The organism is Conyzicola nivalis (assembly GCF_040548875.1).
In the GTDB taxonomy this organism is placed as follows: Bacteria; Actinomycetota; Actinomycetes; order Actinomycetales; family Microbacteriaceae; genus Conyzicola; species Conyzicola nivalis_A.
This window is the reverse complement of the sequence record NZ_JBEPSJ010000004.1, coordinates 112,085-341,900: the sequence shown is the minus strand read 5'-3', so window position 1 is coordinate 341,900 and position 229,816 is coordinate 112,085. Positions and strand designations below refer to the sequence as shown.

Genomic DNA, 229,816 nt, shown 5'->3' with positions numbered 1-229,816 from the left:
CGTCACCGCGCTGGGCGACGCCCGCTTCTGGGAGTCCCTCGGCCGCGTCACCCTGTTCCTGGTCGTGCAGGTTCCGATCATGCTGGTGCTCGCGCTCGCGGCATCCCTCGCCCTCGACAGCGCCCGCCTGTACATCTCCTCGTTCTTCCGCATCGCGATCTTCCTGCCGTACGCGGTGCCCGCGGTCGTCGCCACGCTCATGTGGGGCTTCATCTACGGCACCCAGTTCGGACTCGTCGGCAGCCTCAACGACTTTCTCGGAACGGCGTTCGCGCCGCTGTCGAGCACGTGGGTGCTGGCCAGCGTCGGCAACATCGTCACGTGGGAGTTCGTCGGCTACAACATGCTTCTGTTCTACGCCGCGCTGCGTGTCATCCCGAACGACCTCTACGAGGCGGCGGAGCTCGACGGCGCGGGCACGTTCCGAATCATCCGCAGCATCAAGCTCCCGGCGCTGCGTCCGGCCATCGTCATCGGAACGATCTTTTCGATCATCGGCAGCTTCCAGCTCTTCAACGAGCCGAACATCCTGCAGTCGCTCGCGCCCAACGCGATCAGCACCTACTTCACGCCGAACATGTACGCCTACAACCTGTCGTTCTCGGGGCAGCAGTACAACTACTCGGCCACCATCGCGATCATCGTCGGACTGCTCACGGCGGCCATCGCCTACGTCGTGCAGATCTCCGGTTCCAGAAAAGAGTCATAGACAATGGCCATCACGACGACGGATGCCTCGGGCATCGGTACCACGCCGGCGCCAGCCAAGGCTCCCAAGGCATCCCGGTATGCGCGCAGGAACAAGCATCTCGGCATGGAGAAGAAGAAGTCGCCGCTGCTCACGGTGATCATGTCGATCGGCGTCATCTACAGCCTGCTTCCGCTGTTCTGGCTGTTCGTGAGCTCGACCAAGACGCAGAGCGAGCTGCTCAGCTCGTTCGGGCTCTGGTTCAGCGGCCCGTTCGCGTTCTTCGACAACATCCAGCAGACGCTCACCTACGACGACGGCGTCTTCGTGCGGTGGTTCCTCAACACGCTGCTCTACGTCGTCGTCGGCGCCGGCGGCGCGACGTTCCTCGCCACCCTCGGCGGCTACGGTCTGGCCAAGTTCAACTTCCCGGGCAAGAAGGCGGTCTTCGCGGTCGTCATCGGCGCGGTCGCCATCCCGGGCACCGCACTGGCCGTTCCGACGTTCCTCATGTTCAGCCAGCTCGGGCTCACCAACACCGCGTGGGCGGTCATCCTCCCGTCGCTGATCAGCCCGTTCGGCCTCTACCTGATCTGGACCTACGCGCTCGACGCCGTGCCGACCGAGGTGCTCGAGGCGGCCCGCATGGACGGCGCTGGCGAGTTCCGCACCTTCTTCACGATCTCCCTGCGTCTGCTCGCACCGGGCCTGGTCACCGTGCTGCTGTTCACCGTCGTCGCGACGTGGAACAACTACTTCCTGCCCCTCATCATGCTGAGCGAGCCGACCTGGTACCCGCTCACCGTCGGGCTCAACCAGTGGAACGACCAGGCCTCCACGGTCGGCGGCGACCCCATCTACAACCTCGTCATCACCGGTTCGCTGCTCACGATCATCCCGATCATCGTCGCGTTCCTCTTCCTCCAGCGCTTCTGGCAGTCCGGCCTCTCCGCCGGCAGCGTCAAGGCGTAGGAGCCCCCGGCTCGCGCTGCCGGGGGAGAACGGCAGCGTGCGAGAACCACCCATCTCCACGGGCAGATCCCCTGCCCACCGTTTACAAGGAAGTGAAAGGCAGACTATGAAGTCGCAACACAGCAAGATGCGCCGCACGGCGGCCATCGTGGCAACCGGGCTCACCGTGAGCCTCGCTCTCGCCGCGTGCGCGCCCGCCGCCGGAGGCGGAGCCGAGACCGGCAACGCCGCCGACATCGAGGCCGCCCTCAAAGAGAAGTCGACCATCACCGTGTGGGCCTGGGCCCCCGCCGTGGAGGAGATCGCGGAGTCCTTCGAGAAGGAGCACCCCAACGTCACCGTCAAGGTCGTCAACGCCGGCACGGGCAACGACCAGTACATCAAGCTGCAGAACGCGATCAAGGCCGGCTCGGGCGCTCCCGACGTCGCGCAGATCGAGTACTACGCCCTCCCGCAGTTCGGTCTCTCCGACGCCCTCGTCGACCTGACCGACTTCGGCTTCGACGAGCTCGAGGACAAGTACACCGCGAGCACCTGGGGCTCGGTCAACCTCGACGGTGGAATCTACGCCCTCCCGCAGGACTCGGGCCCCATGGCCCTGTTCTACAACAAGACCGTGTTCGACAAGTGGGGCATCGCCGTGCCGACGACGTGGGACGAGTACATCGCCGCCGCTAAGACGCTGCACGCCGCAGACCCGAACGCGTACATCACCAACGACACCGGTGATGCCGGTTTCACCACGAGCATGATCTGGCAGGCCGGCGGCCAGCCGTACACGACCACCAACTCGACCGAGGTCGCGCTCGACCTGCAGGACGAGGGCTCGAAGAAGTTCGCCGACACCTGGAGCCAGCTCACCGAGAACGACCTCGTCGCGCCCGTCTCCTCGTGGAGCGACGAGTGGTACCGCGGCCTCGGCGACGGCACCATCGCGACCCTCGCGATCGGCGCCTGGATGCCCGGCAACCTGACCTCCGGCGTGCCGGACGCCGCAGGTGACTGGCGCGTCGCCAAGATGCCCACCTTCGAGGCCGGCGTACCCGCCAACGCCGAGAACGGCGGCGGCGGAGACGCCATCCTCAAGCAGAGCAAGAACAAGCTCGTCGCGGCAGGGTTCCTGCAGTACATGAACGAGGGCGAGGGCACCCAGATCTCGCTCGAGGCCGGCGGCTTCCCGTCGACCGTCGCCGACCTCGAGTCCGACGAGTTCCTGAACGCCGAAGACCCGTACTTCGGCGGCCAGAAGGTCAACGAGGTGCTCGCAGAGTCGATCAAGGACGTCGTCCCGGGCTGGAGCTACCTTCCGTTCCAGGTCTACTCGAACAGCATCTTCAACGACACGGTCGGACAGTCGTACGCCGACAAGTCGAACCTGAACGACGGCCTCAAGGCATGGCAGGACGCCACCGCCGACTACGGCAACGAGCAGGGTTTCACCGTCACCACCAAGTAGCACCCGCACATAGCAACGCAGGCGGGCGGCACCGTGCGAACGGTGCCGCCCGCCTTCCATTTCGACCCGAGGAGCATCCCCGTGGCCAAGGCCCACCTGCGCGTCCACGCCGACGAGAACGTCGCCGTCGTCTCCGACCGCCTGTTCGGCTCGTTCGTCGAGCACATGGGACGCGCGGTGTACACCGGCATCTTCGAACCGGGCCACCCCACGGCAGACTCCCGCGGATTCCGCGGCGACGTGCTGGAGCTGGTGCGCGAGCTCGGGGCCACCGTCATCCGCTATCCCGGCGGCAACTTCGTCTCCGGCTTCCGCTGGGAGGACAGCGTCGGCCCCGACCGCCCTGTGCGGCTCGACGTGGCGTGGCACAGCGTCGAGACCAACGTCGTCGGGCTGCACGAGTTCGCCGACTGGGCAGACACCGCAGGCGTCGAGATCATGCAGGCGGTGAACCTCGGCACCCGCGGCATCGAGGACGCAGCTGCGCTGCTCGAGTACTCGAACCACCCGACGGGAACCGCGCTCTCCGACGAGCGTCGCGCCAACGGCCGCGAGAAGCCCTTCGGCATCACCCTGTGGTGCCTCGGCAACGAGATGGACGGCCCCTGGCAGATCGGACACAAGACCGCCGTCGAGTACGGGCGCCTCGCCGCCGAGACCGGCCGGGTCATGAAGTGGATCGACCCGTCGATCGAACTCGTCGCCGCCGGAAGCTCGAACGCCGACATGCCCACGTTCGGCAGCTGGGAGCGCACCGTGCTCGAGCTCTCCGCCGACGTGATCGACCACGTCTCGCTGCACGCCTACTACGAGGAGACCGGCGGCGACGCCGCGAGCTTCCTCGCCTCCGGCGTCGGCCTCGACCGCTACATCTCCGCCGTCGCCGCGATCATCGACGAGACGCTCGACGCCCAGGGTCTCGACAAGACGATCGGCATCAGCGTCGACGAATGGAACGTCTGGTACCAGTCGCGCTTCAACGACGTCGACAAGCCCCCGCTCTTCGAGGGTGAGTGGAACGAGCATCCGCGCATCATCGAAGACGAGTACTCGGTCACAGACGCCGTCGTCGTCGGCTCGCTGCTGATGTCGTTGCTGCGCAACGCCGACAGGGTGTCGATGGCCAACCTCGCGCAGCTCGTGAATGTCATCGCGCCGATCCGCTCCGAACCGGGCGGGCCCGCCTGGCGTCAGACCACGTTCCACCCCTTCGCGCTCACGGCCGCCGCCGCCCGAGGCACCGTGCTGCGCAGCACCGTCGAGTCGCGCGCGATCGACACCCCGCTCTACGGCCCGGTCGACGAGCTCGACGCCGTGGTGGTGCTGAACGACGCCGAGCTCGTGCTGCTGCTCGTCAACCGCTCGCTCGACGAACAGCTGGAGCTCGACGTCGACCTGGCCGGCTGCGGCGCGCTGAAAGTCGTGAGCGCGGTGAGCGTGCACGCGCCCGCCGGCGGATCGCGGTTCAGTACGAACACCGAGTCGCACCCCGACGCCGTAGTGCCCGTCGCACTCGAGGCGGTCGGGCTCGCGGGCGACACCCTCGCGCTCGCCCTGCCCCCGCTCTCCTGGTCGATCGTGCGGCTCGCCGTCGCCCCCGAACCCGCACCGGCACCGGCACCAGCACCAGCCGAGACCACCACCACCATCGACTCCGAAGGAGCGGCCGCGTGAGCGCCAGCACCACCCCACGTTCGTTCAGCATCGGCGAGCAGGACTTCCTGCTCGACGGCGAGCCCTTCCGCATCATCTCCGGCGCGCTGCACTACTTCCGCGTGCACCCCGACCAGTGGGCCGACCGCATCCATAAGGCGCGGCTCATGGGCCTCAACACCATCGAGACCTACGTGCCGTGGAACGAGCACTCCCCGCAGCGCGGCACCTTTGACACCGCGGGTGCCCTCGACCTCGCCCGCTTCCTCGACCTCGTCGCCGCGGAGGGACTGCTCGCCATCGTGCGCCCCGGCCCGTACATCTGCGCCGAATGGGACAACGGAGGACTGCCCGCGTGGCTGTTCAGCGACCCCGCGGTGGGCGTGCGGCGTAACGAGCCGCTGTACATGGCCGCCATCGCCGAGTACTTCGACGCGCTGCTGCCCATCGTCGCCGAGCGTCAGATCGACCGCGGCGGTCCCGTCGTGCTCGTGCAGATCGAGAACGAGTACGGCGCATACGGCGACGACAAGGACTACCTGCGCGCCCTCGTCGACCTCAACCGCGCGGGCGGCATCACCGTGCCGCTCACCACCATCGACCAGCCGACACACCAGATGCTCTCCGACGGCGGACTTCCCGAACTGCACAAGACCGGCTCGTTCGGCTCGCGGGCGACCGCGCGCCTCGCGACCCTGCGCGAGCACCAGCCCACCGGGCCGCTCATGTGCGCGGAGTTCTGGAACGGCTGGTTCGACCACTGGGGCGCACACCACCACACCACGGGCACGGCCGAGGCCGCGGCCGAGCTCGACGAACTGCTCGCCAGCGGGGCATCCGTCAATCTCTACATGCTGCTCGGCGGAACCAACTTCGGCTTCACCAACGGCGCCAACGACAAGGGCGTCTACCAGCCCACCACGACGTCGTACGACTACGACGCCCCGCTCACCGAGTCGGGCGAGCCCGGCCCCAAGTTCTGGGCATTCCGCGACGTGATCGCGAAGTACGCGCCCGTGCCCGACGAGGTGCCGGTCGCGAGTGCTCCCGCGCCGGTGTTCGAGGTGGTGCTCGACCGTTCGGTCCCGCTATCTCAGGCAATCCGCTCCTCCGCTCCCTCGCTCGGCACGTGGGGAGAGTACGACCACCTGCCGACACTCGACGAGCTCGGCCACTTCCGTGGATTCGCGCTCTACGAGACCACGGTCGAGACCGGCGGCGTGCTGTCGTTCGGCGAGGTGCGCGACCGCGCGCAGGTATTCCTCGACGGCGAACCGGTCGGCGTCCTGAGCCGCGACCGCCACGACACGGCGCTGGTCGTGCCGGGCGGGGGAGTGCTGCAGCTCCTGGTCGAAGACCAGGGACGCGTGAACTACGGCCCCCGCATCGGCGAGGACAAGGGCCTCGTCGGGCCGGCGCTTCTCGACGGCGCGGAGATCGCCGGCTGGAGGGTGCTCCCGCTCGACGTGGGCTCCCTGCCCGCTGCTGCGAGGCGCGACGTCGAGCCCGGAGAGGCGTCCGTGGTCTCCGTGGCCGGCCCGGCCTTCGCCGGCGGCAGCTTCGACATCGAGACGCCCGCCGACCTCTACCTGAGCACCGCGGGCTGGGGCAAGGGAAACGCCTTCGTGAACGGCTTCAACCTGGGCCGCTACTGGAGCAACGGGCCCGCCTCGACGCTCTACGTGCCCGGCCCCGCCCTCGTCGCCGGACGCAACGAGATCGTCGTGTTCGAGACCCTCGCCATCGCCCGGCCGGTCGCCCGTTTCGTCGCGGCCCCCGAGCTCGGACACACCGAATTCTGACGGATGCGCCCGGCCGCCACGGCTGCCGGGCGCACCGCGCGGCGAGCGGGTTCGTGCGCAATCCACAGCCGCCGACGACTGTCGGTCGTGGCGGCTACTCTTGACGGGTGGTCACCGCCCTATATCGCCGTTATCGGCCAGAGACTTTCGCTGAACTGATCGGCCAGTCGCAGGTGACCGATCCGCTGCGCACCGCACTGCGCACCGACCGGGTCAACCACGCCTACCTGTTCAGCGGGCCCAGGGGCTGCGGCAAGACGACGTCAGCCCGCATCCTCGCCCGCTGCCTGAACTGCGCGGAGGGCCCCACAGACACGCCCTGCGGCGTGTGCGCCTCATGCGTCGAGCTGTCGCGTGACGGCGGAGGGTCGCTCGACGTCGTCGAGATCGACGCCGCGAGCCACGGCGGCGTCGACGACGCCCGCGACCTGCGCGAGCGCGCGATCTTCGCTCCCGCCCGCGACCGCTACAAGATCTTCATCCTCGACGAGGCGCACATGGTCACCGCCACGGGCTTCAACGCGTTGCTCAAGATCGTCGAAGAGCCGCCGGAGCACGTCAAGTTCATCTTCGCGACGACCGAGCCCGAGAAGGTCATCGGCACGATCCGTTCGCGCACACACCACTACCCGTTCCGGCTCGTGCCGCCCGCCCAGATGCTCGAGTACGTGCAGCAGCTCTGCGACAGTGAGAAGGTCACCGTCGAGCCCGGCGTGCTGTCGCTCGTCGTTCGCGCCGGCGGCGGATCGGTGCGCGACACCCTCTCGCTGCTCGACCAGCTGATCGCCGGCTCCGAGGGCACGGTCGTCGAGTACGAGCGCGCCGTCGCACTGCTCGGCTACACGCACGGCACGCTGCTCAACGAGGCGGTCGAGGCGATCGGCCAGCGCGACAACGCGGCCGTGTTCGGCGCCGTCGACCGTGTCATCCAGACCGGCCAAGACCCGCGCCGCTTCGTCGAAGACCTGCTCGAACGCCTGCGCGACCTGATCATCGTGGCCGCGACCGCCGACCACGCCGCCGCCGTGCTGCGCGGCATCCCCGCCGACGAGCTCACCCGCATGGCGCAGCAGGCTGCGAGCTTCGGCCAGGCCGAGCTGTCGCGAACCGCCGACATCGTCAACGCCGCACTCACGGAGATGACCGGAGCGACCTCGCCGCGGCTGCACCTCGAGCTCATGGTCGCGCGCATCCTCGTGCCCGCGAGCGACGAGACCGAGCGCGGAGCACTCGCCCGCGTCGAGCGCCTCGAGCGCCGTGTCGGCGTCGAGAGCCCCGGCTCCTCCGCCGGTCAGCGCCCGATCGAGCAGCGCCCGATCGAGCAGCGCCCGATCGAGCAGCGCCCCGTCACCTCGCGGCCCCCGGCAGCCGCGCCGCCGCGCACCGCCGCTCCTGCCGCGGCCGTACCCGCCCCCGCAGCACCGGCGGCTCCCGCAGCATCGGCCCGCCCCGCTGCCGCGTCTCCGCCCGCCCCCGCGTCGGCTGCTCCCCCGACTCCTGCGCAGCCCGCCGCCGCGACCTCGTCCTGGCCGGCCGTCGCCGTGCCGGGTGCTCCGCTCGCCGCAGACACGCCGGCCGCGACATCCGCCCCCGTCCCGTCCACGTCGGCTCCAGCCGCGCCGGCTCCCGAGGCGGCCGCCGGAACGTCCGAGGCTGCCGCTTCTGAGCGAGCGGATGCGCCCGCAGCCGACGCCCCCTCCGCCGACCGCGCGACCGAGCCAGACCGGGCCGCATCGGCACCGGCCGAGCCGGAGATACCCGTCGACGAGGCCGTCGCGGCGCTCGAATCCGCGCCCTCCGTGTCGGCGAACGCCCCCGTGCAGCCGGCCGCTGATTCCGCTTCGGCGGGCTCGCCGAGCGACAGCGCCGCTTCGACAGGCTCAGCGACCGCGACAGCGACCGCGACCGCAGCTGCCGCAGCTGGCTCGGCGAGCGACAGCGCCGCTTCGACGGGCTCGGCGACCGAAGCCGCGCCGCTCAGCGTCGTCACGCTGCAGCAGATGAAGGACGCCTGGCCCGAGGTGCTCGAGATCGTGCAGAAGGCGAACATGAACGCCTGGACCGTCGTATTCAACGCGCAGGTGCGTGCGCTCGACGGCGACATCCTCGCGCTGGTCTTCTCCAACCAGACCGACCAGGCCAAGTTCAAGGAGCTCACCCCGTCCGGCGACGGCGTCAGCGCTATCCTGCGCAGCGCCATCATCGACGTGCTCGGCCTCCGGGTGAAGTTCATCGCCCAGGTGAGCATCGCCCCCGACTCCGCGTCGCAGCGTCCCGCGGCGCGTGCCTCGGCAGGGAGCCCCGCCGCCCCGGCGCGCCCGACGCAGGCGCCGCCGCCCGCCGACGACGAGGCGCCCGAACCGACCGAGCCCGACGTCGAGCCCGGAGGCTGGGCCGTCGCCGCGATCCCGCCGAGCGCACCGACAGAAGACGAGTTGCAGGCGCAGCGCGCCGCGGCCAGGAAGCCCGCCGCGAAGGTGGTGCCCGTGCCCACAGCCGAAGACTCACGGTACGGCGAGTCCGTCGTGCGCGAGATCCTCGGGGCGAGCTTCATCGAAGAGCAGCCCGTCGCCCCCCGCGTAGTACCGAAGGACCTCTAACCCGTGTACGAAGGCATCGTCCAAGAACTGATCGACGAGCTCGGCCGACTGCCCGGCATCGGTCCGAAGTCGGCGCAGCGCATCGCGTTCCACATCCTGCAGACCGAGAGCTTCGATGTGAGCCGCCTCGCCGAGGTGCTCATCGAGGTGCGCGACAAGGTGCGCTTCTGCACCATCTGCGGCAACGTCACCGAGTCGGAGACCTGCGGGATCTGCCGCGACCCGCGCCGCTCGCCGTCCACGATCTGCGTCGTCGAAGAGGCGAAAGACGTCGTCGCGGTCGAACGCACCCGCGAGTTCAAGGGCCTGTACCACGTGCTCGGCGGCGCGATCAGCCCCATCGACGGCATCGGCCCCGACGACCTGCGCATCCGCCAGCTGCTCCAGCGCCTCAGCGACGGCGTCGTGACCGAGGTCATCATCGCCACCGACCCCAACCTCGAGGGCGAGGCGACGGCGACGTACCTCACCCGGCTGCTGGTGCAGCCGAACCTGCGGGTGACGCGCCTGGCGTCCGGCCTGCCGGTCGGCGGCGACCTCGAGTACGCCGACGAGGTCACCCTCGGCCGTGCGTTCGAGGGCCGCAGGCTCGTCGAGAACTGACCGCCGTAGCTGAGGGGCAACGTTTCGACGTTGAGGGCGGGATTGAGCAGCAGAACTTTGCCCCGCCGTTCGACGGCGACGGCTCGCAGGGCTGAGGGGCAACGTTTCGACGTTGTGGGCGGGGTTGAGCAGCAGAACTTTGCCCCGCCGTTCGACGGCGACGGCTCGCAGGGCTGAGGGGCAACGTTTCGACTTTGTGGGCGGGGTTGAGCAGCAGAACTTTGCCCCGCCGTTCGACGGCGACGGCTCCCAGGGCCGAGGGGCAACGTTTCGACGTTGAGGGCGGGGTTGAGCAGCAGATCCTTGCCCCTCTGCGAGCAGAGAGCCGACTGCCGTAACACACGGTGAACGCCCGCTAGAATCGCTCACTGGGCCAGAATCCGCCCCGTCCCACAAAAGCAGGAGAACCACGTGAGCCTGATCGTACAGAAGTACGGTGGATCCTCCGTTGCCGACGCCGAGGGCCTCAAGCGAGTTGCCAAGCGCATCGTCGAGACCCGCAAGGCCGGCCACGAGGTCGTCGTCGTTGTGAGCGCCATGGGCGACACCACAGACGAGCTGCTCGACCTGGCCGAACAGGTCGTGCCCGTGCCGTCCGGCCGCGAGCTCGACATGCTTCTCACCGCGGGCGAGCGCATCTCGATGGCGCTGCTCGCGATGGCGATCAAGAGCCTCGGCATCGAGGCCCGCTCCTACACGGGCAGCCAGGCCGGAATGATCACCGACGCGCAGCACGGCTCCGCGCGCATCGTCGACGTCACCCCGAAGCGCGTGCGCGACGCGCTCGACTCCGGCTACGTCGCCATCGTCGCCGGCTTCCAGGGCTTCAACCGGGGAACGGGCGACATCACGACCCTCGGTCGCGGCGGATCGGACACGACCGCCGTCGCCCTCGCCGCGGCGCTCGACGCCGACGTCTGCGAGATCTACACCGACGTCGACGGCATCTTCACCGCCGATCCCCGAGTGGTACCTGCGGCGAAGAAGATCGACCGCATCTCCAGCGAGGAGATGCTCGAGCTCGCGGCATCCGGAGCAAAAGTTCTATATATCCGGGCCGTCGAGTACGCCCGGCGTCACGGGGTGACACTGCACGTGCGCTCGTCGTTCAACAACAACGAGGGCACGCTGGTCACCAACCCGAAGGATGGAGAGATCGTGGAAGAGCCAATCATCACCGGCGTCGCAGCCGACCTGAGCGAAGCGAAGATCACGGTGGTGGGCGTTCCCGACATCCCCGGCAAGGCCGCGCAGATCTTCACGATCGTCGCCAAGACCAACGCCAACATCGACATGATCGTGCAGAACGTGTCGACCGCGAGCACCGGCCGCACCGACATCTCGTTCACCCTGCCCAAGTCCGACGCCGCGACGGTCATCACCGCGCTCACCGCCGAGCAGGAGGAGGTCGGCTTCGACTCCCTCCAGCACGACGACCAGATCGGCAAGCTCGCCGTGGTCGGCGCCGGCATGCGCACCAACGCCGGCGTCACCGCGAAGCTGTTCACCGCGCTGTTCGACGCTGGCATCAACATCGAGATGATCTCCACCAGCGAGATCCGCATCTCGGTGGTCACGCGTGCCGACACCGTGAACGAGGCGATGCGCGTCGTGCACAGGGCGTTCGGGCTCGACGGCGAGATCGAGGCCGTCGTGCACGGGGGAACCGGGCGCTAGACCCGCCGCCAGAACAGCTCAGGCGCCGCCGACCAACAGCAGCGTCGCCACCGAGATGCCGTTGAACACCACGTGGGCGACGATCGCGGCGCCGAGCCGCCCGGTCAGGTAGACGATCATGGCGTTCACGACACCGAGGGTGAGCGTGCCGAGCGCGAGGGTCGTCAGCAGCGTGGCATCCGTCGACTGATACAGGTGCAGGCCCATGAAGACGAGGGCGCTCACCACGATCGACACGAGCACCGCGGCGCGCTGCACCGATTCGGCGGCCGGCTGGCTGCGGCCGCCGCTGCGGAGCACCGCATTGCGCACCGCCTGCATGACGAGGCCACGCAGGTAGAGCTCCTCCACGATCGGGGCGACCACCGCGACGACGATGACGCCGTTGATCACCAGCCAGACGGTGTCTGTGCTGAGCACCAGGTTGCTCTGCTGCTCGGGAAGGCCGAACAGCGCGATCGCGATCACGCCCCACACCACGCTCAGGATCTTGGCCAGCAGGCCGACGCCGAGGCCGATCGCGAGGTCCACCGGACGCAGCCGCAGCCAGAAGTCCTTCGCGAGACTGCCGGCGCCGAGGCGGTGCGACGCGAACACGGCGACGCCCGCCAGCACCCCGTACCCCAGCAGCGACAGCACGAACTGCGCGAGGTCGGAGCCCTCGACGACGCCGGTCACGACGAGCACTCCGGCCCCCACGATCACCGCCACGAACAGCAGCAGCCCGACCGCGGCTTCGCGCAGCCCCCAGCGCACGGCGGCGGGAGGCGTGTAGCGGTCGGCGTCCGCGGCGGTCTCGGTCAGCGGAGGGGCCGGCGGTTCGAACGTCATACTGTTCACCGTACGCCCCCTCCGTATCGGGTTACCCGTAGAATCGAGGCACATTCTCTGCCCCGAAACGGGCCCCGATTTACGAGCGGATCACAATGAGCGACAGCAGCGGAGTACGAATCGGCGTCGTCGGCGCCACGGGACAGGTCGGCGCCGTCGTGCGTCGTCTCCTCGAAGACCGTGACTTCCCGGTCGCCGAGATCCGCTACTTCGCCTCCGCCCGCAGCGCCGGAACGACCCTCCCGTTCCGCGGCGAGGACATCGTCGTCGAAGACGCGTCGACCGCCGACCCGAGCGGCCTCGACATCGCCATCTTCTCCGCCGGCGCGACCACGTCGAAGGCGCAGGCACCCCGCTTCGCCGCCGCCGGCGTGCTCGTGATCGACAACTCGAGCGGTTTCCGCATGGACCCCGACGTGCCGCTCGTAGTGAGCGAGGTCAACCCGGAGGCCATCGCCGACGCCCGCAAGGGCATCGTCGCGAACCCCAACTGCACCACGATGGCGGCCATGCCCGTGCTCAAGGTGCTGCATGACGAGGCCGGCCTCGAGCGCCTCATCGTCTCCACCTACCAGGCCGTCTCCGGCGCCGGCCTCGTCGGCGGCGAGGAGCTCTACGCCCAGACCAAGGCCGCCATCGAGCAGGACCCCCGCTCGCTCGTGCACGACGGCTCGTCGATCGACTTCGGCGTCGCGAACACCTTCCCCAAGACCATCGCGTTCGACGTGATCCCGCAGGCGGGCAACTTCGTCGACGACGGGCTCTTCGAGACCGACGAGGAGAAGAAGCTGCGCAACGAGAGCCGCAAGATCCTCGGCCTCCCCGACCTCCTCGTCAGCGGCATCTGCGTACGCGTGCCCGTGTTCAGCGGCCACTCGCTCGCCATCAACGCCGAGTTCGCGTCGCCGCTGTCGGTCGAGCGCGCCAAGGAACTGCTGGCGGATGCCCCGGGCGTCGAGCTCACCGACGTCCCGACGCCGCTCGAGGCCGCAGGGCAGGACCCGTCGTATGTCGGCCGGATCCGCCAGGACGAGGGCGTGCCGAACGGCCGCGGGCTCGCCATGTTCATCAGCAACGACAACCTGCGCAAGGGCGCCGCCCTCAACGCGGTGCAGATCGCCGAGCTGGTGGCCGCGAAGCTCGTCTCCGCGTAGCATCCGGAGGGCCGTCGGCTCAAGACCTCGCCGCCCGCGGGGGTCCCGCTCGTAGGTTGGTCGCCATGACGATCCAGCCGCAGTCCCTCATCACCATCGGCGTGCTCCTGCTCGCGCTGGTCACCGTCGAGTCCGGCGGCCTGTTCCTGAAGAAGGTCGCGCAGGGCGACGTGCCGACCAACGACCTGCAGAAGAGCTTCTTCCGCGCGGGGCACGCCCACGCGGCGGTGCTCATCGTGCTCAGCGTCGCGATCCTGAGCGTGATCGACAACGCCGGACTCACCGGCTTCTGGGAGTTCGTGGCCCGCGACGGCGTGCCGATCGCCGCGATCCTGATGCCGGCCGGATTCTTCCTCTCGGTCATCGGCCGCGATCCGCAGAGACCGAACCGGTTCGTCGCGCTGCTCTGGGCCGGGGTCGTCAGTCTCACCGCCGGGCTGCTCGTCGCGGGTGTGGGGCTGCTGTCGGCGGGGATCGCCGCGTTGTGACGGCGATACGACCAAACTCGAACCGGCAGGGTGTCGAATAGAGACCATGAGCACACGGATCAAGCTGGTCGTCGCCGCCGTGCTGTGTGCCCTCGTGGCGATCGGCGTGGTCGTGGCCGCCACGGCGCCGCGGGAGACCGGGGGAGTGAGCACGGGCACCGGCACCAGGGTGGCGTTCTACGGCGACTCGTACACGCTGGGCACCGGGGCGACGAGCCCCGAGAAGCGGTGGTCGACCATAGTCAGCGAACGACGCAACTGGAACGAGTTCAACCCGAGCGTCAACGGGCTGGGCTTCGTCACGAACCGGTCGGAGTTCGGCGAGGGCGACCTGGTGAGCCTCATCATCGAGGAGAAGCCCGAGATCGTGTTCGTGACCATGGGCCTCAACGACAATTTCTCCTTCGACTACGAGGCCGCCGACATCCGCAGCCAGATCCCCGACGACCTCGACCGGCTGAAGGCCGGACTGCCCGACGCCCGTTTCATCGTCGTCGAGCCGTTCTGGTACACGGACGACCGGCCGGAGTCGGTCGACATCATCATCCGCTGGGTCGAGGACGCCGCCGACGACATCGACGCCGACTACATCGCCGGCGCGTCCCGCTGGATCGAGGGCCACCCAGAGTGGATGGCCGACGACGGCATCCACCCGAACGACGCGGGCTACGCCGCCATGGCCGAGCGGATGGACGACGAACTCGCCCGCCTCGGGCTGTAGCGGCGCACGACCCGTAAGCTGATCTGGTGAGTTCCTCAGACGCCCCCATCGACGTCGCCCTCATCGGCGGCGGAATCATGAGTGCCACCCTCGGCACGATGCTCAAGCAGCTAGAACCCGACTGGACCATCCAGGTCTTCGAGAAGCTCGGCAGTGCTGCCGAGGAGAGCTCGAACCCGTGGAACAACGCCGGCACCGGCCACGCCGCCCTCTGCGAGCTCAACTACACGCCGCAGCTGCCCGACGGCTCGATCAGCATCGCCGGCGCGGTCAAGGTCAACGAGCAGTTCCAGGTCTCGCGCCAGTTCTGGTCGCACCTCGTCGAAAACGGGAGCCTGCCCGAGCCGGCCAGCTTCATCAACCCGACGCCGCACATGAGCTTCGTGTGGGGCGAGAGCAATGTGGAGTTCCTGCGCAAGCGGTACGCGGCCCTGAAGGACCACCCGCTGTTCCAGGGCCTCGAGTACAGCGAAGACGCCAGCGTCATCCGCGGCTGGGCGCCGCTGCTCATCCCCGGCCGCGCCAAGTCGCAGCCGATCGCCGCCACGCACATCAAGGCGGGCACCGACGTGAACTTCGGCTCGCTCACCCAGAGCCTGCTGACCTACCTCGAAGACAACGGCGCCGAGATCACCAACAACGCCAAGGTCACGGGGCTCAAGCGCCAGAAAGACGGCCTCTGGCGCATCACCTACCGCCGCGAGGTCGGTTTCACGCCGTTCGTCGTGCGGGCGCGCTTCGTGTTCGTCGGAGCGGGCGGCGGCGCGCTCAGCCTGCTGCAGAAGAGCGGCATTCCCGAGATCCGCGGCTACGGCGGCTTCCCCGTCAGCGGAGAGTTCCTGCGCTCCGACAACCAGGAGCTGGTCGCGCGCCACCAGGCCAAGGTCTACGGCATGGCCGCGGTCGGCGCCCCGCCGATGTCCGTCCCCCACCTCGACACCCGCGTGATCGACGGCAACACCAGCCTGATGTTCGGCCCGTACGCCGGCTTCAGCCCCAAGTTCCTCAAGAACGGCTCGCTGTTCGACCTGTTCGCCTCGATCCGACCCCACAACCTGGTGCCGATGATCGCCGCGGGCGCAAGCAACCTGAGCCTCGTGCGCTACCTCCTCGGGCAGCTGCTCGCGAAGAAGTCCACGAAGTTCGCCGAGCTGCAGCAGTTCTTTCCGCACGGAGAACAGAAGGACTGGTACCGCATCACCGCCGGCCAGCGCGTGCAGATCATCAAGAAAGACCCGAAGAAGGGCGGCGTGCTGCAGTTCGGCACCGAGGTCGTTGCCGCGGAAGACGGCAGCATCGCGGGTCTCCTCGGGGCGTCACCCGGAGCATCCACCGCCGCCCCGATCATGCTGGGTCTCATCGAGAAGTGCTTCCCCGAGCACATCGACAACTGGCGTCCGCGTCTGGAGGCGATGGTCCCGAGCTTCGGAACCCAGCTCTCCGACGACCCGAAGCTGGCCGACGAGATCATGACGGCGACGGCGAGCACGCTGCGGATTCCGCGTTAGTCCAGCGTTTTCGATTCGCTTTACGAAGCGAATGGATGGCTCGACGCCCGAGACCGCCCGAAGTGGGGGCCGACGCGCGCTCGCTCTTCGGTTAGCGTCGTGGATACCACCGTCGAGTTGAGGGGGAGCTGAGATGTCTCTCGGACTACCCGGGCATCTCGCACCGCACAGCGAGAGTCGCGCGTTCGCGCGAGCTTCCCACGTGATCGCGCTTGTCTGCCTCGTGGGTGCGGCACTCCTCGTCGCCACCGTGCAGCAGTCGCGCCCCGGCGCCATCCTCTGGCCGGCCCTCGTCGCCCTGGTGCCCATCTTCATCGTGCTCTGGATGGTGGAGCGTTACCGCAGCTGGTTCTTCAGCATCACCTACGTCATCGTCGGCGCAGCGAGCCTGTACTGGTTCGTGCTCGCCGGAACGTCGCAGTTCGTCGGCGAGGCGGCAACCGACTCCTTCGTCTTCACCCTGCCGAAGGTCGCGCTCATCTTCGTGGGCGGCGCCGGCCTCGGCGTGTGGCGGATGATCGGCTGGTCGTCGGCGGGTCTCGTCGCCGGCGAGATCGCGACGCTCCTGGCCGCGCTGCAGACGGGCGCCCAGATCGCGCCCGACCTGACCGCGTTCGCCGTGTACGCGATCTCGGCGATTCTGCTCTCTCTCCTCGGCCTCAGCCGCAACCGGCTCAAGCGGGCGCAGCCGAGCCTGCAGCGCGCCGCCCGCGACGAGCACCTCTCCGACATCCGACACCGCATCGAGGTGCGGGCCGCGGCGATGCTGCACGACACGATCCTCAATCATCTGGCCGCGGTCGCCAACGCCCCCGACGGCGAGCTGGGCGACGAGCTGCGGTCACGCATCGAACGCGACCTGCAGATTCTCGTCGGCGAGGAATGGCTCGTCGACGCCGACGACAGCGAGACGGCTGAGGGCCGGGCGGGCTGGTACGCCAGTCGGCTGTTCCGGGCCCTGGACGAGGCTCGCGAACTCGGGCTCGAGGTCGTGCTCAGCGGCGACCGCACCGCGGTGACGCGCCTCGACCCCGCACGCCAGGTCGCGGTGGCCCTCGCCGTGAAGCAGTGCCTCGTCAACGTGCTGAAGCACGCCGACACCAACGTCGCCGAAGTGGTCATCTACGGTTCGGGCGACGAGGTCTCGATCATGATCATCGACGGCGGCAAGGGATTCTCGGAGCGGGAGACGAGCGTCGACAGGCTCGGGTTGCGGCAGTCGGTGCGCAAGAGGATCGAATCCGTGGATGGCTCGGTGCAGGTCTGGTCGACCCCCGGCACCGGCACGTCCATCCTCATCAGACTTCCCGCCAAGGGTCCGGCCGTCCGGGAGCGAGCGCTGTGACCGGCCGCGAACGCACCGTGCAGCAGCTCGACCCGCTCGCCGCGCTCATGAGCCGCCCGACGGGCTACCTCGCGGCCGTCGCCGTGCCCGGCTACGCGGCGTTTATGAGCTGGCAGAACCGCGGGCAGATCGAGAACACGCTGCTGGCGGTCGTCGCGGTGCTGTTGGTGCTGGCTGCCGGCATCGCGCTCTGCGTCGACACGAGCCCGTTGCGCGCCCCGGTGTCGTCGCGCACGCTCGTCGTGGTGGTGAGCGTGTCGATGGGCGCTCTGCTGCTGTCGTCGCTGTCGATGTGGTCGACGGATGCTTACATTCGCGACGACTGGGGTACGGCCGTGATCGGCATGTACATCGTCGCCCTCGCGCCGTACCGGCCCGCGAAGGAGCTGGCGACTGCGGGTGTTCTGGGCGCCATCTTCGCCGCCCTGATCGCGGTCGTGCAGGCCGAGTCGTTCGTGACCGCCGTGCCTCCCGTCGCCTTCGTCGTGGTCGCCGTCACACCGGTGCTGGCGATGTCGCTCGCGGCGGCGGCGTTCACCGACGTACTCGTGCGCAGTCTCGACCGTTGGCGGGTGCGCGCCAGACGCGCGTTCACGGCGATGACCGACGGCAGCGGCGAGTCGATCGCCCGCTCCGTTCAACAGGACAGCGTGACGGTGCTCAACCAGGAAGTCGTGCCATACTTCTCGACACTGCTCGACGGTGCCACGGTCACCGCGATCTCCCGACAGCGTGCGCGCGAGATCGCCGAGACCGTTCGCTCGGCGATGGTCGCCGATGTCGACCGAACGTGGCTGGAGACGGTCGTCGCGCAGGCCTCGCGGCGTTACCAGCACGGCTCAGAGGCCGTGAGTGGCGTCGTACGCGACGAAGGCCGGCTCGCCGAGCAGATGTCTACCGACGAGCGCACAGCGGTGCGAGCGTTGATCGTGGCGCTGCACGCCCACGAGTCGTTCGACGCGCGAACGGCGAGCATCGACATCGACAGCAGAGGCGCATACTGCGACGTCGTGATGCGCGCGCGGATGGACGCGACCGACGGCACGCTCCGCGGCGATCTGGCCCCGTTCATCGCCGTAGCCCGAGTGATGTTCAGCGACCTGCAACTTGAGCACGAGCATCCGTACCTGACACTAAGGTTTTCATATGAGCAGCGTTGACGGCAGGCAGACGGGCGGGACGATGCCCGGCAACACGCCAGACCCCACGCGCGTGCGGCTCGCGATCCTCGACGACCACGAGGTGCTGCTCGACAGCCTGAGCAGCTGGATCTACGCCAACGCGCCCGACTTCGACCTCGTGCTCAGCGCGAGCTCCTGGCTGGAGCTCGTGCACAGCGACAACTTCCCGACCGACCTGGTGTTCCTCGACTTCCAGCTCAAGGAGCCCGTGTCGATCGAGGCCCGGGTGCGAACCTGCCGGGCCGCGGGGGCGAAGGTCATCGTGCTCACGAGCCTCGACAGCCGCGAGTCCCGCGACCGCGCGCTCGCCGCGGGTGCCGCCGGTTTCCTCTCCAAGACCCTGCCGATGCGCGAGGTCATGGACGCCGCGCGCGCCATCATGGGCGTGCGCCCGAACACGGTCGTCCAGCGTGACTGGCGCCCGCTCCCCGTCGGCGCGACCAGCCAGTCCCGGCCCAAGCTCAGTGCCGGCGAGATCGAGGCGTTCCGCCTCTACGTCTCCGGATTCAGCACCGTCGAGGTGGCGGGCAAGATGAACGTGCAGTACGAGACCGCGAAGACCTACCTTCGCCGCGTCCGCGAGAAGTACGCCAAGGCGAACCGTCCGGCGAGCAAGAAGGCGGAGCTCATCCGACGCGCCGCAGAAGATGGATACCTGCTGTAAATGTCGAAACTCTACTTCCGCTACGGCGCGATGAACAGCGGCAAGAGCACCGCCCTCCTCCAGGCCGCCTTCAACTACGAGGAGCGCGACCAGCAGGTGCTGCTCGCGAAGCCCCGCATCGACACCAAGGGCGACAACGCGATCGTCTCCCGGCTCGGCGTCAGCCGCCAGGTCGACTTCACCATCGGGCCCGACGAAGACATCTACGTCGCATTCTCGACCGAGCGGGCGCGCGTGCTGAAGTCCACCGGCAAAGACGTGAGCTGCCTGCTCGTCGACGAGGCGCAGTTCCTCTCCGAGTCGCAGGTCGACGACCTGCTGCGCATCGCGATCCTCGAGGGCATCCCGGTGCTCGCCTACGGCATCCGCACCGACTTCCAGACGGTCGCCTTTCCCGGCAGCCGCCGTCTGCTCGAGATCGCGCACTCGCTCGAAGAGCTCAAGACGATCTGCCGCTGCGGACGCAAGGCCGTCTTCAACGCGCGCACGGTCGACGGGCGGTTCACCTTCGACGGCGACCAGGTCGCGATCGATCACGTGCAGGATGTCTCGTACCAGTCGCTGTGCGGCAAGTGCTACCTCGAGGAGAGCGACGGCGTGCTCAACAACGGCCGCCGCGACCGCATCGACGTGAGCTACGGCGCAGAGCCCGACCCCGACTTCGCGTAGGGCCTGCGCGCCGCGCCGTCAGCGGTCTCTGCGGTGCGGTCCGTGGTCCGAAAACGAAGGACATCTCGCCGCCATTCGGTCGTTCGGTGCCGATCGGACGGCCCAGCGCGAGGATCTCCTGAGTTTCCAGACGGGCAGCCGGGCGGGCGATGCGGGCGGATGGCTCGGGGACGGGCCGGCGGCGGGGCCGTTAACCACAGAACGCCCTCCCCGTGAAGGGAGGGCGTTCTGTGTTGTGTCGGGGTAGCGGGATTCGAACCCACGACCTCTTCGTCCCGAACGAAGCGCGCTACCAAGCTGCGCCACACCCCGATCTTTCCCGTTGCGAGCAACGGGAACTAATCAAGAATAGCTGAAATCTCCGGCGGTTAATGTCACGAGTACCGCTTCGGGCGGGCAGGCGAAGCGAACAGGCGCGTAGATCGAGGTTCCGATGCCCGCTGACACGTTCAAATACGCGGCACGACGGGCGTGGTGCCAGACGCTGAGCCCTTGCGCCTGGTCGCGAGGAATATCGCAATTGGTCACCAGGGCGGGCAGTCCGGGCACCCGGACCTGTCCGCCGTGCGTGTGCCCGGCGAAGATCACGTCGGCGCCGTTGGTCACGAACGAGTTGAGCACGCGCTGGTACGGGGCGTGGGTCACCCCGATCGTGATCGGGTCCTGGCCGGTGCGTCCGGGCGGCCACTCGACGTTCTCCTGCATCGTCTCGATGGCGCCGGGGAGCGAGCCGAGCTTGTCCCAGCCGCGGTGGGCGTCGTTGACCCCGAAGAACTCGATGTTCGAACCCTTGATCGTCATGGCGCGAGCCGTGTTGTTCAGGCTCAGCCAGCCGAGGTCGTTCTGAAAGAAGCTCTCGAGGCGTGGAGTGTCGAGCGCCGTGGACTTGTGATCCCGTTTGCTCGGACCGGTGAAGTAGCGCAGCGGGTTCTTGTAGCTCGGGCCCACGTAGTCGTTCGAACCGTTCACGTAGACGCCCGCTGCCGAGGCGAACGGCGCAAGCGCGTATTCGAGCGCCTCCTGCGCTTCGACGTGGCCGAGGTTGTCGCCCGTGTTGACCACGAGGTCGGGCTCCAGGTCGGCGAGCGAACGGACCCACTCGATCTTGGCGCGCTGCCAGGGGGCGAGATGCAGGTCGGCGAGGTGGAGCACGGTCAGCGGGCGAGCTCCCGGCTCGAGGATCGGCAGGGTCTCGAAGCGCACGCCGAAGCGATTGCGCTCGACGAGGCTGCCCCACGCGAAGGCGCCCGCACCGAAGGCGGCCGCCGCGCCGAGCGCGGTGGCCGCCGTCTTCACGGCTGTGCCTGCCATCAACAGGAGATGCGGCCGACGCCGAGCGTCACGCCGTCGGACAGGCGGGCCACGGTACCGGGAGCGGGGTTGCTGGAGAGCACCCGCTTGTCGTTGACCACATCGGTGGGCGCGAGTTGCACACACTTCTCCTGCACCGAGGCGAATCCGGCCGTGGCCAGGGTCGACTTCGCAGTATCGACGTTCGGTCCTCCCGTGACCACGTCAGGCATCGTGGTGAGCGCGCCGTTGCTGGAGTAGACGGTGATCGTCTGGCCCCGCGCCATCACAGTGCCAGCCGGGGGATCGGTGCTCGCCACCGACCCGGCTGGCGACGCCGCGTCGACCGGGCCTCCGTCGACGAAGACGAGCTTGAGGCCCGTGATGATCGACTGGGCCGTGGCCATCGGATTGCCGACCACGTCGGGGGCGTTGATGCCCGCGCCGTTGAGCAGCCTGTCGGCCGGCTTGTCGAACGCGGCACCGCCGTAGAGCGCGTTCGCCTGGGCGTTGATCGGCTTCGACAGGTTGTGCCTGTTGTTGATGCCGCCCGGGTAGTTCGAGATCTTGTAGTTTCCCTGCACGTTGCCGAACCACAGCGCAGTGGTGACCGCGGTGCTCGAGCTGACGAGCCAGGTCTGGTTCGAGGAGTCGGTGGTGCCGGTCTTGCCCATCATCGGCGTGTTGTCGTTCGGCTTGCCGCGGTACCCCTTCATCGCGCCCTGCAGCGCGAACGCCGCGGTGGCCGCGACCTCGGGGTCAATCGCCTGAGCGCACTCCTGCGTCTGGCCGGGCAGCGCCTGTCCTTCGAAGTTGGTGACGCCGTCGACGGCGATCGGCTTGCAGTAGACGCCGTGGTTCGCGACGCCGGCGTAGGCCGCGGCCATCGTGAGCGGCGCGATGGAGTCGGTTCCGAGAATCGCCGACGGGTTCGACTTCAGCTTGTTCTCGAAGTCGTTCGGCGTCGACGGGTCGTCCACCGTCATGGCCGGGTGCACACCCAGCGACTGGGCGATCTTCTTCGTCTCGCACTGGTCGAGCTCGAGACCCATCGACGCGTACGCGCCGTTGATGGATGCCGCGGTGGCCGCCATGACCGTGCGGCTGCCCTTCTCGCCCGAGGAGTTCTTGAACGGCCAGTTGCCGCCGAACGGCCCGTCGTTGTTGCCGTCGGCGCCGCCGGTGCAGGTGTTGGTGAAGGCCGACTGTTGCAACGTGCGCGCGTTGCCGTCGACGACCTCGTTGAGCCCGCGGCCGCTGTTCAACCAGTTGAGCAGGGTGAACAGCTTGTACGTCGATCCGACCTGGAAGCCGTTCGATCCGCCACGGTTGAAGTCGGTGTTGTAGTTCACCGAGGTCAGGGTGGGGTCCGCCTGGGCGGCCTCGGTGTTGTTGAAGGTCTTGTTCTGGGCCATCGAGAGGATGCGCCCGGTGCCCACCTGCACGGAGGTCGCCGCGGCACCCAGCTGCAGGCGGGTCTCTCCTGCCGGAGCCCCGGCGGCGAGCGTGTCCTGCGCTACCCGCTGCAGGCGCAGGTCGAGCGACGTGTAGATCTTGTAGCCGCCGATCTTCCAATTGGCGTTGCGTTCTGCGGGAGTGGCGCCGAGCGATTCGAGCTCGGGGATCAGCTTCGTCACGTAGTCACAGAAGTACGTCGCGTAGGGGTAGGCGGCGATGCATCCGTTCGTATACGGCGTGAGCACGACGGTAGTCGGGTCGACCGGTACCGCGAGGGCCTCGTCGAGCTGCGCCTGCGTGATGGTGCCCTCGACGAGCATGTTCCTGAGGATGACGTCGCGGCGCGACTTGTTGTTCTCGTAGTTTTCGGGGCTGTCGAGACCGCGCGCGCCAGGCTCCTGGACGATGGCGATGAGGCTCGCGGCCTGCGCCAGCGTCACCTCGGCGGCGGATACGCCGAAGTAGCGCTTCGCGGCCGACTGGATGCCGTAGTTGTTGCCGCCGAAGCCGGCGATGTTCAGGTAGGCGAGGAGGATCTCGTCTTTCGTGTAACGCTTCTCGAGGCCGATGGCGAGCTTCATCTCCTTGATCTTGCGATCGAAGCTGCCCTCCTGCGCCTTCTTGATGCCGGCCTTCTGGTCTGCCTCGTCCGGGCGCTGCAGCGCCTCTTGGATGTAGATGTTCTTGACGAGCTGCATCGACAGGGTCGACGCACCGCTCGTGTCGCCGCCGGCGACGTTGCCGACCGCGGCGCGGATGACACCCTGGAGGTCGACACCGCCGTGCTCGTAGAAACGGCGGTCTTCACCGGCGATCGTAGCGTCCTTGACGAACTGGGAGACTGCGTCCCACTTCACCTCTTCGCGGTTCTGGCTGTAGACCTGCGCGATGGGGGTGTAGAGCGGCGTGCCGTCGGGGTTGACACCGTCGGTGACGAAGATCTCGTTGCGCTGCGGCTGGTTGCCGATTTCGATGAACTCGGGGAGGCTGTCGAAGATCCCGATGCCGTTGGAGGCGGTGACGCCGGTGACGGCGAGAGCGGGGGTGACCATGACGGTCACGAGGATTCCGGCTATGACGCTAAAGCCGAACATTCCAAAGACGCCGCTGAGCACGCCTTTAGGTCGGGAGTTTTGGGCAGACATACAATGCATGCTACGCGACCCATCTTCCCAACTACCTGAGCGAGAGCCTAAAAATGACGACGTGGGAGTACCTCACAACACCCCTGATGATTCACAACACCGCCGCGATCCTGAATAACTGGGGATCCCAAGGCTGGGAACTGGTGCAGGTCGTGACCGGTCCGGAGGGCGGCCTGGTGGCCTACCTCAAGCGCGAGGTCGGGGAGGAAGGCGCATGAGCACCATCGACGAACGTCTCGCAGAGCTCGGCATCACCCTGCCCGCAGTGGCGGCGCCGGTGGCCGCATACATCCCCGCCCTGGTTTCCGGAAACCTCGTCTTCACCTCGGGCCAGCTGCCGATGGTGGAGGGCGTGCTGCCCGCCACGGGCAAGCTCGGCGCCGCGGTCTCCGCCGAGGAGGGCAAAGAGCTCGCCCGCCAGTGCGCCCTCAACGCCCTCGCCGCGGTGGAGAGCGTGATCGGCTCTCTCGACCGGGTGACCCGCATCGTCAAGCTCGTCGGGTTCGTGGCATCCGACCCCTCGTTCACCGGCCAGCCCGGCGTCATCAACGGCGCCTCCGACGTGCTCGGCGAGATCTTCGGCGACGCCGGCGTGCACGCGCGCAGCGCGGTGGGCGTCTCGGTGCTGCCGCTCGACTCGCCCGTGGAGCTGGAGCTCATCGTCGAGTTCGCCTGAGCGGACCCCGGTCGCTGAGCCCGCATCCCGGTCGCTGAGCCCGTCGAAGCGTCTGCCCGAGGGCGGCGCTTCGACAGGCTCGGCGACCGATCTATCTAACGGATCTTGTCGGTGATGATCTGCATCACGCTGGTGTCGGCGAGGGTGGTGGTGTCGCCGACGGCGCGCCCCTCCGCGACATCCTGAAGCAGTCGGCGCATGATCTTGCCCGACCTCGTCTTCGGCAGCTCGGCCACGATGAAGACCTGCTTCGGCCGGGCGATCGCGCCGATGCGGTCGGCGACGTGCGTGCGCAACAGGGCGCTGGCCTCGTCGGCCGTCTGCGCGTCCGCCTGGTTGCTCTTCAGGATCACGAACGCGACGACGGCCTGCCCGGTCGTATCGTCGGCGGCCCCGACCACCGCGGCCTCGGCCACGATCGCGTGCGACACGAGGGCCGACTCGATCTCGGTCGTCGACAGGCGGTGCCCTGAGACGTTCATCACGTCGTCGACGCGGCCGAGCAGCGTGATGTCGCCGTCGGCGTCGACGTGGGCCCCGTCGCCGGCGAAGTACTTCCACACGCCGTCCTTCGAGAACTTCGACCAGTAGGTCTCGATGAAACGGTCGGGATCGCCCCAGATGCCGCGCAGCATCGACGGCCACGGCTCCGAGACCACGAGCAGCCCGCCCCGGGGCGGGTCGACGCGGGTGCCGTCGTCGCCGAGGATGTCGATCACGATGCCCGGGATCGGGGTCTGCGCCGACCCGGGCTTGGCCTCGGTGATGCCGGGCAGAGCGGAGATCATGATCGCGCCCGTCTCCGTCTGCCACCAGGTGTCGACGATGGGCGTCTCGCCGCCCCCGATGACCTCGCGGTACCAGATCCACGCCTCGGGGTTGATCGGTTCGCCGACCGAGCCGAGCACACGCAGGCTCGACAGGTCGAACGTGTTCGGCACCTGCCGGCCGACCTTCATAAACGAGCGGATGGCCGTCGGAGCGGTGTAGAAGATGCTGACGCCGTACTTCTCGACGATCTCCCACCAGCGCCCGGGGTGCGGGGTGTCGGGCGTGCCCTCGTAGAGCACCTGCGTCGCGCCGTTCGCGAGCGGGCCGTAGACCACGTAGGAATGCCCGGTCACCCAGCCGACGTCGGCGGTGCACCAGTACACGTCGGTCTCGGGGTGCAGGTCGAAGACGCTCTTGTGCGTGAACGCGGTCTGCGTGAGGTAGCCGCCGCTGGTGTGCAGGATGCCCTTCGGCTTGCCGGTTGTGCCGCTCGTGTAGAGGATGAACAGCGGGTTCTCGGCCTCGAAACCCTCTGCCTCGTGTTCGGGCTCGGCCGCGGCGATGGCGTCGTGCCACCAGTGGTCGCGGCCCTCGGTCCACTGCACGTCGTTCTCTCCGCGGCGCACCACGAGTACGTCTGTGACGCTCGTCGGCTCTTCGCCCTCGGCGGGAGCGATGGCGGCGTCGACCGCGTCCTTGAGCGGGAAGACCTTGCCCTTGCGCCACCCGCCATCGGCGGTGATCACCAGGCGGGCGTTGGCGTCCGCGACCCTGGCCCGGATGCTGTCGGAGCTGAAGCCGCCGAAGATCACCGAGTGGACGGCGCCGATGCGCGCGACCGCGAGCATCGCGATGACCGCCTCGGGCACGAGGGGCATGTAGATCGCCACGCGGTCGCCCTGCCCGATGCCGAGCCCGAGGAGCACGTTCGCGGCGCGCTTCACCTCGGCGGTCAGCTCGGCGTAGGTGTACGAGCGGCTGTCGCCGGGCTCGCCCTCCCAGTGCAGTGCGACGCGCTCGCCGTTGCCCGCGAGAACGTGACGGTCGAGGCAGTTGTAAGCGACGTTGATGCGGCCGTCGGCGAACCACTTGGCGAACGGCGGGTTCGACCAGTCGAGCGTCTCGGTGAACGGCTCGTGCCAGTGGAGCTCGCGCGCCCTGTCGGCCCAGAATCCGAGACGGTCGGCCTTGGCCTTCTCGTAGATGTCTGCCGCGGTGACGGAGTTCTCTGCGAAGGCTGCGGTGGGTGGGAACCGGCGGGTCTCGGAGAGGAGCGTATCGATCGAATTATTGGACATCGTTATCCTGTCATTCAGCGGGAGCGAGTGCTGCAACGATCCTAGACCGCTCGCTGAGAGTGGCCTGTCAACCCTCCCGAATGGCCCTTGCGTGGGGGGCGTGCGACGGTACACTGATTCTCATCGAGCGGACGCCTTAGCGAATGCTCGATGATGGCAGCGCACTCGATTTCCCCCAATCGGCGCTGCTGTGGCGGCGCCCGTTCCCCCCAATGGGCGCCGCCCCTCTTTAACCTCCTGTCCTCCCCATGCGGAGTCGCCGGACGGTTATGCAGAATTGCGGATACCTCGGGCCGATGATCTCGGGCGGCTCCTAACCTGCTCGCATGCCCGCAGAGCCTTTCGTCGCCCGCCGGCCGGGCGCGCCACCACCGCCCGATGCGCGGCTCGGAGCCGACGGCGGTTTTCCCGAGGAGTTCGGGCCGCTCGCCCCGTTCATCGCCGACGCCAGTGTCACCGACGTGTTCGTCAACGGCGGCGCCTCCGTCTTCGTCGACCGCGGGGCTGGTGCGGTGCGCGAGGCCGTCGATCTCGACGACGGCGCGGTGCGCGAGCTGGCGGTGCGGCTCATGGCGCTCGGTGGGCGGCACATCGACGAGACCACACCGTGCGTAGACGCGCGCCTGCACGACGGCATCCGCGTGCACGCCGTGCTGCCGCCCGTGTCGCCGCGAGGAACCCTGTTGTCGATTCGCCTCCCGCGCATCCGCCGCATCTCTATCGATGACCTCGAGGCGCAGGGTTTCTTCGCCGTCGACGACGTCGAGTCCGTGCGCGCGCTTGTGGTTCGCCGCGAGAACCTGCTCGTGACCGGCGCGGGCGGCAGCGGCAAGACGACCCTGCTGTCGGCGCTGCTCTCGGCCGCACCGCCCGCCGAACGGATCGTCGCGATAGAAGACGTCGCCGAGCTGCGCGTCGACCACCCGCATTTCGTGTCGCTCGAGGCTCGGCAGGCGAACCTCGAGGGCGCGGGAGAGATCAGCCTGGAACGCCTCGTGCGCGAGGCACTGCGGATGCGCCCCGACCGGCTCGTGCTGGGGGAGTGCCGCGGAGCCGAGGTGCGCGAGCTACTCGCCGCGCTCAACACCGGGCACGACGGCGGAGCGGGCACCCTGCACGCCAACTCGATCGCCGACGTGCCCGCCCGGCTCGAGGCTCTCGGCGCGCTCGCCGGACTATCGGCGACGGCCATCGCCCGGCAGACGGTGAGCGCGATCGGCACGGTGCTGCACGTCGAGCGGCGCGGCGAGGGCCGGGTGCTGGCGCAGACCGGCGGGTTCGCGCTCGACAAGCGCGGGCGCCTGACGGTGACGGCGTGAACCGGGCGCGGGATGCGCCGCGGCTCGCGGGGGTGGCCTCGACCGTGCAGCGTCTCGCGGTGCTGCTCGGTGCGGGCGTGCCGCCGACCTCGGCCTGGCGGTACCTGGCGCAGTCGCCCACCGTCGCGGGGGTCGACGCGGCGATCCGCGGCGGCATGCCCGTCGCCGAGGCGATCGTGGCGCAGCTGCCGGAGGTCGCCGACGACGAGCGTCCGGCCTGGCGGGGGCTCGCGGCCGCATGGTGGGTGGCGGCCGACGTCGGAGCCCCGCTCGCACCCTCGCTGCGCGAATTCGCGGTCTCGCTCAGGTCGCTGTCGGAGGCGCAGCGCGAGATCGCGGTCGCGTTGTCGGCGCCCGTCGCCACGGCGCGACTCGTGATGGCGTTGCCCGCCGTCGGTCTGCTGTTCGGCTTCTCGCTCGGTTTCGACACTCTCGGCGTGCTGTTCACGACCGTGCCCGGGCTGGCCTGCCTCGCGATCGGCGTCACGCTGATGCTCGCCGCCCTCGCCTGGAACCGGCGTCTCGTGGCTGCCGCACAGCCGAGAGACCTCACGCCGGGGCTGCGCTTCGAGCTGACGGCGATCGCTGTGACAGGCGGCGGCGCGCTCGACCGGGCCGTGGCGTCGGTGTCGGAAGCGCTGCGCCGCTGCGGGCTCGACGCCGTGGGCGACGAGGCGGGAGTGGAGGCGGTGCTCGACCTGTCGCGGAGGGCGGGAGTGCCTGCCGCCGAGCTGCTGCGCAGCGAGGCGGAGGAGGGGCGGCGGTCGGCGAGGGCCGAGGCCGCCGCGCACGCCTCGGTGCTGGCGGTGCGGCTGATGCTGCCGCTCGGCCTGTGCGTGCTGCCGGCGTTTATGGTGCTCGGCGTCGCGCCCCTGCTCATCGCGGTGGTCACGTCGACAGTCTCGGGCATGTGACTCCTCCCGTGCACAGGGCCCGTCGCGGATGAGGACTGCACAGATGGGACCGGCGGCCGATTCGGCCGGGCGGTGATGCCGAGACTGGATGTGCTCGTCGCCGACCTCAACAGAGACAGGGAGCAGACATGAATAGAAAGAAGCAGTGGCTGGCGCGGCTCGCCGCCGACGACGGTTCGGCCACCGCCGAGTACGCGATCGCGACCATGGCGGCGGTGGGGTTCGCCGGCTTACTGGTCGTGATCCTGCGGGGCGACGAGGTGCGCGGCATCCTGATGGGGATCATCCGCAGTGCGCTGTCGATCGGGTAGCCGCGCCGCCCGTGGCTATGGCGTGCGCGACGGGCGACGCACGGGCCCCGAGCGATGGGCGCGCGGCTCGAGCGAGCGCGGCAGCGTCACCGCCGAGTTCGCCGCGGTGATCCCCGCGGTGGTGCTGATGCTCGCCTGCTGCCTCGCCGGGGTGCAGATCGCCGGACAGCAGGTGCGTCTACAGGATGCAGCGGCCGGCGTCGCCCGATCGGTCGCCCGCGGCGGCTCGACCAGCGCCGCGGGGCAGGTGCCGGGCGTCGGCATCGCGATCACCCACCGCGGCGACCTCGTCTGCGCCCGACTCAGCGCGCGATCGCGGTCGCCGGCGGGCACGCTGCTCGGACTCACACTGAGCGCGTCGAGCTGCGCGCTCGGCGACGGCCGATGAGCCGGGAGACGGGCGGGGCGGCGACCGGCGCGACGAGACGCGCCGTGGAGCGGCGGCGGGCGGTGAGCCGCGGGCGAGGTCCACGGTGGCGGGGCGACGGCGGCGCGGGGGCGGTCCTCGGGGTCGCACTCGTGGCCGTCGTCGTGTGCGTGACCGCGATGGCCCTGCCCCTCTACGCCGTCCTCGTCGCCAGGCAGGCTCTCGCAGGAGCGGCCGACGCGGCGGCGCTCGCCGCCGCCGACGTGCGGGTGGGCATCCTGCCCGGCGAACCCTGCGCGGTCGCGGGCGCGGTCGCCGTGGCGAATGGGGCCGACCTCTCGGGCTGCGTGATCGACGGGCTCGTCGTGACGGTGGCTGTGAGCGGCACCGTCGCCGGGTTCGCCGTGGGCGTATCGGCGACCGCCGGTCCGCCCGGCACCGCGGCGTTGTCAGGAGTTGAATAGGTGACAATCGGCTTCACCTGTGTATCGTGTCGCTGATGGGGCTGTTCGAGCCCCGCGAAACATCCCCTTATATAAGGAGTCACGTGCCTGGCACGAAGAAGCTCGTTGTCGTCGAGTCGCCCGCCAAGGCGAAGACCATTGCCCAGTACCTGGGAGACGGATACATCGTCCAGGCCTCGGTCGGTCACATCCGCGACCTCATCGAGCCGAAAAACCTGCCGCCCGAGCTCAAGAAGGGCTCCCTCGGCAAGTTCTCCGTCGACGTCGACAACGGGTTCGAGCCGTACTACGTGGTGTCCGACGCCAAGAAGAAGACCGTCGCCGACCTCAAGAAGGCACTCGCCAGCGCCGACGAGCTCTACCTCGCAACTGATGAGGACCGCGAAGGAGAGGCCATCGCCTGGCACCTGCTGCAGGTGCTCAAGCCCAAGGTCCCCGTCAAGCGCATGGTGTTCCACGAGATCACCAAAGAGGCCATCGAGCGCGCCAAGGAGAACACCCGCGACCTCGACACCGCGCTCGTCGACGCGCAGGAGACCCGTCGCATCCTCGACCGCCTCTACGGCTACGAGATCTCCCCCGTCCTGTGGCGTAAGGTCGGCCCCGGCCTCTCGGCCGGCCGCGTGCAGTCCGCCGCCACCCGCCTCGTCGTCGACCGCGAGCGTGAACGCCTCGCGTTCACCGCGGCCAGCTACTGGGACCTCATCGCTCAGTTCACCCCGAAGACCTCCACGCAGGACTTCGAGTCGCGCCTCGTGCGCGTCGACGGCGCCCGCATCGCCGTGGGCCGCGACTTCGACGACAAGGGCGTGCTCAAGTCGGGCGCGGTCGCACTCGACGAGTCGAAGGCCCAGTCGCTCGCGTCGCAGTTGCGCGATCCCGCTGTCTCGCTGGTCGTGTCATCCGTCGAGTCAAAGCCGTACACGCGCCGTCCCGCCGCCCCGTTCACCACCTCGACCCTGCAGCAGGAGGCCGGCCGCAAGCTGCGCTTCTCCGCACGCCAGACCATGAGCGTCGCGCAGGGACTGTACGAGAACGGCTACATCACCTACATGCGAACCGACTCGGCGACGCTGTCGGGTCAGGCCATCAACGCCGCACGCACCCAGGCGGCTGCCCTCTACGGGGTCGAGACCATCCCCGACAAGCCGCGCGTCTACGCCGGCAAGAACAAGAGCGCGCAGGAGGCCCACGAGGCGATCCGTCCGTCCGGCGAGACCTTCCGCACCCCCGCCGAGCTCTCGAGCGTGCTGCGCGGCAACGACTTCAAGCTCTACGACCTGATCTGGAAGCGCACCGTCGCCTCGCAGATGGCCGACGCCAAGGGCTCCACCGCCACCGTCACCATCAAGGCCGGCCCCACCGCCGACGACTCGATCGCCGAGTTCGCCGCGAGTGGAACCGTCATCACCTTCCGCGGGTTCCTCCACGCCTACGAGGAGAGCCGCGACGAGGAGCGCAACGAGACCGCCGAGCCGGCCGAGGCCAAGCTGCCCCAGCTGACCGAGGGCCAGGTGCTCTCACTGGTCGACATCGAGGCCAAGGGCCACGAGACATCCGCACCCCCTCGCTACACCGAGGCGAGCCTCGTGAAGGCGCTCGAAGAGCTCGGCATCGGCCGCCCGTCGACCTACGCCGCCATCATCTCCACCATCATCGACCGAGGCTACGTCACCCCCCGCGGTCAGGCCCTCGTTCCGAACTGGATCGCCTTCTCGGTCGTGCGCCTCCTCGAGGAGTACTTCTCCGACCTCGTCGAATACGACTTCACCGCCGGTATGGAGAGCGACCTCGACCTCATCGCCGGGGGAGAGGCCGACCGTGTCGAGTGGCTCACCGGCTTCTACTTCGGCAACGCCAAGCACCGCGGGCTGCGCACCGTCATCGACAACCTCGGCGAGATCGACGCCCGCGAGATCAACTCGATCAAGATCGCCGACGACGTCACCCTTCGCATCGGCAAGTACGGTCCGTACCTCGAGGCGCCAGGCGTCGACCCCGAGACGCCGCGCCGCGTCAACATCCCCGCCGAGCTGGCACCCGACGAGCTCACCGCCGCGAAGGCGCGCGAGCTCATCGAGGCGCCCGTCGTCGGCGACCGAATCATCGGCGTGAATCCCGAGAACGGCAAGAACGTCGTCGCGAAAGACGGCAGGTTCGGACCGTACGTGACCGAGGTCGACCCGGTCGACGAGGCCGCGGAGGCCGCTGCGAAGGCAGAGGCGGATGCCGCGGCTGCCGCCCTCGCGGCCACCGAGGTCGTCGATCCCGCCACCGGCGAGGTCGTCGCGGCGAAGCCCAAGCGCAAGCCGGCCGTCAAGAAGTCGGTAGCGGCCAAGGCCCGCACCGCATCCATCTTCAAGTCCATGGACCTCGCGACCGTCGACCTCGACACCGCGCTGCGTCTGCTCGACCTGCCCCGCGTCGTCGGCCTCGACCCCGAGACCGGTGCCGAGATCACCGCGCAGAACGGCAAGTTCGGCCCGTACCTGAAGAAGGGCACCGACACCCGGTCGCTCACCAGCGAAGACCAGATCTTCGACGTCGACCTCGCCGGCGCAATCGAGCTGTACGCGCAGCCCAAGTACGGCGGACGCGCGGCGTCCAGCGCGCTCAAGGACTTCGAGCAGCCCGACCCGGTGAGCGAGAAGCCGATCCGCATCAAGGACGGCCGTTTCGGCGCCTACGTGACCGACGGCACCACCAACGCGACGATCCCGCGCGGCGAGACTGTCGAAGACGTCGACTACGACCGCGCCGTACAGCTGCTCGCCGACAAGCGCGCCAAGGGCCCTGTAGTCAAGAAGAAGCCGGCAGCCAAGAAGCCGGCCGCGAAGAAGCCCGCCGCGAAGAAGACGGTGGCGAAGAAGCCCGCGGCTGCGAAGTCGACGACCGCCAAGGCCACAGCGGCGAAGGCGACGGCGGTCAAGGCGCCGCTGACACCGGAGGCCGCGGCGAAGGCCGAGGCGACTAAGGCCAAGGCGGCGGCGACACGCGCCGCGACCGCGGCGGCGAAGAAGGCGGCAGCCGAGGCTACGGCGCAGTAGTGGCCGGCCTCTTCATCACGTTCGAGGGCGGCGACGGCTCGGGCAAGTCCACACAGTCGCGCCTGCTCACCGACTGGCTCACCGGCGTCGGGCACACGGTGCTGCACGCCCGTGAGCCGGGCGGCACCGAACTCGGACTCGAACTGCGCGAGATCATCCTGCACCGCCGCGGCTACATCGCGCCGCGCGCCGAGGCGCTGCTCTACGCCGCCGACCGCGCGCACAACATCGCGACGACGGTGCGTCCCGCGATCGAGCGTGGCGAGATCGTCATCCAGGACCGCTACCTCGACTCGTCGGTTGCCTACCAGGGCGCCGGGCGCGTGCTCGACGGCACCGAGATCCGCGACATCTCCCTCTGGGCCGCCGAGGGCCTGCTGCCCGACCTCACCGTGCTGCTCGACCTGCCGCCGGAGGCGGGCCGCGAGCGCATCACCGCGACGGGGAGCACGACCTACGACCGCCTCGAGGAGGAGAAGAACGAGTTTCACCAGCGCGTGCGCGACTCCTTCCTCGCTCTCGCCGCGGCCGAGCCCGAGCGTTTCATCGTGATCGACGCCACCCTGCCGATCGAAACCATCGCGGCGTCCATCCAGACCCGCGTTGAACGTCTTCTGGCCTAGGCTGACCGCATGTCTGTGTGGGACGACCTGACCGGCCAGCCGGAGGCCATCGCGATCTTCAGTGCCGCCGCCGAGGCATCCGCCGCCGGAGGCAGCGACGACTCGTCGATGACGCACTCGTGGCTCATCACCGGCCCGCCCGGATCCGGCCGCAGCAACCTCGCCTACGCGTTCGCGGCCGCGCTGCTCAGCACCGGAGACCCAGAGGCAGACGAGTCGGTGCGCCGCCAGGTCGACGCCCGCTCGCACCCCGACCTCGGGTCGCTCAGCACCGACCGGGTCATCATCACCGTCGACGAGGTGCGCAAGCTCGTCGCCACCAGCAACTACTCGCCCTCCGTCGGCCGCTTCCGTGTGATGGTCATCGAAGACGCCGACCGCATGGCCGAGCGCACCTCCAACGTGCTGCTGAAGGCGCTCGAGGAGCCGCCGCCGCGCACGGTGTGGATCCTCTGCGCGCCCAGCGAGGCCGACCTGCTGCCCACCATCCGGTCGCGGGTGCGCTCGGTGCGTCTGCGTGTGCCGAGCGTCGAGAACGTCGCCGACCTGATCGCCCGTCGCGACGGCGTCGACCTGCCCACCGCCACCCGCGCGGCCCGCGAGGCGCAGAGCCACATCGGCATGGCCCACCGTCTTGCGACGAACGAGGAGGCACGCGCCAGACGCGCCGAGACCCTGGAGATCGCCCTCGGCGTCCACTCCGTCTCCGGCGCCATGCTCGCCGCGACCCGCCTGCTCTCCCTCGCCGGCGCCGACGCGAGCGCCCTCACGGCCGAACGCGACGCCGAGGAGCGCGAGGGCGCACTGCGTTCGCTCGGCATCGAGCCGGGCGGCACGATCCCGCCCGCCCTACGCGCCCAGCTCAAGAACCTCGAAGAAGACCAGAAGCGGCGCGAGAAGCGCAGTCTGCGCGACGGCATCGACCGCATCATGGTCGACCTGCTGTCGCTCTACCGCGACATCCTCCTTCTGCAGCTCGGCGTCGAGACCGAACCGATCAACCTCAGCATCTACAACAAGCTCGTGACCGCGAGCGAGCAATCGACAGCACAGGAGACCCTCGCAACCATGGATGCGATCGCCACCGCCCGCCGCAGAATCGAGAGCAACGTGACGCCGGCGCTCGCTCTCGAGGCCATGCTCGTCTCCGCTCGCCGAACCGCCTGATGGCCGTGCGCAGAATCGCCGCCGTCGCCTCGGTGCTCGTCGCCGCCCTCGCCCTCTCCGCGTGCGCAGCTCCGCCCGAGCGCACCACGTCGACGCCCGCTCCCAGCGACGTGTCGGCCGACCTCGAGCCGTACTACACGCAGACGCTCACCTGGACGAGCTGCGAAGACGGGATGCAGTGCGCGACGGCCACCGCCCCGCTCGACTGGACCGACCCCGCCCGCGACTCGATCGACCTGGCCCTGGTGCGCCACCCGGCGACGGCGGGCGCCCCGCTCGGCTCCGTGCTCGTCAACCCCGGCGGGCCGGGCGGCTCCGGCTACGACTTCGTCGCCGACAGTGTCGACTTCGCCGTCTCCGAGCGCCTGCAGGAGAAGTTCGACATCGTCGGGTTCGACCCGCGCGGCGTCAACCGCTCGAGCGCCGTCTCCTGCCACGACGACCCCGCCGAGCTCGACGCGTTCATCTACGATATCACCCCCGGCGTGGTCGGCAGCGACGAGTGGATCGCCGCGGCTCAGGCCACGAACACCGCGTACGGCGCGCAGTGCCTCACGCACACCGGCGAGCTGCTCGGCTACGTCGACACGGTCAGCGCCGCACGCGACCTCGACCTGCTGCGCGCGGTGCTCGGCGACGAGAAGCTCAACTACCTCGGCTTCTCCTACGGCACCCTTCTCGGGGCGACTTTCGCCGAGCTCTACCCCGAGAACACCGGCCGGCTCGTGCTCGACGGCGCGCTCGACCCCACGTCGACGAGCTTCGACGTCTCCCTCACCCAGGCCGAGGGTTTCGAGAGCGCGCTGCGCGCCTTCCTCGCCGATTGCGCCACGGTCGACGACTGTCCGTTCGACGGCACCGCCGACGAGTCGATGGCCAAGATCCGCGCGCTGCTCGACCGGCTCGACGTCAGCCCCATCCGGGCCGCCGACGGCCGCCAGCTGGGCAGCAACTCGATGACGAGCGCCATCGTGCTGCCGCTGTACCGCGAAGACGACTGGCCGTACCTGCGTCAGCTGTTCACCGCTGTGATGCAGGGCGACGCCACGGTGGCCTTCGCGCTCGCAGACAGCTACAACGGCCGCAACGCGGACGGCACGTACATCGACAACTCGCTCGAGGCGAGGCTCGCGATCAACTGCCTCGACTACGCGTCGCAGGGCGACGTCGCGGTGATGCGCGCACAGGCCGAGCAGCTGGCGACTCTCGCGCCGGTGCTCGGAAAGCAGCTCTCGTACGGCGACGTCGGATGCCTCGGCTGGCCGGTCGAGGCCGCGACCGAGCGCCCGGTCATCGACGCAGCGGGCTCGGCCGACATCCTCGTCGTCGGCACGACCAACGACCCGGCGACGCCGTACTCCTGGGCGGTGAGCCTCGCCGAGCAGCTCGAGAACGGCCGGCTCGTCACCTACGAGGGCGAGGGGCACACGGCGTACAACAAGTCGAACTTCTGCGTCGACGACACGATCGACGACTATTTCATCGACGGCACGGTGCCGGCGAGCGACCCCATCTGCTGACGTCGGACCCGCAAAATTGCGCGTTGTGAAAGAATAAGGCCCATGATCACGGATGTCCCGGAGCTCGGCCTGCGCGAGCGCAAGCGGCTCGCCACCCGACGCGCCATCCAGTTCGCGGTTCTCGAACTCGTCGCGGAGCGCGGCCTCGAGAACGTGACCGTCGACGAGATCAGCCGCGTCGCCGACATCTCGCCCCGCACGTTCTTCAACTACTTCACGTCGAAGGAAGACGCCCTCATCGGCGACCCGCCCACTCTTCCCGACGACGCGCGCGTCGACGAGTTCGTGGCCGCAGGCCCGCACAGCGACATCCTCTCCGGCCTCGGCGACATGCTGGCGACCTCGGGCGAGAGCGTGCCCGACGACCTCGACCTGCTGAAGCTGCGCCGCAGTCTGATGAAGCAGCATCCGCAGCTCTTCGCCCTTCGCATGGCGACGATGCGCACCTTCGAGGACCAGCTCGACGTCGTCGTGTCCAGGCGCCTGGCCGCCGACGAGCCCGCCCTGCTCGACGACCCCGCCGAGCTGGCGCAACGCTCGCGTCTCATCACCTTCGTCGCGTTCGGCGTGATGCGGCACGCCTGGTCGTGCTGGGCCGACTCGGGCGGCGGCCCGACGGAACTCGGCGCTCGGCTGCGCACGTCGTTCGAACAGCTGAACCGTCTGCTCGTGTCGGAAACGGCGAAATAATCGGCTAGGCTTTCATGCTGTGCCTAGCGAAACCTAGACACCCGCCGCCTTAGCTCAGTTGGTAGAGCATCTCACTCGTAATGAGAAGGTCGTCAGTTCGATTCTGACAGGCGGCTCCACTGCCCCCGATTCACCGCTCTGACGGTCGCCTGGGATCGTTCGCCGACAGTCTTCCGCACGTGTGATTCGAGAACGTCGAATCCCGCCCTGTCCAGTTCGGTGCTGAGCGCGTCGACGGACCACCGGTATGCCGGTGCGACCGCGTGAGCGAACTCCTCGACCGCGTCGCCCTCGAAGAACCCGACGAGCAGCGTGCCTCCCGGTCGGAGCACGCGGCTGAACTCGCGCAAGGGACCCTGGATCGTGCCGGGCTCGTAGTGGATGAGCGAATACCACGACAGGACCCCGCCGACCGAAGCGGTAGCGGCGTCGACGGAGTCGATGCTCCCGACGGCAAACGCCACGGCGGGAAACGTCATTGCGGCGTGATCGATGAACTCGGGTACCTGATCGATGCCTCGGGCGCTCGAGCCCTGTTCGGCCAGGAAGTTCGTCCAATGACCCGGGCCGCAGCCCGCATCGATGAGAACGCCTTCGACGCCGCCCGCCCAGGCGGACACTATCTGCAGATCCGACGGATGAACCGAGCGCATCGAGCCCAGCAGTTCTATGTACTCCGACGCCCGGCCGGAGTACGCGGCGCTACTCGCTTCGTTGGCCATCCGTCGAGTCTAGGCAGACGCGGGTCACGCCCGGTCGTGCAGCGTGACGCGGTACCCGTCGGGATCGGCGAAGGTGAACGTACGGCCGAACGGCCCGTCGACCGGCGCCGAGGTGATCGTCACCCCGTCCGCCACCATGGCGTCGTGCACGGCCTGCGACTCTGGGGCGTGCAGCCACACGCCGATCCCCAGTCCGAGCTGCCCCGCCGCGTCCAGGTCGACGCCGTCCGCGGCGGTGCGCACCGCGAACGCGGCCGGCGCTGTATCGAACACGACCGCGTGCGGCGGGCCGGCCTGGCGAGCGAAGTCCAGGTACTTCTCGTAGAACGCGGCGGATGCGGCCACGTTGCGAACCTGCAGTGAGATGAAGCCGGGGCCGGATGCCTGTGCCATGATGTTGCTCCTCTATCGGATGTCAGTTAGCTGACAATCAATGTATGTCAGAATATTGACATGAGTCAAGTCGCATCGGGCATCGATCTGGAAACGTCCCTCGGATACATCCTGAAGGAGGCGTCCAGCGCATTGCGCACCTCGATGGAGGAGGTGCTGCGCCCGCTCGGGATGAGCATCACCCATTACTCCTGCCTGGAACTTCTGGCGCAGCGACCGGGGCTGTCGAACTCCGAGCTGGCTCGCGGCGCGTTCGTCACGCGGCAGTCGATGAACGTGCTGCTTCAGTCGCTCGAACGCGACGGCCTCGTCATGCGTCCCCAGCAGCCGACGGTCGGAAGAGTGCTGCCGACCGAGCTCACGGCCGATGGGAGGCGTCAGCTGGCGGTCGCCAGTGCCGCGGTGCGGGGAGTCGAAGACCGGATGAAGTCGGGGCTGAGCGATCAGGAGCGGTCGAGCCTGGGGGCCATGCTGGCGTGCTGCGTCTCGTCGCTGCGCGATCCCGAGCGGTAGGCGGGGGTGTCGCCCAGGGCACTGATGCCCGCGATGGCCAGGAACGCGACTCCCTGGAGCAGGGCGACCAGGATGATCGCGACGGTGGATACGACCAGCAGCACGATTCGCAGGGGAGCGGTGAGGACCCTCCGCGTGACGTGGGCGGGGGTGCGCCGGTCTTCGACGGTGGTGTCGGCCACGGACTGCGTGGCGAGGCGTGCGTGGGCAGGAATGGTGCTCGTCGTCATGGGGAGTCTCCTCGTCGGCCGGGTGCGGCGCCGTGTAGAACCATCCTTCGCGAACGACGTCGGCGACGCGTCACCCGGCGGGACCGTTCCGTGTAGTCCCACGGCACTAGGCGTCGTGTTTTTCGGGGTGCGGCGCAAGGAGTAACGCGACATTCGTCGGATGTCGCACACCTGCGGTAACGTGCAGTTCAGGTCCCACTCGGGTGGAGATCTGCCGAGAGGACCCCATTCAGTGACTTCAGCTTCGGGCTGGTCGATAGACGACGAGCAGCGACGTCTCGACGAGTGCGTGCAGGAGCCGATCCGCGCGCCAGGCACGATCCAACCGCACGGTGCGCTGCTCGCGGTGCGGCCGCACACCCTCGAGATCGTCTTCGTCTCGGAGAACTGCGCCGAGATCCTCGGAACCAGCGCCCGCAGTCTTCTCGGCCGACCGCTCGGCGACTTCACCGGACAGACGTGGGCCGCCGACAACCTCGGCGAAATGCCCGTCGGCAATCCGATCCCGTTCGAGCGAGACCTCCGACGCTTCGAGACGATCGTGCACCGCGACGGCCCGCTGCACATCGTCGAGTTCGAGCCGCTCGACTCACGAGCGGGCAGAGCGGAGGCCCCCGACCGGTCGGCGGTCGCCGTCTACGGGGCGATGCACCGTCTCGCCCGCGTGCGCAGCCAGCGCGCCCTCTGGGCCGACGCCGCCAGAGAACTGCGCGACCTCACCGGCTTCGAGCGGGTCACCATCTACTCGTTCCACCCCGACGGCCACGGCGAGATCGTGGCCGAGGAGCTCGTCGACGGCATGGAGCCCTACCTCGGACTGCATTTCCCCGCATCCGACATTCCCGAGCAGGCGCGTCAGCTCTATCTGACGAAGCTGTCCAGGCAGATCGCCGACAACTCCGGCGCGACCTCGGCACTCGTGACGCTGCCGGGCGGCGACGCCCAGTCCCTCGACCTCAGCTCCGCCGAGCTGCGCAGCGTCTCTCCCCACCACCTGGAGTTCATGCGCAACATGGGGCAGGCGTCGACCCTGTCGCTGTCCCTCGTGCGCGACGGCGAGCTGATCGGCATGATCACGCTGGCCCATCGAACGCCGCACCGTGTCACCTACCTGCTGCGCCAGGGGCTCGAGGTGCTCGCCAACCAGATCGCGCTGCAGCTGAACTCGATGGACGAGATCGACCGGCTCCGGGCGAAGGTGGAGGTGCGCCGCATCCGCGCAGCCCTCATCGACCAGCCCGGCGTGCGCGCGTCCACCGACGCCGCCGAGCTCGCGGCGGCGCTCTTCAGCGGCGACCTCACCGTGCTGAACCTCGTGCCCGCCGACGGCGCGGTGCTCAGCCTCGCAGGCACCAGGACGACGGTGGGCACGGTGCCGTCTGACGAGGCGATCATCGACCTCGACGACTGGGCTCTCGGGCGCGGCATCGACAAGAGCTACGCGTCGGAGAGCCTCTCGGTCGACGACCCCGACCTCGCGGCGCGGCTGACGGGCGTGGCCGGCATCCTGCTCGTGCCGCTCCCGGGCAGCGGAGACTTCATCGCCTGGTTCCGAGCCGAGATCACCGACAGCGTCAGCTGGCTGGGCGACCAGGGCAGGGATAACCGGGTCACGCCGCTCTCGCCGCGTACGTCGTTCGCGTCGTGGACGCAGAGCGTCACGGGCAGATGCGCCCCGTGGAACGGCCTCGAGCACGAGGCCGAGGAACTGAGCCGCGACCTCGCCGGGGTGATGGTGCGTCACGCGGAGGCGAGGCTGGCCGCCCTAGCGATGCGCGACGCGCTCACCGGCCTCCCCAACCGGCGGCTGCTGATGAACCGGCTCAACCGCGCGCTCTCCGGTCAGGCCCGCGACGGCGAGACCACGCTGCTTTTCATCGACCTCGACTCCTTCAAGCAGATCAACGACGTCTACGGCCACGAAGCGGGCGACCGGGTGCTTCGGCATACGTCGCAGCGCATCCTCGACCGCACACGGGCCAGCGACACTGTCGCCCGTCTCGGCGGCGACGAGTTCGTCGTGCTGTGCGAGGGCACGAACAGGGCCGAGGCGGCGGCGATGGCGCGTCGGGTGATCGACGCCATCCGGCAGCCGATCATGATCGACGGCACGCCGCTCATCGTCACTGCGTCGGTGGGCATCGCCGACGCCGACCCGGCGACCACCGCCGAAGACCTGCTGCGCGGCGCCGACGTGGCGATGTACCGGGCCAAGAAATCCGGGCGCGACCGCGCCTCGCGCTGACCGCCTTCTACGTCACCTCAGCCGGGGAAGCAAGGCCGCGACGGGTCTCGGTTTCGAGCGCACAGTGGAAGGGGTCGGCACCTCGTCGACACCCCAACTGATGGAGGATCGAATGTACTTCCACGTTCAGAACCTGATTCACGAGATCGAGCAGGACGAACCGGACCCCGCCGCCGCGAACGCGTTGCAAGAGGGGCTGGGCGGACAGTTCGGCGAGATGCGCACGATGATGCAGTACCTCTTCCAGAGCATGAACTTCCGCGGGCCGGCTGCGAAGCCGTACCGCGACCTCATCCAGGGCATCGGAACGGAGGAGATCAGCCACGTCGAGCTCATCGGCACGACCATCTCCCGGCTGCTCGACGGGTCGCCGCGCTACAACGGCAAGCCCACCGACCCGCTCGACACCCCGGGTGCCGGCGGTGCCACCCCGCTGAACATCGCGCTGGACCACGGCAACATCCACCACTATCTGGTCGGAGCGCAGGGCGCCCTTCCGGTGGACGCGGTCGGCAATCCCTGGCTCGGCAGCTACGTCTACAACTCGGGCAACCTGGTGCTCGACCTGCTCTACAACCTCATGCTCGAGTCGACGGGCCGCCTGCAGAAGTGCCGCATCTACGAGATGACGGACAACAAGACCGCGCGGTCCACGATCTCCTACCTGATCGTGCGCGACCAGGCCCACGAGAACGCCTACGCGAAGGCCCTCGAGTCCCTCGGCGTCGACTGGAACAAGCTCCTGCCGATCCCGAAGACCAATGCGGAGAAGTTCCCCGAGGTGAAGAAGCTCGTCGACCTCGGACTGCAGAGCAAGCAATACACCTTCGACCTCACCGGCCTGTCGGAGGCGGGAAAGATCTTCCAGGGCCTGTCGCCGTCGAAGGACGGAACGAATCTGGATGCCTCGGAGCAGGCGCCCGCGGGAGTCCCGATCGTCATCGCCGAGGAGAGGTTCGAGGAGTTCGCCCCCGGCCTCGACCCCGAGCTGCTCACGCTCATCCAGGCCACGGCCGACATGGAGCTCGCCGAGGTCGAGGCCATGTTCGGGCCGGTCGCCAAGTAACGCGCACGTCGAATCCCGACGGCCGGGGCCCCACGGGGCCCCGGCCGTCGCCGTTGCGGCAAACAAAATCGTGACGGGCGTCAAGATTTTGATATGTTGAGTCCATGAGCGCCGACGACAACACCCGCGAGCTTGAATCCGACATCGTCACGGACTTCTCGAAGAGGATGAGCTACGGCTCCTATCTGGCGCTCGACGAGCTCCTGGCATTGCAACGCCCGGTGAGCGAGCCCGAGCACCACGACGAGATGCTGTTCATCATCCAGCACCAGACGAGCGAGCTGTGGATCAAGCTGCTGCTGCACGAGCTGCGCTCCGCGCGCGACCTGCTGCGCGCCGACGACATCGGCACCGCACTCAAGCGCATCGCACGGGTCAAGCACATCCAGGAGACGATGACCCAGCAGTGGTCGGTTCTCGCCACCCTCACCCCGACCGAGTACTCGCAGTTCCGCGACTTCCTCGCCAACTCCTCCGGGTTCCAGTCGCACCAGTACCGCGCGGTCGAGTTCATCCTCGGCAACAAGAACGAGAAGATGCTCTCGGTGTTCGCGAGCGACCCGGCGGCGCAGGCCGACCTGCGCGCCCTGCTCGACGAGCCGACCCTGTACGACGAGTTCCTGCGGTACCTCGCCCGGGCCGGCTACGCCATCCCCACGGCGGTCCTCGAGCGCGACGTCACGAAGGCGTGGACCTTCACGCCCGAGCTGGTGCCCGTGTTCACCGGCATCTACGAGTCGAACGACGACAATTGGCGCGTCTACGAGGCCTGCGAGGAGCTCGTAGACCTCGAAGACAACTTCCAGTTCTGGCGCTTCCGGCACCTGCGCACCGTGCAGCGCACCATCGGCATGAAGACGGGGACCGGGGGATCGTCGGGCGTCGACTTCCTGCAGCGCGCGCTCGGCCTCACCTTCTTCCCCGAGCTGTTCGCCGTCAGGACGGAGATCGGGGCGTGAGCGCCGCCGTGCTCGTGACGGCCGACGAGGCGTGGGTCGACGGATGGACCGGACCCGCGACCTTCGCGCTGACGCCGCACGGCCTCGAGCTGCGGCGGGAGGCATCCGCCAGCGACCGTGCGAAAGCCGCCGCCCACGTTCCCGGCGTGCTGCTGCCCGGATTCACCGACCACCACGTGCACCTCGGCCTCGTCGACCCCGCCCCGCTCGCGGGCAACGGGATTGCACGCGTCGTCGACCTCGGGTTCACCACGGCCGAGGCGGCCGCCGCACGTGAGAACGGTGCCGACGGCCGCGGCGTCGAGGTCGAGTTCGCCGGCGCCATGCTGACCGCGCTCGGCGGCTACCCGATCGACAGGCCGTGGGCGCCGCCCGGGTGGAGCCGTGAGGTCGCGAACGAGGCGGATGCCGCGTCGGCGATAAGCGAGATGCGCACGGCAGGCGCCTCCCGGATCAAGATCGCCCTGAACAGCGTCGCCGGCCCGGTCTGGTCCGACGGTCTGCTCGGTGGCGTCGTGCGGCTCGCCCACGCGGCGGGTCTGAGGGTCGTCGCGCACGCGGAGGGTCAGGGGCAGGTCGCACGCGCCGTGCGTGCGGGAGCAGACGCGCTCGCGCACGCGCCCTTCACCGAACGCCTCGACGACGACGACCTCCGGTCCATGTCCGAGACCTGCGCCTGGATCAGCACCCTCGACATCCACGGCTGGGGAGAGCGCACCGCCGCCTTCGAGATCGCCCTCGACAACGTCGCACGCTTCTCCGCTCTCGGCGGCCGTGTGCTGTACGGCACAGACATGGGCAACGGCCCGCTGCCTGTCGGCATCAACCGGCGCGAGCTCGACGCCCTGTCCGACGCCGGCCTCGCACCGGGTGCCGTGATCTCGGCGCTCACCCACACGCCCCTCGCCCGGGAGACCCGCGTCTCGTGGATCCCCGGCGCCATCCCCACCGATCGGGCCGACCTGGCCCGATGGCTCGGCACGGCCTCCGTCGTCGCCGTCGACCGACTCGAGGAGACCTTCGCATGACCACCGCCATCCCTTCGGCAGCAGAGCTCGACGACCGCGACCCGCTGCGCGCGTACACCGACCGGTTCGTGGCAGGGAGCGAGGTCGCCGCCTACCTCGACGGCAACTCCCTCGGCCGTCCGCTCACCGTGACCGGCGAACGGTTCGCGTCGTTCCTCGCCCACGACTGGGGCAACCGCCTTATCCGGTCGTGGGACGAGCAGTGGATGGACCTGCCGCTGCGGCTCGGCGACCGCATCGGTTTCAGCACGCTCGGCGCCGCCGCGGGCCAGACCGTCGTGGCCGACTCCACCACGGTCATGCTCTACAAGCTGATGCGCGCGGGCATCGACGCGAACCCGGGCCGCACCGAGATCGTGCTCGACGACGACAACTTTCCGACCGACCGCTACATCGCCCAGGGCATCGCCGCCGAACGCGGCCTCACCATCCGCTGGATCTCGCCCGACACCGCCCGCGGCGTCACCGAGGCGCAGGTGCGCGAGGCGACCGGTCCGAACACGGCCCTCGTGGTGCTCAGCCACGTGTCGTACCGTTCCGGCTACCTCGCCGACATGGAGGGCATCACGCGGGCCGTGCACGAGGCAGGCGCCCTCGTGCTGTGGGACCTCTGCCACTCCGCCGGCGTCATCCCCACCCGGCTCGACGCCTGGGGCGTCGACATCGCCGTGGGCTGCACCTACAAGTACCTCAACGGCGGACCCGGCTCCCCGGCGTTCGGCTACGTGGCCGAGCGGCTGCAGGCCCGGCTCACGCAGCCGATCTGGGGATGGATGGGCGCGGGTGACGTCTTCGCGATGGGCGGCGAATTCGCCCCTGCTGTAGGCATGCGCCGCTACATCAGCGGCACGCCGCCCGTCGTCGGCATGCTCGCCATGCAGGACATGCTCGACCTCATCGACGAGGCCGGCATCGACGCGATCCGCCGCAAGTCCTTCGAGCTCACCGACTACGCCTTCGCCCTCGTCGACGAGTACCTCGCACCGCTGGGCGTCGTCACCGCCACGCCCCGCGAGCACCAGTTCAGGGGCAGCCACGTCACGATCAGCCACCCGAGTTTCAAGGCCGTCACCGCGCGGCTGTGGAAGGATGACGTCATCCCCGACTTCCGCAACCCCGACGGCATCCGCCTCGGCTTGTCGCCGCTGAGCACGACGTTCGCCGAGGTCCGCGCGGCCGTCGAGGCGATCGCCGGCGCCCTACCGCACTCGCGGTGAGCGCCATCCCCGTCGTGCTCGACGACATGGACCCCCGGCCGGGGAGCGCCACGTCGCTGTTGCGCACGATCGTCGGACTCTACTTCCGCCGGGTAGACGGCTGGATGTCGACCGCCCGGCTCATCGCGCTGATGCAGGCGCTCGACGTGCCGGAGCCGGCTACCCGCACCGCGCTGGCACGCATGAAGAAGAAGGGCCTCCTCGTCTCCCGCGCCGTCGACGGCGCCACCGGCTACGCGCTGGGAGAGGGTGCTGCCGAGATGCTGCAGAAGGGCGACCGGCGCATCTTCTCCCCGCGCAACATGGGGGCGGATGACCCGTGGTGTCTGATCTCGTTCTCGGTGCCCGAGCATCAGCGACCGCTGCGCCATCAGCTGCGCCGTCGCCTGCACTGGATCGGTGCCGGAATCGTGACCCCGGCCCTGTGGATCTGTCCCGGCTTCCTCTCCGACGAGGTCGAGGACATCGTCGACGAGGTGGGCGCCCGCGGCTACGTCACCCTGTTCACGGCAGGACGGCCGAGAGTCGCGGGCGACCTGCGTACCGCCGTGGCCGGATGGTGGGATCTGGCCGCGCTCGAGGAGCTGCACCGCGGGTTCATCGCGGAGGCGTCGGCCTCGGTGGCGGACGACACGGTGGCCGACGACGCGGTCGCGCCGGGGGTGGCTTTCGCCCGGTACATCCGCGGGGTCGACAGCTGGCGCAGCATCCCGTATCTCGACCCGGGCCTGCCGCTCGACCTCCTCCCGGCCGACTGGCCGGGAGCCCGGAGCGCGGGCATCTTCGCCGCCATCTCCGGCCGGTACGCCGACGCCGGCTGGCAGTTCGTGCGGACGGCCGCGTAGCGCACGCACGCCGCCGCCCACCGTCCCGGACGAGACGATGGGCGGCGGCGGCATGCGGCCGGTCGGCGGGTCAGTTCCTCACCCGCACCGCCCCGGCCAGTTCGACGTCGACGGCGGAACGTCCGACGTAGACGGCGACCTGACCCGTGGGCACGACCCACTCGTTCGCCTCGGCGTCCCAGTACGAGAAGTCACGCCGGTCGAGCGTGATCCTCACCTGCTGGCGGTCGCCGGCGCCCAGGTCGACCTTCGCGAAGCCCGCGAGCTTCAGCGGCGGTGAACCGACGTTGCCGGGTAGCGGGCCCAGGTAGACCTGCACGACCTCGGTGCCGTCGCGGTCGCCGGTGTTGGACAGCCGCACCCGTACGTCGACGGTGTCGTCGCCCCCGGTCACGCGGATGTTGTTGCCCACCCGCAGCCTGTCCATCGAGAAGTCGGTGTACGACAGGCCGTGGCCGAACGCGAACAGCGGATCGACGTTGCCGGCGAGGTAGCCGCGGTAGCCGACGTTGACTCCCTCGGTGAACTCCACGTCGATGTCGTCGAGCCACGGGTTCAGCACGCCGGGAGGCAACTGGTCCTCGCTCTGCGGGTACGACACCGGGAGGTGTCCGGACGGGTCCTCGTCGCCGAACAGGATCGAGGCGAGGGCGTTGCCCTCCTCCTGGCCGCCGTAGTAGCTCTGCAGCACCGACGGCACCTGGTCGAGCCAGGGCATCGTCACCGCCCCTCCGCTGGCGAGCACCACGATGGTGTTCGGGTTGGCCGCCCTGACCTCGCGGATCAGCTGATCGGCGTTCTGCGGCAGCTTCAGGGAGACACGGTCACGCTCCTCGCCCTCGTACGTGCGCACGTACACGACGGCGACGTCGGAGCTCTCGGCGGCCTGCGCCGCCTCGCGCACCGACGGGGGGACCGAGTCTTCCGGCGTAGACCACTCCAGCAGGAACGTGCCGGGCTGGAGGGGGACCAGCGGATGATTCTGCGAGTACTCGACCCGGAGGCTGTACTCCTGTCCCGCTTGGAGCTCCAGTGGCGCAGAGCGCACATCCTGGCGTCCGTCCTGTCCGACCATCTCTACGACCAGCTGGTCGTCGAGCCAGACGCGCGCGTCGCCCCAGCCGGTGCCTCCGAGCGTGTAGCTGCCAGTGCTCGGCGCGACAAGCGAGCCGGTGTAGCGCACCGACTGGTCGCCGGTGCCCGCCGGACTCAGGCCGGCGAGGATCGGAGTCGGCGGCGTCTGGAACGCGATCAGGTTCGCGAACGCGGGGGAGGCGGTGAATCCGGTGTCGTAGAGCACCTGCCCCTCGTTGCGGGTGAGCCCGACGGCTCCGCTCCAGTCGGCGTTCGGGAAGTACCGGGCGGTCAGGCCGTCACCGATCCCACGCTCGGGCCGCAGCACCGACGACGGGATCGCCGTCATGTCGGCCGGCTCGATCATCGTCGCGCCGTGAACCGGGTCGTTGCCCTGCTCGTAACGCACCTCCGCGCCGATCTCACGGCCTCTGGCCCGCATGGCGTCGAGCAGCGAGACCTCGTAGGTCGGCAGCACGTATGCCGAACCGCCGAGCGCGCCGGGGATGGTCGCGTCGGCGCCGATGACGGCGATCGAGTCCACCTCCTCCGCGTTGAGCGGCAGGGCCTGGTCGTCGTTCTTGAGGAGGGTGATCGCGTCCTCTTCGACCTCGCGAGCTATTGCACCGTTTTCGGCGACGGGGATCGCCGTGGGTGTGTAGTCGTTGTCGAAGATGCCGAACGTGAACATCGTGCGCAGGATCCTCAGCACCGACCGGTCGACCAGGTCTTCGGAGACCCGGCCCTCCTGCACCGCGGCCAGCAGCGCGTCGCCGTAGAAGATGTCGAGTCCGGTCTCCATGTCGAGGCCCGCCTCGATCGAGCCCTCGGTGGAGTGACTGGCGCCGAAGTCGGTCAGCACGAAGCCTTCGAAGCCCAGCTGCTGGCGCAATATCTCGTCGAGCAGGAGCGGACTCTCGCACGCGTAGACCCCGTTGACCTTGTTGAAGGCGCACATCACGGAGCCGAGATCGGCGTCGCGGATCGCGGCCTCGTACGCGGCGGTGTGCACCTCGCGCAGGGTGCGCTCATCGGTGATCACGTTCTGACCGGTTCCGCGGAACGTCTCCTGGGTGTACGCGGCGTAGTGCTTCAGGTTGGCGATCACGCCGCGCTCCTGAACCGACTGTACGAAGGGCACGACCATGGCCGAGTTGAGCTCCGGGTCTTCGCTGGCCGACTCGGCCTGGCGGCCCCAGAACGGATTGCGGGTAGGGTCGGAGTTGGGGCCGAGCAGCAGCTCGTGTCCGGTCTGTCGTGCTTCGTCTCCCACCACCCCCGCGTAGTCGCGGGCCCGCTGCGGGTCCCAGGTCGCGGCGAGCGCCAGGTTCGCGGGCATGGCCGTCGCGGTGTCTGCCGTCTCCGGCAACAACCACCCGCGTGCCGCGATACCCGCAGTCGCGTCGGCCATGCTCAGCTCGGGAATCCCCAGCCGTTCGATCGGGGCGTTGTAGAAAGCGGCCGGGGCTTCGCCCTGGTCGCCGGTCATCAGCTCGACCTTCTCCTCGAGCGTCATCGCCTGCAACAGCAGGGCCGCGCGTTGGTCTCCGTTCAGGGAGGTGTCCATCCACGGATCGTCGACTACGACGGCGGCCGCGGAGGTGGTCGGCAGAGCGGTGATGATGAGAGCGGCGGCTGCCGCTCCGACGACGACGCGGGCGCCCATGGCCCGCGAGCGTGAGTACTGGATTGGAGATTTCATGAGCCCTCCACATTGAGGACGGAACCCGCGACCGCTCGCACCCACCTGGGCCGATGAATCGGCGCGGTTTGGATACCTCCCTGTCGTACTCTCCCTCCGCAGAGGTGTCAATGCAATCTGCGAAAGTGCTTCACGCTCTTCTTCTCGCGCGCGACCGGGTGTGGCAGAATCGGCTCACCGGGGAGGCCGACGGTCGAGGAGCGTGGTGCCCGTGGTTGCGAATCGAGCCGGCCGTGTCGGGCTCGCGGCGCTCGCCGTCGTGCTGATCGGCGTCGTCATGGCCGTCGCGCTCGTCGTCGCGGGGCGTCCCTCGGAGACGCCTGAGCCCGAGTCATCCGCCCCGCCCGACTTCGGACCCAACGTGACCATTCTCGACCCGTCGATGGACGGCGAGACGATCCGGCGACGCGTCGACGAGATCTTCGCGGCGCAGCAGACGAACCAGTTCGGCGAGCGGCGCGACGCCGTGCTGTTCGCTCCGGGCGAGTACGACGTGACGGTCGACGTGGGCTTCAACACCTCGGTGCTCGGTCTGGGGCTGGCGCCCGACGATGTGACGATCAACGGCCAGGTGCGCGTCGACGCCGAGTGGTTCGACGGCAACGCGACCCAGAACTTCTGGCGGTCGGTCGAGAACCTGGCCATCGTCCCTGCCGACGGCGTCAACCGGTGGGCGGTGGCCCAGGCCGCTCCCATGCGCCGCGTGCACGTGCGCGGCGGGCTCGACCTGTACCCGAGCGGTTCCGGCTGGGCGAGCGGCGGCTATATCGCCGACTCGAGGATCGACGGCCGGGTGGCATCCGGCTCCCAGCAGCAGTGGTTCTCGCGCGACAGCGAGTTCGGAAGCTGGGACGGGTCGTCGTGGAACATGGTCTTCTCCGGCGTGCGCGGCGCGCCGCCGCAGACCTTCCCGAACCCGCCGTTCACCGTGCTCGACGCCACTCCCGTGTCGCGTGAGAAGCCGTTCCTCTACGTCGACGACGACGGCGCGTACCGGGTGTTCCTGCCCGACCCGAGGTGGGACTCGGCCGGCGCGAGCTGGACGGGCGGCGAGACAGCCGGCCGGTCGCTCTCGATCGATCGCTTCTTCGTCGCCAGGCCCGGCGACGGCGCCGAACGCATCAACGCAGCGCTCGACGAGGGGAAGCACCTGTTCCTCACCCCGGGGGTGTACCGCCTCGACGAGACGATCCGCGTCGACCGGGCCGACACGGTCGTCCTCGGGATCGGCCTTCCCACGCTCGTTCCCGAGAACGGCGTCGATGCGATGGCGGTTGCCGACGTCGGGGGCGTGCGCCTCGCCGGCTTCCTCATCGACGCCGGCACCGAGAACAGCGACGTGCTGCTCACGATCGGCGACGAGCGGTCGAACGCCGCGCACGAGGCCAACCCGACCAGCGTGCACGACGTCTTCTTCCGCATCGGCGGCGCCCACGCCGGTCGGGCGACCACCAGCCTCGTGGTCAACAGCGCCGACGTCATCGTCGACCACATCTGGGCCTGGCGGGCCGACCACGGCGACGGGGTCGGCTGGCAGACCAACACCGCCGACACCGGCGTCGTCGTCGACGGCGCGAACGTCGTGGCCACCGGGCTGTTCGTCGAGCACTACCAGAAGCACCAGGTGGTGTGGAACGGCGAGAACGGCAGAACGGTCTTCTTCCAGAACGAGATGCCGTACGACCCTCCCGACCAGCAGGCGTGGCGAGACGGCGACTCCGACGGCTATGCGGCCTACAAGGTCGGCGACGACGTCGCCGCACACGAGCTGTGGGGCGCCGGCAGCTACTGCTTTTTCAGTGCCAACCCGTCGGTGAGAGCGTCGCGTGCATTCGAGGCTCCTGATGCCCCGGGCGTGAGGCTGCACGGACTCGTGACGGTCTCGCTCGGCGGCAACGGCACCATCGGCAACGTCGTGAATTCGACGGGCGCGACGGTCGGCCCCGAGTGGACCGGCCCGAGCACGGTGGCAAACTACCCCTGATCGGCGGCACAGTATTCGCCAGTGACATTTGCCGCGCACGGGTTTACTCTGCCTGAAGAGGTCAGAACACCCCGCACGCGGGGATGGGAGCACCGATTCTCACCCCACTTCCGGCTTCTGCCGGGCGACCACGAGGAGGTGCAGTCGGTGCGTCACATCCAGAGCTTCCTGCAGTCCATCGACAATCCCCTCGACGGAATCGTGCCCGACTTCAGCGTGTTCGGCGTCGAGTTCACCGAGCTGTGGCAGAAGCTCATCGCGGCGATCTGGGGCATCTGCATCGTCATCGGCGTCGTCGTGCTGCTGCTCGGGATCACCCGCATGGGCAGCGCGTCCAACGCGCAGAACCCGAACGAGTACAGGATCGCCCGTCTGCGGGTCACCTGGGCGGCGCTCTCGCTCGGGATGATCGCGGCGATCAGCGTCATCGTCGGTGCGATCCTGGCCCTGTTCGGATAGGCGGCCGCAGTGAGTGCCGCTCCGCAGAAGTCGCGACTCCGCAGCCGCTGGGCGATCGGGGCGCTGATCGTGGTGGTGGTCGCGGCGGTCGTCGTGATCGCGGTCCGGGTGTACTCGTCTGACTCGGGCCCGGGCGCCACGGGCGGCGCCGACCCGACCGCGCCGCAATCGCCGGCGCCGGTCGAGTCCGGCGCCGCGGCGGTCACCGGATGCCTCGGGGGAGAGCAACGCGACGCGGCGATGGTGCGCGCCGCCCAGGACTCCGCCGACCAGAGCGAGATGGGCGCCGTCGAGGTCGCGGCGGCGTTCGTGCGCTGGATCAACCAGTACCCCTACCCCGCCGACGCGGAGCAGGTTCAGCAGTCGGCGCTCTCGGCCGAGGCCCCCACCCGCGACCTCGTCGCGTTCTTCGACACCGAACCCGACCTCTCCGGCGGCCTCGTGCCCCAGGAGGAGCCGTACTGGCTGTCGACCGTCTCGGGCGTCTACTTCGTCGAGTCGGCCGCCCCCGAGGCGGTCACCGCGTCGATCGGCACGGCCCTCGTGAGAGACGGCGAGCTGAGCCCGTCGCTCAAGGGCTCGATCACGGTCACCGTCTCATGGGAAGACGGGCGGTGGACGTTCGTGCGGTCGGAGGGGACCCGCACCACAGAAGACCTGTTCGCGATCGGCACGCCGTTCAGCGGGGGATGCTGATGCCCAGGTTCGAGACTGACCCCGACGTCGAGCCGGAGTTCGACGAGCCCGTCGACGAGCCAGGGTTCGGCGACGAGAGCGACGGCATCGGCAGCATCGTCGGCGGGCTCGGCGACGTGGTGAACAGCCCGCCCGGCGGGGTCTCGTACATGTCCGACCCGTGGGGGAACACCTTCGAGATGCTGCAGGATGCCGCGGCGGGACTGAGCGGCGACGTGCTGCCGGCGCTGACCGCGGCGACGCTCCCCGACCTCAGCGCCGACTGGTTCATCAGCGCATACCGCGTCTCGTTCGCCACGGCGATCTTCGTCGCCGTCGCGCTGCTCTTCCCCCAGTTCATCCGAACGGCCCGCGGCCGCCAGTCGGGGCGGGAGCTGGTCGACTCGCTCGGACTGTACTTCGGCACGTTCCTGCTCGGCGCGACGTTCGGACCCGCCGCGGGGATCATGCTCGTGACCTTCTTCCAGTCGCTCTCCGACGTCTTCGTGACCTGGGGCGTGCAAGACTCCGTCGATGCGGTGATCGACCAGTTCCAGTCGATGATCACCGACGCCGATCCCGACCAGATCGCCGGCGGCATGCCGATCGCGGTGCTCGTCATGCTGGGCATGCTCGTCGGGCTGTTCCTCGTGCTGCTGATGCTCGTCATGCAGTTCGTCACCCTGTACTTCACCGGCGTGCTGATACCGCTCGGGCTGGTCTGGATCATCGACCCCACCCGGCGGTCGTTCGGGCTGCGCCTCGTCGGGCTGTGGGTGGGGCTCCTCGCCGCCCAGCCCCTGCTGTTCTTCCTGCTCGGGTTCGGGTTCAGCATGATGGCCAACGCCACAGCGGCGTTCGGCGCCGACCAGGCGCTGCGCACCCTGGTCGAACTGCTGGTCGCCGTCATCGCCCTGTTCGTCGCCGCGCTCTCGCCGCTGCTGCTGCTGAGACTCGCGCCGTCGATCCCGATCCTCATCGGCGGCACGGTCGGACCGTCGGCGATGGGGAGCGTGATCGGGGCGGGCAACGTCTCGGATGCCACCGACCGCCTCGGCCAACGCGCCGCGTCGCCGGACGGCGTGTCCAGGGCCTTGGTGTTCGACTCGCAGCGCGACTACGACTCGTCGGTCATCGGCGAGCAGCCGAGGGCGGTGGCCGCGCTGTCCGACGCTGCGGCCTCCCGCTCGGCCACGGCCACCGCGGTCGCCGAGCGGGAGAGTGCGGGGCGGGCACGGGGCAAGAGGCCGTCGGTGCCGGTGATCACGAACGCCAAGCACTCCACCTCGAAGTCCGCCGGCAGGGCGGGCGGCGCCGTCGACGACGACACCACCATCGGCAGGGGTGGTGACTCGTGACCGACACCAGCAGGGCCGTCGTGCGCTACCTCGGCGGGGAGACCGGGCACCGTTCGTTCTTCGGCGGCACCCACTCCAGATCGCGGGTCGCGATGCTCGCCCTCTTCATCGCCGCGGGGATCGTGCTGACGCCGCTCATCGGGTGGCCGGGGCTGGCGGTCGGCGCCGTCGGCTGTGGGATCACCCTGCTCGTCACCGCGAGGACTCACCGCGGGTCGGTCGTGGAGCGGCGCCGAAAGAGCCAGCGCTGGAGAAGCCGCCAGCGCGACGGAACCCATGAGTTCGCCCCGTACTCCGACGAGGAGTGGGAACGCGCACTGCAGGAGGTGAAGGACGCGCGGTCAGGGAAGAGACGCGGTCGGAAGTCGGCGAAGACCGCGGCACGCCGGAGACTCGTCGCCCTGCGGGCACACCCCGACGGCGCCGACGGGATGGGCTGGCTGCAGCACGCCAGAGAAGAGCCGGGCATCGCCTGGCACGCCCCCGCAGGCGAAGACGACTACCTCTCCGTCACCTTCTCGGTCACCGGACAGCTGCGCGGAATCGAGTCCACGGCGGTCATGACCCGAGCCGCCGAGGGGTGGGGACACTTCCTCGCCGGGCGCGCGCCGCACTCGTCGCTCGTCGGAAACGTGCAGACGCTCACTCGCGTGCTGCCCGCAGACAGTGCCATGCAGCAGTTCTGGGTGCTGAACAGCCTCGACGACGACGTCCCGGCCGACGCCGTGGCCTCCTACGAGGAGGTGCTCCGGCTCACCGGTGAAGACGCCATGGTGCAGCGGCACTTCGTCACCGTCAGCTGGCCGATCACGCCGTCGTTCACCGACGCCGCGGCCAGGTTCGGGCAGGGCCGCGACGGCTGGCGGGCGCTGATGAAGCAGGAGATCGATGCGACCGTGCGGGGGCTGACGGATGCGCGGCTCGGACACGTCGACGCCCTGACCGCGCGGCAGACGGCCGCCGTCATCCTGCACCAGCAGGACCCGTCGCGCCCCATCGACTACGTGTCCGACGTCGACCCGGCCGTGCTGGGTGTCGCATCGCACGACGAGTTCTCGGCCCACGTCGTGCACGGCGCCGAGCAGGTCGACGGCGAGCCCGTGCGGTGGTGGCACCGCACGGCCGCGATCACGGCCGACGCGCTCGTCACCGCGCCGCGCACCCAGCTGTGGGTGCTCGACCTGCTCATCGGCAACGACCTGCAGTTCATCCGTTCGGTCTCGTTCCACATCGGCCTCGTGCCTGCGGCGGAGGCGAAGGTCGCGGCGCGGCAGGACGTCGTGCGTGACGCGGCCGAGACCCTCGCCCGACGCGAGGCCGGCAAGATCAGCGCCGACGACACCGAGGCCGCCATGTCCGCGGCGAACCGGCGGCGCTTCGACCTCGTCTCCGGCTCGCACCACCACGGCGCGACATGGGTCGGCTACGTGACGATCTCGGTCACGAGCCGCGACGCCCTCGCGCGTGCCTCGCGCCAGCTCGAAGACACCTGCTCGACCTCGCTCGGCATAGAACGGCTCGACTGGCTCGACTCCTACCAAGCAGCCGCCTCGGGGACGACGTGGCCTATCGGGCGCGGAATCGCCCGAGGCAGTCGCTCGCTCTCGAGCCGGATGTACTCCCGCCTCGCCGGAAAGTCGCAGAAGGAGGCGATCTCGTGACCGGCAATCAGACACCGTCGCGCATCTGGTCGCTGCCCGGGCTGCGCGGCATCGCACCGCCCGCCACGGTCCCGCCCGCCGAGTCGCCTCCAGACGACGTCGAGATCTCGCCCTGGCCGACGAAGGGCACACGACTGCGCACCCGGTCGCGGGCGGCGAGGGCAGGGTTCTACGCACCCTCGCTCATCGGAGCGCCGACGACCACCCGGCAGGCCGAGATCCTCAACACCGCGATCATCGGCCCGCCGACCGGCACCCGCGGGGTGGTGTCGGGTCGCGACATCCTCTCCCGTACCCCCATCGCCCACGACCCGGTGACGGCCTACAACTCGATCCCGCGCGAGGTGTCGAGCCCGAACGTGATCATCATGGGCGACGTCGGTGCGGGCAAGAGCACGCACACCAAGGCCAACCAGGTGCTCCGACCGCTGCTGCTGAAGAACCGGCGCTGCGTCGTGTTCGACAAGAAAGACCAGGGCGGCGAGGGCGAGTACTCCGGCGTCGCCAGGCACTACGGGTACGAGCCGATCCGGTTCACCGCCGACAGCAGCGGCACCAAGCTCAACCTCCTCGACCCCGTCATCATGCGCGGCACCGGCATCAAGGGGCAGGGGCGGCTGCTGAACATCGTCACCCGTCTCGCCCGCGGCGACCACGCCCTCAACGAGTGGGAGGAGGAGGCGCTGCGGGCGGCCCTGCGCCGCACCGTCGACGGCACAACCGGGAGGGCGCCCGTGCTCGCCGACGTGCTGCCGAACCTCGGCCGCATCGCCGACGACCGCGACTACATCGCACTGTCGTCGGCGGCGCGCGACGAGCTCCACCGCGCCGGGCTGTCGGTGCGCTGGACCCTCAACGGTCTGCTCGACGAGTACGGGGGACTGCTCGACGGCGAGACCTCGAGCACCGTCGACCTGCGCGGCAAGCTCACCGCCTTCGACATCTCCCAGCTGCGCGACGACGGCCCCGCCGTGCCGGTCGTGATGGCGATCGGCAACATGTGGATGCTCGGGCGCCTGCGCGACGAGCGCGGGTACGCCACCACGGTCGTCTATGAGGAGGGATGGCACATGGTGGGCGGCCCGTCGGCGCAGCTGATCAAGGCCAACCAGAAGCTGTCGCGCGGGCTGGGCATCTCGAACGTCTTCGTGATGCACAAGGGAAGCGACATCCCCCGGGACTCCGCCGGCATGGCGGTCATCCAGGAGGCCCAGACGGTGTGCATCTACCGGCAGTCCCGGCCAGAAGACGCTCTCTGGTGCCAGCGCACCTTCGGCCTCGCGCCCGAGACGGCGCAGACGATCGAACGGCTGCAGGACGGCCACTACATCTTCAAGTACGGCTCGCACCCCGAGACCCACGTGCAGCACATCCTCTCGTCGTGGGAGGCGGAAGTGAGCAACACCGACGAGGGCCTAGCCGCGTCGGAGAGCGAACGCGGCTGACCGTGTCCGCGCGTAGGGCGATCGTGGCGAGCGGCGTGGCGCTGCTGACCGTCGTCGCCGTTGTGGCCGCCATGGTCGTGCTGTCGTCGGGAACCGGGACGGTCACGTCGTCGCGCGGCACCGGATGCGGCACCGGGACCGTCGACCCTGCGATCGTCGCCCGGGCCGACTTCGCGGTGGGCGCGTTCGAGGGCGAGCAGCTCGTCAACGCGGCGGAGGTCATGAACGCCGCCACCGACGCCGGGCTGCCGCAGCGGGCGCAGGTGATCGGCGTGATGACGGCCATCGGAGAGTCGTCGCTGCGCAACCTCACCTACGGCGACGACATCTACGGCGTCACCAACCCCGACGGCTCGCTGACCTCGTCGGTCGGGTTGTTCCAGCAGCAGTCGTGGTGGGGGAGTCGCTCGACCCGCCTCGACCCGTACCAGTCGGCCCTGCTGTTCTTCCAGCGCCTCGGCGAGGTTCCGGGCTGGGAGTCGCTGCCGCCCACCGCCGCCGCCCACGCGGTGCAGCGCAATGCCGACCCCGACCACTACACCCGCTTCTTCGAACCGGCCGCGCGCATTGTGCAGACGCTCACCGTCGCGGCCGGCGGCAGCGACTGCCCGATCTCGGTCGACGACCGTGTGCTGGCGCAGGAGCTCGTCGTGCACGCCGACGACGGCAGCCTCCGCGGCCTCGTGCCCGACCACGTCAGGCAGATCAGGTGGATCGCCAACGGCGACCGGGTGCCCGGCTGCGGGATCGACACCCGCATCCTGCAGATCATGGTCATCGCCGTGCGCTACTTCGACGAGGTGGGGGTGAGCAGCATCAACCGCAACTGCACCGCCGAACTGCTCGGGGCCGGCGCCGAGTCGTGGCACTACAAGGACGGCGGCGGGCGAGCCGTCGACTTCTTCAGCCTCGACGGCGTCGCGCTCACCGGCGCCGACGCCCGGTCGCTCAGGCTCATCGGCCTGCTCGACCCGAGCATGCCCGAGGGCAGCCGGGTCGGACAGGCGCAGTGCCGCAGCGCCGCGGGCATCACCCTGGCTCTGTCGCGGTGGACCGACATCGCCGACGGCTGCGACCACCTGCACATCGACGTCGGCGAGGCCGTCGACGACCTCCTGGTGAACTGAGCGGCTCAACCCTGACGCGCCTTCATGCGCGGGTTCCGCTTGTTGATGACGAAGGTGCGGCCGCGACGACGCACGATCTGCGAGCCGGGCACCGTCGTGAGCCTTGAGTGAGTTGCGGACCTTTATGGCCCGGCGGGCGTCGTCTTGTAGGCTGCGCGAATGAACCTCGCCGGGCATCCGTTCTCCACCATCGACTGGAGCGGCCTCGAAACGACGGTGCACGCGGGTGAGAGCGGGGAGGCTCTCTGGCGCAGGGTAGAGATCGGCGACGTGCGCTTGCGCATGGTCGAGTACACACCCGGATATCTCGCCGACCACTGGTGCACCCGCGGGCACGTGCTGCTGGTGCTCGACGGCGAGCTGCGCACCGAGCTCGGCGACGGCCGGGTCAGCGTGCTCACGGCGGGGCAGAGCTACCAGATCGGCACCGACATGGAGCCGCACCGCTCGAGCACCTCGACCGGCGCGCGACTGTTCGTCGTTGACTGAGATCAGCGTGCGGCCCGACGTCTCGGCGGCGATGGCGGAGTTCGGGTGCTCCTCGCCGCTTGTCGAGCCCGACAACGCCGAGTACGGTGCTGTCCTTAGTCGATCGGACGCCGGACCGGTGCGCCTGCGGGTAGCCAAGGTGACCCCCACGAAGGTCGGGCTGTTCGTGACGGTGTGGGAGCGCGCCGACGACGGCTCGACCCGCCCGTTCCCGAGCGACGACGGAGTCGACCTACTCGTCGTCGTCGTGCGCGAGGGAGAGAGCGTCGGCCGGTTCGCGTTCCCGAAGACCGCCCTCGTCGAGCACGGCATCGTCTCGGTCGACGGGGTCGGAGGCAAGCGCGGCTTCCGCGTCTATCCGCCGTGGTCGCAGACCGCGAACCCGCAGGCGAGGCGTACACAGGGGTGGCAGGTGGGGTTCTTCGCGACGCGCTAGACCTCGACGCGCGATTCCCGGCGGCGGCCTCGACGAAGTATCCGTGGGGGACGACACTGGAACCATGACCTCATGGAGCGAGCGCGAACTCGACAGTGTCGGCGCGGCCGAAGAGCTGCAGATCTCGTCCCGCCGCCGCGACGGAACGCTTCGCCCGTACGTCACGATCTGGGTCGTGCGGGTGGCGGACGACCTCTACGTGCGTTCCGCCTACGGCGCCTCCAACCCGTGGTTCGTGCGGGCGTCGGCGAGCGGCACCGGGCGGATCAGGGCGGGCGGCGTCGAGAGGGACGTCGAGTTCGCGGATGCCGCGGATGACACGCACTCCGCGATCGACGCCGCGTACCACGCGAAGTACGACCGCTACGGGGCCCGCATCGTGAACACCGTCGTCGGCCCGAACGCGGTCGACACCACGATCCGCCTGGTGCCGCAGGACTAGCGCTGCCGCCGGCTCCGAGTGGGGACTAGCCGGGGGCGCGCACGTGCGCGAACGCGGCGTCGATACGCCCCGCCGTCTCGAGCAGCGCGGGCAGGATCTCGCCGGTGAGCCGTTCGAGGGTCGCGCTCGACGTGGTGCTGGAGACGTTGATCGCGGCCACCACGGCGCCGTCGGCGCTGTGCAGGGGCGCGGCAACCGACCGGATGCCCCGCTCGAGCTCCTGGTCGACGAGAGCCCAGCCCTGCTCGCGCACGAGCGCGAGAGCCTCCCGGAGGTCGTCCGGCCACTCGGTATCCGGCTGCGCGGCGAGAAGCACCCGCCCCATCGACGTGACGCGGGCCGGAAACCGGGTGCCGATGGTGATGCCGACCGTCATGATGCGCCGCATCGGAACCCGCGCGACGTAGACGATCGCGTCGCCGTCGAGCACCGACGCAGAGGTCGACTCCTCGACCACCCGCGACAGCGCCTCGAGGTGCGGCTGCGCCACCTCGGGCAGCGACAGCGCGGAGAGGTAGCTGAATCCGAGCTCGAGAACGTGCGGGGTGAGTGCGAAGTGCTTGCCGTCGCCCGCCACGTAGCCCAGCTCGACGAGGGTGAGCAGAAAGCGGCGTGCCGTGGCGCGGGTGAGCTCGGCGCGGGCGGCGAGCTCGCTGAGCGTCATCCGCGGGTGGTCGGCGTCGAACGCGCGGATGACGGAGAGGCCGCGTGCGAGCGACTGCACGTACTGTCCGCTCGGCTCTGTGCTCATGTACCGAGGCTAGCGTTCGAGCACGACCGCCAGGCCCTGCCCCACGCCGATGCAGATCGCGGCGACCCCCACCCCGCCGCCGCGGCGCTTGAGCTCGTGGGCGAGGTGGCCGATGATGCGTCCGCCGGATGCGCCGAGCGGGTGGCCGATCGCGATCGCGCCGCCGTGCACGTTGACCTTCGCCGGGTCGAGGTCGGGCCAGAGACGCAGGCAGGCGAGAGACTGCGCGGCGAACGCCTCGTTCAGCTCGACGATGTCGACGTCGGCCCAGGTCTTGCCGGCGCGGGCGAGCGCCCGGTTCGCCGCCTCGACCGGGGCGATGCCGAAGACGTCGGGATCGTTGCCGTAGGAGCCGCGGCCGGTGATGCGGGCGAGCGGCTCGGCGTCGACCGCGTTCTCCGCGCCGATCAGCATCATCGACGCGCCGTCGTTGATCGGCGACGAGTTGCCCGCGGTGACCGTGCCGTCGTGGCGGAAGGCCGGTTTCAGGGTCGAGAGCGACTGCACCGAGGCATCCGGCCTTATGCCCTCGTCGCGCACGAGGTCGGTGCCGGGCACGGGGATCACCTCGGTGTACAGTCCGGCGTCCCACGCAACGGCAGCGTTGCGGTGGCTGAGTGCCGAGAACGCGTCCTGCTCCTCGCGTGAGATATCGAAGCGGTCGGCGAGCAGTTCGGCGGTCTCGCCGTTCGACACCGTCCACTCCGCGGGCAGCGCCGGGTTGGTCATCCGCCAGCCGATGGTCGTCGTGTGCATCGTCTCCGACCCGCTCGCGTACGGACGTTCCGGCTTCAGCATCACCCACGGGGCTCGGCTCATCGACTCCACGCCGCCCGCAACCACGAGCCGTGCGTCGCCCGCCTCGATCGCGCGGCTGGCCTGGATCGCGCTCTCGACGCTCGATCCGCAGAGGCGGTTGACGGTGACGCCGGGCACGGATGTCGGCAGGCCGGCGAGGAGGACGGCCATCCGGGCGACGTCGCGGTTGTCCTCGCCCGCCTGGTTGGCGTCGCCGAGGATCACGTCGTCGATGAGCGCCGGGTCGAGGTCGGGGTGCCGGTCGAGCAGGGAGCGCAGGGAATGCGCTGCCAGGTCGTCGGGCCGCACGCCGGCGAGGGACCTGCCGTGGCGCCCGAACGGCGTGCGCACGGCGTCGAAGACGAAACTCGCGGTCATGCTGACTCCCTCACTGATCCCATTGAATGGAAACCGCCCGTTGTGCGCGATGTGAACGACTGTTCTAATGGTGATCGTAACACGAGGGGATATGGCATGGACAAGACAGTGCAGTGGGCCGCCGCCGCGGTCGCCGACATACCCGACGGCGCCACGCTCGCGGTGGGCGGATTCGGCCTCGTCGGGGTTCCGATCACGCTCATCCGCGCCATCCTCGACCAGGGCGCGTCGCGGCTGGAGGTGGTCTCGAACAACTGCGGCGTCGACGGCTGGGGCCTCGGCGTGCTGCTGTCGGAGGGCCGCATCCGACGCATCATCGCCTCGTATATCGGCGAGAACAAGGAGTTCGCGCGCCAGTACCTGGGCGGCGAGGTCGAGGTCGAGCTCACCCCGCAGGGCACACTCGCCGAGCGGCTGCGTGCGGGCGGCGTGGGGATCCCCGCCTTCTACACGCCGACCGGGATGGGCACGGTCGTCTCCGAGGGCGGGATGCCGTGGCGGTATGCGCCAGACGGCTCCGTGGCGATAGCGTCGCCCCCCAAACAGACTCAGGTGCTGCACTCGCTCGGCGAGCCGCGCGAGTACGTGCTGGAGCAGGCGATCCGCGCCGACTTCGGCCTGGTGCGCGCGGCGAAGGCCGACCGGCACGGCAACCTCGTATTCGAGAAGTCGGCGCGCAACTTCAACCCGCTCGCCGCGATGGCCGGCCGCATCACGATCGCCGAGGTCGACGAGATCGTCGAGCCGGGCCAGATCGACCCCGACGAGGTGCACCTCGCCGGCATCTACGTCGACCGCGTCGTGCAGTTGACACCCGAGCAGGCGGGCGAGCTGCCGATCGAGAAGACCACCGTGCGCACCCGTGGGGAGAACAACTGATGGCGCTGACGAGAGACGGGCTCGCGGCACGCGCTGCCCTCGAGCTGCGCGACAACACCTACGTCAATCTCGGCATCGGGCTGCCGACCCTGATCCCCAACCACCTGCCCCACGGTCTCACCGTCTTGCTGCACTCCGAGAACGGGATCCTCGGCGTCGGCCCGTACCCGTGGGAGGGAGAGGCCGACCCCAGGCTCATCAACGCGGGCAAGGAGACCGTGACGGTGCTTCCCGGCGCGTCGTACTTCGACTCGGCTGCGAGCTTCGGAATGATCCGCGGGGGCCGGGTCGCGACCGCGGTGCTCGGCGCCATGCAGGTCTCGGCCGCCGGCGACATCGCGAACTGGGCCGTGCCTGGAAAACTGGTCAAGGGCATGGGCGGCGCGATGGACCTCGTCTCCGGCGCCGAACGGGTGATCGTCGTGATGGAGCACGTCGCCAGAGACGGCTCGCCCAAACTGGTCCCCGAGTGCACCCTGCCGCTCACCGGTCGGGCGTGCGTCGACCGCATCATCACCGACCTCGCCGTCATCGACGTCACCCCCGACGGGCTCGTGCTGGTCGAGCTCGCACCCGGGGTCTCGGTCGACGAGGTCGTCGCCGCGACCGAGGCGCCGCTCGACGTGGCGCTCGGCTAACGCTCGCCGAGCAGCTCGTTCACGATCGAGAACGCGTGGTTGGCCGACGGCACTCCCGCGTAGACCGCGCTCTGCAGAACCACCTCCACGATCTCGTCGCGGGTGAGCCCGTTGGTGATCGCGGCGCGCACGTGCATCGCGAACTCCTCCCAGTGCCGCAGCGCGATGAGAGAGCTCAGCACGGCGATGCTGCGGTCGCGCCGCGCGAGGCCGGGGCGAGACCAGACCTCGCCCCAGGCGTAGCGGGTGATGAGGTTCTGGAATTCGGCGGTGACCTCGGTCGTCGCGGCGACCGCCCGGTCGACGTGCGCGTCGCCGAGCACCTCGCGGCGCACCTTCATGCCGGCGACGAACCGTTCGTCGTCGGTCATCGCGCCGCCTCGAAGAACCGCAGGAGAGCGGATGCCACGGCCTCTGGCTGATCGGCGGGCGCGAGATGCGCGGCCTCCGCGACCATGACGGCGCGTCCGTCGCGAACGCCCGAGGCGATCTCCTCGGCGTCCTCGCGACCGACCACGGGGTCGTGCTCGCCCCAGAGCGCGAGCACCGGGGCCGCGACGTTCGCCAGCAGGGGCCGCACGTTGTAGCTCGCGAGGGCCTCCGTGCACAGTGCGTAGCTCTCGTCGTCGGTGTCGGCCAGATCGTGCAACAGCCGGCCGGACACGACGGGGATGCGCCCTATCGAGCCGGGGGCGAACCAGCGGCCGGCCGCGTCGCCCACGAGTGCCGCGGTGCCGCGGGTGCGCACCAGCACCGCGCGGTCGAGCCACGCCTCGCGGGCGCCGATCTGAGCCCCCGAGCAGACGATCGCGGCCGACGCGACCCTGTCGGACGCGGCGAGCATGGCCTCGAGCCCGACGGCACCGCCGAGGGAGACCCCCGCGTAGTGGAAGGCCGTCTCGTCGAGGGCGCTGACCGCGTCGAGAACGGCGAGAGCGATCTCGCCCACCGTGAACGGGGCGCTCGCCGCGGGCGACGTGCCGTGCCCGGGGAGGTCGAACGAGCAGACGCGGAACGACTCCCGCAGGCGCGGACTCACCGTGTCCCAGAGCATCGTCGACGTGCCCAGCGACGAGCCCAGGACCAGCAGCGGGGAGCCGGGCGGTCCGGTCGGGCGGGTGATGGCGACGGAGGGGATGGTCATCTGCTTCTCCTGCTCAGTATCGCGTCGATGAGTTCGTTCGAGGCTCCGGTGTAGCCGGCGGGGTCGCCCGCCGTGCCCGACAGGGCGACTCGCTCGGCGAGGATGCCGTCGCCCGTGATGGCGAGGTTGGCGCGGGCCTTGTCGGCGTCGACGGTGAGGCCCGCCGTGAGCTCGGCGGCGAGGCCGGAGGCGCCGAGCGCGAGACGCAGCAGCTCGCGCAGCGTCGGCCACTCGGCGTGCCAGGCGCCGTCGGGGCGCTCGTCGACGGCGGATGCCGCGCAGGCGTGCAGCGTCGAGAGCAGGCCTGGTGCGCGCAGCGCCGTAGACCGGATGAGCACGCTGAGCACCGGATTGCGTTTCTGCGGCATGGCCGATGATCCGCCCCTGCCCGGTACCTCGGGCTCGGCGAGCTCGCCGATCTCGGTGCGGCTCATCGTGGCGACGTCGGCGGCGATGGTGCCGAGTGCGTCTGTGACCTCGGTCAGCGCGCCACCCAGCCGGGTCACCGGGGCGCGCGACGTGTGCCAGGAGTGGGAGCCGTCGAGGTCCAGCTCGGCGGCGAACAGGGCGGGCAGGCGCACGGCCGTCGCGGGGTCGGAAAGTTCGACGAGCGCGGCGAGCGTGCCCGACGCGCCGCCGAGCTGCGCGGGCAGGCGCACGGCGGCGAGGACGTCGCGGGCGTCCTGCACCGCGGCGAACCAGGTGGCGAAGCGCAGGCCCCAGGTGGTGGGAGTGCTGTGCTGGGTGAGCGTGCGGGCCGCGGCCGGCGTGCCGCGGTGCCGGTCGGCCAGCCCGGCGAGGGAGTCGGCGGTGGCGTCGAGCGAGGCGATCACAGCCGCGCGGGCCCGGTGCGCGGTGAGCATCAACGCCGTGTCGAGCACGTCCTGGCTGGTGGTGCCGCGGTGCACCCAGACCGCGACGTCGGCGGGCAGGCCGGCCCGCAGCCGGGAGAGGAGCGGGATCACCGGGTTGCCGCCGAGGTCCGACCGCCCGGCGATGTCGGCGGCGTCGAACACGGCCGACCCGGCCGCGGTGCGCGCAGCGCTCGTCGAGCCCGCCGGTGCTATCCCGGCGTCCTCGAGCACGCGCAGGTAGGCGAGCTCGACCTCGACGATGGCGCGCAGCACCGCAGAGTCGCCGACGACCCCGTCACGCCCGACGGTGGCCGGCGAGAGCAGGCCGACGTCGAAGGCGGCAGGGTCGGAGGGATCAGCGGAAGGCAAGGAAGACCGTCTCTCCGTCGCCCTGCATGTGGATGTCGCGGCGCAGTCCCGTCGGGGTGCGCTCCGCGACGAGGGTCGCTCGGCTCTCCTCGTCGAGGGCGGCGAGGAACGGGTCATCCGCCCGCTCTGGCAGGTAGAAGCGCGTGTGCAGCCTGTCCATGAGGCCGCGTGCGAAGAGGGCGACGGCGAAGAAGCCGCCGCCCGGCTCCACGGTGAAGAACTCGTACCCGCCGTCGTCTGTCGTGTGCACGCGGCCCCAGCCGGTGAACGTCTCGCCGTCACGGTGGAACGAGCCCTCGGCGGCGGGGACGGCGCCGCTCGCGTCGGTCTGCCAGATCTCGAGGAACGCGTCGGGGACCGGTTCGCCCGCGCCGTCGTACACGGTGCCGTAGAGACGCACCGAGCCGGGGCTGCCCTGGGGCACCAGATGCTCGCCGCCGGGAAACTCGACGCCGTAGCGGAAGAAGGGCCCGACCGTCTGGCCCGGTGTCGGCCGGGGGATGGCGCTCATGCCTCGCTCCCGTCCGGCTCGAACCAGGTGGCCCGCGCCCCCGTCAGCACGATGTCCCAACGGTAGCCCAGCGACCACTCCGACACCGAGGATTCGTGGTCGTAGCGGGAGACCAGCCGGTCACGGGCCGCCTGGTCGGGGATCGACTGGTAGATCGGGTCGAGCGGGAACAGCGGGTCGTTCGGGAAGTACATCTGCGTCACGAGACGCTGGGTGAAGGCCGTGCCGAAGACCGAGAAGTGGATGTGCGCGGGGCGCCACGCGTTCACGTGGTTCTTCCACGGGTAGGCACCCGGCTTCACCGTGGTGAACGAATATCCTCCGTCGTCGTCGGTGATGCAGCGGCCGGCCCCGGTGAAATTCGGGTCGAGCGGCGCCGGATGCTGGTCGCGCTGGTGGATGTAGCGGCCCGACGAGTTGGCCTGCCAGATCTCCACGAGCTGGTGCCGCACGGGGCGTCCCTCGCCGTCGAGTACCCGGCCGCTCACCGTCATCCGCTCGCCGAGGGGCTCGCCGGAGTGCTGGACGGTCAGGTCGGATTCGACCGCGGCGACGTCGCGCTGGCCGAACGCGGGGCTCACCAGCTCGATCGTCTCGGGGTCGACGAGCCTCGGGTTCTTCGTCGGATGCCGCAGGATGCTCGAGCGGTAGGGGGCGAAGTCGAGAAGGGGAGAGTCGAGGCGCGCGGCACCGGCCGCGACACGCGAGTCGTAGTACGCGTGCCGCTCGGCGATCTCTGCGCTGATGTCCGCCTGCGTCAATGGAGTCACGCGCCTAGGTTCCCAGCCCCTCAGGCGTAGGTCTAGCCGGGAATCCCACTCAGTGGAACAGCCGCCACCTGCGCGGTCAGCGGCGGCCGAGCATGCGCCGCAGCCGTGCGGCGAGGCGGGCGGTCCACTCGTCGGTGAACTCGTTCGAGAGCCGGAACGCCTCGGCGCCGGGCTGGGCGCCGTCGGCTATCGCCCGCACGGCGTCCTCGGCGCGCTTCCGGCGCGCGTCAGCACTCTCCTCGGGGCCGGGGCCCTCCTCGGGGCCTGGGCTCTCCTCGGGGCCTGGCGCGTCCGTCACGCTGGCAGGCGCCTACTCGGCGGGGGTGATACGCAGCATCACCCGGGGCTTGCGTCCCTTGTTGACGAGAGTCTCGATGATGGTCACGAGGTGGTACTCGAACCGGTACTTCCCGCGGATGATCCCGGTCACCCGCTCCTTGGTGGCGTCGTCGGCGTGGATGCGGGCGAAGCCGGCCGTGGTGGTCGCGCCGTCTGCCACCTTGCCCATGCGGTTGCTCGGCGCGAGCTCGACCCGGCCGCTGTTGCGCAGCCGCTTGACCTTACCGGTGTCCTGCGGCGTGGTGACGACGAGCGCGTCGCCGTCGCGGGCTATCCACACCGGCGTCGACACCCGCTCGCCCGACTTGCGGAACGTGGTGAGCGAGACGAATGACTCGTCGCCGAGGGCTGCGAAGGGGGAATCGGTCATGGAGCCAATCTACGTGGCTACGCCGCCGACCAGCCGCCGTCGGACGGGAGGACCACGCCGTTGACGTTGACACCGTCGTCGCTGAGCAGGAACGTGATGGATGCCGCGAGCGCGTCGCTCTCGACGGCGTCGGGCATCACGGCCATGCCGGAGCGGACCCGCTCGGCCCCGAGCGCCGAGGCGAAGGTCGCCTCGATGTTGGTGATCGTGGGGCCGGGGGCGACGGCGTTGACCCGGATGCCGCTCGGTCCGTACATGTACGCGGTGCTCTTGGTGAGCCCGGCCACGGCGTGCTTCGACGCCGTGTACGCCACTCCGGCTGCCGAGCCGCGGAGCGCGGCCTCCGAGGCGGTGTTCACGATCGAGCCCGCGCCCTGGGCGAGCATGGCGGGGATCACGGCCCGCATGAGCTTCATGGTGCCGTCGACGTTGATCGAGAACACCCGCTTCCAGACGGCGTCGGTGACCTCGCCGACCGGCGTCATGTCGTCCATGATGCCGGCGATGTTCGCGAGGCCGTCGATGCGGTCGCCCGCGGCGGCGACGATCGCGGCGACCGCGGCGTCGTCGGTGATGTCGGCGCGCACGGCGACGATGTCGGCGTCGGCGAACTCGGCGGCGAGCTCGTCGAGGCGCTCCTGCGAGATGTCGACGGCGATTACGCGTCCGCCCTCGCGGGCCACCCGCGACGCGGTGGCGCGGCCGATGCCCGAGCCGGCGCCGGTGACGATGACGGTCTTGCCGGAGAAGCGTCCGGAATCGATGCGTTCCACCCACTCGGGGCGTTCCGCCGCGGCATCCGCCGGGCTCTCCGGCACCGTCTCGGCGGGGATGTTGCCGCCGGCCGTCTCGGGAACGTCGCCCGCTTCCGCCCGAGCGACGAGCGTGTCGATCGTCTCCTGGCTGAACTGGCCCTTGCTGAGCTTCACGAGGCGCTTGATCGCGAGGCGACGAACGGGGCGCAGCGCGTCGGTGCTCTGTCCGGCCTGGGCGAGCAGGTCGCGGATGATCGGCCCGCCGACGGGGTGGTCGATCCAGGTGCCGACAGAGGAGTCGCCGGAGAGGGCGGTGGGTGAAGATGCCATGGGTGCAGTCTCTCGTCTCGGGAATACCGGACAACATTGTCCGGTATGTAACCCTACACCCGCCCGCACGGGTGTGCCTAGGCTTGTCCCATGGCGGGAAAGAAGGAACCCAGCGACTCCCGGTTGAACGTGGCGCGGTACCAGGTCGACCGGCTCGCGGCCGAGAGCGGCGACACAGAGGCGGATAACGCCGGCCAGCCGAGCATGGAGCAGCACGCACAGTACGTCGAGATCCAGATCCAGCAGGCCATGCGCCGCGGCGACTTCGACGACCTCCCCGGCGCGGGCAAGCCGCTGCGCAACCTCGACCAGGTGCACGACCCCGACTGGTGGATCAGGCAGAAGATCGAGAACGAGCGCATCACCGGGCTCGCGCCGCCGGCACTGACCCTGCGCACCGAGAGCGAGGGGCTCGAGGCGCGCATCGACGCCATGTACTCCGAGACGGCGGTGCGCGCGCTGCTCGGCGAGTTCAACACCCGGGTGATAGAGGCACGGAGACAGCTGAAGGGCGGGCCTCCCGTGGTGACGCCCACGCGGGACGTCGAGGCGGAGATCGGCGGATGGCGCGCGCGACGCACCGCCCGGCAACGCGCCGCGGCCGAGGCCGAGGAACGCGAGCGGGCCGAGCTCGCGGCGATGACGCGGCGCGAACGCCGACGGGCCATGCGCGGCCGCTGAACCCGGGACGGGTCAGAAGACGCGCACCGCCACCTCGGCCGGCGCGTCGAGCAGTTCCTCGATCTCGGCGTCGAGCTTCACCAGCGTGAGAGAGGCGCCCGCCATGTCGAGCGACGTGCAGTACTCGCCGACGTAGCTCCGGCTCACCGAGATGCCCTGCGCGGCCAGCTTCTCGTGGGCGATGCCGTACAGCAGGTAGAGCTCGCTGATCGGGGTGCCGCCGAGCCCGTTGATCATCAGCGCGACGTGTTCGCCCCGCTCGAAGGGCAGGTCGGGCACGACGGCCCCGAGAAACTCGTCGACGATCTCGTTCGCGGGCATCCACTTCGCCCGTCGGCGTCCCGGCTCGCCGTGGATGCCCACGCCGATCTCGATCTCGTCGTCGGCCAGCTCGAACAGCGGAGAGCCCTTCGCCGGCGGCGTGCACGCGGTGAGGGCGATGCCCAGCGTTCTCGTCACCGAGTTGACCTTCTCGCCGATGCGCACGAGCTCGTCGAGATCCGCTCCCGACTCGGCGGCGGCGCCGACCGCCTTCATCACGAAGAAGTTGCCCGCCACGCCTCGGCGGCCGACCGTCCAGGTGGAGTCCTTCACCGCGACGTCGTCGTCGATGAAGAGGGTGCGAACGTTCACCCCGTCGGCCTCGCTCATCTCCTGCGCCATCTCGAAGGCCATGCGGTCGCCGGTGTAGTTGTTGACGAGAAGCAGCACCCCCTTGGGGGAGGCCAGCAGCTTCGTCGTCTCGTAGACGTAGTCCGTCGGCGGCGCTGCGAACACGTCGCCCGGGCAGGCGGCGTCGAGCATGCCCCTGCCGACCACCATCACGTGGGCGGGTTCGTGACCGGAGCCCGAGCCCTGGATGATCGTGACCTTGTCGTCGCGGGGCGCGTCCGCCCTGTGGATGAGGTTGTACTCGGGCACGTAGCGCAGGGTGTCGGGGTTGGCCAGCGCGATGCCCTTGAGCATCTCGGGTACGAACTGCTGCGGGTCGTTGACGAACTTCTTCATTTCGTGTCTCCACATCGTTGTGCTTGCGGGTGGTGCGGCTAGTGGTCGTTTGCGGTCTGGTCGTTCCAGGTCTGGGCGAGGCGTTCCGCGAACACGGCGACGGCCACCGCCCCCGCGTCGGGCGAACCGATGCTGCGCTCGCCGGTGTAGCTCGCGCGCCCGCGCATGGCCTGCATCGAGGAGGTGGCGTCGGCCGCCGTCCGCGCGGCGACGGCCATCCTGTCCACCGCGGTGGCCGCGTCGTCTCCCGCCAGGAGCGACTGCTCCAGCGCGTCGACGGCCGGCACCAGGGCGTCGATCAAGGTCTTGTCGCCGACGTCGGAGTTGCCGCGCTTCTTGATTCCGTCGATTCCGGCCCGCAGAGCGGTGATCACCTCGTCGACCGTGGGTTCAGGCTTGCCGCGCAACCCGCCCCCCGCGCGCATGAACGCGGTTCCCCAGATCGGCCCGGAGGTTCCTCCGATGCGGCTCGAGATCGTCGTCGCCACCTTCACGGTGAACACCCCCGCGTCGTCACGGTCGAATTCGTCCCAGTGTGCGAGTACCTGCTCGAAGCCGCGGGCCAGCGAGTAGCCGAAGTCGCCGTCGCCGACCACGGAGTCGAGGTCGCCGAAATACTTCTCGTTCTCGACGGCGGTCTGGGCGACCGTGCGGATGACGAACTCGGCGGTGTCGAGGGCGGTGCTCATCGGGTCTCCTCCGGTCGTGGGGTGTCGAGCAGGGCGAGCAGATCGGACGCGGTGACGACGCCCGCGGGGCGCACCCCGGCCGCGGACGCGAGCACGTCGGCCTGCTCGCCGTCGGGGTCGCCGAGCGACGAGACGACGAGCGAGGCGCCGGTGAAGTCCTCCTCTGCCGTGTACGCGCTCACCGTGACCACGGTGCGGATGCCCGCGCCGAGCGCCGCGAGAAGCCCGTTGCGGCTGTCTTCGATCACGATCGCCTCGTCGGCGGTCGCTCCGAGCTCATGGAGCGCCAAGAGGTAGATGTCGGGCGCCGGCTTCTTCGCCGGCACGACGTCGCCGGCGAAGACGGCGAACCGCGACGCGGCGTCCCCTCCGACCGCGTGCTCGAGCACGGCCCGCACCGAGGGCTCCGCCGAGGTCGATGCGACCGCGAGAGTGAAGCCGAGGTCGGCGGCCTCGGCGCTGATGCGCGCGATGCCCGGCCGGGCCGGAAGCCGGCCGGAGGCAACCAGCTCCGTGTAGATCTCGGTCTTGCGGCGGTGCCACGCCGTGACCGTGTCGCGCTGCGCGCCCGGCTCGGTCGGCAGCCTGGCCGCTGCGACGAACTCGGGGGTCAGCAGGCTCGCCATGCGCTCCTTGCCGCCGCCGATGAGGACTTTCTGCGCGTAGTCGTCGTCGCTCCACCGCACCGGCAGCCCGAACTCGGCGAACGTCTGGTTGAAGGCGACCAGGTGCCCGAACCGCTCGGTGTCGGCCAGCACGCCGTCGCAGTCGAAGATCAGCGTCGGCACGTCACCACGCCCTGCCGGCGCTGCCGAACTTCGTGGCGAGCTCGACGGTGAGACCGCGCACGTCGGCCGCGACACTGCGGAACAGCGTCGGCGGGTCCCACTTGTCGCTCTCCTCGGCGACCCGTAGGTTCTCGAGCATCGACCTCATGAACAGGATCTTGAGCGCGGTCGAGATGTTCACCTTCGCGCACCCGCGGGCGATCAGGTCGGTGAACTGCTCGTCGGTCATGCCGCTGCCGCCGTGCAGGGCGATCGGAACGGGCTGTGCTTCGACGATGTCGCTCACGCGCTGGAAGTCGAGAATCGGCTCGTGCTTGTACACACCGTGGGCGTTGCCGATGGCCGGAGCGAAGACGTCCACGCCGGTTCGCCGGATGAAGTCGAGCGACACCTCGAGCGACTGGCGCCTGCCCTCGATGTCGGAGCCGTGGTCGTCTTCGACTCCGGTGATCGCCTCGATCTCGCCCTCGACGTGGGCGCCGTAGCCTCGGGCCTCGGCGACGACCTCGATGGTCTGCCGCAGGTTCTCCTCGACCGGCAGCTCGGACGCGTCGAAGAGCACCGAGTTCCAGCCGAGCGCGAGGCACTGTGAGATCACGGCCCGTTCGGGACAGTGGTCGAGGTGCAGTGTCACCGGCACCTCTATGCCTCGCGTCATGCTCTCCCACATCGCGTAGAGCACTCCGGCGCCGATCGACTTGACCGTCTTCACCGACGTCTGCACGATCACCGGGCTTCGCGCCTCGACCGCGCCGGACAGCACGTTCTCGAGAGTCAGGTCGTTGACGATGTTGATCGCGGGCACGCCGTACCTCTCGGCGAACGCCCGATCGACGATCTCCTTGAGTGTGACTACAGCCATCGCGACCTCCTCGCCGTAGGTCGAACCTACGACTGCTCGACGGCTCGCGCGTATGGGTGGTTTCCCTACCCCCAGACCCGCGTCCTCGCGAGCGACGCCAGCTCGGTGCGGTTGGCGGCCCCCGTCTTGCGCAGGACCCCTGCCACGTGCTTCTCCACCGTCTTCGGCGAGATGGCCAGAGCGGCGGCGATGTGCTTGTTCGGCCAGCCCTTCTCCACCAGCGCGCGCACCTGACGTTCCCGGGCGGTCAGCGCACCGTCTCGGGCGACGCGCGCCGGGCCGGGGGCGGGCTGCCGCGGGATGCGAACCCCGTCGCCATCGTCGATCAGCACCGAGTTGGCGATCGCGATCGCGACCGCGGCATGGATGGCGAACAGCTCGAGCAAGTGCACGTCGTCATCGGTGAACTGCCGGTCCGCATCGTCGCCGAACACCATGAACGCGCCGATCAGCGACGACCCCAGCCGGATCGGCACACCGAGAACCGCGCGCGAGAACCGGATGTCGTCAGATAGGAGGTGGCCCCCGGGCACCGATGAGTCGCGACAGAACGTCACGGCGCCGCCGGCCCTCGCTACCGCGCCGGTCACGCCCTCGTCGAGAGAGAAGATCTCGCCCGATCGGCAGCCGACGTCGAGGTCGACCTCCTTGCGGTAGGCGCGTGCGTTCTCGTCGATTGTGCAGATTGAACCGCTCGAGCAATGCAGCAGCTGCGCGGCGTTGATGAGGATGCGTTCGAGCAGCGGTTCGAGGGCGAACTTGCCGGCAAGATCGCCCGCCAGATCTGCGAGCTCATGCACCGGGATTGTCATCAGCGGTCCTCTTGACGGGTCGACCGTGCCGCCTCGGCACGGCCCTCGACCCATCATCTGCCCAAACCGCGCGCACTGCGAGGGGTGGTGCTGATCGCCGAGAAGGCTATAGGGCGTGCCGACCGACCAGAACTCACCCGACCAGAACTCACCCGCCCAGAACTCACCCGACCAGAACTCACCCGCCTCGGCAGTAGACCTAGAAGGGCATCTCCTGGTCGGGGTCGTCGGGGGTGTTCCAGCTGTTCGCGGCCGTTGTCTCGGTGGTCGTCGTCTCACCGGCCGTGGTTTCGGTTGCCATTGCTTGGACGAAGGCGGGTGAGAGTCGGCGGTGTGGTGCGACTTTTCTGATCCGGCCGCAGGGTGAGACCCACATCTTGTCGCCGTCGGGGAGTTTGACCATGGTCCACCGGGTGTTGTGGACGGTGCGGTGGTCTGATTCGCAGAGGAGGGCGGAGTTGGCGAGGGAGGTGTCGTGGGTGTCGGCCCATTCTGAGGGGTGGTGTCCGTGGGACTCGCCGGCGGTGGCGTGGCACCAGGGTGCGGTGCAGTTCCCGTCGACGAGTTCCACGGCCCGGCGGAGGGACTTCGGCAGGTACCGGTACTTGTCGTCGAAGGCGATCACGGTGCCGGTGATCGGGTCGGTGAGCAGCCGGTAGAAGCCGGGGGCGTCGGCGACGAGCCTGCGGGCGGTGGCCGGGTCGATCGGGATGCTGCCGTCGAGGGTCGCCGGGGCGGTGTCTTGGCCGAGGAGGGTCAGGACGGGGATCTCGATGTGGACCTGGGCGGTGATGCCGTGCCCGAGCCGCCGGCCCGAGCCGGCGCCGCCGCTGTTGTCCCCACCGCTGTCGGTGCTGGTGCCGGTGCCGGTGCCGTCGCCGCTGGGGAGGGCGTCGTCGGTGACGGCGCAGAGGTCGCCCTCGAGGAGGATCGCGGTGGTCACGTCCGCCCGTCGCTGCGCCAGGGTGCGGGGGTCGCCCGCGAAGGTGGGCAGGGCGATGGCGGTGACCCGGTTGTAGATCGCGGCGACCACCTCGGTGGAGTCGCGGATGGTGAGGAACCCGATACCGTCCTCCCCGGGCTCGAGGGTCACCGTGCGGAACGAGGCCGCCCTCTCGTGGCGTTCCTCCATCGACTCCGAGTGCAGCCGCTCCCTGGCCTGCAGCACCTTGGCGCGGAAGGCGGAGAGGATCAGCGTCCGCGCCCACGGCAGCACCTCCTGTTCGAACGCTCCCCGGGCCTGCTCGGGGAGGGACCAGGCGGTGGAGGCGATCAGCCTCGCGTGCTCGTAGCGGACCGTGCCGGTGTGCAGGGCCTCCAAGGTGGCGGGCAGGTCGGCGACCAGGGTGCGGCTCTCCTGGATCAGGTGCCGGGCGGCGTTCTTCGACAGGGTGAATGCCGCCGCGACCTCGGTCGCCAGCTCGACCGCGGCCCGGTTCCGGATCGACCAGCCCGCCTCCTGCCCGGCGTTCGCCCGCAGCCCGGGCGGCCGGGACAGGTCGTCGGCCTCCTCCTCGGCGGCGACCATCACCGAGATGCGCCGCAGCTCCTCGATACCCACCGCACGACGCGCCGCCGACACCGCGAGCTGCCGGTCCGCGACCTCGGCGTCGTCGAGGAACCTCCCCAACAGCAGCTGCCGCCGCACGTGCGGAGACAGGGTGCGCGGATCGGGCATCGACTCCCACTCCGGCGGCGGCTCGAACAATGGCGACCCGAAGGACGACGATGCGAAGGATGACGGTGCGGAGAAGGACCCGGGAGCCAGGTCGTCGGGCGGCGGCTCGAACGTCGGATCGTCCTGCAGCACCGGCGCCGGCACCGGCCCCGGGTCATCCGCGATATCGGTGATTGTCATACCCACATTTTCCCACGTTCGAACACGTGTTCGAGTGAATGGGGCCGAAACTGGGGAGAAAATGCCGTGCCTGTGGACAACCGCGAATCAGCGGTCCCAGCTACCGCCGCTCGATCGCCGTCACGATCGAGGGGAGGACCCGGCGCATATACGGCGCCCACAGCAGCAGCACGATCGCGTCGACGACGAGGCCGCGACCGGGGCGAGGGTGGAACGCGTACGACCAGCGGATGCGTGTGGTCGCGCCCTCGGAGGCGAAGGTCCACTCCGCACGGGCACCCGAGACGAGCCAGCCGAAGAGTCTGCGGAAGTCGTGCAGGTCGTACACGAACGACACCCCGGGATCGCTGACCGCGATGGTCTCGACGACGCTCCCGCCGTCGGAGAGCTCGAGGGTGCGCGTGAATCCGGCAGCGTCCCAGGTCGGCGGCTGGCCGTGCACACGCACCACCGCAGGCAGGACGCCGAACTCCGGGTAGAACTGCGTGGGAGAGGTCTGCAGGCCGATGTTCCAGCTGCGCATCGCGCTGGCCCTGGCGACGGCTTCGACGGTGGCGGTCGATGATCGTGTCATGCGGATGATTCGGAGCCGCGGCGACTTCGGTTGTGCCCTATATCGGTCGCCGCCGGGGGTTTCCCCGACGGCGCTTAAGTACTTGAATGGAGCTGTTTCGTTCGTGCTGCACCGCCGCAGAGAAAGAATCACTCAATGGGTGCCAACAACAAGCTGTTCTGGATCCTCGCCGGCTACTTCGCCCTGCTCGCCGTCGTCTACACCGTCTGGTCGGTGTTCTTCAACGCGCAGGACTTCGCGACCACGGCGAACAACACCGGGGGAGGGATCGAGTGGGCGGGCACCGTCGCGCTCACCCTGTCGGCCATCGCCGCGGCGCTCATCGCGTTCTACGTCGGACGGACGCACAGGGCCCAGGGCGGCGAGCTGCCGGAGGACCGTCCCGATGCGAACGTCGACGACGGCGACGCCGAACAGGGCTTCTTCAGCCCGTGGAGCTGGTGGCCCGTGATGCTCGCCGGAGCCCTCGCGGTCGTGTTCCTCGGCCTCGCGCTCGGCCCGTGGCTCGCGTTCTACGGGGTGCCGCTCGTGCTGATCGCCCTCACCGGCTGGGTCTACGAGTACTACCGGGGGCTGTTCGCGCACTGAGCCGCGCCGCCCGTCGATTCAGGCGCGGTGCCGAGCCGGCTGCGAGCGGGTGCGCCCGTCGTGCAGTTCGAGCACGCGGTCGGCTCGCGCCGCCAGGTCGGGGTCGTGGGTGGCGACGACGACAGCGATCCCGTCGGCGGCGAGCCCGGCCAGCAGGTCCATCACGACGCTCGCGTTGCCGCTGTCGAGCTGGGCGGTCGGCTCGTCGGCGATGAGCAGGCGCGGGCGCACGGCCAGCGCGCGGGCGATGCCGACGCGCTGCTGCTGCCCGCCGGAGAGCTCGTCCGGCAGCTGGGCGGCGTGGTCGGTGAGACCGACGAGCGCGAGCACCTCGGCGACGCGGGCGTCGCGGGCCGTGGCATCCACGTTCTTCATCCGCAGCGGCAGTTCGACGTTCTGGGCCGCGGTGAGCACCGGGATGAGACCGAACGACTGGAAGACGAACGCGAGGTCGTCGCGGCGCAGCTCGACGGACTGTTCCTGGGTCAGGCCGCTGTAGAGTCTCCCGTCGACCCAGACCTCGCCGCTGGTGGGGGAGTCGAGGCCGCCGAGCAGTCGCAGCAGCGTCGACTTCCCGGCACCGGAGGCGCCGCGCACCACGAGCAGTTCGCCCGGGTACACCTCGAGGTCGATTCCCTCGCACGCCACGACCTCGCCTGCGCGGGTGCTGAAGACGCGGCCGAGGCCGTCGGCCCGCAGGATCGGATCGGCGATGATCGGGATCGCCGCCGTGTGCAGCGCGTTCATGCTGACTCCTCTTCCGCCGCGGCGTCGTGCCCCGGCCGCACACTCACGTGGTCGCTCTCGAGCGTGAGCCGCACCCGGTCGCGCAGTTCGAGGCTCGCCGCGAACGCGGCGGGCAGCTGCATGCGGCCGACCCGGTCGAGCACCGCGAACTCCTCGGCCACGTGATACTCGTCGCCGGCCTCGTCGGTGCGCGTGCTGCGCACGACCTCGGTCGAGGTGCGCCCGTCGCGGATCTGCACCGTGCGGCGCACCTGCGTCGCCACGGTGGGATCGTGGGTCACGATCAGGGTCGTCACACCGCGCTCCTCGTTCACTCGGCGCATGGCGCCGAGCACCTCCTCGCTGGTGGCCTCGTCGAGCTCGCCGGTCGGCTCGTCGGCGAGCAGCACGGTGGGGTCGTTGGCCACCGCGACGGCGATGGCGACGCGCTGCTGCTGTCCGCCCGACATCTCCTGCGGCGTGCGGTCGCGCACGTCGCCGACGCCGAGCAGGTCGAGCAGCTCGTCGACGCGCTTCACCCGCGCCTCGCCCTTGGGTCCCCGCGCTATCGCCAGCACGGCGGCGATGTTCTCCGCGGCGGTGAGATAGGGGAGCAGGTTGCGGCCGGTCTGCTGCCAGACGAACCCCACGCTCGTGCGCTGGAAGGTCACTCGCTCCGCCTTGGTCATGGCGAGCATGTCGTGCCCGGCGACGATCGCTCGTCCGGCAGACGGCCGGTCGAGCCCGGACAGCACGCCCAGCAGGGTCGACTTGCCCGAACCGGATGCGCCGACGACGGCGACCATGTCTCCGGCCTCGACGCGCAGCGTGAGACCTTGCAGCGCCTGCACCTCCACGTCTTTCGTGCGGAAGATGCGCACCAGGTCGACGCAGTCGATGTCGGGGGCGGCGGGGAGCGTCATGAGGTCCATCCTTCGTCGGTGGGGCTCGTCGAACGGTTGCGGGGCACCGCGTGCCAGGCGGCGAGCGTCCCCACTGCGGTGAGGATCACGGCGAATCCGCCCACGATCACGAGCAGCCAGAGGGGGTCGGCGACCACTGCGGGCTGCACCGCGTTGCCGGTGAACGGCCGCAGGTCGACGGTGGTGAGCAGCACCAGCGACAGGACGGCGCCGAGAACGAGGCCGACGACGAGCCCGACGAGGGAGAGCGGGGCGAGCTCCCACGCGACGGCCGAGCGGCCCTGTCGCCCGCTCAGCCCCAGCGGGGCGAGCAGCGCGAGCGAACGCCGCCTCTGGCGACCGTCGATGACCGTCGTCAGTACGAGCGCGGTGAGGCTGAGCACGACCGAGCCGGCGATGGCGAGCAGCGCGGCCCCGCGGATGCCGCCGACGGCCGGGTTGGCGATGATCGTCTGCGCGACGTCGGCCGGAGTGGTGAGGCTGGCCCCGCCGCCGGCGATGCTCTGGATGTCGGCCCGCACCCTCTCGACGGACGCCCCCGGCTCGAGACGCACGAGCACCTGGGTCGCCGTCGTCGGGGTCGCGTAGTGCAGCGCCTCGGCGTGGACGCGGTCGGCGAGGACCCAGCTCGGCGCCTCCCTGATGATGGGCGCGTACACCCCGGGAGAGATCAGGCGCACGTCGTACTTGTCGAGCATCGAGCTCGACTTGCCGCGCGTGGACTCCGCGACGGAGGTCGACACCAGCAGGGGCACGACGCCGCCGTCGGCCGTGAGCAGCTCGTCGGTCAGCGGGATGGCGTATGCCCGATCGCGCTGAACCCGGGCGAGGTCGGCGCTGTCGACCAACGCGAGCGTGACGGTCACGCGGCTCTGGTCTTCGGGGTACAGGTAGTGGAAGTTCTCCGTCGAGATCGCTGCGGCCGAGTCGACACCGGGCACGCCGCGGATCTCGTCGACCGTCGCGACATCCAACCGCACGTCGGCCACCCCGATGTCGGCGCCGACCTCGACGCGCGACGCCGTCTCCAGCCCGCTGGAGAGCGTGGTGGTCAGCACGCCGGAGAAGACGGCGACCGAGACCCCGATCAGCACAGCGAGGATCGGCACGAGTCCGGCCGACCCGGCGCGCAGAGCCCGCGCGATGCCGAGAAGCGGGGCCACCGCGCGCGAGCGAGATGTGGCCGCGAGCGCTCTACCGAGAGCGAGCGGGTAGAGCCTCAGGGCGACGACGCAGCCGAGAAGCGAGAGCAGCAGCGGCGTCGCGGCGGCGAGCAGGTCGACCCCGACCGACTCGCCGGAGCCGACCCCGCGCTGGGTGATGGTGACGAGCGCCGCGATGGCCGCTATCGCCACGAGCGCCTCGACCGCGATGCGCAGTCGGCCCACCGGCAGGCGCGAGGGACCGCTTCTGCGGCTGGCGGTGCCGAGCAGCGTGACGATAAGCGCGGGCGCGACGGCCACCGCCGCGACGGCGGCGATCCCGCCGACGCCGAGCCGCCCGCCCGGAAGCAGCAGGCCGATGGCGACTCCGACGGCGGTCGCGGCGACGCCGATCACGAGCGTGGGCAGTGCGAGCAGCACGCGCAGCTGCGCTGCGGACGAGCCGCGGGCAGCCAGCAGGTCGAGGCTCTGCCGCAGCCGCGATACGGCGAGGCGCGCGATGAGGATCTCGATGGCCACCGCGAGGCCGAGCGGACCGGCCAGGATGGTGGCGAGGATCGCCTGAGAGCTCGCGTTGCGCACCGCGACCTCGTCGAGGAGCTCGGGCAGCTTCGTGCGGAACGGCATTCTCGTCTGGTTGCCGATGTCCTGGGCGACCGTGGTGAACTCGCGCGCCTGCCTGGCGATCGCCTCCGTCGTCGACGCCGTTATCGCGTCCGGCCGCACCGAGTACCAGAGGGAGCTGCGCGGATTCAGCACCGACACGTCGGCGGCGGGGGCACCGGCCGCGTTCGCGAAGACCAGCGCCTCGGTGTACTCCGCCTCCTCGGGAACCGACGCGATCAGCCCGTACGAGGTGTGCTCCCAGTAGGGGGCGCTCGCGTCATTCGGCTCGAAGATGCCCGTGAGCGTGATGACCTGTTCCAGCCGGTCGGGCAGCTCGAGGGTGCGCGTCTCTCCGACCTTCCACCAGAGCCGGTCGGCGATCGCCTGTGTGGTGATCACGTCGATCGGGGCGTCGAACGGGATCTCGTCGGGGACGGTGCGCGGGGCGTCGCCCTCGACGACGGTGACGCGGGAGAGGAAGCGCGGGTCGTAGCCCATGCGTATCCCGGCGGCCGGCTTGGCGTAGGGCTTCGAGCGCGACGGCTCCGTCACGACGTTGTAGTCGGCGGCTTCCGTCGCGTCGCGGAGTGGCCCGGGTATCGTCGCGCGCAGCCCGGCGAGTCCGTCGTCGACGTTGCCCCAGACCTCGGCGGAGCCCTCGTCCATTTCGTCGACCGATGTGCCGGGGCCGTAGTCGAATACGACGAAGTCGTCGGCGCGGAGGTCGCGCACGGTGGCCGTCGCCTGCCGGACGTCGTACCGCACCCCCTCGGTCAGAAACCCGTCGACGGAACGGGGGATCGTGGTGGCGAGGACCGCCATGCCGAGGGTGACGACGGCGAGCATGACCGCCACGGGCGCGAACGCTCGCAGCGCCCTGCGTCCCAGCCGGCCGGTGCCCAGCCCGCGGCTCACGACGCCCGCTCCTCGTCGACGGCGCGCGCCGCATCCCGGCGCACGAGCCGGAGCACGACGGAGCACACCGCGGCGATCACGAGGGCGAGCACGGAGCAGAAGATCAGCCACGGCACCACGTCGAAGGCCGGCCAGATGCGCACGTACGCCGCAGCGGCGGGGACGACCGCGGCCAGGAACGGCCCCACGGTGGCGGCCGTGGCCAGCGCACCGCCGACCGCACCCACCGCGAACGCGAACACGAGCACGACCGCCTGCTCTGCCCCGCGTGTGCGTGACTGGTCTCGCGACGAGAATCCGAGCGCCCTCAGCACCGAGATCTCGCCTCGGCGACCGCGCATGTCGTCGACGAGGAAAGCCGCCAACGCCACGATCGCGAGCAGCGCGGCGGTGATCGCGGCGAGCCAGAACGCTGTGAGGGCGGGGGCGAGCACCGGCTGCTGCGACGTGGAGGCCTCGGTAGAGACGAGAGAGGTGTCCGTCGCCGTGCGGGACACGGCCGCGGCCACCCGCTGCGGGTGGGCCGTCGCGAGCGAGACGGCGTTCGCCACGACGGGTGCGGCTCCGTCACGCAGCGTGGCGAGGTTCAGGGCACGGAGGTCGGTGGCGATCCCGAGCCGTGAGGCCACGCCCGGCATCGCGTCGACGATCGCGGTGACCTCGGATTCGACGGATGCCCCCGAGACGTCGAGCTCGACGGTGAGCGGGTCGCCCACCACGGCGCCGACGCGCTCGGCGTAGGCCGAGGTCACCACGACCGGGAGGGGCACGGAGTCGTCGACCTCGCCGAAGAAGCCGCGGCTCGTGACCCTGACCTGCGCGTTGATCGTCACGGGCTCCTGCGACTCGAGGGTGACGGTGAGTCTCGCCACCGACGGGGCTGCGGGGCCGGTGCGCTGCGACTCCACGGCGAGCACCCGCCAGGGGCCGCCGCCGTCGGGTGCCGTCGCCGTCAGGGCATCCTCGGTGTCGCCGGCGGCGAGCGGCACGCGTACCAGTGCGCCCTGCGGGTCAGCGGCCCAGACGGCGATCGCGAATGTCGCCACGCGCTCCCTGCCGTCTCCCGCGAGTTCCAGCGTGGCCGCGATCGGTGCCCCCGGCTCGATGTCGAACCCCGGGGCATCCGGAGTCGTCGTCTCGAGCGCCGCGGCGAACGACTGCGCCTGCGGCCCGAGCACACGCACGGCCGAACCGGGGTGCAGGGCGACGAACGGGACGGTGTCGGCCCCCACGGTGACCGTGGACAGCACGAGGGCGGATGCCGCGTCGACGTCGTCGAGGTCGGCGAGCGTCGCCGACGTCACAGCCCCGCCCTGCTCGTCGGGAAACGACACGGCGACGGCGCCGCCGGTTCCGGTGAACTGCGCTGCGCGCTGCGTCGCGGCCCAGGTGGTGGCGATGCCGGTGGCGAAGACGGCGCTCGCGACGGCGATGGCGATGGCCAGCACGGGCACGACGTAGCGCACGACCCGGCCGGCGACCTGTCGGGCGGCGAGCACCGCGACGAAGCTGCCGCGCCGGGAACGCGAGCGGGCGAGAGCGGGGGCGAGGGGGAGCACCAGGGCAGTGCCGATCACCGAGACCGCCACGAGGGTGAGCGCCGGGCTCGTCGCGGCGACGAGGTCGGTGCCCGATCCGCCGCCGCGCGAGTACAGCTGCCAGGTGGCGAGCGCCGCGATCACCGCGATGACGCCGCCGGCGATGAAGAATCCCGCGGGGGAGCGCGCGGCGGAGTCGGCCTCACGGCCTGCGCGGACGTCGGAGAGGGAGACGGCCACGAGGCATCCGAGGCTCGCGACCGCGACCGCGCCGGACACCGCCGCGACCTCGGCCACGCTGCGTCCGCCCAACAGGGCGACGGCGGCGACGGCGCCGAGTGCCGCGCCGGGGACCACGGCGAGCAGTCCCTCGCCGGCCGACGACGCGACGAGCTGGCCGAGGGAGAGCCCGCGCGCCCGGGCGAGGTCGGTGTGGCGGCGCCGCGAGGCAGCGAGCACCGTGCACAGCTGGAGCACCGCGACGATCCCGAGCACTCCGACGATGCAGATCGCCGAGGTCGCGATGGCCGCCGCGCCGCGGCTCGCGGAGGAGATCGCGGCGAGGGTCGACGGCAGCGAGCCCTCGATGTCGGACGAGATGCTCACGATGCCGTCGGCGGCCTTGATCGCGTCGGGGAGCTGCTGGAAGCCGGCGGCGACCGCGTCGCGGGTGTCGTCGTCGAGGGCGGACGGCTCCGCCGTGACGGTCCACGACGCGAAGACCTGCGTGGGCAGTCGGGCCAGGTCCTCGGTCTGCACCACGACCAGGCCGAGGTCGGCCCCCGCCCGCCCCGACCCGGCGAGCGATTCGGCGAACCAGTGCGCGTCTGCCGGGTCGTCGGCGCGCCAGGTGGCCGCGACGGTCAACGGCACCTGCTGCGCGGCGTCTCCGACGGTGAAGGAGTCTCCGACGGAGAGACCGAGGGCCGCCGCCGCGTCTTCCTGCACGGCCGCTCCCTCTGCCGGCCAGTCGCCCGCGGCGACGCTGGCGAAGTCGAGCAGGTCGGGCTCGACGCCGAGCACGACCGAGACGCCCGGCGCGCCGACGAGGTCTACCCCGAGCGCGCGCTGGCCGTCGTGCACTGCGACGCTGCCGGCGGGGAAGAGCCGTGAGACGAGCGCGTGGGCCGCATCCGACTGGGCAGCCGCGTCGTCGGCGAGGTGGGTCGTGAACCGCACCGCCGAATCGCGGGCGGCGGCGTTCTCGAGCGTTTCGCGGGCGCCGACCGCGGCACCGTGCTGCACCGACCCGAGGGTGAGCCCGAGCGACAGCGTCGAGACGAACACGACCGCGCCGAGAGCGGCGAGAGCGGAAGCGGAGTAGCGGGCGCGCAGCAGAAGGAGCCCTCCCGCGGTGTACACGCCCATGTGGTCCGATACTACGTGAGCGAAGATCGATGACTATGCGTGGTTATACGTAGATCTTCTCGCCCCGCTCGAGCATCTCGATGAAGGTTGCGATGCGCTTCGCCCGCGTCTCGTCGCGCTTGGCATTCTGCAGCCTCAGGTAGATCGCGAAGCGGTTCTGGCTGTTGAGGGTCGCGTAGAAGGCCGAGGCCGCCGGGTTCTTCTCCAGTGCCGCCAAGAAGTCCGGATGCGGCTGAGCGGTCGCCGGCCCGTCGTACGCCCGGTCCCATCTGCCGTCGTTCCGGGCCCGCTCGACCTCGGCCATGCCCCGCGGCGCCATCCGCCCCTCGGCGATCATGGCCTCCACCGCCCGCACGTTGCGCGTCGACCAGGTGCTCTGCGGCCGCCGCGGTGTGAAACGCTGCAGGTAGCTGTCATCGTCGATGCGCCTGGCCTGCCCGTCGATCCAGCCGAACTCGAGGGCCACATCGAGGGCCTCCTCGCGGGTGACCGAGGTCAGGCCCGAGCCTTTCTTCGCGATGACGAGCCAGACCCCGGCGGAGTCCTGGTTCAGCTCCATCCACTCGCGGAACGCGTCGTATCCGTCGAAGTGCACACCCTCGGGCTCGCTCGGCATGGATCAACCGTACGGCCGACATGGAATGATTGGCGAGACTCTTTTCGCTCAGAACATCGGGGAACGACATGACCGGACCAATTCGCTGGGGCATTCTCGGCACAGGCTGGATCGCCGAGCAGTTCGTGACCGACATCCTGGCCAACGGCATCACCGTGACCGCGGTCGGCTCGCGCAGCCAGGGATCGGCCGACGCCTTCGCCGAGAGATTCGGCATTCCCACCGCACACGGCAGCTACGAGGCGCTCGCCGCCGACCCCGAGGTCGACGTCGTCTACGTCGCCACCCCGCACCCCATGCACGCCGACAACGCGACGCTGGTGCTGAACGCCGGCAAGCACGCCCTCGTCGAGAAGCCCTTCACTCTCAACGCCGCCGAGGCGCAGCGGGTCGTCGACCTCGCGTCGGCCAAGAACCTGGTCGTGCTCGAGGCGATGTGGACCCGCTGGCTGCCGCACATGGTGCGCCTGCGCGAGATCCTCGCCGCCGGAACCATCGGCGACGTGCGCACCGTCATCGCCGACCACAACCAGAAACTGCCGAGCGACCCCAAGCACCGCATCAACGCTCCAGAGCTGGGCGGAGGGGCACTGCTCGACCTGGGCATCTACCCCGTCTCCTTCGCCTGGGACGTGCTCGGCGAACCGCAGTCGACGGTCGCGATCTCCAGCCCGACCGCGACCGGCGTCGACCGCCAGACCGCGATCCTCTTCGGCTACGCCGACGGCCAGCAGGCAGTGCTGCACACGGCGCTCGACACCGCGGGGCCCAACACGGCCTCCGTCATCGGCACCGACGGGTGGATCGCCCTGCGCGACACCTTCTACGCGCCCACGAACTTCACCGTGTTCGACAGCGCAGGCACGGTCGTCGAGGAGTACGTCGACTCGGTCGAGCAGCGTGGCATGCAGTTCCAGGCCTGGGAGACCGAACGGCTCATCGCCGCCGGCACGCCGGCGGGCGAGATCCTCTCGCCGAGCGAGACCGTCGGCATCATGGGCTCCCTCGACGAGGTGCGCCGGCAGATCGGCCTCGTCTACCCGGGCGAATAGCCCCTCTCTTCTTGTACCGATCGAAAGGATCACCGTGTCAGACCGCGCAGTAGTCAAGGGCCACCTCATCCGCCGCACCATCCAGCTCGCCGTTCCGCGTGAGCGCGTCTGGGCGGCGCTGACCGAGCCGGAGCTGCTCATCCAGTGGTTCGGCGAGGGCTTCGAGGTGACGTCGTTCGAGGTCGGCGGCACCGGCCGCATCATCTACGAGGACTTCGGCGACTTCCCGTTCGAGATCACGGAGATCGCTCCGCAGCAGACTCTGGCCTTCCGCTGGTCGGGCATCCCGGCCGACGAGCTCGACGAGTACTCCACCGTTGTCACGTTCACCCTCGCCGGCGACGAGTCGTCGAGCGAGCTCACCGTCGTGGAGTCGGGCTTCGAGTCGATCCCCGGAGGCACACGCTATCGCCGAGACCGGCTCGAGCAGAACCGCGAGGGCTGGGACGTCGAGCTCGACGAGCTCGCCGCCCTGCTGCAGTCGTAGCGGCCGTCAGGGGCTCGGGATCGCCGCGACCGCGTCGATCTCGACGAGCGCTCCCGGCCGCGCCGGCGCCACCGCGACCACGGTGACCGCGGTGCGGCGGCCGCCCCAGACCGAAGCCGTGGCCGCGTAGCCCTCGCTCGGATCGACCGACGGGTCGAGGTAGATGGTCAGCTTGGCCACGTGGTCGGCGTCGGTGCCGGCCTCGGCGAGCACGGCGAGCAGATTGCGTAGCGCCTGCTCGGTCTGCGCGCCGAGCCCGTCGAGCAGCGTGCCGTCGGCGTCGGCGCCGTTCTGCCCGCCGACGAACAGGGTCGGGCCGGACGGGACGATCATGCCCTGCGTGAAGGCCGGATTGCTGAAGAGCTGCGGCGGGTCTACCGGGGTGAGTGATTTCGTCATGGGCGACATCCCTTCTGATCAGCCCCGAGTATCCCGCCGAGCCCGCACACGGCGCCACCCCCTCCCGAAGAGGCAGCGCGTCATACTCGACGCATGGTCGTTGTCTTCGAGGGTCTGGTGCATTCCGCCTACGCGCAGCTCCACGTCACCACGGGAACGCTCGAGCCGGCGCTGCCCGACGAGGCCTTCGTCGGGCAGGCGAACGGCCTGTGCGGCTGCGCCGTCGAGGGCGCCATCTTTCTCGTGACCGGCACGCACACTGGTTCGATCCCGGTTCGTGTCGTCGTCTACGAGGCCGCACCGCCCGTCGGCGAGTGGGAGGAGATCGTCGAGGCCGCCTTCGCCCCGCACGCCCCTCGCGCGGCGCTGATGGGATGGGCGTCGGATCCGTCGGCGTACTCCGATCTTCCTGAAGCGACCTACAGGGTGCGGTGGAGCGCCAGCGGTATGGATGCGGGCCGACGGCAGGATGTCGCCGACGAGGCGTCGCCGGCTCCCGACCGATACGAGCTCGCCTTCTGGCCTGCGCCGGCCGCGCCGGACGCGATCGTGCGCCGCACCGGGCAGGCAGCTGCGTACTGGCACGACCTCGGGTTCTTCCGCGGATAGCCCGCTACGCCTCGTAGAGCTCGAGCGGCAGGCCGTCGGGGTCGAAGAAGAACGCCATCTTCTTTCCCGTGTTCGGGTCGAAGCGCAGCTCCTCGTGACGCACGCCCTCGGCGTCGAGCTCGGCGAGGGTGCCCTCGACGTCGTCGACCTCGAACGCGAGGTGGCGCAGCCCGGTAGCCTCCGGCCAGCCCGGGCGCACCGCCGGGGTGGGGAAGGAGAAGAGCTCGACGATGTAGCCGCCGTCGAGGGCGAGCTTTCCCATCCACGACTCGCGTTCCTCCCGGTAGAACTCCTCGAGGAATTCGAACCCGAGCACCCGGGTGTAGAAGTCCTTCGACCGCTCGTAGTCGGTGGCGATGATGGCGATGTGGTGCACGCGGCGCAGCTTCATGCCCCCAGCATTCCACGACGGCCCCGGCGGGCGTGGCGGCGATCGCCTTTATCATTGGTGGGTGAGTGAGCTCGAAGTACCCACCCCGACCCCCCGCACTGGCCTGTCCGGCGTGATCGGCAAGCACCCGACCGCCTGGCTGGTCTCGGCGCTCGCTGTCGTCTTCCTCCTCCTCGGAACCGGCGCCGTCTTCGCCGGAGCGGCCGTCGGCAGCGCGAGCGCCGATCCCTCCGTCGCCACCGCCGAGACCCCGGGTGCCGAGGCGCCCGCCGCGGCCGACGCGGGCCGCTCCGTTCCTCCGGCGCTCCCCGCAGCCACCCGCCTGCGCACCTGCACCGTCTCCGGCCCGGCGAGCGACCCGCGGCTGATGTCGCTCAAGGGCTACGTCATGAACGCGGCGACCGGCGAGGTGCTGTTCTCGCGCGAGGGCGACGTGCCCAACCGCACCGGCTCCGTGCTGAAGGTGCTCACGGCGGCCGCCGCCGTCTCGGCCCTCGGCCCCGACTACCGCCTGACCACGAAGGTCGTCGACGGCACGACCCCCGGCACCATCGTGCTGGTCGGCGGCGGAGACCCCACCCTCAGCGCCGGCGGCGGCAGCGTCTACACGAATGCGCCGAGCATCGCCGACCTCGCGTCGCGCGCCCGGGCCGCGCACGACCAGGCGCATCCGGGCGTCTCCATCACCAACGTCGTTCTCGACGCCAGCTATTGGAACCCCGCCGACAAATGGGACCCGATCTGGAAGCGCAGCGAGCAGACGATCGGCTACCACTCCGAGGTCACGGCGCTGATGGTCGACGGCGACCGGGCAGACCCGAGCAAAATCACGAGCCCCCGCAGCACAGACCCCGTCGGGCGTGCGGGAGCCGCGTTCGTCGCCGCCCTCGGCATCCCCGGCGTGACCGTCTCGACGGGAACCGCCGCTTCGGGAACCGTGCTCGCCGAGGTGCAGTCGCAGCCGGTGAGCTCGCTCATCAACTTCATGCTGCTCACGAGCGACAACACGCTCGCCGAGAACCTCGCCCGCGTCGTCTCGGTGAAGACCGGCCACGGCGGATCGGCCGCCTCGCTGCAGCAGGCGATCCCGGCCGCGCTCAGCGGCTACGGGGTGCCGGTCGACAAGCTCGTCATCAAAGACGGCTCCGGTCTCAGCGAGGCCAACGGCGTTCCGCCCGAGTACGTGGCGAAGCTGATGGTGAAGATCGCCGCGGGTGGCCAGAACCTCAGTGCCGTCTACAACGCGCTGCCCGTCGCGGGCAAATCGGGCAGCCTGTCGGCACGGTTCACCGGCCCCAACGCGGCCGCGCGCGGCAACGTCATCGCCAAGACCGGATGGATCGACACCGCCTACACTCTCGGCGGCGTCGTGAAGGCCGCGGACGGCACAACCCTCACCTTCGCCTTCTACGCGATCGGCGACGGCATCAAGGACAGCGCACGGGCGGCCCTCGACACGCTCACCACGGGCGTGTTCAATTGCGGTGACAACCTCTCCAATATCTAACTCGGCCCGATCCAGAAGACAGGTGGCGCGATGAGCAGGGCGCTCTTCATCATCGATGTGCAGAACGACTTCACCGAGGGGGGAGCCCTCGGTGTCGCCGGCGGAAACGCGGTGGCGGCGGGCATCACGGCGTTGCTCGCCGAGCATCCCGACCGCTACGCGCACGTCTTCGCCTCGCGCGACTGGCACGACGCGTCAGGCGACAACGGCGGGCACTTCTCCGACACCCCCGACTACGTCGACACGTGGCCGTCGCACTGCGTCGCAGGCACCCCCGGTGCGGAGTACAACCCGGCCCTCGACACCAGCGCGGTCGACGTGCACGTGCGCAAGGGGCAGGGCGTGCCCGCCTACTCGATCTTCGAGGGCACGACGACCGACGACTCGGACGTCGCCGACGTGCTCGAGCGGTTGGGCGTGACCCAGATCGACATCGCCGGCATCGCCACCGACTACTGCGTCAGGGCGAGCGCGCTCGACGCTATCGCCACGGGCCGCGACGTGCGCGTGCTCGCCGACCTCGTCGCCGGGGTCGCCGCAGACTCGAGCGCAGCAGCGCTCGTCGAACTCGAGGCCGCCGGCGCCGAGATCGTGACAGGAGCCGACGAATGACATTCTCAGAGGCCGACCTTCTCGCGCGGGTTCCCGACAAGCTGTTCATCGGCGGCGCATGGGTGCCGTCGACGTCGGGCCGCAGCATCGACGTCTACGACCCGTCGACGGGGCTCGTGATCAAGACGATCGCGGACGCCTCGGTCGAAGACGGGATCAGGGCAGTGGATGCCGCGGCCGAGGTCCAGGCGTCGTGGGGTTCGACGGCCCCTCGTGTGCGAGGGGAGATCCTGCGCGGCGCGTTCGACCTGCTGCAGGAGCGCGCCGACGAGTTCGCGCTGCTGATGACCCTCGAGATGGGCAAGCCGCTCGCCGAGGCGCGCGGCGAGGTGACCTACGGCGGCGAGTTCCTGCGCTGGTTCGGCGAGGAGGCCGTGCGCATCTCGGGACGCTACGGCGTCAACCCCGAGGGCAGCGGACGCATGATCGTCACCCACCTGCCGGTCGGGCCGTCGTTCCTCATCACCCCGTGGAACTTCCCCCTCGCCATGGCCACGCGCAAGATCGCGCCGGCCATAGCCGCCGGCTGCACGGCGATCGTCAAGCCGGCCGAGCTGACGCCGCTGACCACCCTGTACTTCGCTCGCCTGCTCGAGGAGGCCGGGCTGCCCGCCGGCGTGTTGAACGTCATCACCACCTCCACCTCGGGCGAGGTCTCCGCGCCGATCATCGCCGACAAGCGCCTGCGCAAGCTGAGCTTCACCGGCTCCACCCCGGTCGGCCGCACCCTGCTCAAGCAGGCGTCGGAGAACGTGCTGCGCACCTCGATGGAGCTCGGCGGCAACGCCCCGTTCGTGGTCTTCGACGACGCCGACCTCGACAAGGCCGTCGACGGTGCGATGCTCGCGAAGTTCCGCAACATCGGCCAGGCCTGCACGGCCGCCAACCGGTTCATCGTGCACGAGTCGGTCGCAGACGAGTTCGCGGCCCGCATCACCGCCCGGGTGAACGAGCTGACCATCGGCCGCGGCACCGACGACGGCGTCGCGATCGGCCCGCTCATCAACGACGGCGCGGTCGACAAGGCGGACGCCCTCGTGCAGGACGCCATCGCCCGCGGCGCTACGCTGCTCACCGGAGGATCGCGCGTTGACGGCGGGGGCAGCTTCTACCAGCCGACGGTGCTGAGCGGCATCGTCCCCGGCAGCGACATCCTGCGCGAAGAGATCTTCGGACCCGTCGTGACGATCGTGTCGTTCACCGACGAGGCGGAGGCCGTGGCTCTCGCCAACGACACCGAGTACGGACTCGTCAGCTACGTCTTCACCCGCGATCTGGCCAGGGGACAACGACTGATCGAGAGCCTCGCGACCGGCATGATGGGCCTCAATGTCGGGGTCGTCTCGAACGCCGCCGCACCGTTCGGCGGCGTCAAGCAGTCCGGTATCGGGCGCGAGGGCGGCTCGGAGGGCATCCACGAGTACCTCGAGACCAAGTACGTGCTCACCCCCGACCCGTTCGGCGGCCGCTGAGCGTGCGCCTATGACGAATGAAGCGTTCGGCACCATCGACGACCTGCCCGAGTCGGCGGCGGTCTCCAGCCGGCGCCCGCGAATCATGCTCCTCGTGGTCGCCCTGCTCGTCGCGGCGGTGCTCGCGGTCGTCGTGGTCGTCTTCGCGCTCGGCACGGTGGCTCACGTGCTCGATGTGGGAAGCGCCTCGACGATCGCCGACCTGGACACCGTCGAGCAGAACACCGGCATCGACCTGCCCGACGGCACGACGGTGCTCGCCTCCAGCGAGGGAGACGACGCGTTCAGCGCCGAGCTGCTGCTGCCGGCCGACCGGCTGCCCGACTTCCCTCTCGCCGGCTACGGCCCGGTCGACGCGGCGAGCGACGAACTCGCGCCCGCACTCGAGGGTGAGAACGTCGTCGAGTACCTCGGCGCGGGCAACGACACCCTCGTCGCGAGTGCCGCGATCGTGGAGCGCGACGGAGAAGCCGTGCTGTTCGTCGACGTACGCGCGGCGACCGAGTAATGCCCGTCGTCGAGATCACCGACATCGCAGACCCGCGGCTCGTCGACTTCGCGCACCGCACCGACGTCGCGTTGAAGAACGGCAGCCGCACCGAGAACGGCCTGTACATCGCGGAGTCGGCCCTGGTGCTCGAACGGGCGATCCGTGCCGAGCACCGACCTCGCTCCGTGCTCGCCCTCGGCGGAACCGTCGACGAGGCCGTCGCGCTCGTGGGCGACGACGTCGTGGTGTACTCCGGGCCCGGCGAGCTGCTCGCCGAGCTCACCGGCTACATCCTCCACCGCGGCCTGATCGCGTCGATGCACAGGCCGCCGCTGCCGCGTGCGCAGTCGCTGCTCCAGAACGCCCGCCGCGTCGTGATCCTCGAGAACGTCGTCGACCCGACCAACGTCGGCGCGATCTTCCGATCGGTCGCGGCGATCGGCGCCGACGCCGTGCTGGTCACCCCGCGCTGCTCCGACCCGTTCTACCGCCGCGCCATCCGCGTCTCGATGGGCACCGTGCTGCAGGTGCCGTGGACACGGGTCGGCGACTGGGCGTCGACGCGTGAGCTGCTCACGGCGAACGGGTTCCACGTCGCGGCGCTGGCCCTCACCGACGACGCGGTCTCGCTGCGCGACTTCGCGGCGACCGCTCCGGAGCGCGTCGCGCTCGTGCTCGGCACCGAGGGGGAGGGGCTCACCCCCGAGGCGATCGCCGCCGCCGACACCGTGGTGCAGATCCCCATGGCGCACGGCATCGACAGCCTCAACGTGGCCGCGACGGCCGCCGTGGCGATGTACGCCCTCGCCTGACGGTTCCTGAGCCTGTCGAGGGGGCGCTTCGACAAGCTCAGCGACCGCTGGTCACACCAGCAGCTGGTGCTTTGCGAGCTCCTTGTAGAGCGGGGTCGAGAGCACGAGCTCGGAGTGCGTGCCCACCCCGACGACGCGACCGTGCTCGAGCACCACGATCTGGTCGGAGTCGACCACGGTCGACAGCCGGTGCGCGATCACGATGAGCGTGCGGTTCTCGGCGACGGCGTCGATGGCCTCGCGCAGCATCTGCTCGTTCAGGCCGTCGAGCGACGAGGTCGACTCGTCGAGCAGCAGGATCGGCGGCGCCGCGAGCAGCGTTCGCGCGATCGCGAGGCGCTGGCGTTCCCCACCGGAGAGCATCACGCCGTCTTCGCCCACAGCGGCATCCAGCCCCAGGTCGTTGCGTTCGAGCACCTCGGTCAGGTTCACCGACCGCAGCACCTCGACGCACTGCTCGTCGGTCGCGTCGGGGGCGCCCAGCAGCAGGTTCTCGCGGATCGTGCCGGCGAGCACCGGGGCGTCCTGTTCGACGTAGCCGATCTGCGACCGCAGGTTCTCGCGGTCGAGGGCGCGCACGTCGATGCCGCCGAGGCGGACGACGCCCGCCGTCGGGTCGTAGAAGCGCTCGATCAGCGCGAGGATCGTGCTCTTGCCCGCGCCCGACGGGCCGACCAGGGCGGTGCGCTTGCCGCGCTCGGCCGTGAACGAGACGCCGCGCAGCACCGTGAGGTCCTGGGTCGGCTCGACCGGGAGCGCGACCGGCGACGACTCGACGACCTCGGCGACGGCCTTCGCGATCTCGTCCTTTCTGGCGCCCTCCGGGTAGGAGAACTCCACGTTCTCGAACGTGATGGCCGCGTCGGTCGAGATGTCGACGGCCGCGGCATCCGCGATCTCCGAGTCGTTCTCCCGCTCGCTGGGCAGTGCGATGATCTCCTGGATGCGGCCGAGCGCGCCGAGCGCCTGGTTCACCGAGGTGAGGGCGCCGAAAGCCGAGCCGAGCGGGCCGATCATCATGAACAGGAAGAGGATGAACGCGACGAGGCTGGAGATCTCGATCGCGCCGCTCGCCACGCGGAAGCCGCCGACGCCGAGCACGACGAGCAGCGACACCTGCAGGGCGATGCCGGCGACGGGGACGACGAGGGCCGAGATCTTCGCGACCTTGACGCCCATGTCCCACGCGCCCTGCGCCTCCTTCTCGATCTTGACGATCTCGCGCTCGGTGGCGTTCGACGCGCGCACGGTGCGGATGGCGCTGATGGCACGCTCCACCGCGGCTGCGAGGTCGCCGACCTTCTCCTGCTGCTTGCGGCTGACGATGCGGATGCGTCCGGAGAGCAGCACCACGGTGATGACGGACACGGCGATGACGAGCACGGTGAGTCCGAGCAGCACCGGGTCGATGACGAGCATAGCGATGAGGGCGCCGACGAAGAGCACGGCCCCGCCGATGGCGTCGACGAGCCCCTGCGTGATCACCGCGTACAGCAGCGTGGTGTCGGAACCGACTCGGGAGACCAGGTCTCCGGTGCGGCGGGTGTCGAACTCGCTGATCGGCAGGCGCAGGATGCGGCGCACGAGCTGCGTGCGGGCGGAGAGCACGACGCTCGTGCCGGTGCGCTGCAGCAGGTAGTGCTGGAACCCGCTGAGCAGGGCTGCGAGCACGACGAGCGCGACGAGCACCCACACGAGGTTGCCGAGCGTCTCGCCCGCCTGCACGCGTTCGACGACCTGCTGCACCAGCAACGGCTGGGCGAGAGAGGCGCCCGCGGCCAGGAGGCTGAGGGCTACGACGAATCCGAGCACCCTCTTGTGCTCGAGCAGGTACGGCAGGAGCTGGCTGAACTTGGCGCGGGGGCCGTCGTCCTTCTTGCCGTCGCGGCCGCGGCGGGGCGGGCGGGATGAGGTAGTAGTGCTCATGGGTGCTTTCTCTTCGGCGGCGCTACGAGCGCCCGTACTTCTTGTGGACGGCCTGGCGGGAGACCCCGAGGGCGAAGGCGATGAGCTGCCAGCTGGCCCCGGCGTTGTGTGCGCGTCGAGCCGTCACTGCTTCGATGCGGTCGAGTTCCTTGCGGAGTTTCGCGATCGCCTTGAGGGCCTCGATCGGGTCATCCGAGCCCGCGCTCGTCGCGAGGGTGTGGATGGTGACGTGGTCCATGGTCGTCAACCGTAGTTGACGCGCGCGACAGTGTCAACTTGAGTTGACAGGGGGTCATCGGCCGAACGTCGTGGTGACGCCCGGCGAGTAGAGCACGGAGTCGGGCGCCCGGCCCGCGAGCGCCGGAAACCCCGCTCTGGCCAGCAGTTCGTCGTCGAGCGACTCGAGCGACGCCTCGAACAGCGGCCAGGGCTCGTGGCGGTTGCGCAGGCGCACGGTGCGACCGCGCACGCGGGAGAAGAGGGCCCAGCGGGCGGTGAGGAAGTCGGCCGTCGCGTCGTCGACGACGGGGGCGGATGCCGCACGTGCGACGATCCGGGTGGAGGCGTGCGCGCCGGTGTGGTGGCGTCCGCGGAACTCGAGGCGGTCGCCGTCGCGCTCGAGCGTCGTGCGCGACCAGACGTAGGGCAGCGCGAACAGGACTCGCGCGGTGAGAACGGCGGCGAGCCTGGACGCGTCGAGCGACACGAACACGACGCCGCGCCTGCCCTCGCCGTCGACCGCGTACAGGCGCACGTTGATCTCGACGAAGTCGCCGAAGTACGGCACCGGCGGGCTGCCGAACACGGTCGCCCGGTCGAGCACGAACGGGATCAGCCCCACCCACGACGAGCCGTCGTGCACGTCGGGCGTAAGACCGGAGGGCAGCAGCGGTGCGACCTCGGCGGCATCCACTCGCCAGTGCAGGAAGACGAGATCCGACCAGCGCTGGCTCGCGACGGAGCGGGTGGCGAGCGGCGGCGCGACACTCGTGATCGGTTCGGGATCGAGGGGCATGCCGCCACCCTATGTCGCCCGCCGCCAATAAACTCGGTGTCGTGCCAGCGCCTGTCATCACCGCCACCGCCTTGACCAAGAAGTACAAGGACTTCGCCGCCGTCGACGGCATCTCGTTCGAGGTGGCGCCCGGAGAGTCGTTCGGGCTGCTCGGACCGAACGGCGCGGGCAAGTCGACGACCATGCGCATGGTCGGGGCGGTCTCCACCCGCACCGGCGGCGACCTGCGCATCCTCGGGCTCGACCCCGACGAGCACGGCCCCGAGATCCGGTCGCAGCTCGGCGTGGTGCCCCAGGCCGACAACCTCGACCAGGAGCTGCGCGTGCGCGACAACCTGATCGTCTACGGGCGCTACTTCGGCATCCCGCGCGCCGTCGTCGCCAAGCGGGCAGACGAGCTGCTCGAGTTCGCGCAGCTCGCCGACCGCGCCAAGGCCAAGGTCGACGACCTCTCCGGCGGTATGAAACGCCGGCTGACGATCGCGCGGGCGCTCGTGAACGACCCGAGGATACTGCTGCTCGACGAACCGACCACCGGCCTCGACCCCCAGGCACGCCACGTCCTCTGGGACCGCCTCTTCCGTCTCAAGGAGCAGGGCACGACCCTGCTGCTGACGACGCACTACATGGACGAGGCCGAGCAGCTCTGCGACCGGCTCGTCGTGGTCGACAAGGGCGCGATCATGGCGGAGGGCTCGCCGGCCGAGCTGATCCGCGCCCACTCCAGCCGGGAGGTGCTCGAGGTGCGCTTCGGCTCCGACCGCAACGCGATGGTCGCCGAGCAGATCGCGGGGGTCGGCGACCGTATCGAGGTGCTACCCGACCGCATCCTGGTCTACAGCGCCGACGGCGAGGCCGAGCTCGCCCACCTGCTCCGCGAGGGGCACGCGCCGATCACGAGTCTGGTGCGGCGCTCCAGCCTCGAAGACGTCTTTCTGCGGCTCACGGGCAGGACGCTGATCGAATGAGCGCACAGACGGTGTCGTCGAACCGCTCCGCCATGGCGGGCGGCGCCAGGGCGCGGCGGCTGGGGTCGTGGTACGTCGCCGAGCACCGGCTGCTCGACATGCGCGCCTACGCGCAGACGATCGTGGCGACGAGCATCGGCAACCCGCTCGTCTACCTGTTCGCCCTCGGCGTCGGGCTCGCGAGCCTCGTCGACGCGAACCTCGGCGACGGCGGGGGAGGCCAGGTGAGCTACCTGGTGTTCGTGGCCCCGGCGCTGCTCGCCGCCGCGGCGGTCACCGTGGCGACGGAGGAGTTCACCTACCCGATCCTCGCGGCCTTCAAGTGGAACCCGATCTTCTCGGCGATGCGCTCGGCGCCCGTCTCGTCGGCGCAGATCGCGAACGGAACGATCATCGCCGTCGCGCTGCGCATCATCGTCACCTGCGCGATCTACTTCGCGGTCATGGTGGCGTTCGGCGCCGTGCCGTCACCCCTCGGAGTGTTCGGCATCCTCACCGCGTCGGCGACCGGCGTCGCGGTCGGCGTCGTCATCATGGCGTACACGTCGACCGTCGAAGAAGACAAAGGGCAGATGGCGATCATCATGCGCTTCATCATCACGCCGATGTTCCTGTTCTCTGGCACGTTCTTCCCGCTCTCGCAGCTTCCCGTGTACCTGCAGTGGATCGGCTGGATCTCGCCGCTCTGGCATGGAACGGAGCTCGGCCGGGTTCTCGCCTACGGCCTCGCCGAGCCGATCTGGCTCACGGTCGCCCACGTCGCGTACATCGGCATCATGCTGCTGGGCGGATGGCGCGCGGCACAGGTGATCATCACGCGGAGGCTCGACAAGTGACCGCCGCGCCCACCTCGCCCGTCGTCGTGCCAGCCGCCCGCGGCTCGCGATTTCTCGGCTCGCTCTACGCCGGCAACTCGCGGGCGGTCATCGGCCGCGGCCTGCTCGCGACGAAGAGCAGCAACTACTGGGTCGTGCTCAGCGGGTTCTTCGAGCCGATCTTCTACCTGCTCTCGATGGGCATCGGCCTCGGCGCGCTCGTCGGCACGGTCGCGACGTCGACCGGGCAGGAGGTGCCGTACGCGGCCTACATCGCGCCGGCCCTGCTCGCGGTCTCGGCGATGAACGGCGCCGTCTACGACTCCACGTGGAACGTCTTCTTCAAGATGAACTACTCGAAGCTGTACGAGGGCATGCTGAGCACGTCGCTCGGCCCGCTCGACGTGGCGTTCGGCGAGATCCTGCTGGCGCTGTTGCGCGGCGCGCTCTACGCCGCGGGGTTCATGGTGGTGATGCAGGCGCTCGGGCTCAACCTCGCCTGGACCGCGCTGCTGGCCCTGCCGGCCGTGCTGCTCATCGCCTTCGGCTTCGCGAGCCTCGGCATGGCGGTCACCTCGTACATGAAGACATTCCAGCAGATGGACTGGGTCAACTTCGTGCTGCTGCCGATGTTCCTGTTCTCGGCGACGTTCTACCCGCTCTCCGTCTATCCGGAACCGATCCAGTGGGTCGTGCAGGCGCTTCCGCTGTGGCACGGCGTCGAGCTGGTGCGCGGGCTCACCACGGGCGCGCTGAGCGTGGCCATGCTCGGACACGTGCTCTACTACGTCGTGATGATCGCGGTCGGGCTCGTCTTCACGACCAAGCGGCTGCGCGCGCTCTTCCTCGACTGACGTTCGCGCCGGGTCAGTGCTTCCGGTCAGTCCTGCGGGTCTATGAGCGCGCCGTCGGCCAGTCTGACGGTGTGGTCGGCCATGGCCTGCAGCGAGGGGTCGTGGGTGGAGACGATCGCCGTCATGCCCTCCGCGCGCACCACGGTCTGCAGCAGTGCCATGATCTCCGCGCCGCTCTCGGCGTCGAGCTGGCCCGTCGGCTCGTCGGCGATGAGCAGCCGCGGCGAGTTCGCCAGCGCCCGCGCGATCGCGACGCGCTGCTGCTGGCCGCCCGAGAGCTCGCCCGGCCGTTGCGGGGCCTGGGCGCCGAGCCCGACGAGGTCGAGCAGGTGCGCGACCCGCTCGGTGCGCGCCTTCGAGGGCAGCCCGCGCAGGCGGAGGGGCAGGCCGACGTTCTCGGCGGCCGAGAGCATCGGCAGCAGCCCGAAGGTCTGGAACACGAACGCCAGCTGGTCTCGGCGAAGGGCGGTGCGGGCGCGCTCGTCGAGCGCCGTCACCTCGATGTCGTCGACGACGACCGTCCCGCTCGTCGGCTCGTCGAGGCCGCCGACGCAGTTGAGCAGTGTCGTCTTGCCCGACCCCGACCGGCCCACGAGCGCGGCGATCGTGCCGCGCGGAATGCTGAACGACACGTCGCGCAACGCGTGCACGTCGCCGCCGGCCGAGCTGTAGGTGCGGCTGAGGTCGCGCACCACGACCATCGGGCTCGCCGTCGTATCGATGCTCATTTCGGCTCCACTTCGCGGGCACGGTGGGGCTCTCGCGCACGGTCGGGCCACACGCCCACGTGGTCGCTCTCCAGATCGAGCCGCACGCGGCTGCGCAGACCCAGCGCGGCGCGGTACTCGGCGGGCAGCTGCAGCCTGCCCGCACGGTCGAGCATCGCATACTCCTCGGCGATCACCGCCGAGTCACCCCACATGTCGATCTCGGTGCGCCGCACCACCTCCGACGAGGTCCTCCCGTCGCGGATCGCCACGGTGCGCTGCACCTGCCCCGAGACATCCGCGTCATGGGTCACGATCACCACGGTCGTGCCGAAGCTCTCGTTCGCCGTGCGCAGCGCCGCGAAGACATCGGCGCCCGTGGCGGTGTCGAGCTCACCCGTCGGCTCGTCGGCGAACAGCACCTGCGGACGATTGGCGAGCGACACCGCGATCGCCACGCGCTGCTGTTCGCCTCCCGACAGCTCTCCCGGGCGACGGGCGGCCTTAGCCCCCATGCCCATCGCGTCGAGCAGTTCGGCCGTGCGCCGGGTGCGTGCCCGCGAGCGCACGCCGGCGAACGACATCGGCAGAGCCACATTCTCGGCGGCGGAGAGGTAGGGGAGGAGGTTGCGCGACGTCTGCTGCCAGATGAAACCGACGACGGATCGGCGGTAAGCGAGACGGTCGGCCGCCGACATCCGCAAGAGGTCCCAGTCGCCGACGCGGGCGCGCCCCGCGGTGGGCACGTCGAGCCCGGACAGCACGTTCAGCAGCGTCGACTTGCCGGAACCGGATGCCCCGACGATGGCGATCATCTCGCCCCGGTCGACGAGCAGGTCGAGGCCCTGCAGCGCCTGGACCTCGATCTGCTCGACCTGGTAGATGCGCACCACGTTGTCGCACACGATGAGCGCGTCGGCCCCGAACTCCGAGGCCGATCGCGGTTTCGCGTCTGTCTGCAGCGTCATGTCGTCTCTCCCACTCTCAATACGTCTCCGGGCCGGTCGCGGCGGTGCGCCACGACGTCGACCACGATCGCGGCCGCGCACAGCGCGAGACCGCCCGCCACAACGAGAACCACTGTCACGGCATCCACACTCAGCGCCGGCTCGGCGAGTCCGCCCGCGAGGATGCGCAGGCCGATGGCCGGCGCCACCGTGAACAGGATCGCCGCGCTGGCGACCGCTCCGCCCACGAGGGCGGCGACCACGAGCGGCGCGAGCTCGGCGACGGCGAGTAGCCAGCCGAAGCCGCGCCGCACACCGAGCGTGCGCAACAACGACAGGGAGCGCGACCGCGACCGCGAGCCGGAGGCCACCGTCGTGACGAGCGCGATCGCCGCGAGCAGTGCCACGGCCGCGGCGGAGAGCTGCGTCATCCGGTCGACTCCCTGCACCAGCGGTTGGTCGCGTCGCTCCTCGAGCCAGGCGGTGCGTGAGACCGCCTCCGTCGTGCCGGAGGCCGAATCGGCCGCGGCGGCCGCCCCCTCGCCCATCACGAGGAGCGTGCTGGCGGGCAGTTGCTCGTCCAGCCGTTCGCTGAGCGTGTCGAGCTCGGCGTAGACGAAGGGGGCGTCGAGGTAGCCGTCCGGGCCGCCGTCGAAGGTGCCGACTACCCGGGCCGTGAGGCGGTCCTGGTCGACGACGACGACCAGCCGGTCGGTGTCGACGCGAGTGGCCAGCCGCGCGTCGATCAGCACGGGGAGCGAGTCGTCGGTCGTCGGCGCCGCGGCCAGGGCGTCGAGCGCCGAGCCGTCGGGCACCGTGCCCGCGGGGAGCAGGTCGGCGACCGAGGCGAAGTCGGCATCGACAGCCACCATGGTCGCCAGGGCCGACGCCGCGCCGCTGTCGACACCCACCGAGGTGAGCACGAGCTGGGTGCTGGCCGCGGTGACGCCCGGTTCGCTGCGTGCCTGCCCGGCCGTCGACGCGTCGAAGACGCCCTCCGCCCGCGCGTCGGCGCCGATGCGCTGCCAGGACGCGTCGACCTGCCCCTCGCGCACCGTCTGAACCATGAGCGACCCGGTCAGCAGCAGGCCGACCGACAGCGTGAGCGCGAGCAGGGGCAGCACGGCGACCGACCGCATGGCGTGGGCGGCACCGAGCACCCCGACGGCTCCGCGCGAGCGCACGGCGATCGCGGCGGCGACGCGCACCGCGAGCGGCTGCAGCCGCAGCACCACGATGGTCAGCGCGACGGCGAGCAGCAACGGGGACGCGGCCAGCAGCGGATCGGTCCCCTCGGTGCGGGCCTCCACGAGACCGCGGGAGCGCACCGACGCGAGTGAGGCCACCGCCAGCACGACGACGGTGACTTCGAGCACGACGCGACGCACGCGCGCACGCCCGGCGATCAGCTGCCGGTCGCGGCGGTTGGCGGGCTGGCGGCGTCCGCTCCACGCCTCCCTGGCGACGAGCGCCGCGCGCACGGCCGGGGCGAGAACCGCGATCGCGCAGACCACGGCGAGCGGCGACGGGTCGACGAAAGGCCCGGGCGCCACCAGGGCCGCGACCGCCACGCCGGCGCCCACCCCGAAGACGGCGAGCGCGAGCGACTCGGCCAGCCCGCGCACGGCGACCGACCCCAGCGACGAGCCGCGGGCGCGTTCGAGGGCGAGGTCGGCGGAGCGGCGCCCGACGATCAGCCCGCTGACGAGCAGCATCACCGCGGCGAGGGCCCCGAACAGGCTCGCGATCATGAGCGACATCTGCGCGACGGACGCCGCCGCCCTGTCGCCGTAGCTGCGCATCGCATCGGGGAAGTCGGTGCGCACGTTGACGGTCGCGCCGACGCCCGCGGCCAGGAACCCCGCATTAGCCTCGAGCGCGTCGGTCTCGTCGATGACCGTGGTCACCAGCGCGAAGGTGAACCGCTCCGGATGGAGGGGCAGACGCACCGACGCGTGGATCGGGTCGAACGACAGCGGCTGCACGAGCGCCAGACCCTCGGCGGTGGTGAGCAGGGTCAGCTGCGCCACCGTGCCGCGGGTGCGGGAGTCCTGCAGATCGGGAGCCCACATCGTGGGCAGGTCGCACCACTGCGGGGCGCACCTCGTTCCGGAGTCGGGCTGAGCGGATGCCACGATCCCGACGACGCGCGCGCTGACAGCGTCGTCCGACCCGTCGGTCGACACGCTCGGTGCCGGCACATCGAGCACCGTCCCCGTCGTCAGCGACGCGGCCTCCGCCGCCTCACGGGAGACGACCACCTCGATCTCGGATGCGTCCGCCGACTCCGCGGGCAGGCGCCCCTCGACGATGGTGAGGCCGTCGCTCTGGTCGGGGCCCAGCAGGCCGAACTGCGCCTCGACCCGGGCCGCGTCGGGGTCGGCCACCGCGCGGGTCAGGCGGATGCCGGGGCTGAGAACCGAGACGGAGGGGGCGCCGGACACTCCCGCCAGCCCGTCGGGCAGGTTCTCCGGCAGCAGCCGGGCGATGTCGGCGATCTTCGGCAGGGACGTGTAGTCGGCCGAGACGTCGGGGTCGCCTACCTGCGCGCGCACGACCAGGTCGGCGTCGGCGCCGACCTCCGCGACGGCGGCACGCGCCCCGCGGTCGACGGTGTCGAGCACGAGGCGCGGCACGGCGACCGCGATGAGGGCGGCGAGGCAGAGCAGGGCGAGCCAGCCGACGAGGAGGGGAGCGTCGCGACGTGCCCGGCGACGGACGAGCAGCCCGGTCGACGCGGCCAGCGAGCGGAGCCTCGTTCCCCACCGCGCACGCGCCGACGACGGACGCCTGCGACGGTCGACGCGCTCGCCGCTCACGGCTGGGCCCCCTCGCGCAGCAGGTGCGCCGGCTCGGTGAACCGCTGCGCGCGTGCCACGAGCGCGACGACGGCGACCAGCACCGCGACGACCTCGACGAGCAGCAGCGAGATCGCGACGGCAGGCACCTCGACCAGTACCGACGGCACGGTGGGCGCCCCGGTGGGCGACACGGCGACGAGGGGGCCGACGAGCCAGGAGAGCAGCACCCCGATCGAGATGCCGAACACCGCTCCGAGTACGCACATCAGCAGCGATTCGGAGGCGATGAGCCCAACGAGACGTCGACGCGAGTAGCCGATCGCCCGCAACTGGGCGAGCTCGAGGCGGCGCGAACGGAGCCCAGCGGCGCTGTGCACGCCGAATCCCACGGCGGCGAGGATGGTGCTCGCGGCGATGGCCACCCAGAGCGCCGCCTGCGTCGCGACGCGCAGCGGAGCCTCCTGCAGCCGCTCGCCGAGCAGCTCGGCGCTCACCGCGACCGCATCGTCGGGCAGTCCGGCCAGATAGGCGCTGGCGGCGCCGGGCGCGACGTCGACCCACCACTCGTCGACGAGGGGACCCGCCGCCCCCGCTTCGACGAGCGAGCGGGTGAGCAGTGTGTCGTCGACGACGGCGAACTCGGGTGCGGCGCCGCCGAGCGCCGGCGCCGGGCCGGCGAGGTCTCCCATGACGGCGGCACCCGGTATGCGGGGTGCGACGGCGACCACGCGGATGGCGGTCGGCACGCCCCCCGTGCGCACGTCGAGCACGCTGCCCTCCGTCGCGCCGAGGCGGTCGGCGAGCGCCTGGTCGACGACGGCGGGCACGGCGACGTTCGGCTGCCAGCCGACCAGCGCGTACCCGATCGCGTTGCTGCTGAGGTCGACCGGCACGGCGACGTCGATGCGCAGCTGCCAGCCCTCCGGCACGCCGGTCGTCTCGGGCGGCCGCGAGGGCCGCGCCTCCGACGACCCGTACCACTCGTCGTCGGCGGAGGGCACGAGAGCGACCGACCCCGGGTCGTCCGTCGTCTCCTCATCCTGATCGGCGGGGACCAGGGCGGCGAGGTCTGCCATGAGCACGTCGGCGAACTCCTCTTCGCGGGCTACCGGCGCGTCGTCGGGGCTGGTGTCGACGAGCGTCGCCTGGAACCCCGCGAAGCGCAGCCCGTCGGTGCGTGCGGCGGCAGCGAGCTCCCCGCGCACCTCGTGCGGCTGGCCGTCGGCGTCGACCCGGCCTAGCGGGATCAGCCGCAGGTGCCCGTCGTCGCCCTCGACGACGGCGGTCATGTCGGCGGCCACGGCGACGAGCGGCGCCGCGGGGTCTCCGATGCGCACGGTGGCGGCGAAGCCGATGGCGCCGTCGGGCATGTCGATGGTCGTCGCGGGATACGGCCGGCTCGAGAGGCGGTCGTCGATCACGTCGCCGCCGAGCGCGCCGAGCCGGCCGTGGGTTATGAGCTCGCGGGAGGCCGGCGTGAGTGCGAGGAGGGAGGCGAGGCTCCCGCCGGCGTCTCCGGGCGAGCCGTCCCTGACGCCGACCAGCATCGGGCGCCGCATCGTCGGCTGTGCCACGTCGCCGTCGGCGCTCGGGGCGACCGAGTCCGTCACGGCCCCGCCCGCCACGACGCGCACGGGCGGCCCGACCGCGAAGGCGGCCTGGTCTGCCTGCGACTGCTTCCACGTCGCGAGAAAGCTCAGGCTGAACGTGCCCACGGCGAGAGTCAGGCTCAGCAGCAGCACGGCGGCCGTCGCACGCTGCGACCTCCGCCCGATCTCCCACGCCGCGAGCGCGACCGTCGCGCCGCGCGCGCCCGATCCCAGACGCTCGAGGATGCGGGATGCCGCGGGGATGAGCCGCACACAGACCAGGGCCGCGGCCACGAGCACGATCGCGGGTCCGGCCACGAGAACCGGGTCGACCGCGAGCGAGCCCGAGTCCTGCACGGGTGTGCGGTACGACTGCAGCTGCCAGTAGGCGAGCGCGGCCAGCGCGACGACCGCGACGTCGATTCCCGAGCGGGCGATCCCCGAGGCGAGGCGCTGGCGCCCCGCGGCCTGGCCGCCCTCGGCGAACGACACGTCGCCGCGCGCCAGCGGCGCCAGCAGCACGAGCACGAAGACGACGGCGATTCCCCCGGCGACGAGCCAGGCGGCGGGCGGGATGCCCGCGTCGGACGGCATGCCCGCGGCCACCATCGGGCCCTGGGCGGCGAGCAGCCTGTAGGCGAGCGAGGCGAGCGGGGGAGTGACGGCGGCGGTCACCGCCGCGATGACGACCGCCTCGACGGAGGCGAGGGCGAGGATGTCGCGGCGCGATGCCCCGCGCGCCCGCATCAGCTGGCGCTCGCCGGACCGCGCGTCGCTGAACAGCCGCGCGAGCTGCGCCATCGCGGCGACCGCGAGCACGCCGAGCAGCAGGCTGATCACCACCACCGTCGACCGGGTCACGATGAGCCCGGATGCGACCGCGCTGACAGCGCTCGCCGCGTCGGTCTCGACGAACACGCTGCCGGCCACGTCGTTGGCGCGGTACAGGATGTCGATGTCGGCGGTCGCCAGATCGTCGAGCAGCGGCTGCAGCTGGTCCACGGTCGCGTTCGAGAAGTCGGGCACGAAGTTCAGGTGGGCGAGGGCCACCGGGATGCCGGCCGCCGCGAGTGCCCCGTCGTCGACGACGAGCGGCCCGAAGACGACCGTCGGCTTGTAGAAGCTCGTGAACGGGTTGGGGAACACCGGGTCGTAGCCCGACGCGGCGAGACGGTCGAGCGCCCAGAACTCGTCGACGGGGTCGTTCGGCTCGTACACGCCGGTGACGACGGCCGCGACATCCGCCTCGTTCGACGCGACGACGAGGGTGTCGCCGACTCCGATCGCGAGCGCCGCCGCGGCGGCCGACGGGATGGCGACCGGCACGGGCCCGTCTGCGGGGGGCGCCGCCGGCCAGTCGCCCGCGGTGAGCGTCGCGGCCTGGGTGAACCCGTCGAATTCGCCGAAGTAGGCGAGGGTGGGAGTCGTCGGCTCGACCGGGGTGGCCGCGATCGTGCCGACGGGCAGGTACTGCGACACGGCGCCGCCCACCGACGTGGTCGTCGCTGCCGGTCCGAACACGTCGTCGACCGCCGCGGTCACGGCCGCCCGGGTGTCGGCCAGCCCGATCGCCGGGTCGAGCAGCCGCACGTCGAGATCAGTCTGATCGGTCGGGATCGCGGCCAGGGCGCCGCGCACCCCGCTCTGCTCGGTGGCGGCCACGAGCAGGCTCAGCGTGGTGACGAGGACGCTCGCGAGCACGGCGACCGCGACGACGCCGAGCAGCAGCTGCCACTGCGCACGGGTGCGGCGCACGGTCGTGCGGAGGAGCCACGAGACACCGCCTCGGGGGCGCGCGCGGCGAGCGCCCGGCCGCCTGCCCCCCGGCGCGATTCGCCCTGCTTGATCTCTCACGTCGGTCGGTGCTCCGTCATCGTTGACCCGGCCTCAGGAATGCGGCACGAGCATACGATACAGCCATCGCCGCCCGCCGCGTCCCCCGACCGAAAACGAAGGACTTACGGGGCGGATGCCGGTGCGAAACACGTTTCGCGCGGGGTACGGGCGCGATGTCCTTCGTTTTCAGAACCGCTGATAACGCAGAGACCGCAGCGCTCCGCGGCAAGCCGCGACGCGGGTCAGGCCCGCAGGTCGCGCAGGATCACCGCGGTCGCCAGGGCCGCCTCGGCCGCCTCGGCACCCTTGTCCTCCTTCGAGTCGGCGAGGCCGGCGCGGTCGAGACCCTGCTGCTCGTCGTCGAGGGTGAGCAGTCCGAAGCCCACGGGCTTTCCCGCGAGAAGGCTCGCCTGCGTGAGGCCCGTGGTCGCGGCATCCGACACGTATTCGAAGTGCGGGGTGCCGCCACGGATGATGACGCCCAGCGCCACGACCGCGTCGGCTCCCGCGTCGAGCGCGGCGCGGGTCACGACGGGCAGCTCGAAGCTGCCCGGCACGCGGACCACGGTGACGGATGCGCCGGAGGCGTCGAGCACACGACGTGCCCCCGCGAGGAGTCCGTCGGCGATCTGCGTGTGCCACTGGCCGGCGACGATCGTGACCTTGAGGCCGGTTCCGTCGGTGATGATCTCGGGGGATCCTGCGCCGCTCATATGGTTGCACCTTTCTTGCCCGCGAGGATCGCCTCGTCGAGGATTGCGTTACTGGGGAGGATGTGGCCCATGCGGTCGCGCTTGGCCTCGAGGTAGCCCTCGTTGAAGGTGCCAACGCCCACGACGAGCGGAACCTGCTCGGTGACGGTGATGCCGTGCTCGGCGAGCTGGCGCAGCTTCTCGGGGTTGTTGGTGATCGCGCGCACCCGTGAGATGCCGAGGTCGGCGAGGATCGCGGCGGCCGCTCCGTAGTCGCGTCCGTCGATCGGGAAGCCGAGCGCGAGGTTGGCGTCGAGGGTGTCGAGCCCGTCTTCCTGCAGGCGGTAGGCCTTGAGCTTGTTGATGAGGCCGATGCCGCGGCCCTCGTGGCCGCGCATGTAGATGACGATGCCGCCCTCGGCCTGGATGGCCTCGAGCGCCGCGTCGAGCTGCGGACCGCACTCGCACTTGAGCGATCCGAACGCCTCGCCGGTGAGGCACTCGGAGTGCACCCGCAGCAGCGTTCCGTCCGTCGGTTCGCCGGCGATGACGGCGAGGTGGTCGTAGCCGGTCATGCGGTCGCGGTACGCGCGGAAGCGGAAGGAGCCGTGCGTGGTCGGCACGGTGGTCTCGACCTCGAACAGCACGCGGGAGGTCTCGGGGATGTCGACGGCGAGCGGCACGTCGGCGTCGTGGTGCGTCGCGTTGAGGTAGTCGACGAGCGCCTCGATGGTGATCACCGGCACGCCCTCGCGCTCGCCCAGCTCGATCAGCTCGGGGAGGCGCATCATCTCGCCGTCCTCGGCGACGATCTCCGAGATCGCCCCGACGGGGATCAGCCCGGCGAGCTTGAGCAGGTCGACCGTTGCCTCGGTGTGGCCGTCGCGCTCGCGCACCCCGCCCTCCACCGCGCGCAGCGGCATGATGTGGCCGGGGCGGTGCAGGCTCGTCGGCACCGACTCGACGTCGGCGAGCACCCGCAGGGTGTGCGCGCGGTCGGAGGCGCTAATTCCGGTGCTGATGCGGTTGGCGGCGTCGACCGAGACCGTGTAGTTCGTTCCGCGCGGGTCCTGATTGTCGGGAACCATCACCGGCAGCTCGAGCCGGTCGGCGATCTCGTTGGTCATCGGCGCGCAGATGAACCCCGACGAGTTGCGCACGAGCCAGGCGAGCCATTCCTGGCTGGCGAACTGGGCGGCGAGCACGACGTCGCCCTCGTTCTCGCGGCTCTCGTTGTCGACGACGATGACGGGCCTCCCGGCGCGCAGCGCGTCGAGTGCGGTGGCGATGTCGGCGAGGCTCATAGCGAGCTCCTGTCGGTAGTCGGAATGGCCGAGACCGCGAGCATGCGCTCGACGTGACGGGCCAGGATGTCGGTCTCGATGTTGACGCGATCGCCCACTACGCGGGCGCCGAGGGTCGTCGCGCTGAGCGTCTCGGGGATTAGAGACACCTCGAACCAGTCGTCGCCGACGGCGCTCACCGTGAGCGAGACTCCGTCGACCGCGATCGATCCCTTGCGGGCGACGAGGCTCGCGACGTCGGGGCTGAGGCTGAACCGCACCACGCGCCAGGCGCTGCCGTCGTCGATGGCGAGAACGGTCGCGGTGCCGTCGATGTGGCCTTGCACGATGTGGCCGCCGAGCCGGTCGCCCACCATGGCCGCCAGCTCGAGGTTGACGGCGTCGCCCACCGCGACCCCGCCGAGCGTGCTCATCGCGATGGTCTCTGCCATGACGTCTGCGGTGAACCAGTCCGGTCCCTGGTCGACGACGGTGAGGCACACGCCGCTGACGCTGATTGAGTCGCCGTGTGCCGCGTCGGCGGCGGCGAGAGGCGCGCGCACGGTGATGCGCGCCGCGTCGACGCCCGCCTCCCACGCGGTGACCGAGCCGAGCTCGTGGATGATTCCGGTGAACATCTAAAACCTCTCGCTGGTTGAGCTTGCTTGCCCTGAGCTTGTCGAAGGGGCCTGTCCTGAGCCTGTCGAATGGGCGGACGCGCGGGCGGTGACCAGGAGGTCGTCGCCGAGGCGTTCGATGGAAGTGATCCGAAGACGGCGCTGCTCGCCGATGGTGGCGACGCCGATGTCGCCGACGGAGGTGCGCGGGCCGCCGATCAGGGTGGGGGCCAGGTAGACGAGGTACTCGTCGACGAGGCCGGTCTCGATGAACGCGCTCGCGAGCTGCGGGCCGCCTTCGACGAAGACACGGCGGATGCCACGGCCGTACAACCCCGCGAGCACCTGTTCGAGGTCGCGGGAGTGCGTCTCGATCAGTCCGGCCGGATGGTCGCGCAGTTTCGCCCCCTGCGGCACGGGCCGCGTGCCGATCACGACGGGCACCGGCTGGTGCGCCAGCAGCTCGCCCGCGTCGCCGCGCGCCGTGAGGGAGGGATCGTCTGCGAGCACCGTGCCGGTTCCCACGACTACCGCGTCGCTCTGTGCGCGCTGCTCGTGCACGCGCTGGCGTGCGGCGGTGCCGGTGATCCACTGGCTGGTGCCGTCTGCCGCGGCCGCCCGGCCGTCGAGGCTCGACGCCCACTTCACGCTGACCCACGGGGTGCGACGGCGGGCGGCGACGAGCCACGGCTCGATCGACGCGGCGACCTCGTCGGCGAGCACGCCGGCGACGACCTCGACGTCCGCCGCGCGCAGGCGGTCTGCGCCGCCGGCCGAGTTCTCGCCGGGGTCGGAGACCGCGTAGACGACGCGGGAGACGCCGGCGTCGATCAGCGCGGTGGAGCAGGGGCCGGTGCGGCCCGTGTGGTTGCACGGCTCGAGCGTGACGACGGCGGTCAGGCCCGTGGCATCCGTCACCCGCGAGAGGGCGTCGACCTCGGCGTGCGGAGTGCCCGCGCCGCGGTGCCAGCCCTCGGCCACGACGGTGCCGTCGGAGTCGACCAGCACGCACCCGACCTGCGGGTTGCCGCCGTAGAGGGGACCGTGCGCCGAGAGTGACAGCGCGTGGCGCATGGCGCGTTCGAGCGGCGCGTCCTGCTGTGGTGCCGACTGTGTCATCCGGTGTCCCTAGATTCTTCTTCGAGAAGACGGACTCCGGGCTTTTCAGGTCGCGAATGACCCACATCGTGGCTGCCCACGATGCTCGTGCTTCCTCCTATCCGGACTGAGAGATCTCGCGATCTCATTACCGTCGGTCCCGGAATTCCACCGGGTCAGCCACGGCCGGGCTCTCGCCTGACCGCAGGTCGCGGACTATCACCGCCGGTTCGGACTTTCACCGACCCCGGAGCACGTTACTGCTTACGAGTGTATCCAACTTGGGATCGGCGCTGACTATTCCCGTGACCCTCTGAGTCGCTGGGCGGTGTCCTCGGTGAGCAGGGTTCGGGCGGCGAGCTCGTCGAGCACGAGGTCGGTGATCATGCCTGCGGCGAGTGCGCCCCGCAGCGCGGTGATCTTGGATGCGCCGGAGACGACGCAGATGCGGCGGGCGACGGCGTGCATGACCGAGGGGTCGGGTCCGGTCGACCGGGCGTTGAGGGAGATGCCGTCGTAACTGCCGTCGAGCCGGTAGAACACGGTGGCGATGTCGCCGACGACCTGGGCGGCCTCGAGAGAGGCGAAGTCGTCGGCGTCGAGGTAGCCGCCGGCGTAGACGTGGCTCGGCACCTCGGAGAAGGTCGAGCCGACGCCGAAGAGGGCGACGTCCATGTGGCGCTGGATGTCGAGCACGCGTTTCGTGGTGCGCTCGCGCCACATCGCGTCGCGCGTCTTCGGGTCGTCGAAGAAGGCGGGAACGGGAAACTGCTGCACGGGCGCGTTGAACGCCTGGCCGAACCGGCGCAGGATCTCGCTCGCATAGTCGATGCCGGTGGTCGAGGTGTTGCCCGCCCCGTTGAGCTGCACGATGCGCGAGTTGTGCGTCTCCTTCTTCGGAAGGTGCCGGCTGACGGCGTTGATGGTGGCGCCCCAGGCGATGCCGAGCGTCATGTTCGAGTCGAAGTAGGGCGTGAGAATTCGTGCAGCGGAGAGCGCGACGCGCTCGAGCCGGTCGATGTCACTGGTCGAGTCGGGAACGGGCACGACGTGCGCGTTCACCCCGAACCGCGTGCGGAGGTCGCGCTGCAGCACCGAGAAGCGGTCGAGCGGGGAGATCACACGGATCTCGACCAGCCCGTGCTCCCGTGCGTAACTGAGCATGCGGGAGACGGATGACCGCGACGTGTGCAGCTCTCGGGCGATGGCGTCCATCGTGAGGTCCTGCAGATAGTAGAGCTGCGCGGCCCGCAACGCGTCCCGCGACTTTTCGGGCGTCACCTCGTCGGGTACCGGCGCGGAGACGGGGGCTTGCACGTTTGTTCACTCTCCTTGATCATTTGAGTTATCGATTCCAGTATGGAGGTAATCGCCCTGGCGACAGTGTGACTCTGACGAGATCGTTCACGACAGTCAGACCGCACCACACCCGAAAGTGACGCAGAAGTGAAGTCTCGAGAGTCGATGCCGACCGGCGAAGCCCGTACCGAAGTGACAGCCCTGATCGAGCGCCCGCGCGCCCAGGTGCTCGTGATCGGCGGTGGTATCAACGGAATCGCGACCTTCCGTGATCTCGCGCTGCAGGGAGTCGACGTCGCCCTCGTCGAACGGAACGACTACTGCTCGGGCGCATCCGCCGCCTCGTCCCACATGATCCACGGCGGCGTCCGCTACCTCGAGAACGGGGAGTTCCGGCTCGTGCGCGAGTCGGTCACCGAGCGCAACGGCCTGCTGCGCATCGCGCCGCACTACGTGAAGCCGCTGCAGACCACGATCCCCATCTACTCCACCTTCAGCGGCATCCTCTCCGCGCCCCTGCGCTTCCTGACCCACAAGTCGGGAGCCCCGAAAGAGCGCGGCGCCCTGCTGATCAAGGTCGGGCTGATCATCTACGACTCCTTCTCGCGCGACGGCGGCAGCGTTCCCCGCCACGTCTTCGTCGGCCGTAAAAAGTCGCTCGCCACGCTGCCGCAGCTCAACCCCGGCATCAAGTACACCGCCACCTACTTCGACGCCTCCGTGCACGAGCCGGAGCGTCTGGCGCTCGACGTCCTGCATGACGGCCTGGCCGCCGGCGACCACGCCCGCAGCAGCAACTACGTCGAGGCCGTCGGCTCCACCGACGAGGGAGTGGTGCTGCGCGACACGCTCACCGGCCGCGAGTTCACCATGAAGGCCGACGTCGTCGTCAACGCGTCCGGACCGTGGACAGACCTCACGAACGAGGCGCTCGGCGACTCCACCACCTACATGGGCGGAACCAAGGGATCGCACATCGTGCTCGACAACCCCGAGCTGCTCGCCGCAACAGCGGGCCGGGAGATGTTCTTCGAGCACAAGGACGGCCGCATCGTGCTGATCTACCCGCTCAAGGGCAAGGTCATGGTCGGCACCACCGACCTCGAGGCCGACATCCGCGAACCCGCCGTGTGCACGAGCGAGGAGATCGACTACTTCTTCGACCTCATCGGCAACGTCTTCCCGAAGATCGCCGTCGACCGGTCGCAGATCGTGTTCAGCTTCTCGGGCGTGCGGCCCCTGCCCCACCACGACGACCTGCAGCCGGGCTTCGTTTCCCGCGACTACCGCATCGTCCCGGGCAAGCTCGGCAAGGCCGACCTGCTCAGCCTCGTCGGCGGCAAGTGGACCACGTTCCGCGCCCTCGCCGCGCACATCAGCACCGAGGTGCTCGCCCTGCTCGGCACGCCGCGCACCGTCGACACCAAGAACCTCGAGATCGGCGGCGGGCGCAAGTACCCCCGCACCGCCGAGGCGCGCGAGAACTGGGTCACCGCTCAGTCCGGCTTCGTCGGCAAGCAGCGCGCGGGCGAGCTCTTCGAGCGTTACGGGACCCGCGCGAGCGAGGTCATCGACGCTATCGACAGCGGCGAGGACGCCCCGCTGCGCAACGCCCCCGAATTCAGTGTGCTCGAGATCGAGCACATCGTCGCAACGGAGTCGGTCGTGCACATCTCCGACCTGCTGCTGCGACGCACGAGTCTGGCCTTCGCGGGGGATGTCTCCGTGGAGCTGCTGGAAGAGCTAGCCGAGATCGCCGCCGGCGTTCTCGGTTGGACGCAAGAACGCCGGGCTGACGAAATACGTCACGCCACGGCGCTGTTGGCCTCGGCTCACGGGGTGCGTCTGACGCACGCCGGCGATCTGGCGACTCAATAGCGTCACGGTGCAGTTTTCTCCTGAGAGGTCAAAGTGGACAATCTAGGTTTAATTTTTCTTTCCGAAGTGGTCGGAACGGCGCTGCTCACCCTGCTGGGTTGCGGTGTCGTAGCTAACGTCGTGCTCGGTAAGAACAAGGGCTTCGGCGGCGGCTTCCTGATGATCAACTTCGGTTGGGGTCTCGCGGTCTTCGCCGGTGTCACGGCGGCCTACTACTCGGGCGCACACCTGAACCCGGCCGTCACGCTCGGCCTGGTGGCCAGCGGCGCCGATCTCTCCGTCACCGAGGTGTTCGTCTACCTGGGTGCCGAACTGCTCGGAGCGTTTATCGGAGCCGTGCTCTGCTGGGTGGCGTACAAGCAGCACTTCGACGCGGAGGAAGACCCCGCCTCGAAGCTCGGCGTGTTCTCGACCGGCCCCGCGATCCGCAGCTACGGCTGGAACTTCATCACCGAGGTCATCGGAACGTTCGTACTGGTCTTCGTCGTCATCGGCTTCGGCCGCGTGGGCGACGCCGACCTGTCCACTCCGGCCGGTCTCGCCGCCCTCGGCGCCCTGCCGGTCGCCCTGCTCGTCGTCGGTATCGGCGCCTCCCTCGGTGGACCGACCGGTTACGCCATCAACCCCGCCCGTGACCTCGGCCCGCGCATCGCGCACGCCATCCTGCCGATCCGCGGCAAGGGAACGAGCGACTGGGCGTACAGCTGGGTCCCGATCGCCGGACCCATCGTCGGTGGTGTGCTTGCCGGACTGGCATCCATCCCGCTCCTTCCCCTCCTCTAGCCACACCCGATTCACACAACTGCATTTCCACAAAGGAGTGAAATAGTTCATGACCAAATACGTAGTAGCCATCGACCAGGGGACGACGAGCACGAGGGCGATCGTCTTCGACCACTCGGGTTCGATCGTGTCGTCCGGACAGCTCGAGCACGACCAGATACTGCCCCAGGCGGGCTGGGTCGAGCACGACCCGGAGCAGATCTGGCGCAACACCCGCGAGGTCATCGGTCAGGCGCTGTCGAAGGCCGACATCACCCGTCACGACGTCGAGGCCGTCGGCATCACCAACCAGCGTGAGACCGCTGTGGTGTGGGACCGCAACACCGGTAAGCCGATCTACAACGCGATCGTCTGGCAGGACACCCGCACGCAGTCCATCGTCGACCGTCTCGCGGCCGACGGCGGAGTCGAGCGCTTCAAGCCGACCGTGGGCCTGCCGCTCGCAACCTACTTCTCGGGAACCAAAATCGTCTGGATCCTCGAGAACGTGCCCGGCGCACGCGAGAAGGCGGACGCGGGCGAGCTGATGTTCGGAACCACCGACTCCTGGGTGCTGTGGAACCTCACCGGCGGAACCGACGGCGGCGTGCACGCCACCGACGTCACCAACGCGTCGCGCACCCTGTTCATGGACCTCGAGACGCTGTCGTGGGACGAGGAGATCCTCGGCATCTTCGGCGTTCCGCTGTCGATGATGCCCGAGATCCGTTCCTCCTCCGAGGTCTACGGAAACGTCGAGTCGTCGTCGCTGCTGCGCGAGGTGCCGGTCGCCGGCATCCTCGGCGACCAGCAGGCCGCCACCTTCGGCCAGGCCGCGTTCGAGGCGGGCGAGTCGAAGAACACCTACGGCACCGGCAACTTCCTCATCTTCAACACCGGTGAGGAGATCGTGCACTCGAAGAACGGCCTGCTCACGACGCTCGGCTACAAGCTGGGCGACGCCAAGCCGCACTACGCGCTCGAGGGCTCGATCGCCGTCACCGGCTCGCTCGTGCAGTGGCTGCGTGACAACCTCGGGATCATCAACTCGGCCCCGGAGATCGAGGCGCTGGCCGCCACCGTCGACGACAACGGCGGCGCGTACTTCGTGCCCGCGTTCTCCGGTCTCTTCGCGCCGTACTGGCGTCCGGATGCCCGTGGTGCGCTCGTGGGCCTCACGCGTTACGTGAACAAGGGCCACATCGCCCGGGCCGCCCTCGAGGCGACCGCGTTCCAGACGCGCGAGGTGCTCGACGCGGTCAACGCCGACGCCGGTGTCGACCTCGAAGAGCTCAAGGTCGACGGCGGCATGGTGGCCAACGACAAGCTGATGCAGTTCCAGGCCGACATCCTCGGTGTGCCCGTCGTGCGCCCCGTCGTCGCGGAGACCACCGCGCTCGGCGCCGCCTACGCGGCTGGCCTCGCCGTCGGGTTCTGGAAGGACCTCGCCGACGTCGCCCAGAACTGGCAGGAAGACAAGCGCTGGACGCCGAACATGGAGCCCGCCGAGCGTGAGCGCCAGCTGCGCCTCTGGAAGAAGGCCGTCACCAAGTCGATGGACTGGGTCGACGAAGACGTGAAGTAGCCTCCTCCAGCAACAACCAGGGGCGTCGCCGGTGTGGTCCGGCGGCGCCCCTTTTGCGCGCCCGGGCTGGGTGGCCAGTTGTGCCCGGTCGGGCCGGGGTCAACCGTGCCGAAGTGGCCACCTGGCGGGGTGTGCCACGGCGAAGCATCCGGAATGACGAAGGCCAGCAGGTGGACGCGCGCTTTAAACGCAGGACGGCCCGCACCCCGAGGGGGCGCGGGCCGTCCGGCGCGAGGCTGCGGCGACTTACACGTCGTAGTCGATGTCGCGAGTCTCCTTGCTGATGATCAGCGCGACGAGCGTGATGACCGCGGCGAGGCTCAGGTACAGGCCGACCAGCACGGGGCTGCCGTCGGCGACGCCGAGCAGGGTGAGCGCGATCGTCGGCGCGAGCGCGGCGCCGATGATGCTCGCCACGTTGTAGCTGATCGCGCTCCCGGTGTAGCGCACGTTCGTCGGGAACAGCTCGGGCAGCACGGAGCCCATCGGGCCGAAGGTGAGCCCCATCAGGGTGAACCCGATGATGAGCAGCGCCATCACGCCGATGACGCCGGCACCGAACAGCGGCACGAACAGGCCGCCGAAGATGATGATGCCGATCGTGGTGACGATGAGCGTCTTGCGGCGTCCGTACTTCTCGGCCAGCGGGCCGGCGACGAGGGTGAAGATCCCGAAGAACACGCAGCCGATGATGAGCATCACGAGGAAGTCGTTGCGGGTGTAGCCGAGGCCGGCCACGAACGTGCTCGCGTCGAACTTCTTGCCGCCGGCCTCTGCTGCTGCGGCGGCCGCCTCGACGGTCTTCGCCGTCGTGCCGTAGCTCAGCGTGAACGCGGTCATCAGGTAGAAGAGCACGTAGGTGGCGAGCATGATGAACGTGCCCAGGATGAGCGGGCGCCAGCTCGTCTTGAAGACGCGCGCCAGGGGCAGCGTGGCCACCTCGCCGCGCTCGACGGCCTTGGTGAAGACGGGCGTCTCGATGAGCTTGAGGCGCACGTAAAGCCCGATGATCACGAGCAGCGCCGAGGCGACGAACGGCACACGCCATCCCCACGACAGGAAGTCCTCCTGCGAGAGGTTGATCGACAGGATCAGGAACACGCCGTTGGCGATGATGAACCCGATCGGTGCGCCGAGCTGCGGGAAGGTGCCGTAGATGGCGCGCTTGCCCGCCGGGGCGTTCTCGGTCGCGAGCAGGGCGGCACCGCTCCACTCGCCGCCGAGGCCGACGCCCTGTGCGAAGCGCATGACGACCAGCAGCGCCGGCGCGAGGATCTCCCAGCCCGGTGTGAGCGCGGTCGGCAGCAGACCGATGATCACGGTCGCGATGCCCATGGTGAGCAGCGAGGCGACGAGGGTGCCCTTGCGGCCGATGCGGTCGCCGAAGTGCCCGAACAGGATCGACCCGATGGGGCGGGCGATGAACGCGACGCCGAAGACGGCGAACGACGCGAGCTGGCCCGCGACCGGGTTGTCGCTCGGGAAGAACAGGGCGGGGAACACGAGGACGGCCGCCGTGGCGTACACGTAGAAGTCGTAGAACTCGATCGAGGTTCCGATGAGGCTGGCGAGGATCACGCGTGAACGCGGATTGACGGGTGCTGCCGGTGCGACAGTGGCGTCGACTTGTGACATGGAGAGAACTGCTTCCGAATGAAAAACGAGCGTGGAGATCTGGGGATGCGCGAGTGGCACAGAAGAGAGGGACGCCGCTTGTAGCAGCCCGACTACCCTACGCCTGTCGGGCGAGCAGCGCGGGAAGCTCCCGCAGGCCGGCGATGATGCGAACCCCGGATGCCGCGGCCCGCTCCTTCTCGTCGTCGGTGGCCGTGCCCTTCCTGTCGAGCCACACGCCGGTGAGCCCGGCTGAGGCGGCACCGATCGCGTCGGTCTCGAGCCGGTCGCCCACGTACGCTGCGGCCGAGGGGTCGACTCCGAAGCGCTCGCACGCGTACCGGAAGATGTGCGGGTGCGGCTTCGCGACGCCCACGTCGCCGCTCGCTATCGTGAGCTCGATGCGGGCGGCCAGCCCCGTGGCATCCATCTTCTGCTTCTGGAAGGGCAGCTCGGCGTTGGTCACGACGCCGAGACGCACGCCGGGGATCGCGGCCTCGAGCGCGTCGAGCGCGGGTAGGGCGTCGTCGAAGAGCACCCAGGCGCGCTGGTACTCGGCGATGTAGCGCCCGAACCAGTCGTCGGCGTCGGTGTCGTTCGACAGGTCGATGCCGTAGGGCTCGACGAACCCGCGGGCGCGGTGGCGGCGCTGCTCGCGGTAGTCGACCTCTCCCGCGAGGTAGCGGTGGTAGTGCTGCTCCTCGAGGGCGTACCAGCGGGCGAGCTCCACGGCGTCGTCGGCCGCGGCGAGGGCCCCGCCGTGGGCGGCCCGGTACGCCGCGACTCCGCTGGCGACCGCACGCGAGTGGGCGAACAGGGTGTCGTCGAGGTCGAACAGCACCAGGCGCGGGGTCATAGCGGCCAGCCGTCCTGGATCTCGCGGTCGTCGCCGCGCAGCAGGCTCGCGTGCCAGGTGTCGAGCCGGCGGTCGCGGTGCACGACCGACTGCCGCATCGTCCCCTCGAAGTGGAACCCGGCGCGGCGGGCGACGATCGCCGACGCGGTGTTGCCGATGAACGACTCCCAGTGCACCCGGTCGAGGGCGAGCCCGAGCGGGTCGAAGGCGTACTCCATGAGGGTGGCGAGCGCCTCGCTCATTATCGACTGGCCGCGGTGCTCCTTGCCGAGCCAGTAGCCGACCGTGGCGGAGGCGAGCGGCTCGTGGCGCAGCTCGATCACGCCGAGCAGGCTGCCCGACTCGTCGCGGATGGCCCAGAGCGTGAGCGCGGTGGAGGTGGCCGCGTCGGCGGCGTAGGCGGTGACGAAGTACTGCGCGTCGGGGCGCGTGTACGGCGAGGGTATGTGCACCCAGCGTTGCACCTCGACGTCTTGGCAGTACCGGTAGATCGCGTCGCCGTCTGCGGGCAGCAGCGCGTCGAGGGTCAGCCGCTCGGAGCGGATCGTCGGGGTGATCATGCGCGCGGGAGGAAGCCGACTCGGTCGTAGACGGTGGCGAGGGTCGCGTCGGCGATCGCCGCCGCCTTGTCGGCACCGCGGGCGAGGATGCGGTCGAGCTCGGCGGGGTCGTCGAGCAGCTCGAGCGTGCGCGCGCGGATCGGCGCGAACGTCTCGACCACGACCTCGCTCAGGCCCGTCTTGAAGTCGCCGTAGCCGCGACCCGCGTACTCGGTCTCGATCGAGGCGACCGTGCGCCCGCTCAGCACGGAGTAGATGGTGAGCAGGTTGGAGACGCCCGGCTTGGATGCCACGTCGAAACGCACCTCGCCGTCGCTGTCCGTCGTGGCCGACTTGATCTTCTTCGCGCTCTTCGCCGGCTCGTCGAGCAGCCAGATGACGCCCTTGTCGGTCGACGCCGACTTGCTCATCTTGTTGGTCGGCTCCTGCAGGTCGTAGACCTTGGCGGTGGCCTTCTGGATCTGCGCCTCCGGGATCACGAAGGTCTCGCCGAACCGCGAGTTGAACCGGGTGGCGAGGTCGCGGGTGAGTTCGACGTGCTGGCGCTGGTCTTCACCGACCGGCACGGTCTGGGCGCCGTAGAGGAGGATGTCGGCCGCCATCAGGGTCGGGTAGGCGAAGAGCCCCAGGGTCGTGGCATCCGTGCCCTGCCTGGCCGACTTGTCTTTGAACTGGGTCATCCGCGCCGCCTCGCCGTAGCCGGTGAGGGTGTTGAGCACCCAGGCCAGCTGCGGGTGCGCCGGAACGTGCGACTGCACGAACAGGGTCGACAGCTCGGGGTCGATGCCCGCCGCGATGTACTGGGCGGCCGTGCGCCTGGTCGCCTCGCGCAGCTCGCGGGGATCCTGCGCGACGGTGATCGCGTGCAGGTCGACGACGCAGAAGATGGCGTCGTGGCTGACCTGCATCTGCTTCCACTGCAGCAGCGCGCCGATGTAGTTGCCGATCTGGAGCGAGTCGGCGGAGGGCTGCATGCCGGAGAAGAGACGGGGCTTGGTGGTCATGGAGTCCAGTCTTCCAGACGTTCGCGCCCAGAGCCTGTCGAAGGCTTGCCCTGAGCCTGTCGAAGGGCGCGCTTCGACAGGCTCAGCGACAGGCGGCGGCCCTAGATCGCGTAGTCGACCACGACCGGCGCGTGGTCGCTCCAGCGGGTGTCCCATGCCGAGGCGCGGTCGACCGCGTAGTCGGTCACGGTGGCGGCGAGCGCGGGGGTCGCCAGCTGGTAGTCGATGCGCCAGCCGGTGTTCGTGTCGAAGGCCTGGCCGCGCTGCGACCACCACGTGTACGGGCCGTCGACCTCGCCCGCCCACGTGCGGCCGACGTCGACCCAGCCGAGGCCGGGGCCGGTCGTGCCGTCGACCGCCTCGACCGGGGCGCCGGCCTCGCCGAAGAAGCGGTCGAAGTATGCCCGCTCCTCGAGGAGGAAGCCCGCGTTCTTACGGTTGCCCTTCCAGTTCTTGATGTCGAGCTCGCGGTGGCCGACGTTGAGGTCGCCCACGATGAGCGCCAGCTCGCTGTGTTCCGCGATCTCCGGCATGCGCGCGGTCATCGCGTCGAGGAACTTGTACTTCTCCACCTGCTTGGGGGTTCCGACGTCGCCGGAGTGCACGTAGGTGCTCACGACCGTGACGATCCTGCCGCCGACCTCGTAGTCGGCCTCGAGCCAGCGTCCTGCGCTGTCGAACTCCTCGGCGCCGAGGGTCACGCGGTGGATCGACGCCTTGTTGCGGCTGGCGATCGCGACGCCCGCACGGCCCTTGGCGGTGGCTGCGTCGTGCAGGATGTCCCACTCGGGCCCGAGCAGCTCTTCGACGATCTCGGTGGTGGCGCGCACCTCCTGCATCGCGAGGATGTCGACCCCGCGCGAGTCGAGCCAGTCGCCCATGCCCTTCTTGTAGGAGGCACGGATGCCGTTGACATTGACGGATGCGACGCGAAGGGGAGTGGGCATTGCCCCATTTTACGAGGGGCCACCGTCATCGGCCGGCCGACGCCTGCGCCTGAACAGCCGGGCGAGGCCGCGGGGCTCGCGCGCCTCGTCCGCCAGCCGCTCGAGCTCGAGCTCGGCGATGCGTTCGCTCTCGGCCCGCTCCTTCGCCGCGGCGACGGGGTCTGCGGCGATTCCGGCGTCGTCCATGCCGACCGAGATCCACGCGGCGCACACGAGGATCACCTGGCAGACGAGGTTGAGGAAGATGAGCACACCGGCGAGGATCGCGAACGACGCGATGAGCGGGTTGTTGGTCGCGCCGCCGAGCAGCAGGGTTCCGAGCTGCTTCAGGGCGCCGAGCGCGACACCGCCGATCAGCGCACCGCCCGCGAGCCGTCGGAACGGGATGGGGATGCCGGCGAGGATCCGGTACAGCGCGGCGAGCACCGCCGTGTCGATCACCAGCACGATGATCAGGCCGGCACCGCGACCGACCACGGTGCCGACCGTCGACTCCGCCCCGATGCCGGTGACGGCGAGGATCCAGGAGAGCAGCGTGGTGCTCACGGTGGAGAGTACCGTCGAGACGATGAGCGCCGTGCCGAAGCCGAGTGCCAGACCGAGGTCTTTCAGCTTGAGCAGGAGGAAGTTCGTGGTACTCGGCGCAATCGCGAAGATGCGCCGCACGGCGTCACGCGCCGAGGCGAGGAAGCCGATGGCGGTGAGGATCAAACCGACCAGGGCGATCGCCCCTGTCCAGTTCAGGATGCCGGCCGAGAGCAGGTCGTCGGGGTCGATCGCGCCCTCGGCGGTGCTCGACTCGATCAGCCCGGGAACGGCGGCGGCGATCGTGTCGATGAGCGACTCGCGCAGCGCCGGGTCGCCGACGATCACGATGCCGATGATCGAGAACCCCACCCAGAGGCCGGCGAACGTCGCGAACAGGCCCTGGTAGGCGAGCCCCGACGCCATGAGCGGGCCGCCGGTCGCCCCGTAGTGCAGGAAGACCCGGGCGGGCTTGAGCTTCATGGCCCTGGCGATCATGCCCGGTATGCCCGTCGGCGGGGCTTCGGGCTGGTTGGTCGACATGCCCCAATCGTAGCCAGCGACCGCTTTCCGTCAGCATTGCCGCGGGCCCTTGCCATCACGGCCGGGAGGGGTTAGCTAACGGTCGAGCGACGGGCGCTTGGGGTCGAATCTCCAGTCGTCGACGAGGTACTGCATCGCGACGGAGTCGTCACGCGCTCCCAGACCCTCCCGCAGGTACAGGTCGTGCGCGGCCTGCAGTCTCTCCTCGTCGAGCTCGACGCCGAGGCCGGGCGTGGTGGGTACGGCGATCCGTCCGTTCTCGATGCGCGGCGGGTCGACGGTGAGGTTCTGGCCGTCCTGCCAGATCCAGTGCGTGTCGATCGCGGTGGGGTTGCCCGGTGCGGCGGCCGCGACGTGGGTGAACATCGCGAGCGAGACGTCGAAGTGGTTGTTGGAGTGCGAGCCCCAGCGCAGCCCCCAGTCGTCGCAGAGCTGGGCGACGCGCACCGATCCGGCCATCGTCCAGAAGTGCGGGTCGGCCAGGGGGATGTCGACGGCGTTGGAGCGCACGGCGTGGCCGAGCTCGCGCCAGTCTGTGGCGATCATGTTGGTCGCCGTGGCGAGCCCGGTGGCGCGCTTGAACTCGGCCATCGTCTCGCGCCCGGAGTACACGCCCTCCGCGCCGACGGGGTCTTCCGCGTAGGCGAGCACGTCGCGGAGGGACAGCCCGACGGCGACCGCCTGCTCGAGCCGCCAGGCGCCGTTCGGGTCGAGCGTCACGCGCGCGTCGGGGAAGCGCTCGGCGAGCGCGGTGACGACCTCGGCCTCCTCCCACGCGGGCAGCACCCCGCCCTTGAGCTTGAAGTCGGCGAAGCCGTAGCGCGCGAATGCCGCCTCTGCCTGGCGCACTATGCCCGCGGCATCCATCGCCTTCTCGTGCCGCACCGACTCCCAGCCGCTGCCGCCGGCCGGCGTGGCGTACGGGAGGTCGGTGCGGGAGGAGTCGCCGACGAAGAACAGGTAGCCGAGGGCCTCGACCTCGTCGCGCTGCCGACCGTCGCCGAGCAGGGCCGCGACCGGCACGCCGAGGTGCTTGCCGAGCAGGTCGAGGAAGGCGGCCTCGAGCGCCGTGACCACGTGGATCGTCGTCCGCAGGTCGAACGTCTGGCTGCCGCGGCCGGCCGAATCGCGCGCCGCGAACTCGAGTCGCACGCGGCGCAGGGTGGCCAGGTGGTCGCCGATGCTCGCGCCGACGACGATCGCCGCGGCGTCGTCGAGTGTGCGACGGATCGCCTCGCCGCCGGGGACCTCGCCGATGCCGGTGTTGCCGTGCGAGTCGGTGAGCACGACGATGTTGCGGGTGAAGTACGGCCCGTGCGCGCCGCTGAGGTTGAGCAGCATGCCGTCGCGGCCGGCGACGGGAACGACGCGCAGCCGTTCGACCGTCGGCGTGGCGACCGTCGAGCCGAGGAGGGCGGTCACCGCTGCGATTCGCCGTCGACGAGACGCCGGATGCCGAGCGGGTTCGACGGCTGGAGCTCGGCCGGCAGCAGGGCCTCCGGAACGTTCTGGTAGCTGACCGGGCGGAGGAAGCGCTCGATGGCGAGCGTGCCGACCGAGGTCGACTGCGAGTTGGAGGTCGCCGGGAACGGGCCGCCGTGCACCATCGAGTGCACCACCTCGACGCCGGTCGGCCAGCCGTTGAACAGCACGCGTCCCGCGCGCAGCTCGGCGATGTCGAGCAGTTCGGCCGCGCCCGGTTCCGCCCCGTCGGTGTGCAGGGTCACCGTCAGCTGGCCTTCGAGGCCGGCGAGGATGCCGGGCAGGTCGGCGACGTCGTCGACGATCACGGCGAGGGCGGCGGGTCCGAAGACCTCGTCGCGCAGGCGCTCGTCGCCGGAGAACGTGGCCGCGTCGGTCACGTAGAGCTGGGGGAGTCCCGGAACGGCCACAGCCGGGTCGGCGGATCCCGCGGCGATCGGTCGCACGCCGGCGTGCTGTGCGAAGGCGCCGGCGCCCGCGTCGAACGCCGAGGCGATGCCCGCCGTGAGCATCGGGGCCGCCCGGGTGGCGGCGATGGCCTCGCCCGCGCCGGCGACGAACGCGTCGGCTCCCGGGCCTGCCACGAGGAAGACCAGCCCGGGGCTGGTGCAGAGCTGGCCGACGCCGGTGAGCACCGAGGCGACCCACTGGGCGCCGAGCGCCGCGGGGTCGTTCTCCAGCCGCCGGGGGAGGACGAATACCGGGTTGATGCTGCTCATCTCGGCGAAGACGGGGATCGGCTCCGGCCGGTCGGCCGCGGCGCGGGTGATCGCGACGCCTCCGGAGCGGGAGCCGGTGAAGCCCACGGCCTTGATGCGCGGGTGGGTGACGAGCGGGATTCCCACGGACTCGCCGGTTCCGTAGAGCAGCGAGAACACGCCGGGGTGGAGCCCGTTGGATGCCACGGCCGACGCGATCGCGCGCCCGACCAGCTCGGAGGTCCCGGGGTGGGCGCTGTGCGCCTTGACGATCACGGGGGCGCCCGCTGCGAGGGCGGCCGCGGTGTCGCCGCCGGCCACCGAGAAGGCGAGCGGGAAATTGCTGGCGCCGAACACGGCCACCGGGCCGAGGGGGATCTTGCGCAACCGGATGTCGGCCCGAGGGAGCGGCGTGCGGTCGGGAAGCGCGGAGTCGATGCGCGCGGAGTGGTAGTCGCCCTGGCGGAGGACGGTGGCGAACAGGCGCAGCTGGTTCGAGGTGCGCGCCGTCTCGCCGAGCACGCGGGCGGCGGGGATGCCGGTCTCGGCGGTGACGCGGTCGGTGAGGGTCTGGCCGAGGCCGTCGATGTTGTCGGCGACGGTCTCGAGGAACACGGCGCGGGCCTCGGGGCTGGTCGCACGGTAGGTCGCGAACGCCTCCCATGCCAGCTCGGCCGCGTGGTCGACGTCGGCGGCCGAGGCGAGGCGGTAGACCGGATCGAGCGTCGCACCCGACCGCGGATCGACGGCGGCGACCTCGCCGACCCCGCCCGTGGCATCCGTCCCGCCGATGATCGACGTTCCGGTCAGCGTGCCGGACCGTGCGGGAGTTTGTGCGGTCGTGGGAGTCATTTTCTCAGCCTATGAAGCGACCGATGCTCGTCCAACATGAATTTCGCATGCGTTGATGCCCGCGCTGCATCGGTCACTCGTCGGGCGTCAGGTGCATGAGCATGTCGAGCGCGGGCCGGAGCGCCGGATTCGTGTTGTCGTCGGCCCACGCCACACTCAGCCCGACGCTGTTGAACTTGTTCATCGGCGCGCGGGTGTCGAGATCCTTGAAGACCACCCCGTCAGGGGCGAAGCGGCGCGCGGACTCGGGCACAAGCGCCACGCCCAGGCCGGCCTGCACGAGTGCGAGCAGCGCCGGCACCTGGCTCGCGTACTGCACGATCGTCGGGGCGACGCCCGCGGCGGTGAAGAGGGTGAGCACGAGGTCGTGGAAGTAGCGCGCCTCGGCGGGCGCATAGGTGAGCAGACGTTCGTCGGCGAACTCGATGAGCGACATCGCGCCGGGCAGCGTCGCGATACGGCTGTCGGCGGGTACGGCGGCGATCATCCTCTCGGTCGTGATCGAACGGCTCTGGATGCCGGAGCGGGCGACGATCGGACGGAGCAGGCCGAGATCGACGGTTCCCTTCGCCAGCTCGTCCATCTGGTCGGTCGACACCAGTTCGCGCAGCACGAGGGTGACGTCGGGGATCTGCGCCGCCGCCGTGCGGAGGAACACCGGCAGGGCGCTCTGCGCGGCCATCGCCGTGTAGGCGATCGTGAGTGTTCCTGCGGCGCCGGACGCGACGCGGCGCACGTCGACGGCCGACTTGGCGACGAGGTCGAGGATGCGGCGGGCGTTCGGCAGGAGCGACTGGCCGGCCGGGGTGAGCTGCACGCTGCGCGAGGTGCGGGTGAAGAGCATGGTGTCGAGTTCGCGCTCGAGGATCTGGATCTGACGGCTGAGTGGCGGCTGCGTCATCCGGAGCCGCTCGGCCGCCGCACCGAAGTGCAGTTCCTCGGCCACCGCGACAAAGCACTCGAGCTGGGTGAGCGAGTACATCTATCTACTCCCGGTATCGGTTTTGCCACATTTTGGCTTGGTTGTGAATCAATCCTGACCCTATCGTTCTGACTACCGCAAGTCGAGAGCCGGCGCCCAGGCACCGGTCGCAAAGGAGTTTTTGTGCTCAACGGAGTTCTGTTCTTTCCCGTCACACCCTTCGACGACGACGACAACGTCGCGCTCGATGTCCTACGCGACCACCTCGAGGGCGGCATCGCGTTCTCACCCGGCGGCATGTTCGTCGCCTGCGGCACGGGGGAGTTCCACGCCCTCGCCCCCGACGAGTTCGCCGCGGTCGTCACGACCGCCGTCGGGGTCGCGGCCGGACGGGTTCCGGTCTTCGTCGGCGTCGGCGGTCCGATAGCGCTGGCCCGCCAGTACGCCAGGGTCGCGGCCGACGCGGGTGCCGACGGCATCCTGCTGCTCCCGCCGTACCTCGTCACGGGTCCGACCCAGGGTCTCGTCGCCTACGTCACCGCGGTCGCCGGAGAGACCGCGCTCCCCCTCATCGTCTACCACCGCGGCAACGCGCAGTTCACCGTCGAGACGGCCGTCGAGGTGGCACAGCTCGACACCGTCGTCGGCTTCAAAGACGGCGTCGGCGACCTTGACCTCATGTCGCGCATCGTGCTCGCGGTGCGAGACAGCATCGCCGACAGTGGCAAGCAGTTCCAGTTCTTCAACGGCCTGCCTACCGCGGAATCGTCGCAGGCCGCATACCGGGCCATCGGCGTCGAGCTCTACTCGTCGGCAACCTTCGCCTTCGCCCCGGCGATCGCCGTCGCGTTCTACCAGGCGCTCGAGCGTGGCGACCGAGAACTCGTCGACGCGCTTAGCCGCGACTTCTTCCACCCGGTCGTGCGGCTGCGCGACCGGGTCCCCGGCTACGCCGTGTCGCTCGTCAAGGCGGGTGCCCAGCTCACCGGCATAGCCTCCGGCCACGTGCGGCCGCCGCTGGTCGACATGGCGGCCGGACACCGGGAGGAGCTGGCGGCGATCCTCGCGGCCGGGCTCCGCGTACTCGAAGAGCACGGCATCCCGACCAGCCACCCGGTACTCGCGAGGTAGGCAGCGTGAGCGCGAGCATCCACCCCGCCGGTCCGCATCCGATCGAGAGCATCGTCGTCACGCCGGTCGCGTTCCGCGACCTCCCGTTGCTCAACACGGTGGGGGTGCACGAGCCGTACGCCCTGCGGGCCATCGTGGAGGTCACGACGACGTCGGGCTTCACCGGCCTCGGCGAGACCTACGGCGACGCGCCGCACATCGCGCGGCTCGAGCTCGTGGCCCGGCAGCTCGTCGGGGTCGACATCTTCAACATCGGCGAGCTGCGCCGACGGATCACAGCGACGCTGCGCGGCGACACCACCCGCGGCGGGCACGGGATGAGCGGGATGGTGACGGGGTCGAGCACGCCCGACCGCGTGCTCTCGCCGTTCGACGTCGCGGCGCTCGACATCCAGGGCAAGATCGTCGGGCGGCCGGTGAGCGACCTGCTCGGCGGGGCGGTGCGCTCCGAGATCCCCTTCAGCGGGTACCTGTTCTACAAGTGGGCCGGGCATCCCGGCGCCGACGACGACGCCTGGGGCGCAGCCCTCGACGCCGACGGGATCGTCGCCCAGGCGAAGACGATGGTCGACGCCTACGGGTTCTCGGCGCTCAAGCTCAAGGGCGGAGTGCTGGCGCCCGAGCAGGAGGTGGAGGCGATCCTCGCCCTGCGCCGGGCGTTCCCCGACCACCCTCTCCGTCTCGACCCGAACGCCGCGTGGACCGTCGAGACGGCGGTCGGGGTGGGCCGAGCGCTCGAGGGCGTGCTCGAGTACCTCGAAGACCCGACGCCGTCGATCGCCGGAATGGCTGCCGTGCGTCGCGAGGTGCCGATGCCGCTCGCCACGAACATGTGCGTCGTGAGTTTCGACGACGTGCCAGAGGCGGTGCGCGAGGGAGCAGTCGACGTGATCCTGTCGGACCACCACTTCTGGGGAGGCCTGCGCCGATCGCAGGGCCTCGCGGCCATCACCGAGACCTTCGGCCTCGGACTGTCGATGCACTCGAACTCGCACCTGGGCATCTCTCTCGCCGCCATGGTGCACCTCGCCGCGGCGACCCCGAATCTCGACTACGCCTGCGACACGCACTGGCCGTGGAAGCTCGAGAGCGAAGACGTCATAGTGCCGGGGGTGCTCTGCTTCGACCGGGGAGCCGTGGCCGTTCCCACCACACCAGGACTCGGCGTCGAGCTCGACCGCGACAGGCTCGCCGTCCTGCACGAGCAGTACCTCGCCTGCGGGCTGCGCAACCGCGACGACACCGGCTACATGCAGAGCATCCGGCCCGGCTACGAGCTCGTCAGCCCGCGCTGGTGACCGCCATCGCCGGGAGCCCGCGGGTGCTGGTCACCGACACGATCATGGCGCGTTTCGCGGCCGAGCTCACGGCGCCGCCCACCTCCGCCGAATGGGTCTTCGCTCCCGGGCTCGGCGACGACGAGCTCGTGGCGGTGATGCCCACGGTCGACGTGCTCGTCTGCTCGACGATGAGCACCGCGATGGCGTTCGCCGCCGACCGGCTGCGCCTCGTGCACGTCACCGGGGCCGGGTACGACAAGATCCCCGTCGACGATCTCGGCCCCGGGGTCGCCGTGGCGAACACGTTCCACCACGCGATCCCCATCGCGGAGCACGTGATCATGACCACGCTGATGCTCTCCCGCCGGGTGATCCCCGTCGACCGCGAGATGCGGTCGGGAGTGTGGCGCACCGTCGGCAACGACCCGACCGTGCCGTTCCACCCGGTGTTGCGAGGGCGCACGATCGGGCTCGTCGGCTTCGGCGGCATCGCCCAGGAGGTGGCGCGCCTCGCGGCCGCGCTCGGCATGCGTGTGCGCGCCATCCGCAGCAACCCCTCCGGTCCTGTGCCGTCCGACATCCACGTCGACTGGATGGGCGCGACCGACGAGCTCGGCGCGCTGCTCGCCGCGAGCGACGTCGCGGTGGTGACCGCCCCGCTGAGCGATTCGACCCGCGGTCTCGTCGACGCCGCCGCCCTGGGCCGGATGCGCCCCGGGGCGATCCTGGTGAACGTCGCGCGCGGGCCGATCGTCGACGAGCAGGCTCTCTGCGACGCGCTCACCTCGGGCGGTCTCGGCGGTGCGGCGATCGACGTCTGGTGGGGCGCCCCGGGCGCGGACGCCGCGGCCCCTCCCGCGGTCGCCCGCTTCGCCGGGCTCGACAACGTCGTGCTCACCCCGCACCACTCCGGGCACGCGCGCACCACGTTCGAGCAGCGCGCCGCCGACATCTCCGCCAACGTCGAGCGCCTCGCCCACGGTGTGCCGCTGCAGAACGTCGTGCGCGCCGCCCGCTAGCCGTGCGCCCGGCTCAGACCAGCTGCGCCGCGATCAGCATCACGGCGCCGAGGCTCGACGCCGCGAGGGCGGTGATGCGCAGCCTCCTCTTGTCGAGCAGCGTGTTCGCGTACCGGGAGAGCGCGTAGCCGGCGAGGACGGCGGGCAGCAGCCAGACCGCCAGGGTCAGAGTCGCCTCGGTGACGGCGCCGAACGCGACGAGCGCGACAAGCGACAGCGACGACCCGACGAGGAAGAACGCGGCCATCGTCCCGCGCAGCTGCGGGCCGTCGAACCGCTGCCAGATGAGCGCCATCGGTGCGCCGCCGATCGAGGTCGAGGTGCCGAGGATTCCGGATGCCGCGCCGGCCGAGACGAGGCCGATCCGCGTCGGGGCCGGCTTCCAACCGACCAGGGAGAGGCCCACCCCTCCCAGCACCACGAGGGCGACGAGCACGGCGAGGCCCTTGGCGGGCAGGACTGCGACGAGGGCGGCGCCGGCGACACTGCCCGGGACGCGGCCGACGAGCGCCCAGCCGGCGCCCGCGAGATCGAGGGAGGCGCGCTCGCGGAGCGCCACGATCGCCGTGACGACGATCGCGAGCATAATCACGATCCCCGGAAGAACGGTCGGGTCGATGAGTCCGATCACGGGGGCTGCAAGCATCCCGAGGCCGAATCCGATCGAGCCCTGCAGCGCCGTGGCGACTACGACAACTCCCGCGATGACGGCGACCTCCCACCAGGTCACGAGGCGCGCGCGAGACGCCCGCTGTCCTCCCCCAGCTCCATCGGGTGATGGCACTCGGCGAGGTGGTCGGGTTCGCCGGCCGGCGAGGAGGGGAGCGGCGCGGTCGTCGCGCACAGCTCGGTGGCCTTCCAGCACCTGGTGCGGAACCGGCAGCCCGACGGCGGATCGAGCGGCGAGGGCATCTCGCCCCGCAGCACGATCCTCTCGCGTCGCCCCTCGACGGCGTCGAGTCGCGGCGACGCCGACATCAGCGCCGCCGTGTACGGGTGGCGGGGCCGCTCGAACACCTGCTCGGCGGTGCCGGTCTCGATGATGCGGCCGAGGTACATCACGGCCACCCTGTCGGCGACGTGCCGCACGACCGACAGGTCGTGTGAGATGAAGATGTAGGCGACCCCGAGCCGCTGCTGCAGGTCGTTCAGCAGGTTGAGCACCTGCGCCTGAACCGACAGGTCGAGCGCCGAGACCGGCTCGTCGAGCACGATGATGTCGGGACCGAGGGCCAGGGCGCGCGCGATGCCGATGCGCTGACGCTGCCCGCCCGAGAACTCCTGCGGAGACTTGCCTGCGTCGCTCGCACGCAGCCCGACGAGCATCAGCAGCTCGCGCACGCGGGCCGTGCGGGCGGCGGCCGTCGGGTAGAGGTCGCGGTGCGTCAGCCACGGCTCCGAGATGATCTCCCCGGCGGTCATCCGCGAATTGAGCGACGCGAACGGGTCTTGGAACACCATCTGCACCCGGCGGCGCCAGGCGAGGAGCGCCTTGCCCTTGAGGGTGAACGGGTCGATGCCGTCGAACGCGAAGCTGCCCTCGTCCGGGCGCTCGAGCATCAGCAGCGTGCGGGCCAGCGTCGACTTGCCGCAGCCGGACTCGCCGACGAGCCCGAGGGTCTCGCCGCGATTCACGTGCAGGTCGATCTTGTCCAGAGCGCACAGCACGTTGTTGCCGTTCTTGGCGGAGGCGACGTGGAAGTTCTTGGTGAGCCCCCGGATGTCGAGCAGGGGGGCTTCGGCGACGTCAGGCAACGGCGAGTTCCTTCCAGAAGTGGCAGGCGACCTCGCGGCCGTCGCCGGTGGCCTGCAGCGCGGGCCTTTCGGCCCGGCACAGCTCGGTGGCGAGCGGGCAGCGGGACTGGTAGACACACCCGGTCGGGATGTCGTGCAGCTCGGGCGGCGACCCGGCGATGGAGGTCAGGTCCTCGCCGCGTTCGGCGCCGACCGGCACGGAGTCGAGAAGGCCCTTGGTGTACGGATGATGCGGCTCGGAGAACACCTCGCGAACCGGCCCGGTCTCGATGACGTTTCCCGCGTACATCACCGCCACGGTGTCGGCCTCCTCGGCGACGAGGGCGAGGTCGTGTGTGATCAACACGATCGCCATGCGGCTCTCCGCGCGCAGGGAGCGCAGCAGATCCATGATCTGCGCCTGCACCGTCACGTCGAGGGCCGTCGTCGGCTCGTCGGCGATGAGCAGTCTCGGGCTCAACGCCACGGCCATGGCGATGAGGATGCGCTGGCGCATCCCGCCGGAGAACTGGTGCGGATAGGAGTTCACGCGGGTCTCCGGCTGCGGGATCCCGACGTGCCCCATGAGCTCGACCGCCTTCGCCTTCGCGGCCTTCGCCGACAGGCCGTGGTGGATGCGGAACGCCTCGCCGAGCTGCGTGCCCACCGTGTAGACGGGGTTGAGCGCGGTCAGCGCGTCCTGGAACACGATGCCCAGCTCGGGGCCGGCGAATTTCAGTCGCTGCCGGGGGGTGAGGGCGGCGAGGTCGGTGCCGGCGAGCGTCACGGAGCCGCCGGTGACGTGCGCGACGGGGTCGAGCAGTCCGGCGATGGCCTTCGCGGTCATCGACTTGCCGCAGCCCGACTCCCCGAGCAGCGCGATGGTGCGGCCCGAGTAGGCGGTGAAGCTCACGTCGTTGACGGCGCGCAGCACGCCCTTCGGGGTGTCGATGTCGACGTCGAGGCCTGAGACCTGCAGCACGACCTCGTCTTCGGCGAGACGGGGCGGTGCGGTCGAGAGACGGGTCTTCGTCGTCATCACTTCACTTCCTTCGGCGACATTCTGGCGATGAAGCGCTTGCGCGGCAGGGTGAGCCGCCAGCGCTGCGCCGGATCGGTGGCGATGCGCAGCCAGGCGGCGAGCATGTTGGCGGCGACCGTGGTGATGACGATGGCGAGGCCGGGGAAGAGCGAGAGCCACCACGCGGTCTGCAGGTACTGCCTTCCCTGCGCCACCATGAGGCCCCAGCTCACGTCGGGCGGCTGGATGCCGATGCCGAGAAAGCTGAGCGACGACTCCGCGAGCATCACGTAGCAGAACTCGAGGGTGGCCAGGGTGAGCATTGTGGGCAGCACCACGGGGATGACGTGGCGGCGGATGATGGCGTTCGGCGCGGTCCCGAAGGTGCGCGCGGCGTCGACGAAGGTACGGCTCTGCAGTTCGGCCGACTCGGCGCGCGCGGTGCGCAGGTAGATCGGGATGCGGGTGAGTGCGAGGATGAGCACGATGTTGGCGATGCTCGGGTTGAAGACGTAGAGCACCACGACCGCGAGCAGCAGCGACGGGAAGCTCATGATCACGTCGCCGATGCGCATCGAGATCGTCTCCCGCCGACCGCGGTGGTAGCCGGCCCAGACGCCCCAGAGCGAGCCGATCAGGAGCGAGATGAGCACGGCGGGAACGGCGACCGACAGCGTTGTGCGCGTGGCGACGACGAGGCGCGCGAGCATGCTGCGGCCCAGCGAGTCGCTGCCGAGGACGAACTGCCATCCGTCGGCGAGGCTGAACGGCGGACGGTTGGTCGCCGACAGGTTCTGCTTCGTGGCCAGATCGCCCATCAACACCGGGCCGAACACCGCGGTGAGGGCGACGAGCACCAGCACGACGGCGGCCGCGGTAGCGAACCGGTCGCGCAGCAGCAGCCGGAACAGGCTTGCCTTCTTATCGGGAAGCGACTCGACGACGTTCAGGGTCATGGCCTGCGTCGACGGCGGAGCGATCGCCCGGCCGCCGGGAGGCAGCTGGGGGTCAGGCAGTTGCGGGGACATGGACTCTGCGCTTCCTCATCGATCCGGCCGGCCGCACCCGAGCATCCAGGAGCGCGTAGAGCAGGTCGATGACTATGTTGAGGGTGAAGATCGAGACCGCGGTGACGAGCACGGCTGCCTGGAGCACGGCGAAGTCGCGCTGCAGGATCGAATCGATCATGAGCTTGCCGATGCCAGGCCAGCCGAAGATGGTCTCGACGACGACGGCTCCGTTGATCAGGCCGACCGCGAGGTCGCCGGCGACGGTGAGCGCGGGGGCCGCGGCGTTGCGCAGGGCGTGGCGGGAGACGACCCTGGTCTCGCTCGCCCCCTTACTGCGCGCGAGCTTGATGTACGGCTCGGAGAGCGAGGAGACCATCGCGCCTCGCACGATCTGCACGAGCACGCCGAACGGGCGCAGCAACAGCGTCGCGATGGGGAGGACCCATGAGGCGCCGCTCGCCACACCCGAGGTGGGTAGCCATCCCAGGGTGATGGCGAACACGAAGATCCCGACGATTGCCAGCCAGAAGTCGGGGATGCTGGCCGCGGCCATCGAGATGAAGCTCGAGACCCGGTCGGCCAAGCCGTTCGGCTTGAGGGCGGCCCAGCTGCCGACGATGACCGCGAGCACGACGGCGAGGAGCATGGTGACCCCGGCCAGCTGCAGTGTCGCGGGGAAGGCGCGGAGGGCCATGGTCGCGGCGTCCTCGCCGGTGCGCAGCGACGTTCCGAAGTCGAGGCGCAGCACCCCGCCGATGTAGTTCGCCATCTGTATCCACAGCGGGTCGTCGAGGCCGTTGCGCGCGGCGAAGTCGTCGCGCATCTGCTGTGTGGCGTTCAACGGCAGGTACAGGCTGGCGGGGTTGCCGGTCAGCCGGGCCAGGGCGAAGACGCCGAGCACGACGACGACGAGCGGAACAGCGCTCGACACTATCCTGCGTCTGAGGAAGGTCCACATGAGCTACTCCGCTCGTCGATCGGTCATCTGTCTGGCCGTGCTGCCGGGGCGGGCGCTCAGCCGGCGGGGACGAAGTCCGCGAGGCGGATCTCGTCACCGGTGGCGGCGTCGGGGGTGTAGTCCACGGTCGTGGCGAGACCGATCTGTCCGACCATGTGGGCGATCGTCGCGAACTGCACGATCTCCTCGTTCTGGTAGGCGAAGATCTCCTCGTACGCCGCCGCTCGCTCGTCGCCCGATTTGAGCCCGGCGTCGGCGAGCATCGTGTCGAACTCGGGCGTGCCGAAGGTGCTCTGCGCGCCATCCGTCGTCATGTACTGGTCGACGGTGAACTGCGCGTCGCCCGCCTGGTTGCCGTGCTGCACCAGCAGCGCGATCGGGCCCTCGTCGAGCACGAACGGGCGCAGCTGGTACTGCAGCGACTGGCTGGTGTCGACCATGCTCAGCTTCACGGTGAGCCCGGCCTGGGATAGCTGCTCCTGCAGAACCTGCGAGACCTCCGTGACCTTGGGGAACAGCGAGTTGCGTGCGACCAGGGTGATCTCGGTGTCGACGGGCACGCCGTCGGCCCGCGCCTCGTCGACGAGGGCCTTCGCCGCGTCGAGGTCGAACTCCCAGGGCTCGAGCGAGTCGTTGAAGCCGACGACGCCGGTGGGGATCAGCTGGGCGGCGACGTTTGTGCCGTCGGAGTAGAGCGAGCCGAGAATCCCGTCACGGTCGATCGCGTAGTTGATCGCCTGGCGCACCCGGATGTCGTCGAGCGGCGCGATGTCTCCGGAGAAGCGCAGCGCGACGGTCTCGTTGTTCGCGTAGTCGACGCCGAGCTCGCCGGCTCCGTCGTCGGGCCCGAGGCCGACGGCGACGTCGACCTCGTTGCTGGTGAGCATCGCGGCGCGCACCGTGCCCTCCGTGCGCCACTGGTACTCGGCCGAGGCGTAGGCGGGGGCGTCGCCCCAGTAGTCGTCGTTGCGGTCGAGCGTGAGCTTGGTCCCCGTCTCCCACGATGCGACCGAGTAGGGGCCGGTGCCGATCGGCTCGCGCACCTTCTCGGTGACGCTCGTCGACTCCGGAACGATCTCGACGAACGAGAGCCGCAGCGGCAGGATCGGGTCGGGCCGCACCGTCTCGACGGTGAGGGTGGTGTCGTCGACCGCGGTGGCGACGAGGTCGTCGTCGCCGAAGACGTAGCCCTCGACATTGCAGCCCAGGTCGGAGTTGACGGCGCGGTCGATGGAGAAGGCGGCGGATGCAGCGGTGAAGGGTGTTCCGTCGGAGAACGTCACGTCGTCCCTGAGGGTGAACGTCCACTGGTTCTCACCGGTCGCCTCCCACTCGGTGGCCAGCAGCGCCTCGAGCTCGCCCGATGTCGGGTTGCGCTCGACCAGCGGCTCTGTGATGTTCGAGCGGGTGACGATGCCGGTGGCGGTCAGGCTGCCCTCGCACGGTTCGAGGGTCGGGGGCTCCTGGGGGAGCACGATGCGCAGGGTGTCGCCCGCGGCGCCGCCGGTCGAGCCGCCGGAGTTGGCGACCCCGCAGCCGCTCAGGAGGAGCGCGAATCCCGCGGCGGCGGCCGCTCCGACGAGCGCTTTCGACCCTCGTCGGGTAAGTGGTGAAGAAGACATCGTTGGTTCCTCCGGTAGCTGGCGGTATCGGCCCCGTCGGGTGAGTCGGCGGGGTCCACTGCGTCGTTGCGTGATGGTGCTGGTCGATACGCCCTCAGCTTGAGTGCGGCATCGGTGCGCGTCAATAAAGGCGGGCCTGTCTCCGCGCACCGTCGCCGGGGGAGGAACGCCAATACGCCGGGCCGCGCGGTCGTCGTCGGCCGGACAACCCGCGTGCTTTCAGGGCAGGAAGCTCTCTGATGCGTCGAGGGCATCAATCAATGCGAATTTGGTGTTGTTTCGTCATAGATGCCTGCTTAGCGTTCAGGCTGTGACCACAGACATCGAGAGCACAACCGCGTCCGTCCCCGGGGCCCCCGGCACCGTCGGCAGGATCCTCCAGGTCGGAGCGCTGATGCCGCCGCTGGCTCGGGCGCTCGCCGAGCGCTACGACGCGCTCGTGCTGCCGGCCGACGCCGCGCCGTTCATCGCCGAGCACGGGGCCGACATCGGCGTCGTCGTCACCAGCGGCGGCGAGGGCGTTGGCACCGAGCTGATGGCGTCGCTAACCTCGCTGAAAGCAGTCGTCAACTTCGGGGTCGGCTACGACACCACCGACGTCGATCAGGCGAGGCGCAGGGGCATCGTGGTGAGCAACACCCCCGACGTGCTCACCGACTGTGTCGCCGACACCGCCGTGGGCCTGCTGATCGACACGCTGCGACGCTTCAGCGCCGCAGACCGCTTCGTGCGGAGCGGCGGCTGGGCGAGCGCGCGCTACCCGCTCGCGACGAGCATCTCCGGAAAACGCGTCGGCATCCTCGGACTCGGCAGGATCGGCCGCGCCATCGCCCACCGCCTCGAGGGCTTCGGCTGCGTCATCTCGTACCACAACAGGACTCCGGCCTCCGGGGTCGACTACGCCTACGTGTCCTCGCTCCTGCAGCTCGCGCGGGAGAGCGACGTGCTCGTCGTCGCCGCGGCCGGGGGAGACGAGACTCAGAGACTCGTCTCAGCCGAGGTCATCGACGCGCTCGGCGAGACGGGTTTCCTCGTGAACATCGCCCGCGGCTCGGTCGTCGACCAGGACGCGCTCGTCGCGGCGCTCGTCGAGGGGCGCCTGGCCGGAGCCGGGCTCGACGTGTTCGACGACGAGCCGAACGTGCCCGCCGAACTGCTCGCGCTCGACACGGTCGTGCTGCTTCCGCATCTCGCCAGCGGAACGGTCGAGACGCGCCGGGCGATGACCGACCTCACCCTCGCCAACCTCGACGCCTATCTGGCCGACCGCACCCTCGTCACGCCCGTCTGAGCACGGCCGCTGCCGGTCGGGCTTGGGTCAGCCCGCCGCGATCGCCGCTTCGAGATACGGGGCGGTGCGGCTCGATCGGTGCGCCGCGACCTCCGGCGGACGCCCCGCGACGACGAGCCGACCGCCGGCGTCGCCGCCGCCGGGCCCCATGTCGATGACCCAGTCGGCCGCCGCCACCACATCCATCTCGTGCTCGACGACGACGACCGTGTTGCCGGCGTCGACGAGGCCGTTCAGCTGCTCGACCAGCAGCCGGATGTCTGCCGGGTGCAGTCCCGTCGTCGGCTCGTCGAGCAGGTAGAGGGTGTGCCCGCGGCGGGCGCGCTGCAGTTCGGTCGCCAGTTTGATGCGCTGCGCCTCGCCGCCGGAGAGTTCGGTGGCCGGCTGGCCGAGCCGCAGGTAGCCGAGGCCGACCTGGCGCAGCGTCTCGAGACTGCGCGACGCGGAGGGCACGTCGGCGAGGAACACGGCCGCCTCGTCGACGGTGAGCCGCAGCACCTCGGCGATGTTCTTTCCGCCGCGGGCGACCTCCAGCGTCTCGGCGTTGTAGCGCGAGCCGCCGCAGGTCGGGCACGGCGCGTAGCTGCCCGGCAGGAACAGCAGCTCGACCGACACGAACCCCTCGCCGAGGCAGGTTTCGCACCGTCCGCCGGCCACGTTGAACGAGAACCGGCCCGCGTCGAAGCCGCGCTCGCGGGCCGCGTCGGTGGCGGCGAAGGCTGAGCGCACCGAGTCGAACAGCCCCGTGTAGGTTGCGAGGTTCGACCGGGGCGTGCGCCCGATAGCGCGCTGGTCGACGCGCACGACACGGTCGATCGGCTCATGCCCCGTCACATCGTCGATCGTGGTCGCCGTGGCCTCCGTCGTCTCGTCGTCGTCGGGAGACGCGGATGAACCGTGGACACGCTCACGCACCGTGTCGGCCAGCACGTGGCTGACGAGCGTCGACTTGCCGGAGCCCGAGACGCCGGTGACCGCGGTCAGCACGCCCAGCGGCACGTCGACGTCGACGCCCGCAAGGTTGTGCTTCGTGATGCCGCGCAGCCGCAGCCAGCCGTCCGCGTCGCGGGTGCTGCGCGGAGCAGTCGGCGCATCCGTCGCCGGGAACAGGTACGGCCGCGTCACCGAGGCGTCCACGTCGGCCAGCCCCTCGACGGGGCCGCTGTACAGCACGGCGCCGCCTCCCGAGCCGGCGCCCGGCCCCACGTCGACGATCCAGTCGGCGCGGCGCACGACGTCCATGTTGTGCTCGACCACGAAGACCGAGTTGCCCGCGTCCTTGAGCTGCTGGAGCACGACGATGAGCGGTTCGGCGTCTGCGGGGTGCAGCCCGGCTGACGGCTCGTCGAGCACGTAGACCACGCCGAACAGCCCGGAACGCAGCTGCGTCGCGATGCGCAGCCGCTGCATCTCGCCGGGCGAGAGGGTGGGGGTGACGCGGCCGAGGCTCAGGTAGCCGAGGCCGAGGCCCACGAGCACGTCGAGCCGGCCGACCAGGTCGGTGGTGATGGTCACGGCGACCTCCGTCGCCTCGCCGGAGGCCCGCGACGACACGGCCGCGCTCGCCGCGGTGAGCTTCGTGGTCGGGCGCAGGGCGTCGGCGAGGGCGGCGAGGGGCAGGGCGTTGAGCTCGGCGATGGTGCGGCCGGCGAAAGTCACGGCGAGGGCCTCGCGGGTGAGACCGCTTCCGCCGCACAGCGTGCACGGCCCGGTCTCGACGAACTTCAGCGCGCGGTTCCGCTGGGCCTCGCTCTTCGAGTCGGCGAGGGTGTGCATGATGTAGCTCGTCGCGCTCCAGAAGCGTCCCTTGTACGGCTTCGCCACCCTGTCGCGCTGCGGGGTGACCTCGACGACGGGCTGTTCGTCGGTGAACAGGATCCAGTCACGGTCGGCGCGCGGCAGGTCGCGCCACGGCGCGTCGATGTCGTAGCCGAGCCCCGCGACGACGTCGCGCAGGTTCTTGCCCTGCCACGCTCCCGGCCAGGCGGCGATGGCGCCGTCGCGGATGCTGAGCGAGGGGTCGTGAACGGCGGAGTTCTCGGTGACCTCGTGCGCGACGCCGAGCCCGTGGCAGCGCGGGCAGGCGCCGACGGCGGTGTTCGGCGAGAACGAGTCGGATTCGAGCCGTCTCCCGGCGTCGGCCGGGTAGCTGCCTGCCCGGGAGAAGAGCATGCGCGTCGAGTTGGAGAGCGTGGTGAGGGTGCCGACCGTCGACCGCGAGCTCGGGGTGCCTCGGCGCTGCTGCAGGGCCACCGCCGGCGGCAGGCCGGTGATCTCGTCCACGTGCGGGGTGTGCCCCTGCGCGATGAGGCGCCGGGCGTACGGCGCGACCGACTCGAAGAATCGTCTCTGCGCCTCGGCGAAGATGGTGCCGAACGCGAGCGACGACTTGCCGGAGCCGGAGACGCCGGTGAACGCCACGATGCTGTCGCGGGGAACGTCGACGTCGACGTCGTGCAGGTTGTTCTCGCGGGCGCCGCGCACGCGAACGAAACCGGACGAGTCGGGCGGAAGGGCGGCAGAGTCGGCGGAGCTGGACGTCATTGGCTCAACACTAGGTCGGCCGTCCGTGAACGCGGATTCGGGCGCCCGGCATTGACAAAGCCCGTGTCACCGGCGGGTGACACGGGCTTCGTGGGGCGGGAGGCTAGGCCTTGCCGCGCATGATGGCCTGCTTGACCTCGGCGATGGCCTGCGTCACCTGGATGCCGCGCGGGCAGGCCTCGGAGCAGTTGAAGGTCGTGCGGCAGCGCCACACGCCCTCCTTGTCGTTGAGGATGTCGAGGCGCACCTGCGAGCCCTCGTCGCGCGAGTCGAAGATGAAGCGGTGCGCGTTGACGATGGCGGCGGGGCCGAAGTACTGGCCGTCGGTCCAGAAGACCGGGCAGCTCGACGTGCACGCGGCGCAGAGGATGCACTTCGTGGTGTCGTCGAAGCGGGCGCGCTCGACGGGGCTCTGCTTGCGCTCCTTGCCGTCCTTCGTGCCCGAGGAGGCCATGAGGAACGGGTTGATCTGGCGGTACGACTCGAAGAACGGCTCCATGTCGACGATGAGGTCCTTCTCGAGCGGCAGGCCCTTGATCGCCTCCACGTAGATGGGCTTCGTGATGTCGAGGTCCTTGATCAACGTCTTGCAGGCGAGACGGTTGCGGCCGTTGATGCGCATGGCATCGGAGCCGCAGATGCCGTGGGCGCAGCTGCGACGGAACGTCAGCGAGCCGTCCTGCTCCCACTTGATCTTGTGCAGCGCGTCGAGGATGCGGTCGGTGCCGTACACCTCGACGTCGAAGTCCTGCCAGCGCGGCTCATCGTCGACGTCGGGGTCGAAGCGACGGATGATGAGCGTCGCCGTGAAGGTGGGGATGACCTCGGGGGCCGAGGGCTTGTTCTCCATGACTGCGGTACTCATGTCTAGTACTTCCTCTCCATCGGCTGGTAGCGCGTGATGACGACGGGTTTGGTGTCGAGCTTGATGTGGTCGACGGCGTCGGCGGAGTGCGCGTCGCCCGTCAGGTAGGCCATGGTGTGCACGAGGAAGTTCGCGTCGTCGCGCAACGGGTAGTCCTCGCGGAAGTGGCCGCCGCGGCTCTCCTTGCGCGAGAGCGCCGAGTAGACGACGACCTCGGCGAGGTCGAGCAGGAACCCGAGCTCGACGGCCTCGAGCAGATCGGTGTTGAACCGCTTGCCCTTGTCCTGCACGGCGATGTTCTTGTAGCGCTCGCGCAGCCCCTCGATGACCCGGGTGACCTCGATGAGCGTCTCCTCGGTGCGGAACACCTGGGCGTTGCGGTCCATGGAGTCCTGCAGCTCCTTGCGGATCGCGGCGATGCGCTCTGTTCCGTTGGAGTTGCTCAGGGTCTGGAGCATGGTGCGGATGTCGCGTGCCGGGTCCTCCGGCAGCGGGACGAACTCGGCGGTCTTGACGTACTCGACGGCGTTCTTGCCGGCCCGCTTGCCGAACACGTTGATGTCGAGCAGCGAGTTGGTGCCGAGGCGGTTCGAGCCGTGAACGGAGACGCACGCGCACTCGCCGGCCGCGTACAGGCCGGGCACCACGGTGGTGTTGTCGCGCAGAACCTCGGCGGCGACGTTGGTGGGGATGCCGCCCATCGCGTAGTGCGCCGTCGGCAGCACGGGGACGGGCTCGGTGTACGGCTCGACGCCGAGGTAGGTGCGCGCGAACTCGGTGATGTCGGGCAGCTTGGCGTCGATGACCTCTTTGGAGAGGTGGGTGATGTCGAGGTAGACGTAGTCCTTGTTCGGGCCGCCGCCGCGCCCCTCGCGGATCTCGGTCGCCATGCAGCGCGCGACGATGTCGCGGGGGGCGAGGTCTTTGATGGTGGGGGCGTAACGCTCCATAAAGCGCTCGCCGTCGCTGTTGCGCAGGATCGCTCCCTCGCCGCGGGCGGCCTCGGAGAGCAGGATGCCGAGGCCGGCGAGGCCGGTCGGGTGGAACTGGAAGAACTCCATGTCCTCGAGCGGCAGGCCCTTGCGCCAGATGATGCCGACGCCGTCACCGGTGAGGGTGTGCGCGTTCGAGGTGGTCTTGTAGATCTTGCCGAACCCTCCGGTGGCGAAGATGACGGCCTTGCCCTGGAACACGTGCAGCTCGCCGGTCGCCAGCTCGTACGCGACGACGCCGGAGGGCTGGTCGACCCCGTCGACCTTCGTCATCACGAGGTCGAGCACGTAGAACTCGTTGTAGAAGTTGATCCCGAGCTTGACGCAGTTCTGGTACAGCGTCTGGAGGATCATGTGGCCCGTGCGGTCGGCGGCGTAGCAGGCGCGGCGCACCGGGGTCTTGCCGTGGTCGGCGGTGTGGCCGCCGAACCGTCGCTGGTCGATCTTGCCGTCAGGCGTGCGGTTGAACGGCAGGCCCATGTTCTCCAGGTCGAAGACGGCCTCGATGGCCTCCTTCGCGAGGATCTCGGCCGCGTCCTGGTCGACGAGGTAGTCGCCGCCCTTGACGGTGTCGAAGGTGTGCCACTCCCAGTTGTCCTCTTCGACGTTGGCGAGCGCGGCGGCCATGCCGCCCTGCGCCGCTCCGGTGTGCGAGCGCGTGGGGTACAGCTTCGAGATCACCGCCGTGTTGGCGTGCGGTCCGGCCTCGATCGCGGCGCGCATGCCGGCTCCGCCGGCACCCACGATCACGATGTCGTGCTGGTGGTAGTGGATGCCGTCGACGATCGATCCGTCGGCGTACTTGTTGAAGGCTGCTTCACTCATCTTCTGGAACTACGTCTTTCTCCGGCACTGGGCATGACTGATGCGCTGGGCACCACTAAGGCACGGGGCAGAAGCTCGGGAGCAGGTCGAGCTGCTCGGCGGGTACTACGGGGCACGGGTCGAACGTGTAGATCACGAGCGTTCCCAGGAGCAGGAGGACGGCGGTCGAGGCGAAGATGGCGCCGAGCAGGATGCGGCGGACGGTGCGGTTGTACGCGTAGTCGTTCACGATGGTGCGCATGCCGTTGGCGCCGTGGATGAGAGCGAGCCAGAGCAGCAGCGTGTCCCAGACGACCCAGAACGGGTCGGCGAGCTTGCCGGCGACGAATGCGAAGTCGATCGCCTTGACGCCCTCGCCGGCGACGAGGTTGACGAAGAGATGGCCGAAGATGAGCACCAGCAGCACGATGCCGCTGGCGCGCATGTAGATCCAGCCGTACTTCTCCCAGTTGATTCCGCGGCGTGGGCGGCCGGATCCCGAGCGGGGTGCGTCGATGGTCGTCATCGTCAGCCTCCGAAGACGTGCATGAGCTGGCGGGGGATGAAGCCGATGAGCAGCGCTGCCCAGAGCCCGATGACGATGTAGAACATCAGCTTCTGGTGCTTGGTTCCCCAGCCCCAGAAGTCGATGAGGATGATGCGCAGGCCGTTCAGGCCGTGCAGGCCGATGGCTGCGACGAGCGCGATCTCGCCCAGGCCCATGATGGGCGTCTTGTAGGTGTTGATGACCGCGTTGTAGGCCTCGGGGCTCAGCCGGACGAGGCTCGTGTCCAGAATGTGGACGAGCAGAAAGAAGTAGATCGCGACCCCGGTGATGCGGTGCAGCACCCAGGACCACATGCCCTCGCGACCGCGGTACAGAGTGCCCGCCGGTCGTCTCGGAGACTTGATCGTGGGGACCGCGCGCTTTTCAGCCAGGGTTCCCGCCGATTCCTGTGGCACGTAACCCTCCTTGCGGATGATTGGCCGCGCTGCAGCAGATCTCAGCGGGACCGGTGAATGTTCGGTCGTCGAACGTATTCATCCTATGTCGCGACCGCGGACGGCGCTTGTCAGGCAACCCTAATTAGCTCGACCTCAAGATAGTTTTCGGCGCGGCCGCGGCGACGGTCTGCTCGTAGTGGCCGACCAGCTCGCCGCAGACCGCGTGCCAGGAACGCGCGAGCACCGACCGGCGGCCGGCCTCGCCCATGCGCAGTCGCAGGCCGAGATCGCGCGACAGCAACGTCACCGCGGCTCGCAGCCCCGCGTCATCCGTCGGTTCGAAGAGAAACCCGTTGACCCCGTGCTCGACGAGGTCGATCGGCCCGCCGGAGCGCGGCGCGACGACCGGCACCCCGCTCGCGAACGCCTCCTGCAGCGTCTGGCCGAAGGTCTCCTCGCTGCCGGTGTGCACGAAGACGTCGAAGCTGGCGTAGGCGGCGGCGAGCTCGGCCCCGCCGAGACGGCCGAGCCAGGTGACGGGCATGCCCGCGAGGGCGCGGCGCACCGCGGGGGTCGACGGCCCGTCGCCGACGATCGCCAGCCTCACACCGGGCAGGCCACGCAGCGCGGCGAACCGCTCCACCTGCTTCTCGGGGGCGATGCGGCCCACGTAGCCGACGACGACCTCGCCGTCCGGGGCGAGGCGGTCCCGGAGCGCAGTGGTCGCCGGGTCGACGCGGTTGGCCGGGTGGTAGCGCACCAGGTCGACGCCGCGGCCCCAGCGAGCGAGACCGCGGATGCCCGCAGCCTCGAGGTCGTGCATCGAGGCGCTCGACGGCACGAGGGTGAGGGCGGCGCCGTTGTGGATCCAGCGCACCATGCGCCAGGCGAACGCGGTGGCCGCACCCAGGTGGTTGCGCCGCGCGTAGCCGGCGACATCCGTCTGGAAGATCGCGACCGAAGGGACTCCGAGCCGGCCGGCGGCGGCGATCGCCTGGGCGCCGAGCAGGAACGGCGAGGCGGCGTGCACCACGTCGGGCCGGAACGCGGCGATCAGGCGCTGCACGTGCGGGCTGGGGAGCCCCACCGGGAACTGCCGGTAGGCGATCGCCGGCACCTCGTGCACGGGGAACCCGGCGTACTCGCTCGGGCTGCCGGCGGCGGGAACGATCACCATGGCCTCGTGCCCTTCGGCCCGCAGGTGGTCGAGCACTTTGCACACGCTGTTGGTGACGCCGTTGGTAGTAGGGAGAAAACTCTCGGTGACGATCGCTATCCGCATTCGAGATACCTCGCTTCGTGGCCCTGTCACCACGCTAGGAGCGCGGCATGGCGCGGGGATGAATGGGGGGTGAAGGCTCGCGGACGCGCCGAGGTATTAGGTTGGTCGGATGAACGCCACCAGTGAACACCTCGAGCGTTTCTACAGCGTGATCCCCGCCGGCGGCATCGGGTCGCGTCTCTGGCCGCTCTCCCGCGCCGACGCCCCCAAGTTCCTGCACGACCTCACCGGCAGCGGCCAGACCCTGCTGCGCGACACCTGGGACAGGCTCGTGCCGCTGTCGGGCGAGCAGCGGGTCATGGTCGTGACCGGCCGCGCCCACCGGGCGGCCGTCGAGAGGCAGCTCCCCGAGCTCACCGACCCGAACGTCGTGCTGGAGAGCGAGCCCAAGGACTCGTCCGCCGCCATCGGCCTGGCCGCCGCCATCCTCCTCCGCCGCGAGCCCGACGTGATCATCGGCTCGTTCGCCGCCGACCACGTGATCAAAGACAAGCGCGGCTTCCGTCGCTCGGTCATCGAGGCCGCCGCCGTCGCCGAGGCCGGCTACATCGCCACGATCGGCATCACCCCGGCCGAGCCGGCCATCGGCTTCGGCTACATCCACTGCCGTGGGTCCCTCGACGTCTCCGGTGCGCCGAGCGCGCTGCTGGTCGACTCCTTCGTCGAGAAGCCCGACCTCGAGACGGCCCAGGGCTACCTCGCGAGCGGCAACTACCTGTGGAACGCGGGCATGTTCATCTCCCGCGCCGACGTGCTGCTCGAACAGCTCGGCCAGTCGAAGCCGGAACTGCTCGCCGGACTCAACGAGCTCGCCGACGCGTGGGACACCCCGCGCCGCGGTGCGGTCGTCGACAAGGTCTGGCCGGGGCTGGAGAAGATCGCAATCGACTACACCGTCGCAGAGCCGGCCGCGAAAGCCGGTCGCCTCGCCGTCATCCCCGGGGCGTTCGACTGGGACGACGTCGGCGACTTCGCGTCGATCGGAAAGCTGCACTCCGGCGGACGCAAGAAAGACCTGGCCATCCTCGGCGAGAACGCGCGGGTGCTCGCCGACTCCTCGAGCGGCGTCGTGATCAGCCAGACGGGGCGGCTCATCTCGCTCATCGGCGTCACAGACATCGTCGTCGTCGACACCGCGGATGCGCTCCTGGTCACCACGACCGCGAACGCACAGCGCGTCAAGTCGGTGGTCGACGCGCTCAAGCTCTCCGGTCGCAACGACGTCCTCTAGACGATGAGCGCCCGCATCCCGATCGTCATCGACACCGACACGGCGCAGGACGACTGCATCGCTCTGCTCGTCGGTCTGCTCGACCCTGCCGCCGACCTGCGGGCCATCACCATGGTGGCGGGCAACGTCGGCTTCGACCGGCAGATCCGCAACGCCCAGATGACGATGAGCGTCGCCGGTCGGCTGGGCGAGGTGCCGGTCTATCTGGGCTGCCGTCGCCCTATGGTGCGCGAATGGGTCTCGGCGGAGTACGTGCACGGCGACGGCGCGGGCGGGCTCACCATGGACTTCGACGGCCTGGCGCCCGACCCGCAGCACGGCGTCGACGCGCTGATCGCGCTGGCCGCAGCGAGCCCGGGCGAGATCACGGTCGTCTGCATCGGCCCGCTCACCAACATCGCCATGGCGGTGGTGAAGGACCCGTCGTTCGTCGGCAACGTCAAGGCGCTCTACATCATGGGCGGCTCGAACAACGCCCGCGGCAACATCACGGCGGCCGCCGAGTACAACTTCTTCGTCGACCCCGAGGCGGCCAAGACCGTGTTCGACGCGGGGTTCGCCTCGATCACGGTCGTGCCGTGGGCGCCCGTGACGCTCGCCGACGCGGTCTTCTCACGCGAGCAGCTGGCCCACATCGCCCGCATCGACACCCCGCTCGCCCGCTTCTACACGCGCATCGTCGACACCACCCTCGCGTTCAACTTCAGCGTCGGCATCGACGGGTCGACGCACCCGGACTCCCTCACCGCTGCGCTGCTGCTGCATCCCGAGTTCGTCGAGTCGCGAGGCGGGTACGCCGTCGACGTCGAGACCGGCTCGGCCCTCACGCGCGGCTACGCCGCCATGTCGTGGGGAGCGCACGGACTCGCCGAGAACGCCATGGTGATCGAACGCGTCGACGCCGAGGCCTTCTCCGACTACCTCGTCGCGCTGCTCTCGACCGACACGACGCCGAGCCGCCCGCTGCGCTGACCCGGCGGCGGATCGGCCCGGGCGTTTCCGAGACATTTCGGCAGCATCCCAGATTTGTAACGTCTGGGTAGCAGTCGTCAAATATTGCTCGACCCGCTCGTCACAATCTGTAATCTGGGTGGCATCCGCCCTGGTATCGCCAAGGGCACGCATCTGGAGGAAATCTAGTGAACGTAATCACACGCAAGCGTGGTCTCGCCGGCCTGGCGCTCGCCGGCACCGCAGCCCTGTTCCTTGCCGGTTGTGCAGCAGCACCCGAAGAGAACGAGACCGCCGAAGGCGCCTCCGACTACAAGGCATGCGCCGTCTCCGACGAGGGCAGCTGGAACGACAAGTCCTTCAACGAGGCGGCCTACGGCGGCCTGCTCAAGGCGGAGGAAGAGCTCGGCATCGAGAAGGCAGACGCCGAGAGCCAGTCCACCGACGACTTCGAGCCCAACCTCGCGTCGATGGTCGACGCCAACTGCGACATCATCTTCGCCGTCGGCTTCAACCTGATCGAAGCGGTCAACGCCGCAGCGGTCGCCAACCCCGACAGCAACTACGTCACCATCGACGGCTACGTCGAAGACCCGTCGACCACCAACCTGAAGCCGATCATCTACTCGATGAACGAGTCCAGCTACCTCGCCGGCTACCTCGCCGCCGCGTACTCGACCACGAAGGTCGTCGGCACCTACGGCGGACTCCAGATCGACGCCGTCACCGACTTCATGACCGGTTTCTACAACGGTGCCAAGGCCTACGAGGCGGAGACCGGCGAAGCCGTGACCGTGCTCGGCTGGGACCCCACCGCCAAGACGGGCCTGTTCACCGACGGCTTCGGTGACTCCGAGGGTGCCAAGAGCATCAGCGCCGGCCAGATCGCACAGGACGCCGACGTCATCTTCCCCGTCGCGGGCGGCCTGTTCAGCGCCACCTCCGAGGCCATCAACGAGTCCGGCAAGGACGTCGTCTTCATCGGTGTCGACAAGGACATCGCCGTGACGAGCCCCGAGTACGCCGACCAGGTCCTCACCTCGGTGCTCAAGAAGATGACCGACGCCGTCTTCGACGTCATCAAGGAGCAGGTCGACGGAGCCGAGTTCGACTCCGAGCCCTACGTCGGAACGCTCGAGAACGAGGGCACCTCGCTCGCCGACTACGGCACCTTCGACGACAAGGTGTCCGACGAGATCAAGGCCAAGCTCGACGAGCTCAAGGCCGGCATCATCGCGGGCGACATCAAGCCGCTCGGCTGATCTCGCTCCAACACGCACAGCAGTAACGCCGGGGTGGCCGAGTGCCACCCCGGCGTTCTGTGTCCGTGCGTCCCACTTCCGCGCCCCGACCTATACCCGGCCGTTTTACTGGCAGAATCTTGACACGATGAAACTCGAACTCCGTGGCATTACCAAGCGCTTTGGTGCACTCGTCGCCAATGACCACATCGACCTCACGATCGAACCCGGTGAGATCCACTGCCTTCTCGGTGAGAACGGTGCTGGCAAGTCCACTCTCATGAACGTCCTCTACGGCCTGTACAAGGCCGACGACGGCGAGATCCTGCTCGACGACGAGCCGGTTCGATTCACCGGGCCGGGCGACGCGCTCGCGGCCGGAATCGGCATGGTCCACCAGCACTTCATGCTGATCCCCGTGTTCTCCGTCGCCGAGAACGTGATGCTCGGCCACGAGCCGGTCAAGGGCGGGGTCGTGCTCGACCTGCCCGCGGCCCGCGCGCTCGTGCTCGAGATCTCGCAGCGGTTCGGCTTCGACATCGACCCCGACGACCTCGTCGGCGACCTGCCGGTCGGCGCCCAGCAGCGGGTCGAGATCATCAAGGCCCTCGCGCGCGACGCGAAGGTGCTCGTGCTCGACGAGCCCACCGCGGTGCTCACCCCGCAGGAGACCGACGAGCTCATGATCATCATGAAACAGCTCGCCGCCTCCGGCACATCCATCGTCTTCATCACCCACAAGCTCCGCGAGGTCAAAGAGGTCGCCGACCGCATCACCGTCATGCGCCTCGGAAAGATCGTCGCGACCGCCTCGCCATCCGCGAGCACCACGGAACTCGCCTCACTCATGGTGGGCCGCGCCGTCGACCTCACGGTCGCGAAGAACCCGCCGACGCTCGGCGCCGACTCGTTCGTGGTCGCGGGCCTCACGGTGCTCGACGCCAACGGCCAGCGGCTGCTCGACGACGTGACCTTCACCATCCGGGAGGGCGAGATCCTCGCCATCGCCGGCGTGCAGGGCAACGGGCAGACCGAGCTCACCGAGGCGATCCTGGGTCTGCGCTCGGGAGTGAAGGGCTCGGTCACCCTCGACGGCCGCGAGCTCGTCGGCGCATCGGTGCGCGACAGCCTCGACGCCGGAATCGGCTTCGTGCCGGAGGACCGCAAGAAGGACGGCCTCGTCGCCGAGTTCTCGGTCGCCGAGAACCTCATGCTCGACCGCAGCGTCGGCGCCCCCTTCGCGAAGGGGATGAACATCCGCTTCGACTACCGCGAGGAATTCGCCGAGAAGTCGATCAAGGAGTTCGACATCCGCACGCAGGGCACGGAGACCCTCGCCGGCCGCCTTTCCGGCGGCAACCAGCAGAAGGTCGTGCTCGCGCGCGAGCTGTCGCGCGAGCTGCGGCTGCTGATCGCCTCGCAGCCCACCCGGGGCCTCGACGTCGGGTCGATCGAGTTCGTGCACGACCGCATCGTCGCGACCCGCGACTCGGGGATCCCAGTGCTCATCGTGTCGACCGAGCTCGACGAGGTCGTCGGCCTCGCCGACCGTATCGCGGTCATGTACCGCGGCAGGATCGTGGGCATCGTCGACGCGGACACCAGCCGGGCGACGCTCGGCGAGATGATGGCAGGTATCGCAGCATGACCAACCCGACACCGACCATGGTGACCCCCGACCTCGAGCCCGAGGCACCCTCTCGCTGGGCAGTGGCCTGGCGCGAGATCGTGTCCGGCAGCCCGCTGCGCACCCTTCTCGCCATCGTGCTCGCATTCGCGGTGGGCGCGGTGCTGATCATCGTCACCAACCCCGAGTTCCTCGCCTCCGTCGGCTACATCTTCTCCCGGCCGTCCGACGCGATCACCGCGGCGATCGACGCCGTGGTCGAGGGCTACGGCGCGCTGTTCCGCGGCTCGATCCTCAACCTGCAGGGCGACACGTTCGCCGAGGTCGTCCGGCCGCTGACCGAGACGCTGCGCCTGGCCACCCCGCTCATCGCCGCGGGCCTCGGCATCGCGCTGAGCTTCCGCGTCGGCATGTTCAACATCGGCGGCCAGGGACAGCTGCTGTTCGGTGCGGGCTTCGCCGGGTTCGTGAGCTTCCACGTCGACCTTCCGTTCCCGCTGCACCTGCTGCTCGCGATCGTCGCCGGAATCCTCGGCGCCGCCGCCTACGGCGCCCTCGTCGGACTGCTCAAGGCCAAGACAGGCGCCAACGAGGTGATCGTGACGATCATGCTCAACTACATCGCCTTCTACCTGATCACCTACCTGATGCGCACACCCGTTCTGCAGGACCCCGACGCCGGAGGCACGCCGAAGACACCGGCGCCCGACGCCAGCGCCCAGCTGCCCCTGCTCTTCGGCGGCAACTTCGCGCTGCACTGGGGCTTCATCATCGTGATCGGCGCGACCGTGCTCTTCTGGTGGCTGATGGAGCGCTCGACGCTCGGCTACCGTTTCCGCGCCGTCGGCCTGAACCCGAGCGCCGCGCTCACCGCCGGGATCAACGTCAACCGCATCTACATCCTCGCGATGGGCCTCTCGGCCGCCTTCGTCGGGCTCGCCGGCGTCACCCAGGCCCTCGGCCGCACCTCCGGCTTCACCCCGACCGTCGACGCCGGCATCGGATTCGACGCCATCACCGTCGCGCTGCTCGGCGGCTCGAGCGCCGGCGGCGTCTTCCTCGCCGGCCTGCTCTTCGGCGCCATGAAGGCCGGCGGGCCGCAGATGCAGATCGCCGACGTCCCGCCCGAGCTGCTCGGCGTGGTGCAGGGCCTGATCGTGCTGCTCATCGCCGCTCCTCCGCTCGTGCGGGCCATCTTCCGACTGCCGTCCCCCTCGGCCCCGACCGCCGGCAGCCGTCGAACTCGACGCGCGGCCAAGAAGGGCGGCGTGAAATGACGACAGTCACCTCCACCCCCGTTGTCCACACCGTCACCGTCGTGCCGCGCAAGTGGAAGACGGCGATCGCACTGTCGCTGCTCGCCCTCGTCGCGTTCTTCGCGTTCGGAGTCTTCGGCGACGACCGCACCGCGCTGATCGTCTTCTCCGAGCAGACCGACGCGATCATCCTGCCCAACGTGCCCGTCACGTCCATGACGCTGTGCCTCGTGGTGGGAGTGCTGCTGCTCCTGCTCGCCGCCTACGCGGTGTGGCTCACCGTCGGCCGGCGCAAGGTCCCGCTCTGGGTGGTCATCGTCTTCACGATCCTGTTCCTGGTGACCCTGGTCGTCTGGACCGGCGCCGGTTCGAAGGTCCCCGTGGTCTTCCTCATCAGCGGCTCGATCGCCCTCGCCACCCCCGTCGTCTTCGGCTCCCTCGCCGGCGTCATCGGCGAACGGGTCGGCATCGTCAACATCGCGATCGAGGGCCAGCTGCTCGCCGGCGCCTTCGTCTCCGCGGTCGTCGCGAGCGTCACCAACAGCCTCACGCTGGGACTCATCGCCGCGCTCATCGGCGGCGCCCTGGTCTCGATGGTGCTGGCCGTGTTCTCGATCAGGTACCTGGTAGACCAGATCATCGTCGGTGTCGTGCTCAACGCCCTCGTGATCGGGCTGACGAACTTCTTCTACGCCGCGGTGCTCAACGACAACTCGCAGGAGACGAACTTCCCGGGAACCCTGCCGTTCCTGCCGATCCCGTTCCTGTCGAGCATCCCGGTCATCGGCCCCGTGCTCTTCGACCAGCGCATCACGACCTACCTCATGTTCGTGCTCGTGCCGCTCGTCTGGTACATCCTCTTCAAGACCAAGATCGGGCTCCGCATCCGGGCCGTCGGCGAGCATCCGCTGGCCGCCGACACGGTAGGCATCAACGTCAACCGCACCCGCTTCTGGACCGTCACTCTCGCCGGCACGATCGCCGGCCTCGGCGGCGCGGCCCTCACTCTGGGCTCGGTGGGCGCGTTCGTGCGCGAGATGTCGGCCGGCCAGGGCTTCATCGCCCTCGCCTGCGTGATCCTCGGACGCTGGAACCCGTGGCTCGCCGCCCTCGCCGCGCTGCTCTTCGGATTCTCGAAGAACTTCCGCATCTTCGCCGGACAGACCGGCGCCGACATCCCGCCTGACCTCATCGCGATGGTGCCGTACCTCGTCACCCTCGTCGCCGTCGCCGGTCTCGTCGGCCGCGTCGTCGGTCCGGCCGCTGCCGGCAAGCCGTACATCAAGCAGTAGTAGTAAGGAACCCCGCATGCCCGAGATCGACTGGGACGCCCTGCGCGCCGCCGCCAACGACGCGATGCGCAAGTCGTACTCGCCGTACTCGAACTTCCCGGTGGGGGCCGCGGCGCTCGTCTCCGACGGCCGCATAGTCTCGGGATGCAACGTGGAGAACGCCTCGTACGGAGTGGGCCTGTGCGCCGAGTGCGCCCTCGTCTCGGCGTTGCACATGTCGGGCGGCGGCGAGCTAGTCGCGTTCACCTGCGTCGACGGGCACGGCAACATCCTCATGCCCTGCGGGCGCTGCCGTCAGCTGCTCAACGAGTTCTCCGCCGAGGGCATGCTGCTCGAGACCGTGTCGGGCATCAAGACCATGGACGAAGTGCTGCCCGACGCGTTCGGCCCGCGTCAGCTCGCCGAGTACTCGGCCGTCAGCGCCGGTTGACCATGGCCGTCGAACCGTTCGACGTCGTCGACCTCATCCACGCCAAGCGCGACCGCGGGACGCTCACGACCCCGCAGATCGACTGGCTCGTCGACGCCTACACCCGCGGATACGTCGCCGACGAGCAGATGGCCGCGATGACCATGGCGATCTTCCTCAACGGCATGGCGCGCGAGGAGATCCGCGACCTCACGCTGGCGATGATCGCGAGCGGCGAGACCCTGTCGTTCGACGGCCTCGGCAAGCAGACGACAGACAAGCACTCCACCGGCGGAGTGGGCGACAAGATCACCCTTCCGCTGGCCCCGCTCGTGGCATCCTTCGGCGTCGCCGTCCCGCAGCTCTCCGGACGCGGTCTCGGCCACACCGGCGGTACCCTCGACAAGCTCGAGTCGATCCCCGGCTGGCGGGCATCCCTCACGAACGACGAGTTCCACCAGCAGCTGCGCGACGTCGGCGCGGTCGTCTGTGCCGCGGGCTCCGGCCTGGCGCCGGCCGACGGCAAGCTCTACGCGCTGCGCGACATCACCGGAACGGTCGAGTCGATCCCGCTGATCGCCTCGTCGATCATGAGCAAGAAGATCGCCGAGGGCACCTCCGCGCTCGTGCTCGACGTGAAGTTCGGCTCGGGCGCGTTCCTCAAAGACATCGAGCAGAGCCGCGAGCTCGCCGAGACCATGGTCGCGCTCGGCAAGGACGCGGGCGTCGCCACGACCGCGCTGCTCACCAACATGAACGTGCCGCTCGGCCTCGCCATCGGCAACGCGAACGAGGTGCGCGAGTCGGTCGAGGTGCTCGCCGGCGGCGGCCCCGCCGACATCGTCGAGCTCACCATCGCCCTCGCCCGCGAGATGCTCGCCCTCGCCGGCCGACCCGACGCCGACGTCGAGGCCGCGCTGCAGGACGGCAGGGCCATGGACACCTGGAACGCGATGATCCGGGCCCAGGGCGGCGACCCTGACGCCGCGCTCCCCGTCGCGCGCGAGACGCACATCGTCACCGCGGAACGCTCGGGAGTGCTCGTCGCGCAGGAGGCGCTGCCGTTCGGCATCGCCGCATGGCGGCTCGGCGCCGGACGTGCGCGCAAGCAGGACCCCGTGCAGCACGCGGCGGGCGTCGACCTGCACGCGAAACCGGGTGACACGGTTACGGCCGGCCAGCCCCTGTTCACGCTCAGCGCCGACGAGCCCGAGCGCTTCGAACGTGCCCTCGAGGCCCTCGACGGCGCCTACCGCATCGGCGACGCCGACGACCCGGTCGACACCGGCGGCCCGCTGATCGCCGGCCGCATCGGCTGACCTCGGCGCGAGCGCCCCGTCGCCCCGTCGCCCCGTCGCCCCGTCGCCGCCGTCGCCGACGAGCCGAGGGGCCGAGGGGCAAGCTTTCGACCCTGAAGCATCCGCTCAGCGTCGATTGTCTGCCCCTCATCCGCACGAGCGCGCGCTCCACGAACCGAGGGGCAATGTTCCTACCTCGAAGGGCCTGCTCAACGTCGATTGTTTGCCCCGCGGGTCGGTCATGAGTGCGCCCGCGAGGCCCAGCGCGCCGGGCTAGCCCCTCCAGCCCTTCGCGCGCAGGTCGACTCGCAACTGCTCGATGACCTCCCGCGAATCGGCGAGGTCAGCGGCGGCCGCGCGAGTGTGGTGGTACCCGATCTCCGCCAGGCGCCGCACCCGCCGAATGTCCATCTGCCACGTCGCCGGGTCGGTGCGGTGGTGATCGCCCTCGTAGTCGAACGACTCCCGGTAGTCCGGAAAGCAGAGGTCGGGCATCGCGACCCTTGCGCCGCGTTCGTCGTACAACTGCAGGTTGGCCTGCGCCGGCGGGAGCCCGGCGAGCGTGAACCTGTGCCTGAAGACCGACTCGGGCGACGAGTCCGAGCGGTCGTTCAACGAGGGAAGCGTGCGGCGGAGAGCCAGACGACCCCCGCCCCGGTGGCGAGCAACCGCCGCCGCGATCTCGTCCGGCTCCGCCAGCGGGTTGCGCCACCACATCAGAGTGTCGCCCGCCGCGAGCAGCTCTTCGTCGTTCAGGAGCCCGGCGATGTCACACCACGTGCGCGCCGCGGATGTCACCGGGAGGCCGAGATGCAGGGTGAGGTCGCCGGGCCGCAGGCGCAGCTTGTGCCCGCGGATGCCCCGTGCCTGTTGCGCTCGTTTCGGGGCGGGCACCGCGACGTCCAGTGCGTCGTCGTCGAGCAGTCGGAACGGCAGACGGAGTCCGAGCACCCGCGCCGCGGTGACGTGGGAGAAGAACACCGAGGGATGCGCGCGAGTCAGGTAGGCGCGGCACAGGTCGATGAGGCCGTCCGTACTCAGGGGCCCGCGCACTCCCCAGAACGGCTGCGCCAGATCTCGGCCGCGCAGCCGCCCCTCGCCGAGTCCGAACTGCCGCGCATCGTCGACGCTGAACGGCCGGCCGGCGAGGGCATGCGGCAGTTGGATGCGGGGAGACGAGTCGCGTCGTGCCATCGGGCAAGTCTGGCGCGCGTCATCCGTCGCTCCGCGTCTGTCCACAGGGCGAAACCGCCGCCCCGCCCTGTGGAGGACAGGCCGCGCCGCCCGACCAGCGGGGCAAGGAAACGACGTCATCGCCCCCGCCGAAGGTAGGAAGTTCGCCCCTCGGCTCGGGCGCCCGAACGGCGGGGCAAGCAATCGACGCCGAGCCGACAGTTGAACATCGAAAGTTTGCCCCTCGGCTCGGGCGACTTCTGCCCGCTGCCCAGACAGGGCACGGTAGATTTGTCCCATGACGAACGCCGCCGAAACCTACATCCTCCCGGGTGGTGGCGCCTCCATCACCGCGCTGCCCAAGATCTCGCTGCACGACCACCTCGACGGCGGACTCCGCCCGCAGACGATCATCGATCTCGCCGCGGAGATTGGGCTCGAGCTTCCGACGACGGATGCGACCGAACTGGCCGCGTGGTTCACCTCCCAGTCGGAGTCGGGCTCCCTCGTCGAGTACCTGAAGACCTTCGACGTGACCATCGCGGTCATGCAGACGCGCTCAGGCCTGTTCCGCGTCGCGCGCGAGTTCGTGCTCGACCTGGCGGCGGACGGCGTCATCTACGGCGAAGTGCGCTGGGCGCCCGAGCAGCACCTGACCGGCGGTCTCACCCTCGACGAGGTCGTCGAAGCGGTGCAGGAGGGGCTCGAGCAGGGTGTCACCGACGCTCTGGAGTCGGGACGCAGCATCCGCGTCGGCCAGCTCGTCAGCGCCATGCGTCACGCCGACCGCGGCCTCGAGATCGCCGAGCTCGCCGTGCGGCAGCGCGAGAACGGCGTCGTCGGGTTCGACATCGCCGGCGCCGAGGCCGGCTTCCCGGCGAGCAAGCTCGCCGACGCGTTCGACTACCTCGCCCAGAACTTCCTGCCCGTCACCGTGCACGCCGGCGAGGCCGACAGCCTCGACAGCATCAAGAGCGCACTGTTCGACGGCCGCGCGCTGCGCATCGGCCACGGCGTGCGCATCGCCGAGGACATCACCACCACGAGCGAGGACGACGAGGGCATGTACGTGTCGCTCGGCCGCGTCGCCGAGTGGATCAAGGACCGCCAGATCGCCCTCGAGCTCTCGCCGTCGTCGAACCTCCAGACCAACGCGTGGGGCACCGAGCTGTCCGACCATCCGTTCGACCTGCTCTACCAGCTCGGCTTCCGCGTGACCGTGAACGTCGACAACCGCCTGATGAGCAACACCAGCCTCTCGAAGGAGCTGTTCCTGCTCGCCGAGGAGTTCGGCTACGGCCTCGACGACCTGGCCCAGTTCCAGCTCAATGCCGCCGCTGCATCCTTCCTCTCCCTCGACGACCGCGACGACCTCATCGACGCGATCCTCACCGGATTCGAGAAGGCGTAACGATGCCCCTTCCCGAGCTGCCGGACGAGGCCGTCGAGATCGGGGCGGTCGTCGCCGACTGGCGCTCCGCCGTTCGTGTCAGCGGCCGCGTGCTCGAACGCTCAGGGGCCGCCACTCCGGCCTACGCCGACGAGATGGTGCGCATGATCGAGGAGCACGGCCCGTACGTCGTGATCGCCCCGGGGCTCGCCCTCGCCCACGCCCGGCCCGGCCCGGCGGTGCTCGCCGACGGCCTCGCCATCGTGACGCTTGCCGAACCGGTGAACTTCGGACACCCGCACAACGATCCCGTGCGCGTCGTGCTCGGACTCGCCATCAAGTCGTCGGATGCCCACCTCGCGGCGGTCGCGGAGCTCGCGAACGTCTTCAACGACTCGAATGCCATCCAGGCACTGGCCGACGCCACGACCGTCGCCGAGGTGCAGGCGATCATGGGAGGAAGCTAGATGAAGATCGTCGCCATCTGCGGAGCCGGGATCGGCAGCTCCGGAATTCTCAAGGTCAATGCGGAACGGGTGCTCAAGAAGCTCGACATCGAGGCGGAGGTCACTGCGGTGCACCTCGACTCGCTCGACCTCGCCCGAGACGCGCAGGTCATCCTCACCTCCGCCGAGTTCGTCGACGCCATCGGCAAGACCTTCGCCGACGTCATCGTGATCGAGAACTTCTTCGACACCGACGAGCTGACTACGAAGCTGGAAGCGTCGCTGGGCTAGACCGCAGCAGCAGCCGGGACCCGCCGAACGCGACGAACCCGCTGACCAGAGCGAGCGTCACGCCGCCCGACAGCGCGACGAGCACGGCGTAGACCGCCGCGGCGGCCACCACGGTGACGACCGCGGCTCCGGCCCGCGCACCCGTTGGCCACGCGGCCGTGAGCGACCAGACGATCGCCCCCGCCCACAGGGCGACGCCGATGCTCAGCACGCCGGCGGTCGCGATGTACACGTCGCCGGCGGGCGAGAAGCCGACCACCATTCCGGCGACGGACACGACGACGACGACGGATGCCGCGGCGAAGCCTACTCTCGCCGCGTCGGCCGAGCGCGGCAGGCGGGCGGCGACCGCGAGCGTCGCGGCCCAGAGCAGCGGCACCACGGCGAGCTGGGCGAGCGCCGCCGAGATGCCGAGCGCGCTTCCCGCCACGTCGGTTCCGGTGTCGAGGATGCTCACGCCGAAACCCGTGGTCCACACCACCAGCGACGTGGCGAGTGCGATGCCGGCGAAGAGCGTCACGCGGGCGCGCACGGCAGAGATGTCGGGTGCGCGCACAGCGACAGCTGAGTCGTCCGCCGACCCCGCGGGGCCCTCGGCGCGCGGCATGGAGCGCACGAGCGCGAAGACGAAGACGACGACGCAGAGGCCGACGATCGACGCGGGGGAGAGCAGCGACACGAGCAGGAGCGGGGTGGCGACCACGCCGACGCCGACCGCGATCGCCGTGGCCGCGGGCACGCCGAGCCGGCGCCTGCGCAGCACCGCGAACATGGGCAGGGTGACCGCCGCCGCGGTGGCGATTATCGCCACGAGCGCGAACGGACCGGTGAGCGACGCGAGCAGGCTCTTCGGCCGACCGGCATCCCCCTCGTCCATGCCGACCGAGAACGAGACCCCGACGAGGGCGACGGCCGCGAAGGCGAGTATCGCCAGGGCGAGGAGCGCGCGCGCCTGTGTGTGCGACAGGCCGAGCGCCGGGGCCGCGAGCCGCACCGCCGCGAAGACCGCGAGCGACGGCGCCGCGACCCCGCCCACGACGACGAGCCCCACGCGCAGCCCCGTCGGCATCCCGACACCGAAAACGAAGGAGATGTACCACGCGACAGACACCACGACGGCGATCCCGGCCAGTGCGACGGTCGAAATCCTTCGTTTCCGGTTGGCGGGCTCGGCGTCCGTGGGGTCGGCGTCTGCGCGCACGGCGTCGGCGGGGTTCGGAGTCTCGGCGCTCATGCGGTCAGTCAATCATCGCCGTGCACGGTGCCGCGTCGGTCGCTGGGATGACCGGGGCGGGGATTGGCGCGGCGATGATCAGGCCAGCAGCTCGCGCACGGCGGCGTCGAGGGTCGCGACCGTCGCGTCGGCGGCAGCGCGGCGCTCCGCCGGCGTGCCCTGGTCGCTCGACGCGTCGATGTACACCTTGAGCTTCGGCTCGGTGCCGCTCGGCCGCACGATCACCCGGGCCGCGCCATCGAGCGCGAAACGCAGGATGTCGCCGGGCGGGTACGGCCCGAACCCGTGCGAGAAGTCGTCGATGTGGTCGACCCGGATGCCGCCGATCTGGGCGAGCGGTGCGTCGCGCAGGCGAGCCATCAGCCGTCCGATCTCGGCGAGGTCGGTGACCCGCAGCGAGATCTGCGACGACGCGAACGCGCCGAAACGCTCGGCGAACGCGAGCTCGTGATCGGCGACGGTGAGCCCGCGGGCGGCGAGCTCGGAGACGAGGGACAGGAAGTCGACGGCGGCCGAGATGCCGTCCTTGTCACGCACCTTGGCGGGGTCGACGAGGTAGCCGAGCGCCTCCTCGTAGCCGTAGGCCAGGCCGCCGGCGCGCGAGATCCACTTGAATCCGGTGAGCGTCTCCACGTAGTCGAGGCGGTACTCGCGGGCGATGGCGGCGAGGGCGGGCGAGGAGACGAGGGATGCCGCGAGCGTGCCGTTCTCGTCGGCGTTCGCGAGCCGCTCCGCCGCACGCCAGCCGAGCAGGGATCCGACGTCGTTCCCGCTCAGGCGGCGCCACCCGCCGTCGCCGTCGGGGATCGCGACCGCGAGCCGGTCGGCGTCGGGGTCGTTGGCGATGATCAGGTCGGCGCCCGCCGCAGTGGCCGTCGCGAAGGCGAGGTCGAGCGCGCCCGGCTCCTCGGGGTTCGGGAAGGCGACCGTGGGGAAGGCCGCGTCCGGTGCGATCTGCTCCGCGACGACGAGGGGCTCGGCGAACCCGGCCTCGGCGAAGACACGGCGGGCGACCTCCCAGCCCACCCCGTGCATCGCCGTGTAGACGACGGTGACGGGGGAGTCGGTCGCGGTGGCCAGCGCCGCGGTGCGCCGCACGTACTCGTCGACGACGTCCTCGCCGGCGAGCTCGAAATCGGCGGAACGCGGCAGGTGGAGCACGCTCGAGTCCTCGGCCACCCGGGCGATGTGCGCGGCGATCTCGGCGTCGGCGGGGGCGACGATCTGCGAGCCATTGTCGAAACCGCCGAGGTAGACCTTGTAGCCGTTGTCACGTGCCGGGTTGTGGCTCGCGGTGACCATGACGCCCGCGCTCACGTCGAGGTGGCGCACGGCGAAGGCGAGGACGGGGGTCGGCAGCATGCGCGGCAGCAGGATGGCGCGCACGCCGGCTCCGGCCATGAGCTCGGCGGTGTCGCGGGCGAAGACCTCGGAGTTCTCCCGACCGTCGTACCCGATCACGACGCTCGGAGCTTCGTCCTTCGACAGCAGGTAGGCGGCGAACCCGGCGGCCGCCTGGCCGACGAGCACCCGGTTCATCCGATTGGAACCCGCGCCGAGCTCGCCGCGCAGGCCTGCCGTGCCGAATTCGAGGCGGGCCGCGAACCGGCGCTGCAGGGCCGTGACGCCCGCCTCGTCGGTCGCGGACGCGATGAGCTGTGCGAGTTCTTCGCGCGTCGTGGCATCCGGATCCTGGTCCAGCCAGGCCTGCGCCGTGGCGACCAGCTCGGCGGGCACCTGCCCGACGGTCACAGTGCTGCCACGATGCGCGCGAGGAGGGCGCTGATCACCGGTTCGGCATCGGCGCCGGCCTCGAGCACCTCGGTGTGGCTGAGCGGCGTCGCCGAGATACCGGCCGCGAGGTTGGTGATGAGCGACATCCCGAGGATCTCCATGCCGGCCTGGCGGGCGGCGATGGCCTCGAGCGCGGTCGACATGCCGACGATGTGGCCGCCGATCGCCTTCGCCATCTGCACCTCGGCGGGCGTCTCGTAGTGCGGGCCGCGGAACTGTGTGTAGACACCCTCGTCGAGGCCCGGCTCTATCTGCCTGGCGATCGCGCGCAGCCGGGCGCTGTACAGGTCGGTGAGGTCGACGAACGTCGCCCCCTCGAGCGGCGAGTCGGCGGTGAGGTTGATGTGGTCGCGGATCAGCACGGGCGTGCCGGGCGTCCAGGACTCGCGGATGCCGCCGGCCCCGTTCGTGAGGATCATGGTCGTCGCCCCTGTGGCGGCCGCTGTGCGCACCGAGTGCACCACGCGGCGCACGCCGTGGCCCTCGTAGTAGTGCGTGCGGGCGCCGATCACCAGCGCGCGCTTGCCGCTCGGCAGCAGCACGGAGCGGATGGTGCCCGGGTGCCCGACGAGCGCCGGCTTCGAGAATCCGGTGATCTCGTCGGCGGGGATCGTCGCCGTCGTCTCGCCGATCAGGTCGGCGGCGCGGCCCCAGCCGCTGCCGAGGGTCAACGCGATGTCGTGGTGTTCGACGCCGGTCTTCAGCGCGATCTCGGCCGCGGCGGTGGCGGCTACGGCGAACGGGTCGGTGGCTGGGTCATCTAGAGGGTGCGTCGACATGCCCACCACTCTATTGCTCGCGCTCTGCGACCTTCCTCAACTGCTCCAGCATGGCCTGCCAGTTCTCGCTGGAGTGGCGCGCCTCCGCCTCGGTCGCGTTGTTGTCCTGCTCGAGGGTGAGGCGGGTGAGGTCGCCGACCGGCTCGATGGAGTAGGTGAGCTCGTGGTGGTTCTCGGCGACGTCGGGCTTGCCGGACAGCGGCGAGAAGTGGGTGAGCACGAGCCGCTCGTTCTCGAGCACCTCGACCACGGTGCCGTGGTCGCGGTACGGGCGGCCCTCCCATTCGCCGCGCCAGACGATGCGGCTGCCCGGACTCCAGTCGGTCTCGACGGTCGCCCCGCGCAGGTACTCGCGGATGAGCTCCGGATCGGTCAGGGCGCGCCACACGGCGGCCGCCGGGGCGTCGATGCTGACGGATGCCTCGGCGATCAGCTCCTCGGACACGGTGGACGCTCCCTTCCTCCTCCAGTGTGCCGCGCCCGTCGCCGGCCCCCAACGGCTTGACTGAAAACGAAGGAGTTGCTCCGCCGCCGGTACCCGACACGGCGTTCCGTGCCGACCCGGCCGCGGTACTCCTTCGTTTTCAGTTGCGGCGGCGCGTTCTGGGGGTGCTGCCGGTTTGGGCGGGGGAGCGGCAGAGGGGACAATTGCAGGCATGGCCTATGAATTCGAACGCAAGCAGCGCATCGCGGTACTCGGCGGAGGGCCCGGCGGCTACGAGGCCGCACTCGCCGGCGCGCAGCTCGGCGCCGAGGTCACCCTGGTCGAGCGCACCGGCGTCGGCGGATCGGCCGTGCTCACCGACGTCGTGCCGTCGAAGACGCTGATCGCCACGGCCGAGGCCACCAACGCGATCGGCGAGGCCGCCGATCTGGGCGTGCAGTTCTTCTCCCGTAACGAGAGCGGACGCCCGGTGCGTCCCGAGGTGGCCGTCAACCTCGCCGCGGTCAACGCGCGTCTGCTGCGCCTCGCCCGCCAGCAGTCGGAGGACATGAAGAGCCAGCTGATCAAGGCCGGCGTCACGATCATCCAGGGCGAGGGGCGCCTCGACGGCCCGCAGCGCCTCGTCGTCTCGAACGGCCGCGGAAAGTCGCGCACCGACTTCGACGAGATCGAGGCCGACACGCTCGTGGTCTCCGTCGGCGCCAGCCCGCGCCTCCTCTCGAGCGCGATGCCAGACGGCAAGCGCATCTTCACCTGGACGCAGGTCTACTCGCTCGACGAGATCCCCGAGCACCTCATCGTCGTCGGCTCGGGCGTCACCGGCGCCGAGTTCGCCTCCGCCTACCGCGCCCTCGGCTCGAAGGTCACGCTGATCTCGAGCCGCGACCAGGTGCTCCCCGGCGAGGACGCCGACGCGGCCCGCGTCATCGAAGACGTCTTCACCCGCAACGGCATGACCGTGCTGTCGAAGAGCCGCGCCGACTCGGTCGTCGCCACCGCGACGGGCGTCATCGCGACCCTCTCCGACGGGCGCACCGTCGAGGGCAGCCACTGCCTCATGGCGGTCGGCTCGATCCCGAACACCGCCGGTCTCGGGCTGTCCGAGGCGGGTGTCCAGTTGACCGAGAGCGGTCACATCCGCGTGAACCGTGTTGCCCGCACGAGCGTGCCGAGCATCTACGCGGCCGGGGACTGCAGCAATTCGCTGCCACTGGCATCCGTCGCCTCTATGCAGGGCCGTACCGCGGTCTTCCACGCGCTCGGCGACGCCGTGAACCCGACCGAGCTGCGCAACGTCGCCTCGAACATCTTCACGCAGCCCGAGATCGCGACCGTCGGCTGGACTCAGAAGCAAATCGAAGACGGAATCGCGCAGGGCGAGATCTACAAGCTGCCGCTCGCGTCGAACCCGCGCGCCAAGATGATGGGCATCAAGGACGGCTTCGTGAAGCTGTTCGCCCGCACCGGATCCGGCACGGTCATCGGCGGCGTCATCGTCGCGCCGCACGCCTCCGAGCTCATCGCGTCGATCGCGCTCGCCGTGGAGCACCGTCTCACCGTCGACCAGCTGGCGTCGGCGTTCTCGGTCTACCCGTCGCTGACGGGCAGCATCACGGATGCCGCCCGGGCCATGCACATAGTCAACTAGCTCCGGTCGGCCGGGGCGTCGCCGGCTGCGTGCGCGCCTGCGGAGAGCAGAGGGGCAAACTTTCGACGTTGAGGCCGGGTGTGAGGGTCGAAACCTTGCCCCGCAGCTGGTGTGCGGGGTGTGGTGCGAGCAGAGGGGCAAACTTTCGGCGCTCAGGTTGGGTGTGAGGGTCGAATCCTTGCCCCGCAGCTGGTGTGCGGGGTGTGGTGCGAGCAGAGGGGCAAACTTTCGACGTTGAAGTGGGGAGTGAAGGTCGAAACCTTGCCCCGCAGGTCGGCGGGGGTCCCGCAGGTCGGCAGGGGTCCCGCAGTTCGCTAGGGGCGCCGCAGAACGCCGGCCCGCTCGCGCCAGTGGCGGCCGGCCGCGAGGTGCGCCAGCGCGGCGCGCTCGAGGCGCGTCGTCGGCGTGAGCGCAGGCAGTCCGGCGAGCGGTGACCGGAAGACGAACTTCGCCACCGCGCGGTCGCCCTCCGTGGCGCCGTCGACGGGCGCATCCGCCGACTCGGTGTCGACCAGCGCGAACCGGCGCTGGAAGGCGAGGATGTTCGACGACGCAGGCAGGTACTCGGCGAGCTGGTCGTCGAGCAGCCAGGAGTGGCAGACGAAGTCGCGCGTCGTCGTGTCGCCGAACGCGGCGGCGAAGAACGGGGCGGCGGCGGCGAACGATGCGTCGCAGGCCGCGGGGTCGAGCGGGCCCGACTCGGGGATGTGCACGTTCCACGCGGGTGTCGCGGTGCCGGGCACGACCTCACCGGGCTCGAACTGCAGCCGGCCGAGGGAGAAGACGCCACAGGTCACGACCTTCGCGAGCCAGTCGACCCCGGTCTCCGCGACGCCGTAGTCGCGGAGCTTCGGCGTGAGGTCGCCGAGCGACGCCCGCGCGATGCCGTCGTCGACGCCGTGGGCGGCGAGCCATACGCGCGCCGCGGGAACGGTGCCGAGCAGCGCCAGCAGCTGGAACCGCTCGTCGTCGTCCGGCCAGGCGACGGTGCGCGTGGTGCCGATCGCGGCCTCGAGCGCCGCGACCTGCGCTGCGACGAGCGGCTCGGTCCGCGGCGTCAGGTAGTCGAGCGCGTCGGCCAGCAGCGGCGCGGGGACGTCGAGCTCCTCGGCCGCGTCGACGATGGTCTCACGCACGAGCCTCGGCGTCAGGAGATCGAGAGCAGCACGTGCCCCGACGAGACCGTGGTGCCGACGGCCGCCGCGATGCCGGAGACGGTGCCGTCCTTATGGGCGGTGATCGGCTGCTCCATCTTCATGGCCTCGAGCACGAGGATCAGGTCGCCCTTGACGACGACGTCGCCGTCGGCGACAGCGAGTTTCACGATCGTGGCCTGCATCGGCGCCTTGACGCTGTCGCCCGTCACCGTGGAGACCGATCCGCCACCGCGGCGCTTGGGGGCGGCCGCGTTCGCGACGCCGCCGGACGCCGGAAGCAGCTTCGTGGGCAGCGACACCTCGATGCGCTTTCCGTCGACCTCGACCACGACGTTGTGTCGGGCGGATGCCGCGGCGGAGTCCTGCAGCGACCCGCTCCACGGCTCGATGTCGTTGTCGAAGTCGGTCTCGATCCAGCGGGTGTAGATGGAGAACGGGTTCGACGTGAAGGCCGGGTCGCGCACGATCTTGCGGTGGAAGGGCAGCACCGTCGGCAGCCCTGCTACCTCGAACTCGTCGAGGGCGCGGCGCGAGCGCTCGAGCGCGTCCTCGCGGGTCGCGCCGGTGACGATGAGCTTGGCGAGCAGCGAGTCGAACGCGCCGCTGATGACGTCGCCCGTGGTGACGCCGGAGTCGACACGCACGCCGGGGCCGCCGGGGAAGCGCAGCACGTTGACGGGGCCGGGCGCCGGCATGAAGTTCAGGCCCGGGTCTTCTCCGTTGATGCGGAACTCGAACGAGTGGCCCTGCGGGACCGGGTCGTCGTAGTCGAGCACGCCGCCCTCGGCCAGGCGGAACTGCTCGCGCACGAGGTCGATGCCGGTGACCTCCTCGGAGACCGGGTGCTCGACCTGGAGGCGTGTGTTGACCTCGAGGAAGGAGATCGTGCCGTCTTTCGCGACGAGGAACTCGCAGGTGCCGGCACCGAGATAGCCGACCTCCTTGAGGATCGCCTTCGACGAAGAATAGAGCTCGGCGTTCTGCGCGACGGTGAGGAACGGCGCCGGCGCCTCCTCGACGAGCTTCTGGTGCCGGCGCTGCAGCGAGCAGTCGCGGGTGGAGATGACGACGACATTGCCGTGCGCGTCGGCGAGGCACTGGGTCTCGACGTGGCGCGGCTGGTCGAGGTACTTCTCGACGAAGCACTCGCCGCGGCCGAAGGCGGCGATGGCCTCGCGGGTCGCCGACTCGAACAGCTCGGGGATCTCCTCGCGCGTGCGGGCGACCTTGAGTCCGCGGCCTCCGCCGCCGAACGCGGCCTTGATGGCCACGGGCAGGCCGTGGATGTCGACGAAGTCGAGCACCTCCTGCGCGCCGGAGACCGGGTTCAGGGTTCCGGGGGCGAGCGGTGCGCCCACCTTCTCGGCGATGTGACGGGCCGAGACCTTGTCGCCGAGCTTCTCGATCGCCTCGGGCGACGGGCCGATCCAGATGAGCCCGGCGTCGATGACGGCGCGGGCGAACCCGGCGTTCTCGGCGAGGAAGCCGTAGCCCGGGTGGATCGCGTCGGCGCCGGAGCGGCGTGCGACCGAGAGGATCTTCTCGATGACGAGGTAGGTGTCGGCCGAGGTGGCACCGTCGAGCGCGTAGGCCTCGTCGGCGAGCTTGACGTGCCGCGCGTCGCGGTCCTGGTCGGCGTACACCGCCACGGAGACGATGCCGCTGTCTTTAGCGGCGCGGATAACGCGTACTGCGATCTCCCCGCGGTTAGCGATGAGAACCTTGGAGATGCGAGCCATAGTCCCCTAGCTTATGGGGCTGCGAGGCCACCCAATTTGTCCGCTGTGTACAAGAATGGCGGATGCTTCGCTTCGAAGACCTACAACGCGCGGTTCCACAGCGTGTGCCAGCGCACCCCGAACCCGAGCAGCAGCGCACGCACGAGCGCGACCGAGAGCCCCACGACGGCGTGCGGGTCGCCGCGAACCTCGCTGATGAACGGCGCGCCGAGGCTGTCTATCGTGAACGCACCGGCGACCTGGAGCGGCTCGCCGGTGGCGACGTAGGCGTCGATCTCCTCGTCGGAGATGTCGGAGGCGAAGCGCACGCTCGACGTCGACACGTCGCCCGCCGCGCCGCCGACGACGCCCCCGCGGTGGTCGATGAGCCAGTGGCCGGAGTGCAGGTGGCCCTCGCGGCCGCGCTGCAGCAGCCAGCGTTCCCGGGCGACCTCGGGCTGGTGCGGTTTGCCGTAGACGATGCCGTCGAGCTCGAACGCGGAGTCCCCGCCGAGGATGAACCCGTCGATCGGCGCTCCGTCGACGGTGCGGCCCACGACCGCCTCGGCCTTGAGGCGCGCGAGCAGCAGCACCATCTCGGGTGCCGTCAGATCGCCGGCGGCGGCGACCGCGGCATCCTCGTCGACGCCCGAGGCCAGCAGGATCGGCTCGACACCGACCGCGCGCAGCGTCGCGAGGCGGGCGGGCGAGGTCGACGCGAGGTACAGACGCACTGCGGCTCCTAAACTCGGGGGATGGGTGAATCGCAAGGAAAAGAACTAGAGCTCGACGTTACCAACATCGCGCACGGCGGCATCTCGGTCGCGCGGCACGACGGACGGGTGATCTTCGTCAGCGACGCGATCCCCGGCGAGCGGGTGCTCGCGCGCATCACCGAGGACTCGAAAAAGTCGTTCTGGCGCGCCGAGACGGTCAAGGTCGTCACGCCGAGCGAGCACCGGCAGATGCACGTGTGGTCCTCGGCGAGCGTCGCACGCGACCCGGAGAACCGCGCGGGCGGCGCCGAGTTCGGCCACATCGAGCTGTCGCACCAGCGTGAGCTCAAGCGCCAGGTGCTCGTCGACTCGATGAAGCGCTTCGCGGGGCTCGAGACGCCCGTCGCCGCTGACGTCACCGTCGCGGCGCTCCCGGGCTCCGACGACGGGACCGGATGGCGCACCCGTGTGCGCCTGCACGTCGACGAGTCCGGCCGGCCCGGCCCGTACGCGGCACGCTCGCACCGCGTCATCGCGGTGACCGAGCTGCCGCTGGCCACATCCGCCGTGCAGGAGGCCGCGCCCCTCGCGGCGCGCTTCGTCGGCGAGGAGCACGTCGACATCGTCGAAGCGGCGACCGGCGGCGCCCGGCTCATCGTCGGCAAGCAGAAACCGTCGACCATCACCGAGGTCGTCGGAGACCGCGAGTTCCGCCTCGCCGACACCGGGTTCTGGCAGGTGCACACGCACGCGGCCGAGACCCTCACGACGGCGGTGCAGGATGCCGTCGACCCCGCCCTCTTCGACCCCAAGGCGCACAACCTCGACCTCTACGGCGGAGTCGGCCTGCTCGCCGCGGCCGTCGCCGACCGCTTCGGCTCCGGCACGAAGATCACGACCGTCGAGAGCGACGCCACAGCGACCGGCTTCGCCGCCCGCAACCTCGCGGAGTGGATCGGCGCCGAGGCCGCGACCGGTCGCGTCGAACGGTGGATCGCCCAGCTCGCGGCATCCGCCAACGCCCACGACCGCGCCCGCCTGCGCTCGGCGACGATCGTGCTCGACCCGCCCCGCTCGGGTGCCGGCAAGCAGGTCGTTCAGGCCATCGGCGGGCTGCAGCCCGCGCAGATCGTCTACGTCGCGTGCGACCCGGTGGCGCTGGCTCGCGACGTCGGTCTGTTCGCCGAACGCGGCTACGACCTGACCGCACTGAAGGCCTTCGACCTGTTTCCGCACACCCACCACGTCGAGGCGGTGGCGACCCTCACGCGTCGCTAACACGCCGCGTTATCCGTTGGTGTGCGCGAGCGATTGGCGCCATGAGACTATTGCTGTGACAACTCGAGTCCAGTCGGTTGTCATACGGGGCAGACAGGAACGACATGGTGGAGCCAACGGCTACCTCAATCGCAGATGTGGCGTCGATCGCCGCTGTGCGCGTAGCAGTCGTCGACGACCACGAGTCGGTGCGGCTGGGCCTCAAGGCCGCCTTCATCGACGAGGGCTACCAGTTTCTGATCGCCGCAGCGACGGTGCAGGAGCTCGTCGACGGCCTCGACGGGCGCGAGTGCGACGTTGTCGTCCTCGACCTCTCGCTCGGCGACGGGTCGAGCGTCACCGAGAACGTGAAGCGGGTGCAGGCACTGGGATCCGCCGTGCTCGTGCACAGCATCGCCGACCGCGTCGCGTACGTGCGTGAGGCGCTCGCCGCTGGAGCGGCCGGAGTGATCCCCAAGTCGTCGGCGACGCGCACCGTCATCGCGGCCGCCGCGAGCGTCGCCCGCGGCGAGGTGCTCAACAACCTGGAGTGGGCGACTGCGATCGACGCCGACGGAGACTTCGCGCGCGCCGAGCTCGGTCGCCGGGAACGCGAGATCCTGCACCTCTACGCCTCGGGCCTCCCGCTCAAGCTCGCGGCGATGCAGCTCGGCATCAGCTACTCGACGGCACGCGAGTACCTCGACCGCATCCGCGTGAAGTACGTCGAGGTCGGGCGTCCGGCGCCGACGAAGGTCGACCTGCTGCGCAGGGCCGTCGAAGACGGCATCCTCCCCGGGCTCGACACGGACGGCGGCGATGCCCACTAGGGGCTCGGCGCTCCGCAGCGTACCCACCGGGAAGCGCAGCCCGATCAGTCGACTGCAGATCGAGGGACTCATCTCCCGGCTGGTGGCGGTCTTCGGCATCGTCTTCGGCCTGCAGACGCTGCCGGTCGTCTTCGACCAGATCGACGCCGCGAACCCGGTCTGGGCGTGGATCGTGGTTCCCACTCTCTACGGCAGCATCGTGGTCGCCCTCGTGGCCGCGTTCGCGCAGCGCTGGGTGGTCATGGCGAACATCCTCATCGCCTTCGTCTACCTCGCGGCGCTCGCCACCTGGCCGCTCGCCGTCATCACCCCCACCGACTCCGAGCTGGACCGCTACTGGCTGTACTTCCTCATGACTGTCGCAACGGCCGCCGCGGCCGTCGGCTTCGCCACGCCGGTCGCGACCCTGTACCTGTTCGCCATCCCCGTGATCTACGGCGTCATCCGCATGACCCCGGAGGGAGGCAGCGCCTCCCTGCTCGAGGCGACCCTGGAGGCGGTCTACGCCGTTCTGATCGGCGGGGCCGTCGTGCTCATCGTCACCCTGCTGCGCCACGCGGCGGCCGCGGTCGATGTGGCGCAGTCGGCCGCCCTCGACCGCTACTCGCTCGCGGTGCACGCCCACGCCACAGAGATCGAACGCGTCCAGGTCGACTCGATCGTTCACGACAGCGTGCTCACGACCCTGCTCTCCGCCGCCCGGGCCTACTCGCCCGAGGCGAAGCGCATCGCGTCGACCATGGCCTCCAACGCGATCGGCCACCTGCGCGAGGCGGCGCTCGTGAGCCCCGACGACGGGGGGACGGTGCGCCTGTCGGCGGTGCTGCGGCGCGTCACCGAGGCGGCGTCGAGCATGAGCGCCCCGTTCGAGCTGCGCACGCGCGACGTCTCGGTGCAGTCGATGCCCCTGCAGGCCGCGGAGGCGGTCTACTCGGCGGCGGTGCAGGCGATGGTCAACAGCCTCCAGCACGCCGGCCAGGAGCCCCGGGTGAGCCGCTGGCTCGCCATCCGCGGGGTGGAGCCGTCGGGCATCGAGATCGAGGTGGGCGACACCGGAGCCGGGTTCTCGTTCGTCGACCTGCCCGCGGAGCGCATGGGTCTTCGCGTCTCGATCGTCGAGCGCGTGACCAACGCGGGAGGCTCCGTCGAGATCGACTCCGCCGTCGACGAGGGAACGGTGATCTCGATCCGCTGGCCCAAGGCGCCCGCGACGAGCATCGACGCTCGCCTCAACGGGCTCACGGCCCCGGGAGGCCGACTGTGAACATCGGCGTCCCCCGCTTCATCATCGTCGGCATCGGCGCCCTGTTCTCGATCTACCACGTGGTGCTCGGGACGATCATGCTCGACATCCCGGAGTCGGCCGTGCCCGTCGTCGTGGCCATGGCGATCTACCTCATCGCCACCGCGATCAGCCTCGTGCGCTGGGGACCCGCCCGTATGCCGATCTGGATGGCCGCCTTCAACGTCGCGATCGTCGTCGCCCTCCCCCTGCTCGTCACGAGCGAGCTCGACCCCGACCGGCCGGGCGGCAACGGCTACGCCACCTGGTACGTGGCGGCCGTCGGCACGCTGATGACCATCACCTCGACGAGGCGCAGGCAGATGTTCGCCTGGGCCGGCATCGCCTTCCTCGTCGTGCAGACGGTGGTGTGGGACGGCCCCGGCGCCCTCATCGCGCTCGGCGTCATCGGCAGCGCCTCCTGGGTGGCCATCTCCAACGTGCTCAGCCGCTCGATCGCCAAGGCCTCGAAGGACGCCCGCAGGTTCGCGTTCGCCGAAAGGGAGGCGGCCGACTGGCAGGCCGCGCAGGAGGCCCACGTCTTCGAGCGCCAGTTCAGGCTCGGACAGACCAGCTCGATGGCCCTGCCGATGCTGCGGCGCATCGAGCAGAGCGGCGGCGACCTCACCGAGGAGGAGCGGCTCGAGTGCCTGCACCTCGAGGGGGCGATCCGCGACGAGATCCGCGGGCGCAAGCTGCTCAACAACGCCGTGCGGGAGCAGGTCATGGTCGCCCGCCGTCGCGGTGCCATCGTCACCCTGCTCGACGAGGGCGGCATGGACACCCTCGCGGAGCCCGCACGCGAGCGTGTGCTGAACCAACTCGCCGAGGCGCTGCGCGGCAGTGCCGCCGACAAGATCATCGTGCGGACGGCCAACGAGGGATCAGACACCGCTGTGACCGTGGTCGGTCTGCGCAGCACCTCCGACGTCGACGGGGCGGACGCGCTCGACGACGAGGACGACGAAGTCGACCTCTGGCTCGAGATCCCCAAGTCCTGAAACAGCGTCGTCGCCGCAGTCGGAGCGGTCGATACACCAGTGCCGTTAATGAACACAAGGCCGGAGACGTGGTCTCCGGCCTTGTGTCAAAATCCGAGTCAGGGTGCTAACCCGAATAGCACCCTGACTCGCCTCCATGAGTTAGCCCGCTTACCCTAGTCGGCTAACAAATGGTGGTGTAACTCGATGAGAGACACCTAGCACTAGTAATAATGCCGCCTGGGAAAGGGTTGCACAGTCGTCATTTAGGGGGACAGCAGGGGTACAGTTTTGAACCCCGGTCGCCGCGCGCCCAGCAAATCATTGGTCACACGGCCGATTCACAGTCGAAAACCGGGGTACACAGGGCGATAAACAGCCGTTTACTCCCGCAAATCCGGGCAATACGGATGAAATCGTCTCATCCGGGTGCGGATCCCGTGCTCAGGCGGAAAAGCCCCGCCAGGCGTCGTGGCCGCGCACGATCGGGGTACGGATGGCGCGCTGGCTGCGCTGCCACGCGGACGTGCCGGTCGACGACGCGCGCTCGTGGTCGGAGGCGATCTCCTCCAGGGCCGCGCCCAGAACGGCGGTCACAGCTGCGACCTCGGCGGGGCTGGGATCGCCCGCCACGATCGTGAACGACGCGGCCGCGGCATCCGCCTGATGCTGCTCGCTCACAGCGGGATGTTCCCGTGCTTCTTGGGCGGCAGGGTGGCGCGCTTGGTGCGCAGCGCGCGCAGCGCCTTGATGATCGCGACGCGCGTCGCCGCAGGCTCGATGATGCCGTCGAGCTCGCCGCGCTCCGCGGCGAGGAACGGGCTGGCGACGTTGTAGGTGTACTCGTTCGCGAGCCGGGTGCGCACGGCCGCCACGTCCTCACCCGCGGCCTCAGCCGCTTTGATCTCGTTGCGGTACAGGATGTTGACGGCGCCCTGGCCGCCCATCACCGCGATCTCGGCCGTGGGCCAGGCGTAGTTGAGGTCGGCGCCGAGCTGCTTCGAGCCCATCACGATGTACGCTCCGCCGTAGGCCTTGCGGGTGATGATCGTCACCAGCGGCACTGTGGCCTCCGCGTAGGCGTAGAGCAGCTTCGCGCCGCGGCGGATAACTCCGGTCCACTCCTGGTCGGTGCCCGGCAGGTAGCCCGGAACGTCGACGAGCGTGATGATCGGGATCGAGAACGCGTCGCAGAACCGGACGAAGCGGGCGGCCTTCTCGCCGGCCTCGATGTTCAGGGTCCCGGCCATCGCGTTCGGCTGGTTCGCGACGATGCCGACCGAGCGGCCCTCGACCCGGCCGAAGCCCACCACGATGTTCGGGGCGAACAGCGGCTGCGTCTCGAGGAAGTCGCCGTTGTCGACGACGTGCTCGATGACGGTCTTCACGTCGTACGGCTGGTTGGGGCTGTCGGGGATGAGCGAGTTGAGCTTGCGGTCCTCGTCGGTGATCTCGAGCTCGACGGCGTTCTCGTACACCGGCAGCTCGGCGAGGTTGTTGTCGGGGAGGAAGCTGATGAGCGCGCGGGCGTAGTCGAGCGCGTCGCTCTCGTCGCTGGCCAGGTAGTGCGCGACGCCGGAGATCTTGTTGTGGGTGAGCGCGCCGCCGAGCTCCTCCATGCCCACGTCCTCGCCGGTGACGGTCTTGATCACGTCGGGCCCGGTGACGAACATCTGGCTGGTCTTGTCGACCATGATCACGAAGTCGGTGAGGGCGGGGGAGTAGACCGCTCCGCCGGCGGCCGGTCCCATGATGATGGAGATCTGCGGGATGACGCCCGAGGCCTGGGTGTTGCGACGGAAGATCTCGCCGTACTTGCCGAGGGCGACGACGCCCTCCTGGATGCGCGCCCCGCCGGAGTCGAGCATGCCAATGATGGGCACGCCCGTCTTGATGGCGTGGTCCATGACCTTGATGATCTTCTCCCCGGCGACCTCGCCGAGGGAGCCGCCGAAGATGGTGAAGTCCTGCGCGTAGACGGCGACTTGGCGGCCGTGGATGGTGCCGAGCCCGGTGACGACCGCGTCACCGTACGGCCGCTTCTTCTCCATGCCGAAGGCGTGGGTGCGGTGGCGCACGAACTCGTCGAGCTCGACGAACGAGCCGTGGTCGAGAAGCTCCTCGATACGCTCGCGGGCGGTCTTCTTGCCGCGGGCGTGCTGCTTCTCGATAGCGGTCTCGCCGCTCGCCGTCACGGCCTCGTGGTAGCGGACCTTCAGGTCGGCGAGTTTGCCCGCGGTGGTAAAGAGGTCGGGATTGGCGTCGTCTAGATTCACGGGTTTCACTCTACTGGGCGCTCTTTGGGCCGACCCGTTGGCGGATACCTACAGAAACCGCGCGGAGCGCTTTCACGGATGTCGCGAACGCTTCGCCTTCCGTTAACCCGACGGCCGCCTCCCGTGTCACATTGCCGCCGTAACGTCACCACATTGGCAGCCGTCCGGTCGCCGTGAATGGAGACCCGCGTGCGTGATTCGGCCGAGATCGTCGCCGTCATTCCGGCGCGAGGCGGGTCGAAGGGCGTCACCCGCAAGAACCTGCGCGAGGTCGGCGGGGTGTCGCTGCTCGCGCGGGCGATCCGCAGCGCGCAGGCGGCCCCCTCGATCGACAGGGTCGTGGTCACCACCGACGACGCCGAGATCGCTGCCGCGGCCCTCGCCGCCGGGGCCGACATCGTGCACCGGCCCGCGACCATCTCGGCCGACGAGTCGAGCTCGGAGTCGGCTCTGCTGCACGCCCTCGACGTGCTCGAGGGGCGCGGGGTGCGCACCCGGGTCCTCGTCTTCATCCAGGCGACGAGCCCGTTCATCGAGCCGGTCTCGCTCGAGGAGGCGATCGCCCGCGTCGACGACGACTGCGACGCCGTGTTCTCCGCCGTGCCGACCCACGCCTTCCTGTGGAGACTCGACGCCGACGGGGCATCCGGGGTCAACCACGACCACTCGTTCCGCCCTCGGCGCCAGGAGCGCGAGGCGCAGTACCGCGAGACCGGCGCCTTCTACGTGATGCGCGCGCCCGGCTTCCGGGCGGCGGGCTACCGATTCTTCGGCACCGTCGGGGTCGTCACCGTCGACGAGCGGCACGCGATCGAGATCGACACGCTCGAAGAGCTCGCCGTGGCATCCGTGCTCGCCCGCGCCTTCGACGGCCCCGGCGTGCTGGCGGCGATCGACGTCGACGCCGTCGTGACCGACTTCGACGGCGTGCACACAGACGACCGCGTGCTGGTGGGCGAGGACGGCGCCGAGTTCGTCGTCACCAACCGCTCGGACGGCATGGGGGTGCGGATGCTTCGCGAAGCCGGGGTTCCGCTGCTCATCCTCTCGACCGAGGTCAACCCCGTGGTGACGGCCCGCGCCCGCAAACTCGGCGTCGACGTGCGCCAGGGGCTCGACGACAAGGCGGGGGCGCTCCTCGAGTGGACCACGGCCAAGGGCTTCGACCTGGCGCGCATCGCCTACCTCGGCAACGACGTGAACGACCTCGCCTGCCTCTCCCTCGTCGGCTGGCCGGTCGCTGTCGCCGACGCCCACCCTCTCGTCGTCGCGGCCGCACGGGTGGTACTCACCCGGCGCGGCGGCGACGGTGCAGTCCGCGAACTCGCCGAGCTCGCGATGCCTACCGATAAGGAAGCCCAGAATGACAATTGACATCGGATCCCACACCATCGGCGAGGCCTCGCCGGTGTACGTCATCGCCGAGATCGGGCTCAACCACAACGGCAGCGTCGAACTCGCGAAGCAGCTCATCGACATGGCCGCCGACGCGGGCGCCCAGGCGGTCAAGTTCCAGAAGCGCACGCCCGACATCTCCACGCCCGAGCACATGAAGAGCGTGCTGCGCGAGACGCCGTGGGGCACGATGACCTACCTCGACTACCGCTACAAGGTCGAGTTCGACCGCGAGCAGTACATCGAGATCGGCGACCACGCACTGCTGCGCGGCCTCGACTGGTTCGCTTCCCCGTGGGACGAGCCCGCGGTCGCGTTCCTCGAAGACCTCGGCGTCGTCGCCCACAAGGTCGCATCGGCGTCGGTGACCGACATCGGCATGCTTCAGGCGCTCGCCGCGACGGGCAAGCCGATCATCCTCTCCACCGGTATGTCGACGATGGACCAGATCGACGCCGCCGTGAACGTGCTCGACCGCGACAGGCTGATCGTGCTGCACGCGACCTCGTCGTACCCGATGCCGTCGGAGGAGGCCAACCTCCGCATGATCCCGACACTCGCCGCACGCTTCCCCGACCTGCCGATCGGCTACTCGGGACACGAGCGCGAACTGCAGATCAGCCTCGCCGCCGTCGCCCTCGGGGCCACGGTCGTCGAGCGCCACGTCACCCTCGACCGCGGCATGTGGGGATCCGACCACTCCGCCTCGCTCGAGCCGGCCGACTTCACGCAGCTCGTGCGCGACATCCGTGTCGTGTCCGAGGCGCTCGGCGACGGCGTGAAGCGCGTCTTCCCCGGCGAGCTGGCCCCGCTGGCGAAACTGCGCCGCGTACAGGCGTGAGGGCCCTCGCCCTCGTCGACACCGACTCCTATGTGAAGTGGGGGGCCGCGCTGCTCGCGCGGCTGCCCGACGGCTGGGAGCGCGACATCGCCGTCGTGGCGACTCCCGCGCGACCGAGCGACGCACAGCTCGCGGCGGCGCTCGCGGGCTCGGGGTTCGAGCCGGCGAGCGTCATCCGCACCACCCTCGACGAGCTCGCCGAGCGCGTGGCGCGCGAGCGGCCGGACGTCGTCATCGTCGCGATGCGCGGGCCGGCGGCATCCGTCGTCCTGCGACTCCTCGCCGACCTGCCCGACCGGCCCGTCCTCGTGAGCGGCCTCCCCGGCATCTCGATACCGGCGACCTGGAAGGCACTGTTCTACCGCGCCCAGGCCGACCTCGTCGTGCTGCACAGCAAGCACGAGATCCGCGAGTTCCGGCTCGTCGCCGGCAAGCGCGGCTGGACGCACCGGCTCGCCCTCGCGACGCTGCCGTTCGCCGACGCCGCGCCCTCGACGGGCGGCCGCGACGTCGTCTTCGCGGTGCAGTCGATCGTGCCCGCGCTGCGGGCCGACAGGGAGCGGATGCTCGACATCCTGATCGACACCGCCGCCCGCAATCCCGACCACCGCGTCGTGATCAAGGTGCGGGCCGTCGACGGAGAGCAGCAGACGCACGACGAGGAGCACAGCTACCCCGACCTGCTGCGCGCACGCGGCGACGTGCCCGCGAACCTCGTCGTCGGGTCCGGCCCGATGGCGGAGGCGCTCGACACCGCCGCGGGCCTCGTCACCGTCAGCTCGACCGCCGTGATCGAGGCGGTGGCGCGGAGAATCCCGGTGATCGTCGTCGACGAGTTCGGCCTGTCGGCCGAGCTCATCAACCTGGTCTTCGCCCGGTCGGGCCTCACCGGCTCCGGCGACGACGTCGTGGCCCTGCGCTTCGCCCACCCGCGCGAGCAGTGGCTCGACGACAACTACTTCCACGAGTCAAGCGACAACGACTGGCTCGAGGGCGTGGAGGAGCTGCTGGCCGCCAGGGCGCTCGCGGCGCTGGTGCCGCGCGAGTCGTTGCGCGGCGGGTTCGGCGGGCTGCTGCGCCGCGCCTGGGAGCGCAAGCAGGCCTTCGGCTCGCACGACCGCACGGCGCTCGGCGCGGCCGCCCTCGTGCTCGGAGTGCCCGCGCGCCGTGCGGTGCTCACCGCGCGGGCCGTGAAGCGCGCGGTGCGGGGCCCGGCGGGGCATGCCAGGGGTGCGGCCCGCTCGACCGCCGACGCCGGCTGAGCGGTGCCGACGGCGGGAGGCGCCCGCGCCCGCCGGTAGCCTTGTCGGATGAGACTTCCCCTGAGCACGGCGGCGGCTGAGAACCTCCGGGTGCTGCCCGAGACGGGTTCGACCAACGACGTGCTGGTGGCCGAGGCATCCGCGGGCCCCGTCGCCGACTTCAGCGTCGTCGTCACGGGCAACCAGACGGCCGGTCGCGGACGGCTCGGCCGGGTGTGGGTCGCGCCGGCCGGTGCGAGCCTCGCGGTGTCGGTGCTGCTGCGCCCCGTGCTCCCCGCCGGTCAGCCGCTCGAGATCGCCCACTTCGGCTGGCTGCCGCTCATCGCGGGCGTCGCCATGACGCGCGCCGTGCAGTCGCTGGTGCCGGCGCACCGGGTAGGACTGAAGTGGCCGAACGACGTGCAGATCGACGGTCTCAAGGTCTCCGGCCTGCTCGCCGAGCTGCTCCCGGGCGGCGACGCCGTCGTGCTCGGCGCCGGCCTCAACCTCTCCCTCACCCGCGACCAGCTGCCGACCCCGGTGTCGACGTCGCTCGCGCTGAGCGGGGCGACGCTCCAGGGCGACGAGCTGGCGGATGCCGCGCTGAGCTCCTATCTGACGAATCTCCGTGCGCTCTACACCGACTTCGTGCGGCTCGGGGCCGACCCGGTCGCGAGCGGCGTCGCGGAGCAGCTCGACGAGCTGTGCACGACCATCGGGCAGCAGGTCAAGGTCGAGCTCCCCGGCGCGCCCGACCTCCTCGGCGCGGCCGTGGGCATCGACGCCGCGGGCCGCCTGCGGGTTCGCCGGCTGTCGGATGGAGCGGTTACGGCTGTCGCCGCGGGCGACGTGACACATCTGCGGTATGAATGAGGCATGTCCACTGAGAACAGGGTGCCGGAAGCCGTCGTCGCGCGGCTTCGACCGCACGGTCGCGCCCTCTTCTGGCCCAGCGTCGCGCTGATCCTCATCCTCGCGGCCACCGGATACTTCTACGGCAGCTTCGCCGAGGCCTGGCAGAACCTCGCCGTGCTCGCCGCCGCGCTGCTGCTCGGCCTGCTGCTCTGGCTGCTGCCGCTGCTCTACTGGCTCGGCCGGCACTACACGATCACCACGCGACGCATCGTGCTGCGCAGCGGCTTCTTCGTGCGGGTGCGCCAGGAGCTGCTGCACAGCCGCGGCTACGACGTCACCGTGCGCAAGAACGCCGTGCAGTCGATGTTCCGCAGCGGCGACGTGCTGATCAACACGGGGCTCGACCGCCCGATCGTGCTGCGCGACGTGCCCGGTGCGGATCTGGTGCAGTCCGCCATCCACGATCTGATGGAGCACAGCCAGAACCCCGTCTCGGCGCGCCGCCAGCAGGAGCGCTCGGCGGCCCCCGACGAGACCACGATGTGGGGGACCCGCTAGTCCACCGCGGGTAGCGGCACGGGAGCCGCGGCGGTGGCGTGCGCGCCGGAGCCCGAGCGGTGGCTGCCGAACACCCACAGCCGGTAGAACGTGAACCGGAACGCGGTGCCGAGCGCCAGGCCGACCACGTTCGTCGAGATGTTGTCGGCGACGACCGAGGTGAAGCCGAGCGCGTAGTGCGACACCCAGAGGCAGCCGAGGGCGATGAGCAGCCCGCCGATGCTGACGAGGCCGAACTCCAACGCCTCGAGCAGCCAGTGGGCGCGGCGCTCCCTGCCGAACGTCCAATAGCGGTTGCCGAGCCAGTTCGCGATGATCGCCAGCGAGGTGGAGATTATCTTCGCGATGACCGGGCCCTCGTGCAGCGCCTCGGGGCTGAGCACCGTGAGCCGAAGGATGTTGAACACTCCGACGTCGATCACCAGGCCGACGAGACCGACGACGCCGAAACGCCCGAACTGGGTGACGAGAGCGCGCATGCATCCAACCGGGGTGAGCGAAGATAGGGTTACCGAGCTGGAAGTCTATCCGGCCCGCCAGCCCCCAACGCTGAGAGATCCCTCCGGCGTGCGACCCGCAGGAGTGCCAACCAGATGTCGAAGACCGTCGGTGTGATCGGGGGCGGCCAGCTCGCGAGAATGATGATTCCTGCCGCGACGAACCTCGGCCTCACCCTCCGCGTGCTCGCCGAGAAAGAAGGAGAACCGGCCGCTCTGGCCGTCACCGCGCTCGGCAGCCACCTCGACGTCGAGGATGTCCTCCGTTTCGCGGAGGGGGTCGACGTCGTCACCTTCGACCACGAGCACGTGCCGCAGGCGGTGCTGCGCGAGCTGGTGGCCCGCGGCGTCAACGTGCAGCCGTCGCCGGATGCGCTGCAGTTCGCCCAGGACAAGCTGCTGATGCGCGAACGGCTGGCCGAGCTCGGAGTTCCGGTGCCCGACTGGGCCCGCGTCGTGTCGAGCGAGCAGCTCGCCCGGTTCCTCGCCGACCACGGCGGCAGGGCGGTGCTCAAGACCGCCCGCGGCGGCTACGACGGCAAGGGCGTGCGCGTCGTTCGCGACGCGTCGGACGCCGACGACTGGTTCGCCGCCGCGGACGGCGAGGCGCTGCTGGTCGAGGAACTCGTCGAGTTCCGCCGCGAGCTCGCCCAGCTCGTCGCGCGCCGGCCGAGCGGAGAGCTCGCGCTCTGGCCAGTCGTCGAGTCGGTGCAGCGCGACGGCGTGTGCGCCGAGGTCATCGCGCCCGCCCCTCACGCGGCGGGCAAGGTCGCCGACGTCGCGGCCGACATCGCCACGACCGTCGCCGAGGCGCTCGGGGTGACCGGGGTGTTGGCCGTCGAGCTGTTCGAGACCACCGACGACCGCCTGCTCGTCAACGAGCTCGCGATGCGCCCGCACAACACGGGCCACTGGTCGATCGACGGGTCGACGACGAGCCAGTTCGAGCAGCACCTGCGCGCCGTGCTCGACCTGCCGCTCGGCGCCACCGGCTGCCGCGACGAGTGGAGCGTCATGGTCAACGTGCTCGGCGGCCCCGCCACCGGCGCCGTCACCGACCGCTACGACCTCGCCTTCGCCGACCAGCCGACGGTCAAGTTCCACTTCTACGACAAGGCGCCGAGGCCCGGACGCAAGATCGGGCACGTCACCGCCGGCGGCGACGACCTCGACCTCACGGTGTTCAGCGCGCGCGCCGCGGCGGCCTTCTTCGACAACTGACCTCTACGATTGTCTCCGTGACTTCACCACTTGTAGCCGTCGTAATGGGTTCCGACTCGGACTGGACCGTGATGGCGGATGCCGCTGCGGCGCTCGCCGAGTTCGGCATCGCCCACGAGGTGGAGATCGTGTCGGCGCACCGCACCCCCGAGCGGATGATCGAGTTCGGGCGCACCGCCCGCGAGCGGGGACTCAAGGTGATCATCGCCGGAGCCGGAGGCGCCGCGCACCTGCCCGGCATGCTCGCCGCCGTGACCACGCTCCCCGTGATCGGCGTGCCCGTGGCTCTCGCCAAGCTCGACGGCCTCGACTCGCTGCTGTCGATCGTGCAGATGCCCGCTGGCGTGCCCGTGGCGACGGTGTCGATCGGCGGCGCCCGCAACGCGGGACTGCTCGCGGCCCGCATCCTCTCGACATCCGACGACGTACTCGCTGCGAAGCTCGCCGAGTTCGCCACGAGCCTCGAGCGTCTCGTCGCTGACAAAAACGCGGCGCTCGCCTCGAAGCTGTGACCGTCTCCAGCCCCGTTCGCTTTCCAGACGCGAGCTCCCGCAGCACCATGACGCGCAGGGCCTGGTGGCTCGTCGGGTTCAACATCCTGCTCCCCGGCAGCGCCCAGCTGCTCGCCGGCGACCGTCGTCTCGGACGTTTCGGCGTGGTCGCGACCTTCATCCTCTGGGCTCTCGCCATCCTGAGCCTCGTGCTGTTCTTCGCCTGGCGACCCGCCGTCTATGCGGTGGTGACCAACGTGATCGGGCTCACCGCGATCCAGGTCGCCCTGGTCTTCTACATCGTGCTCTGGATCGTGCTGACCGTCGACACGCTGCGCCTCGCGCGCCTGGTGCGGGTCGGTCCGACCGCCCGCTGGCTCGTCGCCGCGCTCGCGGTCGCGGTGCTGATCGGCGTCGGCGGCACGGCCAACTACGGCGTGGTGGTCACCGGGGCGACGCGCGACGCGATAGCCACGATCTTCGCGAGCGGGCAGGCGGCCGAGGCCGTCGACGGGCGCTACAACGTGCTGCTGCTCGGCGGCGACGCCGGGCCCGACCGGCTCGGGCTGCGCCCCGACAGCATCTCGGTCGTGAGCGTCGAGGCGTCGACGGGCAAGGCCACCATGGTCGGCATCCCGCGCAACCTCGAGCGCACGCCGTTCTCGGAGGGGTCCCCGCTCTACGGCCCGTTCCCCGACGGCTACGACTGCGGCGACGAGTGCCTCATCAGCTATCTGTACACCTACGGCGAGGAGCACCCCGACCTCTACCCCGACGCGGAGGCGGAGGGCAGCAACCCGGGCATCGAGGCTATGCGCGACGCCGTCGAGGGCACGCTCGGCATCACGCTGCAGTACTACGTGCTCATCGACATGCAGGGATTCAGCGACCTCATCGACGCGCTCGGCGGCATCGAGATCACCGTCGCCGAGGAGCTGCCGATCGGCATCAACGGCGGCCCCGTCGTCGGCACGATCGAGGCAGGCACCCAGACGATGGACGGCACCACCGCCCTCTGGTACGCCCGCACCCGCTACAACATGACCGACTACGAGCGGATGGTGCGACAGCGCGACGTCCAGGTGGCGGTCATCGCCCAGTTCGAGCCGGCGAACGTGCTGACCAAGTTCCAGGCCGTCGCCGAGGCCGGCGCGCAGGTGGTCAGGAGCGACGTGCCGCAGGCGGCGCTCGGCTACTTCGTCGACCTCGCGAGCAAGACGAAGGACCTGCCGATCGCCACGGTCGAGCTGATCCCGGCGAACGGCGTCGTGGTCGAGCGGCCGGACTTCGACCGGATCCACCAGATGGTCGACACGGCCCTCGCCCCGACTCCGGAGTCGGAGTAGCGGCGGCGGGTCTCGCCACGGTCGCCGCGCGACCTGCTGGACCGGCTGGGGTTACAGGTCGGCGTGCAGCTGCCAGACGTGCTCGGCGGCGGACTGCCAGCTGAACAGCCCCGCGCGGTCCTCGCCGAAGGTCGAGAGGCGAGCCGCGAGCTCGGCGTCGTCGGCGACGCTCGTCATCGCGGCGGCGAGCCGCTCGGAGTAGCCCTCGATATCGTCGATCGGCACCGTGATGCCCGCGTCGGCCGCGACCTCGACCACGGCGGGCACGTCGGAGTGCACCACGGGCGTGCCGAAGTGGAAGGCCTCGAGCACGGGAGTGCCGAAGCCCTCGGCGAGGCTCGGGAAGACGAGCAGCACCGCGCGGTCGAGCACGACCGACAGGTCGGCGTCTGAGATGTAGCCGAGGGTGGTGACCCTGCCCTCGGGAAGCCCCGCCTCCGCGGCGGCCGCGGCGATGGAGCGGCCGTCGGTCTCGTCGGGGCCGACCACGAACAGCGGCAGGTCGGTGGCTCCGGGGAGGGCGAGGGCGGCGAGCACGTGCTCGATGCCTCCGCGCGATTCGAGGCCGCCGATCGCGAGCAGGTAGCGCTCGGGCAGGTCGAGCCGGTCGGCGCGCTCGTCGGCGTCGGATGGCACGGCGAGCCGCGGGCTCACCGCGCCGCCGATGACGCGCACGCGGTCGCCGAAGTCGAGGACCTCCCGCAGGTCGTCGGCGACGGCGTGGGTGGGCACGACGACGGCGTCGGCGTACTTGTGGGCGCGCTTCGCCATCGCCTTGTGCCATGAGATGCGGCGCGCCGACAGGGACTGCGGATGCGTCCACGCGACGACGTCGTGGATCGTCACCGCGATCTGCTGGCCGGTGGAGTTGACGCGGTCGTGACGGCCGAGCGGAGCCAGCAGGCTCGGGGCGTGCACCATGCCGCCGCCCGGCAGATGCGTGAAGCCGTGCTGCCAGGCCGAGACGAGCTCGCGCCGGGCGAGGCTCGTCTTGTACAGGTTGCTCAGCCCGGGCAGTCGCTCGTCGATGACCGCGTACTCCTGCTCGGTCGAGGCGGAGACGATGCCCTCCACGTAGCACCCGGGAGGGGCGTACTGGATGAGCGCGCGTGTGAGCTCCTCGGCATAGCGGGAGATGCCGTTTGGTGTCGGCGACAGCATCTCGTCGATGATCACACGCATGGTCGTCATGGGGCCGTCAACGCTCCCGTTTCGAATGCCTCGTCGAGGGCCCGCCGCCAGTCGCGCATCGGGCTGAGGCCCGCGTCCGACCAGGCGTCGTGTCCGAGCACGGAGTAGGCGGGCCGCGGAGCGGGCCGCACGAACGCCGAGCTGTCGGTCGGGGTGACCCTCTCTGGATCGAGACCGGCCCCGGCGAAGACCGCGCGCGCGAAGTCGAACCAGCTGCCCTGGCCGCTCGCGGTGCCGTGGTAGACCCCGGCGGGGGCGTCGGCGTCGAGCAGCGCCACGATCTGCTTAGCGAGGTCGAGCGTCCAGGTCGGCTGGCCGACCTGGTCGGTGACGACCGCGACCGTGTCGAGCTTGCCGGCGAGGGTCAGCATCGTCTTTGCGAAGTTCGGGCCGTGCTGGCCGTACAGCCATGCCGTGCGCACGATGTAGGTGCCGTCGCGGTGCGACTCGAGGGCGAGCCGCTCGCCCGCGGCCTTGGTGCGGCCGTAGGCGGAGACCGGGGCGACCGCGGTCGACTCGGCGTACGGCTCGGTCGCCGAGCCGTCGAAGACGTAGTCGGTGGAGATCTGCACGAGCTTCGCGCCCGCGGCGGCAGCGGCCGCCGCGAGGTTGCGCGCGCCCGTCGCGTTCACCGCGTATGCCGCGTCTTCGTGGCTCTCCGCGTCGTCGACCTTCGTGTAGGCGGCGGCGTTGATCACGACATCGTGCCCGGCTACGGCCGCGGTGACCGCGGACGCATCCGTCACATCGAGCTCCGCGCGGGTGGCCGCGGTCACGTCACGGCCGGCGAGGGCGGACTGCAGGTCTGAGCCGAGCATGCCGCCGGCGCCGACGATCAGATACCTCATCGGTTAGGAGAGCTCGGCGCGGGCCTTGAGCGGCTCCCACCACTCGCGGTTGTCGCGGTACCACTGCACGACGTCGGCGAGACCCTGCTCGAAGGGAACGAGCGGCTCGTAGCCGAGCTCCTCGCGGATCTTCGAGATGTCGACGCTGTAGCGCAGGTCGTGGCCGAGGCGGTCCTGGACGCGGTCGACGTACGACCAGTCCTTGCCGGTGGAGTCGAGCAGCAGCTGCGTGAGCTCCTTGTTGGTCAGCTCGGTGCCGCCGCCGATGTTGTAGATCTCGCCGGCGCGGCCGCCCACGAGCACCATCGCGATGCCGCGCGTGTGGTCGTCGACGTGCAGCCAGTCGCGGATGTTGTTGCCCTCGCCGTACAGCGGAACGTGCTTGTCGTCGATGAGGTTCGTGACGAACAGCGGGATGACCTTCTCGGGGAAGTGGTACGGGCCGTAGTTGTTCGAGCAGCGCGTGATCGACACGTTGAGGCCGTGGGTGCGGAAGTAGCTGCGGGCGAGCAGGTCGCTGCCGGCCTTCGAGGCGGAGTAGGGGGAGTTCGGCTCGAGCGGGCGCTCCTCGTTCCACGATCCCTCGGCGATCGAGCCGTAGACCTCGTCGGTGGAGACGTGCACGAAGCGCTTCAGGCCGGAGCGCAGCGCCGCGTCGAGCAGCTTCTGGGTGCCGAGCACGTTGCTCTCGACGAAGATCGATGCGTCGCGCACCGAACGGTCGACATGGCTCTCGGCGGCGAAGTGCACGACCGCGTCGACGTCGGGGAAGAGGGTGTCGAGCAGGTCGGCGTCGCGGATGTCGCCGTGCACGAAGCTGTAGCGGGGGGAGTCGGCGACGGGCGCGAGGTTCTCGAGGTTGCCCGAGTAGGTGAGCGCGTCGAGGACGACGACCTCGGCACCCTCGAGGCCGGGGTACGCGTCTTCCAGCGTGCGGCGAACGAAGTTCGAGCCGATGAAGCCGGCTCCGCCGGTTACGAGAATTTTCATGGGGGTTGGATTCCTTGCGAACAGCGGACAATGCCGGGTCGATTCTAACGGAACGACCGTCGCACGAGAGCCGAGCGCACCTTCAAGCCGACGGTGAGCGACACGCGAATCGGCCACAGCCACCAGCCGGAGTACTTCTTGTTGAGGAACCGGCGGGCGCTGTCGTGATGCGCCTGGATCATGCGTGCCGAGTCGCTCGTCGTCGAATGCGCCCCCGTGTGCACGACCTGGGCCGACGGTTCGTACACGTTGCGATAGCCGAGCTTGCCCAGCCGGTAGCCGAGGTCGACGTCTTCGAAGTACATGAAGAAGCCGGAGTCGAATCCGCCGAGCTCGGTGAACGCGGAGCGGCGCACGAGCACGCAGGAGCCGGAGAGCCATCCGGCATCTCGCCTCTCCACGCGGGTGTCCGTGTCGTTGCGGTAGGAGCGGGTCCAGGGGTTGCCGGCCCACAGATTGACGAAGAGGGCGTGGCCGACGCCCGTGCGCAGCGACGGCACGGAGCGGGCGGACGGGTACACATCGCCCTCCGCGGTGAGCACCTCCGGTCCCACGGAGCCGATCCGGGGGTCGGAGTCCCCGACGGCGACGAGGGTGTCGAGCGCCCCGCGGGTGAGGCTGACGTCGGGATTGCTGACCAGGATCCACTCGACGGACGAGGGAAGCGTCGCGACCGCCGCATTGATGGCGCCGCCGTATCCGAGGTTCGCGTTCAGCGGGAGATAGGTGACGGCGTGTTCCCTGGCGAGCTCCGCGACAACCGCGTCGCCGCTGGGCACGTTGTCGGCGACGACGACGGTCGTGGGCTGCGAGCTCGCCGCAGCGACGGAGTCCAGAAACCCCACGAGCACGTCGAACGAGCCGTAGCTCACAGTGACGATGGCAGTTCTCGCGGCGTCGGCCGAGGACGCCGCGCTCACGACACTCGTTCTACCGAGTTGATGGCACCGGTCGCGGCGAACTGGACCACGCCGCCGCCCGTGGGGTCGGGGGCGAAGTCGAGGTGGCCGGCGTTCTGCAGCTGGGCGATGGTGACGCCGTCGCCGGTCTCCGCGCCCGCGCTGATGATGAGGCGCTCGCGACCGAAGTTGACGTCGGGGAGGGTGAACGAGATGGCGTAGTCGCCGGGCGCGGTCGGGGTCTCCAGCTCCAGCCCCTTGGTGTTGAGGTAGTAGATCGTCTGCCCGAGCATCGACTGCAGCGTGAATCCCGTGATCCAGTCGACGGGCGAGTTCACCCGCGCGCGGATGGTGAATGTGAGCGAGCTCCCCGGCGCGATGGGTTCCGCGCCCGCGGCCTTGCCGTCGGCGGTGGTCACATCGACGGCCAGGATGTCCACGGCCCCTGCGAGCTGCTCGGCGGCGTCCGCGGAGGCGCGCTCCTTGGCGGCAGCGGCTACACGATCGCGTTCGTAGCCTTCCCGGAGTACCCGGATGCCCTCGCCGACGTCGCCGTCGTGCACGATCTCACCGGCGTCTAGGACGACGGCGCGTGTGCAGACGTCGGCCACCTGCTCCGCCGAGTGGCTCACGAGAACGATCGTGCGGCCCTCGCGCTGGAACTCGCGGATCTTGTTCATGCACTTCTGCTGGAATGGTTCGTCGCCGACCGCCAGCACCTCGTCGACGAGGAGCAGATCGGGATCGGAGTGCACCGCGACGGCGAAGGCGAGACGCACGTACATGCCGGAGGAGTAGAACTTCACCTGTGTCTCGATGAACTCGCCGATGCCGGAGAACTCGACGATGTCGTCGAAGACGAGGTCGGTCTCGGCGGTGCTGAGTCCGAGGATGGCGGCGTTGATGTAGACGTTCGCCCGGCCGGAGAGGTCGGGATGGAATCCGGCGCCGAGCTCGAGGAGCGCCGCGACGCGACCGCGGCGCAGCACGGCGCCCGAGGTGGGGTCGATGATGCCGCCGATGAGCTTGAGCAGCGTGCTCTTACCCGAGCCGTTGTGGCCGATGAGGCCCAGAGTCTGCCCCTGTTCGACCTCGAGGGAGATGTTGCGGAGCGCCCAGAAGTCGGAACGCGACTTCTCGCGGCTGCGGAAGTACAGGATGCGATCCTTGATGGACTTGTCCTTGTGCAGCACGAACCGCTTGGAGGCGTCTCGGACGGAGATGATCGCTTCGGTGTTGACGGCGGTCTCGGTGATGTTCATTGTCTTACAGCTCCTGGGCGAAATTGCCCTGTAGTCGTGAGAAGACCCGTTGTGCGAGGAAGAGCGCGACCAGGCTGACGCCGAGGGCGATCAGCATGCGCAGACCCAGGTCGTCCGGCCAGAACTGCGAGGGGTCGTTCACCCCGGCGACCCACATGGCCTTCTGCATGCCGAGGACGGCGAGGGTGACCGGGTTCGCCAGATAGACCTGCTCGATCCAGGACCCCTGGAGGGCCTCGTTCACGAACGTGACGGAGTAGACGATGGGCGACGCCCAGAAGAAGACCATGAGAAAGATGTCGATGAGGTGCTCGACGTCGCGGAGATACACGTTCACCGCCGAGAGCACGAGGGCGATCGCGGTGCCCAGTACCACCATGAGCACGATGGCCAGGGGGAGGTAGAGCAGGTTCGGACTGAGCGGCAGTCGTCCGAGGACGATCGTGGCGACGACGAGCACCAGGAACTGCACGACGAAGTTGAACAAGGCGCCGCCGACGGCGGCGAGCGGGAAGATCTCGCGGGGGAGATAGACCTTCTTGATCAGGCCCGCGTTGGCGAGGATCGACCCCGTGCCCGAGCTGACGATCTCGGAGAACAGGGACCAGATGGTGAGACCGGTGAACACGAAGATCGCGAAGTCGGGGACGTTGCGCGCCGCACCGAGGAACTGCCCGATGGCGACGTAGTAGATGACGAGCTGCGCGAGGGGTCGCATCAGCGACCACACGACGCCGAGGGTGCTGTTCTTATAGCGGGCGCGGATCTCGCGGTTGACGAGACGGCCGAGCAGCTGGCGATGCTGCACGATCTCGGTAATCGACGACCAGGTGCTCCGCGATCCGCGGCCACCGATCTCGCGCAGTGGTTCGTCGATCACCCGCAGCGTTGGCGAACTGCCGGGGTCGCGCTGGTCCATAAGCTCACTTCCGATGACTGATTGATCATTCTATACGCGCTCAATTGGCCTACACCCGGGCATGCTGGAGTACGGCGGGGCCTCTCGTGGAACTGCCAGCCGGTGTACATACACTTCGGGAGCAGGAGCCGCATCAAGTATGGCGGAGAAATCCGAGTGGCCTAGAATTGCGGTCCCGACGGGTACCCATACTGTGCACTCGAAGCGCGCGACAGCTGTGCGAACCACACCTCTCTCAAAGGACTACGACATTTCGACGCCATCGCTCTTTCACGCCCTAGCCCAGCGAGCACGGCGTGGAGTCGCCAGGGTCGCTTCCGCGGCCGGCGTGCAGCTGAGGCTCGTGATCCGCTACGGGCCGTCCGGCAATATCCGGTACCTCACCGACAACATCCGCGACACCACCCCCGTGCACATCTTTGCGAACGGGCTGAAGTCGACGCTCGACGAGAACATCGCACGCAAGTGGCACATGGTGCACCGGCGCCACCTCGTGGTCGTCGTCGTCGGCTCGACCGACGAAGACCTCTCCGGCTGGATCCGCCGCACCCGCGGTGACCTGCACTGCCACTTCCTCATCTCGACCGAGGCGGCGGCGACACTCGTCGACGTCGACCCGACCTTCTATACGGCGTGCGACTTCCTCGACGACCACCGCGGGGCCGACACCGACCTCCTCGAGGTCAAGGGATACATCCAACAGCACTGGCGAGCCAACGACGTCTTCATCGTCGACGCGGGAAACCCCCTCGTCGACCCGTTCGCGATCATCCGGATCCAGCACGCCGCGCACGCCTACGAACCGCTGACGAACGAGATCGGCATAGTCGTGCCAGCGCTGCTGCACGGGGACGACGTCGTCGCCGGGTTCGAATGGGACCGTTCGCGTGCCGAATGGTCGACACGCCCGCCGCCCGCGGTCGACTACGGCCATCGCGACGTACCGCGCTATGTGCTGGCGGCGAACGCGCACGGTTTCTACGCCACGAGCGACGCGATCGACAGGATCAGGTTCGCCCGTTCCGACGCCGACGGCCTGAGCTTCGACGAGCAGGTCGCCCGCTTCATCGGTGCCGGCTGGCGGCAGAACGTGCGCACGCTGGCCTTCGCCCCGGTGCAGCTGGCGGTGAACGCCATCACCCTTCCCCGCACGTACGACGCCGACCGGCAGTGGCAGTCCAACCGCTCGGTGGTCGCAGCCGACGGAAGACGCCGGGTGATCTACGTCCTCAACGCGACGAGCGTGAGCGGCGGCATCCGCACCGTCTTCGAACAGACCAACGGTCTTCTCGAACGCGGCTTCGACGTCGAGGTCTGGTCGCTGGAAGACCAGCCCACCTGGGTCGACCTCAACGTGCGTGTCAAGAAGTTCAACTCCTACGCCGACCTCCAGGTGGCGCTGCGCAACGAAGAGGCAATCAAGGTCGCGACCTGGTGGGAGACCGCGCAGGTCGTCTGGCTCGCCAGTGTGAACTCCGGCGTCCCCATGTACTACGTGCAGGAGTTCGAGACCTGGTTCTACCCGGACGACCCCTCGGGCAAGGCGGCCGTGGCGGCGTCGTACCGCAAGGAGTTCACGCAGATCACCATCGCCACCTACCAGCAGGGCGAGCTCGAGGAGATCGGCAGCGAGGCGCTGCTCATCCCGAGCGCTTACGACAAAGACAAATTCCATCTCGTCGACGGTGTCGAGCGCGACGACAACACCGTCATCGCCGTCGGCCGGTCGTTCTTCCAGAAGAATTTCGCCATGACCGAGAAGGCGTGGAAGTCGATGGGCGACGACCGCCCGCGCCTGTCGCTGTTCGGCTCCGAGCCGGACATCGTCGACGACGAACGCGTCGACTACACGGTCCGACCGAGCGACGCCGAGCTGAACGTGCTGTACAACCGGGCGACCATGTTCGTACAGACCTCGCTGCACGAGGGCTTCGGCCTTCCGATCATCGAGGCGATGGCCGCCGGCTGCCCCGTCATCACGACCGACTCCCATGGAAACCGGGGCTTCTGCATCGACGGTGTCAACTGCCTCATGGTCGAGGTGGGCGACTCCGACGGTCTCGCCGCAGCGATGCGACGTCTGCTCGACGAACCTGACCTGAGGGAGCGGCTGCGCGTCGCCGGTCTCGAGACCGCGGCCCGGCACACCTGGGCCGTCATCCTCGACTCGTTCGAGGCGCTCTACGAAAGGGCGAACTGACGTGCCTGCTCTGAAGAACCGGCTCCGGTCCGCACTCGTGCGGGCTGCTAAGAAGCTGCCTAAGGGCGCGACCGACGCACTGCGACGGGCGGAGGGCCCCCGCGCCTACGAGCGCAACACGGCGGGCCTCACCGCGAACATCCCGATGCGGGAGTGGGCGACTCGCGAACGCCGTCCGGTGAGCATCGTCATCCCCAGCTACAACGACATCCCGCTGCTCAGGGCAGCCGTCGACAGCATCGAGGCGACGTGCGCCGGCTTCGACTACGAGGTGATCATCGTCGACGACTACTGCCAGCCGGCGAACAGCGAACTGCTGCGTGCGTTCCAGTCGCCGACCGTCCGTGTCATCTTCAAGGAGGAGCGCGTCGGGTTCGCCGGCACGGTCAACATGGGCATGGCCCTCGCCCGGCACGACATCGTCTTGCTCAACAGCGACATCGTCGCCAAAGACGGATGGCTCGAGGCGCTGCAGTACTCCGCCTACGCGATCGACCCCAGAATCGGTCTGGTCAGCCCGAAGCTCGTCTATCCGAACGGCACTGTGCAGTACGGCGGCACCTACTATGCGCGGCTGTTGGCCCCGCAGTGGTTCGGGCACCTGTTCGTCGGCAGCGCCGCGACCCGACCTGTCGCCAACGTGGCCACCTACAACCGGTCGATCTCTGGGGCGTGCGTCTACATCAGGCGCGACGCGTACGCCACGCTCGGTCCGCTCGACGAGCAGTTCTGGCTCGGTTTCGAAGACGTCGACTACGGCCTCCGGGCGTGGGACGCCGGCATCCGCTGCTACTACCAGCCCGCGTCGATGCTCGTCCACCACGAGTCGGCAAGCCGCGGCTACAGCCAGGGCCAGCGTGAACTGGGTTCGATGCGCTACTTCTGGCGCCGTTGGAGCGCCCAGTTCCTCACCCGCACCCTGTCCGCGACGCCCACCGTCGATTACGTGCTCAGCCCGGCCGCCACACCCGCGTGGCGTGACTACGTCACCCAGCAGGCGGCGCAGCTGCGTGCGCTCGGCCACACGACCGAGGTCCACGAGATCGCCGGCGACGGTGTCGACGAGCAGCTCGTCGAGCGACTGCGCTCGCGCGAGTCGGTCAAAGTGTCGTGCGACTGGGGTACGAGCGAGACGGTCTGGCTTTCCGCGCTGCAGCACGGCAAGCCCGCGTACCTGCTGCCCGGCGTGGAGAGCGGACGATACCCGGCCGACCGCGCCCGACAGGATTCGATCATCGCGAACTACAAGCCAGAGTTCGACTACATCGCCCCGAACCGTTGGACCGCCGACCAGCTCCGGGCAGAGGCGGCGTGGGAGACCCGCGGTCGCGTCGTCCCCGTGACCACCCCCGTCGCGATGGCCGGCGACGGCGACCGCACCGCGGTCGTGACGGTGGGGCTCGATGCTTCGAGCCGCGCCACCGTCGACGCCGCCGCCGCGCAGCTCTCGGTGACGGTGCGACATGTCGAGGAGGCGGAGCCCACGGCAGCCGTGCTCGCGGAGATCAACGCCATGGCCCCCCGGGTCGTCGTCGCGCTGGCCGAATACGACACGAGCCTCACACCGCTCGCGCTGATGGGGGTCGGCGGGGCGTTCGTCGGGCGACTCAACGACAAGACCCGGTACGAGGTGCTCGACGGCTACAACAGCCTCCTGATCGACCCGGCCTCCGCAGCGGCCCTCCGCACGGCGCTCGACGATCTGTTCGGCGACGACCGCGTGTGGCGTGAACTCGGCGGGAACGGACGGGGCACGGCCGAGCGCCTCCACGACCTCAACGCCCGGGAGATGTCTCGGATCCTGGCGACCATCGCCGACAACGCGGTCTGACGGCCGAACGCCCCTCTCCCACTACCCGATCGGCAATCATGGCAGAATCAGCCTCCACTCCCGCGGTGGTCCCGCCCGTCCGACTGCTCATGGTCGTGCCCGACGTGGTCGGCGAGAAGATGGCCGGCCCCGGGATGCGGTACGTCGCCCTGGCCAAGGCCCTCGCCCCCTTTCTGCCCGTCACCCTCGCGGTCGCCGAATCGGGCAGCACCGCTCTCGACTTCGGCACGCTCAACGTGACGGTGCGCACCTGGCACGACCACAAGGACCTGCAGAAACTGGTCGACGAGTGCGACATTGTCTTCTGCCAGTTCTTCGACACCAATGTCGTGCGCTACGCACTGCGTGCGGGAAAGCGGGTCGTCTACGACCTGTACAACGCGCTCCCGATCGAGACCATCGGCGCCGAGCGCATCAGCGGGCATACAGACGCCGAGGGCAAGGACCGCGAGTACGCGGAGCTGCTGCGTTACTTCCGTTTCGCGAGCAAGGCGGGCAGCTACTTCGTCACGTCTAACGAACGCCAGCGCGACTGGTGGCTGGGCTACATCATGGCCTCGGACGGCATTCGGCCGAGCACCCTGGGAGGTCGCGGCCCCGACGACATCGTGGGGCTCGCACCATTCGGCATGACCGAGTCCGACCCGGTGCAGCAGCGCTCAGCGCTCCGCGGACACCACGGCATCACAGACGACGACTTCGTGCTCATCTGGGCGGGCGGCATCTGGGACTGGTTCGATGCTCTGACGCCCATCCGCGCGGTCGCCGAACTCGCCGGGACCGATTCACGGATCAAGCTCGTGTTCTACGGCACGGTGCACCCCAACGCCACCATCGGCAAACCGCCCGCCGTCGACAGGGCGGAAGAGCTCGCCCGCTCGCTCGGCGTGCTAGGCACCTCCGTGATCTTCCTGCACGACTGGGTCCCCGCGGAAGAGCGGGCCGACTACCTCCTCGACGCCGACGCCGCACTGTCGGCGCACAAGCAGTCGCTCGAGACCCACTACGCGTTCCGCACCCGCGTCCTCGACCACTTCTGGGCGAAACTGCCGAGCATCGTGTCGAGCGGCGACTGGTTCGCCGACTACATAGAGAAGGAACAGCTCGGCCTGGCGACCCCGCCAGGCGACGTCGAGGCGATGAAGGCCGCCATCTCCCGGCTGAGCACGGACGTCGACCTGCGCGAGCGCGTGGTCGGCAATATCGAAAGGGTGCGCGAAGACTGGCGTTGGAGCGCGACCACCCGGGAGCTGCGCGAACACCTGACCGTGAAGGTGGACACCCTCGCATTCCGGCCGGAACCAGCGGACACCGAGCAGGACTCGCAGGCGCAGCTCGGAACGGGCGCCCTGTCCGGGTGGGCCCTCGCCCGCGGCTTGATCGGAAGGGTCGGGCATCGTCTTCGCCTCGGCAGGCTCGCCCGCCTATTGCGCCCTACGAAGCGCTGAGCACACACGGGTCGTCGGCGTGCGGCTTGCTACACTTTCGAAGCCTGTGTTCCCCAACCGGAAGAGCGTTTATGCCTAAGCTGCGACCGGGAGTCGTCTCCGTTGTCCTCGTGAACTTCCGCGGCGCCAGCGACACCATCGAAGCGATCGCCGAGATCGGCAGGCTCGACTGGCCGAGCGAGCTGCTCGAGATCATCGTCGTCGAGAACGCGTCTGGCGACGACAGCGCCGACCGGATCCGCACGGCGGCGCCGCATGTCACGCTCGTCGTCTCGCCCACCAACGACGGCTTCGCCGGGGGCTGTAACCGGGGTGTCGCCGCCTCGAGCGGCGAGTTCATCGCCCTGCTCAACAACGACGCGAAGCCGGATCCCGGCTGGATCCGCGGCGCCGTGGCCAAATTCGGCGAGTCGTCCCGCATCGGCGCGGTCGCCAGCCGCGTGCTCGACTGGGACGGCGAGCTGGTCGACTACATCGGTTCCGCCATGACATGGTACGGGATGGGCTACAAGCCGCTCACGGCGGAACGCGTGCCGGCGGGCGTCGATACCGCGAGGGACGTGCTGTTCGGCACGGGGTCGGCCATGTTCGTGCGCCGCTCGGCCTACGACCAGCTCGGCGGCTTCGACGAGCGGTACTTCATGTTCTTCGAAGACGTCGACCTCGGCTGGCGTCTCAACCTCGCCGGCTGGCGCGTGGTCTACGAGCCCAAGTCGCTCGCGTACCACAAGCACCACGCGTCGATGGCCGAGTTCGGCCCGTTCAAAGAGACCTACCTCCTCGAGCGCAACGCCCTGTTCACTCTGTACAAGAACCTCGGCGACGAGGGACTCGCCGAGGCGCTCCCCGCGGCGATGGCGCTCTCGGTGCGCCGCGCGATCTCGCGGGGAAAGCTGGACTCCACCGCGTACGACCTGCGCAAACCGGGAGGCGACGGCGAAGACAGCACGTCGGTCTCCAAGCAGACGATGTCGGCGATGTTCGCGATCGACCAGTTCACCGAGGCGCTCCCCTCACTCCGCGCGACCCGGGACGCGATCCAGGCGTCGAGAACGGTCTCCGACACGAGCATCTGGCGCCTCTTCGGCAACGCGGATGCGCCCGTCTACCAGGAGCCCGCGTACCTACGCGGGTACGAGAACATCGTGACCGCCTTCGACGTCGCCGAACCCCCGCGCGGCACCCGGGTCCTCGTCATCACCGGCGACCCCATCGGCAAGAAGCTCGCCGGTCCCGCCATCCGTGCCTGGAACATGGCGGAGCTCTTGTCGCGACAGAATGCGGTGACGCTCGTCTCGCTCTCCGGTGTGGAGCCGATCGACGCGTCGTTCGACGTCGTGCACGTGCGCCCCGGCGACAACCACGCGTTCAACAAGCTCGAGGCCTGGGCCGACGTCATCATCTTCCAGGGGCACGCGATGGCCGTGTTCAGCGCGCTGCAGACCACGCGCAAGATCCTCGTCGTCGACATCTACGACCCGATGCACCTCGAGCAGCTGGAGCAGGGCAGGGAGCTTCCTCCCGAGCAGTGGAGATTCCAGGTCGAGAGCGCGAACGAGGTGCTCAACGAGCAGATGCTGCGCGGCGATTTCTTCCTCGCGGCCTCCGAGCGACAGCGGATGTTCTGGCTGGGCCAGCTCGCTTCGCTCGGACGTGTGAACCCGGCGACCTACGACGCCGACCCCGACCTGGAAGGACTGATCGGCGTGGTGCCGTTCGGTCTGTCGTCGCTGCCGCCCGAGCACAAGGAGGCGGTGCTCAAGGGTGTCCTCCCGGGGATCGCGGCCGACGACAAGGTGCTGCTCTGGAGCGGAGGGCTGTACAACTGGTTCGACCCAAAGACGCTCATCCGCGCGGTCGCCGACCTGTCGAAACGCCGCGACAACATCCGACTGTTCTTCCAGGGCACGAAGCACCCGAATCCGTCCGTGCCCGAGATGCGCATCGTCGGCGAGTCCCGCTCGCTCGCCAGAGACCTGGGTGCCCTCGACAGCTCTGTCTTCTTCAACGCGTCCTGGGTCGACTTCGCCGAGCGCGGCAACTACCTCACCGAGGCCGACGCCGGGGTGAGCACACACTTCTCGCACATCGAGACGACCTTCTCGTTCCGCACCCGGATCCTCGACTACCTGTGGGCCGAGCTGCCGATGGTCGTCACCGAGGGCGACCATTTCGCCGAACTCGTCGAGCGGGAGAAGCTCGGTGTAGTCGTCAAGGCCGGCGACGTCGACGCGCTCAGCGCCGCGCTCGAGCGTGTGCTGTTCGACGAACGATTCATCGCCCAGGCCCGCAAGAACATCCGACGCGTTCGCCAGCAGTACTTCTGGGAGGAGGCCCTGGCACCGCTGGTCGCCTTCGTGGCCGACGCGCACCATGCACGCGACAACGCCCACCTCGCCTCCACGACGGGCGCGCCGGCGAAGTCCCGGGTGCGTCGCAGGCGATCGGGCCTGCGCCACGACGCGGGTCTGGTCGTGCACTATCTCCGCAACGGCGGGCCCCGCCTCGTGCTGTCGAAGATCTCCAACCGGATTCGTCGTTGACTACCGACCAGCCAAGGGTCTCCGTCGCGCTGTGCACCCACAACGGCTCGCGCTTCGTCGAGCGTCAGCTCGAGAGCATCCTCGTCGGCGAGCTCCTGCCGACCGAGATCGTGGTCTCCGACGACGCATCGACGGATGACACGGTCGGCATCGTCGGCGCGATGACCGGACGGTTCGCCTCCGCCGGCGTGGCCGTGGTCGTTCTCGAGAACTCGCCGGCCCTCGGTGTCGTGGCGAATTTCGAGCGCGCCATACGCGCCTGCACCGGAGACCTCGTCGCGCTCTGCGATCAGGACGATGTATGGCATCCCGACCGGCTCCGGGTCGCCGTAGAGGCGTTCGGCCGACGTCCCGAGCTGCTCCTCCTTCACTCCGATGCCCGGCTCGTCGACGCTGCCGGTACCCCGCTCGGGCTCACCCTCTTCGACGGCCTCGGCATCAGCGCCCAGGAGCGCTCGGCCATCCACGACGGTCACGGCTTCGACGCGCTTATGCGTCGCAACCTCGTGACCGGCGCGACCGCTGTCATCCGCCGGGAACTGGCCGGGCTGGCCGTGCCGTTCCCGGCGCCTTGGGTGCACGACGAATGGCTCGCCGTCGTCGCGGCAGCGCTCGGCGGCCTCGACTTCGCTGAAGAGGAGCTCGTCGACTACCGCCAGCATGGCGCGAACCAGATCGGTGTGACCAAGCTCACCCCCGTCGGAAAGATCCGCAGGCTGTTCGAACCGCGCGACGACCGCAACGTCTACCTCGCCGACCGGGCGCGCGTGCTGCTCGCCGGCCTCACCGCGCTGGGGGAGCGCGTGCCGCCGGAGGTGCTGGCCAAGGTGGCCGCGAAGGTGCGCCACCTGGACGCCCGCGCCCGGCTTCCTCTGCCGCGCCTGCTGCGCGTCGTCCCCGTCGTGGCGGAGGCTGCGACCGGGCGCTACCGGCTCTACAGCCGTGGGCATCTGGACATCGCGCGCGACCTGCTGCAGCCGGCGGGCCGGCCTTCCGCCTCGTAGCGGTTTGTGGGCAGACCGCGCACCGAGAGAGGCGCGAATCGCAACGCTGTAGACTCCCATGCGTGCAAATTCGCGAACTTTCTATTCCCGACGCCTACGAGATCACCCCCAAGCAGTTCGGTGACGACCGCGGCGTGTTTCTCGAGTGGTATCGCTTCGACAAGTTGGAAGAAGCCAGCGGTCGCTCCATCGACCTGAGGCAGGCGAACACGTCGGTATCGAAGCGCGGCGTAGTCCGTGGCATCCACTTCGCCGACATCCCCCTGGGTCAGGCAAAGTACGTCACCGTCACTCACGGGGCAGTGCTCGACTACGTTATCGACATCCGGGTCGGCTCGCCCACGTTCGGCCAGTGGGACTCGGTCCTGCTCGACACCACCGACCGCCGCGCCATCTTCCTCTCCGAGGGCCTCGGCCACGCGTTCGTCGCATTGACGGATGACGCGACCGTGAGCTACCTCGTGACGGACGTCTTCAACGCGCCTCGTGAGCACGGCATCAACCCTGTCGACCCCGAGGTCGGTCTGGTCTTCCCTCCCGACGCAGGCGAAGCCCTTCTCTCGCCCAAGGACACCGAAGCCCCCGGCCTCAGCGAGGCCGCAGCGGCCGGCCTTCTCCCGACGTGGGACGAGGCTCGCGCCTTCTACGCGTCGCTCAACAGGACGGGAAACTAGATCGTGCGCGGAATTATTCTTGCCGGCGGATCCGGCACGCGGCTCTGGCCGATCACCAAGGGCATCTCCAAGCAGCTGATGCCCATCTACGACAAGCCGATGATCTACTACCCCTTGTCGACGCTCATGATGGCGGGGATCAACGAGATCCTCATCATCACGACGCCGGAGTACAACGACCAGTTCCGTGCCCTCTTCGGCGACGGTTCAGACATCGGCATCTCCATCGAGTACGCCGTGCAGCCGTCGCCCGACGGCCTCGCACAGGCCTTCATCATCGGCGAGGAGTTCATCGGCGACGAGAGCGTGGCGCTCGTGTTGGGCGACAACATCTTCCACGGTGCAGGCCTCGGGTCGTCGCTGCGTCAGAACAACGACGTCCAGGGCGCTCTCATCTTCGCGTACCACGTGTCCAATCCGCGCTCATACGGAGTGGTCGAGTTCGACGACGACTTCAACGCGCTCTCGATCGAGGAGAAGCCGACGGCGCCGAAAAGCAACTACGCCGTGCCCGGTCTCTACTTCTACGACAACTCAATTGTCGAGATCGCGAAGTCAATCGAGCCCAGCGCCCGCGGCGAGCTGGAGATCTCCACGGTCAACGAGCGCTATCTCGAGGCGGGAAAGCTCCACGTGCAGGTTCTCGACCGCGGAACCGCGTGGCTCGACACCGGCACGTTCGAGTCGATGATGCAGGCGTCGGAGTACGTGCGCGTGATCGAGGACCGCCAGGGGTTCAAGGTCGGCTGCGTCGAGGAGATCGCCTGGCGCGCCGGATGGATCGACGATGCCCAGCTGCGCGTGCTCGCGACGCCTCTGCTGAAGAGCGGATACGGCTCCTACCTGATCGGACTTCTCGACGCTAACTGAGCATCCGCGAACTCCGGACAGAGGTCGAATACCCCGCAGACTAGGGGTATCCGACCTCTGTTTATATGCTGGGTCGCGCGGAAGTGGTGGGGTAGAGTCGCTGGTAAATGCTGCGGCCGGCGGAGTTCGCCGCGGTGGCTCCATGCCGATTTTCGGCGGGCGTTACAGAAGGCAGAAATCATGATCTCTCTCAGCAATGCGCGTCGCATCGTGGCGGGCGCAATTTCTGCGATCGTGCTGACAGCCGGTGTCGTCGTCGGTGTCGCGGCACCCGCCCAGGCAGCCGACCCCGCGACCTTCGACCCCGGATACATCATCTCCGACCAGCGCTTCTTCGACAGCGGCGCGATGGACGAGGCGGCGATCCAGTCGTTCCTGAGGTCGAAGCTGCCGAGCTGCGCCCAGGCGAACGGCGTGGCCTGCCTTCCCAACTTCACCGAGAGCACCCCCTCGCGTGACGCGACCACCCGCTGCGCCGCGTACCCCGGCGCGGCGAACGAACCGGCCAGCAGGATCATCAACAAGGTCGCGAAGGCCTGCGGCATCAACCCGCAGGTGCTCGTGGTGACGCTGCAGAAGGAGAACGGCCTCGTCACCAACGGCTCGCCCATCGCGGGCTCGTACCGCACGGCGATGGGCTACGCCTGCCCCGACACTGCCGCCTGCGATTCCACCTATTTCGGCTTTTTCAACCAGGTGTACAGCGCCGCATCGCAGTTCATCCGCTACGGGGTGAACCCCGCCAGCTGGCGCTACCGCGTCGGCTCGATCGCCGTGCAGTACCACCCCAACGTCGCGTGCGGCTCGTCGGTGGTCAACATCCGCAACCGCGCGACGGCGGCGCTGTACAACTACACGCCGTACCAGCCCAACGCCGCGGCGATGGCCAATCTCTACCGCACCGGCGACGCATGCTCCTCCTACGGCAACCGAAACTTCTGGGCCTACTTCACCGACTGGTTCGGATCGACCACCGGCCCGGTCAACCCGTTCGGCTACGTCGACGCCGTCACGCCCGGTGTCGGACAGATCGCGGTGAAGGGCTGGGCGATCGACCCCGACTCCACGGCATCCCTCGACATCCACATCTATGTCGACGGCGTGGGGACGAGTGTGAACGCGAACGAGTCCCGCCCGGATCTGGCGGCGCCCTACCCGAACTCCGGTACGGCGCACGGATTCTCGTCGCTGATCCCGGTCGGATTCGGCGGCGCGCACGAGGTCTGCGTCTATGCCATCAATACCGGACCGGGCACGCACTCGCTGCTCCAGTGTTCAACAGTGGTGACCCCTGGCGGACCGCCGACCGGGTACATCGACTCGACCGTCGCCTCGGAGGGCGCGGTGACCGTCGGCGGATGGGCCATCGACCCCGACACGGTGGCGCCCGTCCAGGTCCACGTGTACGTCGACTCCGCGAGCGTCGCGGTCAACGCGAACATCCAGCGGTCCGATATCGCCGCGGCGTTCCCCGCCTACGGCGGCGCGCACGGCTTCAGCACCACGGTGCCCGCCTCTCCGGGCCCCCACCAGGTGTGTGCTTTCGCGATCAACCTCGGCGTCGGCGGCAACACAGCCCTCGGTTGTGTTCAAGTGACTGTTCCGTACCCTGCCGGCACGATCCCCGAGTTGGGGCGCGCTCCGATCGGGTACATCGACTCGACGGTCGTCTCCGCGGGAGCGGTGACGGTCGGCGGATGGTCGATCGATCCCGATACTGCGGCGCCAATCCAGGTGCACGTCTACGTGGGCGCGACCGGTGTGGCCCTCACCGCCAACATCGACCGCGCCGACATCGCGTCGGCTTTCCCCGCCTACGGCGGCGCCCACGGGTACAGCGCGAAGATCAACGCCGCGCCCGGAACACACAACGTGTGCGCCTACGGGATCAATACGGCCCCGGGAGGCAACTCCTCGCTGGGCTGCGTACAGGTGACGATACCGGCGCCGGCGGGCGGCGCCATCGTCGAGCAGGGACGTGCGCCCATCGGCTATCTTGACTCTGCCGTCGTTTCGGCGGGAGCGGTGACCGTGGGCGGATGGTCGATCGACCCCGACACCGCGTCGCCGATCTCGGTGCACGTATACCTGGACTCGGCGAGTGTCGCGGTGCCGGCGAACATAGAGCGCGGCGATATCGCAGCGGCCTATCCCCTCTACGGCGGGGGCCACGGATTCAGCACGCAGATGGCTGCGACACCGGGTGTCCACCGGGTGTGCGCCTACGCGATCAACAATGCCGGAGGCGGCAACTCCGCCCTCGGCTGTGCCACGGTGACCGTCCCGTAGGTCGGCCGGCTTCCTCGCCCGGCTAGACCGGGAGGCGCTGCGTGGCCGGGGCGACGAGACCCTCATCGGGGCGACCGGTCGTACGGGCGCTCCAGATCATGGCGAGCCATACGATCATCGCGGCGAAGCTGAGCGCGCCGACGGCCCACATGCCCATGGGGCTGACAGGAATCGACCACCACCACTCGACGCGGGAGTCCAGGTTGCCGCCGCCGACGTCGACGCCCGTGACGTACCGGCGCAGGTTGTAGTGCAGCGCGACCGCGTTGGCCACGGCGAGAGCCGTCGCGACCGCGATGAGCTGCTCGCGGGTGATCCGGATGGTGTTCATCGACGGCTGGAACAGCGCGATTCCCGCGAACAGCACGACCAACGGGATCAGGTACCGCGGCTGCACGCCGTCGCCGACGACGGTCTGTGTCTGATACAGGATCAGCCACGGGATGAACAGCACGAGTGCGAAGACGTACAGGGCGGCGAGCGTCTTGCGTCGGCTCGACGCTCCGAAACCGATGGCGACAAGGGCGACGAAGGCTGCCATCGCCAGGAACGACACGGCCGCAGGCATCGCCGTGTCGAGCCACCCCAGGCCGGACGTGCGGAACCCCGACGTGCCGAAGACGCCGAACCACAGTCCGGGCACCTGCAGGAGGTTGTCGACGATGAGCGTGAAACGGCCGTATACGGGGCGCACGAAGTTCGGGTCGAGCCCGGTGGTGGCCGCAGTCGACTGCCGTGACGAGAGGAAGATCAGCACCGCCGGGACGATCATCGCGAGCGGCACGAGGGAGAGCACGAAGAACTGGCGCTCGGCGCGGAACTTGAGCAGGAGTACGGCGCCGATCGCCAAGACCGCGTAGATCGCGCTGTCCGCCCTGGCGCCGGCACCGATCACCGTGCTCAGGAGGGCGGTGCCGGCGAGGGCGATCCGCCTGGCGCCCGTCGTCTCGAAGAAGCCGATCAGGGCGATCCAGAGTGTGCCGGCGGAGAGAATCGCCCAGCCGCTCGGATTGTTGGACGGAATGAGGAAGATCCCGAGGGGCACTATGGAGACGGCGATGGATGCGACGAGAGTCGAACGCCGTGCCAGCGGCAGCAGCAGGAAGAGGCCCGTGACCAGGGCGACGAAGAGCACGCTGTTGGCGATGCGCATGACGAGGGCGGACGTCTGCAGATCGTCGCCGGCGAAGGCGCTCATGACGAAGTAGTAGACCGGCGGGTACGAGCCGTCGAAGTTGCCGCGGTCGGTCGAGGTCAACCCGGTGGTCAGGTCGTCGCCGTACCCGGAGCCGTCCCCCTGGCATCCCGCGCTCTGTTCCGGATTGAAGGCGTAGCAGACCGCCGAGCGTTCGATGTCGACGGAGACCCGGCGCTCGTCGTCGGCGTCGCCTGGCTCGCACATCTCGGTCGTCGCGCCGCTACCGCACCAGATGCTCGCGAGGTGGTAGTCGTCGTCGGGGCTGGCGCCCACGGGCGAGGCGAACCCCCAGCTCACGAGAGCCGTGAGGGCGAGGAGGGGGATGGCGATCAGCGGGATTAGGGAGCGTCGGCGACCCCCGCTCGTGCCCCGGCTGGCCTGCGTCATCAGCGTCCGTCCGCCCGCGGGGTCTCGGAATCGTCGAGCTCGTTGAGCCGCAGCTCGAGCAACGCGACGCGCTCGGCGAGCGTGCGGGTCTTGCTCTCGAGCTGGGTCAGCTCAGAGCTGTGCTGGAGGCAGACCAGGAAGAGGACGGCGATCCCAGAGAAGAAGACCAGATTGGTGGGCACCTCGACACCGACCGCGTCCGCGGCCCACTCGAGGGTGGCGGGGAAGACGCCGACGATCAGCGCGATCACGCCGGCGACGAACCACCACACCGCGTGCCGCTCGCGGAGGTGGCGACGGCGGAGGAGTTCGACGACCACGACGAGGATGAGCGCGGCGGAGAGGATTCCGAAGAGGTATGAGGTGAAGGTCATGGTCTGCCCCCAAGGCGGTAGGTCGAAGCCGGACGCATAAAAGCGAATGTGAGAGCGAGCGCCGCCCGGCCCAGGTACAGGGCGGATTTCGCGGGGTTGTGCGAGGGCACGCCTCCCGCTCGGGGGCGCATCGAGACGGGCACCTGCTTGACGACGAGTCCGGAGCGAGCGGCGATGACCAGCGCCTCGATCGTGTCACCGAGGTACTCGGCCGGGTAGTGCTCGGCGAACAGCGCCACCGCCCGCGGGCCGGAAGCGCGGTAGCCCGACGTCGTGTCGGTGAGTTCCGTGTGGGTTGCGCGGCTGAGGATGGCGGCGAGGCTCTTCATGGCCCACTGCCGGGGGCCGCGCACGGAGTAATCGCCCTCTCCGGCGAATCGGGCGCCCAGCACGAGGTCGGCCGTCTCGAGTTCACGCAGCAGGGCGGGCACACTCTCCGGATTGTGCTGACCGTCGGAGTCGATCTGCACCACGGCGTCGAACCCGTTGTCGACGGCGAATCGGAAGCCCACGCGCATGGCGCCGCCCACGCCGAGGTTGAAGGGGAGCGTCGCGACCCGCGCGCCGGCTTCGCGCGCGACCTTGCTCGTCGCGTCCGACGATCCGTCGTCGACGACGAGAACGACGGCGTCCGGGTTGCTGAGGAACACCTCGCGGACCACTTCGGCGACAGAAGCCTCCTCGTTAAAAGCGGGCATCACAATTAACGTCTTGCTGGACAAGGGCATGACGGGAGTCTAGCAATCGCGTTGTCCGCGCAGCCTGACCGGCCCCGCCGCGCCGACGGGGGCGCGTCGGGGGATGTTGGTAGGGTGACGGGCGGTGAATTCATTGCAGAGCGGTGGTGTGATTGTGGCGGACTCGTTGCGCTCTCGATGGACGACAATGGCCGCCGGCTATCGCCGGTTGGTAGAGCCTCGCCTCTCGGGCCTCCCGAACGGTGTGGTGGTTGCCTGGTACCCCGTGCTCGTCGCTCTCCTCGGCCTCGTGCTCATCGTCCTGCACATCAGCGGCACATCGTCCGGCGCCAACTTCCGGTTGTTCGGCACGGGTGTGGATCCGCAGCTTCTCTTCAGCAGCCCCAAAGAAATCCGCACCGACGAGTGGCTCGTGCAACAGGGGTGGGTGGTGTCCCAGGCACAGCAGGGATTCCCGCTCGTCAACGGCACGTTCCCGGGCGGAATGAACACGACCGCCGTGATGGAACTGCCCAGCTGGGACTGGACCGCCCTGTTGCGCCCGCACATGTGGGGCTTCCTGCTCTTCGGCCTCGAGGCCGGAGTCGCCTGGCAGTGGTGGATCCCCGGCATAGCGCTCGCGACCGCGGCCTACCTGTTGTTTGTCACGCTCGTGCCCCGCCGCCCGGCGACCGCGGCGTTCGTGGCGACGGCGGTCTTCTTCTCGCCGATCATCCAGTGGTGGTACGGACCGAACTCGATCTGGCCCGTGGCGTGGGCGATGCTCGCGATGGCCGCCACCGTCTGGTTTCTCCGCGACACCCGCAGATGGGTGCGGATCGTCTGGGCGGTCACCGTGGGCTGGCTCGCCGTCACCACGGCGATCGGGCTGTACATCCCCTTCTCGGCTCCCTGCATCATCGTCTTCCTGCTCTTCTTCATCGGCACGGTCCTGCAGGATCGCCCCTGGTCGAAAGACCGGCTCGGGCTCCTGCTGCGTCGACTCGCGCCCATGATCGTGGCCGGCGTAGCGGCGGCCGGGGTCATCGGGTTGTTCGTGGTCACCCGCCTCGACGTCTTCGTCGCCGTCGGCAGCACCGTGTATCCCGGACAGCGATCCGATCCCACGGGGCGCATTCTGCTCGACGACCCCCAGGCCGTCGGCTTCCTGGGCGCGCTGTTCGGACAGTCGTTCTCGGCGACGAGCCCGAACGTGCTCGGGCCGAACCCCTCCGAGTCGGCGACCGTCATCCTGATCTCGCTGTTCCTGACACCCGCGCTGATCTGGTTCGCGGTGTCGGCCTGGCGCAGAGAACGACGGATCGACTGGCTGCTCGTCACCACCTGCCTCACGACGATCCTCTTCCTGGCGTACATGTTCGTTCCCGGATGGGACGCGCTCGCGAGACTGCTCCTGCTAGACAAGGTCCCGGTCTCGCGGCTCCGGGTCGGTTTCCTGGCGATGACCGTCGTAGCCGTCGCGCTCACGGTGCGAGAGGTCGAGACGAGGGCGGCACGCGTCGCGCACGGGAGGATGCCCCGCAGTCTCGGCCCGGCCGTCCTGAGCACCGCGGCCGTGGTAGCTGTGTGCGCCTATGTGGCGTACATGATCTTCACCAGGGATCCCGGGGTGGTGTCGGCTACGTGGCTGTGGCCGATCACGCTGGTGACGATGATCCTGTCGACGGCTCTCCTCTTCTTCCGCCGCACGGTTCCCGTGGCGGCCGCGTGCCTGCTCATCGCCGCGGTGACCATCGGCGCCGCGGTGAACCCGCTCTACCGAGGCATCTTCAACCTCAACGACACCCGCATCGGCCAGGCGGTGCGCGAGATCGACGACGCAGATCCCGGCACCTGGATCGGGGTCGGCGAGAGCAGCACGATGGCCGTGCTCGTGTCGTCGGGGGTGGACGCCTACAGCGGGATGCAGCCCTACCCGTCGGAGGAGATGTGGGAAGACATCGATCCGGACGGCTCCGACGAGGCCGCGTGGAACCGTCTCGGCTACGTGCGCTGGGTGTTCGGGCCGGGCGAGCCGGAGTCGGCGAACCCCGCGACCGACCAGATCGTCTCTACCTTCGACGCGTGCTCCGAGTTCGCACAGCAGAACGTGGACTATGTGCTGACCGACGGCGTGCCGCCGACGATGGACTGCCTGACCCTGATCGCTGACGAACAGCAGGGCGCGTCCAGCATGCAGATCTACTCCGTGGGTCCGCAGGCCGGATAGCCGCGACGCCACGCCACGACGAGAATAGCCGCAGCGCACCGCTTCGGACCCTCGGCGTTGCTATCCTTTGTGATCGTGCACTTATGCGAGGATTCCTGTGGTTAGGAAGCTGCGGGTCGCTGACTTCTCCCGGCGGGAACGCATAGCGGAGGCATGCCGCGAGATCGTCGAACCGGCCGCGACAGGTCTCCCCAACTGGCGCGTGTTGACGTGGTTCCCTCTCCTCGTGGTCGTCGGCGGAGCCATCCTGATCGTGTTGGGCATCAGTGGAACGTCGTCGGGTGCCCAGTGGCTGGTCTTCGGAGACGGGGGAGTGGACCCGCAGATCCTCCTCGGCGGTCCCCGGCTGATCAGATCAGACGAGTGGTTGGTGCAGCAGGGGTGGGTCGTCTCCCAGGCCCAGCAGGGATTCCCCCTCGTCAACCGGACATTCCCGGGCGGTATGGATACCAGCGTCGTGTTCGAGTTGCCCGCCTGGGACTGGACGGCACTCCTTCGCCCGCACGCGTGGGGCTTCCTCGCGTTCGGCGTCGACGTCGGCGTGGCGTGGCAGTGGTGGATTCCGGCGATGGGACTGGTGGCCGGCGCCTACATGCTCGTTGTGACGTTGCTCCCCAATCGTCCCCTGACCTCGGCGCTCGTCGCCGCCGCCGTCTACTTCAGCCCGATCTTCCAGTGGTGGTACGGACCCAACTCGCTGTGGCCCGCCGCCTGGGCGCTGCTCGCCATGGCCGGCACGGTGTGGATGCTGCGTGACCCGAGGCTCTGGGTGCGAGTCGTGTGGGCCGTCGTCCTGGGCTGGCTGGCTGTGACCATGGCGATCGGGCTGTACATCCCGTTCGTGGTGCCGTCGCTTCTCGTCTTCGTCTTCTTCTTCGTCGGCGCAGTGCTCCAGGAACGGCCGTGGGCGGCCGAGAGGGCGAGACGCACGTTCGGGCGGCTCGTGCCGCTTCTCGCCGCGGGGGTAGCGGCAATGTCGGTGACCGGTATCTTCGTCGCGACCCGGTTTCCGTCCTTCGTCGCTGCACAGGCGACCGTCTACCCGGGAGTGAGATCCGACCAGACCGGCCGACTGCTCGTCGAAGACCCGCACCTGACGGGATTCGGCGGCGCGCCGCTGGGACAGTCGTTCGCGACGTCGAATCCGAACATCCTCGGCCCGAATCCGTCGGAGGCGGCGACCGCGATCCTGTTGGCGGTGTTCCTGGCTCCGGCGCTGGTCTGGTTCATCGTGCGGGGCTGGCGAAGGGATGCGACGATCGACTGGCTCCTCGTCGCGACCACGGCCGGGCTCGGCCTGGTGCTGGCGTACCTGCTCGTGCCTGGGTGGGATTCGCTCGCGCGCCTGCTGCTCCTCGACAAGGTGCCGGTGCCGCGATTCCGCATGGGCTTCGCCGTGATGCTGCCGCTGTTCTTCGCCCTGGTCGCACGCGAGGTCGTCCGGCATCCCGGTCGCCGCACGTTGCCGATCTCGATCCTCTGCGGCCTGCTCGCCGTCGCCTTGACGGGGTGGGTGGTCGGCTCCGCTTGGACGCTCGACCCCGGTACGCTCGCCGACTCACGGCTGTGGCCGGTGGCGGCCCTGGGCATCTGCGCGAGCGTGGTGCTCGTCTTCTTCCGCAGGACGATCCCGATCGCGGCCGCTGCCCTGCTCGTGGCCGCCCTTTCGATCGGCGCCGCGGTGAACCCGCTCTACCGCGGCATCTTCGACCTCAACGACACGGCTATCGGCAAGGCCGTCATCGAGACGAACACCGTCGAAGCGGGCACCTGGGTGGGTGTCGGCAGTTACGAGACGATGGCCGTGCTCGTCTCGTCGGGCGTGGAATCCTACAGCGGCATGCAACCGTATCCGTCAGACGAGATGTGGAAAGCGATCGACCCGGAGGGCAGGTACGAGGACGCCTGGAATCGGCTTGCTCACGTTCGGTGGACGTTCGGCCAGGGGGAGCCGGTGTCGGTCAACCCGCAACGCGATCAGATCGTCACGACCTTCGACGCCTGCTCCGCGTTCGCCCAGGGCCACGTCGACTTCGTGCTCGCCGACAGCGACCCGCCGTCGATGGACTGCCTCGTCCAGCTCGATCTCGAAGAACAGGGCACGAGCCGCATGGCCGTCTACGGAGTCGTGGCATCGGCGCGGTAGACGGCGGGGGCCGCCGACGCTGGGGAGAACGGTGGTCGGCTAAACTTGCGCACATGTCGAGCACCGTAGTCAAGAAAGCGATCGTCACCGGGATCACCGGTCAGGACGGCAGCTACCTCGCCGAGCTACTCCTGTCGAAGGGCTACGAGGTCCACGGCTTCATCCGACGTTCGTCGTCGTTCAACACGAGTCGCATCGACCACATCTACCAGGACCCGCACGCCGAGAACCACCGGCTCTTCCTGCATTTCGCCGACCTCACCGACGCCTCCCGGCTGGTGACGCTCATGAACGAGATCGAGCCCGACGAGGTCTACAACCTCGCCGCCCAGTCGCATGTGCGCGTGAGCTTCGACGAACCCGAGTACACCGGCGACACCACCGGGCTCGGCACGGTGCGCCTCCTCGAAGCCATCCGCGCTGCCGGCGTCTCCCCGCGGTACTACCAGGCGTCCAGTTCCGAGATGTTCGGCGCGTCGCCGCCACCGCAGAACGAGGACACCCCCTTCTACCCGCGCTCGCCGTACGGCGTCGCGAAGGTCTACTCGTACTGGATCACCCGCAACTACCGGGAGGCCTACGGGCTGTTCGCGTGCAACGGAATCCTGTTCAACCACGAATCGCCGCGACGCGGCGGCACCTTCGTCACGCGCAAGATCACGCGTGCCGTCGCGCGCATCGCCGCGGGGCAGCAGACCGAGTTGTACATGGGAAACCTTGACTCGGTGCGCGACTGGGGCTACGCCCCTGAGTACGTCGAGGGCATGTGGCGGATGCTGCAACTCGACGAGCCGGGCGACTTCGTGCTGGCGACCAACACCTCGTACACGGTGCGCGACTTCCTGCAGCTGTCGTTCGAGCACGTCGGTCTCGATTGGGAGAAGTACGTGCGGTTCGACGAGCGCTACCTGCGGCCCACGGAGGTCGACTCGCTCGTCGGCGACGCGTCGAAGGCCGCGGACGTTCTCGGCTGGGTGCCGAAGGTGCTTACCCCCCGCCTCGCGCAGATCATGGTGGACGCCGACATCGCCGCCCTCGCGGCCGAGGGAACGCGGTACGTCGACACCGCGGAAACGTCCGCATAGCGTGCGCGTTCTCATCACCGGTGGCCGAGGCATGCTCGGAACGAGTCTCGCCGAGCAGTGGGCCATCAAGCGTCCCGACGACGAGCTGCACGCGATCGTGCGCGCCGACGTCGATCTGACCGACAAGGCAGCGACCGCCCGTTACATCGAGAAGCTCGCACCCGACACGATCGTGCACGCGGCCGCCGTCGTCGGCGGTATCGCGGCCAAACTCGCGAACCCCACGCGGTACCTGCTCGACAACCTCCTCGTCGACACCAGCGTGATCTCCGCTGCGATCGACGCCCGCGTGCCCGAGCTGCTCTACATCGGCAGCGCCGTCGTCTATCCCGAGCAATTCCGCCAGCCGCTGCTGGAAGGGGACATGCTCGCCGCGCCGCTCGAACCGGCGAACGAGGGCTACGCGATTGCGAAGATCGCCGGCACGAAGCTGTGCGAGTACGCGAGCGCCGAGTTCGGGCTGCGCTATCGTGTCGCGGTCCCGTCCAACCTGTACGGACCGCACGACCACTTCTCGCCCACCCACGGTCACCTCATCGCCGCCGCGCTGAAGAAGGTGCACGACGCCTCCGTCGCGGGGGCGCCCACTGTCTCTGTGTGGGGGGACGGACTCGCTCGCCGCGAGTTCACCTACGCGCCCGATCTCGCGGCGTGGATCGTCGACCAGGCCGGGCGTCTCGAAACCTGGCCCGCCCTGCTCAACCTCGGCCAGGGCACGGACCACTCCATCAACGAGTACTACGACGCCGCCCGCACCGCCGTCGGCTACTCCGGCGACTTCGAATACGACACCGACAAGCCGTCGGGAACGCCGCAGCGGCTGCTCGACTCGAGCCGCGCCCGCGCACTCGGCTGGGCTCCTTCTACTACTCTCGAACGCGGGATGGCGAACGTCTACGCCGCATACCTCGCCACTATCGAAAGGCACAACGCCTCATGACTACCCCCGAGCCAGTCGTCGGATTCCCCCTCGCAACCTCATCGTGGGACGAGCGAGAGTACGCCGCACTGCAGCGCGTGATCGAGAGCGGCCGGTTCACCATGGGGCCGCTCGTCGCACAGTTCGAACGGGACTTCGCGGAGCACTTCGGTGCGGGCTTCGGGGTGATGGTCAACTCGGGCAGCTCGGCGAACCTGATCGCCATTGCGGCGGCCGTGCTCGACCCGCGCAGCGACCTCAATGCGGGCGACGAGGTGCTCGTGCCCGCCGTCTCCTGGGCCACCACCTACTACCCGCTGAGCCAGTACGGGCTCACCCTCAAGTTCGTCGACGTCGACGTGAACACGCTCAACATGGATCTCGACCTGGCCGCCGCGGCGATCGGACCGAAGACCAAGGCGATCTTCGCTGTGAACCTGCTCGGCAACCCCAACGACTTCGCGAAGCTGACGGCTCTCGCCGACGAGCACGACCTGCTCCTCTTCGAGGACAACTGCGAGTCTCTCGGTGCCACGTTCGACGGCAAGGCCGCCGGCACGTTCGGCCAGATGGGCACGTTCAGCGCCTTCTTCTCCCACCACATCTCCACCATGGAGGGCGGTATGGTCCTCACCGACGACGAGCAGCTGCATCAGATGCTCACGTCCCTGCGGGCTCACGGCTGGACCCGCGAGCTGCCGATGGAGAACTTCGTCCACGACAAGTCGGGCGACCCCTTCGAGGACCTGTTCCGCTTCGTACTCCCCGGCTACAACGTGCGCCCGCTCGAGATGTCGGGCGCCCTCGGCATCGAGCAGCTCGCGAAGGTGCCGAGCCTCGTCGCCGGCCGCCGAGAGAACGCCGCCTACTTCGTCGAGAAGTTCGAGGACCTGTCGACGGTGCGCACCCAGGCCGAGGTGGGGGAGAGCAGTTGGTTCGGGTTCTCGCTTCTGCTCGAGGGCTCGCTGGCCGGACGCCGCCCCGAGGTCGTGGCGGCGCTCACCGCCAAGGCCATCGAGGCCCGTCCGATCGTCGCAGGCAACTTCACTCGCAACCCGGTAATGAAGTATCTTCCGTCGGTGGTGCCCGACACCCTGCCCGCCGCCGACAAGGTCCACGACGACGGCCTGTTCGTGGGCAACCACCACTTCCCCGTGCACGAGTCGATCGACCTTCTGTACGACACCATCGCCGCTCTCAGCTGATCGGAGCGGAGCCGCCGGTGTCCCTCGAAATCCTGCTGCCGTTCTACGGCCGCTTCGACCATTTCCGTCTGGCCGTGGAGAGCGTGCTCGCCCAGACAGACGCCGACTGGCGGATGACGGTCGTCGACGACGTCTATCCCGACCTCGCTCCCGGCGAATGGCTGCAGTCGCTCGGCGACAGCCGCATCCGCTATATCCGCAATGACGTCAATCTCGGAGTGGGAAAGAACTTCGCCAAGTGCGTGACCCTGATGACCGAGGAACACGCGGTGATCTTCGGCTGCGACGACGTCATGATGCCCGGATACGTCGGCCGGGTGCGACAACTGCTCGAAGCGAACGCGGACGCCTCGGTGATCCAGCCGGGAGTCGAGGTAATCGATTCCGACGGCGTCGTGGTGCTGCCTCTGGGCGACCGTGTGAAGCGCGTCTACCAGCACCGTGACACCAGGGATTCCGCCGTGCTGGTGGCGGAGGATATGGCGGCGAGTCTGCTGCGGGGCAACTGGACGTATTTCCCGTCTCTCGTCTGGCGCACCGAGCTGTTGCGCCGGTTCCGCTTCGACACCGATCGGGAGGTCGTGCCCGACCTCGTGATGCTGCTCGACATCGCCGCCGACGGCGGCAAGCTCGTCGTCGACGAGGAGATCGTCTTCCGCTACCGCCGCCATTCCGGAAGCGTGTCATCGTGGCGGGCGACGGACGGCTCCCGCTTCACCGAGGAGCGTGAGCTGTTCGAAAGCTCCGCCGCCCGCTTCTCCGCGCTCGGCTGGTCTCGGGCCACGCGCGCGGCCCGCCGCCACGTCTCATCGCGGCTCAACGCCCTGAGCCAGGTGCCGCTCGCTCTCGCGAACCGCAACGGCCGGGCGGTTGCCTCGCTCGTGCGGCACGCGCTCCGCTAAGAGGGCTCCCGCCGGATCAGCGTCGGCGCGACTTGGCCCGCGAGCCGTAGGCGAGGGCCTCGTCGAATGCGGCGACGGTCTCGCTCGCGGTACGGTCCCACGTGAACCCCTTGTGGTGCTCCCTGCCCCTTTCGGCCAGCTGCCGCAACCAATCCGCGTCGCTGGTCGCTCGAACCATGATGGCGGCGATCGCCTCGAGGTCGTTCGGGTCGAAGTAGCCCACGGCGTCTCCGCCCACCTCGTGGTAGACCGAGATATCCGACATGAGAACGGGCAAACCCACCAACATGGCCTCGAGAGCGGGCAGGTTGAAACCGTTCCAGTAGGCCGGCTCCATCAGCGCCGTCGCGTGCGCGTAGAGCCAGGCGAGTTCGTCGTCCGAAACCCACGTCTTCAGGTCGACCCACTCGGCGAGGCCGAGTTCGTCGACCACGGGGCGCAGCGGGTCGTCCCCGCGACTGCCCGTGACCACGAGCCGGGGTCGCTGCTCGACGGGGATCAGCGCGATCGCGCGCACGAGGCTCTCGAAGTTCTTGTGCGGGATGCGGTTGCCGACCGCTAGCAGCAGGTCGCGTTCACGCGTCGCGCCCTGGTCCACGGCGACTTTCGGGGGTGTGCCGGCGAGCTGCACGACCCGCACCCGGTCTTCGGGGAAATCGAGGTACTTCTGGATATCCACCGACGACGCCTCGCTGTCGGTGATGATCACCGTCGCGTTGTCGGCCGCTCGCTGTTCCATCCACTGCACGGGTTTCGTGTAGAGCGGCACAGCCATGTGGCCGGGCAGGTGGTAGTAGAGAAGGTCGTGGATCGTGTAGACCGACGGCACCTTCGATCGCCACGGCCCGAGGTTCGCGGGCGAATGGATCAGGTCCGCGCTCATGCGGCGGGCGGCCCGAGCGACCATGAACAGCTCGGCAAACGCCCAGACCCACCGGTTCTCGCCGCTGAACCCGGAGTCGACTACGCGGCCGGGAAACCAGGAATGGTCGAGTTTCATGAACTCGGAGCTCGCGTACCCCAGGTACTGGTGCCCGTCATCGCGCGTGCCGAGCTCTCGGTAGAGCTCCCGGGCGTACGTCTCCATCCCGCCCTTCTTGCCGGTGTAGGAGAGCAGGTTTACGAGGATGCGTGCCATCGAGTGGTGACTTCCTAAGATCGATTGTCAGGCGGCAGACGAGCGCGGCTCGAGTACTAGGTCTGGCCGGGTGTAACTATACTTCACGGGTTATGACAACTCCGGAATCTGAATGAGCGGCGCGACGCGCAGGATCAACCCGGCTCTCCTCATTCTCGGCGCGAGCGTCGTCGCCGGAGGCGCCGGCTATATCGTGCAGATTCTGGTGGCCAAGGTGCTCGGACCCGCCGAGTACGCGCCGTTCGCATTCTTCTGGTCGGCGCTCTATATCGTCGTCGGGGCGCTCGGGGGAGTTCAGCAGGAGGTGACCCGGGCCGCGAGCGCAGCCGATGCGCACGGTCCCGTTCGCGCCAAGGGTCGAGTCACCGTCTTCACGCTCGGCATCGCGGCGGTCGTCTTCGTCGTTCTCGCCACCACCAGTCCGCTCTGGGGCCCTCTGGTCTTCGGGGCTGAATCGGGCCACCTCGGCTGGCCGCTCATCGTCGGTGCCGTGTCCTACGTGCTCGTCGCGGGCCTCAGCGGGGCGCTCTACGGCGTGCGCTGGTGGTACCCCCTCGTCGCGCTGATAGCGGTGGACGGAGTGCTCCGCCTCGTCGGGGTGCTCATCGCACTCGCGTTGTCGCCGACGCTCGTCTCTCTCGCCTGGGCGGTCGCCGCTCCCTTCCCGCTCGCCGTGATGATCGTGCTCCCGATCGTCGCGAGGCGGGTGAAGCCGACTCTCGATGCCGGATACCCGCAACTCGGGCGCAATGTCGCGCGGACGATCATCGCGGCCGCAGCCACGGCGGGCCTCATCAGTGGCTTCCCGGCACTGCTCGCCGCGACGTCGCCGTCGGTGCCCGTCTCCGTGCTGGGATCGCTCACTTTCGCGCTGACGCTCACCCGTGCGCCCATCGTGATCCCGCTGCTCGCGCTGCAGAGCTATCTCATCGTCCACTTCGGTTCGGCGGAGGCGGCGCTGACGCGACGGGTCTTGCGTCTCGAGGCGATCGCCGTCGTCGGCGCCGTCGTCCTGGCCGGGCTGGCCGCCGCACTGGGGCCGTTCGTCCTGTCGCTCGTCCGCGAGGACTTCGTGGTCAGCCCGGGCATGTTCTTCGTCATCGTCGCCTCGTCTGGCCTCATCGCCGCGATGAGCATCAGCGGACCGGCGGCCCTCGCACGCTCGGCCCACACCGCGTACACGCTAGGCTGGGTCGTCGCGTCGGTCGTGACGCTGGGCATGCTGCTGCTCCCGCTCGAGTTCGACCTGAGGGTCTCGCTCGCCCTGCTCATAGGCCCGGCCATCGGCTGCGTCGTGCACCTTCTGGGCCTGCGCGGGCCCCGTTCCGTCGCAGCGGGATGATCCCGCGCCGGGCAGTCGGCGCGTTCGGTAAGCTGTTGGGGCTGTGTCTGGCCGAAATGGGCCACGGCTGAATAAGGAGTTCTGTGACTCGCGCACTCATCACCGGAATCACCGGCCAGGACGGCCTCTATCTGGGCGAGTTGTTGCTCGCCAAGGGATATGAGGTCTTCGGGCTCATCCGCGGGCAGAACAACCCCAAGCGCGCGCTGGTCGAGGCGACCCTGCCGGGCGTGAAGCTGCTGACCGGCGACATCACCGATCTGTCGAGCCTGATCCGGGTGCTCGCGGTGTCGCAGCCCGACGAGGTGTACAACCTCGGCGCGATCTCGTTCGTCGCCTACTCATGGGAGAACGCGCACCTGACGTCGGATGTCACGGGCAAGGGTGTGCTGAACGTGCTGGAGGCCGTGCGCCTCTATGCCGGCGACGACCTAGACAAGGTCCGCTTCTACCAGGCGTCGAGCTCGGAGATGTTCGGCAAGGTGCAGCAGGTACCGCAGACGGAGGACACTCTGCTCTGGCCCCGTTCGCCCTACGGGGTGGCGAAGGTCTTCGGCCACTACATGACCATCAACTACCGCGAGTCGTACGGCATGCACGCCTCCAGCGGCATCCTGTTCAACCACGAATCCCCGCGCCGCGGGCCGGAGTTCGTGACCCGCAAGGTCTCGCAGGCCGTCGCGCGAATCTCGCTGGGCCTACAAGACGAGATCGTGATGGGGAACATCGACGCCAAGCGCGACTGGGGTTTCGCCGGCGACTATGTCGAGGCCATGTGGCGGATGCTGCAGCAGGACGAGGCCGACGACTACGTGATCGCGACCAACGAGACCCATTCGATCCGCGAGCTGCTCGACCTGTCGTTCCGGGCGGTCGGAATCGACGACTGGAGCGGCTACGTGCGTCAGGACCCGGCGTTCATGCGACCGGCGGAGGTCGACCTGCTCATCGGCGATGCGTCGAAGGCACGCGAGAAGCTGGGCTGGACCCCCACGGTCGGATTCCCCGAGCTCGTGTCGATGATGGTCGCGAGCGACCTCGCCGAACAGAAGACCGCCGCGGGAATCTGATCGCCGTGGCGACCGCATTCGTAACGGGAATCACCGGGCAGGACGGCTACTACCTGGCCAGAGACCTCGTTGACGAGGGCGTCGAAGTGCACGCCCTCGTGCGGGACAAGCCCGCCGCCGCGGCCGAGCTCGGCGACGTTCCCGGTATCGTGCTGCACGAGGGGGACCTCGACGACCACGGCTACCTGCGCAGCCTCATCCTCGACGTGGCTCCCGTCGAGATCTACAACCTCGGCGGCATTTCGTCGGTTGCACTCTCATGGCAGGACCCGGTGAAGACCGCCGCCGTCACCGGCACGTCGGTCGCGGCGCTCCTCCAATCGGCGCTCGAACTCCAGGAGTCCGCCGGGCGCCAGGTCCGATTCGTGCAGGCGTCGAGCGTCGAGATCTTCGGGCAAGCCGAGACGAGCCCGCAGACCGAGGAGACGCCGATCCGGCCGACCACCCCGTACGGCGCCGCCAAGGCATTCGCCCACCACCTGGTGAGCATCTACCGCGGACGCGGCCTTTTCGCGTCGGCGGGCATCCTGTACAACCACGAGTCGCCGCGGCGTCCCGAGAAGTTCGTCTCGCGCAAGATCTCGATGGGGGTCGCCCGCATCGCCGCCGGTCTGCAGGACACGATCGTGATGGGCACCCTCGACGTCTACCGCGACTGGGGCTGGGCACCCGACTATGTGCGGGCCCTGCAGCTGGCCGTGCGCAACGAGAGCCCGGGCGACTATGTCATCGCCTCCGGCGAGCCCCGGCTCGTCGCAGACTTCGTCCAGACCGCGTTCGCCCTGGTCGGCATTGACGATTGGAAGAACTACGTCGAGATCGACCAGCGCTTTGTGCGTCCCACCGAGATCCGCTCGATGAACGGCGACGCCACGAAGGCGCGCGAAGTGCTCGGATGGCAGCCGACGACCGGCTTCGACGAGATCGTCAGGCGCATGGTCGCCCACGACGTCGAATTGCTTTCGTAGACGCCTCGCTCGGTGCTAGACAAGGGCATGAGCAAAAGCCTGTCCAAGCTTTTCTGGAACGCCGCCGCCGGAGACAACGCCGCGTGGTACATCGCGACAAAATTCGACAGCGACAACGCCGAGTTCTTCGCCTCCGGGGCACGCGAAGTCGACGAGTTCCTGCGCGTGGGAGGGGTCGGGCTCGACGGGTCGGCGCGTCTCCTCGAGATCGGCTGCGGGGTCGGGCGGATGACCGGACGACTCGCCGGGCTTTGCGGGTCGGTGATCGCGGCCGACGTCAGCAGCGAGATGCTCGCCCGCGCTGCCGTGAATCTCGGCGGCCTCCCCACGGTCTCGTTCCTCGAACTGTCCGGCGACGGAGATCTGCCGCTCCCCGACGCCTCGGTCGACGCCGTGTTCTCCTACATCACGATGCAGCACGTGCCGACGGCCGCGGCCCAGGAACGGTACTTCGCCGAGGCCGTGCGCGTAGTGCGGCCGGGCGGCTGGGTCTACATGCAGTTCCGGAGGCCCGGGTTGCGGGCTCGCGCACTCAACTGGGCGGGCCACGTGGCCCACTTCCTGCGGGGGCGGAAGACGCTCAGCCGCGCCTGGCGCGGGGCGCAGGTCGCCCCGAGCGCGCTGGTTCGAGCCGCCGGAGACCGCGCGACCGTCGAGCTCATTCCCCGAGGCAGGCACCTCTGGGCGCTCGCCCGCGTCGACTGTGCCGAGTCGCGCTGACGGTGCCGAGTCGCGCTGAACGGGCCTAGTCGCGCTGCAGGTCGGGCAGCGGGGGCACGGTGAACGCGCGGCGCCAGCTGAGCTCGCGCGCGGCCTTGACGCAGCAGACCACGAAGGTGAGCCAGCCGTATTCCACGAGCATCGAGCTCTCGAACAGCGCGCTGGTGAGCAGCACGACCAGCACGAGCGCCGGCCAGGCGAACACGACGCTGCGGCGCTGCCCGGCGAGCAGCCAGGAGCGCACGAACGTCAGCCCGACCATGCCGACGAAGATCACAGCACCCACGAGGCCGAGCTGGAACCACACGTCGAGGTACGCGTTGAGGCCCGAAACCGGCACGCGCTCGGCGACGGCGAAGGCCTGGAACGGAGAGATCTCCGAGCGCCAGTGGCCCACCCAGCCCCAGCCCTCGAGCGGGTTGAAGCCGATGAGCACGAGCATCTGGCGCCACAGCGTCAGGCGGTAGTCGAGCTCGCCGCCCGCGTTCGAGAGGGAGATGATGCGTGCGCGGAACGCCCAGGCGATGAGCGCGGCTATCGCGACGAGTGCGAGCAGCGACAGCTGGGCGAAGGTGCGCCACGCGGGCTTTACCCGGCGCAGCGCGTAGAGCGCGGCGATCGCGCCGGCGAGGACCACGATGACGCCCCCGATCAGCGGCGAACCGGTGAAGATCATCGTGACGGTGGCGAGCAAGAGCGAGCCGATCGCGAGCTCGGGGCGGATCGACCGCGTGCGCAGCTCGGTGCCGAAGGTCACGGCCGCGATGAGGGCGACCGTGCCCAGCTGGTTGCGCGTGCCGAGGAGACCCTGGATCGGGCCGCCGTCGGCGAGGTGGCCCTGGATGCCGAGGAACGCGATGGGCGCGTCGATGAGCAGCCCCGAGAAGATCTCCAGCGAGATCGAGACGACGAGCACGAACCGCAGCACATCGCCGAACGCCCGTACGATCTGGATCGTGTCGCGCACGAGCGCGATGTAGAGGCCGATCGCCGAGAACGCCATCAGGTAGGCGATGCCGCCGAGCGTGGCCCACTGGTACTGGCTCCAGAAGACCGACAGCGTCGCCCAGCCGATGAAGACCATGAGCGAGATCGGCAGCAGCCCCTGCCAGTCGATCAGGTCGCGCCGTGCGAAGAGCGACAGCCCGGCGAGCACGACGATCCCGGCGACGACGCCGATGAGGCCCGCCCAGCCGATCGTGGAGTGGATCGCCGTCGCGAGGATCGAGACCGCGATGGAGACCGTGACGAGCGCGTGGGCGAATCGCGGAGCGCCGAGGAACGCCTCGGCCGCCGCGCGCCGGTCGTGCGGGGGACGCTCGCGGGTCATGACACGCTCGTCGGCGGGCGCTCGCCCGACTTCGTCTTCACGGCCGCGATGACGAGCAGGAGCAGTCCGTACTCGATGATGAGCCGGCTCTCGGCGAGGCTCTGCACCAGCAGCGCGGTGAGGATCAGCACCGGCAGCAGCGACTCGACGGTGTAGCTGCCCATGGTGCCGGGCTTCGTGATGCGCCGGTCGGTGGCGAACAGCCATGCACGCACCGCGGTCGAGGCGACCAGCGCCCCGAAGACGGCGAGGCCCACGATGCCCAGCTGCAGCCAGATATCGAGCCACGCGTTGTGCGCCTGGAACTGCTGCACCCCGCCCTCGAAGGCGAGTGTGTTGAGCGGCTCGGCCCACGGGGTCCAGTAGCTCACCCAGCCCCAGCCGAACACGGGGCGCTGCTGGGCGAGCTCGATGACGCTCGTCCAGATGTCGGTTCGTCCGGTGAGGTCGGGGCTCTTGCCGAGCAGCGCGAGCAGCGGCCCGCTGAGGGTCACCGCGGCCACGACCAGCGCGGCGACGACGACGCCGAACACGACGTAGAGGCCGACTCGGGCGCGGCCGCTCGAGCGACGGATGGCGAGGATCGCGAGCGTCACGACGACGACGGCGACGAGCGCGAGCGTGATGGTCGCCGACCGGGTGAGGAACACGGTGAGAGCCGCGAGCGCCAGCCACACGGCGGTGCGCCACCGGACCGAGCGCCTGGTCGCGCCGGCGAGCTGGATGCCGAAGACGATGAGGGCGAGCAGGCCGAGGAACCCGAGGAGCGCCGAGTTGCCCACGACGCCCTGGATCTTGCCGTCGTCGAACAGAACGTTGCGCGACCAGTACAGCGCCTTCGCGTGCGGACCGTCGCCGTAGTCGAACCACGGCGGCAGGACCGGGCGGCGCAGCACGAGGGCCACGAACAGCTCGAATGCGAACGAGAGCCCGATGACGAAGCGCAGCGCCACGCCCAGGGCACGCAGGATCTCGGACCAGTCGAAGGTGACCGCGAAGGCGACCGCCGAGAGCACCGTAAGCAGGGTGGCCGCGATGCCGACCGCGCTCGAGCTCGGATAGGCCGACCACAGGATCGACACGGTGGACAGCGCGACGAAGGCGAGCAGCGGGTAGGGCAGCCCCCCGATGCTCCAGCGGGCGCGGCTGCGCACGAGCAGCAGCACCGAGAACACGCTGACACCGACGACGATCGCAGCGAACCCGAACCAGGTGAGAGAGTAGCGCCACACGTCGCCCGCGAGAATCGTGAACAGCGCGAGCGTCAGGAGCGCGAAACGGAATCGCGGACGCTCGACGAATCTCATGGGCTAACCCTACCGACGCCCGCTGTGTGCCCGGGCCCGGGCGGGGCGGCGGCTAGACGAACGCGGCCTTGCCGGTGATCGCTCGGCCGACGATGAGCGTGTTCATCTCCCGCGTTCCCTCGTACGAGTAGATCGCCTCGGCGTCGGCGAAGTAGCGGATGACGTCGTAGTCGAGCACGATGCCGTTGCCGCCGAAGATCTCGCGGCACCACGCCACCGTCTCGCGCATGCGGCTCGTCGTGAACGCCTTCGCGAGCGAGGCGTGCTCGTCGCGCTGGGTGCCCTCGTCGAGCATCTGCGACACGCGCGTGACCATGCCGATCGACGCGGTGATGTTGCCGAGGCTGCGTGCGAGCAGGTCCTGCACGAGCTGGTGCTCGCCGATCTCCTTGCCGAACTGGATGCGCTCGCCGGCGTACTTCACCGCCGCCTCGTAGGCGCCGACCGAGTTGCCGACGGCGGCCCAGGCCACCTCGGCGCGGGTCAGGCGCAGCACGGCCGCGGTCTCGCGGAACGACTTGGAGTTCTGCAGACGGTTCGCCTCGGGCACGACGAGGTCGGTGAGCACGATGTCGGCGTTCTGCACGATGCGCAACGCCTGCTTGTTCTCGATGCGCGTCGCCGAGTAGCCGGGAGTGGAGGTAGGAACGATGAAGCCCTTGACCTGGCCGTCATCCGCGTCCTTAGCCCAGATGATGGTGACGTCGCTGATCGAGCCGTTGCCGATCCAGCGCTTGGCGCCGTTGATCACCCAGTTGTCGCCGTCGCGCTTCGCGATCGTGCGCAGACCCTGCGCCGAGTCCGAACCGGAGAGCGGCTCGGTGAGGCCGAACGCTCCGAGCAGCTCGCCGCTCGCGAATTTTGGCAGCCACTCGTCGCGCTGCTCCTGGCTGCCGGCGACGGCGATCGACCCCATGACGAGGCCGTTCTGCATGCCGACGAGGGTGGCGAGACTCGCATCGACGCGGGCGAGCTCGAGGGCGACCCAGCCGCGGAATACCGCGCTGTTCTCGAACTGGCGCGTCTCCTTCCACGGCTGGCCGAAGAGGCCGAGGTCGGCGAGACCCTTCACGACCTCGCGGGGGAAGAATTCGGCGTTTGCCCAGTGCTCGTTGACGATCGGGCGCACCTCTGCCTCGATGTAGGCACGGAGGCGCACGATGAGCTCCTTCTCCTGGTCGGAGAGGCCGTTCTCGTAGCCGTAGAAATCGCTGCTGAGTGACTCGAATGACATTTAATTGCTCCATTGCTTGTCGGAATCCTCACAAATCCTATGGCGGCCGATCTGGCCCCTCCTAGGCGGTTGGTACTTTGGTCTAACCGAGCGACAAGGACGGCCCCCATGTTTGTAGGCATCACCAATTCACCCCGCGACTACGCGTGGGGCTCGCCGACCGCGATCGCCGACCTCCTCGGCACGACCCCGAGCGGCGGCCCCGAGGCGGAGCTCTGGCTCGGCACGCACCCCGGCTCGCCGAGCCGACTCGTCGACCGCGACGGCACGCTCGTCGACGTGGTGCACGAGCGGCTGCCGTACCTGCTCAAGGTGCTCGCGGCGGCGTCGCCGCTGTCGCTGCAGGCGCACCCGACCATGGACCAGGCGGCCGCCGGCTTCGCCCGCGAGAACGCGCTCGGCATCCCCCTCGACGCGGCGGAACGCAACTACAAGGACGCGTTCCACAAGCCCGAGCTGATCTACGCGCTGAGCGACGGGTTCCGTGCGCTGTGCGGCTTCCGCCCCGCGCACGCGATCGCCTCCACCGTCGAGCGGATGATCGCCGCCGCCCCCGGCGACTCCGCTCTCAACGGCTTCTCCGACCGGCTGGGCACCGACGACGACATCCGGGCGGCCTTCGGATGGCTCGTGGCCGGGGGCGACGACGTGCAGGAGCTCATCGCCGCAACCGTGGACGCGGCATCCGGTCTCGACGGAGACAACTTCCGTCTCGTCGGAGAGCTCGCCGCGGCGTACCCCGGCGACCCCGGCATCGTCGTCTCGCTCATGCTCAACCTCGTGACGCTGCGTCGCGGCGAGGTGCTGTATCTGCCCGCCGGCAACATCCACGCCTACGTCGAGGGGCTCGGGATCGAGCTCATGGCGGCGTCGGACAACGTGCTGCGCGGCGGCCTCACCCCCAAGCACGTCGACGTGCCGGAGCTGTTGAGCGTGCTCGACTTCACTCCCGTCGACGTGCCGTACCTCGACCCGGTCGAGCCGGCGCCCGGCGTCGCGGTTTACAGCCCGGGGCTCCCGGACTTCGCGCTCGCCGTGGTGACGGCCGACGCGGCCTACGACATCGGTGGCGACGGCATCGCGCTGTGCACCGCGGGCTCGTTCACGATCGCCGGAGCGCACGGATCGGCGGCCGTGTCCCGCGGCGAGTCCGTCTTCGTGACCGCGGACGAGGGCACCCTCGCCATCAGCGGTGACGGAGAGCTCTTCATCGCCGGGCCCGGCGCGCGCGGCTAGGTTTCACGGTCGCGGACCTCGCCGGCCGCGCGTCAGGCCGGCTGCCGCACGCAGAACGCGCGCCGGTACGCGGTCGGGGTGGTCTGCAGCACCTTGAGGAAGTGGTGCCGCATCACCGAGGCGGTGCCGAACCCCGTCTCCTGCGCGACGGTCTCCAGCGAGGCATCCGTCTCCTCCAGCAGCTGCTGGGCACGGATGATCCGCTGCCGGTTGAGCCAGGCCGAGGGCGTCGTCCCCATGTCGGCGCGGAACCGGCGGGCGAACGTGCGGCTCGACATGAGCGCCTTGCGGGCCAGCTGGTCGACCGTGAGCTCCTGCGCGATGTTTTCGAGCATCCAATCGGTGACGGTCGCGAACGAGTCGGCGAAAACCGGGGCCACGGGCGACTGGATGTACTGCGACTGGCCGCCGTCGCGCTGGGGCGGAACGACCATCCGACGGGCGATGACGTTCGTCGCCGAGGCGCCCAGCTCGACGCGCACGATATGCAGCGCCGCGTCGATGCCGGCGGCCGTGCCCGCGCTCGTCACGATGTTGCCGTCCTCGACGAACAGAACGTCGGGGTCGACCTCGGTGGCCGGGTACTCCGCGGCGAGTCGGTCGGCGTGCATCCAGTGCGTGGTCGCGCGGCGCCCGTCGAGCACGCCGGCCTGCGCCAGCGCGAATGCGCCGCTGCAGACGCTCAGCACCCACGCGCCGCGAGCCGCGGCCGCGCGGATCACCTCGAGGTACCGCTCGTCGACCGGACCGATCGCGTGCGCGGGAACGGCGATCAGGTCGGCGGATGCTGCGGCGGACAGGTCGGCGTCGATGATCATGTCGTAGCCGAGGCTCGTGCGCACCGGGCCCGGCTCCGCGGTCGCGATCGTGAAGTCGAAGGTCGGGCCGCCCATGTCGCTGCGGTCGATGCCGAACACCTCGCAGATCACCCCGAACTCGAACGGGGTGACGCCGGGCAGGGCGAGCAGGACGACGTTCTTGAGCACGATGACCTCCATGGCAGAAACAACTCGATGGTTGTCGATTCTGCCACTTTCGGCAGAAACTCGCCAGTCATAGATTTGCTGCCATGTGGATCATGTTGACAATACTCGCCGCCCTCGTCGTGGCCGGAGTCGCAGCATCCGTCGTCGTCGTATTGCGCGACGGCTACCGAGCCGCCCCGACCCTTGTCACCGACGCCGCTTACGACAACGAAGGAGACCGCAACCGGTACGAGCCCAAACAGCGTGTCGCCACCCGCTAGCGCCACGAACTCCTTCGTTTCCGTAAAACGGGGCGGGGGAGGGGTGCCGCGGGGCGCGATAGCGTTGGAGCATGACATGGCTGGTTACAGGTGGAGCAGGATATATCGGGTCTCACGTCGTGAAGGCGCTGGCTCACGCCGGGCTCTCACCGGTGGTGGTCGACGACCTCTCGAGCGGTTTCCGCGACTTCGTGCCGGCCGAGGTGCCCTTCGTCTACGGGTCGATCCTCGACGGCGAGATGCTCGTCAAGACGATCGCCGACCATGACGTCACGGGCGTCATCCACGTCGCGGGCTACAAGTACGCCGGGGTGAGCGTGCAGCGCCCGCTGCACACCTACGAGCAGAACGTCACCGGCACGGCGGTGCTGCTCGCGGCCATGGCCGAGAAGAACGTCGACCGCATCGTCTTCTCGTCGAGCGCCGCCGTCTACGGCACGCCGCCCACCGAGCTCGTGACCGAGGACACCCCCAAGAACCCGCAGTCGCCCTACGGCGAGTCAAAGCTCATCGGGGAGTGGCTGCTGCGCGACCAGGGCGTCGCCGCGGGGCTCCGCCACACGAGCCTGCGCTACTTCAACGTGGTCGGATCGGGAGACCCCGCGCTCTACGACACGAGCCCGCACAACCTCTTCCCCCTGGTCTTCGCCGCCCTGAAGGCGGGCAAGACGCCGCGCATCAACGGCAACGACTACCCGACGCCCGACGGCACGAACGTGCGCGACTACGTGCACGTCGCCGACCTCGCCACGTCGCACGTGGCGGCCGCGCAGCGCCTCGACGCGGGTGAGCCCCTCGAGGCTGCCTACAACCTCGGCAGCGGCGACGGCAGCTCGGTGGGGGAGATCATGGCGGCGGTCGCCGAGGTCACCGGCATCCCGTTCTCCCCGGAGATCGCGCCCCGCCGTGAGGGCGACCCGGCCCGCATCGTCGCGGCCGGCGAACTCGCGGCGCGGGATCTGGACTGGCGGATGCGCCACACGCTGCACGAGATGGTGTCGAGCGCGTGGGCGGCAACTCTCCGCGCGTCGTAACCCTCGTTTTGGGGTCGAGGGTTTTATGATCACCGACTTGACTCTCGCGAACTACACGGGTGTAATTATCTCTAACGCATGTGGTCAATCGGGCCGAGCGGCAAGGGGTAGAGCAATGGCGAACAGCGAATATCGCGCCAATGTTCCAGACGACTGGTTCGTCGACCCGGTGCGCCTGGGGGTTCCCGGGGTGCGCAAGGCCGACACCGACGAGAATCCTCTCGCCTGGCAGACCGATTCGCTGTGCGCCCAGACCGACCCGGAGGCATTCTTCCCCGAGAAGGGCGGATCCACCCGCGAGGCGAAGAAGATCTGCGGCTCCTGCGAGGTTCGCAACAGCTGCCTCGAGTACGCCCTCGAGAACGACGAACGCTTCGGCATCTGGGGCGGCCTCTCCGAGCGCGAGCGTCGCAAGCTGCGCAAGCGGGCGTAACCCGCATACCGAAGCGGTTGGCCCTTGTTCTGGGCATGCCTCGTTTCTGTGAGTGCTGGGCTTAGGCGCGTGTCAGGCTGACTCACCCGGCGGAGAGACCTAGGCTCACCACGATGCAACCGAGAGTCACAGCGATACTTGTCGCCCGAAATGGGGCCGACTATCTCGAGCGAACCCTCGCGGCGCTCGACCGGCAGACGCGCCGCCCCGATTCGACGATCCTCACCGACGACGCCTCGGCAGACGCTTCCGCGTCGATGCTCGCGCAGGCGGGCGCCACGACCTTCGTGCCGATGGGCGGCCACCGCAGCTTCGGCTCGGCCGTGGCCAACGCCATCCAGGTCGCAGGTCCGAGCGGCGACGACGACAACTGGCTCTGGCTGCTCGCGCACGACAACGCCCCGGCGCCCGGCGCCCTCGCCGCCCTCCTCGGCGCGGTCGAGATCGCCCCGTCGGTCGCGGTGGCCGGCCCGAAGCTGATGCGCTGGCAGACGAGCGACGTCATCGAGTCGTACGGCGAGACGATCACGCGCTTCGGCGCATCCGTCTCCCTCGTCACGGGGGAGCTCGACCAGGCCCAGCACGACCGGCATAACGACATGCTCGGCGTCGCGGCGGGCGGCATGCTCGTGCGCGAGAGAGTCTGGCTCGAGCTCGGCGGATTCGACCCCGCCCTGCCCAGCGTCGACGCCGCCCTCGACTTCTGCATCCGCGTGCGTCTCGCGGGGCACCGCATCGTCGGCGTTCCCGACGCCAAGGTCGCCAGCACCGGGCCGGCAGAGAACTTCGACCGCCCCGACCTCTCGCAGCGGGCGCGCAACTCGCTGCACCGCCGTGCGCAGCTGCACCGCCGCCTGGCCTACGCGCCGGCGGCCGCGCTGCCGCTGCACTGGCTGTCGCTGCTGCCCCTCGCGATCCTGCGCTCGATCTGGCACCTCATCGGCAAGCGTCCCGGGCTCATCCCCGGAGAGTTCGCGGCCGCGGTCGCCGCGGCCTTCGACAGCGGCGTCCCCCCGGCCCGCCGGGCGCTGCGCCGCACGCGTGTGCTCGGCTGGGCGACGATCGCCACCCTGCGCCTCCCGCCTCGCGAGACGCGCGAGCTGCGTGCCAACCAACGCGCCATCCTCGCCGCGCCCGTCATCTACAGCGAGCACGCCCAGGAGTACACCCGCCCCAGCTTCCTCTCCAACGGCGGGGCCTGGGCCGTGCTCTTCGCCGCCGCCGTCGGAGCCGTCGCGTTCGGCTCTCTGTTCGGCGCGGCCGCGGTCAGCGGCGGCGCGCTCGCCCCCCTCAGCCGCACGGCCGGCGAGCTGTGGGCGAACGTGGGCTTCGGATGGCGGGACATCGGGGGCGGTTTCGAGGGCGCCGCCGACCCGTTCGCCCTCGTGCTCGCGCTCCTCGGAAGCCTGACCTTCTGGGCGCCGTCGCAGAGCGTCGTCGTGCTGTACTTCGCCGCGCTGCCGCTCGCGGCCCTCGGCGCATGGTGGTGCGCCGCCCGATTCTCCGAACGCGGCTGGGCGCCCGCCATCGCCGCGGTGCTGTGGTCGCTCGCGCCGCCCTTCCTCACCGCGCTGGGCGGCGGACACCTGGGTGCCGTCGTCGCCCACCTCCTGCTGCCGTGGGTGGTACTCACGCTCGTGAATGCGGCGCGCAGCTGGGCGGCGTCGGCGGCCTGCGCCCTGCTCTTCGCGGCCACGATCGCCGCCGCCCCCTCGCTCGCGCCCGCCCTGCTGCTCGGCTGGCTGGCGTGGATGATCGCCCGGCCGAAGAGCATCCACCGGCTGATCGGCATCGTGATCCCGGCGGCCGTCATGTTCGCGCCGATCGCCGTGCAGCAGGTGATCCGAGGCAACCCGCTCGGCCTCCTCGCCGACCCCGGCGTCCCGGTGATCGACGGCACGGCGTCGGGCTGGCAGCTCGCGCTCGGCTCGCCGGTCAACGGCTACAACGGCTGGAGCGCGGTCACCGCCTCCCTCGGCTGGCACGAGCTGTCGGCGCCCGTCGTCGTCGCGAGCCTCCTCGCGCCGCTCGCCGTGCTCGCGCTGCTCGCCCTCTTCCTGCCCGGTTCGCGCCGAGCCGTGCCCGCCATGGTCGTCGCCCTGCTCGGCTTCGCCACCGCGGTCGCCGCAGCGCACGTGCACGTGACCGCCGTGGGCGAGGCCACGACGTCCGTCTGGCCCGGCGCAGGACTCAGCCTGTTCTGGCTCGGGCTCATCGGCGCGGTCGCGGTCGCGCTCGAGGCTCTGGGGCGCGGCGTCGTGATCCCGGCCCTGCTGGTCGCCGCGGCATCCGCGGTCCTCGCCGGTCCGCTGCTGGCCGCGCCGCTGCTCGGCACGAGCGCCGTCGCCGCGAGCTCCGGCCGCACCCTGCCCGCGTTCGTCTCCGCCGAGGCAGCGACCGACCCGCGCCTGGGCACCCTGATGATCTCCGCCCAACCCGGCGGATCCATCGCCGCGACCCTCTACCGCGGTCAGGGCTCGAGCCTCGACACCCAGTCGACGCTCGCCGCCACCAACCCCGAGGCGACCGACGCGCAGGTGCGCCTCGCGACCCTCGCCGGCAACCTCGCTTCGAAGAGCGGCTACGACAGCGCCAAGGAGCTGCAGGAGCTGCACATCGGTTTCGTGCTGGCCCCGGATGCCACGGGCGTCGCGGCGACGGACGTGCGCAAACGCGCGGGGGAGGCCCTCGACGGCAACGCCGAGCTGACCGCCATCGGCGAGACATCCACCGGCTACCTGTGGCGGTTCGACGCCCTCACCGACACCACCCCGGCGACCGGTCCCGGCCCGATGTCGTCACCGCTCGGGGTCATCGTCATCCTGACGCAGAGCATCGTGCTGATCGTGACCCTGCTGCTCGCCGTGCCGACCGGCTCCCGGCGCCGCACCCGTACCAGCGCGACGGGCCCCAGCGAGCCCGCGTCGACGTTCGAGGAGGACGACAATGTCTGAGCCGATCGAACCGATCCAGCCGGTGGGCGACGACTACGAGGTCGAGGAGACCCCCGCCGCGAAGCCCAAGCGCACCGTGCGCGGTGCGGCGATCGTCGGCGTGCGCGTCGTCGCGGGCACGGTCGGCCTTGGCGTCGCCCTCGCGGCCATCGCCGGGGCCGCGTTCCTGCCGATCCCCACGCTGACCAAGGCACCGCCCTCGGTCGAGGTGACCCCGGTGCCCACCGCACAGCAGCTCGTCTGCCCCGGCTCGCTGCTGCGGCTCGGCGACGAGACCGGGCAGGCCGCCACGACATCGTCGGCGATCGGCGCCGCCGCCGTGCGCTACGACTCGACGCGAGGCACCGTCACCGCCGCGCCGTTCGACCAGTCGGATGCCGGCACGGGAGGCAGCTCGAGCGCGCCGCTGCTCATCAGCTCGCCGGCGGGCGACGGCGGCGACGAGGACTCCGACGACCCCCTGCTCGTCTCCGGTGCCCAGTCGCAGACCGCCGACTCGGCCGAGTTCGGCGGGCTCGCCGCCACAGACTGCGCGGGAGTGTCGACGGAGACCTGGCTCGTGGGCGGTGCGACCTCGGTCGGACGCACCACGCTCGTCACCCTCGCCAACCCGAGCGACACGATCTCCACGGTCTCGCTCGGCATCCACTCCGACCTCGGCAAGGTCTCGGCCCCCGGCGCCACCGGGATCGTCGTGCAGCCGCACGGACAACGCGTGCTCTCGCTCGCCGGCTTCGCCCCCGACGTCGAGTCGCCGGTCGTGCAGGTGGTGAGCCGAGGCGGCCAGATCGTGGCCAACCTGCAGCAGGCGACCGTGCGCGGGCTCGAGGCCGGCGGTGTCGACATCGTGGGCCGCGCGGCGACCCCCGCGCTGACGCAGGTCATCCCGGGCATCGTCGTCGCGGGCAGCGCGGATCTCTCCGCCCGGCTCGGCGAGGCCGGCTTCGGCGACCTCGCGACCGTGGTACGGGTGTTCGTACCAGGCGACGAGGGGACCACCGCCGAGGTCAGCGTCGTCAACGACGACGGCACCCCGACCGGGGCGTCGTTCTCGATCGAGCTCGACGCCGGCACGGTGCAGGACCTCCCCGTCGACGGACTGGTCGACGGAACCTACGCCGTCACCGTGACGACGTCGCAGCCCGTGGTCGCGAGCGTCAGGGTGTCGACGGTCGCGGCGCCCGTGCTCGACGCCGAGGGCACGCCGTCCGGCGGGCCCAGCGACTTCGCCTGGCTCGCGGGTGTCGAGATGCTCGAGGACTCCGCGCTCGTGACCGTCGCCTCCGGCCCTCAGCCGCGAGTGCACCTCTTCAACCCCACCGACGAGGAGGCCGTCGTCACCGTGGCCGAGATCGACGGCGACGAGCTGACCGTGACGGTGCCGGCCCAGGGATCGGCCGAGACGGCCGTGAACCCGGGGTCCACCTACCAGCTCGACGGCTTCGACAGCCTCTACGCCTCCGTCAGCTTCTCGGGCGGTGCCCAGATCGCCGGCTACGGCGTGCAGCCGCCCGCGCTCAACGCCGGCGCCATCACCGTCTACCCGTGAATGGGGCGGCCGGCGCCCGCGCCGGCTAGTGGTCGCGGAAGCGGTCGGGCGCGAGGTCCCACGGGTCTTTGCCGAGCAGCTCGGCGACGGCGCGGAACACGCACGTCTCGATCATCATCCTGCGGTGCAGCTCGTCGTGGCGGTGCAGGTGCGACAGGCGCTCGATCGGCAGCCGGTACAGCACGACGCGGTGCTCGCTGGGGAACACCCGCCAGCGGTCGACGCCGGGGGAGGAGCCGAGCTCGGCCGGCATCGCGGCGACCTCGAATATCACGTTGGCGAGTTCCTGCGGCCAGACGTCTTTGAGGTACTCGGCCGTCGACGCGATGGTCATGTCGAAGAGGTCGGCGCGGCTGCGCAGCGACGGCAGGTGCGGTCCGGTGACGGCGGCGCGGATGCCACGTCCGTGCCGGTCGCGCGATCGACCGCGCGCCGAGGCGGGGATGCTGCTCCTTCGCGATCTGACCATCCGTCCAGTGTATTGCGGCGGCGGGATACGCGGATGTCCCCGCATGGTTCTAGGCTGGGGTCACGATGAGCGGTAGACCGTGCAGCAAGGTGGCCTGCAACCAGGGTGCAGAAGCGACTCTCACGTACGTGTACGCGGATTCGATGGCCGTCCTCGGCCCGCTCAGCCAGAAGGCCGAGCCGCACAGCTACGACCTGTGCGCGCGTCACGCCGAGCGGCTGTCGGTGCCTCAGGGGTGGCAGGTTATTCGTCATGTAGTTTTGGGAACGTGAATTCCTCCCCGATCGACCTGACCCAGTTCGTCAAGACCTACGACGTGCGAGGCCTCGTCGGCACGCAGCTCACGAGCGAGGTAGTAGCGGCCCTCGCCGCCGGCTTCGTCGACGAGATCGGTGCGGCCGGGTCGGACGTCGTCGTCGGGCACGACATGCGCGACTCGTCGCCCGAGTTCGCGGCGGCCTTCGCCCGCGGCGCCCAGGCCCGCGGCGCCAACGTCGTCTCCATCGGCCTCTGCTCGACCGACGAGACCTACTTCGCCTCCGGATCGCTGAACGCCCCCGCCGCCATGTTCACGGCCTCGCACAACCCCGCCACCTACAACGGCATCAAGTTCAGCCGTGCGGGCGCCCAGGGCATCAGCCTCAACACCGGCCTCGCCGCGATCCGCGACCGCGCGGCCGCCTTCCTCGCCGACGGGATCGAAAACGTCGCTACGGCAGGCTCCTTCCGCGAGACCGACGTGCTCGCGGAGTACGCCGCCTACCTCCGCAAGCTCGTCGACCTCCGTGGCATCCGCCCCATCCGCGTCGTGGTCGACGCCGGCAACGGCATGGGCGGGCTGACGGTGCCCGCCGTGCTCTCGACCGCCGCCGGCCTCGACGCCCTGCCCATCGAGATCATCCCGATGTACTTCGATCTCGACGGCACGTTCCCCAACCACGAGGCCAACCCGCTGGAACCGGCCAACATCGTCGACCTGCAGAAGGCCGTCGTCGAGCACGGCGCCGACCTCGGACTCGCGTTCGACGGAGACGCCGACCGCTGCTTCGTCGTAGACGAGCTCGGCAACCCGGTGACCCCCTCGGCCGTCGCCGCCATCGTGGCGCTGCGCGAGATCACCCGGGTGCGGGCGCTCGAACCCGACCTCGACATCATCGTGCTGCACAACCTGATCACGTCGCTGATCGTGCCCGAGACGATCGAGGCGGCGGGGGCCACCGCGATCCGCACCAACGTCGGGCACTCGCTCATCAAAGACCAGATGAAGGCGACCGGCGCCATCTTCGGCGGCGAGCACTCGGCGCACTACTATTTCCGCGACTTCTGGGGCGCAGACAACGGCATGCTCGCCGCCATGCACCTGCTCGCGGAGTTCGGCCACCAGGACGCCCCGCTGAGCGAGTTCGCGGCCCAGTACGACCCCTACTTCCTCAGCGGCGAGATCAACTCGACCGTGACCGACGTGCCCGCCGCCTACGACCGCATCGTGACCGCCTACTCCAACGTGGGCGAGTTCGACGAGCTCGACGGGCTCACGGTCACCGGCACCGACGAGCCGTTCTGGTGGTTCAACGTGCGCCCCTCGAACACCGAGCCGCTGCTGCGCCTCAACGTCGAGGCCGGCACGCGGAAGAAGATGGAAGAGGTCCGCGACGCCGTTCTGGCGCTCATCCGCGAGTAGCGGGGGCGGGTCCGAATCTGCGGGCCCTGATCTGTGGGCCCGGGTGCGACAATGGTGCAATGTCGATCGCGCCCGTAACCACCGCCCTGCCCTTCAAGGTC

The 229,816-nt window shown here is 69.6% G+C and carries 208 protein-coding genes, 2 tRNA genes, 2 pseudogenes and 1 riboswitch (2 of these 213 cut by a window edge); of the genes and pseudogenes, 119 read left to right on the top strand and 93 right to left on the bottom strand.

Going from position 1 to position 229,816, the window contains the following annotated elements:
* The 8 genes from ABIE21_RS16090 to ABIE21_RS16055 form a co-directional block, all read left to right on the top strand.
* Positions 1-709, top strand: the 3' portion of a protein-coding gene (locus ABIE21_RS16090; RefSeq protein WP_354025860.1) for a carbohydrate ABC transporter permease. It extends 206 nt beyond the left edge of the window; only the last 709 of its 915 coding nucleotides appear in the window; the start codon falls outside the window, past its left edge; it ends in the stop codon at positions 707-709.
* 105 nt (positions 710-814) lie between these two features.
* Positions 815-1,660: a carbohydrate ABC transporter permease gene (locus tag ABIE21_RS16085; protein WP_354025888.1), complete on the top strand. Its 846-nt coding sequence runs from the start codon at positions 815-817 to the stop codon at positions 1,658-1,660.
* 106 nt (positions 1,661-1,766) lie between these two features.
* Entirely contained in the window at positions 1,767-3,116 is a 1,350-nt protein-coding gene (locus ABIE21_RS16080; protein ID WP_354025859.1) for an ABC transporter substrate-binding protein, read from the top strand.
* An 81-nt stretch (positions 3,117-3,197) separates the two neighbouring features.
* Positions 3,198-4,790, top strand: coding sequence for an alpha-N-arabinofuranosidase (locus ABIE21_RS16075; protein WP_354025858.1), 1,593 nt, complete (start codon positions 3,198-3,200; stop codon positions 4,788-4,790).
* The gene (locus ABIE21_RS16070; RefSeq protein ID WP_354025857.1) at positions 4,787-6,571 is read left to right on the top strand and encodes a glycoside hydrolase family 35 protein; all 1,785 of its coding nucleotides are present in this window, start codon (positions 4,787-4,789) and stop codon (positions 6,569-6,571) included. The genes ABIE21_RS16075 and ABIE21_RS16070 overlap by 4 nt, the downstream gene beginning before the upstream one ends.
* Before the next feature lie 107 nt (positions 6,572-6,678).
* Positions 6,679-9,171 (top strand): DNA polymerase III subunit gamma and tau, encoded by a 2,493-nt coding sequence (locus ABIE21_RS16065; RefSeq protein WP_354025856.1) that lies wholly within the window; start codon positions 6,679-6,681, stop codon positions 9,169-9,171.
* 3 nt (positions 9,172-9,174) lie between these two features.
* Positions 9,175-9,774, top strand: a complete 600-nt coding sequence (gene recR / locus ABIE21_RS16060; RefSeq protein ID WP_354025855.1) for a recombination mediator RecR — start codon at positions 9,175-9,177, stop codon at positions 9,772-9,774.
* 411 nt (positions 9,775-10,185) lie between these two features.
* A complete protein-coding gene (locus ABIE21_RS16055; RefSeq protein ID WP_354025854.1) occupies positions 10,186-11,451 on the top strand; it encodes an aspartate kinase in 1,266 nt (421 codons plus the stop codon).
* Positions 11,452-11,469: 18 nt separating this feature from the next.
* On the opposite strand, the gene ABIE21_RS16050 is transcribed toward ABIE21_RS16055, so the two are convergent.
* A complete protein-coding gene (locus tag ABIE21_RS16050; RefSeq protein ID WP_354025853.1) occupies positions 11,470-12,282 on the bottom strand; it encodes a CPBP family glutamic-type intramembrane protease in 813 nt (270 codons plus the stop codon).
* A 95-nt stretch (positions 12,283-12,377) separates the two neighbouring features.
* Between ABIE21_RS16050 and ABIE21_RS16045 the strand changes: the two genes are divergently transcribed.
* From ABIE21_RS16045 to ABIE21_RS16010, 8 genes are all read left to right on the top strand, one after another.
* On the top strand, positions 12,378-13,436 hold the full coding sequence (locus ABIE21_RS16045) for an aspartate-semialdehyde dehydrogenase (RefSeq protein ID WP_354025852.1): 1,059 nt from the start codon (positions 12,378-12,380) through the stop codon (positions 13,434-13,436).
* A gap of 65 nt (positions 13,437-13,501) precedes the next feature.
* Positions 13,502-13,924, top strand: a complete 423-nt coding sequence (locus ABIE21_RS16040) for a hypothetical protein (RefSeq protein ID WP_354025851.1) — start codon at positions 13,502-13,504, stop codon at positions 13,922-13,924.
* A 46-nt stretch (positions 13,925-13,970) separates the two neighbouring features.
* On the top strand, positions 13,971-14,645 hold the full coding sequence (locus ABIE21_RS16035) for an SGNH/GDSL hydrolase family protein (RefSeq protein WP_354025850.1): 675 nt from the start codon (positions 13,971-13,973) through the stop codon (positions 14,643-14,645).
* A gap of 26 nt (positions 14,646-14,671) precedes the next feature.
* Positions 14,672-16,153, top strand: a complete 1,482-nt coding sequence (locus tag ABIE21_RS16030) for a malate:quinone oxidoreductase (RefSeq protein WP_354025849.1) — start codon at positions 14,672-14,674, stop codon at positions 16,151-16,153.
* Positions 16,154-16,355: 202 nt separating this feature from the next.
* Positions 16,356-17,498 (top strand): sensor histidine kinase, encoded by a 1,143-nt coding sequence (locus ABIE21_RS16025; protein ID WP_354025848.1) that lies wholly within the window; start codon positions 16,356-16,358, stop codon positions 17,496-17,498.
* Entirely contained in the window at positions 17,495-18,658 is a 1,164-nt protein-coding gene (locus ABIE21_RS16020; RefSeq protein WP_354025847.1) for a hypothetical protein, read from the top strand. Before ABIE21_RS16025 ends, ABIE21_RS16020 begins: the two co-directional genes overlap by 4 nt.
* Positions 18,645-19,343: a response regulator transcription factor gene (locus ABIE21_RS16015; protein WP_354025846.1), complete on the top strand. Its 699-nt coding sequence runs from the start codon at positions 18,645-18,647 to the stop codon at positions 19,341-19,343. Before ABIE21_RS16020 ends, ABIE21_RS16015 begins: the two co-directional genes overlap by 14 nt.
* Complete coding sequence (locus ABIE21_RS16010) at positions 19,344-20,012, top strand: thymidine kinase (RefSeq protein ID WP_354025845.1); 669 nt, start codon at positions 19,344-19,346, stop codon at positions 20,010-20,012.
* 238 nt (positions 20,013-20,250) lie between these two features.
* Here the strand turns inward: ABIE21_RS16010 and ABIE21_RS16005 are convergent.
* From ABIE21_RS16005 to ABIE21_RS15995, 3 genes are all read right to left on the bottom strand, one after another.
* Positions 20,251-20,324, bottom strand: a tRNA-Pro gene (locus ABIE21_RS16005).
* A 30-nt stretch (positions 20,325-20,354) separates the two neighbouring features.
* The gene (locus tag ABIE21_RS16000) at positions 20,355-21,323 is read right to left on the bottom strand and encodes a metallophosphoesterase (RefSeq protein ID WP_354025844.1); all 969 of its coding nucleotides are present in this window, start codon (positions 21,321-21,323) and stop codon (positions 20,355-20,357) included.
* Positions 21,323-23,905, bottom strand: coding sequence for a transglycosylase domain-containing protein (locus ABIE21_RS15995; protein ID WP_354025843.1), 2,583 nt, complete (start codon positions 23,903-23,905; stop codon positions 21,323-21,325). The genes ABIE21_RS16000 and ABIE21_RS15995 overlap by 1 nt, the downstream gene beginning before the upstream one ends.
* A gap of 53 nt (positions 23,906-23,958) precedes the next feature.
* Here ABIE21_RS15995 and ABIE21_RS15990 point away from each other — a divergent pair, with 53 nt between their 5' ends.
* Together ABIE21_RS15990 and ABIE21_RS15985 are read left to right on the top strand one after the other, a co-directional pair.
* Entirely contained in the window at positions 23,959-24,123 is a 165-nt protein-coding gene (locus ABIE21_RS15990) for a hypothetical protein (RefSeq protein ID WP_354025842.1), read from the top strand.
* On the top strand, positions 24,120-24,581 hold the full coding sequence (locus ABIE21_RS15985; protein ID WP_354025841.1) for a RidA family protein: 462 nt from the start codon (positions 24,120-24,122) through the stop codon (positions 24,579-24,581). The genes ABIE21_RS15990 and ABIE21_RS15985 overlap by 4 nt, the downstream gene beginning before the upstream one ends.
* Positions 24,582-24,676: 95 nt before the next feature.
* Here the strand turns inward: ABIE21_RS15985 and acs are convergent, their stop codons facing one another.
* Positions 24,677-26,650: an acetate--CoA ligase gene (acs, locus tag ABIE21_RS15980; protein ID WP_354025840.1), complete on the bottom strand. Its 1,974-nt coding sequence runs from the start codon at positions 26,648-26,650 to the stop codon at positions 24,677-24,679.
* A 326-nt stretch (positions 26,651-26,976) separates the two neighbouring features.
* On the opposite strand from acs, the gene ABIE21_RS15975 reads away from it, so the two are divergent.
* The 11 genes from ABIE21_RS15975 to ABIE21_RS15925 all read left to right on the top strand — a co-directional run bounded on the left by ABIE21_RS15975 (position 26,977) and on the right by ABIE21_RS15925 (position 37,191).
* Positions 26,977-27,969 (top strand): TadA family conjugal transfer-associated ATPase, encoded by a 993-nt coding sequence (locus ABIE21_RS15975; RefSeq protein ID WP_354025839.1) that lies wholly within the window; start codon positions 26,977-26,979, stop codon positions 27,967-27,969.
* Positions 27,966-28,883: a type II secretion system F family protein gene (locus tag ABIE21_RS15970; RefSeq protein WP_354025838.1), complete on the top strand. Its 918-nt coding sequence runs from the start codon at positions 27,966-27,968 to the stop codon at positions 28,881-28,883. Before ABIE21_RS15975 ends, ABIE21_RS15970 begins: the two co-directional genes overlap by 4 nt.
* Positions 28,884-29,011: 128 nt before the next feature.
* Positions 29,012-29,194: a DUF4244 domain-containing protein gene (locus tag ABIE21_RS15965; protein WP_354025837.1), complete on the top strand. Its 183-nt coding sequence runs from the start codon at positions 29,012-29,014 to the stop codon at positions 29,192-29,194.
* 22 nt (positions 29,195-29,216) lie between these two features.
* A complete protein-coding gene (locus ABIE21_RS15960) occupies positions 29,217-29,582 on the top strand; it encodes a TadE family type IV pilus minor pilin (RefSeq protein ID WP_354025836.1) in 366 nt (121 codons plus the stop codon).
* A complete protein-coding gene (locus ABIE21_RS15955; RefSeq protein ID WP_354025835.1) occupies positions 29,579-30,025 on the top strand; it encodes an Rv3654c family TadE-like protein in 447 nt (148 codons plus the stop codon). The genes ABIE21_RS15960 and ABIE21_RS15955 overlap by 4 nt, the downstream gene beginning before the upstream one ends.
* An 83-nt stretch (positions 30,026-30,108) precedes the next feature.
* Positions 30,109-33,072 carry a type I DNA topoisomerase gene (topA, locus tag ABIE21_RS15950; protein ID WP_354025834.1) on the top strand — a complete coding sequence of 988 codons (2,964 nt, stop codon included), beginning with the start codon at positions 30,109-30,111 and terminating at the stop codon, positions 33,070-33,072.
* Positions 33,072-33,695 (top strand): dTMP kinase, encoded by a 624-nt coding sequence (tmk, locus tag ABIE21_RS15945; RefSeq protein WP_354025833.1) that lies wholly within the window; start codon positions 33,072-33,074, stop codon positions 33,693-33,695. Before topA ends, tmk begins: the two co-directional genes overlap by 1 nt.
* 9 nt (positions 33,696-33,704) lie before the next feature.
* A complete protein-coding gene (locus ABIE21_RS15940; RefSeq protein ID WP_354025832.1) occupies positions 33,705-34,862 on the top strand; it encodes a DNA polymerase III subunit delta' in 1,158 nt (385 codons plus the stop codon).
* Positions 34,862-36,382 (top strand): alpha/beta hydrolase, encoded by a 1,521-nt coding sequence (locus ABIE21_RS15935; protein ID WP_354025831.1) that lies wholly within the window; start codon positions 34,862-34,864, stop codon positions 36,380-36,382. Before ABIE21_RS15940 ends, ABIE21_RS15935 begins: the two co-directional genes overlap by 1 nt.
* Before the next feature lie 42 nt (positions 36,383-36,424).
* A complete protein-coding gene (locus tag ABIE21_RS15930; RefSeq protein ID WP_354025830.1) occupies positions 36,425-37,072 on the top strand; it encodes a TetR/AcrR family transcriptional regulator in 648 nt (215 codons plus the stop codon).
* A gap of 43 nt (positions 37,073-37,115) precedes the next feature.
* A tRNA-Thr gene (locus ABIE21_RS15925) sits at positions 37,116-37,191 on the top strand.
* Here ABIE21_RS15925 and ABIE21_RS15920 read toward each other — a convergent pair.
* Together ABIE21_RS15920 and ABIE21_RS15915 are read right to left on the bottom strand one after the other, a co-directional pair.
* A complete protein-coding gene (locus ABIE21_RS15920) occupies positions 37,165-37,794 on the bottom strand; it encodes a class I SAM-dependent methyltransferase (protein WP_354025829.1) in 630 nt (209 codons plus the stop codon). The genes ABIE21_RS15925 and ABIE21_RS15920 overlap by 27 nt on opposite strands.
* 24 nt (positions 37,795-37,818) lie before the next feature.
* The gene (locus ABIE21_RS15915) at positions 37,819-38,187 is read right to left on the bottom strand and encodes a VOC family protein (RefSeq protein WP_354025828.1); all 369 of its coding nucleotides are present in this window, start codon (positions 38,185-38,187) and stop codon (positions 37,819-37,821) included.
* A 60-nt stretch (positions 38,188-38,247) separates the two neighbouring features.
* Between ABIE21_RS15915 and ABIE21_RS15910 the strand changes: the two genes are divergently transcribed.
* Positions 38,248-38,700, top strand: a complete 453-nt coding sequence (locus tag ABIE21_RS15910; protein WP_354025827.1) for a MarR family winged helix-turn-helix transcriptional regulator — start codon at positions 38,248-38,250, stop codon at positions 38,698-38,700.
* Here ABIE21_RS15910 and ABIE21_RS15905 read toward each other — a convergent pair.
* Complete coding sequence (locus tag ABIE21_RS15905; protein ID WP_354025826.1) at positions 38,631-38,930, bottom strand: hypothetical protein; 300 nt, start codon at positions 38,928-38,930, stop codon at positions 38,631-38,633. The two genes, ABIE21_RS15910 and ABIE21_RS15905, sit on opposite strands and share 70 nt — an antisense overlap.
* Before the next feature lie 232 nt (positions 38,931-39,162).
* Here ABIE21_RS15905 and ABIE21_RS15900 point away from each other — a divergent pair, with 232 nt between their 5' ends.
* The 6 genes from ABIE21_RS15900 to ABIE21_RS15875 all read left to right on the top strand — a co-directional run bounded on the left by ABIE21_RS15900 (position 39,163) and on the right by ABIE21_RS15875 (position 46,290).
* The gene (locus ABIE21_RS15900) at positions 39,163-41,175 is read left to right on the top strand and encodes a bifunctional diguanylate cyclase/phosphodiesterase (RefSeq protein ID WP_354025825.1); all 2,013 of its coding nucleotides are present in this window, start codon (positions 39,163-39,165) and stop codon (positions 41,173-41,175) included.
* A 112-nt stretch (positions 41,176-41,287) separates the two neighbouring features.
* A complete protein-coding gene (locus tag ABIE21_RS15895) occupies positions 41,288-42,241 on the top strand; it encodes a manganese catalase family protein (protein ID WP_354025824.1) in 954 nt (317 codons plus the stop codon).
* A 104-nt stretch (positions 42,242-42,345) separates the two neighbouring features.
* Positions 42,346-43,200 carry a tryptophan 2,3-dioxygenase gene (gene kynA / locus ABIE21_RS15890; protein ID WP_354025823.1) on the top strand — a complete coding sequence of 285 codons (855 nt, stop codon included), beginning with the start codon at positions 42,346-42,348 and terminating at the stop codon, positions 43,198-43,200.
* Complete coding sequence (locus tag ABIE21_RS15885; protein WP_354025822.1) at positions 43,197-44,228, top strand: amidohydrolase family protein; 1,032 nt, start codon at positions 43,197-43,199, stop codon at positions 44,226-44,228. Before kynA ends, ABIE21_RS15885 begins: the two co-directional genes overlap by 4 nt.
* Complete coding sequence (gene kynU / locus ABIE21_RS15880; protein WP_354025821.1) at positions 44,225-45,445, top strand: kynureninase; 1,221 nt, start codon at positions 44,225-44,227, stop codon at positions 45,443-45,445. Before ABIE21_RS15885 ends, kynU begins: the two co-directional genes overlap by 4 nt.
* Positions 45,442-46,290, top strand: a complete 849-nt coding sequence (locus ABIE21_RS15875) for a PaaX family transcriptional regulator (RefSeq protein ID WP_354025820.1) — start codon at positions 45,442-45,444, stop codon at positions 46,288-46,290. Before kynU ends, ABIE21_RS15875 begins: the two co-directional genes overlap by 4 nt.
* A gap of 70 nt (positions 46,291-46,360) precedes the next feature.
* On the opposite strand, the gene ABIE21_RS15870 is transcribed toward ABIE21_RS15875, so the two are convergent.
* On the bottom strand, positions 46,361-49,066 hold the full coding sequence (locus ABIE21_RS15870) for a beta-glucosidase (RefSeq protein WP_354025819.1): 2,706 nt from the start codon (positions 49,064-49,066) through the stop codon (positions 46,361-46,363).
* A gap of 211 nt (positions 49,067-49,277) precedes the next feature.
* Here ABIE21_RS15870 and ABIE21_RS15865 point away from each other — a divergent pair, with 211 nt between their 5' ends.
* From ABIE21_RS15865 to ABIE21_RS15835, 7 genes are all read left to right on the top strand, one after another.
* On the top strand, positions 49,278-51,050 hold the full coding sequence (locus tag ABIE21_RS15865) for a hypothetical protein (RefSeq protein WP_354025818.1): 1,773 nt from the start codon (positions 49,278-49,280) through the stop codon (positions 51,048-51,050).
* Positions 51,051-51,197: 147 nt separating this feature from the next.
* A complete protein-coding gene (locus tag ABIE21_RS15860; RefSeq protein ID WP_354025817.1) occupies positions 51,198-51,509 on the top strand; it encodes a hypothetical protein in 312 nt (103 codons plus the stop codon).
* A 9-nt stretch (positions 51,510-51,518) separates the two neighbouring features.
* Entirely contained in the window at positions 51,519-52,205 is a 687-nt protein-coding gene (locus ABIE21_RS15855; RefSeq protein ID WP_354025816.1) for a hypothetical protein, read from the top strand.
* Positions 52,205-53,542: a hypothetical protein gene (locus tag ABIE21_RS15850; protein WP_354025815.1), complete on the top strand. Its 1,338-nt coding sequence runs from the start codon at positions 52,205-52,207 to the stop codon at positions 53,540-53,542. Before ABIE21_RS15855 ends, ABIE21_RS15850 begins: the two co-directional genes overlap by 1 nt.
* A complete protein-coding gene (locus ABIE21_RS15845; protein WP_354025814.1) occupies positions 53,539-55,203 on the top strand; it encodes a hypothetical protein in 1,665 nt (554 codons plus the stop codon). The genes ABIE21_RS15850 and ABIE21_RS15845 overlap by 4 nt, the downstream gene beginning before the upstream one ends.
* A complete protein-coding gene (locus ABIE21_RS15840; RefSeq protein ID WP_354025813.1) occupies positions 55,200-56,648 on the top strand; it encodes an ATP/GTP-binding protein in 1,449 nt (482 codons plus the stop codon). The genes ABIE21_RS15845 and ABIE21_RS15840 overlap by 4 nt, the downstream gene beginning before the upstream one ends.
* Before the next feature lie 2 nt (positions 56,649-56,650).
* Entirely contained in the window at positions 56,651-57,775 is a 1,125-nt protein-coding gene (locus ABIE21_RS15835; protein WP_354025812.1) for a hypothetical protein, read from the top strand.
* 5 nt (positions 57,776-57,780) lie between these two features.
* On the opposite strand, the pseudogene ykgO reads toward ABIE21_RS15835, so the two are convergent.
* Positions 57,781-57,901 (bottom strand): annotated as a pseudogene (gene ykgO / locus ABIE21_RS15830) (type B 50S ribosomal protein L36).
* Positions 57,902-57,934: 33 nt separating this feature from the next.
* Here ykgO and ABIE21_RS15825 point away from each other — a divergent pair.
* From ABIE21_RS15825 to ABIE21_RS15815, 3 genes are all read left to right on the top strand, one after another.
* Positions 57,935-58,264, top strand: coding sequence for a DHCW motif cupin fold protein (locus ABIE21_RS15825; protein WP_354025811.1), 330 nt, complete (start codon positions 57,935-57,937; stop codon positions 58,262-58,264).
* On the top strand, positions 58,257-58,700 hold the full coding sequence (locus ABIE21_RS15820) for a MepB family protein (RefSeq protein WP_354025810.1): 444 nt from the start codon (positions 58,257-58,259) through the stop codon (positions 58,698-58,700). Before ABIE21_RS15825 ends, ABIE21_RS15820 begins: the two co-directional genes overlap by 8 nt.
* A 64-nt stretch (positions 58,701-58,764) precedes the next feature.
* Positions 58,765-59,142: a DUF2255 family protein gene (locus ABIE21_RS15815; protein ID WP_354025809.1), complete on the top strand. Its 378-nt coding sequence runs from the start codon at positions 58,765-58,767 to the stop codon at positions 59,140-59,142.
* Between the two features lie 25 nt (positions 59,143-59,167).
* Here the strand turns inward: ABIE21_RS15815 and ABIE21_RS15810 are convergent, their stop codons facing one another.
* Both ABIE21_RS15810 and ABIE21_RS15805 read right to left on the bottom strand, forming a co-directional pair.
* A complete protein-coding gene (locus ABIE21_RS15810) occupies positions 59,168-59,893 on the bottom strand; it encodes an IclR family transcriptional regulator domain-containing protein (RefSeq protein WP_354025808.1) in 726 nt (241 codons plus the stop codon).
* Between the two features lie 9 nt (positions 59,894-59,902).
* Positions 59,903-61,069, bottom strand: coding sequence for a thiolase family protein (locus ABIE21_RS15805; protein WP_354025807.1), 1,167 nt, complete (start codon positions 61,067-61,069; stop codon positions 59,903-59,905).
* A gap of 96 nt (positions 61,070-61,165) precedes the next feature.
* On the opposite strand from ABIE21_RS15805, the gene ABIE21_RS15800 reads away from it, so the two are divergent.
* Positions 61,166-61,948: a CoA transferase subunit A gene (locus tag ABIE21_RS15800; protein ID WP_354025806.1), complete on the top strand. Its 783-nt coding sequence runs from the start codon at positions 61,166-61,168 to the stop codon at positions 61,946-61,948.
* The gene (locus ABIE21_RS15795) at positions 61,948-62,586 is read left to right on the top strand and encodes a CoA transferase subunit B (protein WP_354025805.1); all 639 of its coding nucleotides are present in this window, start codon (positions 61,948-61,950) and stop codon (positions 62,584-62,586) included. Before ABIE21_RS15800 ends, ABIE21_RS15795 begins: the two co-directional genes overlap by 1 nt.
* Here ABIE21_RS15795 and pcaC read toward each other — a convergent pair.
* From pcaC to ABIE21_RS15755, 8 genes are all read right to left on the bottom strand, one after another.
* Positions 62,583-62,957: a 4-carboxymuconolactone decarboxylase gene (pcaC, locus tag ABIE21_RS15790; RefSeq protein ID WP_354025804.1), complete on the bottom strand. Its 375-nt coding sequence runs from the start codon at positions 62,955-62,957 to the stop codon at positions 62,583-62,585. The two genes, ABIE21_RS15795 and pcaC, sit on opposite strands and share 4 nt — an antisense overlap.
* On the bottom strand, positions 62,954-63,730 hold the full coding sequence (locus ABIE21_RS15785; protein ID WP_354025803.1) for an alpha/beta fold hydrolase: 777 nt from the start codon (positions 63,728-63,730) through the stop codon (positions 62,954-62,956). Before ABIE21_RS15785 ends, pcaC begins: the two co-directional genes overlap by 4 nt.
* Positions 63,727-64,953, bottom strand: a complete 1,227-nt coding sequence (locus tag ABIE21_RS15780) for a lyase family protein (protein WP_354025802.1) — start codon at positions 64,951-64,953, stop codon at positions 63,727-63,729. The genes ABIE21_RS15785 and ABIE21_RS15780 overlap by 4 nt, the downstream gene beginning before the upstream one ends.
* Entirely contained in the window at positions 64,940-65,464 is a 525-nt protein-coding gene (pcaG, locus tag ABIE21_RS15775; RefSeq protein ID WP_354025801.1) for a protocatechuate 3,4-dioxygenase subunit alpha, read from the bottom strand. Before pcaG ends, ABIE21_RS15780 begins: the two co-directional genes overlap by 14 nt.
* Complete coding sequence (pcaH, locus tag ABIE21_RS15770) at positions 65,461-66,234, bottom strand: protocatechuate 3,4-dioxygenase subunit beta (protein ID WP_354025800.1); 774 nt, start codon at positions 66,232-66,234, stop codon at positions 65,461-65,463. The genes pcaG and pcaH overlap by 4 nt, the downstream gene beginning before the upstream one ends.
* A 76-nt stretch (positions 66,235-66,310) precedes the next feature.
* Complete coding sequence (locus tag ABIE21_RS15765; RefSeq protein WP_354025799.1) at positions 66,311-66,532, bottom strand: hypothetical protein; 222 nt, start codon at positions 66,530-66,532, stop codon at positions 66,311-66,313.
* Between the two features lie 12 nt (positions 66,533-66,544).
* A complete protein-coding gene (locus tag ABIE21_RS15760) occupies positions 66,545-66,943 on the bottom strand; it encodes a PPOX class F420-dependent oxidoreductase (protein WP_354025798.1) in 399 nt (132 codons plus the stop codon).
* Between the two features lie 17 nt (positions 66,944-66,960).
* The gene (locus tag ABIE21_RS15755; RefSeq protein ID WP_354025797.1) at positions 66,961-68,028 is read right to left on the bottom strand and encodes an SDR family NAD(P)-dependent oxidoreductase; all 1,068 of its coding nucleotides are present in this window, start codon (positions 68,026-68,028) and stop codon (positions 66,961-66,963) included.
* Positions 68,029-68,118: 90 nt separating this feature from the next.
* Between ABIE21_RS15755 and ABIE21_RS15750 the strand changes: the two genes are divergently transcribed.
* A complete protein-coding gene (locus ABIE21_RS15750; protein ID WP_354025796.1) occupies positions 68,119-68,709 on the top strand; it encodes a DUF1992 domain-containing protein in 591 nt (196 codons plus the stop codon).
* A gap of 12 nt (positions 68,710-68,721) precedes the next feature.
* Here the strand turns inward: ABIE21_RS15750 and dhaK are convergent, their stop codons facing one another.
* The 7 genes from dhaK to ABIE21_RS15715 form a co-directional block, all read right to left on the bottom strand.
* On the bottom strand, positions 68,722-69,717 hold the full coding sequence (gene dhaK / locus ABIE21_RS15745; RefSeq protein WP_354025795.1) for a dihydroxyacetone kinase subunit DhaK: 996 nt from the start codon (positions 69,715-69,717) through the stop codon (positions 68,722-68,724).
* A 38-nt stretch (positions 69,718-69,755) separates the two neighbouring features.
* A complete protein-coding gene (gene dhaL / locus ABIE21_RS15740) occupies positions 69,756-70,406 on the bottom strand; it encodes a dihydroxyacetone kinase subunit DhaL (protein ID WP_354025794.1) in 651 nt (216 codons plus the stop codon).
* Positions 70,403-71,194, bottom strand: a complete 792-nt coding sequence (locus tag ABIE21_RS15735) for an HAD-IA family hydrolase (RefSeq protein WP_354025793.1) — start codon at positions 71,192-71,194, stop codon at positions 70,403-70,405. The genes dhaL and ABIE21_RS15735 overlap by 4 nt, the downstream gene beginning before the upstream one ends.
* A gap of 1 nt (position 71,195) precedes the next feature.
* Positions 71,196-72,056: a class II fructose-bisphosphate aldolase gene (locus tag ABIE21_RS15730; protein ID WP_354025792.1), complete on the bottom strand. Its 861-nt coding sequence runs from the start codon at positions 72,054-72,056 to the stop codon at positions 71,196-71,198.
* 65 nt (positions 72,057-72,121) lie between these two features.
* Entirely contained in the window at positions 72,122-72,868 is a 747-nt protein-coding gene (locus ABIE21_RS15725) for a helix-turn-helix transcriptional regulator (RefSeq protein ID WP_354025791.1), read from the bottom strand.
* 199 nt (positions 72,869-73,067) lie between these two features.
* Positions 73,068-74,726, bottom strand: coding sequence for an HNH endonuclease signature motif containing protein (locus tag ABIE21_RS15720; protein ID WP_354025790.1), 1,659 nt, complete (start codon positions 74,724-74,726; stop codon positions 73,068-73,070).
* A 100-nt stretch (positions 74,727-74,826) separates the two neighbouring features.
* Positions 74,827-75,300 (bottom strand): SRPBCC family protein, encoded by a 474-nt coding sequence (locus ABIE21_RS15715; protein ID WP_354025789.1) that lies wholly within the window; start codon positions 75,298-75,300, stop codon positions 74,827-74,829.
* Between the two features lie 135 nt (positions 75,301-75,435).
* Here ABIE21_RS15715 and ABIE21_RS15710 point away from each other — a divergent pair, with 135 nt between their 5' ends.
* Positions 75,436-75,888 (top strand): cytochrome c oxidase subunit 4, encoded by a 453-nt coding sequence (locus ABIE21_RS15710; RefSeq protein ID WP_354025788.1) that lies wholly within the window; start codon positions 75,436-75,438, stop codon positions 75,886-75,888.
* An 18-nt stretch (positions 75,889-75,906) separates the two neighbouring features.
* Here the strand turns inward: ABIE21_RS15710 and ABIE21_RS15705 are convergent, their stop codons facing one another.
* The 5 genes from ABIE21_RS15705 to ABIE21_RS15685 are packed head-to-tail and all read right to left on the bottom strand — an operon-like array spanning position 75,907 to position 83,743.
* Positions 75,907-76,635 carry an ABC transporter ATP-binding protein gene (locus tag ABIE21_RS15705; RefSeq protein WP_354025787.1) on the bottom strand — a complete coding sequence of 243 codons (729 nt, stop codon included), beginning with the start codon at positions 76,633-76,635 and terminating at the stop codon, positions 75,907-75,909.
* Positions 76,632-77,546: an ABC transporter ATP-binding protein gene (locus tag ABIE21_RS15700; protein WP_354025786.1), complete on the bottom strand. Its 915-nt coding sequence runs from the start codon at positions 77,544-77,546 to the stop codon at positions 76,632-76,634. Before ABIE21_RS15700 ends, ABIE21_RS15705 begins: the two co-directional genes overlap by 4 nt.
* Positions 77,534-80,221, bottom strand: a complete 2,688-nt coding sequence (locus ABIE21_RS15695; RefSeq protein ID WP_354025785.1) for an FtsX-like permease family protein — start codon at positions 80,219-80,221, stop codon at positions 77,534-77,536. Before ABIE21_RS15695 ends, ABIE21_RS15700 begins: the two co-directional genes overlap by 13 nt.
* Entirely contained in the window at positions 80,218-83,127 is a 2,910-nt protein-coding gene (locus ABIE21_RS15690) for an FtsX-like permease family protein (RefSeq protein WP_354025784.1), read from the bottom strand. The genes ABIE21_RS15695 and ABIE21_RS15690 overlap by 4 nt, the downstream gene beginning before the upstream one ends.
* Positions 83,128-83,170: 43 nt before the next feature.
* Complete coding sequence (locus tag ABIE21_RS15685; RefSeq protein WP_354025783.1) at positions 83,171-83,743, bottom strand: YdeI/OmpD-associated family protein; 573 nt, start codon at positions 83,741-83,743, stop codon at positions 83,171-83,173.
* A 68-nt stretch (positions 83,744-83,811) separates the two neighbouring features.
* Between ABIE21_RS15685 and ABIE21_RS15680 the strand changes: the two genes are divergently transcribed.
* Both ABIE21_RS15680 and ABIE21_RS15675 read left to right on the top strand, forming a co-directional pair.
* Positions 83,812-84,795, top strand: coding sequence for a Gfo/Idh/MocA family protein (locus ABIE21_RS15680; protein ID WP_354025782.1), 984 nt, complete (start codon positions 83,812-83,814; stop codon positions 84,793-84,795).
* A gap of 34 nt (positions 84,796-84,829) precedes the next feature.
* Positions 84,830-85,282 carry an SRPBCC domain-containing protein gene (locus ABIE21_RS15675; RefSeq protein ID WP_354025781.1) on the top strand — a complete coding sequence of 151 codons (453 nt, stop codon included), beginning with the start codon at positions 84,830-84,832 and terminating at the stop codon, positions 85,280-85,282.
* A 6-nt stretch (positions 85,283-85,288) separates the two neighbouring features.
* On the opposite strand, the gene ABIE21_RS15670 is transcribed toward ABIE21_RS15675, so the two are convergent.
* Positions 85,289-85,681: a RidA family protein gene (locus tag ABIE21_RS15670; protein ID WP_354025780.1), complete on the bottom strand. Its 393-nt coding sequence runs from the start codon at positions 85,679-85,681 to the stop codon at positions 85,289-85,291.
* Between the two features lie 93 nt (positions 85,682-85,774).
* Between ABIE21_RS15670 and ABIE21_RS15665 the strand changes: the two genes are divergently transcribed.
* Complete coding sequence (locus ABIE21_RS15665) at positions 85,775-86,290, top strand: hypothetical protein (protein ID WP_354025779.1); 516 nt, start codon at positions 85,775-85,777, stop codon at positions 86,288-86,290.
* Positions 86,291-86,294: 4 nt separating this feature from the next.
* On the opposite strand, the gene ABIE21_RS15660 is transcribed toward ABIE21_RS15665, so the two are convergent.
* Positions 86,295-86,681, bottom strand: coding sequence for a VOC family protein (locus ABIE21_RS15660; RefSeq protein ID WP_354025778.1), 387 nt, complete (start codon positions 86,679-86,681; stop codon positions 86,295-86,297).
* A gap of 61 nt (positions 86,682-86,742) precedes the next feature.
* Here ABIE21_RS15660 and dacB point away from each other — a divergent pair, with 61 nt between their 5' ends.
* Genes dacB through ABIE21_RS15635 form a run of 5 tightly spaced genes read left to right on the top strand, consistent with a single transcriptional unit; the run spans position 86,743 to position 91,574 of the window.
* Positions 86,743-88,188: a D-alanyl-D-alanine carboxypeptidase/D-alanyl-D-alanine endopeptidase gene (dacB, locus tag ABIE21_RS15655; RefSeq protein ID WP_354025777.1), complete on the top strand. Its 1,446-nt coding sequence runs from the start codon at positions 86,743-86,745 to the stop codon at positions 88,186-88,188.
* Positions 88,189-88,218: 30 nt separating this feature from the next.
* Entirely contained in the window at positions 88,219-88,800 is a 582-nt protein-coding gene (locus ABIE21_RS15650; protein ID WP_354025776.1) for an isochorismatase family protein, read from the top strand.
* Complete coding sequence (locus tag ABIE21_RS15645) at positions 88,797-90,272, top strand: NAD-dependent succinate-semialdehyde dehydrogenase (RefSeq protein WP_354025775.1); 1,476 nt, start codon at positions 88,797-88,799, stop codon at positions 90,270-90,272. Before ABIE21_RS15650 ends, ABIE21_RS15645 begins: the two co-directional genes overlap by 4 nt.
* A gap of 10 nt (positions 90,273-90,282) precedes the next feature.
* Entirely contained in the window at positions 90,283-90,780 is a 498-nt protein-coding gene (locus ABIE21_RS15640; protein WP_354025774.1) for a hypothetical protein, read from the top strand.
* Complete coding sequence (locus ABIE21_RS15635) at positions 90,780-91,574, top strand: TrmH family RNA methyltransferase (protein ID WP_354025773.1); 795 nt, start codon at positions 90,780-90,782, stop codon at positions 91,572-91,574. Before ABIE21_RS15640 ends, ABIE21_RS15635 begins: the two co-directional genes overlap by 1 nt.
* A gap of 51 nt (positions 91,575-91,625) precedes the next feature.
* Here ABIE21_RS15635 and ABIE21_RS15630 read toward each other — a convergent pair whose 3' ends face one another.
* The 3 genes from ABIE21_RS15630 to ABIE21_RS15620 are packed head-to-tail and all read right to left on the bottom strand — an operon-like array spanning position 91,626 to position 94,515.
* On the bottom strand, positions 91,626-93,500 hold the full coding sequence (locus tag ABIE21_RS15630; protein WP_354025772.1) for an ABC transporter ATP-binding protein: 1,875 nt from the start codon (positions 93,498-93,500) through the stop codon (positions 91,626-91,628).
* Between the two features lie 22 nt (positions 93,501-93,522).
* Positions 93,523-93,738: a hypothetical protein gene (locus tag ABIE21_RS15625; protein ID WP_354025771.1), complete on the bottom strand. Its 216-nt coding sequence runs from the start codon at positions 93,736-93,738 to the stop codon at positions 93,523-93,525.
* Between the two features lie 54 nt (positions 93,739-93,792).
* Positions 93,793-94,515, bottom strand: a complete 723-nt coding sequence (locus ABIE21_RS15620; protein ID WP_354025770.1) for a YqjF family protein — start codon at positions 94,513-94,515, stop codon at positions 93,793-93,795.
* Between the two features lie 41 nt (positions 94,516-94,556).
* On the opposite strand from ABIE21_RS15620, the gene ABIE21_RS15615 reads away from it, so the two are divergent.
* From ABIE21_RS15615 to ABIE21_RS15605, 3 genes are read left to right on the top strand one after another with little or no spacing between them, the layout of a single operon-like run.
* Complete coding sequence (locus tag ABIE21_RS15615) at positions 94,557-95,483, top strand: ABC transporter ATP-binding protein (RefSeq protein WP_354025769.1); 927 nt, start codon at positions 94,557-94,559, stop codon at positions 95,481-95,483.
* Positions 95,480-96,319 (top strand): ABC transporter permease, encoded by an 840-nt coding sequence (locus ABIE21_RS15610; protein WP_354025768.1) that lies wholly within the window; start codon positions 95,480-95,482, stop codon positions 96,317-96,319. The genes ABIE21_RS15615 and ABIE21_RS15610 overlap by 4 nt, the downstream gene beginning before the upstream one ends.
* A 26-nt stretch (positions 96,320-96,345) precedes the next feature.
* Positions 96,346-97,152, top strand: a complete 807-nt coding sequence (locus tag ABIE21_RS15605) for an ABC transporter permease (protein WP_354025887.1) — start codon at positions 96,346-96,348, stop codon at positions 97,150-97,152.
* Positions 97,153-97,178: 26 nt separating this feature from the next.
* Here the strand turns inward: ABIE21_RS15605 and ABIE21_RS15600 are convergent, their stop codons facing one another.
* From ABIE21_RS15600 to ABIE21_RS15560, 9 genes are all read right to left on the bottom strand, one after another.
* A complete protein-coding gene (locus ABIE21_RS15600) occupies positions 97,179-97,880 on the bottom strand; it encodes an ABC transporter ATP-binding protein (RefSeq protein WP_354025767.1) in 702 nt (233 codons plus the stop codon).
* Positions 97,877-98,827: an ABC transporter ATP-binding protein gene (locus tag ABIE21_RS15595; protein ID WP_354025766.1), complete on the bottom strand. Its 951-nt coding sequence runs from the start codon at positions 98,825-98,827 to the stop codon at positions 97,877-97,879. The genes ABIE21_RS15600 and ABIE21_RS15595 overlap by 4 nt, the downstream gene beginning before the upstream one ends.
* Positions 98,824-101,625: a hypothetical protein gene (locus tag ABIE21_RS15590; RefSeq protein ID WP_354025765.1), complete on the bottom strand. Its 2,802-nt coding sequence runs from the start codon at positions 101,623-101,625 to the stop codon at positions 98,824-98,826. Before ABIE21_RS15590 ends, ABIE21_RS15595 begins: the two co-directional genes overlap by 4 nt.
* The gene (locus ABIE21_RS15585) at positions 101,622-104,951 is read right to left on the bottom strand and encodes an ABC transporter permease (RefSeq protein ID WP_354025764.1); all 3,330 of its coding nucleotides are present in this window, start codon (positions 104,949-104,951) and stop codon (positions 101,622-101,624) included. The genes ABIE21_RS15590 and ABIE21_RS15585 overlap by 4 nt, the downstream gene beginning before the upstream one ends.
* Before the next feature lie 323 nt (positions 104,952-105,274).
* Positions 105,275-105,745: a 6,7-dimethyl-8-ribityllumazine synthase gene (ribH, locus tag ABIE21_RS15580; protein WP_354025763.1), complete on the bottom strand. Its 471-nt coding sequence runs from the start codon at positions 105,743-105,745 to the stop codon at positions 105,275-105,277.
* The gene (ribB, locus tag ABIE21_RS15575; protein WP_354025762.1) at positions 105,742-107,028 is read right to left on the bottom strand and encodes a 3,4-dihydroxy-2-butanone-4-phosphate synthase; all 1,287 of its coding nucleotides are present in this window, start codon (positions 107,026-107,028) and stop codon (positions 105,742-105,744) included. Before ribB ends, ribH begins: the two co-directional genes overlap by 4 nt.
* Entirely contained in the window at positions 107,025-107,645 is a 621-nt protein-coding gene (locus ABIE21_RS15570) for a riboflavin synthase (RefSeq protein ID WP_354025761.1), read from the bottom strand. The genes ribB and ABIE21_RS15570 overlap by 4 nt, the downstream gene beginning before the upstream one ends.
* The gene (gene ribD, locus ABIE21_RS15565) at positions 107,646-108,743 is read right to left on the bottom strand and encodes a bifunctional diaminohydroxyphosphoribosylaminopyrimidine deaminase/5-amino-6-(5-phosphoribosylamino)uracil reductase RibD (protein ID WP_354025760.1); all 1,098 of its coding nucleotides are present in this window, start codon (positions 108,741-108,743) and stop codon (positions 107,646-107,648) included.
* Between the two features lie 84 nt (positions 108,744-108,827).
* Positions 108,828-108,981: riboswitch (FMN riboswitch) on the bottom strand.
* Between the two features lie 38 nt (positions 108,982-109,019).
* On the bottom strand, positions 109,020-110,003 hold the full coding sequence (locus ABIE21_RS15560) for a sugar-binding transcriptional regulator (RefSeq protein WP_436232357.1): 984 nt from the start codon (positions 110,001-110,003) through the stop codon (positions 109,020-109,022).
* Positions 110,004-110,186: 183 nt separating this feature from the next.
* Between ABIE21_RS15560 and ABIE21_RS15555 the strand changes: the two genes are divergently transcribed.
* From ABIE21_RS15555 to glpK, 3 genes are all read left to right on the top strand, one after another.
* Entirely contained in the window at positions 110,187-111,899 is a 1,713-nt protein-coding gene (locus tag ABIE21_RS15555; protein ID WP_354025758.1) for a glycerol-3-phosphate dehydrogenase/oxidase, read from the top strand.
* A gap of 66 nt (positions 111,900-111,965) precedes the next feature.
* Positions 111,966-112,682: an MIP/aquaporin family protein gene (locus ABIE21_RS15550; RefSeq protein ID WP_354025757.1), complete on the top strand. Its 717-nt coding sequence runs from the start codon at positions 111,966-111,968 to the stop codon at positions 112,680-112,682.
* A gap of 49 nt (positions 112,683-112,731) precedes the next feature.
* Positions 112,732-114,246: a glycerol kinase GlpK gene (glpK, locus tag ABIE21_RS15545; protein WP_354025756.1), complete on the top strand. Its 1,515-nt coding sequence runs from the start codon at positions 112,732-112,734 to the stop codon at positions 114,244-114,246.
* 246 nt (positions 114,247-114,492) lie between these two features.
* Here the strand turns inward: glpK and ABIE21_RS15540 are convergent, their stop codons facing one another.
* The 9 genes from ABIE21_RS15540 to ABIE21_RS15500 form a co-directional block, all read right to left on the bottom strand.
* Positions 114,493-115,881, bottom strand: a complete 1,389-nt coding sequence (locus tag ABIE21_RS15540) for an MFS transporter (RefSeq protein ID WP_354025755.1) — start codon at positions 115,879-115,881, stop codon at positions 114,493-114,495.
* Positions 115,882-115,978: 97 nt separating this feature from the next.
* Positions 115,979-116,716 (bottom strand): HAD family hydrolase, encoded by a 738-nt coding sequence (locus ABIE21_RS15535; RefSeq protein ID WP_354025754.1) that lies wholly within the window; start codon positions 116,714-116,716, stop codon positions 115,979-115,981.
* Positions 116,713-117,276 (bottom strand): GNAT family N-acetyltransferase, encoded by a 564-nt coding sequence (locus ABIE21_RS15530; protein ID WP_354025753.1) that lies wholly within the window; start codon positions 117,274-117,276, stop codon positions 116,713-116,715. The genes ABIE21_RS15535 and ABIE21_RS15530 overlap by 4 nt, the downstream gene beginning before the upstream one ends.
* On the bottom strand, positions 117,273-118,280 hold the full coding sequence (gene trpS, locus ABIE21_RS15525; protein ID WP_354025752.1) for a tryptophan--tRNA ligase: 1,008 nt from the start codon (positions 118,278-118,280) through the stop codon (positions 117,273-117,275). The genes ABIE21_RS15530 and trpS overlap by 4 nt, the downstream gene beginning before the upstream one ends.
* Positions 118,281-118,381: 101 nt before the next feature.
* On the bottom strand, positions 118,382-119,227 hold the full coding sequence (locus ABIE21_RS15520) for an exodeoxyribonuclease III (RefSeq protein WP_354025751.1): 846 nt from the start codon (positions 119,225-119,227) through the stop codon (positions 118,382-118,384).
* A 9-nt stretch (positions 119,228-119,236) separates the two neighbouring features.
* Complete coding sequence (locus tag ABIE21_RS15515; RefSeq protein ID WP_354025750.1) at positions 119,237-120,295, bottom strand: YihY/virulence factor BrkB family protein; 1,059 nt, start codon at positions 120,293-120,295, stop codon at positions 119,237-119,239.
* A 75-nt stretch (positions 120,296-120,370) separates the two neighbouring features.
* Positions 120,371-121,636 (bottom strand): enolase C-terminal domain-like protein, encoded by a 1,266-nt coding sequence (locus ABIE21_RS15510; protein ID WP_354025886.1) that lies wholly within the window; start codon positions 121,634-121,636, stop codon positions 120,371-120,373.
* Positions 121,637-121,713: 77 nt separating this feature from the next.
* Positions 121,714-123,327 (bottom strand): aldehyde dehydrogenase (NADP(+)), encoded by a 1,614-nt coding sequence (locus ABIE21_RS15505; RefSeq protein ID WP_354025749.1) that lies wholly within the window; start codon positions 123,325-123,327, stop codon positions 121,714-121,716.
* Between the two features lie 73 nt (positions 123,328-123,400).
* On the bottom strand, positions 123,401-124,309 hold the full coding sequence (locus ABIE21_RS15500; protein WP_354025748.1) for a LysR family transcriptional regulator: 909 nt from the start codon (positions 124,307-124,309) through the stop codon (positions 123,401-123,403).
* Positions 124,310-124,432: 123 nt separating this feature from the next.
* Between ABIE21_RS15500 and ABIE21_RS15495 the strand changes: the two genes are divergently transcribed.
* From ABIE21_RS15495 to ABIE21_RS15485, 3 genes are read left to right on the top strand one after another with little or no spacing between them, the layout of a single operon-like run.
* Entirely contained in the window at positions 124,433-125,380 is a 948-nt protein-coding gene (locus tag ABIE21_RS15495; RefSeq protein ID WP_354025747.1) for a 5-dehydro-4-deoxyglucarate dehydratase, read from the top strand.
* Between the two features lie 5 nt (positions 125,381-125,385).
* Positions 125,386-126,678 (top strand): glucarate dehydratase family protein, encoded by a 1,293-nt coding sequence (locus ABIE21_RS15490; RefSeq protein WP_354025746.1) that lies wholly within the window; start codon positions 125,386-125,388, stop codon positions 126,676-126,678.
* Positions 126,675-127,679 (top strand): 2-hydroxyacid dehydrogenase, encoded by a 1,005-nt coding sequence (locus ABIE21_RS15485; RefSeq protein ID WP_354025745.1) that lies wholly within the window; start codon positions 126,675-126,677, stop codon positions 127,677-127,679. Before ABIE21_RS15490 ends, ABIE21_RS15485 begins: the two co-directional genes overlap by 4 nt.
* A 13-nt stretch (positions 127,680-127,692) precedes the next feature.
* On the opposite strand, the gene ABIE21_RS15480 is transcribed toward ABIE21_RS15485, so the two are convergent.
* The 6 genes from ABIE21_RS15480 to ABIE21_RS15455 are packed head-to-tail and all read right to left on the bottom strand — an operon-like array spanning position 127,693 to position 134,024.
* Positions 127,693-128,409, bottom strand: coding sequence for a sulfite exporter TauE/SafE family protein (locus ABIE21_RS15480; protein ID WP_354025744.1), 717 nt, complete (start codon positions 128,407-128,409; stop codon positions 127,693-127,695).
* Positions 128,406-129,434 carry an ABC transporter ATP-binding protein gene (locus ABIE21_RS15475; protein ID WP_354025743.1) on the bottom strand — a complete coding sequence of 343 codons (1,029 nt, stop codon included), beginning with the start codon at positions 129,432-129,434 and terminating at the stop codon, positions 128,406-128,408. The genes ABIE21_RS15480 and ABIE21_RS15475 overlap by 4 nt, the downstream gene beginning before the upstream one ends.
* Complete coding sequence (locus ABIE21_RS15470) at positions 129,427-130,452, bottom strand: ABC transporter ATP-binding protein (protein WP_354025742.1); 1,026 nt, start codon at positions 130,450-130,452, stop codon at positions 129,427-129,429. The genes ABIE21_RS15475 and ABIE21_RS15470 overlap by 8 nt, the downstream gene beginning before the upstream one ends.
* A complete protein-coding gene (locus ABIE21_RS15465; RefSeq protein ID WP_354025741.1) occupies positions 130,452-131,462 on the bottom strand; it encodes an ABC transporter permease in 1,011 nt (336 codons plus the stop codon). Before ABIE21_RS15465 ends, ABIE21_RS15470 begins: the two co-directional genes overlap by 1 nt.
* On the bottom strand, positions 131,443-132,402 hold the full coding sequence (locus ABIE21_RS15460; RefSeq protein WP_354025740.1) for an ABC transporter permease: 960 nt from the start codon (positions 132,400-132,402) through the stop codon (positions 131,443-131,445). The genes ABIE21_RS15465 and ABIE21_RS15460 overlap by 20 nt, the downstream gene beginning before the upstream one ends.
* A 56-nt stretch (positions 132,403-132,458) precedes the next feature.
* Positions 132,459-134,024 carry an ABC transporter substrate-binding protein gene (locus ABIE21_RS15455; RefSeq protein ID WP_354025739.1) on the bottom strand — a complete coding sequence of 522 codons (1,566 nt, stop codon included), beginning with the start codon at positions 134,022-134,024 and terminating at the stop codon, positions 132,459-132,461.
* A gap of 310 nt (positions 134,025-134,334) precedes the next feature.
* On the opposite strand from ABIE21_RS15455, the gene ABIE21_RS15450 reads away from it, so the two are divergent.
* Positions 134,335-135,315: a 2-hydroxyacid dehydrogenase gene (locus ABIE21_RS15450; RefSeq protein ID WP_354025738.1), complete on the top strand. Its 981-nt coding sequence runs from the start codon at positions 134,335-134,337 to the stop codon at positions 135,313-135,315.
* A 27-nt stretch (positions 135,316-135,342) separates the two neighbouring features.
* On the opposite strand, the gene ABIE21_RS15445 is transcribed toward ABIE21_RS15450, so the two are convergent.
* The 6 genes from ABIE21_RS15445 to ABIE21_RS15420 all read right to left on the bottom strand — a co-directional run bounded on the left by ABIE21_RS15445 (position 135,343) and on the right by ABIE21_RS15420 (position 142,747).
* Positions 135,343-137,859 carry an excinuclease ABC subunit UvrA gene (locus tag ABIE21_RS15445; protein ID WP_354025737.1) on the bottom strand — a complete coding sequence of 839 codons (2,517 nt, stop codon included), beginning with the start codon at positions 137,857-137,859 and terminating at the stop codon, positions 135,343-135,345.
* A 103-nt stretch (positions 137,860-137,962) separates the two neighbouring features.
* On the bottom strand, positions 137,963-138,724 hold the full coding sequence (locus tag ABIE21_RS15440; RefSeq protein WP_354025736.1) for a succinate dehydrogenase iron-sulfur subunit: 762 nt from the start codon (positions 138,722-138,724) through the stop codon (positions 137,963-137,965).
* 2 nt (positions 138,725-138,726) lie between these two features.
* Positions 138,727-140,541 carry a succinate dehydrogenase flavoprotein subunit gene (gene sdhA / locus ABIE21_RS15435; protein WP_354025735.1) on the bottom strand — a complete coding sequence of 605 codons (1,815 nt, stop codon included), beginning with the start codon at positions 140,539-140,541 and terminating at the stop codon, positions 138,727-138,729.
* Positions 140,542-140,596: 55 nt separating this feature from the next.
* A complete protein-coding gene (locus ABIE21_RS15430) occupies positions 140,597-141,046 on the bottom strand; it encodes a succinate dehydrogenase hydrophobic membrane anchor subunit (RefSeq protein ID WP_354025734.1) in 450 nt (149 codons plus the stop codon).
* Positions 141,047-141,048: 2 nt separating this feature from the next.
* On the bottom strand, positions 141,049-141,483 hold the full coding sequence (gene sdhC / locus ABIE21_RS15425; RefSeq protein ID WP_354025733.1) for a succinate dehydrogenase, cytochrome b556 subunit: 435 nt from the start codon (positions 141,481-141,483) through the stop codon (positions 141,049-141,051).
* Between the two features lie 124 nt (positions 141,484-141,607).
* Positions 141,608-142,747 carry a glycosyltransferase family 4 protein gene (locus ABIE21_RS15420; RefSeq protein WP_354025732.1) on the bottom strand — a complete coding sequence of 380 codons (1,140 nt, stop codon included), beginning with the start codon at positions 142,745-142,747 and terminating at the stop codon, positions 141,608-141,610.
* Between the two features lie 109 nt (positions 142,748-142,856).
* On the opposite strand from ABIE21_RS15420, the gene ABIE21_RS15415 reads away from it, so the two are divergent.
* From ABIE21_RS15415 to ABIE21_RS15380, 8 genes are all read left to right on the top strand, one after another.
* Positions 142,857-143,978, top strand: a complete 1,122-nt coding sequence (locus tag ABIE21_RS15415) for a mannose-1-phosphate guanylyltransferase (protein WP_354025731.1) — start codon at positions 142,857-142,859, stop codon at positions 143,976-143,978.
* A gap of 3 nt (positions 143,979-143,981) precedes the next feature.
* A complete protein-coding gene (locus ABIE21_RS15410; protein WP_354025730.1) occupies positions 143,982-144,950 on the top strand; it encodes a nucleoside hydrolase in 969 nt (322 codons plus the stop codon).
* Between the two features lie 167 nt (positions 144,951-145,117).
* Complete coding sequence (locus tag ABIE21_RS15405) at positions 145,118-146,191, top strand: BMP family lipoprotein (RefSeq protein WP_354025729.1); 1,074 nt, start codon at positions 145,118-145,120, stop codon at positions 146,189-146,191.
* A 127-nt stretch (positions 146,192-146,318) separates the two neighbouring features.
* Positions 146,319-147,818 carry an ABC transporter ATP-binding protein gene (locus tag ABIE21_RS15400; protein WP_354025728.1) on the top strand — a complete coding sequence of 500 codons (1,500 nt, stop codon included), beginning with the start codon at positions 146,319-146,321 and terminating at the stop codon, positions 147,816-147,818.
* A complete protein-coding gene (locus ABIE21_RS15395) occupies positions 147,815-149,074 on the top strand; it encodes an ABC transporter permease (RefSeq protein ID WP_354025727.1) in 1,260 nt (419 codons plus the stop codon). Before ABIE21_RS15400 ends, ABIE21_RS15395 begins: the two co-directional genes overlap by 4 nt.
* Positions 149,071-150,345, top strand: coding sequence for an ABC transporter permease (locus tag ABIE21_RS15390; protein ID WP_354025726.1), 1,275 nt, complete (start codon positions 149,071-149,073; stop codon positions 150,343-150,345). Before ABIE21_RS15395 ends, ABIE21_RS15390 begins: the two co-directional genes overlap by 4 nt.
* 16 nt (positions 150,346-150,361) lie before the next feature.
* On the top strand, positions 150,362-150,775 hold the full coding sequence (locus ABIE21_RS15385; RefSeq protein ID WP_354025725.1) for a cytidine deaminase: 414 nt from the start codon (positions 150,362-150,364) through the stop codon (positions 150,773-150,775).
* A 2-nt stretch (positions 150,776-150,777) separates the two neighbouring features.
* The gene (locus tag ABIE21_RS15380; RefSeq protein ID WP_354025724.1) at positions 150,778-152,073 is read left to right on the top strand and encodes a thymidine phosphorylase; all 1,296 of its coding nucleotides are present in this window, start codon (positions 150,778-150,780) and stop codon (positions 152,071-152,073) included.
* Positions 152,074-152,325: 252 nt separating this feature from the next.
* On the opposite strand, the gene ABIE21_RS15375 is transcribed toward ABIE21_RS15380, so the two are convergent.
* Positions 152,326-153,246: a hypothetical protein gene (locus tag ABIE21_RS15375; protein ID WP_354025723.1), complete on the bottom strand. Its 921-nt coding sequence runs from the start codon at positions 153,244-153,246 to the stop codon at positions 152,326-152,328.
* A 277-nt stretch (positions 153,247-153,523) separates the two neighbouring features.
* Here ABIE21_RS15375 and ABIE21_RS15370 point away from each other — a divergent pair, with 277 nt between their 5' ends.
* The 3 genes from ABIE21_RS15370 to ABIE21_RS15360 are packed head-to-tail and all read left to right on the top strand — an operon-like array spanning position 153,524 to position 155,352.
* Entirely contained in the window at positions 153,524-154,636 is a 1,113-nt protein-coding gene (locus ABIE21_RS15370; protein WP_354025722.1) for an adenosine deaminase, read from the top strand.
* Between the two features lie 2 nt (positions 154,637-154,638).
* Positions 154,639-155,082, top strand: a complete 444-nt coding sequence (locus tag ABIE21_RS15365) for a PTS sugar transporter subunit IIA (protein ID WP_354025721.1) — start codon at positions 154,639-154,641, stop codon at positions 155,080-155,082.
* Positions 155,083-155,352 (top strand): PTS sugar transporter subunit IIB, encoded by a 270-nt coding sequence (locus ABIE21_RS15360; protein ID WP_354025720.1) that lies wholly within the window; start codon positions 155,083-155,085, stop codon positions 155,350-155,352.
* Here the strand turns inward: ABIE21_RS15360 and ABIE21_RS15355 are convergent.
* From ABIE21_RS15355 to ABIE21_RS15340, 4 genes are all read right to left on the bottom strand, one after another.
* Positions 155,324-156,586: a hypothetical protein gene (locus ABIE21_RS15355; RefSeq protein ID WP_354025719.1), complete on the bottom strand. Its 1,263-nt coding sequence runs from the start codon at positions 156,584-156,586 to the stop codon at positions 155,324-155,326. The genes ABIE21_RS15360 and ABIE21_RS15355 overlap by 29 nt on opposite strands.
* Before the next feature lie 78 nt (positions 156,587-156,664).
* Positions 156,665-158,338: a phospho-sugar mutase gene (locus ABIE21_RS15350; RefSeq protein ID WP_354025718.1), complete on the bottom strand. Its 1,674-nt coding sequence runs from the start codon at positions 158,336-158,338 to the stop codon at positions 156,665-156,667.
* Positions 158,335-159,159: a purine-nucleoside phosphorylase gene (locus tag ABIE21_RS15345; RefSeq protein ID WP_354025717.1), complete on the bottom strand. Its 825-nt coding sequence runs from the start codon at positions 159,157-159,159 to the stop codon at positions 158,335-158,337. Before ABIE21_RS15345 ends, ABIE21_RS15350 begins: the two co-directional genes overlap by 4 nt.
* A gap of 10 nt (positions 159,160-159,169) precedes the next feature.
* Positions 159,170-159,604: an SRPBCC family protein gene (locus tag ABIE21_RS15340; RefSeq protein WP_354025716.1), complete on the bottom strand. Its 435-nt coding sequence runs from the start codon at positions 159,602-159,604 to the stop codon at positions 159,170-159,172.
* A gap of 211 nt (positions 159,605-159,815) precedes the next feature.
* Between ABIE21_RS15340 and ABIE21_RS15335 the strand changes: the two genes are divergently transcribed.
* Entirely contained in the window at positions 159,816-161,252 is a 1,437-nt protein-coding gene (locus ABIE21_RS15335) for an NAD(P)H-quinone dehydrogenase (RefSeq protein WP_354025715.1), read from the top strand.
* Between the two features lie 314 nt (positions 161,253-161,566).
* Here ABIE21_RS15335 and ABIE21_RS15330 read toward each other — a convergent pair whose 3' ends face one another.
* The 3 genes from ABIE21_RS15330 to ABIE21_RS15320 form a co-directional block, all read right to left on the bottom strand.
* Complete coding sequence (locus ABIE21_RS15330; protein ID WP_354025714.1) at positions 161,567-162,388, bottom strand: acyltransferase domain-containing protein; 822 nt, start codon at positions 162,386-162,388, stop codon at positions 161,567-161,569.
* A gap of 11 nt (positions 162,389-162,399) precedes the next feature.
* Positions 162,400-164,148, bottom strand: a complete 1,749-nt coding sequence (locus ABIE21_RS15325) for an acetyl/propionyl/methylcrotonyl-CoA carboxylase subunit alpha (protein WP_354025713.1) — start codon at positions 164,146-164,148, stop codon at positions 162,400-162,402.
* An 80-nt stretch (positions 164,149-164,228) separates the two neighbouring features.
* Positions 164,229-164,861, bottom strand: a complete 633-nt coding sequence (locus ABIE21_RS15320; protein WP_354025712.1) for a Maf family protein — start codon at positions 164,859-164,861, stop codon at positions 164,229-164,231.
* Between the two features lie 21 nt (positions 164,862-164,882).
* Between ABIE21_RS15320 and ABIE21_RS15315 the strand changes: the two genes are divergently transcribed.
* From ABIE21_RS15315 to ABIE21_RS15300, 4 genes are all read left to right on the top strand, one after another.
* A complete protein-coding gene (locus tag ABIE21_RS15315; RefSeq protein WP_354025711.1) occupies positions 164,883-166,121 on the top strand; it encodes a class I SAM-dependent RNA methyltransferase in 1,239 nt (412 codons plus the stop codon).
* Between the two features lie 104 nt (positions 166,122-166,225).
* Positions 166,226-166,930, top strand: coding sequence for a response regulator transcription factor (locus ABIE21_RS15310; RefSeq protein WP_436232354.1), 705 nt, complete (start codon positions 166,226-166,228; stop codon positions 166,928-166,930).
* Positions 166,920-168,194, top strand: coding sequence for a sensor histidine kinase (locus ABIE21_RS15305; RefSeq protein ID WP_354025709.1), 1,275 nt, complete (start codon positions 166,920-166,922; stop codon positions 168,192-168,194). The genes ABIE21_RS15310 and ABIE21_RS15305 overlap by 11 nt, the downstream gene beginning before the upstream one ends.
* Positions 168,191-169,213 (top strand): hypothetical protein, encoded by a 1,023-nt coding sequence (locus ABIE21_RS15300; RefSeq protein ID WP_354025708.1) that lies wholly within the window; start codon positions 168,191-168,193, stop codon positions 169,211-169,213. The genes ABIE21_RS15305 and ABIE21_RS15300 overlap by 4 nt, the downstream gene beginning before the upstream one ends.
* Positions 169,214-169,636: 423 nt before the next feature.
* Here the strand turns inward: ABIE21_RS15300 and ABIE21_RS15295 are convergent, their stop codons facing one another.
* Both ABIE21_RS15295 and ABIE21_RS15290 read right to left on the bottom strand, forming a co-directional pair.
* Complete coding sequence (locus ABIE21_RS15295; RefSeq protein ID WP_354025707.1) at positions 169,637-169,873, bottom strand: acyl-CoA carboxylase subunit epsilon; 237 nt, start codon at positions 169,871-169,873, stop codon at positions 169,637-169,639.
* A complete protein-coding gene (locus ABIE21_RS15290) occupies positions 169,870-171,468 on the bottom strand; it encodes an acyl-CoA carboxylase subunit beta (RefSeq protein ID WP_354025706.1) in 1,599 nt (532 codons plus the stop codon). The genes ABIE21_RS15295 and ABIE21_RS15290 overlap by 4 nt, the downstream gene beginning before the upstream one ends.
* A 189-nt stretch (positions 171,469-171,657) precedes the next feature.
* Between ABIE21_RS15290 and ABIE21_RS15285 the strand changes: the two genes are divergently transcribed.
* From ABIE21_RS15285 to ABIE21_RS15265, 5 genes are read left to right on the top strand one after another with little or no spacing between them, the layout of a single operon-like run.
* Positions 171,658-172,842 (top strand): acylneuraminate cytidylyltransferase, encoded by a 1,185-nt coding sequence (locus tag ABIE21_RS15285; protein WP_354025705.1) that lies wholly within the window; start codon positions 171,658-171,660, stop codon positions 172,840-172,842.
* Positions 172,832-173,704: an N-acetylneuraminate synthase family protein gene (locus ABIE21_RS15280; RefSeq protein WP_354025704.1), complete on the top strand. Its 873-nt coding sequence runs from the start codon at positions 172,832-172,834 to the stop codon at positions 173,702-173,704. Before ABIE21_RS15285 ends, ABIE21_RS15280 begins: the two co-directional genes overlap by 11 nt.
* On the top strand, positions 173,701-174,966 hold the full coding sequence (locus ABIE21_RS15275) for a DUF6716 putative glycosyltransferase (protein ID WP_354025703.1): 1,266 nt from the start codon (positions 173,701-173,703) through the stop codon (positions 174,964-174,966). The genes ABIE21_RS15280 and ABIE21_RS15275 overlap by 4 nt, the downstream gene beginning before the upstream one ends.
* 48 nt (positions 174,967-175,014) lie before the next feature.
* A complete protein-coding gene (locus ABIE21_RS15270) occupies positions 175,015-175,818 on the top strand; it encodes a biotin--[acetyl-CoA-carboxylase] ligase (RefSeq protein WP_354025702.1) in 804 nt (267 codons plus the stop codon).
* A 3-nt stretch (positions 175,819-175,821) separates the two neighbouring features.
* The gene (locus tag ABIE21_RS15265; protein ID WP_354025701.1) at positions 175,822-176,358 is read left to right on the top strand and encodes a PH domain-containing protein; all 537 of its coding nucleotides are present in this window, start codon (positions 175,822-175,824) and stop codon (positions 176,356-176,358) included.
* Here the strand turns inward: ABIE21_RS15265 and ABIE21_RS15260 are convergent.
* A complete protein-coding gene (locus ABIE21_RS15260; protein ID WP_354025700.1) occupies positions 176,355-176,837 on the bottom strand; it encodes a GtrA family protein in 483 nt (160 codons plus the stop codon). The two genes, ABIE21_RS15265 and ABIE21_RS15260, sit on opposite strands and share 4 nt — an antisense overlap.
* Positions 176,838-176,921: 84 nt before the next feature.
* On the opposite strand from ABIE21_RS15260, the pseudogene ABIE21_RS15255 reads away from it, so the two are divergent.
* The 3 genes and pseudogenes from ABIE21_RS15255 to ABIE21_RS15245 form a co-directional block, all read left to right on the top strand.
* Positions 176,922-178,076: pseudogene (locus ABIE21_RS15255) on the top strand (5-(carboxyamino)imidazole ribonucleotide synthase); the annotation flags it as partial.
* A gap of 8 nt (positions 178,077-178,084) precedes the next feature.
* Complete coding sequence (gene purE, locus ABIE21_RS15250) at positions 178,085-178,588, top strand: 5-(carboxyamino)imidazole ribonucleotide mutase (RefSeq protein ID WP_354025885.1); 504 nt, start codon at positions 178,085-178,087, stop codon at positions 178,586-178,588.
* The gene (locus ABIE21_RS15245; protein ID WP_354025699.1) at positions 178,585-179,913 is read left to right on the top strand and encodes an LCP family protein; all 1,329 of its coding nucleotides are present in this window, start codon (positions 178,585-178,587) and stop codon (positions 179,911-179,913) included. Before purE ends, ABIE21_RS15245 begins: the two co-directional genes overlap by 4 nt.
* 51 nt (positions 179,914-179,964) lie before the next feature.
* Here the strand turns inward: ABIE21_RS15245 and ABIE21_RS15240 are convergent, their stop codons facing one another.
* The 6 genes from ABIE21_RS15240 to ABIE21_RS15215 are packed head-to-tail and all read right to left on the bottom strand — an operon-like array spanning position 179,965 to position 185,983.
* On the bottom strand, positions 179,965-181,104 hold the full coding sequence (locus tag ABIE21_RS15240) for a glycosyltransferase family 4 protein (RefSeq protein WP_354025698.1): 1,140 nt from the start codon (positions 181,102-181,104) through the stop codon (positions 179,965-179,967).
* The gene (gene rfbD, locus ABIE21_RS15235; protein ID WP_354025697.1) at positions 181,101-181,952 is read right to left on the bottom strand and encodes a dTDP-4-dehydrorhamnose reductase; all 852 of its coding nucleotides are present in this window, start codon (positions 181,950-181,952) and stop codon (positions 181,101-181,103) included. The genes ABIE21_RS15240 and rfbD overlap by 4 nt, the downstream gene beginning before the upstream one ends.
* Before the next feature lie 3 nt (positions 181,953-181,955).
* Positions 181,956-182,942: a dTDP-glucose 4,6-dehydratase gene (gene rfbB, locus ABIE21_RS15230; protein WP_354025696.1), complete on the bottom strand. Its 987-nt coding sequence runs from the start codon at positions 182,940-182,942 to the stop codon at positions 181,956-181,958.
* A 44-nt stretch (positions 182,943-182,986) separates the two neighbouring features.
* Complete coding sequence (locus tag ABIE21_RS15225) at positions 182,987-183,862, bottom strand: glycosyltransferase family 2 protein (RefSeq protein WP_354025695.1); 876 nt, start codon at positions 183,860-183,862, stop codon at positions 182,987-182,989.
* A complete protein-coding gene (locus tag ABIE21_RS15220) occupies positions 183,859-185,103 on the bottom strand; it encodes an ABC transporter ATP-binding protein (RefSeq protein ID WP_354025694.1) in 1,245 nt (414 codons plus the stop codon). The genes ABIE21_RS15225 and ABIE21_RS15220 overlap by 4 nt, the downstream gene beginning before the upstream one ends.
* 4 nt (positions 185,104-185,107) lie before the next feature.
* On the bottom strand, positions 185,108-185,983 hold the full coding sequence (locus tag ABIE21_RS15215; protein ID WP_354025693.1) for an ABC transporter permease: 876 nt from the start codon (positions 185,981-185,983) through the stop codon (positions 185,108-185,110).
* Positions 185,984-186,350: 367 nt separating this feature from the next.
* On the opposite strand from ABIE21_RS15215, the gene ABIE21_RS15210 reads away from it, so the two are divergent.
* The 8 genes from ABIE21_RS15210 to ABIE21_RS15175 all read left to right on the top strand — a co-directional run bounded on the left by ABIE21_RS15210 (position 186,351) and on the right by ABIE21_RS15175 (position 198,881).
* Positions 186,351-188,222, top strand: a complete 1,872-nt coding sequence (locus tag ABIE21_RS15210; protein ID WP_354025692.1) for a glycosyltransferase family 4 protein — start codon at positions 186,351-186,353, stop codon at positions 188,220-188,222.
* A 1-nt stretch (position 188,223) separates the two neighbouring features.
* Complete coding sequence (locus tag ABIE21_RS15205; RefSeq protein ID WP_354025691.1) at positions 188,224-190,053, top strand: glycosyltransferase; 1,830 nt, start codon at positions 188,224-188,226, stop codon at positions 190,051-190,053.
* A gap of 38 nt (positions 190,054-190,091) precedes the next feature.
* Positions 190,092-191,501 (top strand): glycosyltransferase, encoded by a 1,410-nt coding sequence (locus ABIE21_RS15200; RefSeq protein WP_354025690.1) that lies wholly within the window; start codon positions 190,092-190,094, stop codon positions 191,499-191,501.
* A gap of 71 nt (positions 191,502-191,572) precedes the next feature.
* Positions 191,573-194,044 carry a glycosyltransferase gene (locus ABIE21_RS15195; protein WP_354025689.1) on the top strand — a complete coding sequence of 824 codons (2,472 nt, stop codon included), beginning with the start codon at positions 191,573-191,575 and terminating at the stop codon, positions 194,042-194,044.
* Positions 194,041-195,048 (top strand): glycosyltransferase family 2 protein, encoded by a 1,008-nt coding sequence (locus ABIE21_RS15190; protein WP_354025688.1) that lies wholly within the window; start codon positions 194,041-194,043, stop codon positions 195,046-195,048. The genes ABIE21_RS15195 and ABIE21_RS15190 overlap by 4 nt, the downstream gene beginning before the upstream one ends.
* 62 nt (positions 195,049-195,110) lie before the next feature.
* Positions 195,111-195,722 carry a dTDP-4-dehydrorhamnose 3,5-epimerase family protein gene (locus tag ABIE21_RS15185; protein WP_354025687.1) on the top strand — a complete coding sequence of 204 codons (612 nt, stop codon included), beginning with the start codon at positions 195,111-195,113 and terminating at the stop codon, positions 195,720-195,722.
* A 3-nt stretch (positions 195,723-195,725) separates the two neighbouring features.
* A complete protein-coding gene (rfbA, locus tag ABIE21_RS15180) occupies positions 195,726-196,592 on the top strand; it encodes a glucose-1-phosphate thymidylyltransferase RfbA (RefSeq protein WP_354025686.1) in 867 nt (288 codons plus the stop codon).
* Between the two features lie 180 nt (positions 196,593-196,772).
* Positions 196,773-198,881 (top strand): hypothetical protein, encoded by a 2,109-nt coding sequence (locus tag ABIE21_RS15175; RefSeq protein WP_354025685.1) that lies wholly within the window; start codon positions 196,773-196,775, stop codon positions 198,879-198,881.
* A 22-nt stretch (positions 198,882-198,903) separates the two neighbouring features.
* Here the strand turns inward: ABIE21_RS15175 and ABIE21_RS15170 are convergent, their stop codons facing one another.
* From ABIE21_RS15170 to ABIE21_RS15160, 3 genes are read right to left on the bottom strand one after another with little or no spacing between them, the layout of a single operon-like run.
* Entirely contained in the window at positions 198,904-200,466 is a 1,563-nt protein-coding gene (locus ABIE21_RS15170) for a DUF2142 domain-containing protein (RefSeq protein WP_354025684.1), read from the bottom strand.
* Positions 200,466-200,840 carry a DUF2304 domain-containing protein gene (locus ABIE21_RS15165; RefSeq protein ID WP_354025683.1) on the bottom strand — a complete coding sequence of 125 codons (375 nt, stop codon included), beginning with the start codon at positions 200,838-200,840 and terminating at the stop codon, positions 200,466-200,468. Before ABIE21_RS15165 ends, ABIE21_RS15170 begins: the two co-directional genes overlap by 1 nt.
* Positions 200,837-201,568, bottom strand: coding sequence for a glycosyltransferase family 2 protein (locus tag ABIE21_RS15160; protein ID WP_354025682.1), 732 nt, complete (start codon positions 201,566-201,568; stop codon positions 200,837-200,839). The genes ABIE21_RS15165 and ABIE21_RS15160 overlap by 4 nt, the downstream gene beginning before the upstream one ends.
* Before the next feature lie 235 nt (positions 201,569-201,803).
* On the opposite strand from ABIE21_RS15160, the gene ABIE21_RS15155 reads away from it, so the two are divergent.
* The 6 genes from ABIE21_RS15155 (at position 201,804) to ABIE21_RS15130 (ending at position 210,004) form a co-directional block, all read left to right on the top strand.
* The gene (locus ABIE21_RS15155) at positions 201,804-203,747 is read left to right on the top strand and encodes a DUF7657 domain-containing protein (RefSeq protein WP_354025681.1); all 1,944 of its coding nucleotides are present in this window, start codon (positions 201,804-201,806) and stop codon (positions 203,745-203,747) included.
* Positions 203,748-203,844: 97 nt separating this feature from the next.
* On the top strand, positions 203,845-205,893 hold the full coding sequence (locus tag ABIE21_RS15150) for a DUF7657 domain-containing protein (protein ID WP_354025680.1): 2,049 nt from the start codon (positions 203,845-203,847) through the stop codon (positions 205,891-205,893).
* 53 nt (positions 205,894-205,946) lie between these two features.
* Entirely contained in the window at positions 205,947-206,978 is a 1,032-nt protein-coding gene (gene gmd / locus ABIE21_RS15145; RefSeq protein WP_354025679.1) for a GDP-mannose 4,6-dehydratase, read from the top strand.
* A gap of 1 nt (position 206,979) precedes the next feature.
* Positions 206,980-207,918 (top strand): NAD-dependent epimerase/dehydratase family protein, encoded by a 939-nt coding sequence (locus ABIE21_RS15140; protein ID WP_354025678.1) that lies wholly within the window; start codon positions 206,980-206,982, stop codon positions 207,916-207,918.
* The gene (locus ABIE21_RS15135; RefSeq protein ID WP_354025677.1) at positions 207,915-209,102 is read left to right on the top strand and encodes a DegT/DnrJ/EryC1/StrS family aminotransferase; all 1,188 of its coding nucleotides are present in this window, start codon (positions 207,915-207,917) and stop codon (positions 209,100-209,102) included. The genes ABIE21_RS15140 and ABIE21_RS15135 overlap by 4 nt, the downstream gene beginning before the upstream one ends.
* Positions 209,103-209,119: 17 nt before the next feature.
* Positions 209,120-210,004: a glycosyltransferase family 2 protein gene (locus tag ABIE21_RS15130; RefSeq protein ID WP_354025676.1), complete on the top strand. Its 885-nt coding sequence runs from the start codon at positions 209,120-209,122 to the stop codon at positions 210,002-210,004.
* A 16-nt stretch (positions 210,005-210,020) separates the two neighbouring features.
* Here ABIE21_RS15130 and ABIE21_RS15125 read toward each other — a convergent pair whose 3' ends face one another.
* Positions 210,021-211,142, bottom strand: coding sequence for a glycosyltransferase family 4 protein (locus ABIE21_RS15125; RefSeq protein ID WP_354025675.1), 1,122 nt, complete (start codon positions 211,140-211,142; stop codon positions 210,021-210,023).
* A 112-nt stretch (positions 211,143-211,254) separates the two neighbouring features.
* Between ABIE21_RS15125 and ABIE21_RS15120 the strand changes: the two genes are divergently transcribed.
* From ABIE21_RS15120 to ABIE21_RS15105, 4 genes are all read left to right on the top strand, one after another.
* A complete protein-coding gene (locus ABIE21_RS15120) occupies positions 211,255-212,484 on the top strand; it encodes a hypothetical protein (protein ID WP_354025674.1) in 1,230 nt (409 codons plus the stop codon).
* Positions 212,485-212,567: 83 nt separating this feature from the next.
* Complete coding sequence (locus tag ABIE21_RS15115) at positions 212,568-213,554, top strand: GDP-mannose 4,6-dehydratase (protein ID WP_354025673.1); 987 nt, start codon at positions 212,568-212,570, stop codon at positions 213,552-213,554.
* A 5-nt stretch (positions 213,555-213,559) separates the two neighbouring features.
* A complete protein-coding gene (locus ABIE21_RS15110; protein WP_354025672.1) occupies positions 213,560-214,522 on the top strand; it encodes a GDP-mannose 4,6-dehydratase in 963 nt (320 codons plus the stop codon).
* A gap of 27 nt (positions 214,523-214,549) precedes the next feature.
* Positions 214,550-215,242 (top strand): class I SAM-dependent methyltransferase, encoded by a 693-nt coding sequence (locus ABIE21_RS15105; protein WP_354025671.1) that lies wholly within the window; start codon positions 214,550-214,552, stop codon positions 215,240-215,242.
* 25 nt (positions 215,243-215,267) lie between these two features.
* Here ABIE21_RS15105 and ABIE21_RS15100 read toward each other — a convergent pair whose 3' ends face one another.
* Genes ABIE21_RS15100 through ABIE21_RS15090 form a run of 3 tightly spaced genes read right to left on the bottom strand, consistent with a single transcriptional unit; the run spans position 215,268 to position 219,113 of the window.
* Entirely contained in the window at positions 215,268-216,572 is a 1,305-nt protein-coding gene (locus ABIE21_RS15100; protein ID WP_354025670.1) for an O-antigen ligase family protein, read from the bottom strand.
* Entirely contained in the window at positions 216,569-217,879 is a 1,311-nt protein-coding gene (locus tag ABIE21_RS15095; protein ID WP_354025669.1) for an O-antigen ligase family protein, read from the bottom strand. Before ABIE21_RS15095 ends, ABIE21_RS15100 begins: the two co-directional genes overlap by 4 nt.
* A 52-nt stretch (positions 217,880-217,931) precedes the next feature.
* Positions 217,932-219,113 (bottom strand): acyl-CoA dehydrogenase family protein, encoded by a 1,182-nt coding sequence (locus ABIE21_RS15090; RefSeq protein WP_354025668.1) that lies wholly within the window; start codon positions 219,111-219,113, stop codon positions 217,932-217,934.
* A 108-nt stretch (positions 219,114-219,221) separates the two neighbouring features.
* On the opposite strand from ABIE21_RS15090, the gene manA reads away from it, so the two are divergent.
* The gene (manA, locus tag ABIE21_RS15085) at positions 219,222-220,349 is read left to right on the top strand and encodes a mannose-6-phosphate isomerase, class I (protein WP_354025667.1); all 1,128 of its coding nucleotides are present in this window, start codon (positions 219,222-219,224) and stop codon (positions 220,347-220,349) included.
* A 32-nt stretch (positions 220,350-220,381) separates the two neighbouring features.
* Here the strand turns inward: manA and ABIE21_RS15080 are convergent, their stop codons facing one another.
* Positions 220,382-221,347 (bottom strand): GlxA family transcriptional regulator, encoded by a 966-nt coding sequence (locus ABIE21_RS15080; RefSeq protein WP_354025666.1) that lies wholly within the window; start codon positions 221,345-221,347, stop codon positions 220,382-220,384.
* Positions 221,348-221,418: 71 nt separating this feature from the next.
* On the opposite strand from ABIE21_RS15080, the gene ABIE21_RS15075 reads away from it, so the two are divergent.
* The 5 genes from ABIE21_RS15075 (at position 221,419) to ABIE21_RS15055 (ending at position 227,565) form a co-directional block, all read left to right on the top strand.
* Entirely contained in the window at positions 221,419-221,595 is a 177-nt protein-coding gene (locus tag ABIE21_RS15075) for a hypothetical protein (RefSeq protein ID WP_354025665.1), read from the top strand.
* Between the two features lie 71 nt (positions 221,596-221,666).
* Positions 221,667-222,629, top strand: coding sequence for a UDP-glucose 4-epimerase GalE (gene galE / locus ABIE21_RS15070; RefSeq protein ID WP_354025664.1), 963 nt, complete (start codon positions 221,667-221,669; stop codon positions 222,627-222,629).
* Between the two features lie 115 nt (positions 222,630-222,744).
* The gene (locus ABIE21_RS15065; RefSeq protein ID WP_354025663.1) at positions 222,745-223,062 is read left to right on the top strand and encodes a WhiB family transcriptional regulator; all 318 of its coding nucleotides are present in this window, start codon (positions 222,745-222,747) and stop codon (positions 223,060-223,062) included.
* 113 nt (positions 223,063-223,175) lie between these two features.
* Positions 223,176-226,016, top strand: coding sequence for a glycosyltransferase family 2 protein (locus ABIE21_RS15060; RefSeq protein ID WP_354025662.1), 2,841 nt, complete (start codon positions 223,176-223,178; stop codon positions 226,014-226,016).
* On the top strand, positions 226,009-227,565 hold the full coding sequence (locus ABIE21_RS15055) for a DUF5719 family protein (protein ID WP_354025661.1): 1,557 nt from the start codon (positions 226,009-226,011) through the stop codon (positions 227,563-227,565). Before ABIE21_RS15060 ends, ABIE21_RS15055 begins: the two co-directional genes overlap by 8 nt.
* A 25-nt stretch (positions 227,566-227,590) precedes the next feature.
* Here the strand turns inward: ABIE21_RS15055 and ABIE21_RS15050 are convergent, their stop codons facing one another.
* A complete protein-coding gene (locus ABIE21_RS15050) occupies positions 227,591-228,034 on the bottom strand; it encodes a metallopeptidase family protein (protein WP_354025660.1) in 444 nt (147 codons plus the stop codon).
* A 65-nt stretch (positions 228,035-228,099) separates the two neighbouring features.
* Between ABIE21_RS15050 and ABIE21_RS15045 the strand changes: the two genes are divergently transcribed.
* The 3 genes in view from ABIE21_RS15045 to ahcY are tightly spaced (at most 59 nt apart) and all read left to right on the top strand, a layout consistent with a single transcriptional unit that may run on beyond the window.
* Positions 228,100-228,306, top strand: a complete 207-nt coding sequence (locus ABIE21_RS15045; protein ID WP_354025659.1) for a DUF3499 family protein — start codon at positions 228,100-228,102, stop codon at positions 228,304-228,306.
* Positions 228,303-229,715, top strand: a complete 1,413-nt coding sequence (locus tag ABIE21_RS15040; RefSeq protein WP_354025658.1) for a phosphomannomutase/phosphoglucomutase — start codon at positions 228,303-228,305, stop codon at positions 229,713-229,715. Before ABIE21_RS15045 ends, ABIE21_RS15040 begins: the two co-directional genes overlap by 4 nt.
* Before the next feature lie 59 nt (positions 229,716-229,774).
* On the top strand, positions 229,775-229,816 hold the 5' end (the start) of the coding sequence (gene ahcY, locus ABIE21_RS15035) for an adenosylhomocysteinase (RefSeq protein WP_354025657.1). It continues 1,440 nt past the right edge of the window; only the first 42 of its 1,482 coding nucleotides appear in the window; the start codon lies at positions 229,775-229,777; the stop codon falls past the right edge of the window.

Bases quoted from the DNA above. Each gene is read 5' to 3' on its own strand.
- acs (WP_354025840.1), bottom strand. From the start codon at position 26,650: ATGTCCAATAATTCGATCGATACGCTCCTCTCCGAGACCCGCCGGTTC.
- ABIE21_RS15135 (WP_354025677.1), top strand. From the start codon at position 207,915: ATGACTACCCCCGAGCCAGTCGTCGGATTCCCCCTCGCAACCTCATCG.
- ABIE21_RS15540 (WP_354025755.1), bottom strand. From the start codon at position 115,881: ATGTCACAAGTCGACGCCACTGTCGCACCGGCAGCACCCGTCAATCCG.
- ABIE21_RS15680 (WP_354025782.1), top strand. From the start codon at position 83,812: ATGACCGGACCAATTCGCTGGGGCATTCTCGGCACAGGCTGGATCGCC.
- ABIE21_RS15635 (WP_354025773.1), top strand. From the start codon at position 90,780: ATGCCCGTCGTCGAGATCACCGACATCGCAGACCCGCGGCTCGTCGAC.
- ABIE21_RS15750 (WP_354025796.1), top strand. From the start codon at position 68,119: ATGGCGGGAAAGAAGGAACCCAGCGACTCCCGGTTGAACGTGGCGCGG.
- ABIE21_RS15825 (WP_354025811.1), top strand. From the start codon at position 57,935: ATGAACCTCGCCGGGCATCCGTTCTCCACCATCGACTGGAGCGGCCTC.
- ABIE21_RS15690 (WP_354025784.1), bottom strand. From the start codon at position 83,127: ATGGGCGTGTACACCGCGGGAGGGCTCCTTCTGCTGCGCGCCCGCTAC.
- ABIE21_RS15870 (WP_354025819.1), bottom strand. From the start codon at position 49,066: ATGAAATCTCCAATCCAGTACTCACGCTCGCGGGCCATGGGCGCCCGC.
- gmd (WP_354025679.1), top strand. From the start codon at position 205,947: ATGTCGAGCACCGTAGTCAAGAAAGCGATCGTCACCGGGATCACCGGT.
- ABIE21_RS15555 (WP_354025758.1), top strand. From the start codon at position 110,187: ATGCCGACCGGCGAAGCCCGTACCGAAGTGACAGCCCTGATCGAGCGC.
- ABIE21_RS15175 (WP_354025685.1), top strand. From the start codon at position 196,773: ATGATCTCTCTCAGCAATGCGCGTCGCATCGTGGCGGGCGCAATTTCT.
- ABIE21_RS15465 (WP_354025741.1), bottom strand. From the start codon at position 131,462: ATGTCCCCGCAACTGCCTGACCCCCAGCTGCCTCCCGGCGGCCGGGCG.
- ABIE21_RS15620 (WP_354025770.1), bottom strand. From the start codon at position 94,515: ATGCCCCTCGATCCCGAACCGATCACGAGTGTCGCGCCGCCGCTCGCC.
- ABIE21_RS15915 (WP_354025828.1), bottom strand. From the start codon at position 38,187: ATGGCACAGGCATCCGGCCCCGGCTTCATCTCACTGCAGGTTCGCAAC.
- ABIE21_RS15395 (WP_354025727.1), top strand. From the start codon at position 147,815: ATGACCAACCCGACACCGACCATGGTGACCCCCGACCTCGAGCCCGAG.
- ABIE21_RS15370 (WP_354025722.1), top strand. From the start codon at position 153,524: ATGACGAACGCCGCCGAAACCTACATCCTCCCGGGTGGTGGCGCCTCC.
- ABIE21_RS15410 (WP_354025730.1), top strand. From the start codon at position 143,982: ATGAGCGCCCGCATCCCGATCGTCATCGACACCGACACGGCGCAGGAC.
- ABIE21_RS15325 (WP_354025713.1), bottom strand. From the start codon at position 164,148: ATGGCTCGCATCTCCAAGGTTCTCATCGCTAACCGCGGGGAGATCGCA.
- ABIE21_RS15685 (WP_354025783.1), bottom strand. From the start codon at position 83,743: ATGCCGAGCGAGCCCGAGGGTGTGCACTTCGACGGATACGACGCGTTC.
- ABIE21_RS15625 (WP_354025771.1), bottom strand. From the start codon at position 93,738: ATGGACCACGTCACCATCCACACCCTCGCGACGAGCGCGGGCTCGGAT.
- ABIE21_RS16015 (WP_354025846.1), top strand. From the start codon at position 18,645: ATGAGCAGCGTTGACGGCAGGCAGACGGGCGGGACGATGCCCGGCAAC.
- ABIE21_RS15500 (WP_354025748.1), bottom strand. From the start codon at position 124,309: ATGTACTCGCTCACCCAGCTCGAGTGCTTTGTCGCGGTGGCCGAGGAA.
- pcaC (WP_354025804.1), bottom strand. From the start codon at position 62,957: ATGACCGACGACGAACGGTTCGTCGCCGGCATGAAGGTGCGCCGCGAG.
- ribD (WP_354025760.1), bottom strand. From the start codon at position 108,743: ATGACACAGTCGGCACCACAGCAGGACGCGCCGCTCGAACGCGCCATG.
- ABIE21_RS15810 (WP_354025808.1), bottom strand. From the start codon at position 59,893: ATGAGCACAGAGCCGAGCGGACAGTACGTGCAGTCGCTCGCACGCGGC.
- ABIE21_RS15955 (WP_354025835.1), top strand. From the start codon at position 29,579: ATGAGCCGGGAGACGGGCGGGGCGGCGACCGGCGCGACGAGACGCGCC.
- ABIE21_RS15720 (WP_354025790.1), bottom strand. From the start codon at position 74,726: ATGACAATCACCGATATCGCGGATGACCCGGGGCCGGTGCCGGCGCCG.
- ABIE21_RS15045 (WP_354025659.1), top strand. From the start codon at position 228,100: ATGAGCGGTAGACCGTGCAGCAAGGTGGCCTGCAACCAGGGTGCAGAA.
- ABIE21_RS16085 (WP_354025888.1), top strand. From the start codon at position 815: ATGGAGAAGAAGAAGTCGCCGCTGCTCACGGTGATCATGTCGATCGGC.
- ABIE21_RS15670 (WP_354025780.1), bottom strand. From the start codon at position 85,681: ATGACGAAATCACTCACCCCGGTAGACCCGCCGCAGCTCTTCAGCAAT.
- ABIE21_RS15815 (WP_354025809.1), top strand. From the start codon at position 58,765: ATGACCTCATGGAGCGAGCGCGAACTCGACAGTGTCGGCGCGGCCGAA.
- rfbB (WP_354025696.1), bottom strand. From the start codon at position 182,942: ATGAAAATTCTCGTAACCGGCGGAGCCGGCTTCATCGGCTCGAACTTC.
- ABIE21_RS15280 (WP_354025704.1), top strand. From the start codon at position 172,832: ATGACAATTGACATCGGATCCCACACCATCGGCGAGGCCTCGCCGGTG.
- ABIE21_RS15310 (WP_436232354.1), top strand. From the start codon at position 166,226: ATGGTGGAGCCAACGGCTACCTCAATCGCAGATGTGGCGTCGATCGCC.
- ABIE21_RS15090 (WP_354025668.1), bottom strand. From the start codon at position 219,113: ATGTCATTCGAGTCACTCAGCAGCGATTTCTACGGCTACGAGAACGGC.
- ABIE21_RS15965 (WP_354025837.1), top strand. From the start codon at position 29,012: ATGAATAGAAAGAAGCAGTGGCTGGCGCGGCTCGCCGCCGACGACGGT.
- ABIE21_RS16035 (WP_354025850.1), top strand. From the start codon at position 13,971: ATGAGCACACGGATCAAGCTGGTCGTCGCCGCCGTGCTGTGTGCCCTC.
- galE (WP_354025664.1), top strand. From the start codon at position 221,667: ATGACATGGCTGGTTACAGGTGGAGCAGGATATATCGGGTCTCACGTC.
- ABIE21_RS15535 (WP_354025754.1), bottom strand. From the start codon at position 116,716: ATGACCCCGCGCCTGGTGCTGTTCGACCTCGACGACACCCTGTTCGCC.
- ABIE21_RS15380 (WP_354025724.1), top strand. From the start codon at position 150,778: ATGGCCGTCGAACCGTTCGACGTCGTCGACCTCATCCACGCCAAGCGC.
- ABIE21_RS15420 (WP_354025732.1), bottom strand. From the start codon at position 142,747: ATGCGGATAGCGATCGTCACCGAGAGTTTTCTCCCTACTACCAACGGC.
- ABIE21_RS15430 (WP_354025734.1), bottom strand. From the start codon at position 141,046: ATGACGACCATCGACGCACCCCGCTCGGGATCCGGCCGCCCACGCCGC.
- ABIE21_RS15730 (WP_354025792.1), bottom strand. From the start codon at position 72,056: ATGGCTGTAGTCACACTCAAGGAGATCGTCGATCGGGCGTTCGCCGAG.
- ABIE21_RS15610 (WP_354025768.1), top strand. From the start codon at position 95,480: ATGAGCGCACAGACGGTGTCGTCGAACCGCTCCGCCATGGCGGGCGGC.
- ABIE21_RS16045 (WP_354025852.1), top strand. From the start codon at position 12,378: ATGAGCGACAGCAGCGGAGTACGAATCGGCGTCGTCGGCGCCACGGGA.
- ABIE21_RS15200 (WP_354025690.1), top strand. From the start codon at position 190,092: ATGGCAGAATCAGCCTCCACTCCCGCGGTGGTCCCGCCCGTCCGACTG.
- ABIE21_RS15755 (WP_354025797.1), bottom strand. From the start codon at position 68,028: ATGGCATCTTCACCCACCGCCCTCTCCGGCGACTCCTCTGTCGGCACC.
- sdhA (WP_354025735.1), bottom strand. From the start codon at position 140,541: ATGAGTGAAGCAGCCTTCAACAAGTACGCCGACGGATCGATCGTCGAC.
- ABIE21_RS16010 (WP_354025845.1), top strand. From the start codon at position 19,344: ATGTCGAAACTCTACTTCCGCTACGGCGCGATGAACAGCGGCAAGAGC.
- ABIE21_RS15390 (WP_354025726.1), top strand. From the start codon at position 149,071: ATGACGACAGTCACCTCCACCCCCGTTGTCCACACCGTCACCGTCGTG.
- ABIE21_RS15355 (WP_354025719.1), bottom strand. From the start codon at position 156,586: ATGAGCGCCGAGACTCCGAACCCCGCCGACGCCGTGCGCGCAGACGCC.
- ABIE21_RS15705 (WP_354025787.1), bottom strand. From the start codon at position 76,635: ATGAACGCGCTGCACACGGCGGCGATCCCGATCATCGCCGATCCGATC.
- ABIE21_RS15305 (WP_354025709.1), top strand. From the start codon at position 166,920: ATGCCCACTAGGGGCTCGGCGCTCCGCAGCGTACCCACCGGGAAGCGC.
- ABIE21_RS15195 (WP_354025689.1), top strand. From the start codon at position 191,573: ATGCCTAAGCTGCGACCGGGAGTCGTCTCCGTTGTCCTCGTGAACTTC.
- ABIE21_RS15940 (WP_354025832.1), top strand. From the start codon at position 33,705: ATGTCTGTGTGGGACGACCTGACCGGCCAGCCGGAGGCCATCGCGATC.
- ABIE21_RS15260 (WP_354025700.1), bottom strand. From the start codon at position 176,837: ATGCGCGCTCTCGTCACCCAGTTCGGGCGTTTCGGCGTCGTCGGTCTC.
- ABIE21_RS15470 (WP_354025742.1), bottom strand. From the start codon at position 130,452: ATGACGACGAAGACCCGTCTCTCGACCGCACCGCCCCGTCTCGCCGAA.
- ABIE21_RS15850 (WP_354025815.1), top strand. From the start codon at position 52,205: ATGCCCAGGTTCGAGACTGACCCCGACGTCGAGCCGGAGTTCGACGAG.
- ABIE21_RS15630 (WP_354025772.1), bottom strand. From the start codon at position 93,500: ATGAGCACTACTACCTCATCCCGCCCGCCCCGCCGCGGCCGCGACGGC.
- ABIE21_RS15715 (WP_354025789.1), bottom strand. From the start codon at position 75,300: ATGACACGATCATCGACCGCCACCGTCGAAGCCGTCGCCAGGGCCAGC.
- ABIE21_RS15075 (WP_354025665.1), top strand. From the start codon at position 221,419: ATGTGGATCATGTTGACAATACTCGCCGCCCTCGTCGTGGCCGGAGTC.
- kynA (WP_354025823.1), top strand. From the start codon at position 42,346: ATGAGCGCCGACGACAACACCCGCGAGCTTGAATCCGACATCGTCACG.
- ABIE21_RS15385 (WP_354025725.1), top strand. From the start codon at position 150,362: ATGCCCGAGATCGACTGGGACGCCCTGCGCGCCGCCGCCAACGACGCG.
- ABIE21_RS15165 (WP_354025683.1), bottom strand. From the start codon at position 200,840: ATGACCTTCACCTCATACCTCTTCGGAATCCTCTCCGCCGCGCTCATC.
- ABIE21_RS15270 (WP_354025702.1), top strand. From the start codon at position 175,015: ATGAGACTTCCCCTGAGCACGGCGGCGGCTGAGAACCTCCGGGTGCTG.
- ABIE21_RS15710 (WP_354025788.1), top strand. From the start codon at position 75,436: ATGGGTGCCAACAACAAGCTGTTCTGGATCCTCGCCGGCTACTTCGCC.
- ABIE21_RS15985 (WP_354025841.1), top strand. From the start codon at position 24,120: ATGAGCACCATCGACGAACGTCTCGCAGAGCTCGGCATCACCCTGCCC.
- ABIE21_RS15905 (WP_354025826.1), bottom strand. From the start codon at position 38,930: ATGACGACGAGCACCATTCCTGCCCACGCACGCCTCGCCACGCAGTCC.
- ABIE21_RS15265 (WP_354025701.1), top strand. From the start codon at position 175,822: ATGTCCACTGAGAACAGGGTGCCGGAAGCCGTCGTCGCGCGGCTTCGA.
- ABIE21_RS15935 (WP_354025831.1), top strand. From the start codon at position 34,862: ATGGCCGTGCGCAGAATCGCCGCCGTCGCCTCGGTGCTCGTCGCCGCC.
- ABIE21_RS15170 (WP_354025684.1), bottom strand. From the start codon at position 200,466: ATGACGCAGGCCAGCCGGGGCACGAGCGGGGGTCGCCGACGCTCCCTA.
- ABIE21_RS15345 (WP_354025717.1), bottom strand. From the start codon at position 159,159: ATGTCGACGCACCCTCTAGATGACCCAGCCACCGACCCGTTCGCCGTA.
- ABIE21_RS15505 (WP_354025749.1), bottom strand. From the start codon at position 123,327: ATGACTCCCACGACCGCACAAACTCCCGCACGGTCCGGCACGCTGACC.
- ABIE21_RS15095 (WP_354025669.1), bottom strand. From the start codon at position 217,879: ATGAGATTCGTCGAGCGTCCGCGATTCCGTTTCGCGCTCCTGACGCTC.
- ribH (WP_354025763.1), bottom strand. From the start codon at position 105,745: ATGAGCGGCGCAGGATCCCCCGAGATCATCACCGACGGAACCGGCCTC.
- ABIE21_RS15400 (WP_354025728.1), top strand. From the start codon at position 146,319: ATGAAACTCGAACTCCGTGGCATTACCAAGCGCTTTGGTGCACTCGTC.
- ABIE21_RS15220 (WP_354025694.1), bottom strand. From the start codon at position 185,103: ATGAACATCACCGAGACCGCCGTCAACACCGAAGCGATCATCTCCGTC.
- rfbD (WP_354025697.1), bottom strand. From the start codon at position 181,952: ATGAGGTATCTGATCGTCGGCGCCGGCGGCATGCTCGGCTCAGACCTG.
- ABIE21_RS15785 (WP_354025803.1), bottom strand. From the start codon at position 63,730: ATGACCATCCCCTCCGTCGCCATCACCCGCCCGACCGGACCGCCCGGC.
- ABIE21_RS15805 (WP_354025807.1), bottom strand. From the start codon at position 61,069: ATGACCGCGAGTTTCGTCTTCGACGCCGTGCGCACGCCGTTCGGGCGC.
- ribB (WP_354025762.1), bottom strand. From the start codon at position 107,028: ATGAGCCTCGCCGACATCGCCACCGCACTCGACGCGCTGCGCGCCGGG.
- ABIE21_RS15055 (WP_354025661.1), top strand. From the start codon at position 226,009: ATGTCTGAGCCGATCGAACCGATCCAGCCGGTGGGCGACGACTACGAG.
- ABIE21_RS15920 (WP_354025829.1), bottom strand. From the start codon at position 37,794: ATGGCCAACGAAGCGAGTAGCGCCGCGTACTCCGGCCGGGCGTCGGAG.
- ABIE21_RS15160 (WP_354025682.1), bottom strand. From the start codon at position 201,568: ATGCCCTTGTCCAGCAAGACGTTAATTGTGATGCCCGCTTTTAACGAG.
- ABIE21_RS15455 (WP_354025739.1), bottom strand. From the start codon at position 134,024: ATGTCTTCTTCACCACTTACCCGACGAGGGTCGAAAGCGCTCGTCGGA.
- ABIE21_RS15895 (WP_354025824.1), top strand. From the start codon at position 41,288: ATGTACTTCCACGTTCAGAACCTGATTCACGAGATCGAGCAGGACGAA.
- kynU (WP_354025821.1), top strand. From the start codon at position 44,225: ATGACCACCGCCATCCCTTCGGCAGCAGAGCTCGACGACCGCGACCCG.
- ABIE21_RS15570 (WP_354025761.1), bottom strand. From the start codon at position 107,645: ATGTTCACCGGAATCATCCACGAGCTCGGCTCGGTCACCGCGTGGGAG.
- ABIE21_RS15795 (WP_354025805.1), top strand. From the start codon at position 61,948: ATGGCGCTGACGAGAGACGGGCTCGCGGCACGCGCTGCCCTCGAGCTG.
- ABIE21_RS15460 (WP_354025740.1), bottom strand. From the start codon at position 132,402: ATGTGGACCTTCCTCAGACGCAGGATAGTGTCGAGCGCTGTTCCGCTC.
- trpS (WP_354025752.1), bottom strand. From the start codon at position 118,280: ATGACCACCAAGCCCCGTCTCTTCTCCGGCATGCAGCCCTCCGCCGAC.
- ABIE21_RS15080 (WP_354025666.1), bottom strand. From the start codon at position 221,347: ATGGAGGTCATCGTGCTCAAGAACGTCGTCCTGCTCGCCCTGCCCGGC.
- ABIE21_RS15060 (WP_354025662.1), top strand. From the start codon at position 223,176: ATGCAACCGAGAGTCACAGCGATACTTGTCGCCCGAAATGGGGCCGAC.
- ABIE21_RS16050 (WP_354025853.1), bottom strand. From the start codon at position 12,282: ATGACGTTCGAACCGCCGGCCCCTCCGCTGACCGAGACCGCCGCGGAC.
- ABIE21_RS15440 (WP_354025736.1), bottom strand. From the start codon at position 138,724: ATGAGTACCGCAGTCATGGAGAACAAGCCCTCGGCCCCCGAGGTCATC.
- ABIE21_RS15700 (WP_354025786.1), bottom strand. From the start codon at position 77,546: ATGGACCTCATGACGCTCCCCGCCGCCCCCGACATCGACTGCGTCGAC.
- dhaL (WP_354025794.1), bottom strand. From the start codon at position 70,406: ATGAGCACCGCCCTCGACACCGCCGAGTTCGTCATCCGCACGGTCGCC.
- ABIE21_RS15105 (WP_354025671.1), top strand. From the start codon at position 214,550: ATGAGCAAAAGCCTGTCCAAGCTTTTCTGGAACGCCGCCGCCGGAGAC.
- ABIE21_RS15665 (WP_354025779.1), top strand. From the start codon at position 85,775: ATGGTCGTTGTCTTCGAGGGTCTGGTGCATTCCGCCTACGCGCAGCTC.
- ABIE21_RS15645 (WP_354025775.1), top strand. From the start codon at position 88,797: ATGACATTCTCAGAGGCCGACCTTCTCGCGCGGGTTCCCGACAAGCTG.
- ABIE21_RS15600 (WP_354025767.1), bottom strand. From the start codon at position 97,880: ATGAGCATCGATACGACGGCGAGCCCGATGGTCGTGGTGCGCGACCTC.
- ABIE21_RS15595 (WP_354025766.1), bottom strand. From the start codon at position 98,827: ATGACGCTGCAGACAGACGCGAAACCGCGATCGGCCTCGGAGTTCGGG.
- ABIE21_RS16080 (WP_354025859.1), top strand. From the start codon at position 1,767: ATGAAGTCGCAACACAGCAAGATGCGCCGCACGGCGGCCATCGTGGCA.
- ABIE21_RS15100 (WP_354025670.1), bottom strand. From the start codon at position 216,572: ATGACCCGCGAGCGTCCCCCGCACGACCGGCGCGCGGCGGCCGAGGCG.
- ABIE21_RS15975 (WP_354025839.1), top strand. From the start codon at position 26,977: ATGCCCGCAGAGCCTTTCGTCGCCCGCCGGCCGGGCGCGCCACCACCG.
- ABIE21_RS16000 (WP_354025844.1), bottom strand. From the start codon at position 21,323: ATGGCAGGCACAGCCGTGAAGACGGCGGCCACCGCGCTCGGCGCGGCG.
- pcaG (WP_354025801.1), bottom strand. From the start codon at position 65,464: ATGAGCGCCATCCCCCGGCCGACACCGGGCCAGACGGTCGGGCCCTTC.
- ABIE21_RS15910 (WP_354025827.1), top strand. From the start codon at position 38,248: ATGAGTCAAGTCGCATCGGGCATCGATCTGGAAACGTCCCTCGGATAC.
- ABIE21_RS15800 (WP_354025806.1), top strand. From the start codon at position 61,166: ATGGACAAGACAGTGCAGTGGGCCGCCGCCGCGGTCGCCGACATACCC.
- ABIE21_RS15315 (WP_354025711.1), top strand. From the start codon at position 164,883: ATGGGTGAATCGCAAGGAAAAGAACTAGAGCTCGACGTTACCAACATC.
- ABIE21_RS15415 (WP_354025731.1), top strand. From the start codon at position 142,857: ATGAACGCCACCAGTGAACACCTCGAGCGTTTCTACAGCGTGATCCCC.
- ABIE21_RS15240 (WP_354025698.1), bottom strand. From the start codon at position 181,104: ATGACGACCATGCGTGTGATCATCGACGAGATGCTGTCGCCGACACCA.
- ABIE21_RS15510 (WP_354025886.1), bottom strand. From the start codon at position 121,636: ATGCTGCTCAACCTCAGCGGCGCGCACGGGCCGTACTTCACCCGCAAC.
- ABIE21_RS15445 (WP_354025737.1), bottom strand. From the start codon at position 137,859: ATGACGTCCAGCTCCGCCGACTCTGCCGCCCTTCCGCCCGACTCGTCC.
- ABIE21_RS15640 (WP_354025774.1), top strand. From the start codon at position 90,283: ATGACGAATGAAGCGTTCGGCACCATCGACGACCTGCCCGAGTCGGCG.
- ABIE21_RS15375 (WP_354025723.1), bottom strand. From the start codon at position 153,246: ATGGCACGACGCGACTCGTCTCCCCGCATCCAACTGCCGCATGCCCTC.
- ABIE21_RS15120 (WP_354025674.1), top strand. From the start codon at position 211,255: ATGAGCGGCGCGACGCGCAGGATCAACCCGGCTCTCCTCATTCTCGGC.
- ABIE21_RS15990 (WP_354025842.1), top strand. From the start codon at position 23,959: ATGACGACGTGGGAGTACCTCACAACACCCCTGATGATTCACAACACC.
- ABIE21_RS15065 (WP_354025663.1), top strand. From the start codon at position 222,745: ATGGCGAACAGCGAATATCGCGCCAATGTTCCAGACGACTGGTTCGTC.
- glpK (WP_354025756.1), top strand. From the start codon at position 112,732: ATGACCAAATACGTAGTAGCCATCGACCAGGGGACGACGAGCACGAGG.
- ABIE21_RS15760 (WP_354025798.1), bottom strand. From the start codon at position 66,943: ATGACCGATTCCCCCTTCGCAGCCCTCGGCGACGAGTCATTCGTCTCG.
- ABIE21_RS15335 (WP_354025715.1), top strand. From the start codon at position 159,816: ATGGCCTATGAATTCGAACGCAAGCAGCGCATCGCGGTACTCGGCGGA.
- manA (WP_354025667.1), top strand. From the start codon at position 219,222: ATGTTTGTAGGCATCACCAATTCACCCCGCGACTACGCGTGGGGCTCG.
- ABIE21_RS15360 (WP_354025720.1), top strand. From the start codon at position 155,083: ATGAAGATCGTCGCCATCTGCGGAGCCGGGATCGGCAGCTCCGGAATT.
- ABIE21_RS15050 (WP_354025660.1), bottom strand. From the start codon at position 228,034: ATGGTCAGATCGCGAAGGAGCAGCATCCCCGCCTCGGCGCGCGGTCGA.
- ABIE21_RS15125 (WP_354025675.1), bottom strand. From the start codon at position 211,142: ATGGCACGCATCCTCGTAAACCTGCTCTCCTACACCGGCAAGAAGGGC.
- ABIE21_RS15930 (WP_354025830.1), top strand. From the start codon at position 36,425: ATGATCACGGATGTCCCGGAGCTCGGCCTGCGCGAGCGCAAGCGGCTC.
- ABIE21_RS15660 (WP_354025778.1), bottom strand. From the start codon at position 86,681: ATGAAGCTGCGCCGCGTGCACCACATCGCCATCATCGCCACCGACTAC.
- ABIE21_RS15515 (WP_354025750.1), bottom strand. From the start codon at position 120,295: ATGTCGACCAACCAGCCCGAAGCCCCGCCGACGGGCATACCGGGCATG.
- ABIE21_RS15520 (WP_354025751.1), bottom strand. From the start codon at position 119,227: ATGCCCACTCCCCTTCGCGTCGCATCCGTCAATGTCAACGGCATCCGT.
- dhaK (WP_354025795.1), bottom strand. From the start codon at position 69,717: ATGAAGAAGTTCGTCAACGACCCGCAGCAGTTCGTACCCGAGATGCTC.
- ABIE21_RS15530 (WP_354025753.1), bottom strand. From the start codon at position 117,276: ATGATCACCCCGACGATCCGCTCCGAGCGGCTGACCCTCGACGCGCTG.
- ABIE21_RS15725 (WP_354025791.1), bottom strand. From the start codon at position 72,868: ATGACAATCCCGGTGCATGAGCTCGCAGATCTGGCGGGCGATCTTGCC.
- ABIE21_RS15365 (WP_354025721.1), top strand. From the start codon at position 154,639: ATGCCCCTTCCCGAGCTGCCGGACGAGGCCGTCGAGATCGGGGCGGTC.
- ABIE21_RS16040 (WP_354025851.1), top strand. From the start codon at position 13,502: ATGACGATCCAGCCGCAGTCCCTCATCACCATCGGCGTGCTCCTGCTC.
- ABIE21_RS15995 (WP_354025843.1), bottom strand. From the start codon at position 23,905: ATGTCTGCCCAAAACTCCCGACCTAAAGGCGTGCTCAGCGGCGTCTTT.
- ABIE21_RS15650 (WP_354025776.1), top strand. From the start codon at position 88,219: ATGAGCAGGGCGCTCTTCATCATCGATGTGCAGAACGACTTCACCGAG.